Origin of the sequence: Pelagicoccus sp. SDUM812005 (assembly GCF_031127875.1) — a bacterium.
Taxonomy (GTDB): domain Bacteria; phylum Verrucomicrobiota; class Verrucomicrobiia; order Opitutales; family Opitutaceae; genus Pelagicoccus.
In genome coordinates this window covers 1-230,686 of sequence record NZ_JARXIA010000003.1, presented here as the reverse complement: position 1 = coordinate 230,686, position 230,686 = coordinate 1, and the positions used below count along the sequence as shown (strand labels likewise).

The 230,686-nt window shown below is 58.5% G+C and carries 194 protein-coding genes, 3 tRNA genes and 1 pseudogene (1 of these 198 cut by a window edge); 104 read left to right on the top strand and 94 right to left on the bottom strand.

Annotation, left to right across the window (positions count from 1 at the left end):
* From QEH57_RS06170 to QEH57_RS06155, 4 genes are all read left to right on the top strand, one after another.
* A protein-coding gene (locus QEH57_RS06170; protein WP_309005817.1) for a hypothetical protein crosses the window boundary here: on the top strand, positions 1 to 385 show its end. Its footprint begins 839 nt before the window's first position; only the last 385 of its 1,224 coding nucleotides appear in the window; its start codon lies off the left edge, out of view; it ends in the stop codon at positions 383 to 385.
* Complete coding sequence (locus tag QEH57_RS06165; RefSeq protein ID WP_309005816.1) at positions 382 to 3,174, top strand: Ig-like domain-containing protein; 2,793 nt, start codon at positions 382 to 384, stop codon at positions 3,172 to 3,174. Before QEH57_RS06170 ends, QEH57_RS06165 begins: the two co-directional genes overlap by 4 nt.
* 37 nt (positions 3,175 to 3,211) lie before the next feature.
* Entirely contained in the window at positions 3,212 to 5,341 is a 2,130-nt protein-coding gene (locus tag QEH57_RS06160; protein ID WP_309005815.1) for a kelch repeat-containing protein, read from the top strand.
* Positions 5,342 to 5,497: 156 nt separating this feature from the next.
* On the top strand, positions 5,498 to 5,782 hold the full coding sequence (locus QEH57_RS06155) for a hypothetical protein (RefSeq protein ID WP_309005814.1): 285 nt from the start codon (positions 5,498 to 5,500) through the stop codon (positions 5,780 to 5,782).
* Positions 5,783 to 5,812: 30 nt separating this feature from the next.
* Here the strand turns inward: QEH57_RS06155 and QEH57_RS06150 are convergent, their stop codons facing one another.
* Positions 5,813 to 7,327 (bottom strand): hypothetical protein, encoded by a 1,515-nt coding sequence (locus QEH57_RS06150; RefSeq protein WP_309005813.1) that lies wholly within the window; start codon positions 7,325 to 7,327, stop codon positions 5,813 to 5,815.
* 456 nt (positions 7,328 to 7,783) lie between these two features.
* On the opposite strand from QEH57_RS06150, the gene QEH57_RS06145 reads away from it, so the two are divergent.
* Both QEH57_RS06145 and QEH57_RS06140 read left to right on the top strand, forming a co-directional pair.
* The gene (locus QEH57_RS06145) at positions 7,784 to 8,824 is read left to right on the top strand and encodes a vanadium-dependent haloperoxidase (RefSeq protein ID WP_309005812.1); all 1,041 of its coding nucleotides are present in this window, start codon (positions 7,784 to 7,786) and stop codon (positions 8,822 to 8,824) included.
* A gap of 88 nt (positions 8,825 to 8,912) precedes the next feature.
* Complete coding sequence (locus tag QEH57_RS06140) at positions 8,913 to 9,689, top strand: GDSL-type esterase/lipase family protein (RefSeq protein ID WP_309005811.1); 777 nt, start codon at positions 8,913 to 8,915, stop codon at positions 9,687 to 9,689.
* Here the strand turns inward: QEH57_RS06140 and QEH57_RS06135 are convergent.
* Positions 9,686 to 10,357 carry a fumarylacetoacetate hydrolase family protein gene (locus QEH57_RS06135; protein ID WP_309005810.1) on the bottom strand — a complete coding sequence of 224 codons (672 nt, stop codon included), beginning with the start codon at positions 10,355 to 10,357 and terminating at the stop codon, positions 9,686 to 9,688. The genes QEH57_RS06140 and QEH57_RS06135 overlap by 4 nt on opposite strands.
* A gap of 195 nt (positions 10,358 to 10,552) precedes the next feature.
* Here QEH57_RS06135 and QEH57_RS06130 point away from each other — a divergent pair, with 195 nt between their 5' ends.
* The 5 genes from QEH57_RS06130 to QEH57_RS06110 all read left to right on the top strand — a co-directional run bounded on the left by QEH57_RS06130 (position 10,553) and on the right by QEH57_RS06110 (position 15,867).
* On the top strand, positions 10,553 to 12,055 hold the full coding sequence (locus tag QEH57_RS06130) for a DUF3466 family protein (RefSeq protein WP_309005809.1): 1,503 nt from the start codon (positions 10,553 to 10,555) through the stop codon (positions 12,053 to 12,055).
* A gap of 197 nt (positions 12,056 to 12,252) precedes the next feature.
* Entirely contained in the window at positions 12,253 to 12,732 is a 480-nt protein-coding gene (locus tag QEH57_RS06125; protein WP_309005808.1) for a type II secretion system protein, read from the top strand.
* Positions 12,733 to 12,839: 107 nt separating this feature from the next.
* On the top strand, positions 12,840 to 13,814 hold the full coding sequence (locus QEH57_RS06120; RefSeq protein WP_309005807.1) for a GSCFA domain-containing protein: 975 nt from the start codon (positions 12,840 to 12,842) through the stop codon (positions 13,812 to 13,814).
* Positions 13,811 to 14,842: a hypothetical protein gene (locus QEH57_RS06115; RefSeq protein WP_309005806.1), complete on the top strand. Its 1,032-nt coding sequence runs from the start codon at positions 13,811 to 13,813 to the stop codon at positions 14,840 to 14,842. The genes QEH57_RS06120 and QEH57_RS06115 overlap by 4 nt, the downstream gene beginning before the upstream one ends.
* Before the next feature lie 281 nt (positions 14,843 to 15,123).
* Positions 15,124 to 15,867, top strand: a complete 744-nt coding sequence (locus tag QEH57_RS06110) for a TLD domain-containing protein (protein WP_309005805.1) — start codon at positions 15,124 to 15,126, stop codon at positions 15,865 to 15,867.
* Positions 15,868 to 16,235: 368 nt separating this feature from the next.
* On the opposite strand, the gene groL is transcribed toward QEH57_RS06110, so the two are convergent.
* The 3 genes from groL to dnaK all read right to left on the bottom strand — a co-directional run bounded on the left by groL (position 16,236) and on the right by dnaK (position 20,280).
* Positions 16,236 to 17,879, bottom strand: coding sequence for a chaperonin GroEL (gene groL / locus QEH57_RS06105; protein ID WP_343224754.1), 1,644 nt, complete (start codon positions 17,877 to 17,879; stop codon positions 16,236 to 16,238).
* 51 nt (positions 17,880 to 17,930) lie between these two features.
* Positions 17,931 to 18,221 carry a co-chaperone GroES gene (gene groES, locus QEH57_RS06100; protein ID WP_309005804.1) on the bottom strand — a complete coding sequence of 97 codons (291 nt, stop codon included), beginning with the start codon at positions 18,219 to 18,221 and terminating at the stop codon, positions 17,931 to 17,933.
* 112 nt (positions 18,222 to 18,333) lie between these two features.
* Positions 18,334 to 20,280 carry a molecular chaperone DnaK gene (dnaK, locus tag QEH57_RS06095; protein ID WP_309005803.1) on the bottom strand — a complete coding sequence of 649 codons (1,947 nt, stop codon included), beginning with the start codon at positions 20,278 to 20,280 and terminating at the stop codon, positions 18,334 to 18,336.
* Between the two features lie 256 nt (positions 20,281 to 20,536).
* On the opposite strand from dnaK, the gene QEH57_RS06090 reads away from it, so the two are divergent.
* A complete protein-coding gene (locus tag QEH57_RS06090) occupies positions 20,537 to 21,175 on the top strand; it encodes an LON peptidase substrate-binding domain-containing protein (RefSeq protein WP_309005802.1) in 639 nt (212 codons plus the stop codon).
* A 15-nt stretch (positions 21,176 to 21,190) separates the two neighbouring features.
* Here the strand turns inward: QEH57_RS06090 and polX are convergent, their stop codons facing one another.
* Genes polX through menC form a run of 3 tightly spaced genes read right to left on the bottom strand, consistent with a single transcriptional unit; the run spans position 21,191 to position 25,392 of the window.
* Positions 21,191 to 22,948, bottom strand: a complete 1,758-nt coding sequence (polX, locus tag QEH57_RS06085; protein WP_309005801.1) for a DNA polymerase/3'-5' exonuclease PolX — start codon at positions 22,946 to 22,948, stop codon at positions 21,191 to 21,193.
* A 9-nt stretch (positions 22,949 to 22,957) separates the two neighbouring features.
* Positions 22,958 to 24,361 carry an AMP-binding protein gene (locus QEH57_RS06080; protein WP_309005800.1) on the bottom strand — a complete coding sequence of 468 codons (1,404 nt, stop codon included), beginning with the start codon at positions 24,359 to 24,361 and terminating at the stop codon, positions 22,958 to 22,960.
* The gene (gene menC / locus QEH57_RS06075; protein ID WP_309005799.1) at positions 24,346 to 25,392 is read right to left on the bottom strand and encodes an o-succinylbenzoate synthase; all 1,047 of its coding nucleotides are present in this window, start codon (positions 25,390 to 25,392) and stop codon (positions 24,346 to 24,348) included. The genes QEH57_RS06080 and menC overlap by 16 nt, the downstream gene beginning before the upstream one ends.
* 52 nt (positions 25,393 to 25,444) lie before the next feature.
* Here menC and QEH57_RS06070 point away from each other — a divergent pair, with 52 nt between their 5' ends.
* Entirely contained in the window at positions 25,445 to 27,013 is a 1,569-nt protein-coding gene (locus QEH57_RS06070; protein ID WP_309005798.1) for an IMP dehydrogenase, read from the top strand.
* Positions 27,014 to 27,117: 104 nt separating this feature from the next.
* On the opposite strand, the gene QEH57_RS06065 is transcribed toward QEH57_RS06070, so the two are convergent.
* Positions 27,118 to 27,489, bottom strand: a complete 372-nt coding sequence (locus QEH57_RS06065; protein ID WP_309005797.1) for a hypothetical protein — start codon at positions 27,487 to 27,489, stop codon at positions 27,118 to 27,120.
* A 182-nt stretch (positions 27,490 to 27,671) separates the two neighbouring features.
* On the opposite strand from QEH57_RS06065, the gene pyrE reads away from it, so the two are divergent.
* Positions 27,672 to 28,241 carry an orotate phosphoribosyltransferase gene (gene pyrE / locus QEH57_RS06060; protein WP_309005796.1) on the top strand — a complete coding sequence of 190 codons (570 nt, stop codon included), beginning with the start codon at positions 27,672 to 27,674 and terminating at the stop codon, positions 28,239 to 28,241.
* A 70-nt stretch (positions 28,242 to 28,311) separates the two neighbouring features.
* Here the strand turns inward: pyrE and QEH57_RS06055 are convergent, their stop codons facing one another.
* Genes QEH57_RS06055 through QEH57_RS06040 form a run of 4 tightly spaced genes read right to left on the bottom strand, consistent with a single transcriptional unit; the run spans position 28,312 to position 32,866 of the window.
* Complete coding sequence (locus QEH57_RS06055) at positions 28,312 to 29,412, bottom strand: hypothetical protein (protein WP_309005795.1); 1,101 nt, start codon at positions 29,410 to 29,412, stop codon at positions 28,312 to 28,314.
* The gene (locus tag QEH57_RS06050; RefSeq protein ID WP_309005794.1) at positions 29,409 to 30,473 is read right to left on the bottom strand and encodes a hypothetical protein; all 1,065 of its coding nucleotides are present in this window, start codon (positions 30,471 to 30,473) and stop codon (positions 29,409 to 29,411) included. Before QEH57_RS06050 ends, QEH57_RS06055 begins: the two co-directional genes overlap by 4 nt.
* Before the next feature lie 25 nt (positions 30,474 to 30,498).
* Positions 30,499 to 31,980 (bottom strand): hypothetical protein, encoded by a 1,482-nt coding sequence (locus tag QEH57_RS06045; protein WP_309005793.1) that lies wholly within the window; start codon positions 31,978 to 31,980, stop codon positions 30,499 to 30,501.
* Positions 31,981 to 32,017: 37 nt separating this feature from the next.
* The gene (locus tag QEH57_RS06040; protein ID WP_309005792.1) at positions 32,018 to 32,866 is read right to left on the bottom strand and encodes a MotA/TolQ/ExbB proton channel family protein; all 849 of its coding nucleotides are present in this window, start codon (positions 32,864 to 32,866) and stop codon (positions 32,018 to 32,020) included.
* A gap of 229 nt (positions 32,867 to 33,095) precedes the next feature.
* On the opposite strand from QEH57_RS06040, the gene QEH57_RS06035 reads away from it, so the two are divergent.
* Together QEH57_RS06035 and QEH57_RS06030 are read left to right on the top strand one after the other, a co-directional pair.
* Complete coding sequence (locus tag QEH57_RS06035; protein ID WP_309005791.1) at positions 33,096 to 33,710, top strand: hypothetical protein; 615 nt, start codon at positions 33,096 to 33,098, stop codon at positions 33,708 to 33,710.
* A gap of 38 nt (positions 33,711 to 33,748) precedes the next feature.
* Positions 33,749 to 34,486, top strand: coding sequence for a hypothetical protein (locus QEH57_RS06030; protein WP_309005790.1), 738 nt, complete (start codon positions 33,749 to 33,751; stop codon positions 34,484 to 34,486).
* Here QEH57_RS06030 and QEH57_RS06025 read toward each other — a convergent pair.
* Genes QEH57_RS06025 through QEH57_RS06015 form a run of 3 tightly spaced genes read right to left on the bottom strand, consistent with a single transcriptional unit; the run spans position 34,455 to position 38,139 of the window.
* Positions 34,455 to 36,884, bottom strand: coding sequence for a VTT domain-containing protein (locus QEH57_RS06025; RefSeq protein WP_309005789.1), 2,430 nt, complete (start codon positions 36,882 to 36,884; stop codon positions 34,455 to 34,457). The genes QEH57_RS06030 and QEH57_RS06025 overlap by 32 nt on opposite strands.
* Positions 36,881 to 37,633, bottom strand: a complete 753-nt coding sequence (locus tag QEH57_RS06020; RefSeq protein WP_309005788.1) for an NRDE family protein — start codon at positions 37,631 to 37,633, stop codon at positions 36,881 to 36,883. Before QEH57_RS06020 ends, QEH57_RS06025 begins: the two co-directional genes overlap by 4 nt.
* Positions 37,633 to 38,139, bottom strand: coding sequence for a hypothetical protein (locus QEH57_RS06015; RefSeq protein ID WP_309005787.1), 507 nt, complete (start codon positions 38,137 to 38,139; stop codon positions 37,633 to 37,635). The genes QEH57_RS06020 and QEH57_RS06015 overlap by 1 nt, the downstream gene beginning before the upstream one ends.
* Positions 38,140 to 38,376: 237 nt before the next feature.
* On the opposite strand from QEH57_RS06015, the gene QEH57_RS06010 reads away from it, so the two are divergent.
* Both QEH57_RS06010 and QEH57_RS06005 read left to right on the top strand, forming a co-directional pair.
* On the top strand, positions 38,377 to 40,446 hold the full coding sequence (locus QEH57_RS06010) for a PAS domain-containing sensor histidine kinase (protein ID WP_309005786.1): 2,070 nt from the start codon (positions 38,377 to 38,379) through the stop codon (positions 40,444 to 40,446).
* 13 nt (positions 40,447 to 40,459) lie between these two features.
* A complete protein-coding gene (locus QEH57_RS06005) occupies positions 40,460 to 41,911 on the top strand; it encodes a response regulator (RefSeq protein WP_309005785.1) in 1,452 nt (483 codons plus the stop codon).
* Between the two features lie 253 nt (positions 41,912 to 42,164).
* Here QEH57_RS06005 and QEH57_RS06000 read toward each other — a convergent pair whose 3' ends face one another.
* The 15 genes from QEH57_RS06000 to pelA all read right to left on the bottom strand — a co-directional run bounded on the left by QEH57_RS06000 (position 42,165) and on the right by pelA (position 69,628).
* Complete coding sequence (locus tag QEH57_RS06000; protein WP_309005784.1) at positions 42,165 to 43,403, bottom strand: PD-(D/E)XK nuclease family protein; 1,239 nt, start codon at positions 43,401 to 43,403, stop codon at positions 42,165 to 42,167.
* Between the two features lie 52 nt (positions 43,404 to 43,455).
* Positions 43,456 to 45,054: an RNA-directed DNA polymerase gene (locus QEH57_RS05995; RefSeq protein WP_309005783.1), complete on the bottom strand. Its 1,599-nt coding sequence runs from the start codon at positions 45,052 to 45,054 to the stop codon at positions 43,456 to 43,458.
* Positions 45,055 to 45,060: 6 nt separating this feature from the next.
* Positions 45,061 to 48,303 carry a DEAD/DEAH box helicase family protein gene (locus tag QEH57_RS05990; protein ID WP_343224756.1) on the bottom strand — a complete coding sequence of 1,081 codons (3,243 nt, stop codon included), beginning with the start codon at positions 48,301 to 48,303 and terminating at the stop codon, positions 45,061 to 45,063.
* Positions 48,304 to 48,305: 2 nt separating this feature from the next.
* A complete protein-coding gene (locus QEH57_RS05985; RefSeq protein WP_309005781.1) occupies positions 48,306 to 50,519 on the bottom strand; it encodes an AAA family ATPase in 2,214 nt (737 codons plus the stop codon).
* Positions 50,520 to 50,537: 18 nt separating this feature from the next.
* The gene (locus QEH57_RS05980; protein ID WP_309005780.1) at positions 50,538 to 51,887 is read right to left on the bottom strand and encodes a restriction endonuclease subunit S; all 1,350 of its coding nucleotides are present in this window, start codon (positions 51,885 to 51,887) and stop codon (positions 50,538 to 50,540) included.
* Positions 51,888 to 51,889: 2 nt separating this feature from the next.
* Positions 51,890 to 54,202: a class I SAM-dependent DNA methyltransferase gene (locus QEH57_RS05975; RefSeq protein ID WP_309005779.1), complete on the bottom strand. Its 2,313-nt coding sequence runs from the start codon at positions 54,200 to 54,202 to the stop codon at positions 51,890 to 51,892.
* A gap of 807 nt (positions 54,203 to 55,009) precedes the next feature.
* Positions 55,010 to 55,085, bottom strand: a tRNA-Ala gene (locus tag QEH57_RS05970).
* A gap of 116 nt (positions 55,086 to 55,201) precedes the next feature.
* Positions 55,202 to 58,183: a glycosyl hydrolase family 28-related protein gene (locus QEH57_RS05965; protein ID WP_309005778.1), complete on the bottom strand. Its 2,982-nt coding sequence runs from the start codon at positions 58,181 to 58,183 to the stop codon at positions 55,202 to 55,204.
* 79 nt (positions 58,184 to 58,262) lie between these two features.
* Positions 58,263 to 59,468, bottom strand: a complete 1,206-nt coding sequence (locus tag QEH57_RS05960; RefSeq protein WP_309005777.1) for a hypothetical protein — start codon at positions 59,466 to 59,468, stop codon at positions 58,263 to 58,265.
* A gap of 24 nt (positions 59,469 to 59,492) precedes the next feature.
* Positions 59,493 to 59,741 (bottom strand): glutaredoxin family protein, encoded by a 249-nt coding sequence (locus QEH57_RS05955; protein ID WP_309005776.1) that lies wholly within the window; start codon positions 59,739 to 59,741, stop codon positions 59,493 to 59,495.
* Positions 59,742 to 59,831: 90 nt separating this feature from the next.
* Positions 59,832 to 60,905, bottom strand: a complete 1,074-nt coding sequence (locus QEH57_RS05950) for an alkene reductase (RefSeq protein WP_309005775.1) — start codon at positions 60,903 to 60,905, stop codon at positions 59,832 to 59,834.
* A gap of 75 nt (positions 60,906 to 60,980) precedes the next feature.
* Positions 60,981 to 61,331 carry a YkgJ family cysteine cluster protein gene (locus QEH57_RS05945; protein WP_309005774.1) on the bottom strand — a complete coding sequence of 117 codons (351 nt, stop codon included), beginning with the start codon at positions 61,329 to 61,331 and terminating at the stop codon, positions 60,981 to 60,983.
* Positions 61,332 to 61,386: 55 nt separating this feature from the next.
* Entirely contained in the window at positions 61,387 to 65,169 is a 3,783-nt protein-coding gene (locus tag QEH57_RS05940; RefSeq protein ID WP_309005773.1) for a two-component regulator propeller domain-containing protein, read from the bottom strand.
* A 162-nt stretch (positions 65,170 to 65,331) separates the two neighbouring features.
* Positions 65,332 to 66,900 (bottom strand): carboxylesterase/lipase family protein, encoded by a 1,569-nt coding sequence (locus tag QEH57_RS05935; RefSeq protein WP_309005772.1) that lies wholly within the window; start codon positions 66,898 to 66,900, stop codon positions 65,332 to 65,334.
* Positions 66,901 to 67,045: 145 nt separating this feature from the next.
* Positions 67,046 to 69,628, bottom strand: a complete 2,583-nt coding sequence (pelA, locus tag QEH57_RS05930; protein WP_309005771.1) for a pectate lyase — start codon at positions 69,626 to 69,628, stop codon at positions 67,046 to 67,048.
* Positions 69,629 to 69,861: 233 nt separating this feature from the next.
* Here pelA and QEH57_RS05925 point away from each other — a divergent pair, with 233 nt between their 5' ends.
* On the top strand, positions 69,862 to 70,428 hold the full coding sequence (locus tag QEH57_RS05925) for a peroxiredoxin (protein ID WP_309005770.1): 567 nt from the start codon (positions 69,862 to 69,864) through the stop codon (positions 70,426 to 70,428).
* 54 nt (positions 70,429 to 70,482) lie between these two features.
* Here QEH57_RS05925 and QEH57_RS05920 read toward each other — a convergent pair whose 3' ends face one another.
* Complete coding sequence (locus tag QEH57_RS05920; RefSeq protein ID WP_309005769.1) at positions 70,483 to 71,388, bottom strand: hypothetical protein; 906 nt, start codon at positions 71,386 to 71,388, stop codon at positions 70,483 to 70,485.
* 104 nt (positions 71,389 to 71,492) lie between these two features.
* Here QEH57_RS05920 and QEH57_RS05915 point away from each other — a divergent pair, with 104 nt between their 5' ends.
* The gene (locus QEH57_RS05915; protein ID WP_309005768.1) at positions 71,493 to 72,113 is read left to right on the top strand and encodes a hypothetical protein; all 621 of its coding nucleotides are present in this window, start codon (positions 71,493 to 71,495) and stop codon (positions 72,111 to 72,113) included.
* A gap of 87 nt (positions 72,114 to 72,200) precedes the next feature.
* Here the strand turns inward: QEH57_RS05915 and QEH57_RS05910 are convergent, their stop codons facing one another.
* The 3 genes from QEH57_RS05910 to QEH57_RS05900 are packed head-to-tail and all read right to left on the bottom strand — an operon-like array spanning position 72,201 to position 74,187.
* Entirely contained in the window at positions 72,201 to 73,031 is an 831-nt protein-coding gene (locus tag QEH57_RS05910) for a TonB family protein (protein WP_309005767.1), read from the bottom strand.
* Between the two features lie 12 nt (positions 73,032 to 73,043).
* On the bottom strand, positions 73,044 to 73,460 hold the full coding sequence (locus QEH57_RS05905; RefSeq protein WP_309005766.1) for a biopolymer transporter ExbD: 417 nt from the start codon (positions 73,458 to 73,460) through the stop codon (positions 73,044 to 73,046).
* Positions 73,461 to 73,503: 43 nt separating this feature from the next.
* Positions 73,504 to 74,187 (bottom strand): MotA/TolQ/ExbB proton channel family protein, encoded by a 684-nt coding sequence (locus QEH57_RS05900; protein WP_309005765.1) that lies wholly within the window; start codon positions 74,185 to 74,187, stop codon positions 73,504 to 73,506.
* Between the two features lie 217 nt (positions 74,188 to 74,404).
* Between QEH57_RS05900 and QEH57_RS05895 the strand changes: the two genes are divergently transcribed.
* The 3 genes from QEH57_RS05895 to QEH57_RS05885 all read left to right on the top strand — a co-directional run bounded on the left by QEH57_RS05895 (position 74,405) and on the right by QEH57_RS05885 (position 77,185).
* Positions 74,405 to 75,520: a carbohydrate kinase family protein gene (locus QEH57_RS05895; RefSeq protein WP_309005764.1), complete on the top strand. Its 1,116-nt coding sequence runs from the start codon at positions 74,405 to 74,407 to the stop codon at positions 75,518 to 75,520.
* 12 nt (positions 75,521 to 75,532) lie between these two features.
* Positions 75,533 to 76,177, top strand: a complete 645-nt coding sequence (gene tmk / locus QEH57_RS05890; protein WP_309005763.1) for a dTMP kinase — start codon at positions 75,533 to 75,535, stop codon at positions 76,175 to 76,177.
* A 63-nt stretch (positions 76,178 to 76,240) separates the two neighbouring features.
* Positions 76,241 to 77,185 (top strand): hypothetical protein, encoded by a 945-nt coding sequence (locus tag QEH57_RS05885; RefSeq protein WP_309005762.1) that lies wholly within the window; start codon positions 76,241 to 76,243, stop codon positions 77,183 to 77,185.
* A 67-nt stretch (positions 77,186 to 77,252) separates the two neighbouring features.
* Here QEH57_RS05885 and QEH57_RS05880 read toward each other — a convergent pair whose 3' ends face one another.
* Positions 77,253 to 78,083: an ion transporter gene (locus QEH57_RS05880; protein WP_309005761.1), complete on the bottom strand. Its 831-nt coding sequence runs from the start codon at positions 78,081 to 78,083 to the stop codon at positions 77,253 to 77,255.
* Between the two features lie 272 nt (positions 78,084 to 78,355).
* On the opposite strand from QEH57_RS05880, the gene QEH57_RS05875 reads away from it, so the two are divergent.
* From QEH57_RS05875 to QEH57_RS05860, 4 genes are all read left to right on the top strand, one after another.
* Positions 78,356 to 79,648 (top strand): NAD(P)/FAD-dependent oxidoreductase, encoded by a 1,293-nt coding sequence (locus QEH57_RS05875; protein ID WP_309005760.1) that lies wholly within the window; start codon positions 78,356 to 78,358, stop codon positions 79,646 to 79,648.
* 82 nt (positions 79,649 to 79,730) lie between these two features.
* Positions 79,731 to 80,909, top strand: a complete 1,179-nt coding sequence (locus QEH57_RS05870) for a protein-L-isoaspartate O-methyltransferase (RefSeq protein WP_309005759.1) — start codon at positions 79,731 to 79,733, stop codon at positions 80,907 to 80,909.
* A gap of 77 nt (positions 80,910 to 80,986) precedes the next feature.
* Positions 80,987 to 81,919 (top strand): archaemetzincin, encoded by a 933-nt coding sequence (locus tag QEH57_RS05865; protein ID WP_309005758.1) that lies wholly within the window; start codon positions 80,987 to 80,989, stop codon positions 81,917 to 81,919.
* Between the two features lie 76 nt (positions 81,920 to 81,995).
* Positions 81,996 to 82,967 carry a hypothetical protein gene (locus QEH57_RS05860; RefSeq protein WP_309005757.1) on the top strand — a complete coding sequence of 324 codons (972 nt, stop codon included), beginning with the start codon at positions 81,996 to 81,998 and terminating at the stop codon, positions 82,965 to 82,967.
* A 133-nt stretch (positions 82,968 to 83,100) separates the two neighbouring features.
* Here QEH57_RS05860 and QEH57_RS05855 read toward each other — a convergent pair whose 3' ends face one another.
* Complete coding sequence (locus QEH57_RS05855) at positions 83,101 to 83,673, bottom strand: hypothetical protein (RefSeq protein WP_309005756.1); 573 nt, start codon at positions 83,671 to 83,673, stop codon at positions 83,101 to 83,103.
* 293 nt (positions 83,674 to 83,966) lie between these two features.
* On the opposite strand from QEH57_RS05855, the gene QEH57_RS05850 reads away from it, so the two are divergent.
* From QEH57_RS05850 to QEH57_RS05840, 3 genes are read left to right on the top strand one after another with little or no spacing between them, the layout of a single operon-like run.
* On the top strand, positions 83,967 to 86,528 hold the full coding sequence (locus tag QEH57_RS05850) for a DUF3516 domain-containing protein (RefSeq protein WP_309005755.1): 2,562 nt from the start codon (positions 83,967 to 83,969) through the stop codon (positions 86,526 to 86,528).
* Positions 86,529 to 86,577: 49 nt separating this feature from the next.
* Positions 86,578 to 87,063, top strand: a complete 486-nt coding sequence (locus tag QEH57_RS05845) for a hypothetical protein (RefSeq protein WP_309005754.1) — start codon at positions 86,578 to 86,580, stop codon at positions 87,061 to 87,063.
* Between the two features lie 22 nt (positions 87,064 to 87,085).
* Positions 87,086 to 87,850: a class I SAM-dependent methyltransferase gene (locus QEH57_RS05840; RefSeq protein WP_309005753.1), complete on the top strand. Its 765-nt coding sequence runs from the start codon at positions 87,086 to 87,088 to the stop codon at positions 87,848 to 87,850.
* Between the two features lie 8 nt (positions 87,851 to 87,858).
* Here the strand turns inward: QEH57_RS05840 and QEH57_RS05835 are convergent, their stop codons facing one another.
* Entirely contained in the window at positions 87,859 to 89,442 is a 1,584-nt protein-coding gene (locus QEH57_RS05835) for a class I adenylate-forming enzyme family protein (RefSeq protein WP_309005752.1), read from the bottom strand.
* Between the two features lie 78 nt (positions 89,443 to 89,520).
* Between QEH57_RS05835 and QEH57_RS05830 the strand changes: the two genes are divergently transcribed.
* The 4 genes from QEH57_RS05830 (at position 89,521) to QEH57_RS05815 (ending at position 93,156) form a co-directional block, all read left to right on the top strand.
* Positions 89,521 to 90,534 carry a lipase family protein gene (locus tag QEH57_RS05830; protein ID WP_309005751.1) on the top strand — a complete coding sequence of 338 codons (1,014 nt, stop codon included), beginning with the start codon at positions 89,521 to 89,523 and terminating at the stop codon, positions 90,532 to 90,534.
* Between the two features lie 74 nt (positions 90,535 to 90,608).
* A complete protein-coding gene (locus tag QEH57_RS05825; protein ID WP_309005750.1) occupies positions 90,609 to 90,839 on the top strand; it encodes a hypothetical protein in 231 nt (76 codons plus the stop codon).
* Positions 90,830 to 91,948, top strand: a complete 1,119-nt coding sequence (locus QEH57_RS05820; RefSeq protein WP_309005749.1) for a hypothetical protein — start codon at positions 90,830 to 90,832, stop codon at positions 91,946 to 91,948. Before QEH57_RS05825 ends, QEH57_RS05820 begins: the two co-directional genes overlap by 10 nt.
* A 2-nt stretch (positions 91,949 to 91,950) precedes the next feature.
* Complete coding sequence (locus QEH57_RS05815; RefSeq protein WP_309005748.1) at positions 91,951 to 93,156, top strand: redoxin domain-containing protein; 1,206 nt, start codon at positions 91,951 to 91,953, stop codon at positions 93,154 to 93,156.
* A gap of 253 nt (positions 93,157 to 93,409) precedes the next feature.
* Here QEH57_RS05815 and QEH57_RS05810 read toward each other — a convergent pair whose 3' ends face one another.
* The gene (locus QEH57_RS05810) at positions 93,410 to 94,249 is read right to left on the bottom strand and encodes a hypothetical protein (protein WP_309005747.1); all 840 of its coding nucleotides are present in this window, start codon (positions 94,247 to 94,249) and stop codon (positions 93,410 to 93,412) included.
* Between the two features lie 238 nt (positions 94,250 to 94,487).
* The gene (locus tag QEH57_RS05805; RefSeq protein WP_309005746.1) at positions 94,488 to 96,065 is read right to left on the bottom strand and encodes a bifunctional GNAT family N-acetyltransferase/carbon-nitrogen hydrolase family protein; all 1,578 of its coding nucleotides are present in this window, start codon (positions 96,063 to 96,065) and stop codon (positions 94,488 to 94,490) included.
* 146 nt (positions 96,066 to 96,211) lie between these two features.
* On the opposite strand from QEH57_RS05805, the gene QEH57_RS05800 reads away from it, so the two are divergent.
* The 15 genes and pseudogenes from QEH57_RS05800 to QEH57_RS05730 all read left to right on the top strand — a co-directional run bounded on the left by QEH57_RS05800 (position 96,212) and on the right by QEH57_RS05730 (position 110,175).
* Positions 96,212 to 96,625 carry a hypothetical protein gene (locus QEH57_RS05800; protein WP_309005745.1) on the top strand — a complete coding sequence of 138 codons (414 nt, stop codon included), beginning with the start codon at positions 96,212 to 96,214 and terminating at the stop codon, positions 96,623 to 96,625.
* A 71-nt stretch (positions 96,626 to 96,696) separates the two neighbouring features.
* Positions 96,697 to 96,957 (top strand): annotated as a pseudogene (locus QEH57_RS24935) (DMT family protein); the annotation flags it as partial.
* Between the two features lie 167 nt (positions 96,958 to 97,124).
* Entirely contained in the window at positions 97,125 to 97,976 is an 852-nt protein-coding gene (locus QEH57_RS05790; RefSeq protein ID WP_309005744.1) for a hypothetical protein, read from the top strand.
* A 12-nt stretch (positions 97,977 to 97,988) separates the two neighbouring features.
* Positions 97,989 to 98,831: a hypothetical protein gene (locus QEH57_RS05785; RefSeq protein ID WP_309005743.1), complete on the top strand. Its 843-nt coding sequence runs from the start codon at positions 97,989 to 97,991 to the stop codon at positions 98,829 to 98,831.
* Complete coding sequence (mgtE, locus tag QEH57_RS05780; protein WP_309005742.1) at positions 98,828 to 100,159, top strand: magnesium transporter; 1,332 nt, start codon at positions 98,828 to 98,830, stop codon at positions 100,157 to 100,159. The genes QEH57_RS05785 and mgtE overlap by 4 nt, the downstream gene beginning before the upstream one ends.
* Positions 100,160 to 100,183: 24 nt before the next feature.
* Entirely contained in the window at positions 100,184 to 101,446 is a 1,263-nt protein-coding gene (locus QEH57_RS05775) for a Glu/Leu/Phe/Val dehydrogenase (protein WP_309005741.1), read from the top strand.
* 50 nt (positions 101,447 to 101,496) lie between these two features.
* A complete protein-coding gene (locus tag QEH57_RS05770; RefSeq protein WP_309005740.1) occupies positions 101,497 to 102,222 on the top strand; it encodes a hypothetical protein in 726 nt (241 codons plus the stop codon).
* Positions 102,223 to 102,444: 222 nt separating this feature from the next.
* Positions 102,445 to 102,897, top strand: coding sequence for a RimK/LysX family protein (locus QEH57_RS05765; protein WP_309005739.1), 453 nt, complete (start codon positions 102,445 to 102,447; stop codon positions 102,895 to 102,897).
* A gap of 12 nt (positions 102,898 to 102,909) precedes the next feature.
* Positions 102,910 to 104,127 carry a 30S ribosomal protein S6--L-glutamate ligase gene (rimK, locus tag QEH57_RS05760; protein ID WP_309005738.1) on the top strand — a complete coding sequence of 406 codons (1,218 nt, stop codon included), beginning with the start codon at positions 102,910 to 102,912 and terminating at the stop codon, positions 104,125 to 104,127.
* Entirely contained in the window at positions 104,128 to 105,201 is a 1,074-nt protein-coding gene (locus tag QEH57_RS05755; protein ID WP_309005737.1) for a succinylglutamate desuccinylase/aspartoacylase family protein, read from the top strand.
* Positions 105,202 to 105,219: 18 nt separating this feature from the next.
* Positions 105,220 to 105,972: a polyphosphate kinase 2 gene (gene ppk2 / locus QEH57_RS05750; RefSeq protein ID WP_309005736.1), complete on the top strand. Its 753-nt coding sequence runs from the start codon at positions 105,220 to 105,222 to the stop codon at positions 105,970 to 105,972.
* A 45-nt stretch (positions 105,973 to 106,017) separates the two neighbouring features.
* The gene (locus QEH57_RS05745) at positions 106,018 to 106,725 is read left to right on the top strand and encodes a C39 family peptidase (RefSeq protein WP_309005735.1); all 708 of its coding nucleotides are present in this window, start codon (positions 106,018 to 106,020) and stop codon (positions 106,723 to 106,725) included.
* Positions 106,726 to 106,727: 2 nt separating this feature from the next.
* Positions 106,728 to 108,200 (top strand): RimK family protein, encoded by a 1,473-nt coding sequence (locus QEH57_RS05740; protein WP_309005734.1) that lies wholly within the window; start codon positions 106,728 to 106,730, stop codon positions 108,198 to 108,200.
* A gap of 26 nt (positions 108,201 to 108,226) precedes the next feature.
* Positions 108,227 to 109,465, top strand: a complete 1,239-nt coding sequence (locus tag QEH57_RS05735; protein ID WP_309005733.1) for a glutamate-cysteine ligase family protein — start codon at positions 108,227 to 108,229, stop codon at positions 109,463 to 109,465.
* An 11-nt stretch (positions 109,466 to 109,476) separates the two neighbouring features.
* Positions 109,477 to 110,175 carry an N-formylglutamate amidohydrolase gene (locus QEH57_RS05730; RefSeq protein ID WP_309005732.1) on the top strand — a complete coding sequence of 233 codons (699 nt, stop codon included), beginning with the start codon at positions 109,477 to 109,479 and terminating at the stop codon, positions 110,173 to 110,175.
* A 26-nt stretch (positions 110,176 to 110,201) separates the two neighbouring features.
* Here the strand turns inward: QEH57_RS05730 and QEH57_RS05725 are convergent, their stop codons facing one another.
* Together QEH57_RS05725 and fdhD are read right to left on the bottom strand one after the other, a co-directional pair.
* Positions 110,202 to 112,490, bottom strand: coding sequence for an FdhF/YdeP family oxidoreductase (locus QEH57_RS05725; RefSeq protein WP_309005731.1), 2,289 nt, complete (start codon positions 112,488 to 112,490; stop codon positions 110,202 to 110,204).
* A gap of 15 nt (positions 112,491 to 112,505) precedes the next feature.
* The gene (gene fdhD / locus QEH57_RS05720; RefSeq protein WP_309005730.1) at positions 112,506 to 113,369 is read right to left on the bottom strand and encodes a formate dehydrogenase accessory sulfurtransferase FdhD; all 864 of its coding nucleotides are present in this window, start codon (positions 113,367 to 113,369) and stop codon (positions 112,506 to 112,508) included.
* Positions 113,370 to 113,470: 101 nt separating this feature from the next.
* Between fdhD and QEH57_RS05715 the strand changes: the two genes are divergently transcribed.
* Complete coding sequence (locus QEH57_RS05715) at positions 113,471 to 116,077, top strand: PQQ-dependent sugar dehydrogenase (protein ID WP_309005729.1); 2,607 nt, start codon at positions 113,471 to 113,473, stop codon at positions 116,075 to 116,077.
* A gap of 37 nt (positions 116,078 to 116,114) precedes the next feature.
* Here the strand turns inward: QEH57_RS05715 and QEH57_RS05710 are convergent, their stop codons facing one another.
* Positions 116,115 to 117,008 carry a dienelactone hydrolase family protein gene (locus QEH57_RS05710; RefSeq protein WP_309005728.1) on the bottom strand — a complete coding sequence of 298 codons (894 nt, stop codon included), beginning with the start codon at positions 117,006 to 117,008 and terminating at the stop codon, positions 116,115 to 116,117.
* A gap of 168 nt (positions 117,009 to 117,176) precedes the next feature.
* Between QEH57_RS05710 and QEH57_RS05705 the strand changes: the two genes are divergently transcribed.
* Together QEH57_RS05705 and QEH57_RS05700 are read left to right on the top strand one after the other, a co-directional pair.
* Positions 117,177 to 117,869 (top strand): DUF1080 domain-containing protein, encoded by a 693-nt coding sequence (locus QEH57_RS05705; RefSeq protein ID WP_309005727.1) that lies wholly within the window; start codon positions 117,177 to 117,179, stop codon positions 117,867 to 117,869.
* 584 nt (positions 117,870 to 118,453) lie between these two features.
* Entirely contained in the window at positions 118,454 to 118,693 is a 240-nt protein-coding gene (locus tag QEH57_RS05700; RefSeq protein ID WP_309005726.1) for a hypothetical protein, read from the top strand.
* An 86-nt stretch (positions 118,694 to 118,779) separates the two neighbouring features.
* On the opposite strand, the gene QEH57_RS05695 is transcribed toward QEH57_RS05700, so the two are convergent.
* Genes QEH57_RS05695 through QEH57_RS05685 form a run of 3 tightly spaced genes read right to left on the bottom strand, consistent with a single transcriptional unit; the run spans position 118,780 to position 121,642 of the window.
* On the bottom strand, positions 118,780 to 119,382 hold the full coding sequence (locus tag QEH57_RS05695) for a hypothetical protein (protein WP_309005725.1): 603 nt from the start codon (positions 119,380 to 119,382) through the stop codon (positions 118,780 to 118,782).
* Positions 119,383 to 119,414: 32 nt separating this feature from the next.
* Positions 119,415 to 120,506 (bottom strand): 3-dehydroquinate synthase, encoded by a 1,092-nt coding sequence (aroB, locus tag QEH57_RS05690; RefSeq protein WP_309005724.1) that lies wholly within the window; start codon positions 120,504 to 120,506, stop codon positions 119,415 to 119,417.
* A 26-nt stretch (positions 120,507 to 120,532) separates the two neighbouring features.
* Positions 120,533 to 121,642 carry a hypothetical protein gene (locus QEH57_RS05685; protein ID WP_309005723.1) on the bottom strand — a complete coding sequence of 370 codons (1,110 nt, stop codon included), beginning with the start codon at positions 121,640 to 121,642 and terminating at the stop codon, positions 120,533 to 120,535.
* Between the two features lie 192 nt (positions 121,643 to 121,834).
* Here QEH57_RS05685 and QEH57_RS05680 point away from each other — a divergent pair, with 192 nt between their 5' ends.
* From QEH57_RS05680 to QEH57_RS05645, 8 genes are all read left to right on the top strand, one after another.
* Entirely contained in the window at positions 121,835 to 123,367 is a 1,533-nt protein-coding gene (locus QEH57_RS05680; RefSeq protein WP_309005722.1) for a tetratricopeptide repeat protein, read from the top strand.
* 34 nt (positions 123,368 to 123,401) lie between these two features.
* A complete protein-coding gene (gene dnaG / locus QEH57_RS05675) occupies positions 123,402 to 125,288 on the top strand; it encodes a DNA primase (RefSeq protein ID WP_309005721.1) in 1,887 nt (628 codons plus the stop codon).
* Positions 125,289 to 125,309: 21 nt separating this feature from the next.
* The gene (gene rpoD, locus QEH57_RS05670) at positions 125,310 to 127,040 is read left to right on the top strand and encodes an RNA polymerase sigma factor RpoD (protein WP_309005720.1); all 1,731 of its coding nucleotides are present in this window, start codon (positions 125,310 to 125,312) and stop codon (positions 127,038 to 127,040) included.
* A gap of 72 nt (positions 127,041 to 127,112) precedes the next feature.
* Positions 127,113 to 127,370 (top strand): twin-arginine translocase TatA/TatE family subunit, encoded by a 258-nt coding sequence (locus QEH57_RS05665; protein WP_309005719.1) that lies wholly within the window; start codon positions 127,113 to 127,115, stop codon positions 127,368 to 127,370.
* Positions 127,371 to 127,606: 236 nt separating this feature from the next.
* The gene (locus tag QEH57_RS05660; RefSeq protein WP_309005718.1) at positions 127,607 to 128,638 is read left to right on the top strand and encodes a rod shape-determining protein; all 1,032 of its coding nucleotides are present in this window, start codon (positions 127,607 to 127,609) and stop codon (positions 128,636 to 128,638) included.
* A gap of 43 nt (positions 128,639 to 128,681) precedes the next feature.
* Entirely contained in the window at positions 128,682 to 129,518 is an 837-nt protein-coding gene (gene mreC, locus QEH57_RS05655; protein WP_309005717.1) for a rod shape-determining protein MreC, read from the top strand.
* Entirely contained in the window at positions 129,515 to 130,051 is a 537-nt protein-coding gene (locus QEH57_RS05650; RefSeq protein WP_309005716.1) for a hypothetical protein, read from the top strand. The genes mreC and QEH57_RS05650 overlap by 4 nt, the downstream gene beginning before the upstream one ends.
* A complete protein-coding gene (locus QEH57_RS05645; protein WP_309005715.1) occupies positions 130,048 to 132,000 on the top strand; it encodes a penicillin-binding transpeptidase domain-containing protein in 1,953 nt (650 codons plus the stop codon). The genes QEH57_RS05650 and QEH57_RS05645 overlap by 4 nt, the downstream gene beginning before the upstream one ends.
* On the opposite strand, the gene QEH57_RS05640 is transcribed toward QEH57_RS05645, so the two are convergent.
* The 4 genes from QEH57_RS05640 to QEH57_RS05625 all read right to left on the bottom strand — a co-directional run bounded on the left by QEH57_RS05640 (position 131,975) and on the right by QEH57_RS05625 (position 137,133).
* Positions 131,975 to 134,179, bottom strand: coding sequence for a DUF3488 and transglutaminase-like domain-containing protein (locus tag QEH57_RS05640; protein WP_309005714.1), 2,205 nt, complete (start codon positions 134,177 to 134,179; stop codon positions 131,975 to 131,977). The genes QEH57_RS05645 and QEH57_RS05640 overlap by 26 nt on opposite strands.
* A complete protein-coding gene (locus QEH57_RS05635) occupies positions 134,154 to 135,284 on the bottom strand; it encodes a DUF58 domain-containing protein (RefSeq protein WP_309005713.1) in 1,131 nt (376 codons plus the stop codon). Before QEH57_RS05635 ends, QEH57_RS05640 begins: the two co-directional genes overlap by 26 nt.
* An 8-nt stretch (positions 135,285 to 135,292) precedes the next feature.
* Entirely contained in the window at positions 135,293 to 136,267 is a 975-nt protein-coding gene (locus QEH57_RS05630) for a MoxR family ATPase (RefSeq protein WP_309005712.1), read from the bottom strand.
* Between the two features lie 167 nt (positions 136,268 to 136,434).
* Positions 136,435 to 137,133 (bottom strand): MTAP family purine nucleoside phosphorylase, encoded by a 699-nt coding sequence (locus tag QEH57_RS05625; protein WP_309005711.1) that lies wholly within the window; start codon positions 137,131 to 137,133, stop codon positions 136,435 to 136,437.
* A 173-nt stretch (positions 137,134 to 137,306) separates the two neighbouring features.
* On the opposite strand from QEH57_RS05625, the gene eno reads away from it, so the two are divergent.
* The 3 genes from eno (at position 137,307) to hemH (ending at position 140,714) form a co-directional block, all read left to right on the top strand.
* Positions 137,307 to 138,596, top strand: a complete 1,290-nt coding sequence (eno, locus tag QEH57_RS05620; RefSeq protein ID WP_309005710.1) for a phosphopyruvate hydratase — start codon at positions 137,307 to 137,309, stop codon at positions 138,594 to 138,596.
* Positions 138,597 to 138,772: 176 nt separating this feature from the next.
* Complete coding sequence (locus QEH57_RS05615) at positions 138,773 to 139,576, top strand: AraC family transcriptional regulator (protein ID WP_309005709.1); 804 nt, start codon at positions 138,773 to 138,775, stop codon at positions 139,574 to 139,576.
* Positions 139,577 to 139,691: 115 nt separating this feature from the next.
* The gene (gene hemH, locus QEH57_RS05610) at positions 139,692 to 140,714 is read left to right on the top strand and encodes a ferrochelatase (RefSeq protein WP_309005708.1); all 1,023 of its coding nucleotides are present in this window, start codon (positions 139,692 to 139,694) and stop codon (positions 140,712 to 140,714) included.
* A gap of 86 nt (positions 140,715 to 140,800) precedes the next feature.
* Here the strand turns inward: hemH and meaB are convergent, their stop codons facing one another.
* From meaB to QEH57_RS05595, 3 genes are read right to left on the bottom strand one after another with little or no spacing between them, the layout of a single operon-like run.
* Positions 140,801 to 141,898, bottom strand: a complete 1,098-nt coding sequence (gene meaB, locus QEH57_RS05605; RefSeq protein WP_309005707.1) for a methylmalonyl Co-A mutase-associated GTPase MeaB — start codon at positions 141,896 to 141,898, stop codon at positions 140,801 to 140,803.
* Positions 141,895 to 144,078 carry a methylmalonyl-CoA mutase gene (scpA, locus tag QEH57_RS05600; protein ID WP_309005706.1) on the bottom strand — a complete coding sequence of 728 codons (2,184 nt, stop codon included), beginning with the start codon at positions 144,076 to 144,078 and terminating at the stop codon, positions 141,895 to 141,897. Before scpA ends, meaB begins: the two co-directional genes overlap by 4 nt.
* A 16-nt stretch (positions 144,079 to 144,094) precedes the next feature.
* Entirely contained in the window at positions 144,095 to 146,218 is a 2,124-nt protein-coding gene (locus QEH57_RS05595; RefSeq protein WP_309005705.1) for a methylmalonyl-CoA mutase family protein, read from the bottom strand.
* Between the two features lie 172 nt (positions 146,219 to 146,390).
* Here QEH57_RS05595 and mce point away from each other — a divergent pair, with 172 nt between their 5' ends.
* The 6 genes from mce to QEH57_RS05565 all read left to right on the top strand — a co-directional run bounded on the left by mce (position 146,391) and on the right by QEH57_RS05565 (position 152,419).
* Positions 146,391 to 146,792 (top strand): methylmalonyl-CoA epimerase, encoded by a 402-nt coding sequence (mce, locus tag QEH57_RS05590; protein WP_309005704.1) that lies wholly within the window; start codon positions 146,391 to 146,393, stop codon positions 146,790 to 146,792.
* Positions 146,793 to 146,850: 58 nt separating this feature from the next.
* Positions 146,851 to 148,404, top strand: coding sequence for an acyl-CoA carboxylase subunit beta (locus QEH57_RS05585; protein WP_309005703.1), 1,554 nt, complete (start codon positions 146,851 to 146,853; stop codon positions 148,402 to 148,404).
* A 43-nt stretch (positions 148,405 to 148,447) separates the two neighbouring features.
* Complete coding sequence (locus tag QEH57_RS05580) at positions 148,448 to 148,840, top strand: OadG family protein (protein ID WP_309005702.1); 393 nt, start codon at positions 148,448 to 148,450, stop codon at positions 148,838 to 148,840.
* 50 nt (positions 148,841 to 148,890) lie between these two features.
* A complete protein-coding gene (locus tag QEH57_RS05575) occupies positions 148,891 to 149,289 on the top strand; it encodes an acetyl-CoA carboxylase biotin carboxyl carrier protein subunit (RefSeq protein WP_309005701.1) in 399 nt (132 codons plus the stop codon).
* 34 nt (positions 149,290 to 149,323) lie between these two features.
* On the top strand, positions 149,324 to 150,853 hold the full coding sequence (locus tag QEH57_RS05570; protein ID WP_309005700.1) for a sodium ion-translocating decarboxylase subunit beta: 1,530 nt from the start codon (positions 149,324 to 149,326) through the stop codon (positions 150,851 to 150,853).
* Between the two features lie 75 nt (positions 150,854 to 150,928).
* Positions 150,929 to 152,419 (top strand): acetyl-CoA hydrolase/transferase family protein, encoded by a 1,491-nt coding sequence (locus QEH57_RS05565; protein ID WP_309005699.1) that lies wholly within the window; start codon positions 150,929 to 150,931, stop codon positions 152,417 to 152,419.
* 208 nt (positions 152,420 to 152,627) lie between these two features.
* Here QEH57_RS05565 and clpX read toward each other — a convergent pair whose 3' ends face one another.
* Genes clpX through tig form a run of 3 tightly spaced genes read right to left on the bottom strand, consistent with a single transcriptional unit; the run spans position 152,628 to position 155,907 of the window.
* Entirely contained in the window at positions 152,628 to 153,932 is a 1,305-nt protein-coding gene (clpX, locus tag QEH57_RS05560) for an ATP-dependent Clp protease ATP-binding subunit ClpX (RefSeq protein ID WP_309005698.1), read from the bottom strand.
* A 15-nt stretch (positions 153,933 to 153,947) separates the two neighbouring features.
* On the bottom strand, positions 153,948 to 154,544 hold the full coding sequence (gene clpP, locus QEH57_RS05555; protein WP_309005697.1) for an ATP-dependent Clp endopeptidase proteolytic subunit ClpP: 597 nt from the start codon (positions 154,542 to 154,544) through the stop codon (positions 153,948 to 153,950).
* 58 nt (positions 154,545 to 154,602) lie between these two features.
* The gene (gene tig, locus QEH57_RS05550) at positions 154,603 to 155,907 is read right to left on the bottom strand and encodes a trigger factor (RefSeq protein ID WP_309005696.1); all 1,305 of its coding nucleotides are present in this window, start codon (positions 155,905 to 155,907) and stop codon (positions 154,603 to 154,605) included.
* 206 nt (positions 155,908 to 156,113) lie between these two features.
* Between tig and QEH57_RS05545 the strand changes: the two genes are divergently transcribed.
* The 6 genes from QEH57_RS05545 (at position 156,114) to QEH57_RS05520 (ending at position 162,100) form a co-directional block, all read left to right on the top strand.
* Entirely contained in the window at positions 156,114 to 156,785 is a 672-nt protein-coding gene (locus tag QEH57_RS05545) for a hypothetical protein (protein WP_309005695.1), read from the top strand.
* Positions 156,782 to 157,939 carry an alanine racemase gene (gene alr / locus QEH57_RS05540; protein ID WP_309005694.1) on the top strand — a complete coding sequence of 386 codons (1,158 nt, stop codon included), beginning with the start codon at positions 156,782 to 156,784 and terminating at the stop codon, positions 157,937 to 157,939. The genes QEH57_RS05545 and alr overlap by 4 nt, the downstream gene beginning before the upstream one ends.
* 279 nt (positions 157,940 to 158,218) lie before the next feature.
* Positions 158,219 to 158,716 carry a hypothetical protein gene (locus QEH57_RS05535; protein ID WP_309005693.1) on the top strand — a complete coding sequence of 166 codons (498 nt, stop codon included), beginning with the start codon at positions 158,219 to 158,221 and terminating at the stop codon, positions 158,714 to 158,716.
* 128 nt (positions 158,717 to 158,844) lie between these two features.
* The gene (locus tag QEH57_RS05530; RefSeq protein ID WP_309005692.1) at positions 158,845 to 159,345 is read left to right on the top strand and encodes a low molecular weight protein arginine phosphatase; all 501 of its coding nucleotides are present in this window, start codon (positions 158,845 to 158,847) and stop codon (positions 159,343 to 159,345) included.
* A 36-nt stretch (positions 159,346 to 159,381) separates the two neighbouring features.
* Entirely contained in the window at positions 159,382 to 160,344 is a 963-nt protein-coding gene (locus QEH57_RS05525) for a DUF368 domain-containing protein (protein ID WP_309005691.1), read from the top strand.
* Positions 160,345 to 160,351: 7 nt separating this feature from the next.
* The gene (locus QEH57_RS05520; RefSeq protein WP_309005690.1) at positions 160,352 to 162,100 is read left to right on the top strand and encodes a hypothetical protein; all 1,749 of its coding nucleotides are present in this window, start codon (positions 160,352 to 160,354) and stop codon (positions 162,098 to 162,100) included.
* Between the two features lie 23 nt (positions 162,101 to 162,123).
* Here the strand turns inward: QEH57_RS05520 and QEH57_RS05515 are convergent, their stop codons facing one another.
* The 10 genes from QEH57_RS05515 to QEH57_RS05470 form a co-directional block, all read right to left on the bottom strand.
* Positions 162,124 to 162,918 carry a TatD family hydrolase gene (locus QEH57_RS05515; protein ID WP_309005689.1) on the bottom strand — a complete coding sequence of 265 codons (795 nt, stop codon included), beginning with the start codon at positions 162,916 to 162,918 and terminating at the stop codon, positions 162,124 to 162,126.
* 125 nt (positions 162,919 to 163,043) lie between these two features.
* On the bottom strand, positions 163,044 to 163,463 hold the full coding sequence (locus QEH57_RS05510; RefSeq protein ID WP_309005688.1) for an SRPBCC family protein: 420 nt from the start codon (positions 163,461 to 163,463) through the stop codon (positions 163,044 to 163,046).
* A 158-nt stretch (positions 163,464 to 163,621) separates the two neighbouring features.
* Positions 163,622 to 164,020: a biopolymer transporter ExbD gene (locus tag QEH57_RS05505; RefSeq protein ID WP_309005687.1), complete on the bottom strand. Its 399-nt coding sequence runs from the start codon at positions 164,018 to 164,020 to the stop codon at positions 163,622 to 163,624.
* The gene (locus QEH57_RS05500; protein ID WP_309005686.1) at positions 164,017 to 164,574 is read right to left on the bottom strand and encodes a MotA/TolQ/ExbB proton channel family protein; all 558 of its coding nucleotides are present in this window, start codon (positions 164,572 to 164,574) and stop codon (positions 164,017 to 164,019) included. Before QEH57_RS05500 ends, QEH57_RS05505 begins: the two co-directional genes overlap by 4 nt.
* 190 nt (positions 164,575 to 164,764) lie before the next feature.
* A complete protein-coding gene (gene leuD, locus QEH57_RS05495; RefSeq protein ID WP_309005685.1) occupies positions 164,765 to 165,367 on the bottom strand; it encodes a 3-isopropylmalate dehydratase small subunit in 603 nt (200 codons plus the stop codon).
* A gap of 21 nt (positions 165,368 to 165,388) precedes the next feature.
* The gene (gene leuC, locus QEH57_RS05490; protein ID WP_309005684.1) at positions 165,389 to 166,813 is read right to left on the bottom strand and encodes a 3-isopropylmalate dehydratase large subunit; all 1,425 of its coding nucleotides are present in this window, start codon (positions 166,811 to 166,813) and stop codon (positions 165,389 to 165,391) included.
* Between the two features lie 86 nt (positions 166,814 to 166,899).
* On the bottom strand, positions 166,900 to 167,514 hold the full coding sequence (locus QEH57_RS05485; RefSeq protein WP_309005683.1) for an AraC family transcriptional regulator: 615 nt from the start codon (positions 167,512 to 167,514) through the stop codon (positions 166,900 to 166,902).
* Between the two features lie 327 nt (positions 167,515 to 167,841).
* On the bottom strand, positions 167,842 to 168,582 hold the full coding sequence (truA, locus tag QEH57_RS05480; RefSeq protein WP_309005682.1) for a tRNA pseudouridine(38-40) synthase TruA: 741 nt from the start codon (positions 168,580 to 168,582) through the stop codon (positions 167,842 to 167,844).
* A complete protein-coding gene (gene ruvX / locus QEH57_RS05475) occupies positions 168,579 to 169,040 on the bottom strand; it encodes a Holliday junction resolvase RuvX (protein ID WP_309005681.1) in 462 nt (153 codons plus the stop codon). The genes truA and ruvX overlap by 4 nt, the downstream gene beginning before the upstream one ends.
* A 22-nt stretch (positions 169,041 to 169,062) precedes the next feature.
* The gene (locus tag QEH57_RS05470; protein ID WP_309005680.1) at positions 169,063 to 170,127 is read right to left on the bottom strand and encodes a sugar phosphate nucleotidyltransferase; all 1,065 of its coding nucleotides are present in this window, start codon (positions 170,125 to 170,127) and stop codon (positions 169,063 to 169,065) included.
* 140 nt (positions 170,128 to 170,267) lie between these two features.
* Here QEH57_RS05470 and moeB point away from each other — a divergent pair, with 140 nt between their 5' ends.
* On the top strand, positions 170,268 to 171,455 hold the full coding sequence (gene moeB / locus QEH57_RS05465; RefSeq protein WP_309005679.1) for a molybdopterin-synthase adenylyltransferase MoeB: 1,188 nt from the start codon (positions 170,268 to 170,270) through the stop codon (positions 171,453 to 171,455).
* Positions 171,456 to 171,971: 516 nt separating this feature from the next.
* Here the strand turns inward: moeB and QEH57_RS05460 are convergent.
* Positions 171,972 to 172,388, bottom strand: a complete 417-nt coding sequence (locus tag QEH57_RS05460) for a hypothetical protein (RefSeq protein ID WP_309005678.1) — start codon at positions 172,386 to 172,388, stop codon at positions 171,972 to 171,974.
* Between the two features lie 229 nt (positions 172,389 to 172,617).
* Between QEH57_RS05460 and QEH57_RS05455 the strand changes: the two genes are divergently transcribed.
* On the top strand, positions 172,618 to 173,610 hold the full coding sequence (locus QEH57_RS05455) for a WYL domain-containing protein (RefSeq protein ID WP_309005677.1): 993 nt from the start codon (positions 172,618 to 172,620) through the stop codon (positions 173,608 to 173,610).
* A gap of 515 nt (positions 173,611 to 174,125) precedes the next feature.
* On the opposite strand, the gene QEH57_RS05450 is transcribed toward QEH57_RS05455, so the two are convergent.
* From QEH57_RS05450 to QEH57_RS05440, 3 genes are all read right to left on the bottom strand, one after another.
* Positions 174,126 to 174,578 carry a GNAT family N-acetyltransferase gene (locus QEH57_RS05450; RefSeq protein WP_309005676.1) on the bottom strand — a complete coding sequence of 151 codons (453 nt, stop codon included), beginning with the start codon at positions 174,576 to 174,578 and terminating at the stop codon, positions 174,126 to 174,128.
* A gap of 132 nt (positions 174,579 to 174,710) precedes the next feature.
* Positions 174,711 to 174,784, bottom strand: a tRNA-Cys gene (locus QEH57_RS05445).
* An 85-nt stretch (positions 174,785 to 174,869) separates the two neighbouring features.
* Positions 174,870 to 175,343, bottom strand: a complete 474-nt coding sequence (locus QEH57_RS05440; RefSeq protein ID WP_309005675.1) for a cell wall hydrolase — start codon at positions 175,341 to 175,343, stop codon at positions 174,870 to 174,872.
* Positions 175,344 to 175,545: 202 nt separating this feature from the next.
* On the opposite strand from QEH57_RS05440, the gene QEH57_RS05435 reads away from it, so the two are divergent.
* The 10 genes from QEH57_RS05435 to ilvB all read left to right on the top strand — a co-directional run bounded on the left by QEH57_RS05435 (position 175,546) and on the right by ilvB (position 187,393).
* Positions 175,546 to 176,334 (top strand): ParA family protein, encoded by a 789-nt coding sequence (locus QEH57_RS05435; RefSeq protein WP_309005674.1) that lies wholly within the window; start codon positions 175,546 to 175,548, stop codon positions 176,332 to 176,334.
* Positions 176,335 to 176,397: 63 nt separating this feature from the next.
* Positions 176,398 to 177,189 (top strand): ribonuclease III, encoded by a 792-nt coding sequence (gene rnc / locus QEH57_RS05430; RefSeq protein WP_309005673.1) that lies wholly within the window; start codon positions 176,398 to 176,400, stop codon positions 177,187 to 177,189.
* 54 nt (positions 177,190 to 177,243) lie between these two features.
* Positions 177,244 to 180,678, top strand: coding sequence for a transcription-repair coupling factor (gene mfd / locus QEH57_RS05425; RefSeq protein WP_309005672.1), 3,435 nt, complete (start codon positions 177,244 to 177,246; stop codon positions 180,676 to 180,678).
* Between the two features lie 22 nt (positions 180,679 to 180,700).
* Positions 180,701 to 181,681 carry a peptidylprolyl isomerase gene (locus tag QEH57_RS05420; RefSeq protein WP_309005671.1) on the top strand — a complete coding sequence of 327 codons (981 nt, stop codon included), beginning with the start codon at positions 180,701 to 180,703 and terminating at the stop codon, positions 181,679 to 181,681.
* A gap of 210 nt (positions 181,682 to 181,891) precedes the next feature.
* On the top strand, positions 181,892 to 182,611 hold the full coding sequence (gene radC, locus QEH57_RS05415) for a DNA repair protein RadC (protein ID WP_309005670.1): 720 nt from the start codon (positions 181,892 to 181,894) through the stop codon (positions 182,609 to 182,611).
* 119 nt (positions 182,612 to 182,730) lie between these two features.
* Positions 182,731 to 182,816, top strand: a tRNA-Tyr gene (locus QEH57_RS05410).
* A gap of 131 nt (positions 182,817 to 182,947) precedes the next feature.
* Positions 182,948 to 184,021, top strand: a complete 1,074-nt coding sequence (queA, locus tag QEH57_RS05405) for a tRNA preQ1(34) S-adenosylmethionine ribosyltransferase-isomerase QueA (RefSeq protein ID WP_309005669.1) — start codon at positions 182,948 to 182,950, stop codon at positions 184,019 to 184,021.
* A gap of 61 nt (positions 184,022 to 184,082) precedes the next feature.
* On the top strand, positions 184,083 to 184,460 hold the full coding sequence (locus QEH57_RS05400) for a tetratricopeptide repeat protein (RefSeq protein ID WP_309005668.1): 378 nt from the start codon (positions 184,083 to 184,085) through the stop codon (positions 184,458 to 184,460).
* Between the two features lie 103 nt (positions 184,461 to 184,563).
* Positions 184,564 to 185,568, top strand: a complete 1,005-nt coding sequence (locus tag QEH57_RS05395) for an acetyl-CoA carboxylase carboxyltransferase subunit alpha (protein WP_309005667.1) — start codon at positions 184,564 to 184,566, stop codon at positions 185,566 to 185,568.
* 43 nt (positions 185,569 to 185,611) lie between these two features.
* Complete coding sequence (ilvB, locus tag QEH57_RS05390) at positions 185,612 to 187,393, top strand: biosynthetic-type acetolactate synthase large subunit (RefSeq protein WP_309005666.1); 1,782 nt, start codon at positions 185,612 to 185,614, stop codon at positions 187,391 to 187,393.
* Positions 187,394 to 187,486: 93 nt separating this feature from the next.
* Here the strand turns inward: ilvB and QEH57_RS05385 are convergent, their stop codons facing one another.
* The 3 genes from QEH57_RS05385 to QEH57_RS05375 are packed head-to-tail and all read right to left on the bottom strand — an operon-like array spanning position 187,487 to position 189,046.
* Positions 187,487 to 187,759, bottom strand: coding sequence for a glutaredoxin domain-containing protein (locus tag QEH57_RS05385; RefSeq protein WP_309005665.1), 273 nt, complete (start codon positions 187,757 to 187,759; stop codon positions 187,487 to 187,489).
* 5 nt (positions 187,760 to 187,764) lie between these two features.
* Positions 187,765 to 188,586 (bottom strand): protein phosphatase 2C domain-containing protein, encoded by an 822-nt coding sequence (locus tag QEH57_RS05380; RefSeq protein WP_309005664.1) that lies wholly within the window; start codon positions 188,584 to 188,586, stop codon positions 187,765 to 187,767.
* A 13-nt stretch (positions 188,587 to 188,599) separates the two neighbouring features.
* Positions 188,600 to 189,046 carry a serine/threonine protein phosphatase gene (locus tag QEH57_RS05375; protein ID WP_309005663.1) on the bottom strand — a complete coding sequence of 149 codons (447 nt, stop codon included), beginning with the start codon at positions 189,044 to 189,046 and terminating at the stop codon, positions 188,600 to 188,602.
* A gap of 186 nt (positions 189,047 to 189,232) precedes the next feature.
* Here QEH57_RS05375 and QEH57_RS05370 point away from each other — a divergent pair, with 186 nt between their 5' ends.
* Complete coding sequence (locus QEH57_RS05370; protein ID WP_309005662.1) at positions 189,233 to 190,252, top strand: glutamine synthetase beta-grasp domain-containing protein; 1,020 nt, start codon at positions 189,233 to 189,235, stop codon at positions 190,250 to 190,252.
* Between the two features lie 167 nt (positions 190,253 to 190,419).
* On the top strand, positions 190,420 to 190,665 hold the full coding sequence (locus tag QEH57_RS05365) for a hypothetical protein (protein WP_309005661.1): 246 nt from the start codon (positions 190,420 to 190,422) through the stop codon (positions 190,663 to 190,665).
* Here QEH57_RS05365 and QEH57_RS05360 read toward each other — a convergent pair.
* Both QEH57_RS05360 and QEH57_RS05355 read right to left on the bottom strand, forming a co-directional pair.
* Positions 190,662 to 191,159 carry a hypothetical protein gene (locus tag QEH57_RS05360; RefSeq protein ID WP_309005660.1) on the bottom strand — a complete coding sequence of 166 codons (498 nt, stop codon included), beginning with the start codon at positions 191,157 to 191,159 and terminating at the stop codon, positions 190,662 to 190,664. The two genes, QEH57_RS05365 and QEH57_RS05360, sit on opposite strands and share 4 nt — an antisense overlap.
* 4 nt (positions 191,160 to 191,163) lie before the next feature.
* Positions 191,164 to 191,637, bottom strand: coding sequence for an acyl-CoA thioesterase (locus QEH57_RS05355; protein WP_309005659.1), 474 nt, complete (start codon positions 191,635 to 191,637; stop codon positions 191,164 to 191,166).
* Between the two features lie 173 nt (positions 191,638 to 191,810).
* On the opposite strand from QEH57_RS05355, the gene QEH57_RS05350 reads away from it, so the two are divergent.
* Positions 191,811 to 192,650 carry an HDOD domain-containing protein gene (locus QEH57_RS05350; protein WP_309005658.1) on the top strand — a complete coding sequence of 280 codons (840 nt, stop codon included), beginning with the start codon at positions 191,811 to 191,813 and terminating at the stop codon, positions 192,648 to 192,650.
* A 72-nt stretch (positions 192,651 to 192,722) separates the two neighbouring features.
* On the opposite strand, the gene QEH57_RS05345 is transcribed toward QEH57_RS05350, so the two are convergent.
* The 9 genes from QEH57_RS05345 to QEH57_RS05305 form a co-directional block, all read right to left on the bottom strand.
* The gene (locus tag QEH57_RS05345; RefSeq protein WP_309005657.1) at positions 192,723 to 193,403 is read right to left on the bottom strand and encodes a hypothetical protein; all 681 of its coding nucleotides are present in this window, start codon (positions 193,401 to 193,403) and stop codon (positions 192,723 to 192,725) included.
* Between the two features lie 59 nt (positions 193,404 to 193,462).
* A complete protein-coding gene (locus tag QEH57_RS05340) occupies positions 193,463 to 193,843 on the bottom strand; it encodes a hypothetical protein (RefSeq protein WP_309005656.1) in 381 nt (126 codons plus the stop codon).
* Between the two features lie 9 nt (positions 193,844 to 193,852).
* On the bottom strand, positions 193,853 to 194,422 hold the full coding sequence (locus QEH57_RS05335; protein ID WP_309005655.1) for a hypothetical protein: 570 nt from the start codon (positions 194,420 to 194,422) through the stop codon (positions 193,853 to 193,855).
* Positions 194,423 to 194,425: 3 nt separating this feature from the next.
* Positions 194,426 to 194,995 (bottom strand): nucleoside 2-deoxyribosyltransferase, encoded by a 570-nt coding sequence (locus QEH57_RS05330; protein WP_309005654.1) that lies wholly within the window; start codon positions 194,993 to 194,995, stop codon positions 194,426 to 194,428.
* 30 nt (positions 194,996 to 195,025) lie between these two features.
* Complete coding sequence (locus QEH57_RS05325) at positions 195,026 to 196,327, bottom strand: nucleoside transporter C-terminal domain-containing protein (protein ID WP_309005653.1); 1,302 nt, start codon at positions 196,325 to 196,327, stop codon at positions 195,026 to 195,028.
* Positions 196,328 to 196,479: 152 nt separating this feature from the next.
* Positions 196,480 to 197,436 carry a hypothetical protein gene (locus QEH57_RS05320; protein ID WP_309005652.1) on the bottom strand — a complete coding sequence of 319 codons (957 nt, stop codon included), beginning with the start codon at positions 197,434 to 197,436 and terminating at the stop codon, positions 196,480 to 196,482.
* Complete coding sequence (locus QEH57_RS05315) at positions 197,433 to 198,461, bottom strand: ABC transporter permease (protein WP_309005651.1); 1,029 nt, start codon at positions 198,459 to 198,461, stop codon at positions 197,433 to 197,435. Before QEH57_RS05315 ends, QEH57_RS05320 begins: the two co-directional genes overlap by 4 nt.
* The gene (locus QEH57_RS05310; protein ID WP_309005650.1) at positions 198,454 to 199,977 is read right to left on the bottom strand and encodes a sugar ABC transporter ATP-binding protein; all 1,524 of its coding nucleotides are present in this window, start codon (positions 199,975 to 199,977) and stop codon (positions 198,454 to 198,456) included. The genes QEH57_RS05315 and QEH57_RS05310 overlap by 8 nt, the downstream gene beginning before the upstream one ends.
* 286 nt (positions 199,978 to 200,263) lie before the next feature.
* Complete coding sequence (locus QEH57_RS05305) at positions 200,264 to 201,250, bottom strand: ABC transporter substrate-binding protein (protein ID WP_309005649.1); 987 nt, start codon at positions 201,248 to 201,250, stop codon at positions 200,264 to 200,266.
* Between the two features lie 229 nt (positions 201,251 to 201,479).
* On the opposite strand from QEH57_RS05305, the gene QEH57_RS05300 reads away from it, so the two are divergent.
* From QEH57_RS05300 to QEH57_RS05290, 3 genes are all read left to right on the top strand, one after another.
* Positions 201,480 to 203,465, top strand: coding sequence for an alpha-L-arabinofuranosidase C-terminal domain-containing protein (locus QEH57_RS05300; RefSeq protein WP_309005648.1), 1,986 nt, complete (start codon positions 201,480 to 201,482; stop codon positions 203,463 to 203,465).
* Between the two features lie 783 nt (positions 203,466 to 204,248).
* Positions 204,249 to 204,548, top strand: a complete 300-nt coding sequence (locus QEH57_RS05295) for an energy transducer TonB (protein WP_309005647.1) — start codon at positions 204,249 to 204,251, stop codon at positions 204,546 to 204,548.
* 67 nt (positions 204,549 to 204,615) lie between these two features.
* Entirely contained in the window at positions 204,616 to 205,170 is a 555-nt protein-coding gene (locus tag QEH57_RS05290) for a hypothetical protein (protein ID WP_309005646.1), read from the top strand.
* 120 nt (positions 205,171 to 205,290) lie between these two features.
* On the opposite strand, the gene QEH57_RS05285 is transcribed toward QEH57_RS05290, so the two are convergent.
* The gene (locus QEH57_RS05285; protein ID WP_309005645.1) at positions 205,291 to 205,854 is read right to left on the bottom strand and encodes a YkgJ family cysteine cluster protein; all 564 of its coding nucleotides are present in this window, start codon (positions 205,852 to 205,854) and stop codon (positions 205,291 to 205,293) included.
* A gap of 181 nt (positions 205,855 to 206,035) precedes the next feature.
* On the opposite strand from QEH57_RS05285, the gene QEH57_RS05280 reads away from it, so the two are divergent.
* The 3 genes from QEH57_RS05280 to QEH57_RS05270 all read left to right on the top strand — a co-directional run bounded on the left by QEH57_RS05280 (position 206,036) and on the right by QEH57_RS05270 (position 209,512).
* On the top strand, positions 206,036 to 207,712 hold the full coding sequence (locus QEH57_RS05280; protein ID WP_309005644.1) for a glycoside hydrolase family 43 protein: 1,677 nt from the start codon (positions 206,036 to 206,038) through the stop codon (positions 207,710 to 207,712).
* A gap of 156 nt (positions 207,713 to 207,868) precedes the next feature.
* Positions 207,869 to 208,759: an NAD(P)-dependent oxidoreductase gene (locus tag QEH57_RS05275; RefSeq protein ID WP_343224753.1), complete on the top strand. Its 891-nt coding sequence runs from the start codon at positions 207,869 to 207,871 to the stop codon at positions 208,757 to 208,759.
* A gap of 24 nt (positions 208,760 to 208,783) precedes the next feature.
* Entirely contained in the window at positions 208,784 to 209,512 is a 729-nt protein-coding gene (locus QEH57_RS05270) for an alpha/beta fold hydrolase (protein WP_309005643.1), read from the top strand.
* Positions 209,513 to 209,581: 69 nt separating this feature from the next.
* Here the strand turns inward: QEH57_RS05270 and QEH57_RS05265 are convergent, their stop codons facing one another.
* Both QEH57_RS05265 and QEH57_RS05260 read right to left on the bottom strand, forming a co-directional pair.
* A complete protein-coding gene (locus QEH57_RS05265; protein ID WP_309005642.1) occupies positions 209,582 to 210,487 on the bottom strand; it encodes a sugar phosphate isomerase/epimerase family protein in 906 nt (301 codons plus the stop codon).
* Positions 210,474 to 211,553 (bottom strand): Gfo/Idh/MocA family oxidoreductase, encoded by a 1,080-nt coding sequence (locus tag QEH57_RS05260; protein WP_309005641.1) that lies wholly within the window; start codon positions 211,551 to 211,553, stop codon positions 210,474 to 210,476. Before QEH57_RS05260 ends, QEH57_RS05265 begins: the two co-directional genes overlap by 14 nt.
* A 459-nt stretch (positions 211,554 to 212,012) precedes the next feature.
* Here QEH57_RS05260 and QEH57_RS05255 point away from each other — a divergent pair, with 459 nt between their 5' ends.
* From QEH57_RS05255 to QEH57_RS05245, 3 genes are read left to right on the top strand one after another with little or no spacing between them, the layout of a single operon-like run.
* On the top strand, positions 212,013 to 212,681 hold the full coding sequence (locus QEH57_RS05255; protein ID WP_309005639.1) for an FCD domain-containing protein: 669 nt from the start codon (positions 212,013 to 212,015) through the stop codon (positions 212,679 to 212,681).
* An 18-nt stretch (positions 212,682 to 212,699) separates the two neighbouring features.
* Positions 212,700 to 214,067: an FAD-linked oxidase C-terminal domain-containing protein gene (locus tag QEH57_RS05250; RefSeq protein WP_309005638.1), complete on the top strand. Its 1,368-nt coding sequence runs from the start codon at positions 212,700 to 212,702 to the stop codon at positions 214,065 to 214,067.
* 22 nt (positions 214,068 to 214,089) lie between these two features.
* Positions 214,090 to 215,391, top strand: a complete 1,302-nt coding sequence (locus QEH57_RS05245) for a (Fe-S)-binding protein (RefSeq protein WP_309005637.1) — start codon at positions 214,090 to 214,092, stop codon at positions 215,389 to 215,391.
* A gap of 40 nt (positions 215,392 to 215,431) precedes the next feature.
* On the opposite strand, the gene QEH57_RS05240 is transcribed toward QEH57_RS05245, so the two are convergent.
* The gene (locus QEH57_RS05240) at positions 215,432 to 216,970 is read right to left on the bottom strand and encodes a sulfatase-like hydrolase/transferase (protein WP_309005636.1); all 1,539 of its coding nucleotides are present in this window, start codon (positions 216,968 to 216,970) and stop codon (positions 215,432 to 215,434) included.
* 174 nt (positions 216,971 to 217,144) lie between these two features.
* Here QEH57_RS05240 and QEH57_RS05235 point away from each other — a divergent pair, with 174 nt between their 5' ends.
* Positions 217,145 to 218,221, top strand: a complete 1,077-nt coding sequence (locus tag QEH57_RS05235) for a LacI family DNA-binding transcriptional regulator (RefSeq protein WP_309005635.1) — start codon at positions 217,145 to 217,147, stop codon at positions 218,219 to 218,221.
* 126 nt (positions 218,222 to 218,347) lie between these two features.
* On the opposite strand, the gene QEH57_RS05230 is transcribed toward QEH57_RS05235, so the two are convergent.
* From QEH57_RS05230 to QEH57_RS05210, 5 genes are all read right to left on the bottom strand, one after another.
* A complete protein-coding gene (locus tag QEH57_RS05230; protein WP_309005634.1) occupies positions 218,348 to 220,891 on the bottom strand; it encodes a hypothetical protein in 2,544 nt (847 codons plus the stop codon).
* 36 nt (positions 220,892 to 220,927) lie between these two features.
* Positions 220,928 to 221,878: a hypothetical protein gene (locus QEH57_RS05225; RefSeq protein ID WP_309005633.1), complete on the bottom strand. Its 951-nt coding sequence runs from the start codon at positions 221,876 to 221,878 to the stop codon at positions 220,928 to 220,930.
* Positions 221,871 to 222,860, bottom strand: coding sequence for an Amuc_1100 family pilus-like protein (locus tag QEH57_RS05220; RefSeq protein WP_309005632.1), 990 nt, complete (start codon positions 222,858 to 222,860; stop codon positions 221,871 to 221,873). The genes QEH57_RS05225 and QEH57_RS05220 overlap by 8 nt, the downstream gene beginning before the upstream one ends.
* Positions 222,861 to 222,870: 10 nt before the next feature.
* Positions 222,871 to 224,547 carry a pilus assembly protein PilM gene (gene pilM, locus QEH57_RS05215; protein WP_309005631.1) on the bottom strand — a complete coding sequence of 559 codons (1,677 nt, stop codon included), beginning with the start codon at positions 224,545 to 224,547 and terminating at the stop codon, positions 222,871 to 222,873.
* Between the two features lie 128 nt (positions 224,548 to 224,675).
* A complete protein-coding gene (locus QEH57_RS05210) occupies positions 224,676 to 225,308 on the bottom strand; it encodes a hypothetical protein (protein ID WP_309005630.1) in 633 nt (210 codons plus the stop codon).
* A 47-nt stretch (positions 225,309 to 225,355) separates the two neighbouring features.
* Between QEH57_RS05210 and QEH57_RS05205 the strand changes: the two genes are divergently transcribed.
* The 4 genes from QEH57_RS05205 (at position 225,356) to QEH57_RS05190 (ending at position 229,492) form a co-directional block, all read left to right on the top strand.
* Positions 225,356 to 225,910: an NUDIX hydrolase gene (locus tag QEH57_RS05205; RefSeq protein ID WP_309005629.1), complete on the top strand. Its 555-nt coding sequence runs from the start codon at positions 225,356 to 225,358 to the stop codon at positions 225,908 to 225,910.
* 182 nt (positions 225,911 to 226,092) lie between these two features.
* Positions 226,093 to 227,151, top strand: coding sequence for a pyruvate dehydrogenase (acetyl-transferring) E1 component subunit alpha (pdhA, locus tag QEH57_RS05200; RefSeq protein ID WP_343224755.1), 1,059 nt, complete (start codon positions 226,093 to 226,095; stop codon positions 227,149 to 227,151).
* Positions 227,152 to 227,175: 24 nt separating this feature from the next.
* The gene (locus QEH57_RS05195) at positions 227,176 to 228,150 is read left to right on the top strand and encodes an alpha-ketoacid dehydrogenase subunit beta (RefSeq protein WP_309005627.1); all 975 of its coding nucleotides are present in this window, start codon (positions 227,176 to 227,178) and stop codon (positions 228,148 to 228,150) included.
* Between the two features lie 40 nt (positions 228,151 to 228,190).
* A complete protein-coding gene (locus QEH57_RS05190; protein WP_309005626.1) occupies positions 228,191 to 229,492 on the top strand; it encodes a dihydrolipoamide acetyltransferase family protein in 1,302 nt (433 codons plus the stop codon).
* A 95-nt stretch (positions 229,493 to 229,587) separates the two neighbouring features.
* Here the strand turns inward: QEH57_RS05190 and QEH57_RS05185 are convergent, their stop codons facing one another.
* A complete protein-coding gene (locus tag QEH57_RS05185) occupies positions 229,588 to 230,583 on the bottom strand; it encodes a response regulator (RefSeq protein ID WP_309005625.1) in 996 nt (331 codons plus the stop codon).
* Between the last annotated feature and the right edge of the window lie 103 nt (positions 230,584 to 230,686).

Here is a 230,686-nt window from a genome sequence, read left to right as displayed (position 1 = left end):
GGGAGCCCCGCTAAACTACTCCGCCATCTACGAGCATCCCGAGAAAGGCTTCCAGCTTACGAATTTCTACGTTCATGGACTCGCCGACACGGTTCTTAAACGCCGAGAATATTTCGAAGAGCCTTTCCTCCGGCCGCTGCTTGCCAACGCCGGCATTCTCGCTCGTACCCAAGAGCCAGTCGGCGTCGTTTCCACAAGCAGCGACAATGACATCCCCGACCCCATGGCAATGCAAGCCGGCTGGGACTTCGAACCGAAGGGAAAAACATCCATTCCGACGGGAGTAGAAGACCTCGCTGCCCAACAGTCCCTATGGCCGTGGCTCGCTGGAGCTGCCGTGCTAATAGTCGCCACCGCCCTTCTCCTTTTAGCCAGACGCAAATGAGAACTTTCCCAAAGCACTCGAGCCGCCAAACGGCGGTGCCTCGCCACCCGCTCTATTCGATGGGCTGGGTTGCCTCGATTCTCCTCGCCGCATTGTCGCTGGCTAGCCCGCTTCCTCTTCAAGCTCAAGTGGACCCGCTGGAAGAACGCCGCGAACGCGTCCAACTCGTCATTGCCCGAGAAGATGTTTCCGGCGGCGGCACCTTCCACTACGTTATTTTCCGTCAACCAACGCAAGACGAAGCAAGCAGCGAGGGCTGGATCCTCGAACGCAACGTCATCGCCCGCGGGCAAATGGGCTACGAAGGAATTTCTCGCGTCATCCTGGCTCCACAAACCGAGTATTTCATGTACGCGCTCTATGCCGACTCGCTCATGTTCGGAAGCACCACTTTCACCACGCCTCGAGCCGGCGAAACCTTCGAAATTCCCAAAATGGGATTTTTCGACCTGCAAGATCCCGATGGCGACAACGACGGCCTCAGTGACATCCGAGAATTTATCGTTGGCACCTTCGATGACGATCCGGACAGCGACGACGACCAAATCAACGACGCCGCAGAAATCCAGCAAGGTACCGACCCGCTCAACGGGGCCCTCGTGCAGACAGGAGTGATAGCAAGCGCTCCAGTGCCCGGAACTGCATTCGATATCATCGCGACCAATAATATCGCCGTCGTAGCGGCGCGGGAGTCCGGCGTATCCATCTTCAATATCGAAGCCAGCCGCAGTCCAACTCGTATTGGGCAGATCGATACACCCGGTAACGCATATCAAGTTTCGAGTTTCGGCACATACGTCGCTGTCGCAGACAGCTCTTCCGGACTCACCATTATCGACATCTCCGATCCCCCCGAATCCTTCATCTCTCACACTGTTAACTTAAACCAAGCCATCTATGCGGTCACCACCTACGGTACCATCGCTTTCGCGGGTGGAGCTAACGGATTGATCGCGGCAGTAGACCTCGTATCCGGCGTCGAAATTTCGAGGTACCAAGGCTTAAGCGGCCGGATCTGGAGCTTAGCGGTCAAGGGCGACTACCTCTATGCCTTGCGAACGGGCACCCTCTCTGTATTCAAAATCGAAGACGGAGGCCTCGAGTTCATCAGAAACGTAACATCGTCAGGCAGCGTCGGAGCTGGCCAGCGTCCCTTGCGGATCGCAGTGGGAGACAAACTCCTCTACACCACCTTCACGAGCGGCCTTAACGTTTTCAGTATATCGGACCCCAGCAATCCCACCTTGGCTATTCGGCACGCGACGGCTCAGCAAGGATGGAAGCAGATTGCGTTGAACGGCAACGGACAAGGACTCGCCGCCGTCTCCCAAAACAGTACGAACGACGGGGCTCACCACGTTTCCCTCTACCAACTAGGCGCCAACGGGCAGGAACTGAAGTTCGATACCACCTACGAGACCCTCGGTCTCGCCTCGAGCGTCACCATATACAACGGTCGCGGATACGTGGCAGATAGCGAACGTGGCCTACAGGTGGTCAACTACCTCGCCTTCGACCGCTTCGGCAACGCTCCAGAAATCGATATAGAAACGAACGCCGTTCCCAACCCAGAAGAAGGCAACAGGCTAGAGTTCGAGGAAGGCAAGCTGATCGACATCCACGCGGACGTCACCGACGACGTGCAGGTCCGCAACGTGCAATTCTACATCAACAATGAGATTTCAGGGACCGACGGAAACTTCCCCTTCAACTTCAGACTTCAAGCCCCCCTCTTGGGCGAAAGTCAAAACACCTTCACCATTTACGCGGTCGCGACCGACACGGGAGGAAACATGACCACCTCCGACACCTCCACGATCACCTTAGTGCCAGACCGCACTCCTCCACGGATTAAGGCCATCATCCCCAAGAACGCAGCGTACGTCGGCAAGATTTCGGCGATCACTGCCGTGAGTAGCGAAAACTTGAATACATCCACCATCAATTCAAATACCTTCAAGGTAAAGCGAGCTTCCACCGACGGCTTGCTCGGAACTGCGGATGACGTCGTTCTCTCAGGCCAGCTCAGCTTCGACGAGACAACCAATCGCATCCACTGGAAATACTTGGCTGAACTGCCGAACGATATCTACCAGGTCGAAATATCGCCCCCCTTGTCGGACGTGGCAGGAAACGAACTGGAGGAAACGTTCCTCAGCGTATTCCAGGTTTTGGGATTCGTGGACAGCGACGGAGACGGGCTTCCCGACTTCTGGGAACTCGAGCACGGAACAGATCCTTTCAACCCCGACTCCGACAACAACGGTATCCCAGACGGCGAGGAGGACAAGGATCGCGACAACCTCAGCGCCATCGGCGAATTCCTCTTGGATCGCGATCCCAACGACCGCGACACCAACGATGACGGGACCTGGGACGGCAACTACGATGAAGACGGCGATGGCCTCACCGATGGCGAAGAGCTCGCTGGAGGTTCCGACGTATTCAAAATCGATACCGATGGCGACGGCATAACCGACTTCGACGAAATCAACGAAGGCACCAATCCGCTCTCCCCCAACTCCCTGCCACCCTCCCTCATCTCCAGCGGACCTGTATCGTTCCTGAACGCGCTGCCTGCCCAAGTGAACCCGTTCGAGGAACTCTATACAGTGGCTTCGAGCCCCGTTAGCTACCTGAACGCGCTGCCAGTGCCGGCCGGAGACGAGGTCCTCTTCTCCATTACCTCCAGCCTCACCAGCTACTTAAACGCAATTCCGCTGCCCGCCGACTCTGAAACCCGCATAGCGATCTCGCAGGAGGTTTCCTACGAAGCAACCCCCGAGTAAGCAAAAATCAACGACATCCTTTCACAACAAAACACCCATGAAATCGAAAACAAGGCTCACCCAACCAATTCACGACCGAAAAAGTTCACCCTACGGATGGTTGAAGCTGGTCGTCGGGTTGTTAGCACTGACCTCTTCCGCGATCCTGCAAGGACAAGACGACCTGCCCTTCAGCAGCGGTTCGACTGGCGCTGACGGCCCCCTTATCGTACCTCCACATCCAATCACCCGACAAGGGCATGTCCTCGGCTATGACCCAGTAAACGAACAATACGTTATGTTCGGCGGTTACTGGGGCAACAGCTACTATCCTGAAACCTGGGTCACCAGCGATCCCACACTCGGTTGGACTGAAGTAGAAACCGACACCTTCGTATCCGGCCGCGCCAACGCAGCGATAGCGTGGGACTATCTAGGAGAACGGCTCGTCATGTTCGGCGGCTATCGAGCCGACGGCACCAAACTGGACGACATGTGGGCTTGGGACGGGACGGACTGGACTCAAATAGCAGTCGACACTCCTACACCACGCGATTGGCACAGCTTGGTCTCCGATCCGGTCACGAAAAAGATGTGGATAGTCGGCGGCTACTCAGCAACAAACCAGCAACTCAACGACGTCTGGGAATGGGACGGAACGGACTGGAGCGACCTCGGCAACACCGGAATAACCCCAAGCAGAAGCCACCAATACGCGAAAGCCATCTATAACGAAGCAGACTCGTCGATCCTGCTTTACTCGGAGAACTACCGCAAAACCTACAAATACGAATCCGGAGCTTGGTCCGAGATTGCCACCGGCAGTTCACCAGATGTGGGTTGGGGCTACACCTTCGTCTACGACCCAACGAGAGAATCAGGCATCATATTCGGAGGAACCTCAGACCGAGATCAAACCTGGGAGTTCAAGAACGGAGATTGGTCCATAATCAATACGTCAAATATTCCAACACGCCGTTACAATCACGCTGCAACATACGATTCCGTTAACCAGCAGATCGTAATAATTAACGGATACATGGACGCTTTCAGCAACTCCGTCGCCAACGAATACGGTTACGACGCGTGGTCCTTTTCTACCGGAGAATGGACCTACCTAACCGGACGGCTCTACTACTTCGACATGACCGAGAAAGCCGATGGTATCTGGAATTTCACCACAATCGACATCCCTTCAAACATAGAGATGCGATTCACCAAGAACGCCGCCAATACGCCCGTCGTTTGGCTGGCTACCGGCGCAGTGAACATAGGGGGTATCCTTCGTCTCGACGGCCAGAACGCAAAGAGCAATGACGGTTCCGACAACTACGCCTTGGGAGGTCCAGGAGGGGCGCCCGGTGGTCTGGGAGCCATTCGCAGGGACGTTTCAGGTAACTATGCGGGCACCCCAGGACAAGGAGCCGGAGGCGGCGCCCCGGGAGTCACCTCCGGTCAATACGGATCCGACGGGAATTTCAAAGATACCTACGGCAACACTTTGCTGCTCCCCTTGGTCGGCGGTTCCGGCGGTGGCGGTGGTGCCTCTACCGATACCGGAAACGGCGGACACGGCGCCGGCGGGGGCGGCGCAATATTGATCGCTTCCGATCTCGATATCACCATTAACGGACATATCAATACCGATGGAGGCGACCAGACATGGGGCGGCGGAAGTTACGGTGGACATGGTTCCGGAGGAGCCATCAAGCTCATGGCGGACCGGGTGCAAGGCTCGGGAGTCCTCTGGGCTCGGGGCGGTCGCGCTTATTCGGACGCGCGAGCTGGTCGAATCAGAATTGAAGCCTTCTTCCGCCCTCTCGCCGCAAAGGCCACTCCTCCAGCGACCGCTACGGCTCCCATCGCGGCGCCTGACTTCGGCGATATTCCCACCCTCACCGTAACAAGCGTCGATGGGGAAAACGTGGCACTGCCTCCCTCCGGAAACCTGCAAACTCCCGACGTGGTCTTTACCGCTGCGGGCACTGTATCCATTTTAGTGGACAGCGAAAACATCCCCGAGGGCACTCCCGTGACGCTTCGTATCACCACTAGCGGAGAAATCATCACGCTGCCAGCGGTGGACGATCCGGACGTCACCGTCGACGCCAACGGTCAAGCGACCTTCGAAGCAACCGTTCCAGCCGGACTCGGAACCATCCAAGCCTTCTCGGAATTCACCCCCTAGAGCCTATAGAGGTCCGAGTTCGAAGCCTTGTTTTTATTAATCGATTTCAAACGGGACTTGGAGCATGTTACGCATGCTTCAAGTCCCTTTTATTGTTCGAGCATATCCTAGCGCCTCATTTCGTAGTAGTCGCCGTCTTTAATAATCTCCAAACAGATGGATCCAGAAGTCAGAAAACTAGCCAAGACCCGCCCGTGGGAAGGAATCGTTGTCTCGCTGGGGCTAGCGATACTGCTCGGCCACAGCCTTGCCACCGGCAGCATTCGTTTCGGCAACAGCCGCTACCGCGAACCTGTCGTGATGAGATACGAGGAACAGCCCGTCGATTTTATAATAGTCATGGGGATCGTTGCCACCATTCTCGCAGGAGCTGTGGCATACACGATATTTCGCTTTCGCAAACGCGCGAAATTTCGACGAGAGGACGGCGACAGCGGATAGGTATCCGCCACAGTTCAGCAACATCCGACATTAAAGATCCGCGCCTTCCTGTTCTATTCCCTCATCGTCCGTTTCCTCAAGCGCCTCGCCTGACTCGTCTGGAATCTCTACATTCACGACTTGCCGTATTCCTTCCACCCACAAGGTCGCCAAAGTTTCAATTTCAGCTTTGCCGTAGCCAGCCCCGGGACGAATCCGCTCCCGGACGTACAACATGCGAACCCGCTCGATCTTGCGCGGCCCATCCACTCGCCGATTCCAACGACTAACGAAATACTCCAAGAAATCGTCCCGCAAACTGCGGTATTTCTTTTTGCTTAGCGCTGAAAGAAATTTCGTCCAGCGGCGGTCCGGCAAACGATCGGTAAACAACTGAGGGCGTCGTAGAGTGAACGGTTCGCTCGGATTGAGCAGGTCGATGGAGTCGCCGTTCGCTAACTGAGCCTCAAGCGCGTACCATTTCGATGTTCGCGGTGGGTTGGCGGCAAACATGCCCCAGCTTTGGCGGAGCTTCGCCGCGTACATGACCTGCTTCACCCAGTCCGGCGTATGCTGCTTCAAAGGAGAGTCCGGCAGGCCCCTCAAATTCCAAAACAGGACCAATGCCAGCGCCGTTCCAGTCAACACCGCCGCGCCCCTCCCCGGCCTAATTATTTTTCCGCCACACCCGCGCATCGATACGGCTTCGCGTCGCAAGACCTCCACCCCACGCTTCCACGGCCCATCTCTCCAAAGTCGCTCGGACAACCTCCAGAATTGCCCCGGCAGCAGAGCGAGGCACGCCGCCGTGGAGACAAAAGGGAAAAGGGCCAGGTCCAGCGTAAGATAAAAAGATAACTGCATCAGGCTGTATCCAAAAATCGCCGCCATTCGCGTCAGCCCGTTGGCAAAGGGGCAAAGCAAAAGCAGGCAGCCGAACCACTCCCAATGCCACGTGAGTTTGCTGATAAACGGCAGGAGCCCCTCGAACTGCGACAGCCAAACCGCCCCCGCTTTGATCAAGCTCATGTTCATTACAACATAGCCGACAGCCTCCCCACTTTTCCAAAGGCCTCCCGTTTTCAACATAACAGTGAAGGCGTAGAGAAACACGACCTGCAGCATCAAAGCCATCCCTGGAATTCCGACGTAGCGATTGGTAACTGGAAACGTCCCCACGCCGTCCTTGCTCAGCAAGGCATCCAAGGACCAACGCCCGTTTAGCGGGAGAAACATCGCCCAGAATACAAGAAGGGATAAAAGCGTATCGCCCCCGTTCAACACCAACGGATTTCGATGCTGTAGGGAAATCAGCAGAATCCAGCACAAAAGGCTCGCCCAACGCGTCCAGAGACCAGCCATCAACAGGAGCGCGGTCGCCGCATTGATTAACATCAAAGCCACGACTTGAGACGTTTCGCCCAACATCATATAGACAGAAAACGACCAAGGGCGGTTCGTCAGCGCCAGCAGATCCGTTCGAGAAAAAGCGCCCGCGTCGCTGAGGAAAAGCTCCGCATAAGGAATGCGGTTCACCAAATCGTAGAGAATGATTCCTCCGATCAAGATTCGGAAAACTGCGATTGATCTAAGGTCGAGCGCTATGGAGGAGGAAAACCGAATCATGCCAGGAGAAACAAAGGCTCTAGGACCTCAACCTGCTGCATTTTCCGATCGTTCGCAACAGCGAAAACGAATGCCACCTTATGACACAAAAACCCTCGCAAACAGCCCCACGTGAAACATAATTCCGTATCGCCTTAAATCATGAAAGCACTTGAGCATAGATTGGAAAAGCCAGCGAAAGCCCTCCTCCTTTTTGCGTTTTCCAACCTTTGGGCCTGGTCCCTCCAGGCCAGCTCCCCAGCGGATCGCATGTTAGATTGGACTCCTGTCATAGGAGAAGCGATACAAACCTCAACCGCTGCTCCTTGCCTAGCATCTCGCAATCTCGCGATCATATACACCTCAGCCTTTGAAGCTGCCAACGCCCCAGCGCCCCGGTACCGATCCTACCTCCGTTTGCCTGCCCCAAAGACAGCGAACATATTCCCTGAACTAGCCAGCCTTTCCGCCCTCAACCTCGCCTCCAAGACGCTCTTCCCCAGCCAGAAAGGGCACTTCTCCAAACTCTACAACGCCCAGCTTGCAGAGCTGCAAGCTCTCGTACCCGAAGAATCATGGAGCGTTTCCATCGAATTCGGGGAATCCGCGGCCAAGGAAATGCTCGCCCACCGTTCCGACGACGGATCGACCTCCTCCCAAACCTACTACCCGAGGGACGAAATCGGAAAATGGAAACGCACCCCGCCCAGCTATCGCCCTCCGGAACTTTCCTACTGGCAGCGCACTCGCCCCTTCGCCCTCGAAAGTTCCGACCAGTTTCGCCTGCCCCCACCCTATCCCCTCGACTCGCCCGAATACGCCGCCGCCCTACAAGAGGTTCGAGAATTCGGAGCCATCGATTCCAAAGTCCGAACTGAAGACCAAACCGAGATCGCAAAGTACTGGTCCTGCTTCTCCTACACTTCCACCCCTGCAGGCCATTGGTTCGAGATCGCCAGCCGAACCGCCAGCGAAAAGGAAATGGACCTGCTGGACTCCCTCCGCTTGCTCGCCCTCATCAACCTTTCCATGGCCGATGCCGGTATCGCTTGTTGGGATACGAAGTACCACTACGAATCCTGGCGGCCTATCCAAGCCATCCGCCAAGCCGACCAAGACGGAAACCCGGCCACTCAGCCCGATCCGGATTGGAACTCCCTGCTCGAGTCGCCTCCACATCCTGAATACACTTCCGGGCATGGAGCCTTCAGCGGAGCGGGCGGACGCATCATGGAACTGTTCTTCGAAAAGGACGGCCCCTATTCCTTCTCCACCACCAGCAGCAGCTTGCCGGGCGTAGTGCGGAGCTATTCGAGCATCGCGGAGTGCACCGACGAAATTTGCGACAGTCGCCTCTACGGCGGAATCCACTTTCAATACTCCAACCTGCGCGGGCGCGATCTCGGAGAACTCGTGGCAGATTACGTATACGAACGCCTGCTTCTCCCGCTCCCGTAAAAATACGGTTCCATGGCTTGATTCTCGACACCCTTTGCTCGTTGCCTAGCGTTCGCGGACGTCTGCCTGATTGAGAGACGACTCCGCCATGAGACCATCGCGACACCTAATTGCCTACGCCCTCCTCGCCCTAGCGCTCCTCGCTTCCCTAGCCGGTAACTACTTCCTCTTCCAAAAGGCCATCCTCTTCTACGCTCGCGAAGCCCAGGTCCGCATCGAACCGATCAGCGATCGCTACGCAGAAGAAAACGCCCACCTCCGCGCCCAAGAGAAAAGCAAGCCGCGCATCGTCATGTTCGGCGAATCGCGCTGCGGCATGTGGCGAGCTTATCCGGCGAGCAATTGGGGCGACATCGAAATCGTCAATCGCGGCATCGGCGGCGAAACCACGCCGCAAATCATTCGTCGCCTCGAAGACGACGTGCTCTCCCTCGACCCCGACGTCGTCATCCTCCAAATGGGCGACAACGACTTGAAAACCATGGCCGTACTTCCGGGAACACGGGAAAGGACCATCGAGCAAACCTACGACAACATAACCGCTATCGCAAAACGACTAAGCGAAAACGGTATCCAAGTTATTATTACAACAATTTTCCCACCTGCCCCCATCGAACTCCTGCGGGCCCCTCTTTGGTCGGACGAAGTCAACGAAGCGATCGACATCGTAAACCAACGCTTGCTCGCATTCTCCTATCCACGCGTCGAGATCGCGAACTGCGACCCGATCCTGCGCGACGGCAAGTATATCAAAGCCGAATACTCGATCGACACCTTGCACCTCAAGAAGGCCGGCTACCAAGCCCTCAATCAAGGGCTCGAACCCATCGTCACAAAAGCGATTCTCGCCAGCGCCGCCCGCTAGTCCGCCCCTTGGGCCTCCCAAGAACAACGGACCAACTCTTTGCCGGAGCAAAGAACCACCCCCTCGAAGCGACTTCCCGCCGACACCCGTCCTACGCCAGCCGGCGTGCCCGTCATCACGATATCGAAATCCTCGAGATCGGTAACGGCAAGGAGCTCATCCAGAATCTCCTGCGGCTTGTTGATCATCTGCTTCACGCCACCTTCCTGGGCCAAAACCCCATCGATCCAAAGCTGCAACGACAGGTCCTCCATCGCTCCCTCGAAAGGAACGAAGGCGCTGAAAAGCCCAGCTCCACGAAAAGCCTTGCTGCGCTCCCAAGGCAAACCCTCCGCCCTCAAGCGCCCCTGGAGTTCCCGCTTGGTCAAATCCAAGCCGAAGCCAACGTAACGAAATTGGCCTTCCTCCACCCCAAAGCAGATTTCGCCCTCGTAGTGCAAAGCTTCGCCATCCTCCGCCCTCAGAACCGAACCGATCGACGCATTCGGCTTGAAAAAGAGAACCATCTGCTCGGGAATCGCATTGCCGAGCTCCTCGATGTGCTCAACGTAGTTTCGTCCCACGCACAGCAACTTCGAAGGAAATCGCTCCACCCCTGAAAAATTGACCGCTTTCATCGCGAACCAACAAACCGCCAAGCCATCCCCCTTCCAATGCAATTCTGGCAAAGGATCCAGAAAAGCGTCGGGTTTTCTGACATCCGGAAATTACTCAGCGAAGATGAACGGCAATACTCAAACGCTCCTTACACCCTGACATACAGCAACTTACAAGCCACAAAACGCAGGCTCCAGATTGTGGCGCAAGGCCTGCAAAACCAAGGCACGGGACTGCTTATCCCACATTGCTAAGGAGAAAAACATATGCGCCATTCGACACGATCAACTGCCTCATCACTCGCCGCCCTCGCTATCGCGGGCTCGCTCAGCCTTATCACCCTCGCGACCGCCCAAGTCCGCTACGAACTGGTCGTCCCAGAGGTGCTCGGCAATCCCGTCAACCGGGTGAGTGCAAAAAGCAACGAGATCAATGAAAATGGCGAAACCCTCCTGAACCGCGTCAGCACCTTCGCAGTTTGGAAGGACGGGGCCATCACTCACATCGCCAGCGGACTCAGCGACTACCCTGGCACCTTTTCCAGCCTAAACGCCTCCTCCATCAATCGCTTCCAGCAAGTCGTCGGCAGCAAGACCTACCTTCAACGCAACGCAGAGAGCGCTTCCACGGAAGAGTTTCCCACCTACAACCCGGAAAACACCCACTTCGATACCTTCCCTTTCTATTGGGATCCCAGCAACGGTATCGTGGACCTCGACGAGTTGGGCAACCGCAGCGAATCGGGCGGCGGCACCACCCTGCTCTACGAAATCAACGAAAACGGACTCGCTCTCGGCACCACCCTCCGCTTCGAAGGCAACCTAGCTGCCGGCAATCAGGCGTTCACCTGGTCCTTCGAATCAGGCCGCAGCGATATCGAACCGCTTGACGCGATCGACGGCTACAGCGTCACCACTCCTCAAGGCCTCAACGCTCAAGGCACCGTCGTCGGCACCTACCGCAAATTCGCAGCTAGCACCGAAAGCTACCACGAGCGCGCCTTCTTCTTCGACCCCGCCACCGGTTCCCAAGACCTCGCGGAGGTCGACGCCGAATTCTTCAGCGGCGACCACTACACCGCCCGCGACATCAACGACGCAGGAGCCCTCGTCGGCGAGCGCGACCAGATCGCCTACTTCTACGACCTCGAGCGCAAGGAAGGTTACGCGATCGCCAGCGCCAACGGATCCGCCCGAGCCACCAAAGCCCATGCCTTGAACGACCTCGACGTAGTCGCCGGTACCGCCGACAACTCCGGCCAAAACGGTTTCTCGCCCTTCGTCTGGACTCGCAGCACCGGCGCGGTCGACTTGCTTCCGCACATCGAAAACCGCCTCCGAGGCCTCCTTCCCGAGGGGATCGACCCCGCCGCCTGCAAGATCACTCCCAAAGCGATCAACAACGGCGCCCTCATCTCCGCAAGCCTCGAGACTTCCACCACCTTCAGCCGCGAAATCATCCTCCAGCCCGTTCTCGATTTCCGCTGGGCTTCCAAGCGCCTCACCAGCGAAAACGGCGTCGAAGGCGTGCTCTACGTACACGACAAGACGCAGCTCGGCGAAACCATCCCAGCCGCAGCTCTCGGCTACAGCATTGCATTCGAATGCAGCTCCGACATGGCGAACTGGAACGCGATCTCTGCCGAAAACGACGGGATCCGCCACACCGAGACCGAAACGTCCATCGAACTCTTCCTTCCCTTCTCCGACTGCCTGTTCGTACGCCCCGTACTCAAGAGCCTCGCCTCGGACTTGGACGCGGCCCTCTAGCGAAAGGCCCAGGAAGGCCCGCCCTTACTCGTGGCGCCGAGCCCACCTAGCCCCCGAAGCAATCTCCACATATTCTCCTAGTGTCGATCCGCAAAAGCTTCGAGCCTGCGCCAGTCCTGCCGATTTAAGGGGCACAACACTGATGTGGGATTCTGAAAGATGCCTCCCCTCAGAAGGCAACTCCAAGAATCCAACGCATGTCCATCCGCAGCTTCTCCAAATCCTCCCGCAAAAAAGGGCTCACCATTATCGAGCTCATCGTCGTCGTGACCATTATCGGACTGATGGCTGCCATCGCGATACCCGCCTATACGCAGTCGCGCCAAAGCTCCATCGCCACCAGGACTGCCAACGACTTCCGCAAGTTCGCCGAACAGTTCAACCACTACGCCCTACAGAACGGAACTTGGCCCGAAGACGGGCTTCCAACCACCGTACCCAGCGGAATGGAACCCTACCTGTCCGATAGCGTCTGGCCCAAAGAGACTCCCGTCGGCGGCTACTGGGACTATGATTTCGCTGCATTCGGATTCACCGCAGGCGTTTCGATCGACGCCACGACTTTAGGAGACTCTGTTCTCCAAGCAATCGATGGCCTCATGGACGACGGAAACTTGTCGACCGGGATCATGATCAAGACCGACGGAAATCGACTCTCCTACATCTTGGAGCAATAGCCACAAAGGCAGCCGCTCGCGGTCCTCTTTGTTGACGAAGCGCCCGGCCCGCTTAAGACGGATGCTGCTCCGCTGAGAACCGATTTCCATCAGCGGCGCCTTTCGCCGTGAAATTCAGGACCCCAGTCAACCTTACGCCGTCGAGCAGAAGCTACTCTCACGCTGATACCTTCGTATCCCTCGGATCCTGCTTCGCGGCCGAAATTGGAGACCGGCTCGACCAGTCACTCTTCGATTGCCTCACCAATCCCCTCGGCAACCTCTTCAACCCGCTAGCTCTCGCGGAGACCTTGATTCGAGCCATCGAAGACCAGGCCTTCCAGCCCGAGGAATTCTTCGAACACCAGGAGCTCTGGCGACATTTCCTCGTGCACAGTTCCCTAGCCTCCACCCAAAAAGAGGAGAGCCTAAAGCGAGCCAATTCCAATCTCTCCACGCTTCGCAGCAAACTCCTAGCCTGCGACCTCCTCATCCTAACCCTAGGCTCTGCTTGGGTATATCAAAAGGATGGATACGCCGGATACATCGGCCACAACCACAAACTCCCCGCCTCAACCTTCACTAAAAGGCGCCTCGCTCCGGACGAAATATCGCTTACCCTTGGAAGAGCCCTCCGCCTCATCTCCAAGCTCAATCCCGAGCTCAAAATTTGCATCACCGTTAGTCCCGTTCGCCACACTAGAGACGGCCTGCACGAAAACAACCTCAGCAAAGCTAGCCTACTGCTCGCCGTTGACCAACTGCGCCGCGACTTCCCCGCCATCAGCTATTTTCCCGCTTACGAACTGTTGCTCGACGAGCTACGCGACTATCGTTTCTTCGCCGACGATCTAACCCATCCAAGCAAGCAAGCGACCGACTATATCTGGGAAAAGTTTCTAGAAAGCTATATCGGCGATGCCTGTCGCTTTCAGATCGAGGAAATCGAAACGATCACTGCGATGCTGAACCACCGTCCCCAACATCCGGATACCCAGCAGTACACTACCTTCAAAGCAAGCTTGCGAAAGAAGATCAGGCTACTCGCCACGAAGCTCCCCAGGGCCGCCGAACTCGAGAAACGCTGCGACTTGCTGCCATGAACGTGAAGGAGCTTCCTCCAGAAATCCGAGCGGAAATCGATCCGGAGCTCGCGAAACCTACTCGCGTCCATCCCATCGCGCGCTCGCAGTACGCGAACCTGTGGATCAAGAGAGAAGACGAACTCAGCTCCGGAATTAGCGGTGGCAAGCTCCGGAAATACGCGAGCTTGATCCCCTACCTGAAACGCCAGCAAATCGATACCGTGGGCATGATCGGAGGCCCGAACTCCAACAACCTCGTCGGCCTCGCTCAGTTGCTGCGGGAGAACGGAATATCCCCCCTCGCGTTTCTGCGCGAAGCAGCCGACCCGCAACTCCGTGGCAATGCCCTGCTGCTTGCCCTGCTGCTCGCCCCCCACGAAACCGAAACCATATCGCGTCGTTCCTGGGACAATGTGGAAGGCTTGGCCCGCCAACGCCTTCAGAATCTGGAAAAACAAGGCTCTCGCGCCCACCTCCTGCTCGAAGGCTGCTACGGCTTCCCCGCCTTGCTCGGGACCTTGACCTTGCCTGAGGATATCCTCCGCAACGAGCGAGACTGCCAACAAACCTTCCCACGCATCTACATCGATTGCGGCACCGGCTTGAGCGCTATCGGGCTAATCCTCGGCTTGGAACGTCTGCTCGGAAGCGATTCCCGCAATCGAGAAGTCGTCGTCACCCTTATCGCCGAAACGGAATCTGGATTCTTGGAAAAACTCGCGGAAATGCGGGCCTGCCTCGAAAAGGCGTACCCAATTACCCATGACAGCAGGGTGAATATTCGCTTCCTCCAACCAAATCTGTCTCCAAAATTTGGATCCATCAGCAAGGCGCTTTTCGACGAATGCCGTACCATCGCGCGAGAAACGGGCCTGATCATGGACCCGACCTACTCCGTGAAGCACTTTGCAGCAGCCGCAGCCGATCATAACAAAGACGGCCAAAGCGCTGCTCCCTCCCTCTTCGTATTCAATGGATCCGCCCTCGGTATCTGCGGATTCCAAGACAAGCTAGCGAACTCCGTAAATCTCCTAGAGTCCGACTGAGCAAAGAACTGGCTCCCCACTCAGGGAAAGAGCTAAGCAAGCAACCCAGTCGAATCCACCGCAGCGGCGTTCCCCTGACGGGAAAGCCTAGCTCTTAACCTGAGCGAAGGCAACACAGAGCGCTAGTACCTACTCTTAATTACAGGCCTAGCTAGGGGACGATGGTAAAACAGTATTCAAAATCCTTCATTCCACTAGTAATTAGGGACTTACAGCCGTACAATAACTTACGAAACATCAGAATGCACTTTGTCCCAAACAACACAAAGCGCGTGCTCGTTGTGTTGATAGCGACACTGGCAACGAGCACCGCTAATTTCGCAGCCAACGAACGCGAAGCAGAACACCTTGCCATCGTGAAGCAATGGCTGCCCTTCTACCGGGCCAACTTGCAATTGATTTTCGAATACGACGCAGAGGACGAAGACTCGGACGAAGTCACATCCGAACAGCTCCACAAGGCGATCGACAAGGCCGGACCAACTGTGACCATCGCCGAAGTGCAGACCGCTTTCGAAACGGAGCCTCGATACATTGGCGGATACAATCCCTACAAGTGGAAAACGTGGATGGGTCGCTACGAGTCGAACGCCGGCCGCTTCGTCTTCGACCTGAAAAAGGAAAAGCGATGGGAACGCACGACCAAGCGGGTCGGTAGCTTCAAGGCCTCGCCCTCCGAATACGGGCTTTCGTTCGGAAACGGCGACCTCGTCATCCACCCGGACCTAAAAACCGGAAGCGCCCAAGACCACACTTTCGCCCCTCCTTCCAACAGTTCCGTCCTCACCGGACAATCAGGCGAGTTTCTCGTCAAAAACCTGAAGGTCTATCGGGTCAGCAAGGAAGACGAAGCGCTCGCTTACGCGCCGCCGCATCCCCTCGCGCGCTCCTACAACCAAGGACCCAGTCCCAGCTACGGAGCAAGCCCCAATCCCGTCCCAGACCACTCGGGCTTCCTATTCGAAACAATCGCTGCCCTGCTCTCCCTTAGCCTCTTCGCAGCCTTGTTCCGCAGGAACTCATAAAGAGCGAGGGCGGCCCCCAAGCTGCCATTCGTCCCCCGCACCGTCATGCCACCCGATTCGGTGAACCACAAAAAAACGTTCATCACCCTTTTGCGGGGAGACGCTCTCGAGTGTAGGGCTGGCGCCATGGGAGGCGTAGCTCGGAGAGCGTAGACCGCTCGCGCTAGGCCGCCATGCAGGATACTAGAGCAAGGATCTGCGGCACGTCGCAAGCAGCCTTCGCTCCTTACGCTTCGTCTCCCACGGCGACGGTCCTCCTAATAACCGGCGATCCCACTGCTTTTGGTGACGAACCACAAAAAAAGCGGCCCCGATTTACGGGACCGCTTGAGAAGTAATAGGTTTATTGGCGTGTATCAGGGAATGGACTACATCATGCCGCCCATGCCACCCATTCCGCCCATGCCGCTCATATCGGGAGCGCCGCCAGCGGACTTATCTTCTGGGAGGTCAGTGATCATACACTCTGTAGTGAGCAGCAGACCGGAGATGGAAGCTGCGTTCTGAAGCGCGGAGCGAGTCACCTTAGTTGGGTCGACAACACCAGCCTTGAGCAGGTCTTCGTAAGTGTCGGTCGCAACGTTGTAACCCATGTTGCCTTCCTGGGAAAGCACTTCCTTGACGACAACAGAACCTTCGATGCCGGCATTCGCGCAGAGCTGACGGATCGGACCTGCAACTGCAGTCTTGATGATCTGAGCGCCGATCGCTTCGTCGCCTTCCAGCTTGAGCGAATCGATAGCCTTCGCAGCGCGGAGGAGAGCGACACCGCCACCTGGGACGATACCTTCTTCAACCGCAGCACGAGTTGCGTGGAGAGCATCCTCAACGCGAGCCTTCTTTTCCTTCATGTCTGGCTCGGTAGCAGCGCCGACGTTGATCACTGCAACACCACCAGCGAGCTTCGCGAGGCGCTCTTGGAGCTTTTCGCGATCGTAGTCGGAAGATGTTTCTTCGATCTGGCGACGGATGAGCTTTACGCGGCCTTGGATGTCGTTGGCAGAACCAGCGCCTTCGACGATGGTGGTGCTTTCCTTGTCGACAGTAACGCGCTTGGCAGTACCGAGGTCGGAGAGCTGAACGTTTTCGAGCTTGAGACCGAGGTCTTCGGTGATGCAACGACCACCTGTGAGAACCGCGATGTCTTCGAGCATCGCCTTGCGACGGTCGCCGAAACCAGGAGCCTTAACCGCGCAGACGTTGAGCGTGCCGCGGATCTTGTTGACCACGAGCGCTGCAAGAGCTTCGCCTTCGATGTCCTCAGCGATGAGGAGGAATGGCTTGCCAGTCTTCGCAACAGCCTGGAGGAGCGGAAGCAAGTCGTTGAGGTTGGAGATCTTCTTCTCGTGGATGAGGATGTACGCGTCCTCGAGAACCGCTTCCATTGTCTCACTGTCAGTCGTGAAGTAAGGAGAGAGGTAGCCCTTGTCGAACTGCATACCTTCAACGACGTCGAGAGTCGTTTCCATGGACTTGGCTTCTTCAACGGTGATCGTTCCGTCCTTGCCAACCTTGTCCATAGCGTCAGCGATGATGTCGCCGATGGTCGCATCCCAGTTTGCGGATACAGTCGCAACCTGCTTAACCTCTTCGCGGGACTCAACCGCCTTGGAGATCTTCGCGAGTTCCGCTACAGTCACTTCAACCGCCTTGTCGATACCACGCTTGAGGTAGATCGGGTTGCTGCCAGCCGTTACGTTCTTGAGACCTGCACGGTAGACAGACTCGGCGAGAACGGTCGCAGTCGTCGTTCCGTCACCAGCGGAATCGGAAGTCTTGGAAGCGACTTCGCGAACCATCTGGGCGCCCATGTTTTCGTATGGGTCTGGAAGCTCGATTTCCTTGGCAACGGTGACCCCGTCCTTAGTGACGTTTGGAGAACCAAACTTCTTGTCGATGACGACATTACGACCCTTAGGGCCGAGAGTTACCTTTACCGCCTTAGCGAGAGTTTCAACACCGCGGAGTACCGCTTGACGTGCCTTTTCATCAAATAGCAATTGCTTAGCCATTATAGTATATTTGTGTAATTGATTGTTGGTTACTTAGTGAACGAAACGAGCTTACGCCTCGATGATTCCGAGGATGTCGTCTTCGCGAACGAGAAGGTAAGTTTCGCCGTCTACCTTCACTTCAGTACCTCCGTACTTGCTAGTGAGGACGCGGTCGCCAACCTTCACGTTGAATGCAACAGCCTTGCCGTCTGCATCCTTGGAGCCCGTGCCAAGCGCGATAACTTCCGCCTCTTGCGGCTTTTCCTTGGCAGAGTCTGGGATGTAGATACCACCACGGACTTGCTCGTCTTCTTCGATGTGCTTGATAAGCACGCGATCACCTAGGGGTTTTACTTTCACTGATGTTGATGCGCTCATATTTTGAGTTAACAGTTTGTTAGATATATAGGTTAATTAATGGAATAGAAAGGGACGCTCCAAAACCGATTGGAACGTCCCAAAATTTTGAATACTAGTCCTTCTTGTCGTCGTCGACGACTTCGAAGTCAGCGTCCACTACGTCTGCCTGCTTGGGCCCCTTGCCCTTGGCTGCGTCGCCGCCACCTTGTGGAGGCGGTGGAGCGCCAGCGCCAGCCGCGTCACCTGCACCTGCTGCCGCAGCCGCTTCCTGGTAAAGCTCCGCGCCGACCTTGGTCAGCTTTTCGAGGGCAGCCTTGATCTCTTCCGGATTGTCGGACTCGAGAGCCTTCTTGCCTTCGGCAATCGCGCCTTCGATCGGAGCCTTCTTTTCAGCGGGAAGCTTGTCGCCAGCCTCGCCGAGCATCTTCTCCATCTGGTAGATGGAAGAATCAAGCTGGTTACGGTTTTCGACCGACTCCTTGCGCTTCTTGTCCTCTTCGGCATGCAGCTCGGCATCCTTGGTCATCTTTTCGACTTCGTCTTCGGAGAGACCGCCAGAGCCAGTGATCGTAATCTTCTGGTCCTTGCCGGTGCCCTTGTCCTTAGCGGAAACGTTCAGGATACCATTGGCGTCGATATCGAAGGTAACTTCGATCTGCGGCGTTCCACGAGGAGCGGGCGGGATGCCATCGAGGTGGAATGTTCCGAGTACCTTGTTGTCCGACGCCATCTGACGCTCACCCTGCAAGACCTTGATCTCAACGGATGGCTGGTTGTCGGAGTAAGTGGAGAAGGTTTGAGACTTCTTCGCTGGAATCGTCGTATTGCGCGGTATCATCGCAGTGGATACGCCACCTGCAGTTTCGATACCGAGCGTAAGTGGAGTTACGTCAAGGAGAAGTACGTCGCGTACGTCACCCTTAAGGACCGCGCCCTGGATCGCCGCGCCAATGGCAACAACCTCGTCCGGGTTAACGCCTTGGTTTGGCTTCTTGCCGGCCAGCTCTTCCGCGATTTGAACCACCTTCGGCATACGAGTCATACCGCCGACGAGCACGAGCTCGTCTACTTCCGAAGTGGACAGGTCCGCGTCGCGCAAGCAGTTCTGGAACGGAACCTTCAAGCGGCTGAAGAGATCGTCGGTGATCTGCTCGAGCTTCGAGCGGGTCATCGAGATGTTCAAGTGCTTCGGTCCCGACGCGTCTGCCGTAATGAACGGCAGGTTGATGTCGTAGGTCGTGGAAGAGGAAAGAGCGATCTTAGCCTTTTCCGCTTCTTCCTTAAGACGCTGCAACGCCATGGGGTCGCCCTTGAGATCGATCCCGTTTTCCTTCTTAAACTCGTCTACGAGCCAGTTGATGATGTGCTCGTCCCAGTTGTCGCCACCCAGCATGGTGTCGCCGTTGGTCGACTTAACTTCGAAAACGCCGTCACCGATCTCGAGGATCGAAACGTCGAAGGTACCGCCACCCAAGTCGAATACCGAGATCTTCTCTTCCGACTTCTTGTCGAGGCCGTAAGCCAAAGAAGCAGCGGTCGGCTCGTTGATGATACGCAGCACGTTAAGTCCGGCGATCTTGCCCGCGTCCTTGGTCGCCTGGCGTTGGCTGTCGTTGAAGTAAGCCGGCACGGTGATAACCGCTTCCGTGATGGACTCGCCGAGGTAGGCTTCCGCATCCGCCTTCAACTTCGCCAAAACGAAGGAAGAAATCTGCTGCGGAGCGAACTGCTCCGTCTTGTCGCCTACCTGACACTCGATGTAAGCGTCGCCATTGTCGGCGCCAACGACCTTGTACGGAAGGTTCGAAGCTTCTTCGCTTAGCTCGGAGAAGCTGCGGCCAATCATACGCTTGGCTGAAAAGATGGTGTTCTTCGGGTTCGTTACCGCCTGGCGCTTAGCTGCCTGGCCTACGAGCCGCTCACCGGTCTTGCTGAACGCCACGATCGACGGAGTCGTCCGCGCGCCTTCTGCATTCGGTATTACGACGGGCTCGTCGCCGTCCATTACTGCCATGCAGGAGTTTGTTGTTCCTAGATCTATGCCTAATACACGTCCCATGGCTAAGGCATGAGCAAACTATGTACCAACGCGGTTTGATTTTCCTCAAACCTCTGCTTATGTGTAACTTACAAATCACATAAAATCACCTGCCCCAGCACCCAAATCCTAAGCAAACAGGCAATGTCCCACTTTCTGTCCCACTTTTTTACATTCATGGGACATCCGCTTCCAAAGCTGTCCCAACTGTGACACGCCTCCAAAGAAAGCCACCGCAGCCTGGAAACTTATCCACCCCGCGCCACTCTCAAGACCTATGACCATCCCCGAAGAACTACCTGCCATGATTCTCCCCGGAACCGTGCTGCTTCCTAAGACAATCATGCCGCTTCGCATCTTCGAAGAGAAATACCGGGCCATGCTCGCCGACTCCCTCGGCGGGGACCGCATCTTCGCGGTCGCGAGCGGGTTGCCCGCTGGCGAACCTCTCGCTAAGCCCGCCTCCAAGGCGGCAGCCTCCCAAATCGCTACCGTGGGCCTCATCCGCATGAGCTCCCAAAACCCCGACGGCACCTCACAGCTAATGCTGGAAGGAACCGAACGCATTAGAGTCGAGGAAGTCACCCAAGAGCATCCCTACCCCATCCTGCGCGTCTCGAAGCTCAACACCACCAATCGCCCGCAAGAGGAGTTCGAGGCGGAAATCGTCGTCGACCTGCTGGATAAGGTCGACGAACTCAGCGATTTGCTCGGGCCGAGCAAGGACGACGCTGCCGACGCCTGCCACGCGATCGACGACCTCGAAATGCTCGCCCATTTCATCATGCAGACCTACTGCACCAGCGAGGTCATGATGCAGCGCACCCTCGAGGCCACGGACCTGGTCGAGCGGTGCAAAATCGTCTCCGATTACCTCCAGCTCCAGATCATGCTGATCAACGACACCGAATGGTAAGCCGCAACCTTCCGCTTACGCTTGCAGACGGCTCAAGTTCGGGCGCCGCTTCGCAAAGGCCTGCTTCACCTCCGCAAGGCTCAAGGCATTAAATACGTTCGCCTCGCCGAGCCAGCCCTTGCGGGCCACGTTCACCCCCGCTTCCACGAAATCGAAGTGCTCGGCCCGGTGCGCGTCCGGATTGATGCTGGTCATCAGGCCCTTCTCCGCAGCCCGACGCCAAAATCTCCAATCCATGTCCAAGCGACGCGGATTGGCGTTGATCTCCAGGATTACACCATTGGCGATCGCGGCGTCGACGACCTTGGCCACATCGAGCTTGTAACCTTCGCGCTTCAATAGAATACGCCCTGTCAGATGACCCAGCATTGTAGTGGCCGGGTGCTCGATCGCTTTGATCAAGCGGCGGGTCATCTCGTTTTCCGGCTGAGTCATCGAAATGTGGACCGACGAAACGACATAGTCCAATTCCATCAAAGTGCTCTCTTCTAGGTCCAAGCTGCCATCGCCCAAAATATCGCACTCGATCCCGCAAAAGACGTGCGTCGAAAACCGTCCCGACTCGTTCAAGGCCACGACCTGAGCGATCTGCTCCAGCACCCGAGCGTCGTCTAGGCCGTTCGCCTGGAAACTCGCCTTGGAGTGGTCCGCCGTGCCCCAATAATCCCAGCCTTTCGCCTGAGCGGCCTCCGTCATCTCCTCCAAAGAACAGCGTCCGTCCGACGCCGTCGTATGGTTGTGGAAGACGCCGCGGATGGATTCCGGCTTGAGCAGCTCCGGCAGCTTGCCCGATTCGGACGCTTCAATCTCCCCTGCCCCCTCACGCAGCTCCGGCACGATGTATTCAAGATCCAAGCACTTGAAAAGCTCCGCTTCGGAAGCGATTACCTTGCTATTGGAAAAGTCCTCGTCGTCGACAGGCTTCAGGCCCCACTCGCTCAAGCTCATCCCACGAGCCAAGGCGCGCTGGCGCATCGCAACATTGTGGTCCTTCGAACCCGTGAAGTGATGCAGAGCGAAGAAGAACTGCTCCGGCGGCACCACGCGCAAGTCAGCTTGCAAACCGCTCTCGAAACGTACGCTGGATTTCGTCTCCCCATGCGCCGTGACTTCCTTCACGCCCTCCTGGGCCACGAACCAGTCCATGATCGGCTTCGGCTCCTTGGAGCCCACGATGAAATCGAGATCCCCAACCGTCTCACGCTTCCGCCTCAGGCTTCCCGCATGGGACGCTTCCACCACTTCCGGCAAAGCTTGCAGCCCCTCCAAGATCGGCTTCGCAACCGCAAACGCGTCCCACCACAGATGACGCTTCCCGTAAGCTTCCCTGTTTTCGATGCCGGCCAGGATCTTCTCAGCGGTCTTCTTGCCGAAGCCCTTCAGGCCCGCCACCGCTCCGCTCTCGCAAGCAGCCTTGAGCTCTTCGATGCTGGAAATGCCCAATTCCTTGTGCATCGCCTTGATCTTCTTCGCACCCAAACCTGGGATCTCCAACATGGATACAAGCCCCGGCTCCACCGAATCCTTGAGCTTCTCGAAAAACTCCAAGGAACCCGTTTGGTAGAGCTCAGTGATTTTCTGAACCAGAGCGTCCCCAAACCCAGCAACTTCCTTGAGCTTATCCGCGGCAACCAGCTCTCCCAGATCCTCCTCCAAGGTCTCGAGCTTGCGGGCGCCGTTCTGGTAGGCGCGAATCTTAAACGGGTTTTCCCCTTTGATTTCGAGTAGCGTCGCTATCTCGTTCAGTACGTCCGCAATATCACTTTTGTTCATTAAAATACTCTACGTTCCAATCTTCGCTTCGAGTTCTCGAAGCATAGGCTTGCCTGCCTCGTTTCTCGGGATCTCGCCCAAGCGTATCCATTTCTTGGGCATCTTGTAATTAGATAGCTCCCTGGCAATCACTTCCCGCAATACGTCCTCGCCCACTCCCCGATCCTGGGGCACGTAGGCGACCGCTAAAAGCTCGCCCCATTCGCGATCCGCCAGCCCAAAGGCATGCACGTCGCTCACCAAGCCGCTCTCTTCGAAAACGATCTCCACCTCGCGGAGATTCACCTTCTCACCCCCTGTAATCACTACTCGATCCGCCCTCCCAAGCACGGTCAGATGCCCTGCCGCATCCATGCGGCCCAAATCGGTGGTCAATATCGATAGATTCGACAGCTTCGAACCATCACCGTAGTATCCACGAAACAATGACATTCCTAGGACCTGTATCAGGCCGACCTCGCCCGCTGGCATGCGCTCGCTCGCCATCTCCTCATTGACGATATCGATCCGCACGTGCGGCAAGGCGCGTCCGTGATGGGATTCGCCCGCCAGAAATTGCTCCGGCGCCAAGGTCGCTACCTGCGCCGCCGTCTCCGTCATCCCATAGGTCGGAGCCAACGGCAGACGCAAGCGCCGCGCCTTTTCCAGCAAACCCACCGGAGCTGGACCGCCGCCGACGAAGATAGCCCGGTATTCGCGCAGCCGCGCCACATTGCTCTCATCCCGCAACAATCGCTCCAGCTGCGTAGCGACCAAAGACAAGAAACGAACATCGCGCGACTCCTTCAGCAGCAGAGCGTGCTCGACGGCGAAACTCTCGATCCTGCCAAACACCACCATTCCCATCGTCAGCAAGGCTCTAACTAGCTGCATGAATCCGCTCACATGATAGAGAGGCAGGACGCAGTGCCCCGCCATCTTGCTGCACGAGAGATGCTGCTGAAAGCCATAGGCCGCCGCCGCAAGCGTGCTCCAGTCATGGATCGCGAAACGGATCCTTCCGGAAGTGCCCCCTGTAGGAATCATCACCCGCAAACGGTTGGCTCCCATCTCGACTTGCTCGGAAGCTTCAGCGCCATCGTTTCGCTGGAACAAAAATTCCCCAGGTTCCCGATCCGATACTTCGAAATGCGCATCGGAAACGCGGCGAGCCGTATCCAATTCCACCCTACCCCAAGTCGGATTAAAGAGAAACAAGTCAACCTCCTCCCGGGCAAAGGCCAGGAAAAGCGCCGCAAAGCTGAGCGGATGCGCCGCCGTGATCGCGACACGCTTGCGCCCAGGTCCGCTGCCTTTAACCAGGTCAGCATAGTTCCGAGCCGATTCGTATACCGCATCCCAGACGCCCTCGAATTGAGGGAACAGCCCGCCATGGGATTCGAAGTCAAAGAGTCTATCTAGGTCAGGTTCCACAGGCTTTCGAAGCTAGCGCTACTCGGTAAGCCGCCATTCTGCAAGAAAGGACCCAGATCCAATCCAATATTCCTGTCTGCGAACAAGCTCTCCACTCCAAAGCCCAATGCCCGAGCCGCCCCTCTCTGACGTACCGCGAAATCAACCGCGTTCGCCGCGCCCACCATCGTCTCCAAGGCGGAGGAGAAAACACAGTCTCCCGCGCCCGACTCCAACTCTCGCTCCAGGTCGACCAGGCTTCCGCAAAGCGACGGCTTGATCACGTACAAGCCCTCCCATTGCTCGTCCCGCCAACGCTTCAGGTCGTCCACCGACCCCACCGACTCGTCCAAGGCCAAAGGCGTCGGAAAGTCAGCCGCCAAACGACGCATTTCCTGCTCTTCCCCCTGCGGCAAGGGTTGCTCGATAAACTCCACCGGCAACTCCGCCGTGCGTTCCAACCAGGCCGCCGCGCTGCGATAGTCGAGCATCCCATTCGCGTCCAAGCGAATCGCCACCTTCCCCTCGCTCAGGTTCATCACCCGGTCCAAGGCCTTCAATTCCTCCAGCAAACTCCCCTTGCCGATCTTAAACTTCAGGCATTGGTAGTGCATCTTCAGCTTCTCCTCGATCGCCTCCTCCGCGTGCAAGCTCGAGACCAACCCGCAAATCGGCCACGGCTGGGAAATCTCCGTCCAACGTCCTTCCGTCGAAATCTGGCGCCGCGCCGACTCCAAGGCCCAAACGAAGCAGGGATAAGCGACCAGCTCCGGTAAAACCAACTCCAGCTCCACCTTCTCCCCCAAGGACTCGGCGACGCCCAAGGCGGACGCGAAGCTCTCCGTTCCGAAACTCACGATCGGGGCCACCTCCCCAAAGCCGACCCTGCCGTCGCCATCTTCCAAGCGGACCAAGATCCCCTCGCGAGTCGCGAAACGCTCGCGCGCGTTCGAGAATTCGCCGGCGAAGCGGCGGCGATAAGCCTTGTATTGGAAGCGATGCATGTGGCCGCGAATTAAGGAGCCTCCCTCGGGCAGAGCAAAATTTTTCAAGTATCTAAGCCAAAATTCTTGATTCCAAACACCCCTCTCCCTAATCCGGACTATGGCCAGCCTGAGTTCAAAAGACTTCAACGAGGACAACTACTATCTTGGCAGCGATGACTTCTTCACCGCCCAACGGGATAATGCGCTGACGTACGACGACGTGTCGTTGGCGACCAACTACACGGAAATCCTGCCGAGAAACGCTTCGCTCGCGACTTCCCTATCGGATCGCCTCAAGCTCAACTTGCCGATCATTTCCTCGGATATGGACACGGTGACCGAGTACCAGATGGCCATCCACATGGCCCTCTCCGGCGGCATGGGCATCATCCACTACAACATGCCCTACCGCGAGCAGGTCTCCCAGGTCACCCGGGTCAAGTACCACATCAACGGACTCCTGCCCAACCCGATCACCATCCCGCAGCACCTGGCGATCGGCGACGTGCTCGCCCTCATCGAGGAAAAGGGCTACAAGTTCCGCACCTTCCCTGTCGTCGACGAAAACGGACGACTGGCCGGCCTGCTCAGCAGCCGCGTGGTCAAGGAGCGCTACAGCAATCTCGCCGTCAAGGACGCCATGGACTCCATCGAGCAAGTTCATACCATGAACCAAAAGGACGTGCTCCACGACCCGATCAAGGTGGCGGACAAGTTCTTCAGCAAGCACATCGGCATCAACAAGCTGCTCGTGGTGGACGACGATCGTTTCCTCAAGGGCATCGTCTCCCTCTCGGACATCGAACGCATCAACGCCGAGTCCCAATCCATCCTTAAGCCGGCCCGCGACTCGGACTTCCGCCTCGTCGTCGGAGCCGCCATCTCCGCCATCCGCAAGCCCGACGGCTCCCTCGACCACGACGCCATCGCCGAGCACGTCGGCAACCTGGTCCGCGAAAAAGTCGACGCCGTAGCCGTCTCGACCGCCCACGGCCACTCCGCCGGCGTCGGAGAAACCGTCAAGTTCGTCCGCCAACAGTTTCCCGACCTCACCATCATCGCCGGAAACGTCACCTCCGCCAGCGGCGTCGAATACCTCGCCGACTGCGGCGCCAACGCCATCAAGATCGGCCAAGGCCCCGGCTCCATCTGCACCACCCGCATCGTGGCCGGTGTCGGCATCCCGCAGCTCACCGCCCTCTACGTCGCCTCCCAAGGCGCCAAGAAAAAGGGAGTTCGCATCATCGCCGACGGCGGCATCACCAAGTCTGGCGATATGGTGAAAGCCCTTACGCTCTCGGACGCCGTCATCCTCGGCGGCATGCTCGCGGGCTGCCGCGAAGCTCCCGGCGAGCTCATCGAGATCAACGGCAAGCTCTACAAAAGCTATCGCGGCATGGGCAGCCTCAGCGCCATGGAGAAAGGATCCGCCTCCCGCTACGGGCAGGACAAGAAGGACACCACCCGCAAGCTCACCGCCGAAGGCATCGAGGGCATGAAGGAAGTCCAAGGCACCGTCGCCGAAACCCTCGCCCCCATGGCAGGCGGCATCCAGGCCGGCATGGGCTACCTCGGAGCCGCCACCATTCCGGAGCTGAAAGCCAAGGCGCGCTTCGTGCGCATCTCGGGCGCCGGCATGATCGAGTCCGCGCCGCACGACGTGATCGAGGTTTCCAAGCGCAGCTGAAGCCCTCCTGACTTTCCTAAAACAAAAGCGGCGACCTCAAAGGTCGCCGCTTTTTTGCTAGTAAAATTGGTTCGATCGCTCCGGGCTCGCCGGAACAAAGCGCCTCAGGAACGCTCGCGAAACTTGGCGGAGGCCGGATCGGCCTTGTGAATCTTCGAGCGAAAAACCTCGCTCCAAACCGAATACATCACCCAAACCCCGAACACGCAGGGGGCCAGCGAGATGAGACCTCGCGTAAAGTCCGTAGGGCGAATCAGGTCCAGAACCGTAGGAATGGCCAAAAAGAAAGCGAATCGCTTGCACGACAACGACTTGCGAGCCAAACGCTCTGGCGAACCTTGAACGTCGACCAACTTCAAGTCCGGCTTCAGCCGCTTAGCCACGTGCTTGAAGTAACGGCCGTAAAAGAGAGCGTAGAAAATCCATACGGATCCCCACATCCAGCTGGAATCGGTTATGCCGTTCGTCTCGTTCATAGTTAGTAAAGTAGTTTGATTTGATAGGCTGCTCGACTGAGTCGAATGCCTCAGGAATAGATCGGCTAATTAGCTAAGAACCTGAGGGACCAGCTTTGTTCCTTCCTCCCCGATCCGCCCCGCGGGGACAAAAGAGGCTTTTTTGCTGGATTGCTTTCCGCCCCCTCGCCAATTTCCCCGCCATGCAATCCACGCAGGACGAAGTTCTAGACATTTTCAAACGTACCAAGGCGCTGCTCGAAGGTCATTTCATCCTTCGCTCCGGCCTACGTAGCCAATACTTCTTTCAGTGCGCCCAAGTTTGCCAGTATATCGGCGAAGTCACCCGCCTGATCGAGCTTCTCAAGCCTAAGCTCGAAAGCGTAGAGTTCGACACCGTGCTCGCCCCTGCGATGGGCGGCCTCGTCGTCGGCCAGGAAGTAGCCCGCCAGTTCGACAAGCGCTACATCTTCGTCGAAAAGGTGGACGACAAGCTCGAGCTGCGCCGCGGCTTCAAGATCGCCAAGGGCGAACGCATCCTCATCGTCGAAGACGTCGTCACCCGCGGCGGCCGCGTCAACGAGGCGGTCGAGATCGTCAAGCAGAACGGCGGCGTGGTAGCCGGCATCGGCGTGCTCGTCGACCGCAGCCAAGGCAAGGTCAGCTTCGAGGCTCCCCTCCACTCCCTCCTGGAAATGGGATTCCCCACCTACGACCCGGAAAACCTTCCCGACCACCTCAAGGACATCCCGGCCATCAAGCCAGGCAGCTGATCCCCGCTCGATCATTCACTTTCAAAAATAAAAAAGGCCCGACAGTCCGTCGGGCCTTTTTCATGAAAACCTAAATTCCGGGAAAGCGGATAATCACTCCTCGCGAAGGAGGAGGCGGCGGCGGGGCCGGATAGCGATCCGACTCGGTGCGGTCGATCTGGTCCAAATTGTCTCGGTTCAATCCGATAAACGCTCCGCCGTGCTCGTAGGTGAGATCATGCATCAGCTTGGCGAACTTAACGCCGGAGTTCTGCAGGATCATCGCTCCGGTATGGATCACGTTCGGAAAGCCAATCGCATTGATGCGGGCGATACGCTTCCCGTCCTTGTCCCTGTTCAGCTTGCGGATTTCCTGCAGCACCGGTTCCGGCTTGCCCGTAAACTCGTCTCCGAAAACGTAGACGCCAAAATGGAAATTTTCGACGTTCGGATCGTAGAGCGTCCGAATGGCGCGACGAATCCCCGGCACCGGGTTACTCTCGCTCTCGTAGGGATAGAGGAAGACCTGGCGCACCATCGCCTCACGCATTTCGGGCGAATCCTGCAACCACTTGCCTCCCATGCGCGATCCCATGATAAAGTGCCCGCTCGCATCCAAAAGCTGGATACCCTTAACTTCCGGATAGGACATCACCACCTCTTCAAACTTGCGCACCACGTGCGGATTGATCCGGTTCGTGCTGCTCTCGCGCATGCTGCCCGAGGTATCGATCACGAAGGCGATGTAGTTGCTTTCCACCGGCACCCCGATCGGAACCGGCTTGATAATCTTCTGCTCGATTTCGGGCTCCGTCTGCAGGGCCGCCAACTCTTCCTTGATCGATTCGAGATCGGTAATGAAGAGTTCCTTCGCCTTCTCCTTGTCGCTGATCTGCTGCTTCAGCTTCGCGATCAACGCTTCTAAAGTATTCCGTTCCTGGTCCTTCTTGCGGCGCTTCGTCCGCTCCAAGTCGAGATGCACGTCCAGCTCGTCCTTGCGGATCTGGTAGTCGGCTAACATCAGCTGCTTCTGCATGACCGTGTTCTCGAGAACCCGCTGCAGCTTCACGATCTCCGTGGCCTGCACGCCCATCGAAACGATGAAAAGCAGGATGATCGCTCCGAAACCGCAACAAATGCAGTCCAGGAACGAGAGGCTGAACACCTCGGTCTTTCGCGTTCTCCGGCTCATATGTCAGGCCACCCCTCCGACGGGCTGATCATCGAGCCGCCGCTCGCGTTCGCAAGACGCCAGAAATGCACCGCCGAACCGGGGTCCGGCATAAGCGGATACATAATCGTATTAACCGGCAAACTGATCTTCAAAGCGTTTTGGGCCATGCGCAGCATCGCCACGCGGTCGTCGTACATAACCTGGCTGCTACCGCTGTAGGAGTCAGCCAAAGTCGGCAATCCATCGCAAATCAGCACCAAGCGATCCGGTTCGATGGGCAATTCGTTCACGATCGCGAAAGCCTTCTCCAAGTTCGCCCCGCCTTCCGGCGTGATATCGTCGATCGCGTTGAGTACCTCCACGGTCAGATTCGAATCCATCGGGTCGAACCAATCGCGACCGAAACCGACCTCGAGTGGCACGAGATCCTTGTTGAAGAAGATGATCTTGTAGTTCGAGCCTTCCTTCATGTTGCCGATCAGCCAACGCAGGGCCAACTTAACCCGCTTCCACTTCGGAGCGTTGCGGCGTTCCTTCTCGCTCTTCTCCGCGTACTCGGTCGCTTCCAGGATCGTGTCCGCCGTCATACCGGCAGACGCCTCGACCAAAAACAAAACCTGGTCTCCCATGATGTCGAAGCCTGTCAGGTACTGGCGGCGATCGGGATTGGGAATCGGAATCGGCGCCTTCTCCTCCTGCTTCGGCATGTTCTTCTTGTCGTCGATCAGCTTGCCGAGCTCCTCTTCGATGGCAGCCAACTGGGCCAGCAACAGCTTCAACATTTCGTCGAGCTCCGTATGGCGCTTCTTCGTCTCGTCGAGCCGAGCGCCGCTGTCCTCCGCCCGCTTGGTCTCGAAGGCAAGGGTCAGCTTCTTGTCCTCGATCTCCTTGTCGTTCTTGGCGATCTCGTCCTCCATCTCGCCGATGATCTCCATGATAGCCGCCTGCAGGTCGTCCATCTCCTCCGCCTTGCGACTGGCCGTAAGCACGAACAGCAACAGCACCGCTCCGAAACCACAGCAAATGCAGTCTAGGAAGGAAAGGCTGAAGACCTCTGTCTCTTTTCTCTTACGGCTCATACGCTACAGGGAAACCGGTCGCCAATCATTGGATACAGTGGATCAGCAACAGTTGCTTCCGACGTCCCGGCAAGGCGACTTCGAAGGAATCACCCGCCCGTAGGCTCGACGCGGATACCGATTCGATGATGGTACTCTTCGACTCAGCCAAAATCCATCTGTCCTCCTCGAACTTGAGACGGCAGAGCTCGACGGGCGATGGAGTCAGGTCCCGCTCCACGACCAAGTGAAAATCTTCCGATTCCCCAAAACCGATGATGAAGTCGCCCGTGCCTAACTCGTAGGCAAGACCGTCGCAAACGATGTGGGTCGGGTTCAAGGACTTGCCCTGCTTCACGAGGCGAATCGCCCCGACCGGCACGCGCGGATGGGCCAAATCCCCTTCCCCCTCTTGCGGCACGTCCAGATTGATTCCCGTCTCTACGCGTACGTCTTCGATGCTTTCCGGCACTTCCCAGGTCTTTCCAAGGTTGGCCGCTCCAAAAGCCGCGCTTTCCGCCGGCAACTGCTTCACGACGCCCACTCCCTGAGCGATGATCGCTTCCTTGAGTCCCTGGATCGCCGCGGCCCGCTCCGACAGGATGACCTGCACCGGTCGATCGCCGTCGCCGTAGTCGTTCACCGCTCGAAGCAAGATCTGGGTCAGCACCTTTACATAAGGGGCCAGGTCCAAAGCCGCGAGGTCACGCGTGACCGTCATCTGACGCGACTTTTCCCGCGTCGAAACCTCCAAACTGGCTTCCCCCGTCTTGCCGAGGTGGAAAAGCATCTCCCTCGTTTGGGCGTGAAAAGCCTGCTCGATCTTCCGGTCCTCGGTGATGTCGAAGGACGTTTGCTTGAGAAAGCGACTGGCCAAGGCGTTGGCGAAGCGTTCCTGCATGGCGTGGAAGCCATTCTGCGGCTGGCGCGAAAAGTAAACCCGCTCCAAGCCAAAGCGCTTGTTGAAGACCGTCACATGGGTCGCGTGCAAAAGAAGATCCAAATGGAAAAGGCGTTCGCCCTCGGCCACTCCCCACAAACCTTCGCTGTAGAGCGACGCCGCAGCCATGTCCACCACGCCGACCACCGGAACCTTCAGGTCGTTGAGGATTCCCAAAAGGATGCCGATCCGCTGTTCCGAAATTTCGTTGTGCTCAAGGTAATGGCCCGGCACCGCGATCACCACCCGCTCCACGTTTTCCACCTCCCTACGAAGGCGAGTCACGAGCTCCGAAAAAAACTTGTAGGCGATTTGCGAATACGCGATGCGCGACTGGCGGCCTTCGAAATTCGTCGACTGCAAGGAAAGCTCGTCGATGAAGGAAGAATTGACGCGGCGTGGAAAAACCTGCCCGAGCTCCTGGGCCTCCGTGCCAAAAACCAGGGCATCCGAATTCGAGCCCGAAAATGCGTAGGCGGGCAATCGCTCCGTCTCGCTGTCTAGCTGTAGCGTGCGCGTCGAGCCGTCATCGTTGATCACGACGCCGTGCACCCCGACATCGCTCAGCTCAATTCCTAGAGTTGCCATACTTGCTGTAATTGGTTGCTGGGTTCCTGCCTCCCGATTAGCGGAAGCTGATCTGGGTTTCCTCGTGCTCCGGCGTCTTCATCAACGCCACGACCCGCTTGGTCGCGAAATCCTTCAAGTCGATCAGAAGCTTCTCCTGCTTCGACTGAAGCAGATGGAGGAAAAACATGAGGGCGATGCTTAACAGCAGGGCGATCAAAGTAGAGTTAAAGGCCAGGCCCAGCGCCGCCGTTACCCCGGAAATGTCGCCACGGATGGCTTCGTCAGCCAAGGCCAACGCTTCACCGATACCGCGAACCGTCCCGATGAACCCCACCGATGGGATCGCCCAGGCCAAGTAGCGCAGCAGGCCGAGATCGGAGTCCAGCTCGTCGTAGGCCATCTCCGAGCGCTCGTGCACCGCGAGCGAGGCGTCCTGGATCGAGCGGGTCGAGTCGAAGCGATGCAAAGCCGCCAAAATGATCTCCGGCAGAATCTTGTCCCGCAGACGAGGCGTGCGCCGCACGTCCTCCTTCAATTCCTTGTAGTGGGCCAGCGAGTCCTCGGGGATGATGCGCTCGCCCTTCGAGATCCCCAGGAAGGGATGGCTAACGATGGCGCGCTCGCGGGAAACCCGATACGCCTTGTAAGCCAGGATGATCATCGCCCAGGACATCAGCATCAAGCAGACCATTTGCTCCTTGTCCTTGAGGATGATTACGATCGAACGGTTCGCCACGCGGGGCTTGTCCGGGTTCTGGTTCGCCTCCACGAGGCTGGCGATCTGGATATCTTCCGCAACCGGCCAAATATAGTACCGATAGGCCGAAAAGACGACTAGGACCGAAAAGACGAGGCCCAGAGCTAAAACTACAAACTCGCGGGACAGAAAGCTGTTCCTCTTCATATAATTGCTAGGTGATCTTGCTGTTGTTGGGGTAAGATGCGGCTAAGTTAGCTCAACTCGACGGGAAATCCAGTCTCGCATAACAATCTGTATACGAAGTATGAATCAACATAGTTTCATTGAAATTCGCGCCCAATAGGACTAACTAATACCCTGATTCCACACCCATACCCCGAAAAAAAAATTTAGCGAATCCAATCAATACATCTCAATCGTAGTTAACTGTAATATGAACCGGAAGTACGCCCTTATCTCCACCCCCCTCGCCCTTCTCGCCTCCGCAGCCCTCATTTTCCAAACGGGATGCGCCGGACCTGCCGCGTCCAAGACCGTGAAAGGAGCAACCGTAGGAGGCGGAGTCGGCGCCGTCGGCGGCTTGATCGCCGGCGAAGACGCGGGCGGAATCGCAGCCGCAGGCGCCGCGGGCGCCGTAGTGGGCACCGTAATCGGCGCCGTAGCCCAAAGCCGCGAAAACAAGCGCCAGGACACTCTCGCCCAGCAACGCGCCTACAACCAAGCCATCGCCATGCAGAAGCGGGCCCAGGAGAAGGAAAAATCCCAGCTCCAGGAGGAACTCGAAATCGCCGAAGGTTTCCGCATCACCGCCGAGGAACTCGACGAGATGACCAGCCGCGCCGAATCCGCCGAGGAACGCCTCGCCATCCTTCAAAAGAAACGGGACGCTGCCATCGAACGCAAACGTGAGCTCGACGAGCTCGAGCAACGCGAACGCGAAGCGCTCGCCGAAGCCGCTCGTCTAGAAAAGGAGCTCGCGGAGCTCGAAGGCGGCACCACCACCGCCTACAAGAAGACCACCGAAGAGCCTGCTGAACCGCAGCTCTAAACGGTACGGTCTCCCAAAATCGCAAGAATCAACACGCCATGACCAAACAACTACGCAACATTGCGGTCGGATTGCTAATGGCCTTACTTTTGCAGGCCTGCAACACGACCTACGAAATGCAGGTCGACGCGATTAAGAACCCAAGACCTATCGATCCGGACGCCGACTCCTACGTGCTCATCCCACGCGATCCCGCCCAGGATACCTCGGACCTCCGCTATCAGGAAACCGTCAAATGGATCAAGACCGCCCTCTCTGCCAAGGGCATGTACGAGGCCCTCGACCCGCTCGAGGCGGACATGGTCATCGAAGTCGACTACGGCATGGAGCCGCCCCGACAAGAGATCCGCGTCGTAGAAGTTCCCGAGTACCGCACCGTGCGTGGCCCCGGGCACTACACGATCCAGACCGTCTACGACCCCGTCACCAAGACGACCAAGTCCTACCGCGTCTACGTTCCGGGCAGAACCTCCACCGAGCTGGTCGGCTACTCGCAACAGACCCAGACCATCATCATCAACGAGAAGTACATGGTCCTGACCGCCAAGCAGAACACCCTCGCCGAATCCGGCGACACTGCGGCGGAAGAGCTCTGGAGCGTCACCGTACGCAACGAAGACTCCAGCACCGACCTGCGGGAATACCTGCCCATCATGGCCTCCGCCGCGACCGACTACATCGGCGAAGACACTGAAAAGTCGACCACCGTTCGGCTCAAGAGCGACGACGAGGTTGTGGCCTTCGTCAAGCAAGGTCTCGCGAAGGAAGCCCTCTAAAGTGCCCCCACGCTAACTTCAGCACCTCTCTTTTCGAAACCGGCTCGTGTCCCGCGAGCCGGTTTTCTTTTGCCAAGGCAAAGATGGCTCGCCACTGCCGCATCAGGCTCGCCCACCCGAAAAGCGGACCATGGCAGGGGTCGTACATGTGGGTGGGCTCGGAGGTGATCCCATTCAGCTCGATCACCTTGATACCCTCTCCGCGCTTCAGGGCCGCTTCGCTGGGAACCCGCAAATCGTAGCGACCGAAATGGAACCCCTCGATCCCTCTCGAAAAACGATCCACCTCCGCAACGAGCTCCGGCGTGATCAGCGACGCGCCATCCAGGAAGACCGCCCCTCGACTGTGCGTCCCGATCGACGCCAGCATGAAACGCTTGCCCGCCTCAGGAACGGACTCCAGCTCCGCTGCGTATTCCTTCAGGAAAAAGGGAGCCATGCACACCGCCCGCTTGTCCTGAAGGATCAGCGTTTCCAGAGTGGAGATCCCGTCTCCTTCCACCCAGGTCATGCGCTTGTCCGTTATCGAAGTGAGCTCTCCAAACTGCCGGCTGGCGAAGCGCTGGTAGAACACTCCGTACTCCGAGCCCTCCACGTACTCCTGCACGATCGTATCTTCCTGCTGCTGCTCGAAAAACGACCGTGCCTGAGCCTCCGAGCGAACAAGGGTGACCCCCTGTCCCCGTTGCCCCACGTCCGGCTTCAAGACCACCGGATAATCCAAGCCGAGCCGCGCCCTGAACCCGTTCAAGCGTTCCAACTTCGCGGCAAGCGGCAGCTCCAAACGAATCGCCTCGAAACGGGCTATCGGTACCCCAGACTTCTCCAGGTGCGACAGGATCTGGATCTTCGACTCGTAGACCAAGCCGCTGGCGGGCATGCACGGATTCACCGAAAACGGCAGCGTTACCGAGCGATAGCGAATGGCGAGCCACAGAATCTGCGCCAGCACCGGCGCGTACACCGCCCAAATCGGCCAAAACTCCCAACAGCTCATCCGCTTCCACTTGCCATACAGAAGCCGACGTCCCTTCCAGCTCGCTAGCTTGGAAATGAGCCGTACCCCAAGCCCGAAACAAAGAATCAACGCCACGATCCCGAGCCAGCCTCCCGCTCCCAGCGACTCGAAGAAAGCCAAGAAACGCTCCCCGAGAAAGTAGGAAAGCAGCACTAAGATCGGAGTCCAAATCGCCGCAGCCAGCAACAAGGCCAGCGAAAAGCGTATCCAACTCACCTTTACCACGCCAGCAGCAAAATAGGTCGGCACCCGGCTCCCCGGAAAGAAGCGCGTCAGCACCACCAAGGCCACCCCTCGCTTCTCGAACCACTCGGAGCTCCGCCCCAGGGCTTTGGCGGAAACGAGATGGCGCAAGACCGGCAGCTCCATAGCCGTCGCCCCGAAAATTCGCCCGATAAAGTAGATTCCCAAATCCCCGATGAAAATGCCCAACAGGCAGCCAAGCACCGCAGGCGTCAAAGCGATCGCCCCGCTCGCCGCCAGCAGCCCACCGCCGATGCAAGCGAAGTCCTCGCTGGCGAGCGTCGAGACCGCCAGAAGAAAGCCGCCCCACCCCGCACCGAGCTGGGCTCCTGGAAACGCATCGAAAGTGGGCAATTCCTCCTTGCCGCCCCGCCTGACCGCCACCGCGCGCGACTCGTTCGCTAGGAAAGCACCCAGCGAAGCCCCCCCCTCGAACCGCTTCACCTCCACCTCCGCCCGCACTGCCTCGTAAGCATCCCGAGCCCCCGAGGCGGCGAAGCCCTCATCTTTTGGATACAAGACCGACAGATCGCCTTCGTAATCGTAATAAAGCTGGGACGCTGCCGCCTGGTCCGCGTCGTAGACCCGCTTCGCCGTTTCGTAGTTGTAAGGCAGCGCCTGCCCTAAACCGAAATGCGGAACCCCTTTGTCCAACAGCCAAAACCAAGCGAGCTGGAAGGTCTTCAATGCCCGATTCAAGCGCTCGTCGCCCAACAATTCGAAGCGAGTCGAAATCGCCGGCGAAACCAGCACCAAGGAATCCGCGCCACCTGGCAGCGCCGACGCTAAGTTCAAGGCATCGATCGAGCCGTATCCAATTCCCGATACCACTACTCGCCGGGCGCCTGCAGCGCTTACTCCTTCCGCCAACGCCTCCAGGGGAAACGCGCCCTCGGCAAACGGCGTCCAAACGACTGCCTCAGGCTTGCTCGCCAAGTCCATCTCCAAGGCCCTCAATTCCTCGCCACTGCCGCCGATCCGGCCAAACAGCACGTAGAGGTCCTTTCCGCGCGCCTCAGCTCCATAGGAAAGATCTCGCTCCCCATCGTCGTCCTGCCTCCCTTGCCAGAGGTGGGAAGCCAGCAACGCCGCCGCGTAAAGGGCGAACAACAAGGTCCGTGTTCCCAAACGACTCACGCCTCTCCCCTCGCTAAGCCTCCGCGCGGCAAGGACACTTGCGTTTCCGGCCCGAGCGACCTCGATTCCCCCACGACCGGCCAGTAGCGAAAGCTGACGCCTCCCCGGTCCACTTCGATTTGGGAAAGATTATGCGTGCGCGAATCCTGCCTCAGCATCAACGCGTTGAAGGCCGGGTCCGGATGCAGCGGCACGGTAAGCAGCTCCCGCATTTCTGCTGGCGTCAAATACTCCCGGCCTGCCCTCAGCTCGTCGTATCTCGATTCTCGATACGCTTGCACCTCAGCCGTGCGATACGAGGAAGTTGTCACAAAGCCCTTCCCAAAGCTCAAAGGCGAAAGCGATTCACCGTCCCAAGCGAAGCCTTCCACGCCATCGGTATCGGCCAAGCCAATCAAAAACGGGTTGTAGCGACCGGCAAAGGAATCGGCCCGCAGCGCCTCAACCCCTTGGGCCCGCGTTTTGCAGCTCGCGTAACGCAGCGGCAGCTCTCCACGGCTGCGCGCATGTCCCAAGGCCCCAGCCCCTCGGGCCTGAGCTCCGTAATTGTTCAGGAGAAAGACGCACAGCCCGAATTCGTTAACCGCGAGCCAAGTTCCTCCCGCATCCGGATCGATGGCGGCGATCCGCTTCGTTTCGCCGTCATTCAATACCGCAGGCGGACGGGCCTGGCTGCGCGTCTTGCGCTCGTCCCGGTTGAAAAAGAGCGACAGGCGCCCTTGCCCCACGCTCCAGGTGGCGGTACACATCAGCGCTGGACCGAATTGAGGAACTTCAGGGTGGACGGCGCCACTCCAAACCCTTCCTCGGGAAAAATCCCCTGCATGCGACTCGCGATCGCGATCAGGGCAAAGTGATGCACCGTATGGCTCACCAAAAACTGCAGCTCGCGCCCGAAGCTGGATACCGAGTGCAGGTCCTCTCCTTCCGTCGAAGCGCAAACTTTCACCCGTACCGTCGACTCCACGTCGACCTCCGCCGCCTCCAGGCGCCCAGAGACCTCGGCCAAGGATTCGAGCGCCACCGCGAGCTCCCGCTCCTCCAAAGTGTCGCGCTCCCGATTGTCGTAATCGATCAGCCCGACCGCTATTCCCTCCAAAAACGAGCGATAGTGGTCGAGCACATGTCGAAAATGAGCCCCGATTCCCGAACCGTAGCTCGCCGGATCCGTGGCGTTGAAAGTACGTTCATCGTGGCGAGAAAGCAGCTGTATTCCTTGTTGCAGCAGTTCGCAGTTGGCACGGAGCAGGTTCATTTAGAAGGGATTGGTAAGAGAGTCGTTCTAGTGTCCGCTTATTCCGAGTAAACCCAGATTTTCGAAAATTTGGCAAGAGCGCTTAGTACCCTTTGCAACAAGGCCCGATTCCCTCCGCTAAAAGGCTTTGACCTATGCAGACGACAGGATTTGCTGAAACCTCGATTCCCCCAGCCCACGCCGCTTCGCCGCCGGCAAGAATCCAGTCCTAAAACTCCATCTCCTAAACAAGCTACCGTGCACGGAAAAACTTCACCCGAGCCACGCCCCGAACTCCCACGTACCCACCGCGTCGAGCTCATCGCGTTTCCAGACAAAACGGGCGATGAACTCCGACGCGAGATCAACGGAAAACACGGCTGCGACTGCCTGCGCTTCCGAGAAGTATCCCTCGCTCCCGACATCCTGCTCGGCGACTCCCTCGTACGCTGCACCTGGCTGCCAACCCGCTTTCCCGTCCAGCCAACCCAGTTCGAAGGCGCCCACATCGCTTTCGGCCGCGACATCAGCTGCAACCGCCAGATCGAAATCATCTCCGCCGGCTACACCGCAGTGATCGACCTGGAGGATACGACGATCGAAGACGCCGCTAAGATCGTCGTCGCCTACTCCCAGCAATTTCACCACCGCCATCGCAAAGGCCCGGCAGGCCCCTCCGACACTCTCCCCTCCGCGCCCCCCGTCTTCCTCGCGTTGGACAAAAAGGACCAAGGTACCGAATACCTCGCCTCCGCCGTCGAAATGCTCGAAATCGGCGTCTACGTCCTCGACGAGCAAAACGGAGGACGCATCAGCGTGTGGAACTCCGAAATGGAGCGCCTCTTCCTGCGCAGCAAAAAGGAAGTGCTCGGCAAGCAAATCCATCAGCTCTTCGACGATCCGCTCGTGCAGGACGTCTTCCGCGACATGCCGAACCCCTACAACCGAAATCGGGCCATCTTCCCCAAAAAAGGCATCACTCGCAGCAACTTCATAGCGGACATATCCAAAACCCAACTACGGGACAAGGACGGGAAGCCCGCCGCCATCGTCGGAATCATCCAGGACGTCACCAATCGCATCCATTCCGAGAACCGGCTCATCGCCGCCTTCAACGAACTCGAAACTTCGAAAGAGAAGCTTGAACAAAGCAACCTCGAGATCCGCAAGGGAATAGAAAAGGCCAAGAAGCTCGCCGTCGTCGCCCAATCCTCCAACAAGGCCAAGTCCTACTTCCTCTCCAACATCTCCCACGAGCTGCGTACCCCCCTCAACTCCATCGTCAGCCTCACGCACGCCCTCCTGGAAGGCACCTTCGGCGAATTGAACGCCAAGCAGCACGAGCACCTCGAGATCGTCTCCGATTCCAGCAAGCACCTCCAGTCGCTTATCAACGACATCCTCGACCTCTCCAAGATCGAGCTCGGCAAGATGAACCTCAAGTTCGCCCCCGCCAGCGTCGAAGACGTAGCGCGATCCTCGATACGCATGATCGAGCAGGAAGCCTCCCTCAAAAACGTATCCTGTATCCTAGAAATCCTTACCAATCGAGATTCCCTCGAAGTCGACGCCAAGCGACTGCGGCAGATCCTGCTCAACCTGCTCGTCAACGCCGTCAAGTTCACCAAACCGAACACCAACGTCACCCTGCGCATCCTCGAAGACAAGGACCTGCAAGCGCTCGCCTTCCAGATCATCGACAACGGCATCGGCATCGACGAAGAAAACTTCGCCAAGATTTTCTCCCCCTTCACCCAGCTCGACGACTCCCTCTCCCGCCAGTACGAAGGCACCGGCCTCGGACTCGCCATCGCCTCCAAGTTCGTCGAGCTGCACGGAGGCGGCCTCAAAGTCCAGTCCACGCCGGACGTCGGCTCCACCTTCACCGTCACCCTTCCCCTCCACCAACCCCGAGACGACGGCGACACCACCCTGCGCCCCACCCTCGCCGAAATCGCAACCCACGCGAAATCCGGACGCGACCTCCTCCTCATCGTCGACGACAACGAGCTCTCCGCCCTCCGCATCGAGGACCAAGTCAAGCGCTTCACCTCCTACAAGCCCGTCCTCACCCTCCCCAACGAAATCTCCGCCTACCACGACCAAGTCGCCCCCAAAGCCATCTTCGTCGACCTCAACATCATCTCCTCCCACGGCACCGACTGGATCCAAAACGCCCGCAAGCTGCCCGCTTGGAAAAAGGCCAAGTGGATCGCCCTCGGGTCTCTCGACCTGCCCGACAACCACAAGGCTGCCCGCCGCCTCGGCTTCGACACCTGCAGCTGCAAACCCATCTCCCAGTCCCTCCTCTCCAAGATCCTACGCTAACCCCATACCCGCGATGCCCAAAAGCTCCCTGTCCACGATTCTCGTGGTCGACGACAACCTCGGGGCGAGACGCTCCATCGAGGCGCTGCTCACCCAAGAGAACTACCGATTCCTCCTCGCCGACAGCGGAGCCGCCGCCCTGCAACTGCTAGAATCGCACACCCCCGACGTCATTCTGCTCGACGTCATGATGCCCGGCATGAACGGCTTCGAGGTCTGCCAAAAGATCCGCAGCACCCCCTCCGTCTCGGAAATCCCCATCATCATGATCACCGCCCTCGACGACGAGGAATCCATGATCCAAGGCATCGACGCCGGAGCCGACGACTTCCTCTCCAAGCCTATCAGCAAGATAGAGCTCCGCTCCCGCATCCGCAGCATCCTGCGCCTCAACCGCTTCCGCAAGCTCTGCGACGAACGCCAAAAGTTCGAGCTCGTCGTCGCCCAGTCCCACCGCGGCTACGTCGTCATCGACGAAAACAAACGTATCATCTCCTCCAATACCGCCGCCAAAAACATGCTGCAAATCGGAGACGACGGCGAACAGGAGCATCCCCACTTTTTCGATACAGCCCGAAAAAACTTCACAATCCAGCCCAACAACATCGAGCAAACCCTCGACGACGAAAACGCCCCCCAGCTCGACCCATTCATCCTCGTCCGGTCCGTGCAAAACGACCAGGCCGCCCGCTGGATCCGCGTCACCTTCCAAGATATCGGACTCACCCACAGCCACCAACACTTCCTCCGGCTCGAAGACATATCCGACCGCATCGTTTCCTTCCAGGAGAAGCACACCTTCTCCCGCATGATCACCCACAAGCTGCTCACCCCCCTCAACGCCATCAAGGCGGCCCACCAGCTTCTGGATACCAACGACACCAGCCCCGAACGCCTCGCCCAAATCCACAAGATCCAAAAGAAAGGCATCGACCGCCTCGAATACGACATCCACTCCATCCTCAGCTTCCTCGAGTCAGAACGAAACCCGCGCAACTTCCTCACCATCGCCGACGCCCATATCCACATCCAACGCCTCGCCGAGACCTCCCCCTTCCACTTCAAGGTTCACCTCGAAGACGAATTCGCCTCCAACGACGCCATCCAAATTTCCGGCCACGGCTTCGACGCCTGCCTCCGCGAAATCGTCGAAAACGCCATCAAGTTCCACCGCGGCGCCACCGTTTCCATCAACTGCTATATCCGCAAAGCCCCCCATTCGCCCGAAGTCCAGATCCTCTTCCAAAACAACTCCTACCCGCTCACCAAGGACGAGCTCGCCAACGCCTGGAAGCCCTACTGGCAAGCCGACCGCTACGTCACCGGCGAAATATCCGGCATGGGCCTGGGCCTCTCCCTCATCGCCGCCAACATCTGGACCGCCGGCGGCACCTGCAAAATCGAGAACCACCCGCCCACCGACGGCGTCCAACTCACCCTCACCCTCCCCATCCGCCCCCAATAGCCCGCCAAAGCTCACACGAGAGACGCGAAGCCTAGCTGAGTCAAAAGGCACAAAAAAAGCCACTTCCCAGAAGCGGCTAACAAATCCAAGGCGTGCCATCCGAAGCCTCCGGCGAAGGATGGTGGAGCCGATCGGACTTAGCCACTATTGTTGCTAAACAATAACTTACGCACTATTCTAAATTTCATTTCGACAAAGTTTAGGCGCATTCAGAAATCGTGTGATTCGCTAAGAACTGATCGAAAACGAACTATCACTGATCACGCAGAAGAAGATCCCGCCCTCTCTTAAAATGGTCACGGATTTCACTGACAACAGCCTTCGTTTGTTCGCTCCTAATTGCTTCTGAGGCCCATTGAAACATACGCTTCGCCACTGCCTCAGTGTCGACTAGGTCCTCCTCACTCAGCTTGAAATTTTTCGGGTGCACATGAATCTTCACCCAATACATAGGAAGTTCCTTGGCTCTCCTCCCAGCGCTGAAGGGTTTCTCCGTCCCCCGCTCCCAAAGCGGCGCCACCCACTCACGAGGTGCTTTGCCAGCAACGAACATCAGGTAAGGCTTTTTTCCCGTCAGATTTATTTCTCCGACAACCAGTCGGTTACAATTGGGCCACGCACTTCCAATCGAGTTTTCTGGGATATCCAATACTTTGGGAATGAACCTTATGTAGCTCTTGGAGGAGGCCTCCATCAAGATCCCCAACTCATCGGAATTCTGCTCTAGTAGATTATAAAATAAGTCCGAAGCAAGTTTCAGGTTATCAGGGCGATGCTCGAAGATGATGTCCAAGGCGCGTCTGTGCTGTTGATAGATCTTTTGCGCGATGCGGGCTATTTCAGATTCATTCATAAACTTTTCTTCTAGCAGCTTGAGGTAGTTGCGAATCAGTGTTGCAGGCTCATTACCAATCGACCTTTCGCGAGCCCGAATAGCTCCATCCAATGCCTTGTGAACCTGATCGTAGGAGGCGGGAATGAATCGGTCATCTTCAGCCTCCTCTGGATTTTTGGTCAGGAACAAGAACAAGAGCTTAGAATCAGTGCCAAACTGGCTCTCAACGACCTTTCGATATCGAGCTAACTGGTTTGAGTGCTGAGTGGAGTTCACTTTGTTCTCAACGCAGACAACCCATTTTTCTCGATTCACTAGCTCAATTTCGATCAACAAATCGATATTTTTCCACTCTCGGCGGACGCTAGTGTTAAGCAATGTCCACGCGTCGATGTCAATCGGAGATAGCTCAGGCACGGGCGATTCATGCAGGACTCTCATTAACCACTTTTTGAGAAACGAATCATCCAAGCCATGAGATTCAGCAGGATCCAAAAGCCACGCAAGGACGTTCGAATGACGAATCTCTCCGTATTCAAATTTCAATACTTGAAAGATATTAAAACCACCAATCGCCTCTTCTAGCTTCGTTAAGTTAGGACAATTTACGACTAGTTCGTTCAATGCGAAATAGTCCAATTTTGAATCTTCGTTCATAATTCAGAGAGCTTCTATCGAACAACAAATCGAAGGCTTCAGTCAGCGAAAACTAACTCGCATCCTTGTTCCTTCTGAGAGTGGGAGTGCGATAAAACTTATAATCGATAGCCTTGAGCTTTGAGAGAAACCTTTGCCCATGGTCAGACAGAACCTTCTCATCCCAAAGGTGATAGACAAAAAGCCACTGACGATCTTGGACTACACTACTTTGCTTTTTCAGTGCGTTTGCCATTTTTTCCAACTTCTGGAGGAGAGATGGAATCTGATGCGTCTTGGCATATTCATAAAGCAATGTATTCGTCACGCAATCTTCAAGAGTTCTTATTTCGGAGAGCTCATTGATCCCCATATTAACCTTCACATTGTATTTAATCGCCAAATACAGACTAATCGAAGCACACTGCGGGTAGACTTTGGCGAGGCTAACCCTAGCTAATTTCGTCGAGAAATCTGCTATCAACACCCTAAATTCTTTGGAATAGAAGCGGGCAAAAACTAATTCATCCACAAACGAAGCCAAATATGGAAAACTCAGAGCTAAGTTGCAGGATTTGATTGTAAAAAGGCGTTTAGCTCGAGTGCTCAGATTTACCGGCATGCACCGAAATGCATAGTTCAACGGAGCTGAGCTACCCACACGATTCGCTTCATCGACCGCTAGATCCAAAAAATTTCGAACAGAATCAAATCCGATCTCCTTTTTACTCGGAAACTGAAATGCCTTGAGCTTATTAAGCCAACCTTCATTAGACGGTAGTGGTAATGGAAGAGTTGAAGTTTTCCGCTCGTTTAGATTGAGCTCGAAGTCTCTTAATCGGAAAGCCAATAAACGAAGAAATCCCTCTGCGTCCTCTAATGAATCTGCGAAGAATTCATAATCATCGATGTGTCGGGTGAACCTCGAGTATCCCCCTTTCACGAGTTCATCGTCCACCTTCGTCAAAACGATCTCCGATATGATATTCGATGAATGTGGCCCTATGGCTATGCCATTGGTCTGCTTGTCTCGTGTGTTTCGAGTACAAGCATCAATCAAATTCCCAGCGAGTTTTAGGCTACGGCAACTTTTACCCATTTTCTTTCCGTGAAGTGCCCAAGGAATGGAGTGAGTGTAAATACTCGGAAAACACGATGAGACGTCGGCCTTCACTTTGAACAAGGCGCCACTTTCGTTTCTGAGGTCAGTCTCTTCGTTTTCATCTTGATCCCAACCCTTGTAGTTCATCTTGAATATACGTCCTTGACCAACGCGACGGACATAGATTCGGCTCTTTTTTGGCCACGGCTTTTCAAAGTGCTCACAAAGTAGATCCCAATGTTTCTTAATAGCCAAAGCTTGAACAACATGGCTTTCGGGGTGCGGAATCCCCATGTGCCTTGGGATGTTGATATCCCGAATAGCCTGAAACGGTATGAAATCGTGGACACGATTATCGAGTCGCGATTTAAGTTCATTTGCGTTGGTAGTATCCAACACTTCTAATTCATCAGATTCTAGAGAGCCCAATAGGCCTTCAGACGAAAAGCAATCAGGCAACTTTTCACAAAACAAACCATAGTCCACCAATCCAAGCAGCAACTCATCTTCCGAAAGTCGCTTGCTTAGTTTAGGATCGAAGAGCTGTTTTATTTTTGCTGGATCACTCATGGCTAGTTACCCCGCCCTCCTCAGGAGGTCGAAGATGATCCTTGCGAATTTGGCGGCGCGGGTGGAGTCGCCTAGGAGTTGCATCTTCTGGTTTTGGTGGACGTCGGAGCTTTCGATGATCGCGTCGAAGAGGGCTTTGTCGAAGTCGCCTAGCATCGCTTGCTCAGGACTATTGTTGGCGATCTGATGCATGATCTGCTCATTCTCCGCGAGTTTGTCGGAGATCGTGTAAGCGTAGTTCACCATGTCCTTGTCGCTTAGTTCGTCCGTCATGAAGACCTCGTTCAGGCGGTCAATAATCTGCGAGAGAAACTCCGCTTTCTTATCGGTAGGACGTGCCGACCCGAGTCCTTCACCCGGACTAAGTCCGCCCTTTCCTTCCTCGAGGATGAGGTCTTGTTGTCGGATTTTGGATACGCGGTAGTGAGTGAGGACAACGTTATCGAGATCGATATCTTCGTCTTCGTCGATAGTCTCTCGCAAGTTCGGCCTGAGCTCTCGAGCGAAGTGGCTGAGCTTCTCGAGGTCCTTGTCGTCGTAGTCCACGATCTGGCTCATGAACTCGTAAAAACGCACAAAAGTCCCGAGGTCCTTTTTGAAGATGTCGAGGGCGTCCTTCTTCCGCTTGGCCTCCTTGAACTCGTTTTCAGCGTTTGCGATCAGGACAGCATCCTTAGACTTCTTTGACCTCTCCAAGAGTTCTCTGGTTCGCTTATAGGCTGCAGAGGCCTCCTTGTACTGGTTCTTCCAACGTTCGATGCTGGGCTTGATGATGTTGGAGATAGCCGCCCCACTACGATTCTTGGCGAGGTAGGCTTTGCAGAATTGCTCGACCTCGTTCCACAGAAAGACTCCAGCTGCACGGAGCTTTTCGAAAAGGTCGTAGATGAGGTCAGGGTCGGATACGTCAGTAAGCTCCGCCGTTTTGTAATACGGGAGGAAAGCCGCCAACACCTCTTCCGGTTCGTTGAAGAAGTCTAAGACGAAGGTTCCTGTATCCGCTTTTCCAGGATAGGTGCGATTAAGGCGCGACAGGGTTTGCACGCATTCCACTCCGGCCAGCTTCTTGTCCACGTACATGGCGCAGAGCTTGGGCTGATCGAATCCGGTCTGGAACTTGTTGGCCACGATCATTACGTTGTAGTCCTTCGAGTCGAAAGCCTTTCGCATGTCGCGCCCCTTTAGGTTCGGGTTCATGTTCTTTTCGGTGAACTTTTCACCGAGCAGCGAAGCCGCATTGGGATCCTTGCTGTTGAACTCCACCTCTCCCGAGAAGGCGACCATACCATAGATCTTGTGATAGCCTTGGGCTGCGATGTACTTGTCAAAAGCAAGCTTGTAGCGGACCGCTTCCTTGCGGGAGCTGGTCACTACCATGGCCTTAGCTTGGCCGTTTAGCAGCCCGAGGACGTTATCCTTGAAGTGCTCGACGATGACCTGAACCTTTTGAGAGATGTTGTAGTCGTGTAGGCGTACCCATTGGTTGAGCTTTACCTTGGCCCGCTTGCTCTCGACCTCCTGATCGGCCTCCTGAACCTTGAGGGCTAGGTTGTAGGCGACCTTGTAGTTCGTGTAATTCTTCAGAACGTCCAAGATGAATCCCTCTTCGATCGCCTGCCTCATGCTGTAGACGTGGAAGGCCTCAGGCTTGTTATCCTTCGATGGGGCCTCATTTGGTCGAGGAAGCCGTCCAAAGAGCTCGAGGGTCTTGGTCTTAGGGGTGGCCGTAAAAGCGAAGTAGCTGAGGTTAGGCGAGGAACGGCGGGCCGCCAACGCGGCGTCGATGATGTCGTCCGAGTCTAGCTCCTCCTCCTTGGCCTCCGGATCGAGCATCAGCACTTCCTTGAGCTGACGCGCCGTGGATCCGCTTTGCGAAGAGTGGGCTTCGTCCGCGATGATCGCATAGCGACGCTCCCTCAAGCTGACGTTGTTCTCAATCGCTTTCAGTACGAAAGGAAAGGTCTGGATGGTGACGATGATGATGGGCTGAGAATTCTCCAGCGCCTTGGCCAGCTTTTCGGACTTCGAGCCTTCGCCTTCGTCGCGATTGATGCGGCCGACCACTCCATCGGTATGTTCGAATTGATAGATGGTATCCTGCAGCTGATCGTCGAGAACAGTGCGGTCCGTAACCACGATGACCGAATGAAACTGCTTGTCGCCACTATCCAAATACAGGGAAGAAAGCTGATGGGCGGTCCATGCAATCGAGTTAGACTTTCCCGAGCCCGCGCTGTGCTGCACGAGGTATTTGTGTCCCGAGCCTTCTGAGCGAGCCGCGCCGATGAGCTTTCGAACGACATCCCATTGGTGATAGCGGGGGAAGATCATAGTCTCCTTTTTGTACTTCCGACCTTCCCACGTTTCCTTCTCCTCGATTTGCAGGTGAATGTAGCGAGCGAGGATGTTGAGGATGTTGTCAGGCAGGAGCACCTCGTTCCAAAGGTAGTCGGTCGCGTAGCGGTCTCTGTCCTCGTGTTCGTCATTGCCCGCCCCGCCGTCTTTCGTGCCTTTGTTGAAAGGCAGGAAGAAGGTCTTATCCCCGTCCAGCTTGGTGGTCATGCAGACCTCGTACTGGCTCACCGCGAAGTGTACGAGAGCCCCACGCTTAAAGGTCAAAAGCGGTTCCGATTTTTTAGTCTCTGGATCGACCGGTAGGCGCGTCTTCCTGTACTGCTTGATGGCATTGTTGACCGCTTGCTTGAACTCCGACTTGAGTTCGAGCGTGGCAATCGGGATGCCATTGACGAAGAGAACCAGATCGATGCGCCACGCCTTGGCCTTCTTGCCCGTCGTTTTGAGCTCTACCTCCGTAGCCCAAGGACTGTAGACAAGCTCTGGCACGACTCGCAGACGGTTCTTTTGGTAGCGTTCTAGCGTATCCGGATTCAGATCATGCTCGGGCTTGAACTGGCAAAGGCTAAAACGTGTCCCTCGGTCGCGTAGTTCATGTCTCAATACGCCTAGCGTGCCAAAGGTCCGCATCTCGCTGTTGGGCGCGTAGGGGTCCGCCTTGTTGAGCTGAGCCGCTACACGCTCGAGAAAGCGTTGCTCAGTGTTGGTTGGATACAGACTGCAATACTTCTGCCATTGGACGTCCTGTGTGTCCTGAACGAACCCTAGCAGGTCCTCTGGATACAGAGCTAACTCGCGATCGTAGCGATCTGGTGAGCCGACCATCCAACCGTTGGCTTCCAGTTCTTCGAGGATGTTGGTTTGAAAGGTCAGTTCGGCGGAGAGTGAGGACATCATTACGACAGAGTTGATACCATTGATGAGTAGTGCTCGGGATCTTTCTCTTCTAAGCCGAGAAGTACATCGTTAACTCGAGCTTTGGTGATCGCAATGAAAGCTGGTTCTTGGAGAGCTCGTCCAATTCGTTGAAGATGAGACGCGTCGTCTAAAAGCCTATGGATTTCTCTACAGGATTCGGCTGAATCGAGGATCAGATCTAGTTTTTTATGCCAAGCTGCTATGTGCGGTTTCCGGAATCCGAGGTAGGCTTCCAAAAAGCGCCTTAACAAATTCGGTGCAGCGTAGGCCTCAAATTCTGTGGGGGATGGATTGTTGGCAAACGAGTGAAGCTGGTGGAAGATGAACTGATATTCGGAACTGAATTTTCTCAGCAAATTTGGAAGCTTCACCAAGTTTGAGAACGATCCTTCACAATCTTCTGAACGGACCACATAAAATCCCTCTGAATTGTCTTTTAGTTCCCTATCTTTGAGCCATCTCGCTTTTAAAAGGCTAAAAAATTCAGAGCTATGAGTTGAAACAAATATTTGGTGTGCTGCTTCGAGACGCTCCTGAATGAGAGCAGAAACTGCGTAAATGTGATTTGAGTCTAAGCTCGATATTGGGTCATCGACGTAGACGATGGAGCCTGCTAGATTCTCGCCTTCGCCCTCCAAACTCGTAACAAAATGAGCCAGAGCTATCGCTGTTTTCTCTCCATCACTAAGCTTACTGGCAGGAACTCTTCCGCGTAGCAGTTGAAATCTATTCTGCGCTATCGGCTCAACACGGATCTCGTTATCTTTTAAGAGAAACGAGACAAGTTGCGTGAATTCTTCCACGCCCCTCTCGGTCCTGTTTACCTGAGCTTCAATTCGATTTTCGATTCGCTCAAGCCTATCTTTGGCTCTGTTCGCATGTCCAACCCTTCTTTCTAAGTTAGCGATTCGTTCCTCAGACTCAGCGACTCGAGCATCTACAAAATGCGACGCTGCAAAATGCTGTTCTATTGAAGTACGAGCCTCACGCCGCACTGCACCCATATCTTGGATACGCTGATTGTGGCGACCTATACAATCATTCAGGGGGTCAAGATGCACAGTCCATTCTACAAAGCGACCTTCATCTCCATCCCAAGTTCTCGGGGTTTCTAATGCGGTCGTTTTATTTTCGAGTGCAGCAACCAAGCCTTGCCGAATCTCTGCAGCATCTTGAAGCCACGCATTAAGACCCGAAAGCTTCTGGCTCGCGTCATTTCTTAAATCTTGGAGAAAATCACGCTCGTGAATGCTTGGAGTGGCGAAGTCTATCGATTTTAGACGCGTAATTCCTTGGTTGATGGCGAGCAACAACTCTTGCGATGCAGTCGAGAAATGGCGTCGCAATTCCTCAAGTCGTTCAACCTGAATTTCTTCACCGCAGAATTGACATGTGTTTGTTTCGTCGTGAATGCCCAAACCTTCACGTACCCAGGCTTCGAGCTCTCTGTTTTCTCGTAAACTCTCTATCGCATCAAATGAGGCGGTCCGTCGTAGCAGTTCTCTTGCTTGCTGGATTTCTACTCTAAGATCAGGAAGGGACAACGAGACTGGCTCGATACGGTTGAATTGTTCTCCTGACCGGTTTGTTTCAACTAGTGCTTGTATGCGTTCCTCGGGTAGCAAATAAGCTGATGGGGCGTCTCTTACCGTTCGAACACGCTCTTGAAGATGTGCCCTGTTGAAATCGCGAACTCCTAAAAGCTGTGATATTGATCGAGCTCTCTCTGTTCCAGCATCGTTCAGCTGACGATTGATGGTATCAATGCCGTCACGCCTCTCTCTTATTCGACTGTTTAGAGCTTCTTGAGCCACAAGTATACGCTCTAAATGAGCAGTTTGTTCGAGGAATTCTCGACCAACTATGAATACTGCTGGGGCCGTGTGCTCTGTCTGGAAATTTGACTCAATGTATTCACGATTGAATACTCGTACAGGAGTTGGAGGTGTCCGATTTGCATCGGTGAGGTACGTTCCATCATCGAGCATCAATCTGAATTGACCATCTGGGTGCGGTAGTGGCTGGTCGTGAAACTGAAGAGATTGGAATAGGCGTGAAAGAGTGGTCTTCCCAGAATAATTCCACCCATAAATCAAGTTCCGTTTGGCGAAAACTGGCAGTTCGGATTGATCACTACCTTCAAAATCTCGGTAAATCCCGAAGTTTCGTAGACTGTCTATACGCCTAAGCATAATTAGTGTAAACTTGAGCTACGAAGTGGCTTCGGTTTCAAGCAGGGCTGGTGCTTGCCAATCGCGCACATCGAGCTTTCCGGTGACTGCAGCGGAGATAAGGGCAGTACGGCGTTCTTGGAGGAGCTCGATTTGCAGCGATGCTTTGTCGATAAGCTCGTCGTAGGATGACTCCATTTTGCGCATACTCTCCACTATTAAGTTTTGCTCCTCAACAGGGGGAAACGGCATGTCGATTTGACCAAGTTCATCGAAGTACAACCTGAGTCTCATTTCCATGATACCTCGGGACCAGCGCTTGAACTCCCCTTGGGCTAGCTTTGTTCTGAATAAATAGTGATAGAACCACGGATTGAGAGGCTTTCTTTTTCGAAGAATGTCGTACGCTGGACTGGTGACTCCTTCGAAGTCAGAGTATCCAACTGCTCCCATCCACGCTAGGAGTTTGTTCACGACGATATCGCCCTTTTTGACCAACCAATATCCATCGGTGCTGGATGCTTTGTTCCCTTTCTGTTCAAGGTCCTTTCGTGGACGCACTCCTATTTCAGTATAGACGCTCAGCAGCTCCATGCCGTTATCTACAGGCGAAGGATGGCATTCTAAGCTGAAAAGGCGTTTAGTTTTATGAACATCCCAATGCTCTGGCACATCGCCGAGCCATTCTACGCCGGAGGGTTTTAGGGGGGCGTTGGGGTTGAGGCCTTTGGTGACGGCGTGGCTGATGGCGGCTTGGCGTTTTTCTCTGAGCAGCTCGATCAACTCTTGTTGCTTTTCAATCAGCCGATCGATCTTCGCCGTCTTATGATCCAGAAAATCCGCTATTTTTTGCTGTTCTCCAATGGACGGTAGCGCGAGATGAAGATTCTCAATCACACCCATTCCAATATTGGGTTGAGTTCCCTGACTCCACGATAGCTCAACACTTGTTCGAAAGAAATCTGCCCTCATCGAGTAATAAACAAACCTAGGGAGCATTTTCCGTTGGTCTGCTCTTATGAGTGCGAGAGGCGACCAGATATTAAACTCTTCGTCTGTCTCGACCATTGCTATCGCTCCAGTCGTGTTACCCGATTTCACCATGAAAACATCGCCTAATCTCGGTAGACATTTCTTGCTGTAGATTATGTGTAAATCGCGGCTTATGTAACCACGTTTCCTATTGAAATCCAATTTGAATTCCTTGACCGCTTCAGCGGAGAGAAATGGAACACCCTCTTCTAGTATTTCGGGTGTTTCGTGCGGACCGTCCGTTATTCTTGTTGATACGACGAACTTAAGCGGAGTCCTATCCCAATCTTTTGGAATGTCGTCTAGCCATTCACTACTCGCATCACGGTATTCTGGATACGCTCTAAACTCACGCAATCTCACGAATGTACCTCCTGCAGTAACTTCATGATTTCCGCGCTGACGGCGTCTAGGTCCTTGTCGATTTCGGCGAGGTCGCGTGGGGGCTGGTAGACGTAGAAGTGGCGATTGAAGGGGATCTCGTATCCTACGATGCCGATCTCTCCGTCCTTGGCATCGGTCTTGGAGGCATCGATCCAAGCGTCGGGCACGTGAGGGGCGACTTCCTTTTGGAAGTAAGCCTCGTTGACCGCCTTGACGGGTTGGCTGGGATCAAGCGGGACGTTTTCGTTGTCCCGCAGGTCGCTGTCGGGCTGGTACTCGATTAGCTTTCCAGATACCTCGAAGAGGCCATAGAGGGGCTTTGCCGCTTTGCCTTTGTGGACCTTTTTGATGACTTTGGCGGCTTCGGGGTTTTTCCAACAGACTGCGGCCATGAGCTGCTTTTTCTCTTTGGCGTCGAGCTTGACACCGGAGGCTTTGATCGCGTCGTCAAAATCGTTGCGGTCGTCGTGTTGCTCGCTGCCAACTGATTTTTGAATACGCTGGGCCTTTAGCATGAGATCGCGCTGAGAGAGCCAGAGCTTGCGGCTGAGCAGGTCTTTGATCTGTTTCTCTTTTAGCTCCTTGAAGTGAATTTTGAAATACTTGCGGATGGCTTCCTCGTGCGCCTTTAACAGGCCGTAGCGCTCGCAGCTTGGCTCATCGGTCCAGTCACTGCCGAACTCACCAAAAATCCACTGCATGGGCACCTCGAAGGGTTTGGGAGCGAAGCGGAGGGTGGCGATGCGTTCGTCGCTGAACTGATAGGACTCGCGTAATGGGCGCTCTATGGTGAGGCGACGATAGCCGAACTCGTGGGTTTTGAAGAGCTTGGCGGCAAAGGTTTTCGGTGTATCCGCCTTGGCATTACTTGACTGGCGACCGCGATTGCTCTTTTGCTCGGCAGGTTTGTCTAGGTCGCGAGCGTCAATGGTCTCGAAGGCTCCGAAGGCGCGGGTAACGGTGGCAAGGTCCTCCTCGTCCATGAAGTTGCGCTTGGAGCCGAGGGACTTGCGCATCTTGCTGAAGAGGTTGACCCCATTGATGAGCTGGACTTGGCCTTGGCGCTCTTTGGTCTTCTTGTTGGTGAGGACCCAGATGTAGGTAGCTATGCCGGTGTTGTAGAACATGTCGGTCGGCACGGCGACGATGGCCTCCAAGAGATCGGCCTCGAGGATGTAGCGGCGGATCTCCGACTCGCCCGAACCCGCGCCGCCGGTGAAGAGCGGTGAGCCGTTTAGGATGATGCCGATGCGAGCGCCGCCGTCCTTAGGATCACGCAGCTTGCTGATGAGGTGCATCAGGAAGAGCAGCGAGCCATCGGATACACGCGGCAGGCCTGGACCGAAGCGACCGTCGTAGCCCTTCAGGGTGTGCTCGTCCTTGATGTCCGACTCGATCTTCTTCCAGTCGACGCCGAAAGGCGGGTTGGAGAGCATGTAGTCGAACTTGTCGGCGTAGAGCTGGTCCTGCGAGAGGGTATTGCCCAGCTTGATGTTGGAGACGTCCTGCCCCTTGATCAGCATGTCCGCCTTGCAGATGGCGTAGGACTCGGGATTGAGCTCTTGGCCGAAGGCGCGCATGACGGCTTGAGGATTGAGCTCGTGCACGTATTCCATGCCGGAGGAGAGAAAGCCTCCTGTGCCCGCTGTGGGGTCGTAAATGGTGCGGATGATTCCAGGCTTAGTGAGGGCGTCATCGTCCTCCATGAAGACGAGAGCGGTAGTAAGACGAACCATGTCTCGTGGCGTGAAGTGATCCCCTGCGGTCTCGTTGGAGCTTTCCGCGAAGCGGCGTATGAGCTCTTCGAATACGAGGCCCATCTCGTGGTTTGAGATGGCCTTGGGGCTGAGGTCGGTGGTGCGGACCTTTTGGACGATCTTGTAGAGAAGATTCGCGTCGTTGAGCTGGGCTACGAATTCGCCGAACTTGAAGTGCTCGAAGATCTCGCGGGCATCTTTGGAGAAGCTGGCTAGGTAGGAGTCGAGGTTTTCCTTGATGCTGGTTTCTCCCAGCTTGGAGAGGTCCATGCGAGAGGTGTTGAAGAAGGACAGCCCACCCGTGGCGCGGAGGATGAGCTTTTCCTGAGCCTCTTCAGGGAGGCCCATCTTTTGGACCTTTTCGGCCTCGGCGAGGACAGCGTCCTTGGTTTCTTCTAGAACGCACTCGAGGCGTCTCAAGAGAGTAAACGGGAGGATGATGCGCCCGTATTGGCTTTGCTTGAAGTCGCCGCGCAGGAGGTCGGCGAGCGTCCAGATGTAGGAAGCGAGGTTGTTTGACTGGGAGGACATGCAGGAGAAAGGGATGACGTGGCCCAATGCTGCTCAAGTGCTTGAGGAGCAGGATCTAGAGGGCTCACAGGTATCTAAAGAGGATCCACAGAGCTTGTAGGAAGCTCTCAGGAACCAAGCAAGTTTTTTGCAGAGAAATACCTACACTCGACACCGCCCCCTCTAAGGAATCTTTTTGAGCACTCAAAATGCCTCACGGGTGTCCGTCATTGGGCATCGCTCTCGACCGGCCGGCAAATCCATACCGTTTCCACAACTGAGGAGCGGTGTGGGGCATAGCAGGGAGCCTCTACGTCACCCAATTCTTGGCACGACCCCTGTTCTCACAGAGATGGCCTCTTGCATCCAAGTCCGAACCCTTTCCCTCTCGCTTAGCGGCACTATCAGCTCATCCGTGACAGGGATACATGGGATCCCAGCCAATCTACACTTTTCGATAACTTCTAGCAGCACTGTGGTGACCCTTCCTTGAAGCTCATCACTAAAGTCCCGACGACCTTTTTGTCTCCTTGCTGCCAAAAGGCGGGAGATGATCGGGAAATCCGACGAGAAATTTGTCCAAGACCTCAAAGCGAGCCGATCACGAGAACCGTTCAGGGAACGAAGAAAGGCAGATTTCGCCTCGTCCCTTGAATATAGACAAAGTAAAGACGCTTTGAACCGAATTGAGTCCAGTTGAGAACATTCGAGCAAATCCCTATATCTTCGATATCGTACCTTATCCCCAGTCAGAAGGCACAAAAAAAGCCACTTCCCAGAAGCGGCTAAAAAATCCAAGGCGTGCCATCCGAAGCCTCCGGCGAAGGATGGTGGAGCCGATCGGGATCGAACCGACGACCTCCTGCATGCCATGCAGGCGCTCTTCCAACTGAGCTACGGCCCCAAAACAGAGTCGCTAAAACGGCAACGAATCACCCCCTTGGCAAGCGAATTTTTGAAGAATTTTCGGGAATCTTTCCCCACCGCTTTTCAAAGCCCGGCCTGCCGCTTCCCTGCCCCTCACTTCAAGGCGATTCGATAAAGGGACGATCGGGCGGCGATGTAGAGGGTGTCGCCCGCTTTGCCCCCGATCGCGAGCGACGCCGGACGCTCGGGCACCTCTATGACGTCCAGCAACTCCCCGCTCGCTGCGTAGACGTAAACATGCCCTGCGGCCACGTAAACTCGTCCCTTCGCATCCACCGCCAAATCCAATTCTCCGTTTTCGGCGAACAACTCCGGATCCCGCAAGCGCCCGTCGGACTCCACCTCGTACCGCCAAACCTTTTGGCCAAACTCGTCCGCCAGATAAAAGGGCTGTCCCGGCGTCGCCTTTCGCAGCGTAAAACATCGGCGCAAGGTATCGAGCCCCGTCAAGTAGAGCGAACCGTCCGGCGACAGGAAATGCGATTCCGAAGCGGCCGTCGACGCTTCGAACAGGTCGTGCGCATCGCGCCAGCGATGCCCCGGGTGCACCGCAACCGCGCCTGGACGGGCCTCAGCCGGAACCGCCTCCACCAAGCGCAAACTTTCCTCCGGATCATCAAGGTCGAAAGTGAACACCTTTTTAGACGCGGTCAGAACCATGGCATTGTCAGAGGAATCGAATACAATGCCCACCGGAGCGATGGCTGCGTCCAGCACAAGCGACAGCGTATCCGCATCCACATTCCACTGATAGATCCGATGCCAACGTCCATCGATGAAATAGACGTTGCCTCGCCGATCCGTCGCCACCGCATCCGCGAACTGGAATCCACCCGCAATCCTCTCGACTCGGGTCCCTGGTGACCGTTTTTCCGATATCCCCCACTCGCCTACCCCCACTTGCAAACGCGCCACCTCCCGCGCTCGCACCTCTTGCTGCCTCGTTTCGTCGAACACCGTCACGTCATAGGAAAACTTGGTCGGCGAGTACACATGCAGCCCGCAGAAAACCACGTCCTCGCTCGAGCGAATCCTCACGCCATAAGGAAAAGGCGATATCATTCGGTCCACCCGATACAGATAGGTATTGGCAAAAAGCAGGTTGCGGCAGTCCTCGATTTCCAGCGGCAAGGCGTTAGGCCCCTCCCCGCTCTCTTCCTCGAACTGGAGAGCGTAGAACTTCCAATTCTCGACGCCTCGCAACTGCACTTCCGCCCGAACGTGATGCTCGGAGGAAAGCTGATACACGCGTCCCTCCGTTGCTGTATTGGTAATGCGCATACCAGCTTGAGCGTAGGGACTCGGAGTCCAAATATTCTTGAAGGTTCCTCCCCCTCCGTTGGTCACCCAAAGGCTCGCATACTGCGAATCCCAGCGCCGCCGGTAATCCCCGTCCGCCGTACGGTTCTCGTTGTAGACCGGCACGGAGCTGCCGTCCGGACGATAGGTCCCATGCCCACCGAGGAAACGAACGTCGCTTACCAGAGAGTCCGCCCCCGCCATCCACTTGAGAGCAATGGCGCTGGGATTGGCACCGCCTGTATCCAAGCCAATACCACATAGAATCGTGCGGACTCCCTGCGGGGCGAGCAACAAAGGCTTGGGCGGCCCTGCAATTGCAGGAACCGGGGGAGTAAAGCGGCGGCGCACCGCCTCGTCCTGCGGATCTAGGCCCCAACGCCGTATTCGCTCCTCGTCGATGCGCGGCACCTCCGCCCCGCCCATGAAGGCAGGCGTGTAGTCCTTGATAAGGATCTGGGTGGTAATAGGGCTGGCGCCGATCAAAACCGTATCCGCTCGCAGCTCGATCGTACCCGAAACCCGATACCGGCCGGTCGGCAAAAACACGGTTCGGTTCGCAGCGATAGCCGCCCGCAAAGCCTCCGTGTCGTCAACTTCCCCATCGCCGACCGCCCCAAAATCCTTGAGGTTCGCCCACTCACTCTGAGCCGGCAATGGCGGCACATCGCTCGCGACCCGCGGAGGAAGCGACTCCAGCGATTCCAGCTGGTGACGAGTCTCCACCACCCCTTCCTGACCGGGTGCGTCAATCTGCAAGCCGTGCGTGAAAGACGCCACGCGGTACAACTCGCTGGGACCCGCTACCGTCTTCCCGCTCCTGCGGAACTTTGCCAACACCGGAACGCGCTCGGCTACCACGTTTTCTAGATTGAACTGCGGCCTCGCGTTGTGTTCGTCGCTAATCACCAAAGCCGGCCCTGTGATGTTCTCGAAACTCGAATCCGCCAGATAGAGCTCCTCCGCCCGATCCGGATTCACCACGATCGCGCTCGGCGTATCCTTGAAGCTGATACGCAACAAAGTGAGCCCCGCCTCCTCCGTGCTAATCGACGCGATTCGCTGCCCCTCGAAATGGCTGTCCATCATCACAAAGGGCCAACTGGGCGACGGCTTCGTGGTAATGATCCCAAAGTCTCCCCCGAAAAAGCGGCAATCCTCGATCTCGTTCCCAACCTTCTCGACCCCGGCTCGCCCGCTCCCAACGAGGAAGTCGATATGGGCCAGGAAGCAGTGCTGGGCAAAGTGCGAGCGCACCCCGATCGCCATCGGATTCCCCTCGCCGATTTCGATGTTCACGTTGCTCAGGGCAGAATAGAACGTACCCGGATTGGCTGGCCTGATCGCTTGGCCTGGGCGCGGGCGGTTGCTCACGAAAATGAAGACGTACTTCGCTTCCTCCGCCTGGTAGCCTGGAGCGTTCTCCGCCAAGAAAAAAGTAGGACGAGTCTCTCCGTAGCCGATCAGCCGGATCCCTTTCCAAATGTAGAGCGTATCGCTGACCCGGTAGCGCCCCGACGGGATGTAGAGCACTCCGTATTCGGATTTCTCCTGCACCGCGTCGATCGCCTCCTGGATCGACGCCGTGTCGTCCGCAACGCCGTCCCCTACCGCCCCGAACGTCGCATCATCCAAATAGACCGCCTGTTCGTCCCTAAGCCGCTCCGTAAAGAACGACTTACCGCCGCTTGGCTCGCCGAGAGCGAGGCAAACGCCGAAGACCGCCAACAGCGAAATTAACAGGGCACGAAACGATCGAGGGCAAGGGGCATTCATACCTCCAACAACAGTCACTTAGGCGCACTTTTATGCAACACTAAATTACAGGACAAGCTTTTCTCGAATCAGCCCCCACCTAAGCCGCAGCTTGCTTGCGAGCGCCAAGCGCCACAGCCAACGCTCCCGCGATCAATACGCCATAACCGGCCACCAGAAGCTCTCGATAAGGCAGAGCGCTGCGAACCTCGCTCCAAAGCCCGGCCCCGAAGAGCAGGGCCTCCGTCAGGAGAAAACCCGCGAAATACAGTACCCCGCCCCACCGGCTCCATTGCCGGCTCGCCGCTTCCGGAAAGAGGGAAAGAAAGAGAAAGGGTGTCATAATGCCGAGCATCACGAAATGGATGTATCCAATGATCGTGTAGATTTGCGTGACGAAGACCCAGTTCGCTATTTCCGGAAATGCGGACACAAGCTGTATCGACATCTTGGCGACGAGCAATGCCACCACAAACTTGATTCCCATTGAAAGCTGTCTCGTTCCGAACAACCCCAAGGCCCGAGTCCAGCGCAGCAGGATCATGAGCTGCAAGGCGGCGCTGGCTGCCCCAAGGGAATAATAAAGCGGATGCGGTCCCATCCACAGTACGGACAGAAAATAGCTCACGCTCACCCCGGTCAAAAACAATGGCAGCTCGAACCGCGGCAAACGCTTGAGCCGCTCCGGATTCGCTTTCCGAAAAAGCAAAGCCAACATCGCGCTCACGAAGAAACCGTTGTAAAGAAAGTGAAGGTAGAAGTAGAGCGAGTTGGCATATCCGGGATGAGCCTCCAGCCCCTTCGCCTTAAAGTAGCCCACCAAATAAGGGCCAATGCTGCTCAATGCCAAAAACACCGCCGCCGAACGGGCCATAAGCCGCGTGTTTATATCTTCGTCGCCAACATCTCGATACAGCCACCAAGAAAACAGGTAGGTACCGAACACGAACAAGGTGGACGCCACTATGGAGACAGCTCCATATCCCTGGAACGGAAAGCTCAGCAGCATGCCGAGCAAGCAAAGCTGCAAAAAACAAAATAGGCGGCGCAGGGAACGGATCCGTTCCGCCTTCACGAACTGCTCCGCCAAAAGCACGTAGAGCCCCATCACGCCCCAACCTAGGAGCGCAATGTGCGAATGCGTATGCAGCCCGAAGCGGTAGTTCAGGCCGGCGACCGGAGCGAGGGCATGCCAGCGCAGCAACGCTCCCCAAGCCATGGCGACCAGCAGCCAGCCGAGGCAAATCCACTTGAAGCGGGCCGGAAGCGCCGCCCCAATCCCCGGCCCTGCACGCTGGACGCCCATGCTCGAAACACCTCGCGGCGCCCTTTAGGCGAGGCCGTGCTTGGCAAGAAACGGGACCAGTTCGTCCACCCCGAAATCCGCCAGCACCAAGTCGCCCCATTTCAAAGTCGGAGCCTTGCTCTGGCCTGACAGTTCCACCATCTCCGCCATGGCAGCCGGATCGGACCGGACTTCCTTCGCAGTGTAGGCGATGCCCTTCTTCTTCAGGTAATTCTCCGCGTCAATGCACCAGGGGCATCCCGCCTTCACGTAGACAATCGGTTTTTCATTCATTTTGACTCTCTCCAGAAAAAATCGAGTTCGCCGCAACAGCGCCCCGCAGTCAAACCCAGAGCGCTCTCGCGGCAAGCTTGGCCTGGTGCGCTAGGCCTCGACCTCTTGCAAACTCGGGTAGTCCACGTATCCCTTCGGGTCTTCCAGAGTCGCGCTGTAGAAGGTGTCCGGATTCGGCTCGTTGAGCGGAGCTCCCTGCTTCAAGCGCTCGACCAAGTCCGGATTCGCGATGAACAGTTGCCCGTAGGAAACCGCATCCGCGACGCCGTCGGCGACGAGCTTTGCCCCAGATTCGGCAGTCAGTCCCTGGTTCGCGATATAGACGCCGCCGAACTTTCGCTTCAATTCCAGACTGACGCAGCCGTCCGATACCGCTTCGCGGGTAAAGATAAAGGCGATGCCGCGCTTGCCCAACTCTTCGGCGACGTATCCAAAGGTTTGTGACGGATTGGAGTCACCCATGTCATGCGCATCGCAGGCCGGAGCGAGGTGCATGCCAACCCGATCCGCTCCCCAGACCGAGATCGCGGCATCCGCAACCTCCAGCATCAAACGGGCTCGGTTCTCCACCGACCCTCCATAGCTGTCGTCGCGCTTGTTGGTCGAATTTTGCAGGAACTGGTCCAGCAAGTACCCGTTCGCCCCGTGAATCTCCACCCCGTCGAAGCCGGCACGCTTCGCATTTTCCGCCCCCTTCCGGTAGGCTTCCACGATCCCGGGAATCTCCTCGATCCCCAAGGCACGCGGCGTCTCGAACGCCTTCTCAGGCCGCAGATGGCTCACATGCCCCGCGGGCTTTATCGCGGAAGGAGCAACCGGCAGCTTGCCCTCCAAGTGCACCGGATCCGAAATGCGACCCACGTGCCACAGCTGCAGGATGATTTGTCCGCCCGCCGCATGCACCGCCTCCGTCACCAGCTTCCAACCTTCGACCTGCTCCTCGGACCAGATTCCCGGCGTGTTGTAGTAACCCACTCCCATCGGATCGACCGAAGTCGCCTCCGAAATGATAAGACCAGCGCTGGCGCGCTGGGCGTAGTACTCGGCCATCAAGGCGTTGGGCACGCGTCCCTCGCTGGCGCGGCAGCGGGTTAGCGGGGCCATGATAATTCGATTGGGTAGCTCCCAAGCTCCCACTTTGATCGGGTCGTGAAGATTGCTCATATCTTTCCCACTCTACGACAAGAGCGCGGGAGCAACTGCAAGGACCCTGAACATTTTAAGAGCAAAAAAGCGGAGCTAGGAACGCCGCCGCGCTCCGATCCCCACTCGCTCCCGAGCACGGATGCATTGCTCGCTGCCGCTCTCGAATCGCCGGCAAACCTCAGGACGGCTCGCGTAAATGCCGCAAAGCTGATTCTCCCCCAGAAAAGCGCAGCCTTCCGTATGGGCGAGTGGATACATGCGATACGCGACCTCCCCCTTGCCTAGGAAGTCGTCCACCCGAACGCATCTCTCCTTCAGGAGCGGCTCGCGCTCCGCGTCGCTGGCGCTGGCGAAAATCGGGTAGCACCGACAACAGGCACCGCAATCGGTACAATCGAAACCTTCGCTTCCCTCGCCTTCTGGATTTCTCTCCTTCGCAGACATCGGTCCATCTCAATCAAGGCCTCCAGCGAGTCAAGCGGTCAAGGCCCCGATCTCCCTAGGAGCGCAGGGGATCGAGAAACTCCCCGATCTCCCTTAGGAGGTCCCCCTTCTCGACCGGCTTGGTCAGGCATCGCTGGAAGCCGGACTCCAGAAGTATGTTTACGTCTCCCTTGAAAGCGTGAGCCGTCAAGGCGATGGCGGGAATTCCGGGATTAAGCGCCCGAATCGCTTGCAGCGCTTCCACTCCGCCCATGTTCGGCATCGAAATGTCCAGCAGCAGCAAATCGACTCTGCCATCGCGTTCCGTGAACAGACGAACCGCTTGCTCGCCGTCCAAGGCATGAATCAAACGAGCCCCTGTATCTTCCAGGAAATGCTCCACGATCGTGTAGTTGTTCACGATATCTTCCGCAACCAATATCACCCGCCCGCTCAAATCGAGCTCCGGCGCCTCGGTCGCGCCGGCTCCTGGCTTGGCCCGAGCGGGACCTTGCGTCTCTGTGGTCACCGGTATCGTAAGCGTGAATACAGAGCCCTTTCCAACCTCCGACTCCAAGCTGAGCTCGAAGCCGAGCTCGTCCGAAAGCCGACGGCAAATGGCGAGCCCCAAGCCTGTCCCGCGAGCGAAGGACTTGCGATTGTCCACGATTTTGTGGAAGCGCTCGAAGATGGCTTCGTGCTCGGAGGGATCGATGCCGATGCCGCTATCCTTCACCCAGTACTTGAGACTGCCGGACTCGCGATCGTAGGCCAAGCCGAAGCTCACCGCCCCCTTCTCCGTAAACTTGCACGCGTTGGTAGCAAGGTTCAGCAGGATCTGCCTTAGGCGCACCTTGTCCGCTTGAAAGCGAACGCAAAGCGAATCGCTGAGCTGGTTGTCCGCCACGTAGGAAACGCCCTCCGGCGTGCGGCTCGAGACCAGCTGGGAAAAGTCCGAGCTCAGCTCGTGGAAGAAAAGCCACGCGTCGATCGACTCGTAGTTCAAAGTCAGCTTTTCCGACTCGAAGATGGAGAAGTCGATGATGTCGTTGAGGAGCTGGACCAGCATTTCCGTATTCTCCCGAATGCAATTGCTGTAGTCGTCGAACTCGCCCCTGCCCTTGGCCTCCATGGCGATCAGCTGCGAGAATCCCATGATCGCATTGAGCGGCGTCCTGATCTCGTGGGACATGTTGCCGATGAACGCGGACTTCAAACGGTCCGAAACCTCCGCCTTGTCGCGAGCGGCCTTGAGCTCCTTGGTTCGCTCGTCCACCAGCTCTTCCAATTGCGTGCGGTGCACCTTCAGCTCCTCGTTCTGCCGAGAAAGCGCTTCCTTGGCTTCCGCCAGCTCGCGAGTCCCGTCCGCCACGCTCTTCGCCAAAGCGACGCGGGAACGCTTCAAGGAGAGGACGCGCAACCGGTAGGCAACGAATAGGCCGAGCGCCACCAACGCGAGGGCCGACACCCGAAACCAGATCGTCATCCACCAAGGAGGCAATATGCTTATCGAGATGCTCTCCACATTGTCCCCCCAAATGCCATCCGCATTGGATGACTTCACGTGAAACGTATAAGCGCCAGGATCGATGTTGGTATAGATCGCAGACGATACCCCTTTCACATACTGCCAATCCTCGTCGAAACCTTCGAGCATGTAGGCGTACTCAATGCCCTCATTTCTTGGATACACCAAGGAAGAAAAGCGGAACGAAAACACAGAATCCTCGTAACCGAGTTCCAAATGGTCCAACAGGTAAGCTTCCGCTGGGAGAACTCCGTCAGGCTCTCCCGGATACACCTTCCGGTTGAGTATGCTGAGATCCGTGATCAGCACCTTCGGCAGCTCCAGATTAGGCTTGATCTCGGCAGGATTGAAACTCGTAAGCCCCGAGACTCCTCCCACCCACATCGTGCCGTCCTCGCCCACGAAACTCGAGCGCTTGACGAACTCGTTGGACTGCAGGCCATCCTTCCAATCGTAGTTGATGAAGCGCGGTTGATCCGGAACCTGAATACCGCCTACGAACTGGGATAAACCGAAATTGGTCGTCAGCCAAAGGTTCCCCTCCGCATCCTCGGAGATCGACTTGATGGAATTGTTCGGCAATCCATCCGGCACGCCATAGCGGCGGTAGCTCAACGTCTCGGGATCGAACGAAAGCAAGCCCACTTCCGTCCCCAACCAAATCTGCTCCCGGCTATCGATGAACACGACCTCGAGATCGCCTCTGTTCTGCGGCAGCGGATCACCAGTGTGGCTGAAATGCTCGAAGTATCCAAGTTTCGGATCGAATCGGTCCAGAGAACTGTAGGTCGATATCCAGAGCACGCCCTCCGCGTCCTGCTCGATATCGTTCACGTACTGGCTATTGATCGTCCTCTCGTCATCCACATCGTGCAGGTAGCGGGTGAAGGTTTCCGTCTCCGGATCGAATCGGTTCAAGCCACCCCCGATCGTTCCTATCCAAAATTTAGCTTCCCGGTCCTCCAAGATGCAAAACACGTTGTTGTTGCTCAGGCTTCGCGGGTCATCCGGATCGTTCTGATAGCGAAGGAAAGAATCCGTTTCGGGTAGGTACTTGTTCAAGCCCCCCGCCCAAGCGGCCACCCAAATATCGCCTCTGGAATCCTTCACGATCTGGTACACGGCATTCGCGCCGATCGTGCTCTCATCCTCCGGCGAATACTTGTACTCGTAGTGCTGCCTCGTTTCCGAGTCGTAGCGAACGAGCCCTCGCTCCGTGCCAACCCAACGATTCTTTCCATCAATCAGGATGGAGTTAACCTGCTCTCCGACGTCCAGTTCTGCATCGGCGTCGTGGATCCGTATCGTATTAAAGTTCTTACTTGCGTTCGAATAGTAGTTGAGCCCATCGCCATAGGTTCCAATCCAAATTCCACCTGTATTATCGACATGAATACAGTCCACTCCATCCGAACTTAAGCTTCGCTCGTCGTGGAGCCTATTGGAGTACCTTTCCTGCTCGAGAAGATCGCCGGTTTCGTGAGCCACCTTCCAAATCGTCAATCCTTGGCCGGAGCCGTGACCGATCCACATATGCCCTTCCTGATCCACGCTGATGCACTGGCCCCGGATCGGCATCAACTTGCGATAGTTCAAGCGATTCCCGTCACCGAGCTCGTAGAGAAAGATCGATTTCTCGGTTCCGATCCACAGGCGCCCCCAACTGTCCTCGAGCATAGACTGCACCCACGTGTTTCCCACGCCATCCTGGTCCGCTAACCGATAAAAGGAATCGCTCCTTCGGTCGTAGAGGCAAACCCCTTTGTGGGTGCCGATCCATAGGCGGCCCCGGCGATCTTCCAACACGTTCCAAACCAAATTGCTAGGAAGGCTGCTCGCGTCCTCAGGATCGTGACCGTAGCGGTCAAGCTCGCCAGTCTCCGGCACGTAGTGGAAAAGCTGGTTCGGCGTCCCAAACCAATAGCTGCCGTCCGAAACCTGACGCACCGTGGTGACCGTGGCCCGCCCGATCGGCTCGAAGAGTTCGAAGCTGTCGGTCTCCCGATCATAGACGAAGGCGCCGCCCAAGGTACAAACCCAAAGCCGCGAGGACGCATCCAAATAAAGATCGTTTATGGAGCCGTTCTCCAACCCGCGTGTATTGTCGGACTCAGGGCGATACACGCGAAACTCCCGTCCATCGTAGCGGTTCAAGCCATCCTTGGTGCCAAACCACATGAAACCATGCGTATCCTGAATCGCCTTACGGACCCAGCTCTGGGAAAGTCCGTCCTCGACCCCGAGCCGTACGAACTCCTTGCCCGCCTTAGCCTGGCCACTGACGGCCAGGGCAAGGACAAAAGTTAGCGGTAGCAGCAATCGTAGGCACATGGATCAAACAAGAAGAGTCGACCTTCAAGATCCTCGCCACCACCACCCTTGTCAACGAGCTCACAGCCCTTTAAAGCCCTGCCAGAGCTGCGTCCGCGTCGATTTCAACTTTTTTCACAAGCCCGATTTCGAGGCTCCCCTTAAAGCCCTACCGTAGTTCCTCTAGTCCGAAGGCAGCGATTCCAGAAACTCGTATCGTTCCCGGTGCGTATCCGACCGAAGTTCAGGGCTAGCGTCGATGTGGAGAACTGGCTTCGACTCCCTTTCGCTATAAGCCGGCCACTCCGGCAGGCCTTTTCCGTTCGGGTTTCCAGTCTTGGCGAAATTGCTCCAGTAGCTGGACATCATGGCAGCCACCTCGAAGTCCTCGCTCCGCCACGGCAGATCCTTCGAAGCCAGCACGTCAAACACGTACTCGATCTCCCAAGAGTGGGCCGCCCTTGGCTGCGCATCCGCCGGAGCATCCAGCGGCAAAGGCAACAGCTGGTCGAAACGGTATCTGAATACTGGTGACGATGCCGTCCGCGCCTGCTCCTCGATCAATCTCCATGTCCCGTATCCAATAAAGCGATCTCCCACGTAGTCCGCCGCCGCCCGTTCCACCGACTCGGGTCCATCCGCTGAATACACGTCCAGAAAAGCCTGCGCTCGTTCGCCAAACTCACTCTCCGCCCTTGCCCGATAGTTCTCTACGCTCGCCTCTCCCTGCAAGAATCCGCCCGCTCCGCCTTCATCCAAATTCCAGCCCGCGATCAGAGGCACGTCGCTCTGCTCGCCCTTCGCGAAAACTTCCGCCGGATCCTCGGGAAAGAACAGACCGTCCTGACAAACCGAAAAGTCCCGCAAACCATCTCTCCAGTAAACCTCCAGCAGGTCCTCCGCGGGCAAAGCTCTCAGCTCCGCCAAGGACGCCCCCTCGAAATGCTTCTCCGCGAACGCCAACGCCACCTGTTCCGCCTCCTCGCGGGCGGGCGGCTGGCGCCAAGGACTCAACACCGCGCCGCTCTGGGCGATGGCCTTGTGAAACAAGCCCCTTGCCTCCGGCGACGCCATCAAGGAACTCACCGCCCACGAACCGGCCGACTCGCCAAAGATCGTCACATTCCCCGGATCTCCCCCAAAAGCTTCAATGTTCGCCTGCACCCACTCCAAGGCCGCCACCATATCGAGCAAGCCATAGTTGCCCGAGGCTCCATCGGGCGATTCGGCGGTCAGCTCCGGGTGTGCCATAAAACCGAATACACCCATGCGGTACCCGACGCTCACGACCATCACCCCCTTCTTCGCAAGCGAGCTGCCGTCCTGCCTCGGCTCCGAAGTCCCCCCAGCGAAGAAGCCGCCGCCATGTATCCAAAACATCACCGGCAGCGCCTCCGCCTCGAATTCCGCCGGCCTCCAAACATTCAGGTACAAACAATCCTCGCTCGGCCCTTCGTCGAAGAAAAACATGTCGTCCCAGATCGGCTTCTGCATCGCTCTCGGTCCAAAAGCAGTCGCCTTGCGAGTCCCCTCCCACGGTTCCACCGCTTGCGGCGCCTTCCATCGCAGTTCGCCCACCGGAGGCGCCGCATAGGGGACGCCCTTGAAGGAAATCACCTCGCCGTCAGGACTAAGGCTGCCCTCCAACCGGCCTTCCGCAACCTCGACCTGTAACAACGATTCGGATACGGGCGTCGCCGATGCGGCAAAGCCAAGGAGCATGAGAGCTGCGACAAAAAGGGGAAGCTTCATAGGAAAACAGGGCTATCGGTTTCGAACGGGAAGAACGCCCTAACGAAACCCAAGCGCCTCTAAAACGCAAGGACGCCCCAGCCTGCCGGCCCAACCCTTCCACTATTACCTATGCGCCGCCTCGCCGAACCGCATCGCGAGCAAGCTACTCCATAGGAGCGAAGGGCAAAACCTGTTCCCCGCTCGCGAAAATCGCGTTTACCTGGAGTGCCGACGCTTCCCGCTCCGAGAGCCAAGTCGCCCACTGCACGCGATCCGCCCTTTCTCCCCCAGGGCCGAAGCTTCCGAACTCCGCATAACGGGCCGTCTTCTCGCGCTCCGGCCCCGTCCAGTTATGCCAGCCCTCCGGCCGTACCACCTCCGACATTTCCGTACGCACGAAACTGGTCTGGGCATGGGCCCGCCAAGGACGCCCCAAGTAAGTCTTCACCCCGGGCTCTCCAGTAATGCGGCAATCAAGGAAGACCAAGCCGTGCTCCTGCCCGGCCGGAGTCGACGCCGCCGTAATGTATCCATTTTTCAGACAATGGATATGGCACTTGTCGAAAACCGAAACCGCCCCGCCGAAGATGAAATCGACATGCCCCTCGATGTAGCAGTTCTCGAAGTAGTGGCGACCGCGATTCACGAAGATCGTGTCCTGCCACCCCTTGAAAACGCAGTCGCGAAACACCACGCGATCCCCGTCAACCCGCAAGGCGAGAGCCTGCCCCACCGGTCCGGCATCGTTGGCGATCGTCATGGAATACACCTCGAAGCCCTCCCCGTCGACCTGCAAGGTCGGCGTACGAAAGGTCCCCAGCTTCTTGCCGTCCGGTCCCATCATATTCGCATGTATCCCTTCCACCAATACAGTCGTTTCCGCCGCATCCCCAACCAGCCGGATGTTGCCGCGCTCCCGTTGCACGTAGGCGCGTTCCCGATACACGCCATGCTTCACCCGAATAATCCAGCGGGGCGTTCCCTCCGGCCCTTGCGGCGCCTTGTAGATGGCCTGCTCAACGGAGCTCCAATCGCCACTGCCGTCCCGGGCCACGACCGCATCCGCGAAGTACTTCGCCAGCGGCAGTTCCAAGCGACGCAGCTCCGCGATCGCCAACCGAGCCACTTCCCGAGCGCCCTCCCACGAATAATGCGTGTCGTCGCTCAAGCCCTCCGGCTTGATCGCCAATTCCCCCGGCTCGTACCACAAGTGCAAGCGCTTCGAGCCTTCCACCCCGCGCGATTCCTCCAGCCGCGTCGTCAGCGCCTCCATTTCCAAAAACGGAACTTCCAGCTCGGCAGCGACCTCGCGGACCACCTTCGGATAGTCGCCATGGGTCGGCACCAGCCGCTCCCCGGCCTCGTCCCACTTGCGACGAGCCACAGACGGGGCCAAGAGCGGCCGAGCCCCTTTCGCTCGCGCCTCGCTCACCATACGCATCAAGTTGTCCCGATAGGTCGTATGGGCCTCCGCGTAGACCGCCGGCTTGTGCTCCTTTTCGTCGTTGTGCCCGAACTGGATCAAAACCCAGTCCCCCGCCTTCAAGCGTCCCAGCACTTCGTCCCAACGGCCTTCGTCGATGAACGACTTCGTGCTCCGCCCGTTCATGGCATGGTTGTCGACTCGCAAGGGCAAAAGCGCGAACTCCCTCAGCAGCTGCCCCCAGCCTTTCTCGGGATTGGTAGGACGCGGCTTGTCCGCCATCGTCGAATCCCCCACCAAATAAAGCACCGGCCCCGCCGACTGCAGGGCCAAGCGGCGCCGCCATTCGGGATACTCCTTAGAAATCATATCCTTAGCCCAGCCGCCGTAATAACCGTAGCCGCCGCGACGTTCCTGTTCGATCTCGTAAAAGTCATAATGCGCCACGCCATCGCGCCCCACGAAGATCGGCCGATTCGTGCCCAACTCGTAGAAACGGGCCCAGAGGTCCTCCTTCGGAGCCTTCTTCAGCGCCCGATCCCTTTTGCCCTCCGCGTCCCGGACCCGCTCCGAACTCATTCCCGGAATGGCCACCTTACCCAGCCAATGCACCGCGCCTTCCACCGCCGCCACCACCCGCGGCGACGGATCTTCCAAGCTCATCAAGAAGCGCACGATCCCCACCGACTCCGCTCCCGAGAGCGAAGGCAGTTCGTAGGCCCGCGCCTTGGCCGGCAACAAGCTATCCACCTGGTGCTGCGCGCACCAGGCCGTAAGCTGCCCGTCCTGCCTCACTTGGGTGGCCAAGATGCACTCCACCCCGCGTCGCACCGCTTCACCCGCCCGCTCGCGCAAGCCGGCGTCGATCTGCCCCCAAGGCGACTTCCCTTGCTCCACCTCCTGCAACAAACGCAGCACCCGCACCATGGCGTCGTCGTTGTAGGTGATATGCGAGTAGTAGCCCTTGCGCAGCGGATAAAACTGCGGCCAGCCGCCATTGTCGTACTGAGCCTCCAGCAAGTACTCCAGCCCGCGCTCCAGCCCATCCTGCCACTGGGCCGAAGCCTGCGCCTCGTTCACCCGCGCCAAAAACCGGAGCGGCGTGGTGGTGGCGCCGTTGTCGATGGTCGCGTAGCGCCGCGACTCGCTGTCGTTCCAGTACGCTTCGCTTGGCGGCTTCGACAGGTCCAGGTTCTTCGGCCAGCCTCCGGATTCCGTCTGGTAGGCCAGGACCGCCTCCGCGACCGCTGCCCCCTCCGCCGAAGCGTACCACTCGCCCGGTTGCCGCAAGGCGTCGTCCCAATCCAGGACCTTCGCTTTCATCGCTACCGCGGCGCACAAGACCGCGAACATCGCTAAAACACTTCGCTTCATATCAAACAGTATCGGGGTAAAAAAGGGTGGCAGCCCGCTGCGGCCGCTCAACCCTACACGTGTTGCAAGCTATAGGATCCCCACCCGCCAGGTCACGAAGAAAAGCGAGGCCGGTCCGAACAAAGTTGCTCCGCGACGCAACTTCCCTACAAGCAAAGGACCAACCCATTCGTCTGCCCCACATGAAAAAGCTCCTCCAACGTATCGCCATCGCCGCTATGACCGTAACCGCTTCCCTCACCTCCGCTGCCCTCGACGTCGGCAGCGAACTCCCGAACTTCGCAGCCAACGACGACACCGGCGAGATCTGGACCGCCTCCAACTACATCGGAAAGAAGAACCTCGTCGTCTACTTCTACCCGGCGGCCATGACCGGCGGCTGCACCGCCCAGGCCTGTTCCTACCGCGACTTCTCCACCAACCTCGACGAAGCCGACGCCATCGTAGTCGGCGTCAGCGGCGACTCCGTCAAAGGCCTCTCCCTCTTTAAGGAAGCCCACAACCTAAACTTCCCCCTCCTTTCCGATCCCAACGGCTCCATCGCCCAGCTCTTCGGCGTCCCCACTCGGGCCGGCGGCTCCCTCGAGCGCGAAATCAACGGCGACATGCACACCTTCTTCCGCAACCTCACCACCTCCCGCTGGACCTTCGTCATCGGCAAGGACGGCAAGGTCATCTACAAGAACGAAGAGGTAAACGCCCGCGAAGACACCGCCACCGTGCTCGAAGTCCTTAAGCAGCACCGGTAGGCGAGCGCGGCCAGCCGGCGGAGAGCGGGTCGATCCGCCAAACGGGCCCTCTCGCTAGTCCGAGCCTTCTGCTCCCGGTTCCGCAGCGGCAGCCAGGAACGCGTCCCGATGCTTGTCCTTGAACTTCTTTATGTCCGAAAACGCGAGCGAGTCGACATGCGCAACCGTATACGATGGCGGAAAACAGTAGACCATACGCATGAGCTTGAAATCGCCCAACTCGTCCACTACCGCCCCTGCAAACGGGAGGCCGTTGTTAGGCATGCCAGCGAACCGAGCCTTCACCTTCCGAGGCAGGTATTGCGAAAAGTCCATCGTAACCGCCTTGCGAATCGCCCACGCAAGGCGCTCCGCAGGCGCTTCGCACAACGCGGCCACCTCATCCGAGTCTGCAAGGTCAGCGTCCGAAAACACGCCCGGTAGCTCCGAATAAAAACGGGTCCTCCACAGCGGCTTAGAGGAACCTTCGCGTTTCAGTTCGACGATGCACAGGATATAGATCTTCGTACCCGTTTTCTCGTTACGGTTTAGAATGACATAAGGGCAGAATTCCAAGGTTCGCTCCGATTGCCCCTCTACGAGAACCCCAACCGCGTTCGCCGAAAACTCGGCAAGGATCTTCTCCTCGACCAAATCTTCCACCTCGAATCCAGCGAATGGATTGAAGCTCTCGCTCCGCTCCCGACCGCCCGCCTTGTTCGCCTGGTTCGCCGCGATCACTCCAATCGGTCCAAAAAGGATCGAGGCATTCATCCCCTTCTGGTGCCCGGAAAAAACAGTGCGAGACTCTTCGTCCGTGTAACAACCGCTCGGAATCTCCGTTCCCTTCCGCAACAGTCCCGACACCATTTTGTAGCCCACCTGAGCAACCTCCTCCGGAAAAGGCACGGGCTCGTGCTTCGCAGCTTGGGCGAAGGCGCTCGTAAACAACGCGATAAAAAGGGCCAATAGAATTTTCATGCCCAATCACCAAGCCAAGCTTCCCAGCCGTGTCAATGTCCTCCAATCTCTCCGCTTTCACCTTCTCCCGCTCCGCCAACCTATAAACGTCACCACAAATCCCCATGCCGATCCGCGAGCTCGACCTCGACCTAACGAGCGCCCCGCTCCCCAAGCCGATACGCGCCTTCCTCGAAGCCGCCGACCGACGCTGTGACGACTTTTTCGATACAGGAGCGAACAAGACCTTGCCCCGCTTCCTGCCGGCCGACTACCCGCTCGTCTGCCGCGCCATGCAAACGCTCCAGCAAAACGGAAGCCTGCTGGGAAACCGATTCTGCGAGTGGGGCAGCGGCCTCGGGACCGCCACCTGCCTCGCAGCCCTGCTCGGCTTCGAAGCCTACGGCATCGAGATCGAAGCCGAACTCGTCGCTCGCTCCCGCGCCCTCGCCCAGGAACACCAGCTCGAGGCCCGCTTCCTGGAAACCAGCTTCCTTCCCGACGGCTTCGACTTCCTGCAAACCCAAGGCGGACGCGAACTGCTCAAACCCGCCAACAGCCACCACGCCAGCTTCCAATACGAGGAGGCCGACTGGGAACTGGCCGATATCGACCTCTTCTACGCCTACCCCTGGCCCGAAGAGCAGGAGTCAACTCTCGAACTCTTCGAGACCCTCGCTACCGATGGAGCGTATTTGATCTGCTACTACGGCGACGGAGAACTCTGCATCTACCAAAAAACGTAGCGCCCCCGAACGCTCAATCCCCTTGGGCAACCCCACGCCCCAGGCCTTGCCCGAAACCGAAGAACGGCAAGGTTTCGCCCCAGCAAGCTACCACTTCTGCACGAATTCGATGCGCAGATCCCTCAGCTCCTTGCCATGCGGAGGCCGCGCGTAGGGCGAGCTTCGCTTGTAGGCAGCCACCACCATATTGTTGAAGCCGCTGTCCTTGCTCGGGCTGATGATCCGTACATTCGTCACCGTGCCGTTCGCCAAAATATCGCAGCTCACCAACACCGATAGCTGGGACCCTTGCGAAGGATAATTGTCCACCGCCCGCTGCAAACGGGCCTTGAAGCCCGCGATGTAGCTGCCGATCGCGTCCTGCTCCGCCTGGCTGTAGCTGGCAATCTCCGCCGGCGGCAAGTTGCCGATCTCGATCCCCTTGAACTGCGGCACCTTGATGTCGGGACGGCTGTTCCGCGTCGGAGCCGGAGTGGTACGGACGTTCTTGATCTCGTTCGCATCCGGATTCTGCTTCAAGAAATCCTCGATGCTCATCGGCTTCGGCTTAGGCTTAGACTTAGGCGGCGCCGTCTCCACCACCGGTTGCTCCCGCTTCACCACCGGCTCGGGCGGCAACTCCACCTCTACGGTGCGCACCGGACGCTCGGGCACCTGGATATCGTCCAAGGTCGGCATGCTGTCCTCCACCCGCTCGTACTTGATCGAATCCAAGGTCGGCAGCGACTCCGAAGTCTGCTGAGCCGCCCCGCCGGAAGGCGGCGGCACCAGCTCGAACTGGAACGGCTTCTTCTCCTGCTCCGAAAAGAACAGCACCCAAATCGCAGCCCCCACCAGCAAAACCAAATGCACGCTCGCCGAGAAGACCAGCGGCCCTCTCTGCTCGTAGAACATGTTTGCTAGGCGAACGTCTTGCATCGGCGCAAATACCTACCCTTCGTCCTTCGTCACGAAGTGAATCTTCCCGAGTTTGTACTCCTTTAGAAGATCCATCAAATTCATAATACGCTGGTACGGCGTCTCCGCATCGCCGCGTATGCTGATCACCGGAGCCTTCCGCTCCGTCGCGAATCGAGCCAACTCCCGCTCCAGTTCCGGTTCGCCCATAATATTTCCGTCCACCCGGTATCCATCTTTCAATACCGTAATGTCCACCGACTTCGGAACCGTCTTCTCGCTGCTTTGCCCCGAAACCGGCAAGTCGACCTCCATCACCTGCTCCTTCTCGATCAAGGGCGTACTGATCATGAAGATGATCAACAGGGCGAAACCCAAGTCGATCAGAGCCGTCACGTTCAGCTCGGAGTTCGGCTCCAGGGAGCGTTTTCTATGGAAGGAGCGTGCCATCAGGTATCCGTTTCAGGTTTCACCATTCGATCCTCAGGTCCCCTTAGCGGCTCTCCAGTTCGATCACGTCCGCCAAGGCGCTCGCGAAGTTCTCTAGCTCCGTAACCAAAATCTTGGTACGCGACAGGAGGAAGTTGTAGCCGAAGACCGAAGGGATCGCCACGCAAAGACCCGCCACCGTGGTCAGCAAGGCGCCCGATACGCCCGGGGCGAGATTCTGCAAGGTCGCGTTCGCCTGCAAGCCCATGGAACCGAAGGCGTCCATCACCCCCCAAACCGTACCGAGCAGGCCGAAAAACGGCGCCCCGGAAACGATGGTCGCGAGGAACACCATGCTCGACTCGTAGCTCAAGGTCTTGTTCGCCAAGGCTCGCTGCAAGGCGTTCTCCACGTGCTCCACGCGGGCGGAACGCAGTTGCTCGTCGGACTCCCCATCCTTGGCCTGGATACGGTGGTAGGCATCCACTGCGTCGAGATAAAGCGCCGCGTAGGGAACCTGGCGCGGCGCCTTGAAGCTGGCCGGAGGATTCAGCACCGAGCTCTGCCGGTGCAAATTGTGCTCGAAGCCGAGGTTGAGCAGGCGAAACTTTTTCAGCTCCCAATACTTTCCGATCATCACCGCCCAAGCGCACACGCTGAAGAACGCGAGGGCTACGATGATGAATTTTCCGGCCAGGTTGCTCTGGCTAAAGTAGGTGAAAAGGCTCGCGGATTGGGCTAATAGCACGGCGTTAGAGATTTCGATTTAGGCAAAAATGGGACCAGCCGGATACATTCCGACACCCCTTTGAACGCGAGCGACGCAATACGTTCAACAAATTTTCGACTCCTCCAAAAAATACCTGCCGCGCCCCCTGCCATTACAACCGGCGGCAAGCGACAAATTCTATTGCGCTGGCCATCGCCCGACGCTTTCTTCAGGCCTTTCTCTCCCCCTCTATTATATGGACTACCGTCAAAGAGCTCTTCAGGAACTATCGGAAAATCGCAACAACCAGGCGGGCAAGCGCGTCGTGGTCGGTCTGGATGGATTTGTGGATACAATCCTTCACCTGGTCGACAAGCGCAGCGGCGCCGGCGAAAGCTTCACCCGACTCGAGACCATTTCCGACTTCGGTTCCCGCATCTCCGCCGCCTCCGGCAAGAGCGCCAACATCGAGATGTTCCCCCGCATGGAAAAGCTCGGCGGCAACGGTCCCATCATGGCAAACGCCCTCGTGTCGGCCGGCTTCCCCCTCCGCTACATCGGCTCCCTCGGCAAGCCAAACATCCACCCCGTCTTCCAAGAGTTCTCCGAAAAGACCAACTCCGTGTCCATCTCCGAACCGGGCCTCACCAACGCCATCGAGTTCACCGACGGCAAGATCATGATGGGCATCACCAAGTACCTCGAAGACATCACCTACGATGCCATCGTGGACGCCATGGGCGAAGGCGCCCTGCTCGACGAGCTCTCCCGCGCCTCCCTCGTCTCCCTCGTCAACTGGACCATGATCCCCAACATGACCCAGATCTTCGAGGACCTGCTCGCCAAAGCCCTGCCCAACCTCCCGCCCCTCGACGGCGGACGCTCCTTCTTCTTCGACCTGGCCGACCCCGAAAAGCGCTCCACCTCCGACCTCCTGGCCGCCCTCAAGGTCATCTCCAAGTTCCAGAACCACGGCAACGCCGTGCTTGGCCTCAACCTCGCCGAAGGCCAGCAAGTCAGCGAAGCCTTCAACATCGACGAAAGCGGCGACGACTCCGACTCCCTCAAGCGCATGGCCGCCAAGATCCGCCGCGAGCTCGGCCTCAAGATGGTCGTCGTGCACCCGAAGGAACGCGCCGCTTGCGCCACCAAGGACGGCGAATGGTGCGTGGAAGGCCCCTACGTTAAGAACCCGAAAATCACCACCGGCGCCGGCGACCACTTCAACGCTGGCTTCATGACCGGCCAGCAGCTCGGCCTCTCCCCCGAAGCCTGCCTCACCGTCGGCGTCTGCTTCTCCGGCTACTACGTGCGCACCGCCGTCAGCCCGAACCTAGACAATATCGAGTCCTTCCTCCGCGACTGGAAATAGTCCCAACCGATTATGAGCAAAACGAATTCCTACCCCGGTAAATTCTTCACCTTCGAAGGCCCTGAAGGCAGCGGCAAGTCCACCCAGATCGAGCTCCTCGCCGAAGAGCTGCTCGGCATGGGCCACGAAGTCGTCGTCACCAGAGAACCGGGCGGTACCGAAATCGGGGAAGAAATTCGCCACCTGCTCATCCATAGCTCCGCCGGCAGAGCCATGACTCCCGAAACCGAGCTGCTCCTCTTCGGAGCCGCTCGGGCCCAACTCGTGCGCGAGCTCATCCTGCCCTCCTTGCAAAAGGGCTGCGTCGTCATCTGCGACCGCTTCCTCGACTCCACCACCGTCTACCAAGGCGCCGCCCGCAGCATCGCCAGCGACCCGGTCTCCTACATCAACCAGTTCGCCGTCGGCCCCGTCACCCCCGACCTCACCTTCATCCTCGACGTGCCGCACGAAGAATCCATGCGCCGCGTCAAGCGCCGGGCCACCGACATCCCCGACCGCATGGAAGAGGAAAACAGCGCCTTCTACAAAAAGGTTCGCGAAGGCTACCTGCTGCTTGCCGGCTCCATGCCGGAACGCTTCCACGTCATCGACGGCACCCGCCCCCTCGCCGACAACCAAGAGGAAATCCTGAAAACCGCCCTCGACAATCTCTAGACACCCGAAGGTGGCCCGCCTTTCCCGAAGACGGATCCCTCGCAACGCCACCCTTTCCCGACCGTGACCGAAGCCACCGCGCCTACAGATCCGCAAGCCCTCATCGACCGGGCCATCGCCGAGAACCGTCTCGCCCACGCCCTCCTCATCCACGGACAAAACCTTACCGTCGTCGAACGCTTCGCCACCGAGCTCTCCGCTCGCCTGCTCGGCGTGCAGGCCCGCGGCGACGAGCTGGAGGAAAAGCTCTTCCGCCACCCGGACGTCTTCACCCTGCGCCCTTCCAAGAAGTCGCGCATCATCTCCGTCGACGACACCCGCGAAGCCATCCGCAACATCCAGCACTCGCCCCAGGCCGGCGAACGCAAGGTGGCCATGATCTTCGAGGTCGACCGCTTCAACACCAGCGCCGCCAACGCCTTCCTCAAAACCCTCGAGGAACCGCCCCTCAATACCACCATCCTGCTGCTCACCACCCGCCCGCACTCCCTGCTGGCCACCATCCGCAGCCGCTGCCAACTCTTCCGCCTCCCCACCGCCGCCCATACCTTCGACGACCCCAAGGCCCAAGCCTGGCTCGAAGCCTACATGAAGTGGCTCGAAGACCTGCTCGCCGGCGGCCCCGGCGGCAAGCGCAGCATCCCCCACTTCATCATCGGCGCCTACTCGCTCGTCGAACGCTTCAGCGCCATCATCGCCGACCTCGGAAAGGAAGCCTGGAAGAGCCAGTCCAAGCACCTGCCCGAAGACATGAAGGACGACGAGCGCATCGCCCTCGAGTCCCGTATCAGCATTTCCATACGGCAAGACTTCCTCGCCGCCATGGAAAACGCCACCGAAACCCTTGCCCGCAAGAAGCTCTTCGACGACACCACCGTCCCGCAAAAGCTTATCGAGTCCGTCGAAGCCCTCGAAGACTCCACCAACCTGCTTCGCCTCAACATGAAAACCGAAGCCGTGCTCGAGTCCTACCTCCTGCGCACCCTCCGCATCTGGACCGCCAAGTAAGCTCCCGCAGCCCGGAGCTTCAGCCCGCGGCCACGGAGAATCCAGAGCCCCGCAAAAAGGCCAGCCCCTACAGCGGCTCGCCGCAGTTACGGCAATACTTGGCCGAGAACTTGTGCCCGGTCTCCCCGCAGTTGCGGCAAATGCGATCGTTCTTCTCGAGCGTCGTCGCCATGGTCAGCTCCGCCGTTACGATGCCCGTCGGCACCGCGATCACCCCGTAACCCGTGATCATGATGATCGAAGCGAACATCTGACCCATGGGAGTCTGCGGCGAAATATCTCCGTAGCCCACCGTCGTCAGCGTCACGATCGCCCAGTACACGCTCTTGGGAATGCTGGTAAACCCATGCTCCGGACCTTCGATCAAGTACATGATCGACCCCAAAATCAGCACCATCGTCAACACCGCCATCACGAACACGATGATCTTGCGCATGCTGGCCTTGATCGCCGCATAGAGCTGGTTCGCCTCCCCCACGAACTGCACCATCTTCAAGACTCGGAAGACGCGCAGCACCCTCAGGGCCCGGAAAAGCATCAGGTAATGGGCGCCCGGAAAGATCAGGTCGATGTAGGTCGGCAAGATCGACAGCAAGTCCACCACTCCAAAAAAGCTGAAGACATACCGTAAGGGCTTTTTCGATACATAGATCCGGATGAAGTACTCGAGCGTGAAAAGCCCCGTAAACGCCCATTCGATGCCGTAGAGCAAACTCCCGTACTCCAGCCGGATCGATTGCACGCTGGCCAGCATCACCGTAACCACGCTGGCAATGATCGCCAAAATCAGCGCCACATCGAAAAACTTCTCCTCGAAACGCGTGGAACGAAAGATGATCAAGCGACAGCGCTCGCGAAATTTGGACCAATGCTCTGGCGTTACCTCGGGTTCGGACATGGTCCCTATGCAAAGCCCTTTTCGCCGCCGCGACAAACCTTGTTTCGCGAACCGTCCGGCTACCCCCGGAACCCTCCTTATCCGCTCCATTAAACAAAGCGATGCATCGCCCAGCATCGCTCCGCCCCGCTTGCCCTTTTCCCAATACCGGATACCTTATGGATGCATCAAACGATGCCGCGACTCCTCGGAACGCCCGTCCGATGAGATTTTTACCAGAGGTTCCGAGCCAGCCGCGCACCTGTAACTCTTAGACTAGAAAGTAGGACCCCATGTTCGGCAAAAAAAGCGTAGAAACACTGGTCGTTGGAGCCGGCCCCTGCGGCATGATCGCAGCCCTGGCTTTAGCCGACGGAGGCGACGACGTTACCATCCTCGATTCCGCCCCCCGCAGCTGCACCAGCAGCCAGGCAACCATCCTCCACCCCGAAACCCTAGCCGTCCTGCAACGGCTGGGCATCGCCCACCGCATCATCGAAGCAGGCTATCCCATCCAGAAGGTATCCATCTACGACGAGCTCAGCCACCGCCAGTCCGTTCGGCTGGACCTGCACCCCTACGCCTTCCCCTTCGCCCTCAGCATTCCCCAGTTCGAGCTGGAAGCCATTCTCGAAGACGAACTAGGCGAAGCCGGCATCCACGTCCTGTGGAACCATCGCGTCTCGGAATACGAAGCCGACGGCAGCGCCCTACATATCACCGCCGACCGCTACTCGGACCGCGGCACCGGATACGCCATTTCCCACATGGAACGCGTCATTGTAAAGTCGATACACTTCCAAGCCAAAACCCTCGTCGCCGCCGATGGATACAATTCCATCCTACGCCGCGTCGCCGGACTGGAAACCCACAAGCTGGGCGAAAGCCAATACTTCGTAAGCTTCGAGTTCGAGACGGACCGCGATCCCGACCATACCTGCTTCCTGAGCATTAAGAAGGGACTGTCTACCGGGCAGCAACCGATCGCGGAAGGAATCGCTCGACTCCAGTTCCAGTACAGCGGCCTCACCCTGCCGTCCCGCAACCGCGAAAAGGAACGGGAATTCCTGCAGGACCCCAACGAGCTGCCCGACTACCTCGACGAAGAACACTTCAACCAACTCGTCAAGGAACGCGTCCCCTGGAACATAGGATACGTCAACAAGCTGCGAGACCGAGCCGCCGTTCCTTACGAAAAACGCTACCTCAAAACGCCCCGCAGCGGAAACGTATTTTTCCTCGGCGACTCCGCCCGCTCCTTCTCCCCGCTAGGCAGCCTCGGCCTCAACCTCGGTATCCAAGAAGCGGAACAGCTCGCCCAAACCTTGCTGCGAACCGAAGAGGACGAACCGCGCGTCCGCCACCAACAGCTCGACGAGCTCGGCCGGCAAATGATCGCCAACTGGAAACGCCTGACCCAGCTCCATGGATCCAGCATCCCGAGCGACAGCGCCGATCCTTGGGTCGCCAAAAACCGAGCCCGGCTCCTGCGAGCCTTGCCGGCTTCCGGCGAAACCCTCGAGGAACTCGCTCGCCAGCTGCATATCGCCATCGAGCTGCCCCATAGCCACGGCGCCTTGGTCTAGCCTTTATTGCTAGCTCCCATTGCCACCTCGCCCGGCGCTCTTTTTTGTCGCCTCGCAACCACCGCTTCCTAGCGTCCCTCCCGTGAAGGATCTAAGCGAAAAAGACGCCCCACTAGTAGCAGAGCACCAAGCAAACCTGCTTTTCGCAAGCGAACGCTTTTTCGAACGCGGACGCATCCCCAAAGCCATCCGCCGCGCCTTCCTCAAAACGCCGCGGCACCGCTTCGCCCCGCGCTTCTACTCCTCCCAAAGCCGCCAATGGGTCGACCTCGCCGAGGCCCCCATCCGCGACCACATCCCCGAGCTGTACTCCGACCACCCGCTCTGCATCTACCGCGACGAAAACGGACGCTCCCTCTCCACCGTGTCCCAACCCTCGCTCGTACTCTACATGCTCGATCTCCTGGAACTCGAGGAAGGGCACAGCGTGATCGAGCTCGGCGGCGGAAGCGGCTGGAACGCCGCCCTCATGGCCCGATTGGTGGGCCCCAGCGGCAAGGTCAAAAGCATCGAAATCATCGAATCCCTCGTCCATAACGCCCAGCAAAGCCTTGCCCAACTCGGCCTTTCGCAAGTCGATTTCAGCGCCGGCGACGCCAGTCTGGGAACCGATCGCTCCGAGCAGTTCGACCGCGGCGTCTTCACCGCCAGCGCCTGGGAGCTGCCCGCTTGCTTCTTCGAGCAAATCAAGGACCAAGGCCTCCTCCTCTTCGTCCTCAAGGCCCAACCCAACTACGACCTGCTCTGCCTGCTCAAAAAGTCCGGCAAGGGCGTCTTCGAAAGCCAACTACACTTCCACTGCAGCTTCGTCCCCGTCACCGGTTCCAGCAAGCTTCCCGAGCACCAAGCCCTGCAGATCTCGGATGTCGGGCTTCCGCACGCCGCGGAATTGAGCTGGGACGACATAAAAATACCGGGTACCGCAATCCCCGCCTTCATCGAGTTCGCCAAGCTCGTCTTCGACTGCCAGCAAACCTACCTGCTGCCAAGCCAGGAACTCGACTTCGACGAAGAGTTCTGGGGTATCCACAATCCGGATCAAAACAGCCTCATCCTCTTCAACGAAGACCGCCTGCAAGCCTACGGCGACGAAGCCTGCCTCGTTCTCCTACGCCGAGCGGCCAAGCGCTGGCAAAAGGCAGGTTCGCCCGAAACCGAAGACCTGAAGCTCTCCTTCCACGCCTCCTCCAGCGAGCTCTCCCCCAGCAACGACCAATGGCTCGTGCAACGCGGAAGCGCGACCCTGCTCTGGAGCCTCTAGCCCCGAGCCTCCGCTCCAATACAGGAAAAGTCGCAACCTCGTTTGACCGACAAGACTACATGTGTAGTCTTTAAAGCATGAAAGCCCTACCCCTGCTCTTTCTCGCGGCAGCCACCCCACTCCTGGCCGCTCCCACCATCGTACCGCCCAGCAACCACAAGCTCGCGCAAGCCCTGGGCGAAACGGAGGGCATCCCGCCGGAAATCCGTACCCTGTTCCTCGATACCTCCGACATCCTGCCCATCCCGCAACCGCAAGCCATCGACTGGCTTGCCTCCCAGCGCGAATCCGGACAAACCTTCGCTCAGTTCCAAGCGGGCCGGTACAACGTCCCCGACAGCGAACACCCCTACCTCTACCTCCAGCCCCTCGCAGCCGATAGCTTTGCCGCAGACGACCTCGAATTGCTACGCTACTACTGTAGCGCCTTTTTCAATACGAAGGTAAAGGTGCTCCAAGCGAAACCCTTCGATCCCCAAAAGATCCGCAGCCGAACCAACTCTTTCACCGGCGAGCTGCAACTCCATGGAGCCGACATCCTCAAGGACCTCGACCTCAATAAACCGGACGACGCTTACGCAGTGATCGCCTTCACCACCGTGGACCTCTACCCCGACGATTCCTGGAACTTCGTCTTCGGACTCGCCAACCTGCGCGAAAGCGTGGGCGTATTCAGTTTCGCGCGCTACGGCGACCGCGAAAAGGACGGAAACCGCTATCTCGAACGAGCCCTCAAGGTCATGACCCACGAGATCGGACACATGTACGGCATGAAGCACTGCACCTACTACCACTGCCTCATGAACGGTTCCAACAACCTCGGCGAAACCGATCGGGCGCCCCTGCACCTCTGCCCCGTTTGCTTGCGTAAGCTGCACGAAGCCACCCAGCCCGACCACCTCATGCGCTATACCAAACTCAAGAAAACCTACCAGAAGCTCGACCTCCCGGAAGCCACCCAGTTCGCCCAAGGTCGCGTCGAGCGGATCCTAAGACAAATTCTCGAATAGGCAGACGTAATAGGGCCTCACCTCGAGGCTATAAAAACACTCCAATCCAGCTCACCAACCCGAAGCCAATACCCCTATGCAAAAGACCGCCATCCTCGCCCTTGCCTTTGCTCTCTCGAACCCTCTGCTCGCCTGCGTCAATCCCGGCGACGAACACTACGCAGAGGTTCTCGCCCACCGCCACCTGCACGACTTTCTCGACCTGATCGACAACACTCGGATGGACGAAAGCGAAGTCGAAGCGAAGATCGAAGCGTTTGCAGCCAAGCAGAACGAAAAGCTCGGCGATTGGCTGACAGATTCAAGTGATCTCCTCCCCAGCCTCGAGGGTCCCAGTATCCAAGACATCGATACCAACAACTTCGACGTCAACACCGACACCGACTACCACCAACTGTCCCTAGACCTGAAGGACAATCCCAACTACTGGCAAGAGCGACTCCGCAAGGTCCGCGAGCCCGCCCAATCCCGTTCGCCCGCCTTCGAAATCCTTAACGAATACGCCGCAGCCCTCATTTTCACCGGAGACTACGAAGAAGCGATCCAGTCGCTCAAAAAGCAGGAAAAACTCTACCCCGGAAAATACGAAACCGCCACCAACATCGGCACCGCCTACGAACTGAGCGGCAAGCTCAAGCAAGCGAAAAAGTGGATCGCCACCGGACGCCAGCGAAACCCGAGCTCCCACCAAGGCTCGGAGTGGCTGCACTCCGCCATCCTCGATGCGAAAATCGCCCTCGAAAAGAATCCTGACTGGTTGCAAAACCATTATGTCTCCACAGCAGAGTTCGATTGGAGCAACGCCCAGATACGCATGAAAACGCGCGACGCGATCATGATCCAACTGAGCGAACGATTGGTTTTCGTAAAGGCCCCTGATCCCATCGTATCGAGCCTCTTCTTCGAACTCGGAACCATCTACGAATACGAGAACTCAATCCAGCACGCTGAACGATTCTACCAGAAGTCATTGGAATTTGGAGACATCAGGCGACAAGCGATTGAAGAACAGCGGGCCCAGAGAAACGCCTCGATCCACGACCACTGAGTCTGCGAAAAGCGTCCGTGCGACCCGGTCCCCGAGAAACAAAAAAGAGACCACCGCTTCTCGCAGTGGTCTCCCCTTAACTCAGATACAAAGCGCAAAGGTATCGATCAGACCTCGCCCGATCGGGCTGGGACTAAAACGCCCAGCGACCTGAAATCTGAAACGCTGTCTCTTCGACTTCCGTGTTGTAGCTGACGCCAACGCCTGCGTTGAGCTTTTCCGTCAGCCAGTAGTTGTATTCGAAAGTCCCAGTTACGCCTAGATCGCCATAGTCTTGCGTATCCAAAAACGAGAGCGTCAGGTCGATGTTGCTCTTCTCGTCCAACTCGTACTGGGAGCCGATTCCCACGCCGTAGACAAGCTCCCGCTCGTTCCACCAAGGAGTCAGGTCGATCGACGCGTATCCAACGATCGGCGCGAAATACACCTTCCAGTTCTCCTCGGTTCCCACGTCGCCGTAGAACTTCAGGTCGAGCATGCCGGCAACCACGTCGCCGTCGTCGCTTTCGCCGACTTCGAAGTAGAGGTCGAGCCCATCCTTCAACTTCGTGTTGAAACCAACGGAAACCGCCAGCTCGTTGAAGTCCTCGTCCGTTCCCAAGGACAAGCTTGCGTAGCGCTGGCCAAGCAAGCCTTCGCCGTATGTTGACACCGCGGAAGCCGCCAACGCGACGCTTCCGATCAATAGGGTTTTAATCGTTTTCATGGTTTGTAGTTTGATGCGATCCCAGCGTAGCAACTGGAACGGCGAGATCCCTGTTTTCACCCAACAAAGAGTCAATACCTAATTATCATACGCATACCCCTTGAGGTATTCTCTCCGAGTCTGCGGTCGGATAGACTCCCTCGAGACGTCGCGCCGGCGGAGGCGTCCCTATGAATATTTCCTCTTCACTTTCGCCTCGCCATCCGCAAGCTCCGCCCTTCCACATCCAAGCAAAAGAGCCTCGGCGCCCACCACGATCCGCGCCGCACGCCTAGCCCAAACCATCCCATCCTTTGACCTTTCCGCTCGAGCCAGCAACCGACACCCAAGATCCAGACGAACTCCTGGAGCGATTCCTCGACTACACCGCCGTCAAAGGCATCGAGCTCTATCCCGCCCAGGAGGAGGCCATCCTGGAGATTTTCGCAGGCAAGCACGTCATCCTCAATACCCCGACCGGCTCCGGCAAGTCCCTCGTCGCCGCCGCCATGCACTTCTACTCGGCCTCGCTCGGGCGACGCTCCGCCTACACCTGCCCCATCAAGGCCCTCGTCAACGAGAAGTTCCTCGCCCTCTGTCGCGACTTCGGTCCGGAAAACGTCGGCATGATGACCGGCGACGCCTCCGTAAACCGCAACGCTCCCATCCTCTGCTGCACCGCGGAGATCCTTTCCAACATCGCCCTGCGCGACGGCGAAAAGGCCAAGGTCCACGACGTCATCATGGACGAGTTCCACTACTACTCGGACCACGAACGCGGAGTCGCCTGGCAAGTTCCCTTGCTCACCCTGCCCCAGGCGAAGTTTCTTCTAATCTCCGCCACCCTCGGCGAAACCGCCTTCTTCTCCCGCGGCCTCGAAGACCTCACCGGAGTCGAGTGCGTCACTGTATCCAGCAAACAACGACCGGTCCCCCTCGAGTTCACTTACCTCGAAATCCCCATGGTGGAAGCCCTCGACAAGCTGAAGGAGCAAAACAAGCTCCCCTGCTACATCGTGCACTTCACCCAGCGGGCCGCCTCCGACACCGCCCAAAATCTCCTCAGCTACAACGCCTGCTCCAAGGAGGAAAAAGCCTTCATCAAGGAAGAGCTCAAGGGCGTCGCCTTCACCAGCCCCTTCGGAAAGGAGATCAAGAAGTTCCTCCTCAACGGCATCGGACTCCACCATGCCGGACTCCTGCCCAAGTACCGCGTGCTCGTCGAAAAGTTCGCCCAAAAGGGACTGCTCAAATTCATCTGCGGCACCGACACCCTCGGCGTCGGCGTCAACGTGCCCATCCGCACCGTCCTCTTCACCCAGCTCTGCAAGTACGGCGGACGCAAGACCTCCATCCTCTCCGCCCGCGACTTCCACCAAATCTCCGGCCGGGCCGGACGCAAGGGGTATGACGATCATGGATACGTCGTCGCCCTCGCTCCCGAACACGTCATCGAAAACAAGCGGGCCGAAGCCCGAGCCGGCACCGACGCCAAGAAAAAGAAGAAGCTGGTCAAAAAGAAGCCGCCCGCCAAGGGCTACGTCCAGTGGGACGAGGAAACCTACCTCAAGCTGCAAAACGCCCCCGCCGAGCCGCTGGAGTCGCGCTTCCAAGTCTCCCACGGCATGCTGCTCAACGTGCTCAGCCGCGAAGGCGACGGATGCCGGGCCATGCGAAAGCTCATCGACGACTCCCACAACCTGCCCGGAACCAAGCCCGCCCTCCGAAAAAAAGCCTTCCAGCTCTTCCGCGCCCTCGTCGAACGCGAGATCATTGAAATCGCCCCGCCGGGCTCCACCGGCCAAAAGCTCACCGTAAACGTCGAGCTGCAGGACGACTTCTCGCTCAACCAAACCCTCTCCCTTTACTGCATCGACACCCTCGCCCTGCTGGACGAGAAGGATCCCGACTACGCCCTCAAGCTCCTCAGCCTCGCCGAGTCCATCCTCGAAAACCCCGACATCATCCTGCGCAAGCAGCTCGACAAGCTTAAGACCGACAAGATGGCCGAGATGAAAGCCGACGGCATCGAATACGACGAACGTATCGAAAAACTGGAGGCAATGGAGTACCCCAAGCCGGAAGCCGACTTCATCTACGAAACCTTCAACGAATTCGCCCGCAAGCACCCCTGGGTCGGCTCCGAAAACATCAAGCCCAAGTCCATCGCCCGCGAGATGTTCGAGCGCTACAGCAGCTTCTCCGACTACATCAACCTCTACGGCTTGCAACGCGCCGAAGGCCTCGTGCTGCGCCACATCACCAATGTCTACCGCGTCCTCGAAAACACCATCCCCGAAGGTTTCCGCGACGACCAGGTCGACGAGATGATCATCTACTTCGAACACCTGCTCCGCCACGTCGACTCCAGCCTCATCGACGAGTGGGAGCTCATGCGCAACCCCGACTACATCGCCAGCGCCGGCGACGCCGATTCCCTCCCCGACAGCGATCGAGCCGCCGACATCACTCGCGACAAGTCCGCCTTCACCCGCCTCGTACGCAACGAACTCTTCAACTTCATCAGTCTACTCGCCTCCGGCCAGTACAAGGACCTCGAAGAAGCCTACGACCTCGCTCCCCTGTTCAGCGAAACCCACGACGAAACTCCCAAGTGGCTCGACGTCGAACTGGAGAATCGCATGGAAGCCTTCTACGAAACCAGATCTTGGATACGCCTCGATCCCGCCGCTCGCAACAAGGAGCACACCCATATCACCGAGTCCGACGACCGCCGCACCTGGACCGTAGAACAAATGCTCATCGACTCCGAAGACCAAAACGACTGGGCCCTCACCATCGAGGTCGACCTCCTCGCCTCCAAGGAACTCGAAAAAGTCGTCTTCCAGCTCGTCAGCCTAAAGCCCATTTCCTAAACTCGAAGCCCTCCGCCTTTAGCCAAACACCGCTCCACCGCCTTCCATCATGCTTCCCGCCCTCAGCTACACCACCCTCGACGAGTTCGACGACGACTACGTCGCCGCCCTTATCGAAGAAGCCGCCGAACTCGCCAAAGAGCACACTTGGTGGAATCAGCCCTTCGCCCTCCAGGCCGACTCGAAGAACGCAAACCTCCTCAGCGGCAGCACCAAGCTCATGCACCGCTACCTCACCGGCAGCGACGGCAAACCCGTCAAGATCGACTACCGCGACGACGTGCTCATGGGCGCCGTCGATACCCTCGCCCTTCTCGAGATGCTCACCCTGCTGAGCAAGGAACACGAATTCGCCTGGCAAGTTTTCCTCCCCGCCGAACCCCGCCCCAAGCCCGCCGGCCGCATCATCGACGGCGAAATCGAACCTCGCCTCTTCGAGCTCATCATGCCAGAAGTCGACGCCAACGAAATCTCCGAACAAGAGCTCGAAGACGCCGCCCTCCACCAAAAGATCCGCGCCAAATACGGACTCTAAGCAACACACAAGCCACGCCAGCATGCCCGACTCTTCCCCTGCCCCCGAACAACCGCGGATGAACCGCGAGCTATGGGAAGACGTCTCCGCAGACTACGCCAACAAAGTCCTCAGCGTATTCGAAAATGACCGACTCGGCCTCGTCACCCAGCGCATCGAAGCCTACGGCAAGGCCCATCCCAACGCCACCGCCGCCGACCTCGGATGCGGCGTCGGACACTTCACCCCCACCCTCGCCAAGTCCTTCGCCAGCGTCGAAGCCTGCGACCTTTCCTCGGGCGGCGTCGAAGCCACCCGCCTAAGCTGCTCCGACTTCCAAAACGTAAACTACAACCGACTCGATCTCAGCTCCGATCCCATGCCCTTCGAGCCGGTCGACTTCGCCCTCTGCGTCAACGTCCTCATCATGCCCTCGCTCGACGAGCGCCTGCGAGCCTGGCGCTGCGTCACCAACCAAGTCGCCAGCGGCGGCACCCTCCTGCTGGTCGTGCCGTCCCTCGAATCCATCCAGATGGACCTCATCCAACGCATCGACGGACTCATCGACCAGGGACACAGCTGCGAGGACGCCCTCGAAGAAGGCCAATCCTCCCGAGCCACCGCCGCCGACCTGCAGCAAGGCGTCCACCGTCTTGACTCCCTCCCCACCAAGCACTACTTCGCCGACGAACTCAAATACCTGCTCTCCGAGCATGAATTCGACATCGAAGAAATGCTGAAAATCCAGTATTCAAATTCCAATCACGCCGACTCTTGGGATTGGCTCGTAAGCGCCGTGCGACGCTGAGAGACTGCCTAAAAAAGCGCTTTAATTCGGGCCAGGATCCCGTAGCGACGGGCCAAAGCGTCACGCGAGAGCTTAGGAATTCGCTCCACGAAGAAAAAGTCCAAGATCAGCTTCGTGTCCTCCGCCTCTGCTCCGAGCTGCAACAGCTCCGCCTTGAACTTCGACTCGGCCAGCTCATCCTTCGGCAACGCTCCCGGCTTCACCGCCACCACGATTGCAGGACGTGCCCCCGCCTTCGACTTCAGGGCGATGAGGCGGGTCTCCACCACATTTTCATGACGCAGGAAAACCGCTTCGCACCGTGCCGGCAGAAAGACGCCAAAAGGAACTTTCACTACATCGTCCGAGCGACCGCAGAGGAGCAGCTCTCCTTCCTCACTCCGCTCCGCCATGTATCCAGTTTCCAACCACTCCGCTGCGACGGAACCGCAAAGCGGGCCACTTAGGCGAAGGGCCCCGACATTGCCACCCGGGCAAGCATCCGTCGTCTCGACCTCCGCTGCTAAGCCTGGCAGCAAACAGCCAACTCCCAACCGTTCCCGATCGCAGCTATCTCCGTCGCCCAACCAGCGACGCACCGCGACCACCGGAGCGAAATAGAGTCCGAAAAGAGACCAAATTTCTGCCGCCGGCAAAACCCGGTGCAAGCGCTCGATCCAAGCCGCGTCCAAGCGCCCGTCCGTATCCACAAAAACAATGCCTACCTGCGGCAGAGTCTTCGCTCCCGCTTCGCAGGCCGCGAGGAAGCGATCCCATTCCGCCACAGTTCCCCGCATTCGGTTCACACCCAAATCCTCCACCACCGCTGGCAAATCGCCAAAGTCCGTTTTCCGATCCAAGCCGAACCCCGCTTCCGCAAAAACCTCGCACACGCCCAAGCTCGGCCAAAGCACGCTGCTCAAGGCATCTCGCACGACCTCCGTATCCGCGCTTCCCATACCCAGATAGGAACGATAGCTCGCGATCATCGCCGCCAACTGCGTCGGACCGAACCGAACTGCCCGCGCCCTGCCCGCCGTATCTCGACGAAAGGCAACCAGGTCGGAACGCAAGCTAGGACAACGCTCGCTCGGGAGCTGGCTCGACTTCACTCCGGGCGCCAGCCGCATCAAGGGACTCTCGATCTCCAGCACCTCGCACCTGTCCGCTAAAGCGCGGCGCGTTCGCTTCGCCACGGCGCTCGAAACGATCACCCACGTGGGGGCAAACTGTTCCTGTACCTCCTCCGCGGACAGCGCCAGCGACTCCTCCGCCAGCCCCACCTCTACGCCCATTCGCAGCAGAGCATGGCTGGCCGCCACCATCGCCAAGCCGCAGGGCAACCAAAGCAGCACCCGATCCTCCGGGCCCACGCCCAAGCCTCGCAGCCGCTTCGCCCACGCATCCCGCTCGCACCTCAAGTCCGAATAGCTCAGGGCCAAGTAGCGCCAGGCCTCGCCACGCTTGGTGCGGGGATCCTTCAGGTACAGAGCCGGGCGATCCGGGGCGCGCCCAACCATCGCCTCGAAGGCTTTCAACAAATCGTCGCGGGCGCCGTCGACCGGCCAGCCTGGCCCCCGACTCGATGGCCAGGAGCAACTCTTAGCTTCCAAGTTCTCCGTTTTTACCTGACAATTCTTCACTCGCATCGGTCTCTAATTCGCACGTTTCCCTGCAATAGATGCGCCAGCTTGAAATTTATTCCCCCTCCTCCTCCCGTGCCCGCCTGCTTCGCCTCCTTTCGTTCCCGTCGCATTCCCCGGATCCTTGCGCTCTGCGCGCTTCTCGCCGCTCTCGTCCTCAAAGCCAAGGCCCAGGACCTCTCCCACGCCGCCCTCTTCGCCCCTAACACCAGCTTCCCCTACTTCGCCTCCTGCGGCCAGGTCGACACTCCCGAGCCCGATGCGTTCTCCCTCTCCATCGCCGCCCAACTGGCCCAATGCAGCCTGCTCATCTACGTCAAAGAGGACGCTTTCATCCAAGAACGCCTAGCCGAAGCCGGCTTCTCCGATAGCCAAACCTTCGACCAACTGGGAACCTACGCCTTCCTCGCGGAAAACGAGGGCAACCTCATAATCGCCTTCCGCGGCACCGAGACCGGCGACCAGACCGACTACCTGACCGACGCCAAGTTCAACCAAACCAGCTTCACCGAACACGGGACCGCCCATTCCGGATTCGTGGAAGCGCTCGCCCAGGTAAGCTCCGACCTTCGCCAGTCGATCGACGAACGGCTCCAGGAAAATCCAGGCAAACGGGTTTGGATTACCGGACACAGCATGGGCGGCGCCCTGGCCACCTTGTTCGCCATCGAGCATCCGGATCTCGTCAACGCCGTCTACACCTTCGGGGCCCCACGCACCGTCGGCCGCCAGTTGGCCGGGCACTGCCAAGCCAGCCTCCCGCTCTTTCGGATCGTCAACAACAACGACCTCGTGCCCCGACTCCCCTCTCCCCCTTTCTACGAACACATCGGATCCACCTATTTCCTGACCGCCGAACGAAGTCTCATCATCGACCCTGCGGGGCTCGAAACCTGGACGGAACGGGCCAAAGGACATAGCGAATTCCTCAAGCGCCTCGTCTCCGAACACTGGATGCGCAAGGACTTCTCCGCAATTCCCTCCGCCTATTTCGTAGATCACTCGCCCCGCCTCTACGCCGAACTCCTCATTGAACTGGCCGAGCAGGAAACCGCCGAGTAGGCCCTTCGGCCCACTTCCCCGGGGAACTTCAACTTTTTCGGGAATAAACGCCGCCTCGCGGCGCTCCTAGCCGTATGCGATCCCTTTGGCCACGCTTACGCTACCTCGGCCCGCTCGCCGCCTGCGCCCTCCTCGCCGGCTGCCAATCGGTCCCCGCCTACCAGCAGCAACACCTCTCCAAGCCGGGAATGACCTTTTCCGATTCCTTGGTCGAAACTGCCACCCCGAGCCTTACCGCCCAAATCGAGCCCGGCTCCCAAACCTCCGGCGGCGCCCAGGCCTCCGGCTGCTCCGCATGCCGCTAATGCACGCTCCCCAACCAACCGCCGCCGCAGGCGCCTTTCTCGCTGGCATCTGCTGCTTCCTCGCTCCTGCCGCCCCCGCCTTGGACTCGCTGGAATCCTCGCTCGAGGTACTGGACAGCGACCTGTTCACCCTTTCGCTCCTCACCCTTCGCGCCGAGCAAAGCGCCGGAAGTTGGTATCTGGATACCACTATCTCCCGTAGCGACTACGAGCTCGATTTCCAACCCGTGTCCTTCGACCTCCTCGGCCAAGCGGTCCGCATCGAGGAAAGCGCCCACTCCCTTAACCTCAACGCCAGCAAGCAGCTCGAAGACAACCTCACCCTCAAGATCGGGCTCGGCTACCGCGACGGTTTCTCCAACTACCGAGCCCTTTGGCTGGACACCTACTTCGACCAACACTTCTCGCCTCTCGAAGGCATTCCTGGATACGAGCTCTACCACGATGCTCAAGTATCCGCGAGCAGCCTTAGCGCCGGGCTTAAATGGGAATACCTTCCCGCCAACGGAATCGCAACCGTAACCGTTTCTCGAATACAGGACAACGTTTCTCCCGGCTACGAAATCGATTTCGACGGTATTCGACGCGGAGAACTCGTGCTCGCCAGCACCTCCCTCAGCCTCGTCACCGAAAACGTCCTCAACAAACGCATGCGGGCCCGCATGGCTCTCACCGCCACCGAGACCAGCGCCCGCGAAGTCCGCTACTCCGCAGAGCTCGCCTTCAATACCGCCCTCGGGGATCGCTTCGTCTGGCGAAACAAGCTGGGAGTCGCCACCGAAAAGCCGCAGTTCGACGCCTACTTCTTCGATACTTCGCTCGAATACCAAATCAGCGATCCTCTTGCCCTCTACCTGCAAGCCCGACGCTACGCCGATACCGGCGAGATAGAAAACGCTCTGCTCTTCACCACCGCCGCCCCGGAGCTGGACAACGATTCACTCGCCCTGGGACTGCGCTACACCGGCCAAAACTGGTCCGCCAAGCTAGCCTTCACCCACTCCCACTCAGACTTCCAGGAAAACAACGTCAACGTCGACTTCTTCCGCAACCTCTACCGCGACACCGATTGGCTCAACCTGCAGCTCGCCCTCGCAAAACGATTCTAGGCATGAAGCGTCCACGCCCCAGCCCCAGTCACCTCGCCCTGTTCGCTCTCATCGCCTGCAGTTTAGCCCCCGCTGTATCCGCTCAACGGTACAGCCTCGGCGATATCGTGGAAGACTTCAGCCTCGTCGACCGAGCGACCAACCAACCGGTCAGCTTAAGCGACTTCGAAGGAAAAATCGTCTTTCTCGAGTGGTTCGCCTACTGGTGCCCCTTCTGCCAAGCCGCCGCCGAACAGATCGAAACGGGAATCGTGGGATACTACAAATCTCGCGGCGGCAACCAAAACGGAGTCCCCGTAATGCACGTGGGCATCAACCTCGAGGACGCCTCTCCAAGCCTGACCCAGCAATTCATCAACCGCTATGGCATGCAGCTCGTGCTGAACGACTTCGACGCCAACCTCGCTCGACGCTTCCAACCGAGCGGCCAACCGATCTTCGCCATCATCAACGGCGTCGCAAATTCTCCTAGCCACCAACAATGGGAGCTCGCGTACTCGCGCCTTGGATACGGTGACACCACCCACCCAATCTCCGAATTCCGAGCCGCCATCGAAACCATCCAAGCCGCCCCCCAGCTCGAGGCCCCTAACATCCTCAGCGGCCCCCAAGCCGCTCGCCTCGGAACCGGCTCGCCGCTGATGCTTGCCGTGCAAGCAACTGGCCAGGAACTCTCCTACCAGTGGAAAAAGGACGGGGATCTCCTCGCAGGGCAAACCAGCCCACTGCTGCAGATTCCCCAAGTAAGCCTCGCCGACTCCGGCAGCTACCTCGTCGAAGTGAGCAACCGCGCCGGACTTGCCAGCTCCGATCCCGTCGCCGTACAGGTCGTGCTCTCCCTGGAAGACTTCCTAGCCAACGCTGGACTCGCCGGCGAGGATTTGCTTCCCCAAGCGGATCCAGACTTCGACGGTTTCGCCAACGCGCTCGAATACCTCGCCCTGACCAACCCGAACGATCGCCACGAGCAACCCGACGCAAGCTTCGAATTCCTAAACGACGGCGACGTATCCGCCTTGCGTATACAATTTGCGAGCAGCGCCGAGACGATCGGCTACCAACTCACCGCTCGCTTCTGGTCCGAGCCGCCAGAGGCGGGAGCCGTTACTCGCGCGCTCGCCCTCGGGATCGACGAAACGATAACCCAAACCATCCCCGCCGAGGCAAAAACCTACCTAGCCCGCCTGCAAGCCACTCCCAGCCCCTAAAGCATTTTTCGTTTGATCATTCGCATAAGGTAGGGCGGGACCGCCGGGCACGCCGCGTTTCCCTCATCACACAAAACGAAAAACGCTCTAGCCGCACCTCGCCCGTGGACGGATTTTCCTTTATAACGTGTCAATCCTTACCCTTTGCGGTCGCAGCGCGGAGGGAACGCGCGCGACGAATCGACAGCCAACGATAGCGGGAGCTCGAAGTCCCCTCGCCATTGGGACGCCATCCTCGTTACGGATCTAAACTTTAGAAGCCGCGCGGACCGCGTCCATTGCCGCGCATCCGCTGCTGCTTGGGCACGGGCGGGATTTCCAAGTAAAGGCTGTACCACTCGTCCCCTAAACCTGCGTTGGAGAAGCTCTTCACGCGATCGTTGGAGAGGTGTTCCCAGTTCCGGGTAAAGGTTTCGACTCCGGTGGCTTCCTTGGCCTTCAGCAAGACCCGACGGGCTTCGTCCGGCTCGCCAGCCTTGACGTAGATCCACGACATCAATCCATACAACAAGGTGCCGCGAGAACCGCGAAACCACTTGATCCGGCGCTTGAAGACCTTTTTCGCGCCCTCCAAGTCATCGTTCTTATAGCAGCGGGCCATCCTCATGGCCACCGCCATGGGGTCCATCATCATCGGGCCCCTTAGGAAACCGCAGGTAGCAAGGATCTCGTCAACCTGCTCGAACTCCTTGAGCTGGTAGTGGAACTGCAGGCGCATGGTCGCAATCTGGCGGCCCGTGAGCAAGGACCACTTGCGAAACGGTTCCAGCCCCTTGGTGAGCTCAAGCCCCTCCCTGAACATGGCCCTTTGATCCGCTTCGAGCTGGCGTTGGATCTGCTTTACGTTCCCGCCGGGCTTGTTCTGGAACTGCTGCACCTTCATTTTCATGCGCCTCTGAGCGGCTAGCATGCGCTCCTGAAGCTCGTCCTGGACCTTGGACATCTTTTTGCGAACCAGGAAACCCACCAGGAAAAACGCGCCAACGAAACCGACGGTGCTTAAGAAGACCGTCATCCCCGTACTAACCTGCGAAGCGATCAAGGCGCCAGCGATTGTGGTAGCGACCAGTGCTGAAATGAGAAGTGAAAGCATACTTTGAGACCTTTTTGTCTAATGAAATTAATCCGTACTGTGATTTTCCCAAAGAGGAGACAGAGACAAAGAGGTCAACCCGTAATGCTTAAAGTCGGTCCAAACTTTAAGAGAGCCCCCCGCAAAAGCTCCTAAGACTTTTGCGAGATTATCAGATTCCGTCGGCGGTTCGGGCCCCACCCTTGAAGACTTGCCGACGCGGATTTCCTCCGCATTCGGCGACGAGCTGGAAAGATTCCTAGGAGAAGCGAACCCGCTTGATCGACTTGTGCGGCTTCAATCGATACAGGTCGCTTCGCCGCGCCCCCAGCGGCCTCACCGTGCCCACATCCCGCTGCATCGCCAACGTATTCAAATCCAAATCACAGATCACCACCGTCTCCGCGTTCGGGTCCGCCTCGCCGGCAATCGCATTTACCGGAAAGGCAAAGTCGCTCGGAGTAAACACCGCGGCCTGCCCGTAATTGATCAAGTAGTTCTCGTAGGTCGGCAAGTTCCCGACGTTGCCCGCCATCACCACGTAAACGTAGTTCTCGGTCGCCCGCGCCTGAGCGCAAAACCGCACTCGATTGTAGGCCTTCTTCTCGTCCGTGCTGTAGGGAACGAAAATCACCTCCGCTCCGGCTAGGGCCAACAAGCGGGACGCCTCCGGAAACTCCACGTCGTAGGAAAGCTGGATCGCCACCCGAGCCATCGACGTATCGAATATCTTGAGACGGTCCCCCGGCGTCATGCCCCATTCATTGAAATCCGTAGGCGTGATGTGCAGCTTCTCCTGGAAGTCGACCTGCCCGTCCGGACCGAAAAGGAAGCCGACGTTCTTGAGCGAACCGTCTTCGCCTTCCACCGGGATGGAGCCGCCTACGATGTACAAGCCATTCTTCTTGGCCAGCCCCGTCATCATCTCCAGGTAGCGATCCTTCATCTTGGCCAGCTCCCGGATGGCAACCTTCGGCTCCCAGTCCTGCGGCATCAGGCAAAAGAGCTGGGCCGTAAAAAGCTCCGGCATCACCAGAAAGTGGCTGTGGTAGCTGCTGGCAGTGGATACGAAGAATTTCACCGTCGACTCGAACTCCTCCCAGCTATGGATGCGACGCATCTCCCACTGGGCCGCGCACACGCGAATGCTTCGCACCGGACGCTTCAGCGGCGCCGCCGCGATCATGCGCCGAGCCGGGTCGAAGCTGGGATTCGGCATCTCCAGGTAGGTGGAGTAGTTCATGCTGGACTCGTCCGCCATGAAATCGAACAACACCCGCTTCACCCGGTAGCCCGCTCGCAGGTGGGCCAGCAGGGCATAGTCCTTGAGCTCTCCCTTTTCGACCTTCGCCACGAACTCCTCGGGAGTCATGCGGCCCGCGAATTCCCCGTATTGCGGAATCCGCCCGTAGGCGACCATGCGCCGCAGGTTGTACTTGGTCAGCAGTTCCTTTCGCTTCACGTACAACATGCTGGCAATGCGCCGCCCGCGGTAGTCGGGATGCACCGCGATGTCCGCCCCATACAGCGTATCTCCGCTGGGCTCGTGCGTGCTGAAGGTGTAGCTCCCCGTGATTTCCGAGTAGGTATAGACGTGCTTTTCTCCCAGATCGTCCAACTGCACGATCAAGGACGTCGCGTAGCCGACTACCTTGCCGTCCGCCTCCGCCAAGAACTGGCCTTCCGGAAACGCCGTCAGCTGCAGCTCGTGCAAGCGCTCGTCAAACACCTCTTCCGGGGCATAGTCAGGATAGGCCGCTTCGTGGCAGGCGATAATCCCAGGGATATCCTCAACCGTCCAGTTGCGTACGACGATCGAGTCAGTCTTGGAGTTCATAGTCCGTATGTATCAAATTTATCGGTACAAATAAGTTACGAAAATTCATAAATCGAGCGCAATATCTCGTTTGCAATATCTAAGCTTTGCAGCTACAAGTACCGCCGTTAACCGCCTTCCAGCCCAAGCAGCCAACTCAACTTTCCATGAAACCTACACGCAATCTTCCGATCCGCCACCTCTTCGCCCTCTTTGCCCTCTCGCTCTCCCTCAACCTCTTCGCCCAAAGCGCCGAGAAGACGGAGTTCGGCCCCTACGTCGCCCTCACCCGCGACAGCAACATCGTGAAGGACGTCAAGGTCGAGGAAAACGGCCGCATCTACCTCCTGCTCAATCCCGACTTCAAGGAAAAGGCCATCACCCTCAAGAACTCCTCCGGCAACAAGTCCGGCTACCGCAAGTGGCACAACGGCGAGTTCGAGCTCATTTCCCCCGCCAACCAAGGCAAAGCACCCAACGAATACACGGACTGGGTCACCACCAGCGGCAACTACGTGGAATACTACATGGACGGAAAACTCATCCTCCACCTCGCCAAAAAGTCCGTGGCAAACGGCTAAGATCGCCGCCCAACTCTCCGAGACAAAAGCGATTCCGCCCGCGCCAGGCCCACCCGCTCGCGGCCTCCCGCAAAGTCCCCGCCAACCGCATCGGGCACGGCGTCATGAACCTTGGCCAGCTCACGATCCTGCAGGAGTGCATCCTCCTGGCCGTATTCGTTCCCTTCGCCATCTTCTCTATGAAGGAGAACCTGAGCCTCGACTTCCTCTGGGCCGGCCTCTGCCTGCACGGCGCCGCCTTCTTCATCTTCCGGCCGGAAATGCTCAAGTGGCTTGCCTGCCCCGCCCAAGCCCCTCTTTCGGCTAAAACCGTCCCCTGCGCCTTGCCCTAGCCTCCAACCGGAGCTATCCGTATTCATCGGAGTCGACGAAACAAGCCACCGCCGGGAAAAGCCAGCCACCCACGCTTTCCTAACAATCCGGACCGTTCCGCCTTTCGAAACAAACAGCCACGGCGAGCAGCGATCTCCCTATCGCGGCCGCCCAACACCCATCCCCCATGCCTGAAAGCACCAACAACGCCTTCGACTGGCGCGCCGCCCTCGAGCAAACCTACCAAGAATTCTCGCAGCAACTGCTCAACCACACCCCTGAGCTGCTCGGAGCCATCGCCCTCCTCCTTTCGGGCTGGATCCTCGCCTTCGTCCTCAGGCTGCTTACCCGCAAACTCGTCAGCGGCCTCAACACCGTCTTCCGCAAGGTCGCCAAGGACGACGGCGAGCAACGCCAGCGCATCCGCGAATCCTACTCGCTCATCATCAGCGCCGTCGTGTTCTGGTCGGTGATCGTCTTCTTCGTCGCCGCCAGCGCCAACCTGCTCGGCTGGAGCATGTTCTCCATTTGGCTCGATAACATCGTCAGCTTCCTGCCAAGCCTCGTCACCGGCCTGCTCATCATCCTGGCCGGCTACCTCATCAGCAACGCCGCCCGCTCCGCCATCACCAGCGCCGCGGCCCGTTCCGCCATCCCCCGCTCCTCCGCCCTCCCGCGCATCGTACAGGGCATCATCATCGTCGCCACCGTCATCATCGGAGCCGAGCAAATCGGCCTCAACGTCCACTTCCTTACCAACATCGTTGTAGTTACCAGCGGGATACTGCTCGCCGGAGCCGCCTTCGCCTTCGCCCTCGGAGGCAAGACCCTCGTCGCCAATACCCTGGGAGCCCGCCACCTCAACCAACACTGCCAAATCGGAGACCTGGTCCTCATCGGCGAACAGAAAGGCGAAATCCTGGAAGTCACCCGCACCTCCATCGTCCTGGACTGTCCGGACGGAAAGGTCGTCATCCCCGCGAAGTTCTTCGACGAGCAAGTCACCCGAGTCCTCTCCGATCCCTCCCAAGGCAAGTAAGCGCCCAGCACCATGAGCAAACGAAAGACCACATTGGCCCTGGCCTACCTCAAGGACCACCCCAGGTCCGCCGCTCGCAGCCTCGAGCAAAACCCGCCGGCCGAAATCGCCGCATTCCTCGCCGACACCCCCGTGGCCTACGCAGTCCCCATGCTCACCCACATGCTGCCCCAAGTCGCGGCCCGTGCCTGCAAGATCATGCCCGCCGACACCTGCGCCGACCTGCTCAATCCCCTCGAATCCGTCACCATCGCCGCCATCTTTCGCTACCTGCCGGCCAGCCAACGCCAAGAGCTGCAAAGCCAACTCCCCGCCCGCAAGCGCCGCTCCACCGCCACCCTGCTCGCCTACAAGCAAAACACCGTCGGCAGCTGGATGATCCCCGACGCCCCCGTGCTTCCCAGCGACGGAAACGGAGCCCAAGCCCGCACCATCATCGAAACCATGGAAGGCCAGCAAAAGGCCGACTACCTGTTCGCCGTCGACCGAGACCGCAACCTCATCGGACGTATCCACTACACCGATACTCTCGCTCTCAAGCCCGATCAAAACATCCTCAGCTCCCTCAAGACCAATTGCCGCACCCTCAACGGCAGAACCTCGCTCAGCCAAGCCGCCGAACACCCGGACTGGGACCTGTACGACGTGCTCCCCGTCGTCGGCCCCAACAACCGCTACAACGGCGTGCTGCGACACGTCGACCTGCGGCGCGGACTGCGACACCTCGCCAAGATGGCCCACTCCCAAGGAGCTCGAACCGACATCAACAACAACCTCTCCGACTACGCCCACAGCCTCTACGCCGTCTTCCAAGGCATGGCCCACATGCTCGACTCCGATACCCGCAGCTCATGAACACCCAAGAAACCACCCCTCCCGCTGCGGACCCCGTCTTCATCCTGAACCGGGACTACCTCCTTAACTACACCATCGACGCCGCCCGCCGCATCGAAGCCATGCGCACCGGCGACGCCCTCGACGCCCTCGAGGACCAACCGCCCCACGTCATCGCCCGCGTCTTCGAACGCCTCGCCCCCGGCGCCGCCGACAACATCCTCAAAAACCTCCCCGAAGCCCTCAGTTCCCGCGTGCTCAACAGCGTCGATATCCGCACCGGCACCGCCCTGCTCAGCCGCTGTTCGACCGAGCAACAAGAAAGCCTGCTGGCAAACCTCGACAAAGGGGCCGCCAAGGAATACCGCTCCCTCCTCCAGTATCCCGAGAACTCGGCCGGCGCCATCATGCAGCCCCGCGTCGTCGCCCTCAACCAAAGCGTCACCGTCGAAGCGGCCATCAGCCAAATCAAGCGCCGCAAGGTTTCCAGCCTCCACCACCTGCTCGTGCTCGACGACGAGATGCGCCTCACCGGCACCGTCGATATCCAACGCATCGCCCTCGCCGACGGACACGAAACGCTCGCCTCCCTTTCCCACCCGGTCAAAACCGTCGTCGAGCCGCTCGACCCGCGCGAAGACGTTGTCGCCAAACTGGAAAAGCACCGCGTCGATGTCATCCCCGTCGTCGATATCGACCAGCGCCTGCTCGGCGTCATCGAAGGCCAAAACCTCATCGACGCCCTCCGCGAAAACCTCGCCTCCGACATGCAGACCATGGTGGGTGCCAGCAAGGACGAACGCGCCCTCTCCAGCTCAATATTCTCCGTCAAGAAACGCCACCCCTGGCTCCAGATCAACTTGCTCACCGCCTTCCTCGCCGCCGCCGTAGTCGGAGCCTTCGAAGGCATCATCACCAAATACACCGCCCTCGCCATCCTGCTGCCCATCGCCGCCGGACAATCGGGCAACGCCGGAGCCCAAGCCCTCGCCGTCACCATGCGCGGCTTGACCCTCCGAGAAATCTCCATGCGCCACTGGCTCCGCGTCATGCTCAAGGAGTGCGGAGCCGGCATGCTCAACGGCATCGGCATCGCCATCACCTGCTCCACCGCCATCTACCTCTGGAGCCGCAGCAGCGGCCTCGCCCTCGTCATGGCCCTAGCCATGATCGTTTCCATGACCATCGCCGGCGTATCCGGAGCTCTGGTACCGATCCTTCTTAAACGCTTCGGCTTAGATCCCGCCCAATCCTCTTCCATCGTCCTCACCACCGTAACCGACATCGCCGGTTTCATGTCCTTTCTCGGCATCGCCACCCTGCTCTCAAGCATGCTCGAAGCCGGCTAAACCCAAACATCCAACGACTTCCAAATGAATTCCAACATCTACAAGTCGACCGTGTTCGACATGGCCTGCCTGCAGTTCGACCGCGCCGCGGATATCCTCCAAATGGACCACCGCCTGCGCGAGCGCGTCAAGACCCCCAAACGCTGCATGATCGTATCCTGTCCCATAGAACTGGATACAGGAGAAATCGTCGTCTACGAAGGCTTCCGCGTGCAGCATCACCTTTCCATGGGCCCGACCAAAGGCGGACTGCGCTTCCACCCAAAAGTCGACCTGGGCGAAGTAGCCGCCCTCGCCATGTGGATGAGTTGGAAGTGCGCCCTGGTCGACCTCCCTTACGGCGGAGCCAAAGGCGGCATCGCCGTCGATCCCCACACCCTTTCCGCCAACGAACTAGAGCACCTCTCGCGTCGCTACATGCAGGAGATGATTCCCTTCGTCGGCACCAACGTGGACGTCATGGCGCCGGACATGGGCACCAACGAACAAATTATGGCCTGGATGATGGATACCTATTCCAGCTACGTCGGCAGCAGCGCTCCCGCGATCGTAACCGGAAAACCGATCGGAGCAGGCGGTTCCGAAGGGCGACGCGAAGCCACCGGCCGCGGTGCCGCGTATTTGGCCCGTACCTACATGCAAGACCTCGGCATCGCCCCGCAAAGCGCCACCGTAATTATCCAAGGCTTCGGAAACGTCGGCTCGGAAGCGGCCAAGGCCTTCGTCGAATACGGAACCAAAGTCATCGGCATCAGCGACGTCAGCGGAGCCTTTTTCAATCCCAAGGGCCTCGACATCGAAGACGCCCTCGAACACGTGGCCAAGAACAGGAGCCTTGCCGGCTGGAACGGCGGCGACTCCCTTAGCAACGAAGAGCTGCTCGAGCAACCTTGCGATCTCCTCATGCCCGCCGCACTGGAGCGGGTCATCCACGCCGAGAACGCGAGCAAGATCCAATGCCGCATCCTCTGCGAAGCCGCCAACGGACCGACCACCAACGAAGCCGACGCCATCCTGCTCGAGCGCGGCGACGTGCTCGTCATCCCCGACGTGCTCTGCAACAGCGGCGGCGTCATCGTCTCCTACTTCGAATGGGTGCAGGACTTGCAAAGCACCTTCTGGACCCGCGACGAAGTCCTCTCCAAACTCTACGTCATCCTCGAACGAGCGAAAACGAAAGTGGAAAAACAAAAGCAACGCTACGGCTGCTCCCGCCGCGAAGCCGCTCTCAGCCTCGGCATCAGCAAGGTCGCCGAAGCCAAACGCCTGCGAGGCCTCTTCCCTTAGAAAATGTTCACCACGGAAACCGCTCTCCGTATCCACTTTTCAAGACTTCCATGAAACACAAATTCCAGCTTACCATCGACAGCATCGAAACCGTCGAAGAAATCCCGAGCACCTGGCCGCCCGAGCAATGCCTCGCCTTGCTCAAGCACCTCGAATTTTCCGACTCCGACAAAGTCGAGTCCGAACAGCTGCGCGACTACGCCGTCATGGCCCTGCAAGACCTCGAGATAGAAGACGCTGCCAAAGCCTTGCTCGACTTCACCTTCGGCGCCCAGCTCCCCAAGGGCAAAAAGCAGAACATCGCCGAAGACATCCAGCGCGAGCCACTCTGGGAAGAGTATCCAGATCTCGCATACCACGAGCCGATCTTCAACATCCAGCGACTCTTCAACCTCGCCTTCGAGCAAACGCCCAAGCCCGAGGTCAACCGCCTCCAGGCAACCCTCGGCGGAACGGACCCCGCGTCCGACGCCTACCTCGAGCAGATCCTGGCAAGCCCCAAGCCGGAGGCCTTCATCGTGCGCTGCCTCGCCGCCGCCTTGCCGGAAGACGCGATCCTCAACCGCCTCTTCGAAGACCCCATCCACAGCGCCGCCTTCCCCGAAGCCGAATACATCGTCTGGCACGTGCAAAAAGCACCGGCCGCCAAAAGCGAAAAGGGCCGGGCCGCCTTTTCCCTCACACTCTACTGCCCCCAGCGCTGGTCCAACCAGCTCGAGGACGCCGGCCAAACCCTCTGCCAACCCTACCTCGATCCCGAGGAAACCGACCACTGAAGCCGCGCCTAGCGCGCCCCAGTTCGAAGCGCGCCAGCCCGGAGCCAAATCCGCCACGAACCTCACTCCAATACATGCCAAAAAATCTTCCTGAAAAGCCGATTTTAGCGCTTGCACTTTGCGAAAAAGAGTCGATGTCTCAGCCCGTAAATCGCGGCGTTGCCACAGAAGAGCAATCGAACGCCTCGCGAGCGTCTTTTTTACTTACGTCGCCCATAGAAAATGTCACATAGCCACCCAACCCTCATCGGTTGGAAAGAGTCTATCGACCTCCCTGAGTGGGGGATTTCAGACATCACTGCCAAAACAGATACCGGCGCCCGTCGCTCCGCTATCGATGTAGAGAACATCGTCGAACTTCCGGGAAACCGCGTCCAGTTCGACGTCGCTGCCGACCGTCGTACCGGACAGCTGAAGAAGACGATCGTCGCCAAGATAGAGCACCAAACCCACGTGCGCTCCAGCAACGGCCAACAGCACGAACGTTACTTCGTTGCCACCAAGGTCCGCGTCGGCGACACTGTCAAAAAAATCGAACTCAGCCTCAGCAACCGCAAGCACATGCAGTGCCGTATGCTGCTCGGGCGCCTCGCCCTCGAAGGCGACTTCATCGTGGACTGCTCCAAGTCCTTTCTCACCCGCCCCAACCGAAAGCCGAAACTCGGCAAACGCTAAAATATTTCCGCCATGGACCCACTAAAAATCGCCATCCTCTCCCGAGGACCCCGCCTCTACAGTACCCGCAGACTACGCGAAGCCGCCGAAAAGCGCGGCCACAAGGTCAAGGTACTCGATACCATGAAGTTCGCTCTCTACATCGAGTCGGGGCAGCCGGACCTCACCTTCGGCGGCAAGCCGCTGAGCTCCTACGACGCCATCATCCCGCGTATCGGAACTTCCATTACCTTTTTCGGTTCCTCCGTCGTACGCCAATTCGAGCAGATGGGTACCTACTGTTTGAATACAGCGGACGCCATCCTCGCTTCCCGCGACAAGCTGGCCTCCATGCAGGAACTCTCCAGCCACAACGTCGGCATCGCGGAAACCGCCTTCGTGCGCAACCCGACCGACGTGCTCAAAGCCATCCAAGCCATGGGCGGCGCCCCGGTCGTCATCAAGCTGCTGCAGGGGACCCAAGGCATCGGCGTCATCCTCGCCGAAACCAACAAGGTCGCCGAGGCCATCATCGAAACCCTCGGCGCCGTTAAGCAAAACGTGCTGGTGCAGAAGTTCGTCGCCGAATCCAAAGGCCGCGACATCCGCGCCTTTGTGGTGGGCGACCGCGTCGTCGCCGCCATGCGCCGCACCGCCGCCGGCCAGGAGTTCCGCTCCAACGTGCACCGCGGCGGCAACACCCAGTCCGTCACCCTCGATCCCGAATACGAGCGCACCGCCGTCAAGGCCGCCCAGATCCTCAACCTCAGCGTAGCCGGCGTCGACATGCTCGAAGGCAAGGACGGCCCCGTCATCATGGAAGTCAATTCCTCGCCCGGACTCGAAGGCATCGAAGGCGCCACCGGCATCGATATCGCAGGCGAGATCATCCAGTTCATGGAAGAGCAAATCCGCTTCGGAAACATCGACGTGCGCGAACGCCTGGCCCTCACCAAAGGCTACGCCGTCACCGAGTTCGCCGTCGAGGCCAACTCCGAGATCGCCGGCAAGACCATTACGGAATCCGGCCTGCGCGAACGCGACATCGTGGTCATGCGCCTGGTCCGCGGACAGGACCACATCGCCAACCCCAAGGGCACCCGCGTCATCGAAGCGGGCGACCACCTCCTTTGCTACGGATTGCGGGCCGCCCTCCAAGGCCTCCTCCCCGCCTTCGCCAAGAGCAAGCGCCGCAAGAAGAAAAGCTCGCTCACCAAAAAGGCGACCAAACCAGCCGACCCGAACTCCTAAATGGCACCTGTTAGAAAAAGCGCCCTCAAGATTGGCGGCGTCACCATCCGCGCCGGCGAAACCAAGGACATCGGCCTCGACCTATCCGAAACCTATACGGGCGACACCATCCGCATGCCCGTGCGCGTCATCCGCTCCAAGAAGCCCGGCCCGCGCGTCTTCATCACCGCGGCCATCCACGGCGACGAGATCAACGGCACCGGCATCATCCACGACTTCCTCTTCGGCGAAGCCTGCGAGATCAAGTGCGGCACCCTCATCCTCGTACCGGTGGTCAACGTGCTCGGCTTCGAAAACAACCAGCGCTACCTGCCCGACCGCCGCGACCTCAACCGCTACTTTCCGGGATCTCAAAACGGTAGCATGGCAGGCCGCATCGCCCACAAGCTGATGAACGAGATCGCCAAGAAGTGCGACTACGGCATCGACCTCCACTCCGCCGCCTTCCAACGCACCAACTACCCGAACGTGCGGGCCGACCTCAGCAGCCCCGCCATCCGCAAGCTGGCATCCGCCTTCGGCTGCGCCCTCGTCATCGACGGCAAGGGCCCCCTCGGGTCCTTCCGCCGCGAATGCGCCCGCGCCGGCGTGCCCACCATCATCCTGGAAGCGGGCGAGCCCTGGAAGATCGAACCCAGCGTATTGCAAATCGGAGTACAAGGCATCCGCAACGTCCTCATCCACCTGGGCATGCAGGACGGAGACTCCATGCCTCCTCCCTTCCAAGCCACCATCCGCAAGACCCAGTGGGTACGCGCCACCGTCGGCGGCATCCTGAAGTTCCACATTAGCCCTGGCGAATTCGTGCGCGAAGGGCACGCCATCGCCACCAACTACAGCATCCTCGGGGAAGAACAAAACATCATCACCAGCCCCACCCACGGCATCGCCATCGGCATGGCCACCATGCCCGCGGTCAAGCCGGGCGAACCCGTCTGCCATATCGCCAAATTGTCCGAAAGCCAAATCAAGCGGTACGAGCGAAACCTCAACAAGGACAAGACTGACCCCTACAAACAGGCCCAGTCCGACCTCGCGACCAACGTCGACGTGGTCGAGGTCTCCGAATCCTAGAGCCCGCGCCTCCGCGCCATGAGCAACGAACTGACCGAAGAGTACCTCCTGGAGTTTCGCAACCTCCAGCGCGAGCTCGTGCTGCTGCAGCAATCGATCCAAACCGAAGGCCGCCGCCTGCTCGTAATCTTCGAGGGACGCGACACCGCCGGCAAAGGCGGCGCCATTCGCCGCTTCGCCGAACACCTCAACCCCCGCTTCCTCAACGTCATCGCCTTGCCCAAGCCCACCCAGGAAGAAAGCGGCCAATGGTTCTTCCAGCGCTACCTGCGCCACATGCCCAATCCGGGCGAAATCGTATTCTTCGACCGCAGCTGGTACAACCGCGCCGTAGTGGAGCCAGTCATGGGCTTTTGCACGCCCCAGCAGCACGAGATGTTCATGCAACAAGTTCCCGTAGTGGAAAACATGCTCATCGACGACGGTATCCAAATTATAAAACTTTGGTTCTCCATCAACCGGGAAGCCCAAGGCCAGCGCATCGAACGCCGCGCCTCCGACATCCTCTACCAGTGGAAGCTCAGCACCATCGACGCCCTCGCCCAGGAGAAATGGGACGACTTCACCCAATACAAGGAGCGCATGTTCGAGCTCACCCATAGCGACAAGTCCCCCTGGATCATCGTCGACGGCAACGACAAGGGCGTCGCCCGCATGGAAGCCATCCGCTACGTTCTCTCCCAGTGCGACTACCAACGCAAAGGAGAGCTCGGAGTCCCCCTTGAACCGAATTCTATGATTGTCTCCCGCTACAAAAACAGAGACAAGTAACCGCAATCGCACCCAAGAGGTTTCCACACTTAGGACACCTAGAAAATGAAAACGAACCCATCGCGCCGCGAACTGAAAATGCAGGCGCAACCCACCGAGACCAGCTGCGGTCCCACCTGCCTGCAGGCAGTGTATCAACATTTCGAGGACGACTACGCCCTCGAGCAAATCATTTCCGACATCCCGGAAAATCCCGACGGCGGCACCTATTCCGTCATGCTCGCCAACCATGCTCTGAAGCGCGGGTACCAAGCCACCATCTACAGTTACAACCTCCGCGTATTCGACCCGACCTGGGCCAACCTCAAGTCCGACGAAATCAGCAAAAAGCTGGCCGTCCGCCGCGAACACAGCAGCAGCAAACGGGCCCGAGCCAATCTCTCCGCCTACATCGAATACCTCGAGCGAGGCGGCACCATCCGCTTCGACGAACTTGACTCCGCTCTGCTCGCCATGCTCCTCGCCCACGGCAACCCCGTCATCGCCGGGCTCAACTCCACCCACCTCTACCGCACCTCCCGACTCAAGAAGAACGGCAAGGACGACGACGTAACCGGCGACGTAGAAGGACACTTCGTAACGCTTTTTGAATACGACCACGCCAACAAGCAGATCCTCGTAGCCGATCCCTACCACAAAAACCCGCTCTCCGATTCCCTGATCTACGCCATAGATCCGCAACGTCTCATAAATTCCGTCATGCTCGGCATCGTCACCTACGACGCCAACCTGCTCCTAATCGAAAAAAAGTGAAGATGAACTCCCAAGAATCAGCCTTTCGCATCGTCGTCGACTCGCTTTCTAAAATCCCCGAGCGCTTCCAAGAACTGCCGCTCATTACCTCGAGCGAGTACCTGTCTTCCGAATACGCCGAGAAAAAGCGCATCAAGGTCATAAACCTCTGCTCCCACAAGAAGGCGCTCTCCACCAGCTACTACGTCTCGCTGCTCGCCGACGCCCGCAGCCACCGCTGCCTACCGGAAGCCAAGACCCTACACCAAATCGAGAGCAAGGTCCTCATCCGCGACGCGATCCGCGAACACGACGAACTCATCCAGAGCTCCTTCAAGCGCCTCGCCGCCCACGAGTTCACCCTCAGCGTCTACTTCGGAAAGAACCTCGCCAAGGCCTACGACAAGCTGGCCAAGCGACTCTACTCCCTCTTCCCTTGCCCGCTCGCCCGCTACGAGTTCCACAAGCGGGACGGAAAGTGGAAGCTCAACGAAATCACCCAGCTCGGCCTGCACCAAGTTCCCGACGAACACCACGAGTTCATCGAGACCGAGCTCAACTCGCTTTTCCACAAGCGCTGGCGGCGCGACCAGTCCAACAAGACTCCACGCTACGAAATCGCCATCCTCGCCAACGAGCAGGAAGCCAACGCGCCCTCCGACAAAGCCGCCCTCGACGCCTTTTGCAAAGCCGCGAACCAGCTCGACATGCGAGCCGAAATCCTCACACCGCGCGACCTGCCGCGCCTCATGGAATTCGACGCGCTCTTCATCCGCGAAACCACTCGCCTCGACAACCATACCATGCGCTTCGCCCTCAAGGCGGAACGTTCCGGCATGGTCGTGATCGACGATCCCGAGTCCATCCGCCGTTGCTGCAACAAGGTATTCCTCGCCGAGCTCCTTCGTACCCATAATATCCCTACGCCAAACTCGACGCTCGTCACCCGACGCAACGTCAACGAACTCGCCGAGAACTTCCACTACCCGATCGTCGTCAAGATCCCCGACGGCTCCTTCTCCATCGGCGTACACAAAGTCCGTTCCTCCCAAGAATTCCACACCCTCTGCAAGAAGCTGCTGCAAACCTCCAGCATCCTCATCGCCCAAGAGTTCGTTCCTACCGAATTCGACTGGCGCATCGGCATCATCGACGGAACTCCCCTGTATGCCTGCCGCTACTACATGAGCAAAGGCCACTGGCAAATCTACAACCACGCCGTCAAGGGCGACGACTTCTGCGGCGACAGCAACGGCGTCCCCATCTCCAACGTCCCGCCATGCGTGCTCGATACTGCGCTCAAAGCTGCCGGCCTCATCGGCAACGGCTTCTATGGCGTGGACCTCAAGCAACACGGCGACACTGCCTTGGTGATTGAGGTAAACGACAACCCTAGCATCGACGCCGGCATCGAAGACGAGCTTATCGGCGACGAGCTTTACCTCGCCGTCATGAACACCTTCCTAAAGCGTCTCGAATCCAAGCACGCCCGCTAACGCCACGACTTCCAACACCTTTCTCAATGTCCAAGAAAACACTCTCAATCTTCGAAGCCTTCGGCATCGAACTTGAATACATGATCGTCGATCGCGATACGCTTCGCCCCTGCCCGATCGCCGAATCCATCCTGCTCGACGAAAATGGAAATACCACCCAGGAAATCTCCCTCGGGTCCATCGACGTATCCAACGAGCTCGCCACCCATGTGCTCGAATTCAAGACCGCTGGGCCGACTTCGGACCTGGAGCAGCTCGAGTCCGACTTCCACGACGCCATCGCCGAAATGAATTCGCGGCTCGCCGCCCACAACGCCATGCTGGCCCCCGGCGGCATCCATCCCTTCATGGACCCCAGCGTCGAAGGAAAGACTTGGAGCGAAGGCGATCGCACGATCTACGAAGCCTACGACCGCATTTTCGGCTGCAGCAGCCACGGCTGGTTCAACCTGCAAAGCTGCCACATCAACCTCCCCTTCGCCAACGAAGAGGAATTCGCCCGCCTCCACGCCGCCATCATCCTCATCCTGCCCTATCTGCCGGCCCTCGCGGCGAGCAGTCCCATTATCGAAGGCGAATATCGTGGATTTCTGGATACACGCATCGACGTCTATAAAAACAACCAGGCAAAGGTACCGGAAATAGCGGGCAACATCATTCCCGAGCCCATCTTCACCTACCAGGACTACCAAACGGAAATCCTGCAAAAGACCTACCAAGCCATCAAGCCCTACGATCCGGACGGCATCCTCCAATACGAATGGCTAAACTCTCGTGGAGCCATCGCTCGCTTCGACCGCAACGCCATCGAGATCCGACTTTTGGATACACAAGAGAATCCGACGCAAGACATCGGAATCTGCAGCCTAATCATCGCCCTGCTGGAAAGCCTCTGCGCCTTGGATATCGAGACGCTCAAAGAGTTCGCAACCCGCTACACGCCTAAGGAACGCAAGGAACAGCTCATGGCCATTGCCCGCGACGGATTCGAAGCGGACCTGCTCCTGCGCGACCTCGCGGAACTCTTCGACCTGAAGGCGAATGAAACCTCCGTAGGCGAGCTGTGGGCAAAGATCGTGGACGTCCTCAAGAACCACCCGCGCGTCTCCAAGCGCCGCGAAGCCCTCGGCTATATCCTGCAAGAAGGCAACCTCGCCGAACGAATCTTGGCTCGCGTCGGGAAAAAGCCGAACCAGGAACAGCTCCGCGAAACCATGGCCCAGCTGAGCTCCTGCCTCGCCAACTCGGAACCGTTCACCAACTGAGAGAAAAGCGGATGAGCGCCTCCTACAAATTCATCGTCACCGCTGAGCATGCTTCCGCTGAGATTCCCAACAGCCTGAAGCTCGCCTTGCAAACCTACGCCGCGAGCTGCGAAACCCACCAGGTCTACGATCCGGGAACCAAAGCCATCGCCGAAGAACTCGCCCACAAACTAAGCTGCCCGCTTATCCTTGGCCAATTCTCTCGCCTCGCGGTCGACCTGAATCGCTCCATTGGAAACCCCAGCCAATTTAGCCCAATCGTTTACGACCTCTGCGAGTCCGAAAAAGCCCGGCTGCTAACCGAGATCTTCATCCCCTTCCGAGCGGAGGCCCGCCGCAGCATCGAAGCTGCCCAGCACGAAGACTGCACTGTCGTTCACCTCTCCATCCACTCCTTCACCAAAACCTTCCAAGGAAAACGGCGTGACGTCGACCTAGGCATCCTCTTCGACGACCAACGCCCCGCCGAAGAAGCCTTCAGCAAGAAGCTCCTGAAACTCCTAAAAATCGTGCTTCCCGATCTCGAGATCCGCCCCAACGAACCCTACCATGGACGCGAAGACGGCCACACCACCGCACTCCGCAAACGGTATCCCGAAAGCAAATACATCGGAATCGAACTTGAATTCAGCCAAGCCCTCGACCTCGATCTCGACGGCGAATCCTACGCAACCATCCTCGCCAAAGCCCTGAAAGCGGTCACCCGCTAACTCGCTACTTCTCGCGAAGGCCTTCCCTAACGCTTGCGAATTTCCACCTGAACGGACTTCGACGCCGGCGTTTCGCTTCCCACCGCGATATGGTCGATCGGCACCAACGCGTTGGCCTCGGGGAAGTACATCGCCACGCATCCAACAGGAATGTCGTAGGGAATCAGTCGATACAAACGCGTCACGCGTTCCTCTCCCTTGAAAAAGGAGTGCACATCCACTTCGTCCTCCGTCGACAACCCCAGTCGCTCCATGTCCGCCGGGTTCACCATCACGATCCGGCGCTCTCCCCTTATTCCGCGATAGCGATCGTCCAGGCCATAAACTGTCGTATTGAATTGGTCGTGACTGCGAATCGTCATCAACAGCAATCGCCCCGGCTCCGCTCGTTCGATGTCGAGAGGGCTCGTCGCGAAATTCGCCTTTCCCGTATCCGTTTCGAAGCGACGCTCCTTCACCGCATTGGGCAAGTAATAACCGCCCGGTTGCCGGGCTCGCTGGTTGTAGTCCTCGAAACCGGGGATCACGCGCTCGATTGCGGAACGGATCTTGGAATAGTCCGTCTCGAACCCCGTCCAATCGATCTGCCCTTTTCGATTCCTCAACGCCCGACGCGCAATGCCGCAAACGATCGCCACTTCGCTCTTCAGGTTGGGAGAAGCGGGCGGCAATTGGCCCGACGAAGAATGCACGATTCCCATCGAGTTCTCCACGCTCACCCACTGGGCTCCGTTGGCTTGCTCATCTCGCTCGGATCGTCCCAGGCACGGCAAAATGAGAGCCTGCTTGCCGGTTACCAGATGCGATCGGTTCAACTTCGTGGACACATGCGCCGTCAGCCGACAATTCCGCAAAGCGGCTGCCGTGTATCCAGTATCCGGAGTCGCTGAAAGGAAGTTCCCTCCGAGAGCTAGGAACACGCTGCCTGGATGCTCCTTCATTCGTCGAATCGAATGCACCGCATTCAATCCTGTCTCCCGCGGACAATCGATGCCGAACTCCTTTTCGAGCGCCGCATAAAACCACTCCGGCATGTGCTCGAAGATACCCATCGTGCGATCCCCCTGCACATTGCTGTGCCCACGCACCGGACACATGCCTGCCCCCTTTATTCCGATCGCTCCTCGCAAAAGATGCAGGTTCGTCAACTCTCGGATCGTCGCCACCGCATTGCGATGCTGCGTCAGGCCCATCGCCCAACAAGAAATGATGCGCTGCTTGGTGGCAAAGGCTTCCGCAAGATCGTTCACCGTCGCCATTTCCAGGCCGCAGGCATCCAGCAAGCTCGGCCACGGGGTTCGCTTCAAAGCTTCCCGGTACTCGCCAATGCCTGCCGTGTAGTCATTGATAAAGTCGCAATCGAGAACGCTTCGCCCCGCCTGCTCCATTTCCAGCAAGCGTTTGCCGATGGCTTGGAACAAGGCTTGGTCCCCGTTCGTGCGAATCTTGACGAAGGTATCTGCCAGCGGCGTCTTGCCTCCTAGGACCTGGGAAACTCGCTGCGGATGGCTAAAGGCAACCAGTCCCGCTTCCCGTAGAGGATTAATGGATACAATTCGAGCCCCCTTTTCCTTCGCTTGCTGCAAGGTAGAAAGCATGCGCGGATGGTTGGTGCCGGGATTCTGCCCAATCACCAGGATCAACTCCGCTTCCCGCAAGTCTTCCAGGGTCACCGTTCCCTTCCCTACACCGATCGACTGCTTCAGCGCCAAGCCGCTGGACTCGTGGCACATGTTCGAACAATCGGGAAGGTTGTTGGTACCGAAGGCTCGCACGAAAAGCTGATACAGAAACGCAGCTTCGTTGCTAGCCCGACCGGAGGTGTAGAAAATGGCTTGGTTGGGATCGGCCAATTCTCCGAGTTCCCCCGCGATCAAGTCGAAGGCCCCTTCCCAGGAAATGGGCTCATAGTGCGTCCCGCCTTCGCGCAATACCATCGGCTCCGTAAGGCGCCCCTGCTGGTCGTGCCAAAGGTCGCTCCGCTCCGCCAGCTCAGCTACCGAATGCTTCGCGAAGAAACGCGCGTCGATACGCTCAGCCGTCGCCTCGCTGGCCACCGCCTTGGCCCCGTTCTCGCAAAACTCGAAGGAGCTCCGGTGCCCATCGGGATCCGGCCAGGCGCAACTCGGGCAATCGAAGCCGCCCTTTTGGTTCAGCTTGGTCAAGGCATCCTTGGCTCGAGCAACTCCCGCCTTCCCAATCGCATGGCGCATCGCATGGTAAACGGCGCCCGCCCCGCCTGCCTTGTCAGCGGGTTTGGATACGCAAAGCCGTTCGAACTTTTCTGGAGTATTCTCGTTTGGGATATCAGACATGGCGCAATGGGTTAGCTAATCCGAAAACTGGATACGGTGGGGCGAACTGTAGACATTGAATCGCTCGCCCCTTAAAAAACCGACCAAGGTAACGTTGAACAAGTTCGCGAGCTCGACCGCAAAGCTGGACGGCGCTCCGATACTAACCAGAAACGGACATCCCACCGCCATCGCTTTCTGCATCAAGTCGTACCCCAGCCGGCCGCTGAAAAGAATGGCCTGCTCGTTCCAGGCCACGCCGTCTCCGCGTAGCCATGCCCCGACCAGCTTGTCCATGGCATTGTGTCGCCCAATGTCTTCAGCCAAGGCGATCAACTCGCCATCCGCCCCGAAACGGGCCGCCGCATGCAGGCCCCCCGTATGCTGGAAGTCCGTCTGCCTCTCCAGGAGGCGACGGGGAAAATCGACCAAGGTCGCTTCTTGGAAACGAGGGCCTTCCCGATCGTGGAAGCGATCCTCGCGAGCGATACGCAGCGACTCGAGAGCGCTCTTCCCGCAAGCGCCGCAGGCGGAGCTGATGGGAAAGGCCCGCTGGTGCCGATCCGTATCCAAAACGATCTTATCGGACACCTTCACCATGGCCCGCCAAGCCGGCATGGTCGCCCCCTTCTCCTGAGTAAAGCGCATCGACAGCACTTCGGAATGGCTGCCGATAATCCCCTCGTTGCGAAGCATGCCCAAGACAAGCGCCTCGTCGTCGCCAGGCGTGCGGAAGGCAACCCCCAAGGGCAGCGTTGTATTGCCATTTTGCACGGCGATCTCTAGAGGCTCCTCTACAGTCAGGCGATCTTCCTCCGAGAGAGTTCGGCCGTCGCCGATACGAAGGATGCGGGAACGAACCGTTCTCGATCGTTGTTCTATTATCTCTTTGTCAGGCACCGGAATCCACTAAGCAGACAAAAGCCATTTGCCGCGCAACCTAATTCGCTCCGCCCCGCGCCGCTTCCCCCTTTACCGTAAATCTCGAATCAAACCGCCCCATGCGCCTCGCCACCGCCTCCATCGCCCTCCTGCTTGGCCTGCTCGCGCCCGGCCACGCCCAACGCCTTGCCAACCAAACCCTTTCCTTCCCCTCCCAATTCGCCACGGGAAGCTACGAGCTAGAAGAGATTCTCAGCCTGAGCTCCATCCTCGCGATCGCCAGCCCAGCGGACGGTTCGGGCAGGCTATTTCTCGCCGAACGCGACGGACGCATCTCCGTCGTTACCGACCTGGACGCCGGCACCGTCGCGGCGACGCCCTTCCTCGACATCCGTTCCCGCGTAACCACCCAATCCGAAAACGGCCTCCTCGGCCTCGCCTTCCATCCCCAGTACGAAACCAATGGCTACTTCTTCGTCTTCTATACGACCAATGCCAGCGGCCAAGCTACCAATCGCCTGTCGCGCTTCTCCCGCTCCACGAACGACCCGCTCGTAGCGGACCCGGATTCCGAGCTCGTCCTCTTCGACCAACGCGACCAAGCGAACAACCACAACGGCGGAGCCATCCAATTCGGCCTCGACGGCTACCTTTACGTAGCGATGGGCGACGAAGGTGGCGGCGGCGACAGCTACCAAAATGGCCAACGCATCGACAAAGACCTCTTCGCCGGACTCCTGCGACTGGACGTGGACAAGAAGCCGCAAAACATCGAACCCACTTCGCACCCCGCCATCCCGCGCGACGGCGAAGGCCTGGCGCCCTTCAGCATCCCCGCCGACAACCCACTGGTCAGCCATTGGCAAAACGCCGGAGCCGATCCCGACTCGGACCTGCGCTTGGAGTTCTACGCGATCGGCCTACGCAACCCCTGGCATCTCGACATCGACCCGCTCACCGGCCAGATCTGGCTTTCCGACGTGGGACAAAACGCCTACGAGGAAATCAACCTTATCGAAAAAGGCGGCAACTACGGCTGGCCCAACCGAGAAGGAGCCCACAACTACAGCCAGAACCGCAGCGTCCCACCCGAGTTCGGCCCCTTGCTCGATCCAGTTTTTGAATACGGACGCGACCTCGGCGTCTCCGTGTCCGGAGGCATCGTCTATCGCGGCGCCGCCTTTCCCGAACTCTACGGGGCCTACCTTTTCTCCGACTTCTACCACAACCACGCCTGGGCAACCCGCTGGGACGAATCCTCCGCAAGCTACCAAACCGAACGCATCGGTTCCTTCGCCAGCGTTTCCGCCTACGGACGCAACCCGCGAAACGGCGAGCTGATCGCCGGAAACATCTGGGGCGGACTGGGGAAGCTGAAACGTTCCGCAAACACCGGAGCACCGAACTTCCCCGCCAGCCTGAGCGACACGGGCGCCTTCTCGAATCTCGCCACCCTCGACCCTGAAGCGGGGATCTATCCCTACCAACCAGCCCTTCCCTTCTGGTCCGACCACGCCGTCAAGACCCGTTGGGTTTCCATTCCCGGCGACGAGCAAATCGCCTTCGCCACAGACCAACCTTGGACCTTTCCGGAAGGCTCCATCTGGATAAAGCACTTCGAGCTCGAGACGGAGCGCGGCAATCCCGCTTCCCGCCAGCGCATCGAAACTCGTTTCCTCGTAAAAACGGATACTGGCGTCTATGGACTCAGCTACCAATGGAACGAGGCGCAAACGGACGCGACCCTCGTTCCCTCCGAAGGAGCCAGTATCGAGTTTTCGGTTACAGTCGACGGCCAGGCAAGCGAGCAAACCTGGAACATTCCGTCCCGCCAGCAATGCCTCGCTTGCCACACGCCCGCAGCCGGTTACGCCCTGAGCTTCAACACGCGTCAACTCAACACCCTCGGCGCGCACGAGGGACAAGCCGAAAACACTCTCGCCTATTTCTCGCGCCTCGGAATTTTGGATACAGCGATCGAAGACCCATCCAGTCTGCCTCGGCACCAACTGCCAAACGACGAGACCGCCTCGCTCGAAGCTCGGGCCCGCAGCTACCTCGCCGTCAACTGCGTCTCCTGCCATCAACCCAACGGCGGAGCACCTTCCTCCTGGGACGCCCGTCCCTACATTTCCCTGGAAGCGACCGGCCTCGTGGAAGGCGAAGCCGCCAATACCGGAGGCAATCCCAACAAGCGCCTCGTGGCTTCCGGATCGCCGGAAAACTCCCTCCTGCTCGACCGCATGGCCGCCCGCGACGGCTTCAAGCGCATGCCTCCCTTCGGCAATGAGCTCACCGACGAAAGCGGAACCGGCCTGCTCACCCGCTGGATCGCCCAGATCGGAGCCGACACGCGCTACCAGGAATGGCAGGCCCAGCACTTTTCCAGCACCACCGCGCCCGAAGCGGCCGCAGACGCCGATCCCGATGCCGACGGGAACAGCAACCGCCTCGAATTCCTCACCGACACCTTGCCGCTCGATCCCTCGAGCAAATGGTCACCGCAATTCACGCGCGACCGAGACACCCTCAGCGTGCGTTTCTCTATGGTCCCCGACCGGAGTTTCGTGATTCAGCGCAGCGACGACCTCAGCACCTGGACCGAATGGCAGGCCTCAGGCAATCCACCTCGAAGCGATCCCGAGCAAAACACGGACGCGCGCATCCAGGGCTCCTTAGATTCGCAAGCCCCGCGATCCTTCTTTCGCGTTACCGTTGAAGACTAGAAACGGGTCCCATTAAAAGCGATGGCCCCCTCAACCGTCAGCGTTTCAAGTGCTTCGCGAAAAAGGCCAGGGTCCGCTCCCATGCCAAGGCAGCGGCCGCCTCGTCGAAACGCGGCGTCGTATCGTTGTGAAACCCATGGTTCGCTCCCTCGTAAATATAGGCCTCGTACTCCACGTCGTTGGCCTTGAGCGCCTCTTCGTAAGCTGGCCAACCCGCATTCACGCGCTCGTCGAGACCTCCGTAGTGCAACTGAATCGCCGCCTTGATCTTCGCCGTTTCCTCCGCCGTGGGCTGGCCTCCGTAGTAAGGGACGGCCGCCTTGATGAGATCCGGCAAGTGGACCGCCAAGCGGTTCGACATCCAACCGCCGAAACAGAATCCCACCACCCCGATGTTCCCATTGCAGGCCTCGTGAGCGGCGAGGTGGCGAGCACCTGCGATAAAATCCTTTACGATCAGTCCACGGTCGAGCTTCCGCTGCATCGCTCGCCCCTCGTCATCGGTGCCGGGATAGCCGCCGAGTGGCCACAGCGCGTCCGGACCGAAGGCCACGTAACCCGCTTTCCCCAAGCGCCGCACCACGTCCTCCACGTAAGGATTCAAGCCTCGGTTTTCATGCACCACCAAAACTCCCGGCAGCTTGCCGCCCGCTTCCTTCGGACGAACGAGGTAGCCGCGCATCTCGCCGTTCCCCTCGGGCGATTCGTAGGTCTCGTATCCAGTCAGCAAAGACGCATCCTCGGGATCGACCTGGCGGGCAAAGGCGTAGTTGGGACTTAGGCTATCCAAGATCCCGGCCACCGTGAGTCCGCCGATCGCGTACTTGCTCGCCTCCTTCACGAAAAAGCGTCGATCGACGAGTCCGTGTACGTATTGATCGAAAAGATTGAGGAGACCTTGGTCGAAATCGGAGGCTTTTTTACGTTTCATAGGGCACTTGCTTTTTGAGGTTACGAGGTGAACAACCGAAAGACGAGAAGCGCTTCACTTTCATTGCGCAACGAATCGCCAAGAATCGGGTCCATAAGTGATTCGTTCGCCTCGCCCTTGCCAGATGCGGACAATGCACTAAGGTTTTCCACACCCCCTTTAACCGCTATGAAGACTCGCTTACTTCCACTCGTCGTATCCACCCTTCTGTTCGCCAGCTACGCAACCGCCCAAGGCGACTGGACCTACCTCTTCAAGGACGTCGACCATAACGAATTCTACTTCGACTTCATCGAAGAAGCGGATCCGGAGGAGGTCTTCGAGATCAAAGCAGACGGGACCTTGCTGATCAAGGGAGCCGGCCAACCGGAAGGCTACCTGCAAACCTTGGACGAGTACGAGGACTACGAGATAAAGTTCGAGTTCCGCTGGCCCGACGAGCCCGGAAAAAGCGGTATCCAGATTCACAGTACAAGCGACACCGCCCATAGTATTTGGCCGGAAAGCATCGAGATCCAATTGGAGCCAGAGCATACCGGAGACTTCTGGCTGCTGAACAACAGCATCGACGTAGAAGAAGAGCAAATGCCCGACAAGGCGGCCGAGCGAAATCGCCGCATCCGCCTCACCCCCAAGCCCGAACCGCGCGAATACGGGAAGCCAAAGAAGAAGCTCGAAAACGAGCCGGACGAATGGAACGCCCTGCACATCGTAGCCAAAGGAGACACCATCCAGGTCTACCTCAACGACAAGCTGGTCAACGAAGGCAAAAACGCATCCGCCACCTCCGGCTTCATCACCTTCCAAGCCGAAGAGGCCAACATCGAAATCCGCAACTTCCGCCTGCGCGAGCTCGACTGAGGCACACTCGCTTCCTCCCCCTACAAAACAGAAAACGGGCGGTTGTACCGCCCGTTTGACGCTATCATCCCCTGGTTGCGTTATTTTGCAGAGCCAGGCACCGCGCCTCTTTATTTCTATGCCTTAGATTTAAGCGGCGAAAACGATGACCGTCAATGCACACCGAATCCAGCCATCGAGGTATTAGAAAAGCTGTTTCGCCATGCATCTTTCTAATGCCCGGGAGCTTCTCGTCCGCTCGGCGAGGCGAGCTCCAGACACAAGAAGACCGGGGCGGTCCCACATCCGCCCCGGCCAAGCAACGACTCAGTTTTGGAACTAAAATCAGAGAAAAATTACTTTCGTCCTGCTTTCGTGTCCTGTGCGCTCGTTTTCTTGAGCGTGCCCATAGACTAGCAAATCCGGGCAAATTCCACAATCCGTGAAGGATACCGTTTTCGCCGTGTCTTTCCGCAATTTCGCTAAGCTCAAACCGCAAAACCGCCTGTGCAGGTCCCAGATCGGCGCTTTCAGGCACTTTTCCGCGGATTCCGGCAGAAAATGGGTGGACACTCCGAGTTCTCCGACTACCTATTTCCTCCGTTATGTCCAAAGTGCTAAAAATAACGCCTAAAACAATCGCCTTCGACGTCGTGCTCGTCGTTATCGTCTGGGCCCTCTTCGCCCTCTGGTTCAAGCCACACGTTCCCAGCGAAGATGCGACTATCATCAACCTAGTCGCTGGCTTCACAGCCCTTCCGGCTGCCGGCACTTTCTACTTCTGCTTGCAGATGTTCAAGGTCACCCTCGCCCACCAGCGCAAGCTCAAGGCAGAGAAGAACTAGCTTCTCGCTCCCGATTAGACTTTCTAGAACCGGCTCCTCTTCAGGGGCCGGTTTTTTCGTGCCCCCGCGCCAGCCGCGAGCGTCGGCTACCCCAACAAGCCCATCTGCGAATCCTTGATCAAGTCGAAGTTCTTCAGGATCCGCAGGGTTTGCAGCAAGTCCGACTTCTCGTAGATCTGCTTCGTATCCACTCGGTCGATCAGGTCCAAAGCCATCGACTTGAAGGAGAGGATCCCGTCCACCCCCTTCTCCTGCAGCAGCTCGACGCACTGCGAGCGATGCGGCTCCTGAGTCGGAAAGACCGGCGCCAGCAGTACCTTCCGCGGCGGCGTCGTGGTCCCGAAGGTCACCGCCGGATCGTATTCGAACCACTTGTCCACCTTCTTGAAGACGTATGCCTCCAAGTGCTTCAAGATGTCCGCCCCGCCCGTCATGCTGGCAAGCGCCGCCTTGTCGCCAAACCAACCCCGCACGCAGATGATGGCGCTTTCCAGGTACCGCAGCTCGCTGGAGAAAAGCAGGAAGCTCGGATCCCGCCCGCCCTCGCGGAAAACCATGTTCCGCACGTAGAGGTCGAGCCCTTCCTCGTTCGCCTTCTTGGTTTGAGGCCGCGACTTGCGCAGCGGCCGCACCAAAAAGCCGTTCTGCTCGAAGTATTCACTGACAATGGCTTCTTCGACGCGTTGCATGGCTTTCGGGATTCGCTTGGCTCAATCGAAAATCAAGAGGCGCCGCACTCGCGCCAGATCTCCTCGATCAGAGCCATGTCGGCAGACTCGATTGTCTCAGCTTGCCCAATACGCTTCATGATTACAAAGCGAATCACGCCGGCCTTCACCTTCTTGTCCAGTCGCATCGCCCCCAGCAACCGTTCCGCCGGCAAGGGCTTGCTCAAGGCAATGGGAAGCCGGTGCTCTGAAACCACTTTTCGAATACGAGTCACATCGGCTTCCGAAAGGAAGCCCAAGCGCTCGCTCAAAAGCGCCGCCGCCACGAGCCCGATTCCGATAGCCTCGCCGTGCAAGTATTCGCCGTAGCCGGCCACATTTTCGATGGCATGCCCAAAGGTGTGGCCCAGATTCAAGAGAGCGCGACCGCCACTGGCAGCCGTTTCCTTCTCGTCCGCATTCACTACGGACGCCTTAATCTTGCAGTTCCACTCCACCACCGACTCCAGCCGCTCGTCCTCCGGTCCCGCGATGGGGCTGGCTTCCAACAGGTCGAAAAGCGACGCATCCTGCAGCATCCCGTGCTTGATCACCTCCGCCATGCCCGACGCGAATTCGCGGGGAGGCATGGTCTTCAGCATCTCGATATCCGAATACACGGCGATGGGCTGATGGAAGGCGCCCACCAGGTTCTTGCCAGCCGAGATATTGATTCCAGTCTTCCCGCCGACCGAGCTGTCAACCATGGCGAGCAAGGTTGTGGGAACTTGGATAAAACGCACTCCGCGCAGGTAGGACGCCGCCGCGTATCCAGCGAGGTCGCCGACCACCCCGCCGCCCACGGCTAGCACCACGCCGCCACGGTCCAGCTTGTTGGCCGCAAGAAAGTCCAGCACTTCCCCGAAGTGGGCGATGCCCTTGCTCGTCTCGCCAGCCGGTACCGTCAATACCGCAACCGACTCGCCCAAGGCATCGAACCAAGCAGCCTGCGCCTTGCGAACGTTGCTATCGGTGACCGCTGCGATTCGCGCTCCCTTGGAAGCGAGCTGCTCGACCTGAGCGAGCAATTGAGCGCCCAAGTTACGACCGACATGGATCGGATAGGTGGAAAGGGAAGTTTCTACGATGACCTGTTTGGCAGACACGGCGTATTCAAAAATCTGATAAGTGGCTAGTTAGCCCGAATCAGGTCCATCAACGCAATGTCTCTATCGCCCAATCCGAGCTGCTCGGAAAACTCGAGGATCTTCATCTGTTCCGGCAAGGGAGCAAACCCATTTTTCGAGCGGTGCCGATTGATGCGCTCCGCCATGAGCGAGTCCAGCATCACCGGATTGTCGCTGAGCAGGACGTACGGTTCGGAAACGGTATAGAGCGAATTGAAAACCGGCCCGCCGATGTACTGATAGCGCTCGAGGCTCACGATGTTGAGCTGCCAAGTCTCGCGTAGCTCCGGAATGGCCCCCATCTCCGCGACCGCGACCGGCGCGTTAGCCGGGCTGTTGAGAAAGCGAGTCGTATTGCTGGCGTTCCACAAAGTCGCATTCATCAAGGCTCCGTTTACCCCCAAAACCGGATGGTCGGAATAGCACGGCAGGTTGATCCAAAAGTCGACCTCGTGCAGCAGCGGAACCGGCAGGTAGCTCTTGCGGGCCAGCTCGTCCTCGTCCTTGGCGGGAAACGGGTTCTCCTGGGCCACGTTGATCCAGTACTTGGCCGACTTCGCAGGCAAGGGACTGTCGTAAAACCACTTCTCGTGGTAGTACTGCCCCGAATCCAACGAACGCACGAAGACTTGATGGAAATCGTAAGCTCGCTTGCTCAAAGGCGGCAGGAAGCCGGAATCGCGCAGATTGATGGCGCTCATGCCGATTATGAAGATCTCGTTGCGGGCGAAGCCGCGCTTCTCGAGGGCGCGTACCACCGCCTCCACCAGCGGCTCCGGCGTGCTCAAGCCCGGCCCCGAATCGCTGTAGACCTTGAGGCCCACCCGCCCCTTGGCCCCCTTCGCCAACTTCTTTTGGTTCGCCTGCTCGAACAGGCCGATCATGTCCTCGACCGCTTCCGAATAATGCTCCAGGTCGAAAGCGTTCATCTTGTATTCGAATACGCGGTTCGAAGGCGGCGGCGGCGCTTCCGCAAACAGATCGAGCTGCTCTTGGTCCTGAGCGGGCAGCGACGCGACCGCGCCAAGCAACAAAGCGGCAGAGACGAGCAAGGTCCTTCTCCGAAGGAAACGTCGGAGCTTGGTCGAAAAGAAGATGGGGAAGGTTTTAGTCACGTGAGGCAAAACTCTTTGAGGGAAACGGAGGGAGACTGCGATTGATTCCAAGGGGGATCAATTCGGAACTCGCACAACCCTGACAGCGTAAGCAAATAAAAGTTGTCAAAAATCGGCCCGCCTCACTACAACCTTCGTTGATTGTATCGGAAAACCCGTAGACGCCCGCAATCCAGACCGCCTTTCTTCTAAATGTCCACCTTTCCCAAGTCGCTCAGACGCGCCCTGACACTCCTTATCATCGCCGGTATCGCCGCCATCATCAGCGGTTGCGCCAGCCGCGAGGAGCGGATCCAGTCCGTCCAGATCGAGGCCAACGAAGCGCTCTTCGCGGACCGCTCCGACCTCGCCATCGAGATCCTGAGCGAAGGCCTCGACTCCTTTCCCGACTCCAACGAGCTCCGCATCGCCCTAGCCCGGGCCTTGCAAAACGCCGGTAAGCTGGAGGAAGCAGCCGCCCATTTCGAGGAGGCCGTCCGCTTCGATCCCGAGGCCGACCAGCTCTGGGTAAAGATCGGCGAAATCCGGGCCAGCCTCGGCCAGAGCCAGGCCGCCGTGACCGCCTTCGAATCCTACCTCAAAAACCACGCCGGCGACTTCCTCGCCTGGAAAGCCGTCGCCTTGGAAAACGAAAAGCTCGGCAAGCTCACCGACGCCATCAAAGCCGCCGGCAAGTGGAACGAAATCACTCCCTCCTCCCAGCCGGCCCTCAAGCTGGGCGAGCTCTACCTCGCCAGCCGCAACACCGCCCAAGCCCGCTCTTGGTTCAGCCAAGCCGCCGCCTACGGCGACGACGGCGCCTCCAAGGACGCACTCGCCGAACTCATCAAGCTCGAGACCTCGCTCAAGCAATTCCAGCAAGCCACCATCTGGCTCACCCAGTACGGCCAGCGCTACGGCTCCGACCTCAGCGATCCCCGTATCCAAGAATCGAAGACAGTTCTAGACAGCTGGGACCGCGCCCGCCGCGAAATCGCCGCCGCAGCCGCCGAGCTGGAAAAGGAACGCGAGGAGCTGGAGGCTCAACGGATCGCCGAAGAAGAAGCCGCCGCGAAACGCCAGGCGGAACAGCTGGCAAATACCGTAGCTGCCCAGCAACCGACCGAACCGAACCAAAACGAAGCCGCTCCGAAACCAGCCCCCGGCGACGCTCCCGCGCAAAAGCTGCCCTTCGCCCTATTCGACGACGAGGGCGACCCGCCCGCCAACACCGCTTCCACCCCGCCCGACGGTCCCGCCGGTCCCGCCGAAAAAGGCAACAGCCTCGCCCTCAGCCCCTACGAACAAGCGATCTCCGCCTTCGAAGCCGGCAACTACAACGAGGCCATCTCCCTCTACTGGGAACTGCTCGGCAACAACGACAACGATCCGCAAGTTTGGTACCGCCTCTCCCAAGCCTACTACGCCCTCGGCAACTGGTACGACGCGGAGAATACCATCCTGCAGGCCAAGAGCCGGGCTCCCCGCTCCGAGGTCATCGCCAACCAGTACCTCCAGACCTTAATCAAAACGCAGAACACCACCCGCGTTCTCGAGGAAATCAAAGCCCTTCGACTCCTTTTCCCCCAAAGCCCGGCCATCGCGCTCACCCTCGCCCAGACCCTGCGCAACGCGAACGCCCCGCGCTCCATTATCGCTGCCGCCTACCGAGATTTCATGTCTATCGCCCCTCGTGGAGCGCCCGGATACGAAGAGGCGAAACAGTACTTGCAAAACGGCAACTGATCCGGATTCTCCGCGCAGCCTCGTCGGGCCCCACATGCCAGCAATCAAACCCAGCAGCATTCGCGATCTCAAAGACCGCATCAATATATACGATGTCGTCTCGCGCGAAGTCGCGTTGAAGAAAGCCGGGGCGGACTACAAAGGGCTCAGCCCCTTCAACAACGAGAAGACCCCCTCCTTCTACGTCTCTCCCGACAAGGGCTTCTACAAGTGCTTCAGCTCCGGCAATTCCGGCGACGCCATCGCCTTCGTGATGGAAACCGAGCGCCTCACCTTCACCGAAGCCGTCGAGACGCTCGCCAAACGCTTCAACTTCGAGCTCGAGTACGAACAGGGAAACAGCCGGGCCCGCGAGGAACGCAGCCTCCGCCAAGAGCTCTTCGACCTGCACGAGCTCGCCACCGACTTCTTCCGAGAACAGTTCCTCGCCAGCGACAAAGCGGGCGAGTGGATCCGCAAGTACTGGGTCGAAGGACGCCAGTTCTCCCTCGAGACCGCTGAGGAATTCAAGATCGGCTTCGCCCCGATCAACAGCGTCAAGCTCGGCGAACTCGCCGTAAAAAAAGGCTTTTCCAAAGAAGCCATGGAAGCCTGCGGCCTCTTCTACGCCAAGCGCGGCATCGACCCGCACCGCATGGGCTACCGCTTCCGCGGCCGCTTGATGATCCCCATCCGCGACCACCAAGGCCGCGTCACCGCCTTCACCGCTCGCCAACTGGAGATCACCCCCAAGGACGACCCCAGCCACGAGGCGAAATACATCAATTCCCCGGAAACCCCCATCTTCCACAAAGGCAACCTGCTCTTCAACCTCGACCGAGCCCGCATGGAGGCCAAGCCGGAAAGCCCCTTCGTCATGGTCGAAGGCCAGCTCGACGCCATCCGCTGCTGGTCGGTGGGCATCAAGACCTCCGTCGCCCCCCAAGGCACCGGCATCACCGAATCCCAGCTCCGCCTCCTCAAGCGCTACGAACCGCGCCTGATTGTCCTGCTCGACGGCGACTCCGCCGGCCAAAAGGCCGCCTTGCGCATGCTGCCGCTCGCCCTCGCCCAAGGTGTGGAAGCGGCCTTCATCCCCCTCACCGACAAGGAAGACCCAGACGACATCTTTCGGGAAGGCGGCCGCGAAGCCCTCGACGCACTGCTCCAACGCGAGCTCCAGCCCATCCCCTTCGCCTGCAAGGCCCACATGCCCCAGGACGAACGCCTCACACCCCAAGGCAAGGCCAAGGCCATTCGCGAAGTCTTCTCTATTATAGAGAAGGCCGATTCCGAAGCGGCAAAGATCGAATTCGTCAAGCAAGCCGCCGCCGCCTTCGAGCTCGACGAGGACGCCACCCTCTCCGACTTCCAGCGCTTCACCGGCCAGCAAGTGGAGCACGCCCGCCCCGCCCCGCCACCGCCGCCCGCTCCCCCGCCTCAGCAATCCCCGCAAATCGCGGCCCCCAACGAACCAACCCGCCGCAAGGCGGTCTATTCCGTGGAGCACGACCTGCTCGCGCTTTGCATGATCGAGCCGGAGCTCGGCAGCCAAGTGGCCCACGTAGTTGACCCCGAGTGGATTGACAATACGTTGCCCGAAGGGAAGTTGCTCGACTTCGTGCTTAACGAGTTCCTCAACGACATGTGGGAAGGACCCGATTCCCTTAATGAACACCTCGAAAGCGCCGATCAGAAAAGGCTAGCTTCCTCCATCTACTTCGAGGCCAAACCGCAAGAAAACCCAGAACGATTCGCAAACGAAGCCCTCAAGCAACTGGCCATCAAGTTCGTAGATCGAAAGAGCAAGGAAATAAGACTTGAAATCGGAAGAAAAGAGGCAACCAATGACCATCCCGCCGCTAGTGCCCTCCTCGGAGAACTATTTGCATTAAACCAACTGAAGCATAAACCGCCTCAGATTGGTTCTTTATTTTCATAAGACAGCACCAGACCCAGCAACATGCCACGCAAGAAGAAAAGCGAAGAAGAGAAGAAGCCTAGCCTTAGCAAGCATCAGGTCAACGAGCGTATCCGCTACCTGATCCGTCAGTCCAAGGAACAGGGCTACCTCACGCACGGCGATATCAACGAAGCTCTCCCGGAAGGCGTCGATAGTCAGGACGATATCGACAACGTAATCTCCATTCTGCAAAACCTCGAAATCGATATCCTCGATCCCGAGGAAGTAGACAACTTCAAAGCCAAGCAGGAAGAAGCGGAAGAGGAGCAGACCAAGGCCAGCCAGCACGACATCCTGGACGACCCCGTTCGCATGTACCTCAAGCAAATGGGCCAAGTCCCCTTGCTGACCCGCGAACAGGAAGTCGAAATCTCCAAGCGCATCGAAAACGCCGAACAAAAAGCCCAGGAAGAACTCTTCTCCGTGGGCATGATGGCGGAATTCACCATCGACCTCGCCGAGAAGCTGCTCAACCGCGAGGAACGCTTCGACCGCATCGTCATCGACAAGAAGATCGAGAACCGCGAAACCTTCTTCAACGACCTCCCCATCTACGTCGAAAAGAGCCAGAAGACCTACAGCCGCATGATGGCGAGCTGGGAAGAGCTCCAGGAGGAAACCGATCCGGAAAACAAGAAGAAGATCCGCTCCCGCTTCCGCAAGCAGGAGAACACCCTGCGGGCCTTCTTCCCTAAGTTCTTCTTCAAGCTGAAAGTCTTCGAAGAGTACATCGACGAAACCATCAGCAAGGACCTCAGCCGCATCAACGCGATCTACCGCAAGCTCGACCGCGCCAAGAAGCCGAAGTCGACTGCGGACACTCTGATCAAGACCGAGCCCCTGCTCGAGGAACTGGAAGCCTACCACAACACTTACCGCCTCGAGCCGGACAAGCTGCTCGACCTCATCGCCAACGTTCGCAAGCACCTCAAGGCCGCCCACAAGGCCAAGACCGAGATGGTCGAAGCCAACCTTCGCCTCGTGATCTCGATCGCCAAGAAGTACACCAACCGCGGCCTCTCCTTCCTCGACCTCATCCAGGAAGGCAACATGGGCCTCATGAAGGCGGTCGAGAAGTTCGAGTACCGCCGCGGCTACAAGTTCTCCACCTACGCGACTTGGTGGATCCGCCAAGCGATCACCCGCTCCATCGCCGACCAAGCCCGCACCATCCGCATCCCGGTCCACATGATCGAGACCTTGAACAAGGTCATGCAGGTGCAGAAGCAGCTTCTGCAAGAGTACGGCCACGAGCCGACCCCCGAGGAAGTCGCGGAAGAAATGGCCCTACCCGTCGAGCGCGTGCAGACCATCATGAAGATGGCCCAGCAACCGATCAGCTTGCAAAGCCCGGTCGGCGACGGCGACGACACCAACTTCGGCGATTTCATCGAAGACAAGTCGGCCGAAAATCCTTACGACCAAACCGCCTTCAGTCTTCTCCGCGAGAAGATCATCGACGTTCTCGATTCGCTCACCGAGCGGGAGCGCCGCGTGCTCTCCCTTCGCTTCGGACTGGTCGACGGTTACAGCCGCACCCTTGAGGAGGTCGGCAAGCAATTCAAGGTGACCCGCGAACGCATTCGCCAAATCGAGGCCAAGGCGCTGCGCAAGATGCGCCACCCAACCCGTATCCGCCAGCTGCACGGCTTCTTCGAAAACGAACAGTTCGACGGCCCCAACACCTTCCTCTCCGGAGCCGAAGAAGGCGGCAAGGAAGAAAAGAAGTAGCCAGCTTCGCCACCCGCTCTCCCGCCAAATTGGCTTTACACGGGGGAGCCCTAACGATTCAACCACATCTAGATGCAAGCAAGTAACGCAGTACTCGGATTCATGAACATGGGTTGGCCGGAGATCACCATCGTAATCGTGATCTTCATCCTACTCTTCGGCGCCAAGAAGCTCCCCGAGCTCGCCCGCGGAGTCGGCAAGTCCATCAAGGAATTCAAAAAGGCCACCAGCAACATCGAGGAAGAGGTCCGCAACGCGATCGAAGAGGAGCCCAAGTCAAGCGCTCCCAAGCCCAGCGTGGAAAAGGAAAAGTCCACCACCGAAAAGTAGCGCGGCATCCGTCTCCGAATCTTAAATACACTTTGCAGCCAGTCCCTCCTCGGAGGCGACTGGCTTTTTCATGCCCCGACGCAGGGAACTTCGCCCCGCGGCACCTATCCAAGCTAGCTGGAAAGCCTTTCCCGCAGCCTCCAAATAAAACCTTCCCCGATCAAAAATGCATTTGCCTCGCTTCGCGTTTAAACACTTGCTTCGAAAGGTCCTTTTATTGAGCATCTTAGCTATTCATGTGGCGTAATCTTCTCGGTCTCTTCTCCAACGACATCGGCATCGACTTAGGAACAGCGAACACCCTGGTCTACTCCAAAGACAAGGGCATCGTTCTCCGAGAGCCGAGCGTGGTCGCGATCCACAGCGCCACCCGCCGCGTGCTCGCCGTCGGTAACGAAGCGAAGAAGATGCTGGGCCGTACTCCGGGTAACATCACCGCCATTCGCCCCATGAAGGACGGCGTCATCGCGGACTTCGATATCACCGAAGCCATGCTGCGCTACTTCATCAAGAAGGTGCAGACTGCGAAGATCATTCCACCGCGTGTCGTCATCGCCATCCCGTCCGGAATCACCGAAGTGGAAAAGCGGGCCGTCAAGGAATCCGCCACCCATGCCGGAGCCCGCGAAGTCATGCTGCTCGAGGAGCCTATGGCTGCCGCGATCGGCGTCGGCCTTCCCGTCGAGGAACCAGCTGCCAACATGATCGTGGACATCGGCGGCGGTACTACGGAAGTCGCCATCATCTCCTTGGCTGGCGTCGTCTACGCCAAGAGCATCCGCGTCGGCGGCGACGAGCTCGACGCCGCTATCATCAATTACATGAAGCGAGCCTACAATCTCCTCATCGGCGAACGTACCGGTGAAGAAATCAAGCTGCGCATCGGCTCCGCAAACACTCTCGACGAAGAAATGACCATCGAGGTCAAGGGACGCGATTCCGTCGCCGGCCTTCCCAAGACCATCATGATCTCCTCCCAGGAAATTCGGGAAGCCTTGGCCGACACCGTCAGCGCCATCGTCGAAGCGGTACGCAGCGCCCTGGAACGCTGCCCTCCGGAACTTTCGGCGGACCTCGTGGACCGCGGCTTCGTGCTCGCTGGCGGCGGCGCCCTCCTTCGCGGCATCGACCGATTGCTCTGCGAGCGCACCGGACTGCCAGTCACCATCGCCGACGATCCGCTCTCCGCCGTTGCCAACGGTACCGGCGCCGTTCTCGCCGAACTCAACGACTTGCTTCCCTACGTCACCAGCAATGCTAAGGACTAGCGCTGCTGCCTCCTGGAACGCCCCCAAAGCGAAGGATTGAGCCTTGTACAGAAAGCGACTCGGTCAATTCAAGCCTCTCATCGTCCTTGGAGTCGCGACCATGGCTTGGCTCACGCTCCCCGTGGTCTTCAAGGCCTTCGCCAAGACGAGCTTCTACGAGTTCCAAGCGCCCATCTCGCTCACTAGCTCCTACGTGCGCGACCTGCAGGACTTCTGGGCCGCTCGCACCAAGTCCAAGAACGAGCTCTACGAAGCAGGGCAAGGCCTAGCTCGGCTCAACGCCGCCTACGAACTCACCGCCCTTGAGAACAATACTCTCAAGAACGAGATCGCCCGCCTCGAAAACCTCCTGCAACTCCCTTCCCGTCCGGACTACCAATACGAGATCGCTCGCGTGGTGGAACGCGACTTCAACGCATGGTGGCAGCGTATCGTCATTCGCAAAGGCCGAGACTACGGCATCCCCGTGGGAGCCCCCGTCGTCTTCGTAGGCGGAGTGGTCGGCCGGGTCAGCGAGGTACACGCCTACACCTCCGTCGTCGATATTATCAGCAACAACCACCTTCGCCTGGCCGTGGTCATCGAAGGGGACAACCGTCCCATGAGCTACCGCGGAGGCGGAGCCGAGTCCTTCGCCAAACCGGTCGGCATCGCCGAGTTCATTCCCGTCGACATCCAAATCGCGGATAGGGACAATCTCCCCGTGCTGGTCACCTCGGGAATGGGCGGGGTCTATCCGGCCGGCATTCGGGTCGGCGAAATCCGACGCCTCAACAACGGGGCCGGCGGAATGTTCTTCGAAGGCGAGGTGCAGCTCGACGAACGCCTCGCTTCCCTCACCGAAGTGGCGGTCATGATCCAAATCCCACCGGAACAATGATCAGCTTTTCCAACAACCGCTGGGTCCTGGTTTCGATCGGACACTACGTCACCCTCTTCTTTCTAACCCAGCTCAACCACTACCTCTCACCCTACGGCATTCAGCTTTTTGTCCTCGGCATGCTCATTTCCTTCAGCGCCCTGGAGCTGAATTACAAGCAAGGGCTGCTCTCCCTCATTCCCGTAAGCCTAGTCATCGACAGCAAACTGCCCCTGCCCTTCGGCTTCACCCTCATCGCCAGCCTCACCCTCTTCACCGTCGCCCACCTGCTCCGTTCCCGCGTGCGCAGGGAAATCACCGCATCCGCCCTCGTCACCTCCGTGCTGCTCAACCTAGCCTCCTACGGCGCCTACACCTTCGGGGCCATGCGCTACCTCAGCCTCGAAGCCATCCATTTCGGACCACTTGCCCTGAACCTTTTAGCCAGCACGCTTGTCGTCCTAGTAATCAACCGAACGTTCTTCGACACCCAGGTCGGAGTGCTTTCGATATTCGGTATCAACTTAGCAGAGGAACAGCGAGAAGCTCGATGAAGGCAGAGGAAAAGATGAAGTACCAGGGGCGCCTGCTCCTCTTCTACGGCATGCTTGCCCTCATGATCGCCACCCTGCTGGGCGCCGTCGGCTATCGCCAGCTCATCGAAACCGACGAGTTCTCCGAGCGGGTAAAGGTGCAAAACCACCGCCGCATCGTCACGCCCGCCCCCCGCGGCAACATCTACGATCGCGAAGGACGCCTCCTCGTCGGCAACAAGCCAAAATTCTCCGCCGTCGTCTACCTCTCCGACGCCGGCGTACGCAAAGCCTTCCGCAACGAATACCGAATCCTCGTGCGCGACTACCGGGAGCGGAACGAGGACTACAAGACCGGACGCCTGCAAAAGCAGGCTCGCGCCAACGTCATCCAAACCTACCTCGACGACGTAAACCGCATGCTGGGTCGCGAGGACAAGGTCGACGTGGAAAAAGTGTCCACCCACCTCAACTACAACCCGCTGCTCCCCTTTCCGATTATCGACGACCTCACGCGCGAGGAATTCGCCGTCCTGCTCGAGTCGCTCCCCGTGCAGTCTCCTGTCCAAGTCTATGTATCCAACCAACGAAACTATCCCTACGAATCGACCGCGTCCCATACACTTGGATACGTTTCCTCAACCATTTTAACGCCTGACGAAGGGCTCCCCGGCGAAGACCTCACCACCTTCGCCGAAAAAGGCACCTTCGGCCGCTCCGGCGTGGAAAAGCAATTCGACGACATTCTGCAAGGCGAGATGGGAATGGAAATCTGGGTGGTTGATCCCTACGGCTTCCAAGTCGAAAGCCAGGAGCGCCGCTACCCGACCAAAGGCAACGACATCCAGCTCTCCCTCGATATCGACATCCAAACCGCTGCCGAGGAAGCCTTCAAATACTTCGACAAGAAGGAGAACGTCGAAAAGGAAAACATCGGCGCCGCCGTCATGCTGGACGCCAATACGCTCGAAGTCCTGGCCATGGTCAGCAAGCCCGACTACGACCTGAACGACACCACCCCCTTCATCAGCAACGAAACCTACGCTAAGATGAAGGAGAACAGCGGCCTGCAAAACCGAGCCATCCAAGGCGTCTACCCTCCCGGCTCCCCCTTCAAGCTGCTTACCTCCGCCGCCGCCCTAAAGGCCAATACCCTCACCGCGGAAACGGAACACTACTGCCCCGGCTACTACCGCTTCTCCAGCGGAGCAGTTCAACGTTGCTGGAAACAAAGCGGTCACCAAGAGGAGATCCTTTGGGAAGCCATTCGCGACAGCTGCAACGTCTACTTCTACCTCGCCGGCCTCGACACCGGAGTCGACATCATCAGCAACGAGGCCACCTACTGGGGCCTGAACAATCGCACCGGCATCGACCTTCCTCATGAAACCGGCTCCATGCTCGTTCCCACCAAAGACTGGAAACGCAAGCGTATCGGCCAAGGTTGGTATGCGGGCGACGACACCAACCTGGCCATCGGGCAAGGTTTCACGCGACTCACTCCCCTGCAGATGGCCGTTTTCGCCGCCAGCGTCGGACGCAATGAAATCGTCACCAAACCCAGCATCCTTCGCCTCAGCCCCCAGCAAGCCGCCCAGCGCCCGCCCCCTAAACCAACCGGGCTCACCCCGGAACAACACCAGATCCTCGTCAAGGGCATGGTCGGTTCCGCAACCATGGGCAGCAGCTATCGAATCAAAGTGGACGGCCTCTCCATCGCCGCAAAAACAGGCACCGCCGAAGTACGCAAAGACGGCGGCAAAATAGAACTCGCTTGGATCGTCGCCTTCGCCCCGGTCGAAGACCCGCAGGTTTCGCTCGCCGTCATCATCGAAGGCCAAGTCCTGAACCAAAACTTCTTCGGCGGCGTACACGCAGCCCCGATCGCCCGCGCCATGCTGAAAGCCTACGTCGAGAAGCACCCCGACGCTCTCACGCCTCCGCCTACCGCAAGCGTCGCGCTTCCCTGAATACAAGCCGCGCGTTCGGCCAGCTCTCCTTCGAACCGAAGCGCAAGCGTTGCAAATCGGAAACCACTTTCTCGAATCGCTCCCGGTCCCTAAACTCTCGAGCGGCGAGCTTTCCGAGCAGCTTGCTGGCCTTGCGACGAATGGGATCCCCTCGCCTGAAAGGCGCCAGTATAAGTTCCCTCACGTTCAAGGTCATATTGCGCTGTATCATAAACGCGGCTACAAGAATCGCCCCAAGGAATATCATATATAGGATTCGCCAAAATCCCCAAGGCGAAGTCACCCAAAAATAGAGATAGTCGCCGGCATTCTTGGCCCAGCGCTCCGCGACAGAAACGTAAGCGAGGAAAAAGTCCTTCAATTGGATCGCCGCTTCCTTCTGGGCCGCTTCGTCGAAGTTGACGATTCGCCGATACCAAAGCAGCCGCAGGCTGTCGAGAAACGCGGACGAATCCGCCTCCCCGTAGCGCTGGCTCACCAGCTCCGTCATGGGGTTCACGACCGGCGCTTCCGAACCAGGCGTCGGATCCACCCGTATCCAATTTCCTACGCCATCGTAAATCTCCGCCCACGCATGGGCGTCTGCGTTCCGCACCATGAAGTACTTTTCGTAGGGATTCCAAGTTCCTCCCTTGAAGCCCACCACCACCCGGGCCGGATAGCCGGCGGAACGGGCTGTCAGCACGAAAGAGGACGCAAAAAATTCGCAGTGCCCCGGCAGCTCCGAGCTGAACCAGCGAGCAACGGGATCCTTCAAGCCTTCGACCTGCGGCAAGCCCACCGACATCGAATACGAATGATCCTTCCAAAGGTAATTCACCGCTTTTTGAGCGAACTCCAGCGGCGGCAAGCGTTCTCCATTCGATATCTCGGAAGCAGCTAGCCTAAAGATGTTGGCCGCAGCCTTCTCTTCCGGAAGAGCCAAAAGCGTTTCCGGATAGCGAACCTTTCCGCCTCGAGGTTCCTCCGTGAAGGAATCCGTCAGGAATTTCGGATACGAATTCGCAGGCACGTCCGGGACCATTCCCGAAAAATCAATTGCTTCCAATTGGTAGGATACCATTTTGGAATTCGTTTCCTTCAAAGCTATCGAATGCATGTGCGGATCGATCGATAGATCCGTCAAGCTCGCCACCGTCATGTGCTTGAAAGTACCGAGAATCGGCAGGTAGCGACTCACCTCCGGCTCCAGGAAAAAGGTCCAACGATCGCGTTCCAGGGTCGTGGGCGACTGCGAAAAGCGACGATCCGGCCAATAGCGAATGGAGTGGTAAGGCGATGCAAGCGGACTGCGCTGCAGGGCATTCAAGCTTTCCGACAACTTAAACGAACCGCTGCTATACTGGTCCAAAGCCAGCATTCTCCAGTAGGGAGTCAAAGGCACCGACGCGTCTTCCGGTACGTCCACTCGCAGGGCAACGCTGTCGTCGTTCTTGATATCCGTCACCTCGCCGAGCTGGATGCTATCGCTAAATCCAGACAAGGTTTGCTTGGACTTCATCTTGAAGAGACTCACCTTGTCTTCGATATCGATACGGGGGATCGCAATGAAGACGATCGCTGCCACGAAAATCATCGACGCGAACATCGAAGTCCCGAGAAAGATCAAGCGCGTGGAAAAGACCGAACCCAAGGCGCTGAGCAGGTTCATCCGCTGAGTTTTCCGCATGCCTTCCAGCATTTCGTAATCCCCCTCCGCCTTCGTTTCGATCGAAGAATTGATCACCAGATAGGAAATCGCTAGCCCCGCAAAGATGAGTAATTGAAAACCAAATACAAGGGTAGCCGTCAGGATGCCTGTCATGATAATCAAGAACAGGCACAACAAGGCCAGCTGCATTTCCTCGCGGCGCCGATTGTGGTTAAGGCAGCGAAAGAGGATCAGCCAAGTATTCAGGTCCAGCAAGGCCGGGATCGTGTCCTTTGCCAACACGTCGATCAATACCAAGGGCACGATGGCGATCGCATAGCCCTTCCATACGATTTGCGGAACGCGTGCGATCCAGATCGGCTTTATCAAGGCCACCACCACGACCGCGCTCGCGATCAAGGCAGGGATCTTGTTATGCCCGCTAATATTGAATAGGGTCGTGATACACACGAGCCCCATCAGGGCGCCGAGCATCCACTTGAGCGCTAGGAGATCCTCTAGACTATGCCTGTCCGATTTGGATTTCATTCACAAACGCTCCTACGCTTCCGCCTTTGACCGGCTGAAAGCAGATTCTATTGACCCCGCCCGCATCTTGATAGCCAGCCTTCGCATCGCATGGCTCCAGTTCCGCCAAGGCATCGAAAAAGGCCTCCAGATCGCCCACCCGCTGGATCCGAATACTCGGACCTCCAATGATAAAACAGGAATCCAGCTTGCCCTCCAAAAACAAGTCCTCCGCCAAGCTCGAGGCAAAGGAACACATTTTTTCGAAAGCCTCCTCGCTCTTCCAGAGAAAGGAAGCCGGATCGACTACGATATCTAGCAAGGACTGCGTTTCCGTCGCGTTTTGCTTTACGATCAGGCGTCCTTGCTTTGCGGATACCTTCCAGTGAATGGACCGCTGGGCATCGCCTTTCTCGTAGTGGCGCAGTCCGATCAGTTCGCCGGAAACGCCTTGCTTCTTGCTGCTTCGTCCTTGCAGCAGTCCAGAAATTTCGGGACTGCGATAGCGCGTATAGGCGATTCGCTTCGGCCACACGCGGATCTCCTTCTCGCACTCTCCAGGGAGAAACTTGGAAAGGAATCCGAAGGGAAAACTGGATACCGCATTTTCGACAACGACATGGGTCTTCATTCGCCGCGCTGGCTTGAAACGCCAGACCAAGGCGGTCTCCTCTCCCGGATCGAGCCGTTGCTTCATGTACAAGCGACGCTTTTCGTCCGTAGCGTCCGTTTGCATTCCGAAGGAAACGCAGAACAAGGGAAAGCGCTGTCGCGCGTTTTCCAATACAACGGTAGCCTGCCCTTCTTCCCCTACTCGGAATGTTGAACTCGTTTCCAAGCGCCAGCGGGCGCAAAGCAGATTCCCCCAGCAAACCACGCCGCTCATGATCAAAGCCGCGATAAGCAGGGCCAGCGCCGCGAAAAGGATGTTATTGACCGTGTTATAGGCAGCCAAGCCGATGGTCAGGCCAATGAATATCAGCAGCATGCCCGAGCCAGTCGGAATCACCTTGTGGCCCTTCGGCGGAATAACTTGCTCGACGAGCTTGCGCAGCAAGGAACCTCGACGGTTCGATACCGCCGGCCCCTTCCAGTCGAAACGCTCTTCTGCTACGGGAGCTGCCATCGGCTCGCTTACTTAGGCTGCGGAATCGCGTTGAGCAAACGCCCTAGGATTCCCTCTACCATGCGACGCTCCTCCAGCGCATCCGAGGATGGCCGGCGAAGGTTCAGACGGTGCCCCATCACGGACTGGGCCACCTGCAAAACGTCATCCGGAATCACGAAATCGCGGCCAAGATACAACGCCCGGGCTTGGGAGGCGATCTTCAGGGCGATACCGCCGCGCACGCTGATGCCTGCCTTAAATTCGCTCTCCGTACGGGTCGCCGTAATGAGCTTCAACATGTACTCCAAAATCGAGTGCTCGATGAAAACCTTCTTCACGGTGGCCTGCATCACTTCGATCGCCGCCGGTTCCACTGCATCCTCCACCACCATCTCGTCGTAGCTGGGATTTCCGTCGGCCAAGATCTCCAACTCGCTAGCCGGGTCCGGATACCCCATCTGCAAACGCATGAGGAAGCGGTCCATCTGGCTCTCCGGCAGCGGAAAAGTGCCCTCGTAGTCCACCGGGTTCTGAGTGGCGATCACCATGAAGGGCGAGCCCACGCCATAAGTCTGCCCGTCCACCGTCACCTTGCCGTGGTCCATCACCTCCAGCAAACTCGACTGAGTCTTAGGAGTCGCCCGGTTAATTTCGTCAGCGAGCACGATATTGGAAAAAATAGGGCCCGGCTTGAAGTGAAACTCCCGATCGCGCTCGTCGTAGATCGATACGCCGGTAACGTCGGTGGGAAGCATGTCGCTGGTGAACTGGATCCGCTTGAACTCCGTGTCCATGGCCTTGGCCAAGCAGTAGGCCAAAGTCGTTTTCCCCACCCCTGGCAGGTCCTCGATCAGGACGTGACCGCCGGCTGCCAAGCAAATAAGCGCCTGATCGATAACGTCTTCCTTGCCCTTGATGCGGGCACGCATGGCTTCGCGCAGGCGGCTGAGTGTGGCGCGAGACTCGCTCAAGGCATTGGCGGGAAGAAATTCGCTCATCATAAGATCTTAGGGAGTAACAATTTAGCTAAAGTGGTCCGGATCCCCTCTTTATCGGCATTTGAAGGCCGAAATTTACCGCAGACTGAGGGGAAATCCACGGGAGGTCCTCTATGGGCTGGGCATAACTACCGGCGCGAAAACCGGCTGTCGCGGAGAACGCTCCCACTCTACGAGCAATCCTCTAAATAGTCCACCAACTCAGTCAGGAATTGGTTGATCGTCGCTTGGTTCTCCGCCACCAGATTCCGAAAGGCCTCCATCGAAAGTTCGCTGGACTTCACGCCATGGGCAAAGTTGTCGACCATGCAAAACGCAGTCAGCACCAGTCCTCGCTCCAGAATCAAGTCCGCCTCGTTCGCGAAGGTCATTCCCACCACGTCGCCTCCCAGCGTCCGGATGGCCCGCACCTCCGCCCGCGTTTCGAAACGGGGTCCGGGCGTCTGCATGTAGACCTTGCCCGTCAGGATAGCTAGGCTCGAGCGGCCACGGATCGCCTCCAAGTGCGGGTTTCCGATCACCGGAGCGAAGGCGCTCATGCGGTCGTCGATAAAGGTCCTCGGCGCGAAGCTCATATAGTCCTCGCAGGATACCAAACTTCCCGGCGGGATGTCTTCGCTGACCGATCCCACCGAACTCAAGGTCACCACGCTTTGCACCCCGAGCTGGCAGAGCGCCTCCACGTTGGCTCGGTAGTTGATGGCATGCGGCGGCAAGGCGTGCTCGAAGCCGTGCCGGTTCATCGCGACCAGCTGGCCACGAGTCTTCACGTGCACCTCCCCGTGCTCCGTCTCCACCTTGCAATCCTCCCAGTCCGCAAAGGTATCCGCCCGCTCGATGCTCGTTCCACTAATGATCGCAATCTTCATTCCTAATCGAAATACCTAGCCCGATTCCGCCTTACAAACCCCGAAAACGCAAAATATTCGGCGCACGCGATTGTTGCGTTTCCCACGCTTGCATTTCCCCGAAGCCCGGTCATAAGTTCCAGCCCTTCGTCGGGACCTACCCTTCGGAAAATCGTTAAATATCACAAAAGAAAATGACGACTGATATCATAGACATCAACGCTCGCGAGATCCTCGACTCACGCGGCAACCCAACAGTCGAAGTCGACGTAATACTCGCTTCTGGAATCATCGGCCGCGCCGCCGTACCATCGGGAGCCAGCACCGGCGAACACGAAGCACTCGAACTCCGCGACGGCGACAAAGGCCGCTACCTCGGCAAGGGCGTTAGCAAGGCAGTTGACAACATCCACGAGCTCATCCTTCCAGAAATCGAAGGCATGGACGCTTGCGACCAAGTCGCTATCGACAAGGCAATGCTCGAGCTCGACGGCACCAAGACCAAGAGCAAGCTCGGCGCCAACGCCATCCTCGGCGTTTCCCTCGCAGTCGCCAAGGCCGCTGCCCAAGCTTCCGGCCTCGAACTTTACCAGTACATCGGCGGACCCAACGCGAAGACCCTGCCCGTGCCCATGATGAACATCATCAACGGCGGCTCCCACTCCGACGCTCCGATCGCCTTCCAGGAATTCATGATCCGTCCCGTCGGCGCTCCTTCCTTCAAGGAAGGCCTCCGCATGGGCGCCGAAGTGTTCCACGCCCTCAAGGCTATCTTCAAGAAGCGCGGACTCTCCACAGCTGTGGGCGACGAAGGCGGCTTCGCCCCCACTCTCGACGGCACCGAAGACGCCCTCGACTCCATCATCCAGGCCATCAAGGACGCCGGCTACAAGCCAGGCCGCAAGGCTGACGGCGGCGACGTATCCATCGCCCTCGACTGCGCCGCTTCCGAGTTCTTCAAGGATGGCGTCTACGACTACACCAAGTTCGAAGGCGAAGGCGCTGCCAAGCGCAACTCCGACGAGCAAGCAGCTTTCCTCAAGGAACTCTGCGACAAGTACCCGATCGACTCCATCGAAGACGGCATGGACGAAAACGACTGGGACGGTTGGGTCGCGGTTACCAAGGTGCTCGGCGACACTTGCCAGCTCGTGGGCGACGACCTTTTCGTAACCAACGTCGACTACCTCTCCAAGGGCATCAAGCTCGGCGCCGGTAACTCCATCCTCATCAAGGTCAACCAAATCGGAACCCTCACCGAAACCCTCGACGCGATCGAGATGGCCCACCGCGCCGGCTACACCTCCGTCACTTCCCACCGCTCCGGCGAAACGGAAGACGCGACCATCGCCGACCTCGCCGTTGCTACAAACTCCGGCCAGATCAAGACCGGTTCGCTCAGCCGCTCCGACCGTATCGCCAAGTACAACCAGCTCCTCCGCATCGAAGAGCAGCTCGGCGAAAACGCTCGCTACGGCATCTAAGCCGTAGTCGCCGTTTCACTACACGAAACCTTTCACAAGGCCCGACGCTCCCGCGTCGGGCCTTTTTCGTATCCACTCGTAACAAACGAGCGAGCGGCCTTGCCCCTACTCCCGAAAAGCCCGCCCAAGACGCATTCCCATTAGACAAAGTCCGCTCCTTGGCTACACTGGCAACCATGCCAAGCAACCACCTCCAGTGGATACTCAACCATGGCAAGATAAGGCTCACCGCAGCGCCCATCCTGTACCATTGTCCAGCCACTTGGAACTGGCATGTCGACTCCCTGCCCGAGCACGCCCTGCTGCTCGTTTTCGACGGACGCGGAAAGCTCACCCTCGACGGCCAAGCCGCCGAACTCCGCAAAGGCATCTGCTACTTCCTCAAGCCCGGCATCGAGGTCCAAGCCCAACAGACCCCGTCCTACCCCCTATTCATCTTCCTCGTTCGTTTTGACATTCTGGATACAGAAGAAAACTGCCCCCAAACCTCCGAAGGCGACGCCCCCTACCAAAGCGTATTCATCCGCAACGTACGCAACCTGGAAGCCCTCGCCGAACTGGTCGCCACCCGCAAAAGCGACGATCCGCTCCTCGCCGATGCCATCACTATGATCATTCGGCTGCTGGTGGAGTCCGCCACCCGCCACTCCGGCGCCTTCGACTCCCAAGCCTACGAAGCCCTCCACGCCATCGAAAACGACCTCGCCCGCAAATGGACCGTGCAAGACCTCGCCGCCGAGGCCGGCATGCCAACAAAGCGCTTCGCCCAATCGTTCCGCCAGATGATGAACGAAGCTCCCATCCACTACGTCATCCGGCGCCGCATGGAAGAGGCCAAACGCCAAATCCAACAATCGAGCCTGCCCATCGAGGAAATCGCCATCAACCTCGGCTACAGCGACCTCAAGCGCTTCCACCAACTCTTCCAGCGACGCCTCGGCTACTCCCCGGCATCCCTGCGGGAGAACAGGGACTTTTGAACAAGTCCATCCGCTATCGAAATTTTCAATAGCCAGTATTTGCGGCAAATTCCCCCAAATCGCCGCAGTTTTCTTGATGCCTCGCGCATCACCGGATTTATAAACCAGATACACTATGAGCGAAAACGCAGTACTTCTCGTAAACCTAGGATCCCCAGACTCGACGTCCAACGAAGACGTCCGCCGCTACCTGAAGGAGTTCCTCTCCGACGATCGCGTAATCGACTCGCCTAAGCTCATCCAGCAGTTCGTCCTGAACTGCTTCATCCTGCCCAAGCGTCCCGCCCAATCTGCCGCCGCCTACAAGAAGGTTTGGACCGAAGAAGGCTCGCCCCTTATCGTCACCAGCAAGCACCTCCAGTCCCTCCTGCAGGAAAAGATCGAACCCACCGTCGAACTGGCGATGCGCTACGGATCACCCTCCATCCCCGACGCGATCGACCGCATGAAAAACAACGGGGTGAAGAACGTGTTCCTAGTCCCCCTCTATCCGCACTACGCCATGTCCAGCTACGAGACAGTCGTGGTCAAGGTCATGGAAGAGGTCGCCTCCAAGGCGCCCGAGATGAAGGTCACCACCCTGCAACCCTTCTACGGCGACCCTTCCTACATCGAAGCCCTATACAAAAGCGCCAAACCGTATCTGGAAGACGAATACGACCACCTGCTCTTCTCCTACCACGGCATCCCGAATCGCCACCTCAACAAGGCCGATTCCTCCAAGGCCCACTGCAACGTGGTCAAGGACTGCTGTACCACCTGCAGTCCCGCCCACGCCACCTGCTACCGCCATCAAGTAACCAAGACCACCGAACTCTTCGTCAAGCGAGCCGGCATCCCCGACGGCAAGTGGTCTATCTCCTTCCAGTCGCGACTCGGCCGCGAACCCTGGCTCATGCCTTACACCGACCATGTCCTGGAAGAATTGCCCAAGAAAGGCATCAAGCGCCTCGTCGTCATGACGCCGGCCTTCGTATCCGACTGCCTCGAGACGCTCGAAGAAATCGCCATGGAAGGCAAAGAGGAATACCTCGAAGCCGGCGGCGAAAAGTTCACGGCCGTCCCCTGCATGAACGAACACCCAGCCTGGGTACAGTTCCTCGCCGACAAATCCCTAGCGTGGCTGGACGGGAAGTGAGAGTAACGTAGGGCTGCCGCTTGCGGCACGCCGCGAGTCCCAAATCGAAACTCCAGCAACGCGGCATGGCGCGAGCGCCAGCCCTACTACAACACCCTCTCCACCGCTTCGATAACCGGTATCCGTCCCTCGGATACTGCTTTCTCCAGCTTCGCAAAGCCGTCATCGAGCGCTTGCTTGCGATAAAACGCTTCCAGCACGCGTTGCTCCAGCAGCGTCCTGAACCACTTGGCGTTCTGCTTGGCTCGAATCTCGTCGAACCGGTTTTCATCTTTCAGCTTCTGGCAGAAAGCTTGTACTATTTCCCAGACTTCCCACACACCTGTCCCCTTCAACCCGGAGCAACAAAGCGCCTTCGGCTCCCAGCCCTTGGTAAATGGATGCAAGTGGTGCAACACCCGGGCATATTCGCCGCGGGCGACTTTCGCGCGCTGCACGTTGTCGCCGTCCGACTTGTTTACGACGATCGCGTCCGCCATTTCAATTACGCCCTTCTTGATTCCTTGCAACTCGTCGCCGGCGCCCGCCAGTTGAAGCAACAGGAAGAAATCCACCATGGAACGTACCGCGACTTCGCTTTGGCCAACGCCAACCGTCTCCACGAATATCACTTTGTATCCAGCCGCTTCACACAGGATGATCGATTCCCGCGTCTTAGCCGCCACGCCGCCCAGCGTCTTGCCAGCCGGCGAGGGACGAATAAAGGCGCGTTCGTCCCGGCAAAGGCTCTCCATGCGCGTCTTGTCGCCTAAGATGCTGCCGCCCGTAACCGTACTGCTCGGGTCCACTGCCAGAACGGCGACCCGTTCGTCCGCTTCGCAAAGCATCTTGCCGAGACACTCCAAGAATTGGCTCTTGCCGGCCCCCGGGATCCCAGTGATCCCGATTCGGATCGAGTTGCCAGAGTGAGGCAAGCAACGCCGCAACAACTCCCGGGCGATCTCCTGATGCCGCGGAGCCTCGCTCTCGATACAAGTGATGCCGCGAGCCAAGGCCGTACGATTGCCGCCGACGATCCCCGCGTAGAGCTCCTCTACCTTCAAGAGAGGCCGACGCGGCTTGCGCGCCACCTTAATTGCGGGCGAAGCTTCGACCTTTCCGGCCATCACCTCGCCCGCAAACTTTGACTTGTCGGCGTCGCTTGGATGCCACTCTGGCGATCGGGCTCTACCCATCTCGCTCATGCTTCGACTTCGAGCGTATCGATGAGCGTTTCGAGAATCTTCTTAGCAGACTCTGGAATGATAGTTCCCGGCCCGAAGATCGCGCTCGCTCCGTTTTCATAGAGGTAGTCGTAGTCCTGAGCGGGAATAACACCGCCGCAAACGACTAGGATATCTTCGCGGCCATGCGACTTGAGAGCCTCGACCAACATCGGCAAGAGCGTCTTGTGCCCGGCGGCGAGCGAGCTCATGGCGAGCACGTGCACGTCGTTCTCCACCGCTTGACGAGCCGCTTCCTCCGGCGTTTGGAAGAGCGGACCGATGTCTACGTCGAATCCAAGATCTGCATACGCGGTCGAAACCACCTTGGCTCCGCGGTCGTGCCCGTCTTGGCCGAGCTTGGCGACCATGATGCGCGGACGGCGACCTTCGAGCTTTTCGAACTTTTCGACGAGCTGATTCACTTCGTCCATAGAGCTTCCCTTTCCGAATTCCTTTGAATAAACGCCTGAGATGGAGCGGATCTGGGCCTTGTAGCGACCGAAGCTGGCTTCCATGGCATCGGAGATCTCACCGAGCGAAGCCCGCGCTTGCGCCGCTTCGACAGCGAGTCCGAGCAAATTGCCTTTGCCGCCTGCCGCGCAGGCCGCAAGGGCGTCGAGCGCCGCCTTGCACTTGTCCGCATCGCGGTTGGCCCGCAGCTCTGCGAGGCGCTTGATCTGAGAGTCGCGCACCGCGGAGTTGTCGATGTCGAGGATCTCCAGCGGATCCTCCTTCTCGAGGCGGAACTTGTTGAGACCCACGATGGTTTCCGCGCCGCTGTCGATACGAGCTTGGCGACGCGCCGCCGCCTCTTCGATGCGAAGCTTGGGAATGCCTTCTTCGATCGCCTTGGTCATGCCGCCGAGAGATTCGATCTCTTCGATATGAGCCCAAGCCTTTTCCATCAATTCCTTGGTCAAGGACTCGACGTAGTAGCTGCCGCCCCAAGGATCGATCACGTTGCAAATACCCGTTTCTTCCTGGAGGAAGAGCTGGGTGTTACGCGCGATGCGAGCAGAGAAATCGGTCGGCAAGGCGATCGCTTCGTCCAAAGCGTTCGTATGCAAACTTTGGGTATGCCCGCAAGCCGCCGCCAAGGCTTCGATCGCGGTTCGAGCGACGTTGTTGAACGGATCTTGCTCGGTGAGCGACCAGCCGGAAGTTTGCGAGTGAGTACGCAGGGCTAAGGACTTCGGGTTCTTCGGATTGAACTGCTTGACCAGCTTCGCCCAAAGCAAGCGAGCGGCCCGCATCTTAGCGACTTCCATGAAGAAGTTTTTACCGATCGCCCAGAAGAACGAGAGGCGGGGAGCGAAGCTATCGATGTCGAGTCCCGCGTCTACCCCCTTGCGTAGGTATTCGAGACCGTCGGCCAAGGTGTAGCCCATTTCCAAGTCCGCCGTAGCGCCCGCTTCCTGCATGTGGTATCCAGAAATCGAGATCGAGTTGAAGCGAGGCATCTTCTGCGAAGTGAACTCGAAGATATCGCCAATGATCTTCATGCTGGGAGCTGGCGGGTAGATATAAGTGTTACGCACCATGAACTCCTTCAGGATATCGTTCTGGATCGTGCCGCTGAGCTGGTCGAGCGTGCAGCCTTGCTCCAGAGCCGCCGCGATGTAGAAGGCGAGCACCGGAATCACCGCCCCGTTCATCGTCATGGATACCGAGACTTGATCGAGCGGAATCTTGTCGAAAAGGATCTTCATGTCCTCCACCGAGTCGATCGCTACACCGGCCTTGCCCACGTCGCCCGAAACGCGCGGGTGGTCGCTGTCGTAGCCGCGGTGAGTCGCCAAGTCGAATGCAACCGAGAGCCCCTGCTGACCTGCCGCAATATTGCGGCGGTAGAAGGCATTGGACTCCTCAGCCGTGGAGAAGCCTGCGTACTGACGCACTGTCCAAGGACGGAAGACGTACATGGTGGCATAGGGGCCGCGCAGGAAGGGAGCCAAGCCCGCCGTAAAGCCAAGATGGTTCATCCCCTCGCAGTCTACCTTCGTGTAGAGCGGCTTCACTGGGATGCGCTCCATGGTCTCGTGGGACGTTTCTTCCGGAGTCTTGCCGCTTTCGGCCTTGAAGGACGCTTCCCACTCCGAGGGTTGAGCAGCCGTTTCGTTCGCCTCGTAGGCAAGTGTCGAGAAATCTACTGTTTTCATCGTATCAAATTTTCAATTACAGTACGCCGAGCCACTCGAGGTACGCCTTGTTTACTTCATAGTTGTTGGACTTCACGAATATGTAGTCGTCGAGCCCCGCCTCCTTGAATGCGGCAAGGTTGTCTCCGGGGAATCCAGCCAGCAGCAGCTTCATGTCGGGCGCCGCGTCCTTGAGGGCCGCCGCCAGAGCTGGAACCTTTTCCACGTAGTCCGGATCGGTACCGCAAATCACCGCGATACGAGCGCCCGACTTCTTGAAGTCCTTCACCCCTGTATCGATATCTTCGATACCCGCGCTATACTGGCATTCGAATCCACCTGCCGCAAAGAAGGAGCGAGTAAAGTCCGCGCGAATCTTGTGCTTCTTGAGCGGCCCTAGGTTGGCGAGGAAGATCTGCGGAGCGGTACCCGTCTTCTCCTGGTACTTGGAAGCTGCAGCCCGCAGCGCTTCGTAGCATTGGGCCAAGCGCCAGCTCGGAAGCGGCGCCGACAGCGTCTCCTCCACCGCGTCGGAACGGAAAAGTTTAGTGATGCAACCCACGGTCGCTCCCTTCTCCACCGCCTCGATCAAGAAGCCGATCTTAGCTTCGGCGGCGGCCTCTTCATAGTCCTTCCGAACCGCAGCGCAATCGTTCGCGTCCCGCCGCGCCTTGGCAGCGGCGCGAGCCTTCGCCTTGAATGCAGGAGCCGTGACAACTCCAGCCTGCAAGGGTTTTTCCTCGAGATTCGGATACTGGTTGGTTCCAATCAGACTGGCCCGCCGCTGCCCCAGCATGGCCTCGCGATTGGCCCGAGTCGCAGCCAGCGTCTCCTGCCATTTACCGGACTTGAGCGAGGCAACGATACCGCCTGACCCTTCGAGCTGCTGAAACGCGGACCATGCCATTTTCGCAAGCTCGTCCGTTAAGGAATCGATATACCAGGAACCGCCGGCTGGGTCGATGACATGGGTCAGCTCGCACTCCTCTTGCAAGATGACCTGCAAGTTTCGAGCGATACGACGCGAAAAATCGTCGGGAAGCCGCATCGTCTCGTCGAAGCAGCCGACGCAAATGCTGGACGCTCCCCCCACCACTGCCGAAAACGCTTCGGTCGTGGTGCGAAGCATATTCACGTAAGGATCGAGTTGGGTTTTGTTGGCCATGCCGGTGCGAGCATGGATCTTCATCTTCTGGGCCTCCGGACCTCCGCCGAGCTCCTTGACCACCTTCGCCCAAAGCATACGGGCCACCTTGAACTTGGCGATCTCCATGAAGATGTTCCCCCCAATCGAAAGCGTGAAACGAACCTGGCTCGCCGCCTCGTCGATCGAAACACCCCGATCGTCCATAGCCCGCAAATAGGCGACTCCCGTGGATAAAACGCTCGCCAGCTCTTCCGTGGCGCTCGCCCCCGCTCCATGATAGGGAATCCCGCTGATTCCCGCTGCCGCAAATCCGGGAGCGTTCTGCGCGTTGTACTTTACCAACTGCGCCAATTCGTCGAGCAAAGCTTCGAGCGATACCGGAAGTTTCCCCCTGGCGGCCAGCACTCCGTACGGGTCCATGTTCAGTCCGCCTTTGGCGTCGCGGAAATCCAAGCCCTCCCCTTTCAACCAGGCAGCGAAGAGAGCCTGCGTCGCTAGACCCGCGCAGCCTGTCTGGAAATAAACAGGCAAGTAGTCCGCCTTTACCTTGCCGAACGCGACCTTGAGGTCGTCCAGCGTCGCCAGCGAAAGGCCGCACTCGCCCACTTGGGCATCGTCCGCCTGGTCGGGATCCAGTCCCAGCTGGGTGGCGACGTCCAACAAGGCGTTCACCGCGCTCTGCCCCGCGTCCAAGTCCTTCAGCAAGGCTTCGTTAAATACCTGAGGGTCGCCGTAAGGCTGCTCTTGGGCGATTTCCCAGGCCTTTCCTAAATAGCCGCTAGCGTCCGATCCTCGGGCGAAATTTCCCTCGCCCGGCGCGGAACGCGACGTCGCCAGTTCCTCGACGTCCTCCTTGCGGTAAATCGGCTGCAATACGATGCCCTCCGGGGTTTTGGTGAGCATTCGCTTCTCGAAGGGAGCGCCCTTCAACAGCGCTTCCGCCGCCTGACGCCACTCTTCGTAAGTCGCTTGCTTAAAATCCTTTAGAAGATCCTGGTTCATTTCTGTGCTCATGTCTTGAAACCGGTTCGGCGAGAGCCCGCTCAACGTGAATCGAGCCTTCCCCCTCATTAGCCAAGGGGCTCGCCTGAAAATCTACAAATTAGTTATTGTGATACGTAAGAATGTTTGACTTTAGAATTTCTAATCGTCAAGTCTCGTTTAAACACAAACCTATCTTTATTTAATGATTAAGCAAATCGACCATATCGGAATCGCGGTGAAGGACCTGGAGAAGGCTTCTCGCTACTACGAGGAATCGCTCGGCCTCGAGCTGCACGGCACGGAGATCGTCGAATCCCAAAAGGTAAAGACCGCCTTCTTCGCCGCCGGCGACGTGCACATCGAGCTGCTTGAGGCAACCGATCCGGAAAGCCCCATCGCCAAATTCATCGAGAAGAAGGGCGAAGGCATCCACCATATCGCGTTCCGCACCGACAACATCGAATCGCAGCTCGGACAAGCCAAGGAAAGCGGCTGCGCCTTGATCCACGAGGTGCCCATCGACGGCGCCGGCGACAAGCTCGTCGCCTTCCTCCACCCCAAGTCGACCTACGGGGTGCTCACCGAATTCTGCATGAGCAAATAACAGTAGAGGCAGCAGGTCAGACACGCGCCATCGCGCTTATTAAACCTAATTTCGAATCATGAGCATTAATCCAAAACTGTTGAAGGACCTTTCCGAAAGACGCAAAACCGCCGAACTGGCGGGCGGAAAAGACAAACTGGAAAAGCGCAAAGCCAAAGGGCAACTCTCGGCGCGCGAACGCCTCAAGGCCCTGTTCGATAACGGAGAATTCCAGGAGTTCGGCCAACACGCCGCCCACTCCTGCCACCGCTTCGGATTGAAGGACAAGAAGCTCCCCGGCGACGGCGTCGTCTGCGGCGCCGGTTTCGTGGACGGCCGTCCCGTGGCGGCTTTCAGTCAGGACTTCACGGTCGGAGGCGGCGCCCTCGGACGTATCCACTCCAAGAAGATCTGCGATCTCATGGACTACGCCCACGATACCGGCATTCCCGTCGTTTCCGTCAACGACTCCGGCGGAGCTCGCATCCAGGAAGGCGTGGATTCACTTTCTGGATACGGACAGGTATTCTACAAGAACGTGTTCCTATCCGGAGTCGTACCGCAAGTCGCGATCATTGCCGGCCCCTGCGCCGGCGGCGCCGCCTACTCGCCCGCCCTCGCCGACTTCATTATCATGACGCAAAAGAACGCCAACATGTTCATTTGCGGCCCCGGCGTCATCAAGGCAGCCACCGGCGAGAACGCCTCCCTCGAGCAGTTCGCAACCGCATCCGCCCACGCCTCCGTAGCCGGCAACATCCACATCGTAGCCGACGACGACAAGCACGCCATCGAGCTCGCCGCCGAGCTGCTCTCCTACATGCCCAGCAACAACATCTCCGACCCGCCACACCAGCTGGACGCAGACTGGGAAATTCCGCACGACCCTCGCATGAACGAAGTCGTGCCCGACACAAACAGGATGCCGCTCGATACTCACGAGGTCATCTCCTACTTGGTAGACGACAGCCACTTCTTCGAAATCATGCGCGACTTCGCCCCGAATATCATTACCGGATTCGCTCGCATCGGCGGCATCGTGGTAGGCATCATCGGCAACAACCCCAAGGTCAAAGCCGGCACCCTCGATATCGACTCCTCCGACAAGGGAGCCCGCTTCATCCGCACCTGCAATATCTATAACATTCCTATCGTGAACCTCGTCGACGTCCCCGGCTTCATGCCCGGACTCGCCCAGGAACGCGGCGGCATCATCCGACACGGAGCCAAGATGCTCTTCGCCTACGCCTCCGCCACCGTACCGAAGATCACCCTGATCATGCGCAAAGCCTACGGCGGCGCCTACCTCGCCATGTGCTCTGCCGACATGGGAGCCGACGTCGTCTACGCATGGCCCACCGCTGAGATCGCTGTCATGGGAGCCGAAGGCGCCGTAGGCGTACTCTTCAAGAAGGAGCTCGCCGAAGCGGAAGATCCCGCCAAGCGCACCGCGGAACTGGTCGAGGAATACCACGACGAGTTCGCATCGCCCTACCAGGCCGCCGCCAACGCCATGATCACCGACGTCATCGAACCCGCGGAAACGCGCTCCAAGATCGCCCAGGCTCTCCGCCTCACGCTTTCCAAGCGCGACACTCGGCCTCCCAAGAAGCACGGCAACATTCCACTCTGATCGTGTCGCTGGCGAAAAACCGGAAAATGCACACCTTCATACTATGATGATTCCTACACTAGCAGCAATCGCGGCGAAGCCGACCGTACTGGAAAACGTATCCTTCATCGTGACCGGATTCCTCTTCGTACTGGTCGTGCTGGCGACCCTATCGATCGTCACCTCCTTGATCGGGGTACTTTGCACGCGATTTATCAGGGAACCCGAGCCTCCCAAGAAAGCCGTCGTACCCGGTCCTGCCACGCCGTCCACTCCAACACGGCGAGAGATCGATGCCGACGACGACATACCGGATCACGTGATCGCCCTCATCGCGGCCGCGACCCACGTCATCCTAAAAGGACGGCCCCAAAAGATAGTCAGCATCCGAGGCAATAGCCAAGGCTGGGCCCAAGAGGGCCGACGCGAAATATTCTCCTCTCACCGCGTCCGCTAAGCCATTCCGTATCCAATTATATAATACTTACCAATTAGACATTTTCTATCATGAAACACTTACGCATCACTATCGAAGGCAAAACCTACGACGTCGACGTCGAGATCCTTGGCGAAGAAAACGAGCCGGTCAAACGCTCCTCAACCCCCGGCCGCTCTCGCCCTGCAGCAGCCTCGGCTCCGGTGGCGGCCGCCCCAGCCGCCCCAGCTCCAGCAGCAGCTTCCGCTCCCGCCGCCGCAGGAGACGTGCCGAGCCCCCTCTCCGGCAAGGTCGTATCCGTCGACGTTAAAGTTGGCGACACCGTTTCCGAAGGCGACCAAGTCGTAACGCTCGAAGCCATGAAGATGAACACCATCGTCAGCGCTCCCACGAGCGGCACCGTAACCGCCATCCACGTGACCGACGGGCAATCCGTCGACGAAGGTGGAGCCCTCCTCACCCTTTCATAGCCGAGCCTCCTAACGAACACTCCACCCAAAAGCTATGAAGCAAATCGAAGAGCTATTCTACCAAACGGGATTCTTCGCTCTCGAGTGGCGCATGATCGTCATGTGGCTCGTAGCGGCAGCGCTCCTCTACCTCGCGGTATTCAAAAAGTTCGAGCCTCTCTTGCTCGTGCCGATCGCTTTCGGAGCCCTGCTCGCAAACTTGCCGACGCAAAACATGGTCAACCCTCCCGCCGGGCCGATCCTAAGCCCGGTCGACGGTACCGTAATCGTGTCCACCGTCGAACTCGGCCAAACCATCACCATGCCGCCCGTCGCCCACGAAATGCCGAAGCTGCTTGGCTCCATAAAAGACAAGGAGGACGCTCGAGCCCTCCTTCTCGACCAGTTCGCCAAGGCCGAGGAGGACGGACAAACCCTCCTCTTCGTCATCCGGCCCAAGCGCGAACAAGCGTTCGCGGTGAAACCGGACTATACCGAAATCGAAGTCACCCTTAACTCGACACCGGTCGCGATTCGCTCAACCGACCAACTCGTTTGGGCAAACGCATCCGGCAGCATCGCGGAGCTTCAATGGCGGCAAGGCGAAGAGGTCGTCGCGGGAGCGCAGCTGGCCCAGGTGCACAGCCCCCACACCGGCGGCTTCTTCCACTACATCTCGCTCGGCATCATCCTGGAACTCTTCCCGCCCCTGATTTTCCTTGGCGTGGGAGCGCTCACCGACTTCGGACCGCTTATCGCCAACCCGCGCACGCTTCTGCTCGGCGCGGCTGCTCAGTTCGGCGTTTTCGCGACCTACGCAGGAGCCATGGGAATGGGAATCTTCAATTCCAGCCAAGCCGCAGCCATCGGGATCATCGGAGGAGCGGATGGACCGACCTCCATCTTCCTGGCGAACAGCCTCGCTCCGGAACTCCTAGCGCCCATCGCCGTGGCAGCTTACAGCTACATGGCCCTCGTGCCGGTTATCCAACCGCCGATCATGAAAGCGCTCACCAGCAAGGACGAACGGAAGATTCGCATGAAAAGCCTCCGCAAGGTGTCACGCCTCGAAAAACTGATATTCGCGCTGGTTGTAGTGGTATTCTGCATACTGCTCGTTCCAGCGGCCTCGCCCTTGATCGGTCTGCTCCTGCTCGGAAACTTCCTCCGCGAATGCGGAGTCACGGAACGCCTCTCCAAGGCCGCCCAAAACGAGCTGATCAACGTGATCACCATCTTCCTCGGAACCAGCGTGGGCATCACCATGACCGGCGACCGTTTCCTCAAAACGGAAACCCTTGCCATCCTCGCTCTCGGAATCGTGGCCTTCGGTATCGCGACCGCCTCCGGCGTCCTCATGGCGAAGTTCATGAACCTGTTTTCCAAGAATAAGATCAATCCGCTCATCGGTTCCGCCGGCGTTTCCGCAGTCCCCATGGCTGCCCGCGTCAGCCAAGTCGAAGGCCAAAAGGCGGACTCCGGCAACTTCCTGCTCATGCACGCCATGGGCCCCAACGTTGCAGGCGTAATCGGAACCGCCTTGGTAGCCGGCTATTTCATGACCGTCATGGGCGGCGGACACTAGTCCGCAGGCCACCGATCCCATCCCCCGAAAGTCCGCGCGGATCGTCCGCGCGGCCCCAATTTAGCACAGAAAGAAATGAAGAAGCTCAAAGAACTCACCCCCGAGGAAGCAGCTAGTTATATCACGAACGGCATGACCGTCGGCTTCAGCGGATTCACGCCCGCCGGAGCCGCCAAAGTCGTGCCCAAAGCGATCGCCAAGTTCGCCAAGGACGAACACAACTCCGGTCGCACCTTCAAGATCGGCGTCATCACCGGCGCCTCCACCGGGGACTCGCTCGACGGGGAACTGGCTCGGGCCGACGCGGTCGCCTGGCGCACGCCTTACCAATCCGACAAGTTCCTGCGCAAGAACATCAATATCGGTAAGACCAAGTTCTTCGATATGCACCTATCCCAGCTCCCGCAGAACCTGCGCTACGGATTCCTGGGCAAGGTCGATGTCGCGGTCATCGAAGCCAGCGAAGTCCAAGCCGACGGGAAGATCATCCTCACCACCTCCGTCGGGGCCTCCCCCACCCTCGCACGCGTTGCCGAAAAGGTAATCATCGAGCTCAATACTTCCCACCAGGAATCGCTCTACGGCCTGCACGACATCTACGAACCCCTCGATCCCCCTCACCGGCGGCCCATCAACCTCTGTCGCTGCGATGGCCGCATCGGCACCGAATACGTGCAGCTCGACCCGAACAAGATCGTAGGCGTCGTCGCGTCAAAGCAGCCCGACGAAATCGGCGGCTTCCGCGAATCCGACGAAACCACCAAGCAGATTGGCGAAAACGTCGCCACCTTCCTCGCCAGCGAAATGCGTTCCGGCCGCATTCCCTCAGAGTTCCTCCCGATACAATCCGGAGTCGGGAATATTGCCAACGCAGTGCTCGGCGCCCTCGGCGACAACGACGAGATCCCCTCCTTCGAGATGTATTCCGAAGTCATCCAGGACTCCGTCATCTCGCTTATGAAGGAGGACAAGATCAAGTTCGCCAGCGCCACCTCGCTGACCTTGAGCCCGGAAGTCCTCAAGCAAACCTATGACAACTACGAGTACTTCAAGCGGCGCCTGCTGCTGCGTCCTCAAGAGATTTCCAACAACCCGGAAGTCATCCGGCGACTTGGTATCATCTCCATCAATACAGCGATCGAAGTCGACCTTTTCGGCAACGTGAACAGCACCCACGTCATGGGGAAGGAAATGATGAACGGCATCGGCGGCTCCGGTGACTTCACCCGCAACGCCTACATCTCGATCTTTACCTGCCCATCGATCGCCAAAGGCGGTGCCATCAGCACCATCGTTCCCTTCGTGAGCCACCTCGACCACAGCGAGCATAGCGTACAGGTGCTCATCACCGAACGCGGCATCGCAGACCTCCGCGCCAAGGACCCGCAGGAGCGGGCCACCGCGATCATCAACAATTGCGTGCACCCCGAATACCGCCCGCAACTGCTGGACTACTTCCAGAGCTTCAAGGGAGGACACACTCCCCAGACCCTCAAGACGGCCTTCCAGATGCACGAACGCTTCCTCGAGTTCAAGGACATGCGAGGACCGCAGGTCACCGCTTGATCACGCTTCCCCGGACCCTACAACGGTCCACCGCCATTGGGCAGCATCTCTACCCGGATGCTGCCCTTTATTTTGCCCCGTAGCGCGGAGCCTCAGCCCGCGACCGCAGCGCCATATCCAGCGTGCTCGCTACAGCTCCACCCTACGCGCAACAAAAAAGCCGCCCTTAGACTGGGCGGCTTCGTAAAGTTTAGTATCCGGCGTTCAACTACGCTGCATCCTTCTTGGACTCGGACTTCTTGAAGACAGGCTTCTTCTTTCCGAGAACGACGTCGCGGTTGATGACCACTTCGTCGATATCGTCGCGATCCGGAATCTCGTACATGATCTCCAGCGTCAAGTTCTCCATGATGGAACGCAAGGCGCGGGCGCCCGTGCGCAGCTCGATCGCCTTTTCCGCAACCGCCTTGATCGCGCCAGGGGTCAGGTTGAGCTTCACGCCATCGATCGCGAAGAGCTTGGAGTACTGCTTGATGATGGAGTTCTTGGTATTGAGTAGGATGTTTTCCAAGTCCTCCACGCTGAGCTGCTCGAGCACGGAGACTACGGGAAGACGCCCGATGAACTCGGGGATCATGCCGAACTTAACCAAGTCTTCCGGCTCGATCTTCTTCATGACCTCTTCGCCGGAAAGCTCTTCCTTCTTGCTGGCCCCGAACCCGAGGGTCGATCCGCCAGAACGCTTCGAGATCACCTCGTCGAGGCCGACGAATGCGCCGCCGCAAATGAAGAGGATCTTGGAAGTATCGACTTGGATATACTCCTGGTTCGGGTGCTTGCGCCCACCTTGCGGCGGTACGTTGCAGGTCGTGCCTTCCAGAATTTTGAGCAAGGCTTGCTGTACCCCTTCTCCGGATACGTCGCGAGTTATGGAAACGTTCTCGGTCTTGCGGCCGATCTTGTCGATCTCGTCCACGTAGATGATACCGCACTCGGCACGCTTGACGTCGTAATTAGCGGACTGGAGCAAGCGAAGCACGATGTTCTCCACGTCGTCGCCCACGTAGCCGGCTTCCGTCAGCGTAGTCGCGTCGGCGATAGCGAAAGGCACGTCCAAAATGCGTGCGAGGTTGCGAGCCAGGAAGGTCTTGCCCGACCCCGTAGGGCCCACCAGCAAGATGTTGCTCTTGTCGACTTCCACGTCCGCGTACTCCGAGGGTGGAGCAGCGATCACCGCTTCCTCGTCTCCATCCGCGCGCCCCACCTTCCCGACCTCGAAACCGAGTCGCTTGTAGTGGTTGTAAACCGCAACGGAAAGCACCTTCTTGGCGTGGTCCTGCCCGATGACATGCTGGTCGAGCACGGCCTTGATCTCGGTCGGCTTGATCAGCTTGAAGGCTGGCTTCTCTTCGTCGGACTTCTCTTCCCCACCGAGCTCGCGCTCGATGATGGTTTTGCATACCGACACGCAAGCGTCGCAGATGTAGACGCCGGGACCGGCGATCATTTTGCGAACTTCCGACTGCGATTTGCCGCAGAAGGAGCAGAGTGTCATGCGAGAGGATTTAGCCATCTAGAAAGGTTACCTTTAAGCCTTGGGATTGTTTCCGGTGTAAACGTGGTCGATTACGCCGTAGTCGAGCGCTTCCTGGGAAGTCATCCAGTAGTCGCGATCCGAGTCCTTCTGGATGCGCTCTACCGGCTGGCCCGTTTTTTCCGCCAGTACCTTGTTCAACGTTTCGCGCCAGCGGATGATTTCCTTGGCCTGGATAGAGATGTCGGAAGCTTGTCCGCCCGCGCCGCCAGATGGCTGGTGGATCATGACGCGGCTGTTCGGCAAGGCGTAACGCTTACCCTTCGTGCCGCCAGCGAGCAGGATGGTGCCCATGCTCGCCGCCATACCGATACACCACGTAGAGATCTCACAGGAGAGGAAGTTCATCGTATCGTAGATCGCCATCCCTGCGGTGACGCTGCCACCGGGGGAGTTGATGTATACGTTGATGTCCTTCTTGGGATCCTCCATCTGGAGGAAAAGCAGCTGGGCGATGATGGCGTTCGCTATCTCGTCGTTGATGGGCGTACCGATAAAAACGATACGGTCCTTCAAGAGACGGGAGTAGATATCCATGCTACGCTCGCCGCGTCCGGTGTTTTCAATAACGTTGGGTAAGTAGTAAGACACGTTGGGTAATGTAATTATATGCGGATTGCCACCTAACTATCTAGGCGTCGGCTCGTCACTAAGCCTCGGAGACCTTAGCCTGATCGACCAAGAATTCAAGAGTCTTATCGTATAAGAGGGACGACTGAATGCGACGAACTTGCTCTTGGTCCTTGCGGAGATCCTTCACGATCGCGTCTGGCTTTTGACCGGACTGGTAAGCGCGTTGCATGATGAAACGGCTCATGTCCTCATCCGTCACTTCGATCTCCTCCTTCTGGGCGATCTGGGTGAGGATCAGCTGAAGCTTAACGGCTTCGGCAGCAGCGGCGCGAGACTCGGCGTGAATCTGCTCCTTGTTTTCCTCGAGCTTTTCTTGGGACACGCCTTGGCGAACGTTGTTCTGCACAACCTGACGCATCGCCATCTCCGTTTCGTAGTCCACGAGGCTCTCTGGCAGAGGAATCTCTACCTTGCCTGCGATCGCTTCCGTAACTTGACGGCGGATGTCGGCGCGGCGGTCCTGGGACTTCTTTCCCTTAACCATCTCGGTTACGCGCTTCTTGAATTCGTCGACGCTGTCTACGCCTTGCGCCTTGCAAAACTCTTCGTCGAGAGCTGGCAACTTGCGCTCGCGCACTTCCTGAACCTCAACCGCGTAAACGGCCTTCTTGCCCTGGAGCGCTTCCACGCTGAAATCCGCGGGGAACTCGACTTCGATCTCCTTCTTGTCGCCCGTCTTGAGACCTTCGAGCCCGTCGCCCAATCCTGGGATCAGGCCATGCTCGGAACCGATCTCTTCCCATGTTTGCGGCATCTTCGCGTAAACCGGCTTCTCAGGAGCGATCTCGCTAATAGGCTGCCCATCGATGGTGCCTTCGTGGGAAAACTTGACGTAGTCGCCCTTGGCCGCTTCGCGCTCGACGGGAGCGAACTCTGCCCGCTCGGAACGGATACGATCGATCGTTTCCTCTACGTCGGCGTCGGAAACCTCCTCGGAGATGCCCGTAACAGGAAGTTCCTTGTAGTCCGTGATTTCGAACTCGGGACGGACGTCGACCGTGAACTTGAGCTCCGCGTCCTGGTCGGCGGCAATATCCGCATCCGCGAGATCAACGACGTTGATGAGATTGAGCTTCGCTTCCTTGGTACCGTCCTGGTAGGCCTTGGAGATCACGCGCTGGCGCAGCTCGTCCTTGATCTGCTTGCCAAAACGCTGGCGGATCATGTTGACCGGAGCCTTGCCTGGGCGGAAGCCAGGGATTTTCGCCTGCTTGGAGAACTGCTTGAGCAGCTCGGCCTCTTCGGCAGCGATTTCGCTAGCTTCGAAAGAAACCGCGAGGGTTTTACGGGTATCGTTGACGTCTTGTATGTCGATTTTCACAGCGTATTGCGGGTGTCCAGGTTTCAGTTAGCCGGAGAAAATCGCGCAAACTAGAAGACATTTTTCCAGTCGGTCAATGGAATTAGGCCACTCTGCGAGCAAAAGCCGTACCCAGGTCCGCAAGCGACTCTCTCCCGCTCCGCGAAGCTTTAGCCAATTCGCGCTTGTGCGGCGCCGCTTTCGCTGCTGACTCTGCTTGCTCGAAAATGTCAGACCAATCACCGGATTACCCTCTACTCGTACTCGATACCTCGTCCCGCACGACCTGGGTCGGCCTCAAGCTCAGCGCCCGCGAACTCATCTCCCGTTCCGAGGAGCAGGATCCCAGCAAAACCCTCTTCAAGCTCGCCGACGCCGTCCTCGCCGAGGCTGGCAAATCCCTCTCCGAACTCGCTTCCATCGCCTTCTGCGCCGGCCCCGGCTCCATGCTGGGAGCCCGCACCGCCTCCATGGCAATCCGAGCCTGGAAAGGGATCGGCATCCCCGCCGCCCAATCCGTCTTCTATTATAATAGCCTGCAAATCGGAGCCCTTATCGCCGCCGAGCAGCTGGACTCGCGCGGCCTCGTCGTTACCGATGCCCGACGCGCCGCCTGGAACGCCCTGCCCTTCCCCTTGGACCCTGCCAGCGAACTGAGCTTGATCGCCAACGAGGAACTCGAGAGCCGAGAAGGAACCATCGCGAGTTTCGCGGAATTTCCCAGCTGGACAAAAACGGCCGCCCGCCTCACGGAGCTGAGCTACGACCCGAGCCCCATCTTCCAACAGGAAGCCTTCCTCCCCTTGCTGAGCCCGACCCGCGAAGCGAGTCCGCTAACGGTTCGCAGCAACGAATACAAGAAGTGGGACGCCAAAATCCACTCCGCCCGGGAAGCATGAACGGACTCGACCAATTCCCGCGGCGCTGCTGGGCCGAGATCGACCTCGCCGCCCTCGAGCGCAACCTCATCGCCATCAAGGCCGCCCTGCCGCCGCACATCCGCTACATCGCAGTCGTGAAAGCGGACGCCTACGGCCACGGCATGCACCAAACCGTCGCCCGCCTCATGCAAGCCGGCATCGACATGTACGGCGTGGCGAACGTCGCCGAAGCCGCTACCATTCGCGAAATCGGCGGCACCGGCTGGTCCATCCTCGTCCTCGGAGCAACCCTGCGCGAAGAAGCCCAGTTCCTCTTCGAATACGACCTCATCCCTACGCTCTCGAGCGTCGAAGAAGTGGAGTTTCTCGACGCCATGGCAGCGGAACGCGGCGCCACCCTCAAGGTTCACCTCAAGATCGACACCGGAATGGGACGGCTCGGCATCTGGCACGAAAACGCCGCCAGCTTGTTCGACGCCCTCAAGGCCGCCCAACACCTCAAGCTCGACGGCATCTACACCCATTTCGCCCACGCCGAAACCGACGTCGAATTCACCGAACGCCAGCGCCGACGCTTCATGACCGCCATCGCTGCCGTGGATTGGCTCCGCCCCGAAGAGCTGCTCATCCACGCCGACAACAGCGCCGGCCTCAACAGCTTCTCCCGGGAGAGCGCCTACAACGCCGTTCGCATCGGCCTGCTGCAATTCGGAATCACGCCCTACGCCCAATCCCTCTTCGCCAAGGTCCCAACCACTCCGATCTTCAGCTTCAAAACGCGAATCTCCATCGTCAAAGACCTGCCGGCCGGTACCGAGATCAGCTACGGAAGGACTTGCCGCCTGAAGCGTCCGAGCAAGATCGCCATTCTCTGCGCCGGCTACGGCGACGGCATTCCCCGCGCTCTCAGCAACAAGGGATTCTGCCTCATCCAAGGCCAGCGCTGCCCCTACCTCGGACGCGTCACCATGGACCAGACCATTATCGACGTAACGGACCTTGACACCCTCCCCCAAGCCGGAGACGAAGTCTGCCTGATCGGCACCCAAGCGGACGGCGAAATAAAAATCGAACAGTTCGCCCGCTGGGCCGGCACCATTTCCTGGGAGATCCTTTGCTCCATCACCAAGCGGGTCCCACGCATCTACAAAACCTCGATCGCCACCGGATAAAATTTCGCAGCGAAAATTTGGAACCAAGTCCGCCCAGCAATTACTGCAGGGGAGCTAAACTTCGCTGGATCCACTTTCGTAAACAATTGCGCTACAGCGCATTCGGCTATCGTAAATTTAAGGTGGAACCATTTACGCACTTTCTGAATCCGCTACCGAAACATCTCCGTAAAGCCTGCTGTACTACCAGCGTAAGAAAAACGTTGATCTCTCAACTATTTACGTATTTCTACCAGAACATCTCTTTTTTTTAGAGCCGAAATCACAAAGACTACAACCATGCTACGCTCTTCCCTCTCGAAGATAATCCTGATCGCCATCGTCGCGGCAACCCCGTTGCTCAGCCACGCTGCCCCCTCGAAGCAGGCCAACGAAAGCGCCCTCGTACTCACGAGCTCCAGCAAACAGCTGAACAAAGCGATCCAGCAAATCATCGCGACTCGCCCTCCCGTCGACGATTTCGGCGTGGTCCTGGCGAACATCCACGACTTTCCAAAAGAACTCGTACGCGAAGCGAAATCCGAACTCCAGATCTCGGACCGCCTGCAAATCATCAGCATCGAAAAGGGTTCCCTCGCCGAGCAGCTCGGACTCAAGCCAGGCGACCAGCTGCTGCAAATCAACAGCTTCTACGTTTCCCGCGGCCAATCCGCCCTCAAGCAATTCGCGGAACGCGTCGAGCCTGCCGTGGAGTGGGACGGAGAAATCACCACCACCATCATCCGCGACGGCTTCGGACAAAACCACTCGACCGCCGCCCTGCAAAACAACGGCTAGAGACGAGACGACGACTTTGCAACGAAGTGCCCTCCATCGCGAGGGCACTTTTTGCGTCCGAAGCAAATCCGTAGCCTGATAAAATCGGCTGTTTACAGAGCCCCTTCTTGAGCTAGCTTCGAACCAGCATGCCCGACACTCCCAACGAAATCGTATTTGTCTGTACCGCGAACACTTGCCGCAGCCCGATGGCCGCCGCCCTCTTTCGCCACGCCTTGGACGCGCAGGACAATCCCTTGAGCTCGCTCAAGGTTTCCTCGGCAGGCGTATCCGCTTTCCCAGGACAGGCAGCCAGCGAAAACTCGGTAGACGCCCTCAAGAAAGTAGGCATCGACCTGAAGAACCACAAGAGCCAAGGCCTCAGCCAGGAACTGGTCGACAACACCCTCGCCTTCTTCTGCATGACCGACTCCCACCTCGCCATGCTCAACTACCAGATCGACCCTCCGCCCCCCAACGCCTTCCTCATGCGCCAGTTCATCGGCGACGGCATCGACGACCAAATTCCCGACCCCTTCGGCGGCAACCTACGCCAATACGAAGCCTGCCGGGACAGCATGGTGGAAGCGATCCCCTCCCTGATCGAAGTCGTCAGAAAGCTGCACGAAGCTGCCAGCTCCGCCAAGTAACGAGCCACCTTCCCGCCACCGCGAACCAACTCAGCAATGGGCTCCTACATCATCCTCTTCCTCAAAGGCATCGCCATGGGCGCGGCCAACGTGATCCCGGGCGTCAGCGGCGGCACCATCGCCTTCGTGACCGGCATCTACGAAGAATTCATCGACAGCCTCAAGGCCTTCGACCTCAAGGCCCTGCAGCTCGCCCGCCAATTCCAGCTCGGCGAATTGGCCAAGCACCTGAACCTCGCCTTCCTCATTCCCCTCGGCCTCGGAGTCTTCGTTAGCCTGCTCTCGTTGGGCAAAGCCCTCGACTGGCTCTTCACGCACCACCCCGTGCTGGTCTGGAGCTTCTTCTTCGGACTTATACTGGCCTCCGTCTACTACGTATCCAAAAACATACGACAACGCTCGTTTTCCGTCTACGCGAGCTTCGCAGCGGGAACCTTGGCAGCGCTCGCCCTCGCCTTCCTCAAGCCAGCCGAGGAAAACGCCGCCTTCTACTACATCGCCATATGCGGCGTGGTCGCGATCTGCAGCATGATCCTGCCTGGCCTTTCCGGATCCTTCGTGCTTATCCTCATGGGCAACTACCAGCTCGTCATGCTGCAAGCGGTTCCCAACATGGCGGAGTCCCTTCTCACCGTCGACTCCGAGGCGATCCTCAGCAACCTCCAGATCGTCGCCCCCTTCGCCATCGGCGCCGTCGTCGGATTCATTATTCTCTCCCGAGCAATCTCCTACCTCCTGCATAACTTCCACGACTCCACGCTCAGCATCCTGACCGGATTCATCCTCGGCTCGCTCGTGATTATCTGGCCCTGGAAAAACGAACTCCACCTCACTGACGAGTTTGGAGTGTTCGTCCTGAAGGACGGCGAAAAGATCGTGCAAGGCTACCAGTGGTTCGTTCCCTCCTTCAGCGACACCCACACCTTGATCGCGATCGCCCTCATCCTCTCCGGGATCGTAGCAGTCGCCCTGCTGGAAATGTCCGCCAAGAAAAACTAGGACTCGCATGGGAAAGAAGACCGCCATCGGAACCCTGCTTCTCATCGGGTTCCTCGCCGCGAGCTACTTTCTCTACTCCTACTTCGTCGGCTTCGAACGCCCCTCGCTGGCCCGCAAGCTGCCCGCCGACACCTACGCCTCCCTCTCGGTTCGCCACCTTCGCAAGCTCGGACTCGCCTTCGCCACCGACCAGCAACTCCAAGCATCGGTACAAGTCGTACAAGCGATCGGAAAAATCCTGGAACGCTCGTTCGCGTCCTTCGAGTTCCCCGGCGACAAGCCGGAGGTCGACGAGGCGCTCCTGCTGGCCCTCTCCCAACACTTCAAAACCCAGCTCGCCCTCGCCGCGCTCCCGCCCCCCAGCGAGACATCCGCTTCCATCGAATACGCCCTGCTCTCCGACTTCTACGGACAGGAAGCCGACTTTCTAGAAACCCTCGACGCCATCACCCTCCAGGCCGCCACCTCCTCCGGAATCGAGATCGGGTGGCAAAACGAATCCTGGAACGGCATTCCCTACCAAATCCTCTCGCCCTCCCTCGCCGCCCTCGATCCAGACCTGCCTCCAAGCACGCTCTGCTGGGCCATCTTGGACGGAACCTTCTACCTCTGCACCCACCCGCAAACGCTCCAAAAACTGCTCGCCCACGCCGTCGCCCCGCACGCCAGCCTCGCCGACGCCCTCACGAAACACGAAATCGACAAGCACCTCGGAGCCGCCGACATCACCTTGCTCGTCAACAGCGCCCCCACCCTTCAACGAATCGCCTCGGACCTACGCGCGGACCTGATCCGCTCCGGCGGCATCGCCGCCAGCTTCTCCCCTCACGCCTTCATCGATGCCCTCGAACTCGACCACATCGATTCCCTCGCCGTGGCTATGCGTTTCACCGGCGATCGGGCCGCGTATTCAGGAATCACATACAGCTCCGAGATTCCGCTTCTCAACACGCTCGTCCCCAGCGACAAAACCCATTTTCCACCGCTTGAGAATACCCCCATCTACTCCTATGAATCCTTGGAAATCGACACCGGGAAAGCGCTTCTCGAGATAAAGAACGCCTTTCTAAAGGCCGCCCCGCTCGCCGCCTTTCCCTACATCGGCCTTCGATCGAAGATCAAGTACGACAGCGGCTTCGACCTCGAAGCGTCGCTGCCCAAAGCCTTCGCCCCTTCCGTCACCTACCTGCAGACCGTGGACTTCGGAACCGGCAAAAACGAATTCGGCCAAACACAGGAGCAGGTTGTATTCGATTTCGCATACAAGTTCGAACTCACCGCCGACCGCAGCCTTCCGACCATCCTCGACAGCCAACTCCCAAGGCTGATGCAAGCGACTTCCCTCAACGCCTACCAAGAGGATGGAATTTTCTACCTCGATCGCAATTGGGACACGACACTCACCAGCAACCGCTACGCCTTGTCCTACCACGGCAACTCCATCCTCTTGGGAGGCGGCACCCTCAAGAGCTTCCACGCCTTGCTCGGACAAAAGGAAGCTGCCCAGGAAACCAGCGAGAGCGATTCCCCCTCCCCCACAAGAGTCGGCAACGGCGCCCTTTCGGCCCGCAAGCTGCCCGCCAGCCTCTTCCAACTCACCGCCGTTCTCTACCAGCAAGTAAACAACACGCAAAACATCCCCACCGCTTTCATGGACTTTGACTGGAGCAGCCTCGCCATCCTCGAACAGGAACGGGAGTCAACGAGCTACCACACCCCTAGCCAGCTTTACCGCGTTTCCCGACAAATCGACTAGTCCCCTTCAAAACCGAACAAACGCTAGTCGCCGCAAAAAAACGTCCGATAGTTCGCTTCGACCTGTTCGACCAGCTCCTCCAAGGGCATTTCAAACAGTCGGGCCACGAACTCGTAGACATGCACGATGTTCGCCGGATGGTTCGCAGTTTCGTCACGGCCGCAACGATACATGCGCTCCCGCTCCGGCCCGCGCATATCCGGAGCATCGGTCTCGATAAGCAAGCGATCCAAGGGTATTTCCCGCAAGGCCGCCCGCTGCTTTTCCTTTTTCTCCAGCTCGAAACACCCGGAAATCGAAAAGTAAGCGCCCAGCTTCGCGAAGGGTTTCACCATTTCAGCAGGCCCACCGTAGGAATGCAAAAGGAAGCCCCGCTCCGGAGCCGACACCTCGCTCAAAAGCTCTTGCATGCGTCCCCAAGCCCGTAGGCAATGTATGGATACAGGCAAATCTCGCTCCCGAGCCTGGGCGAATTGCCAAAGGAACGCCGGCTCTTGCTTCGCCAAATCGTGGCCTTCGATCCAACGATCCAATCCAATCTCACCCACGCCGGCTTCCGGGTAGTAGTCCCAAAGTTGCGAGAGGATCAGTTTCCAGTGAGTGGCGACCTCGTTCACCTTCCACGGATGCAATCCAAAGGAAGGTTTCACCAAGGCCGAATCGCGGGCCATCTCCGCTACTGCGTCCCAATCCTCCGGCCCCGTCCCGTTGACCACGACCTCCTCCACGCCAAGCCGATCGTACAAGGCAAAGATCTCGCCTTGGAAGCCAGCGAGACGCTCATCCTGCAGGTGGCAATGCGCGTCGTAATATCTCATTGGAACGAGTAAATCTATTTTCCGCCAAAGCGCGAGCAATCCCGCAAAGCGGAACGCTCCAGACGCCTAGGCCTTGCGCCGCAGAAAAAAGCGTCCCTCCGAGAAAACCGCCTGGGGCTTCCTGCCTAAAGCTCGGCCAAAAACGCCTCGAGCCCGTTGAGCCCTTCCTCGAAAAAAGCTTCCATCTGCTCGTCTTCGTCCTCCGGCTCGTCGGTCATCAAGCGGCCTTGCCACGAGATGCGGCTTCCCGCTTCGCAGGCTTCCACGCTGATCTTCGAGCGGTAACGGAAGTCAGACCAAAGCCCCTGCACCACCTGGAAGTGAAACTCGTCGCGCTCCTCATCCTCCCAATACTTCTCGATGAGTTCGGATTCGCCCCCCGCGATTTCGGCGCGGCGAAACTGCAAGCCCTGCTCCTCGAAGATCGAAACCTTCTCGATCCAAGGGTGCCAATTCACGATCAAGGCCGGCGCCGAGATAAAGCGCAGCACCAATTCCTTTTCATAAGGAAGCTCACGTTCTACCGATGCACCGAGTATTTTCATTTCTTGTGGGAAGATTTTGGCCAGATACGCCAGAGGAACCCAGCTTTCGCCGAGGTCCACTACCCTTATCGGCCAAATCGCCCGCCCCTTTCACCGGAACCCTAAAAAAGTCGAAAAATCCAGTCGGCCAGCCAGCGGCGGCGCTTGCTCCGCCTTTTCTAGCGCGACTGCAGCCGGATCTTGCTCAAGCCGTTCAGGCGACAAGCGTCCATCACGTCCGTCACCGTTTCGAGCGGGGTCAAATTATGGGCGCGGATCAAGACCGGGATATCGTTGCTCAAGTCCGAAAGCTGAGAGATCACCGCCTTCAGCTCCGCCACCTCCACCGGCTTGGTCTCCAGATAGATCACCCCGTCCTCGTCGATGCTGATCTGGATCTTGTCGGGAAACTCGTTCTTACCGGCCGACTCGATGCTCGGCAGGGTCAGGTTCAAGGTCGTCATCTCCTTGAACTGCATGCTCACCAAAAAGAAAAAGATCAGGATCGTGAGCACGTCCATCAAAGGCACGACGTTGATCGTCGGCTTGGAACGCTTTCGTGTCAGCAGACCGCTCATGAGTCCTTCAGGCCCAGCTGCTCAAGCAGCGACTCGATCTGCACCGCAAAGGTCTCCACCCGGCGCTGGAAGTAGCTGTTCGCGATCAAGCAAGGGATCGCAACTGTCAAGCCCAGCACCGTCGTGGTCATCGCCATGGCGATCCCCTTCGTAAACAAAGCCGGTTCCGGCAAGCCCGTATCCAAGGACACGTTGCCGAACACCGTGACCAAGCCCGTCACCGTGCCCAACAAGCCGAGCAGCGGCGCCGCCCCGACCACGATGTCCAAAAAGACCAGACCCCGCTCCATGCGGTTCACCTCCAGGCGAGCGTAGGCCCTCACGGCCCCCATGTCGGCTTCGTGCTTGTGCCAATAGCGAAGGATGCGACCAAAGGCGGAACTGTGCTCGCCGGCCCCGCGGCGCCCTTCCGTCGCTTCGTTGAGAAGCTCGTCGGGCAGGATCGCGCTGCGGCGCAGCGAAAAGAGGCGTTCGCAGATCACGAAAACGCCCACCAGGGAACAAGCTAAGAGAGGAAATATAAAAATCCCGGCGTCTTTGAGGATATCAGGCATAAGCGTCGAAACGAATAAGGGATGCAGCAGACTTCCGCTGCGCAAACAAAAGACTCCAATGCGCAGCGCATGTTCAACAGAAAAACGCGGCCGGCAAGCCGCCCCTTCCGCCCACGAATGCGAAACGAAAAAAGGCCCGAGGGCGTCTGCCCTCGGACCTGTACGGAAAATCAGGAAATGCGATCCCAGCCTACTTGGCCATGTAAGGGAGCTTGGCAGCGACAGCGGCTATCTCCGCCTCCGCTTCCTTCAGCTCGCCGATCATGTCCCACTTGCCAGCGACCAGCGCCTTCTTGGCTGTCTCGCGGATAACCGCCGTCACGCTTTGGTCGCCAAAAACGATCTTCTCGTTCTCCACGTCGAGCGTGATTTCCAAGCTCGGGTCCGCGTCGACCGCAGCCGAGATCTTGGCGATATCTTCCTTGGTCGCGATGAAGCAAGGGATGCCGAGCGTCGTGCAATTGCCGAAGAAGATTTCCGCGTAGCTCTCGGCGATGATGCCACGGAAACCGTAGCGGTAGATCGCTTGGGGAGCATGCTCGCGGGAGCTTCCGCAACCGAAGTTGGCGCCGGAGAGCAAGATGCTCGCTCCCTGAAAACGCTCTTCGTTGAGCGGGTGCTTCTTGTCGCTGCCATCCTCGTTCTTGCGGACGTCATAGAAGAGGTACTCTCCCATGCTGTCGAAAGTCACGCACTTCATAAAGCGCGCAGGAATGATGCGGTCAGTATCGATTTCGTCGCCCGCTACGGTTACGCCGCGACCGGTTACTTGTGTGATTTTTTCTAAAGCCATTTCTGTGTAGTTCCTTTGCGGTTACGCGTTTGCGGTTTCACGGATATCGAACACCTCGCGGGAGTCGCTGATCTCGCCGCGGATCGCAGCGGCAGCCACCATCACTGGGCTCATCAAAACGGTACGGCCCGTGGGGCTACCTTGGCGGCCCTTGAAGTTACGGTTCGACGAGCTCGCGCTGAGCTGGTCGCCGATCAGCTTGTCAGGATTCATGGCCAAGCACATCGAGCAACCTGCCTCGCGCCATTCGAAACCTGCCTCGCGGTAGATCGCGTCGATCCCCTTTTCCTTGCAGATCGCGTCGACGATCTGGGAACCGGGAACCGCGATCGCCTTGACGCCCGGAGCGACCTTGTGGCCCTTCAAGTACTTCGCGACTTCCTCGAAGTCGGACAAACGTCCATTTGTACAAGACCCGACGAAACAAACGTCCACCTTGGTCCCCTTGATCGGGGCGCCGCCTTCGAGCTTCATGTACTCGAGCGCTTCTGCAGTGATGGCCTTCTCGGACTCCTTCACGCTGTCGACCGTCGGGATGCTCTCCTCGATGGTGATCGCCTGCGCTGGATTGATGCCCCAAGTAACCGTGGGAGCGATGTCCGCTGCGTCGATAACGACAACGTCGTCGTATTCGCAATCCGGATCCGACGCGAACGACTTCCAGTTTTCGACCGCTGCTTCCCACTCCTCGCCCTTTGGCGAGTAAGGACGTCCCTTCAGGTACTCGAAGGTCTTCTCGTCGGGATTGATATAACCCACGCGAGCGCCGCCTTCGATGGACATGTTACAAACCGTCATGCGCTCTTCCATGGAGAAGTTTTCGAAGACTTCGCCCGCGTACTCGTAAGCGAATCCCGTTCCGCCGTTCACGCCGAGCTTGCGGATGATGTGCAGGATCACGTCCTTCGCGTAAACTCCTGGACGAAGCGAGCCGTTCACTTCGACCTTACGCACCTTCAGCTGCGTGAGGGCCATGGTCTGCGTCGCGAGCAAGTCGCGGATCTGCGTGGTGCCGATACCGAAAGCGATCGCGCCAAAAGCGCCGTGCGTCGAGGTGTGCGAATCGCCGCAAGCGATCGTCGTGCCGGGCTGGGTGATGCCCTGCTCCGGGCCGACCACGTGCACGATGCCCTGCTTGCCGGTGTTCATGTCGAAGAAAGTCACGCCTGTCTCCGCGCAGTTCTTGCGGAGCTCGTTGATCATGGCGTCCGCGAGCGGATCCGCGAAGGGCTCCACGCGGGAGTCGGTCGGTACGATGTGGTCGACCGTCGCGAAGGTGCGATGCGGGTAGGCAACCTTCAAATCAAGGTCGCGCAGCATGCCGAAAGCCTGCGGGCTAGTGACCTCGTGCAAGAGGTGGGTGCCGATCAAGAGCTGCGTCTGACCGTTGGACAAGGTCCGCACCGTGTGCGCGTCCCAAACTTTTTCGAATAATGATTTTCCCATAATATGTGAGGGTTAACTGTGAAATTAGAGGCCGAACAAAATCGAAACGCTTCGCCCTTTCGGCAACTACAATCCGCGATTCGCAGCTACGGGGCCAGGATTTCGGAATTCGCCGCCTTGCGGTAGGAATCCGGAGTCGTTCCCAGCCGTTTCTTGAACTGCCGATGCAGGGAAGCCAGGCTGCCAAATCCGCTCTGGGCCGCCACCTCGTCCAAGGAAAGGTCGCGGCGATTTCCCAAAAGCGCCGCCGCCCGCCGCACCCGCAAACTGGACAGGTAATCCACAAAAGTCGTGCCCATCGCCTTGCGAAAAAAACGGGAGAACGCCGCCTCCTCCAAACCCACCAATCGCGCGGCTTCCCCACGGCTCACTTCCCCCGAGAAGCGCTCCTGCATAAAGCGCTTCAACTCCTCCACTCGAGCGAGGTCGCGAGGACTAAAGCCTCCCCTTTCCACTTGTTTATCAACAACTTCAAAATACCTAAAGCCTGCAACCAACTCCAGGGCCACATAGAAGCGGGCCAGCCTCAAGGCGCCTTGGGCGCGATCCACCGAACGCAGCCGGGAGCGCAGACGCTCGCGGTCCGAAACCTCGAAAACCAAGGGCTTCTCGAATGCCTTTCGCAGCGTCGCCAAGGCCGCCATTTCCGGCAGTTTCAGAAGCTGAGGAGGCAGGGTTTCGCGCTTGAATCGCAATACCATCCCCGAGCAAGGCGTCCCTTCCCTCCCCCTCTGTCCGCTACGCCAAGCATGTAGGACCCGTGGAGGACATAGCACCAAACTCCCTGCCGCAAAATCGCCGGAAGCCGCCCCCATTTGCCAGTTTCCGCTGCCGCGCCAAATGAAACAGAGCTCGTAGCTTTCATGCTCGTGCAAGGAGTCCCTAAGTTCCTTTCCATCAAATTCTTGAAAAGAAACAGACAGGTCCGACCGAGCTTCGTTTGGCCAAAATTCCAGCATGCGAAACTTTAATGTCGCAAATTATGTCCTAACTCAATCGATAAACCTAATTCAGCAACAATCTGCAACCTAGCTATAAAATACCTTCGCGAGGTAGAGCCCCTTGGCCGGCGCCGCCTGCACGAGCGGCGTGCGCGTTTTCGACTCCAGCAGGCCATCGACTTCCTCAAGCGACAGTCGCCCAAGGCCCACGTTAACCACCGTACCCGCTAAGCTCCTGACCATCTTATACATAAAGCCGTCAGCCCGAAAGGAGAGGTCCACGAACTCCCACTCCTGGCTCACTTTCGCCTCCGTGATATGTCGCACGGTGCTTTCGTACTCGAGGCCGTTGCCGCGATTGGCCGCGAAGGCCGCAAAGTCGTGCTTCCCTACCAGCTTTCGCATCGCCTCGTGCAAGAGGTTCAAGTCCAGCAATGCGGGCACGGGCCAACAGTAGGGCCACTGGAAAGGATCCGCTTCGCCGAGTTTCAGGCGGTAAACGTAACGCTTGGACACCGCGGAAAAGCGGGAATGGAAATCGTCGCCCACCGGCACCGCCGACTCCACGCGAATTGACTTCGGCAAAAGGGCATGCAGGGCCTTTACCAGGCTTTCCCCTCCATGCCTCCACTCCCGATCGAAATGGAATACTTGCTCGTAAGCGTGCACGCCGGCATCCGTGCGACCGCTTCCCTGGATCAAAGCAGGCTCCTTGAAGAGCTTTTCCAGCACCTCCTCGATAACCTGCTGCACGGAAAGCTGGCCCTGCTGCTTCTGCCATCCGGCGTAGTTGCTTCCGTCATACGAACACGTGCACTTCCACCTCACCGGTAGCCGCCCTCGTCCTCGTATTCCGCGTAGGGATCGTACTCCGGCAGCTCGACGTTCTGGTTCAAGTAGTCCTGCAGGATCAAGCTCGCCGCCACGGAATCGATCTTTCCCGAGCGTCGCAGCTCGTCGTCGCGCCCCTTGGGAAAGGCCTTGGACGCCTCCACCGATGTCAGGCGCTCGTCGAGCCGATGCACCGGCAAGTCGATCTGCTTGAGCAGCTTCTCGACGAAGGCATCCACTTCCTTCGCCTTAAAACCGACCGAGCCATCCATATTGTATGGGTAGCCGAATACGAAATCCGTCGCCCGTCGCTCCTTGGCGAGATCGACCAAAGCTTGAATTCTCTCCGCCTCGGTCGCCTTCACGATCGCGGGCAAGGGAGTCGCCACGCCGATCTCGTCGCCGTAGGCAACCCCTACCCTACGTTCGCCGTAGTCCACGCCTATACAACGCATCTGGATGGCCTTCCGAAAAACGCTAGAGCAAGCGCTTGAGAGCTTCTTCCTCTCCCAGCTTGCGAACCATTTCCTTGATCTTCTCGGCCTTGTCCTTGGCGCAGATCAAAGTGGCATCGCCAGTCGTGACCACAATCAAGTCCTCCACGCCGACCAAAGCAACCAGGTGCTTGTCGCCGGAAACCACGATATTGTTGGAGCACTCGAGGAAACGGGCCTCGCCCTTGTTCACGTTGCCCGCGCGATCCGCCGGGAAGTGACGCTCGATCGCCGGCCAGGCTCCCACGTCGTCCCAGTCGAAAGTCGCAGCCAAGGTCAAAACGTTCTTAGCCTTCTCCATGATCGCGAAGTCCACCGAAATCTTTTCCAGCTTCGGATACAGTTCGCTCAATAGGGCTACCAAATCCTTGCCGGCCTTCATGCCAGCTTCGATCTCGTCGAGGCCTTCCTTAAGGACAGGTGTAAACTCGGACAAGGCCGCGGAAATAGCATCCACGCTCCAAACGAACATGCCCGCATTCCAGAAATACTCTCCGCTCTGCAGGTAAAGCTTCGCCGTTTCCAGGTCCGGCTTCTCCTTGAATTGACGCACGGTGAAAATATCCCGGTTGTCGATCACGTCCTTAACCGGACCGCACTGGATATAGCCGTAGCCCGTCGCAGGCTCCGACGGCTGCACGCCCAGCGTGACGAGGCTCGGGGACGACTCCGCAACCTTGAACGCCGTGCCGAGCGCCGACTGGTAGGACTCCGCGTCATTGATCAATGCGTCCGCCGGCAGCATCGCCATCGACGCCGCAGGATTGCGCTGCTTGACCAAGAGCATCGCCAGCCCCACCGCAGCCGCCGTATCGCGGCCAACCGGTTCCGCCACGATATTGGCTTCCGGAAGCATCGGGCACACCTCGCGCACGCCCTCCAGCTGTTCACTATTGGTAATGACAATAATATTTTCCGCAGGAAGAAGTCCAACCAGCCGGTCAACCGTTTGAGTCAGCATCGGCTTCTCGCCAACGATGGGAAGCAAATGCTTCGGACGGGCCAAACGGCTCGCGGGCCAAAAGCGTTCACCTTTTCCTCCTGCCATTATTACAGCGTATCGATCTGCCATGACATCTCTGAAAGCCGAAGACCGCCGCGCCGTCAACGTTCAACACCGCCGCCGCAGCGATCGATTCCGCGCCAATTTCGTTTGATTCCCACTAAGCCTTCCACAAAAACCGAGCCATGTCCTCGACCGACACCACTTCCCTCAGCCCTGTAGAACTCGCCCGCTACAGCCGACATATTCTATTAGAAGAGATTGGCGTGGCGGGCCAAGAAAAGCTCAAGCGCGCCAAAGCGCTGGTCATCGGAGCAGGCGGACTAGGCAGTCCCGTGGCCCTCTACCTCGCGGCCGCGGGAGTCGGAACCATCGGTCTCGCCGACTTCGACAAGGTCGAGCTGCACAACCTCCAACGCCAAATCATCCACGGCCAATCCGATATCGATCGACCTAAGATCGAGTCCGCCAAGGACACCCTTTCGGAAATAAACCCGCACGTAAAACTCCAGTTCCACGAAGAGGGCCTACAAGCGCACAACGCAGTCGAGCTCTTCTCCCAATACGATATCATCGTCGACGGTACCGACAATTTCGCTACTCGCTACCTCAATAACGACGCCGCCTATCTAGCCGGAAAACCGCTCGTCTACGGCAGCATCTTCAAGTTCGAAGGCCAAGCCTCCCTCTTCCACCCCCGAAACGGCGGTCCCTGCTATCGCTGCCTCTTTCCCGAAGCGCCTCCGCCCGGCTCCGTGCCCAATTGCGGCGAAGCCGGCGTCATGGGAGCCCTCTGCGGAATCGTAGGCAGTATCCAATCCATGGAGACCATCAAGTATATTACAGGAATCGGCGAATCCCTATCAGGAAAACTGTTGTTTATCGATACCATGAACATGAGCTTCAAAACCCTGAAGCTAAAGAAAGACCCTTGCTGCCCGCTTTGCGGCGAGAATGCTAAATACACCTCTATCATTGCAGAAAACTACCAAGAAACCTGCGAAACGAAAAACCCAACTCCGAACAACGCTCCCACCGAAAACAATATGAACGAATCTCCTATCGAAATCGACGTCCTCGCCACAAAGGCTCAACTGGCCGAAGGCAACAGCATCCTAGTCGACGTGCGCGAAGCATTCGAACGCGATATCTGCGCTATAGACGGCAGCATCCATATCCCCATGGGCGAAATTCCGGCTCGCCTAAACGAACTGCCAAAGGACAAGGAAATACTCGTCCATTGCCACCACGGCGGCCGTAGCTTGCAAGTAGTACACTTCCTTCGCCAAAACGGATACCAACGCTCCACCAACGTAGGCGGCGGCATCGATTCTTGGTCAACGCAAATAGACTCCAGCCTACAACGCTACTAAAAGCCTATTAGCGACAAAAATCAGGCTTCCGCTTTGTTACACAACTGGCCGATAAAGACTGGAGCTTGTCGTCACGCCCCAGCGCAATAGGGCTCGCGGCACGCCGCGAGCACGCTTTGCCCCTCGGGCTAAGACACCCAACGCGGCAGCCCTACCGATGATTTCGTCTTTTTACGCAAACAGCAATGTCTAGCGCTACAGGCGTCGCCCTCAAAAAAAAACGTTCATCATCAATTTGCGGGGAGACGTTCTCCATCGTAGGGCTGGCGCTCGCGCCACGCCGCAATGCAGGATATTAGAGCAGGGATTTGCGGCGCTCGCGCCACGCCGCAATGCAGGATATTAGAGCAGGGATTTGCGGCGCGTCGCAAGCAGCCTTCGCTCTTTGAGCTTCGTCTCCCACGGCGAGGGTCCTACAGCTAAACGGCTATCCCAACGCTCTTGGTGATGAACCCCAAAAAAAGCCTGCTCCTAAAAAGGAGCAGGCTTTGAAATTGATAGAATCAGGAAGTCGAATTACTTGCCGCGAGCCTTAGTAAGACCAGCCGCCTTCTTGATGTTTTGAAGGGAAGGAACGGAAATACCAAACTCCTTGGCAATTGCCGATCCCTTACCACCCGCCTTTACAGCTTCGATCACCTTAGCTTTAAGCTCTTCAGTGATCTTCGCACGCTTAGCGCGCTTCGTTGCCTTGGCAGCTGGGCGACCAGCCTTCTTGGCAGCAACCTTCTTAGCAGCCTTTGGCTTGCGCCCAGACTTTGCTCCACCAGACTCCAGGCTCGAAAGAGCGGCGATCAGATCGGCGCGAGTCGCGAAACCAAGATCAGAGTGAAGATTCGTTAGCTTCTTTGCAGCTTCAGCTTCAGCCTTCTTTTGAAGTGCTTCGAGCTTTGCTTTAGTGGCAGCGATTTGCTTTTGCGTATTTGTGATCATCGTCTCGTAACAAAAGTCACATTGTACATAAATCAACTCAAATTATCTATAAAACGCCAAAATAAGCGATTATATTCATTCGCACACAATAATCCCTAGTATTTATACGGTGCATTTTGAACCGAAAAACCGCTTTAGAAACACATTTTACTGTAATACTCGAGGTAGGCTAATACAGCTCTGCGACGCCTAAACCGTATTGCCGATCCATACAACAAACGCCCTAAAAATGGCCGAAGACTCCAAAATCCATTCCCTTAAACGACCCGCTATCGAACGCATGCTCCGCATCCACCAGGAACTGAAACGCGGCTTGTATCCAAATTGCTCAACCCTCGCTCGAGCCTTGGAAGTTAGCACTAAAACCATAGCGCGCGACATGGATTTTATACGCGATCGCATGCTAATGCCCGTAGAGTACCACCCCTCCAAACACGGTTACTACTACACCCGAGAAGTGGAAAGCCTCCCCACTATCGACATATCCGAAGGCGAACTGCTCGCCCTATCCATCGCCCAAAAGGCCATGGACCACTACAAGGGCACCCCTTTCGAAAAACCGCTTTCCAACGCCCTAAACAAACTGGCGGCCAGCCTGCCCGATACCATAACCGCAAACCTGACCGCCTTGAGCGAAACCATATCGTTTCGGCACGGCCGCACCTCGCAAGTCGAAGACAGCCTGCTCAATACCTTTACCCGTTCGGCGCTCGACAAGGTCGAAGTCTCGTTCGACTACAGAAAACTTGGGGCGAAATCGAAAGAGCGTCGCACTTTGCAAACCTACCATATCACAAACTTCCTCGGGAAATGGTACGCCATCGGACTGGATACCGGCCGCGATGCGATTCGAACCTTCCTCCTTAGCCGCGCCAGCTCCGCTAAACTAAACCAAACCCGCTTCACCATCCCTGAGAGCTTTTCCGCTGAAGAGTTCCTGGGAAGCAGTTTTGGTATTTACTCCCCCGAAGGAAAACATCGGGTAAAGATTAAATTCCTTAACCCCATTTCCGAATACATTTCGGAAAACGTATGGCATCCTTCGCAAACAGTAGAATACCACGGCGACGGATCCATCACCGTAAGCTTTAACTTGGGTAGCCTTGTAGAAGTCTCCTCCTGGATCCTGAGCTGGGGCGAAAACGCAATCGCCCTATCCCCCAAGGCCCTGCAAAACCAAATCAAGGACACCGCCTTAAAAATAGCAGAACACTACTCCTAAGATAAAAAAAGGTTCATCACCACCTCGCAGGGAATCGTCCTTAGCTGGCGCACGACTCCCCAGATACAGGGCCGGAGCACGTCACCCAGCCGCAGCGCAAATCGGCAATGCGGTTCGCTGCAAGCGTATCGCTAATCCGAAAGCGCGATTGCGACGCGCTACAAAAGCGTCCTCTCGGCAAACAGGGCCAAAACCAATAAAACAGCCTTTAAGCGTCGCTTTCGAGAACACAGCGATACTCAGCGACACGCTAGCGGATAAAAGAAAAAGAAAGCGTATCCCACTATAGGATACGACTGTCCTGCGTTTCATCGGCGGAAAGCACAAACACCTCTGGCAATATCGCTACCCGCCTTCCCGCCCCGCCGTCCCGCCCCGCCTCCCACGTGTATTGAAACTCTGAATCCAACAGGTTTAGACGCCGCTAACGACGCGACGCCTACTTCATTCCAAATTAAAACAAGGAATCGCAGCGATACCCAGCCCGGGCTAGGCGACGGCATCAATCGCCGCCCTCAATCGAGCAACTGGCGAAGCGGAACCATCGGCGACAGCTTGAATCCATGCTTCTGGTAGAACTTCTCCGCAGCCAAGTCGTCGAAATCCGTCAGCAGGGTGATACGCTTGCATTCGCGCTCGCGAGCCAGGTCCATTGCCGCCCCAACCAACTTGGAACCGCACCCCTTGCCGCGCTCTTCCGGAGCCACCACCATATCCTCCAAAAGCGCCGCTCGGCCGCCGATCGCCGTGCTAACCGTATAGAGCAGGCTAACCATGCCCACCACTCCCTTGTCGGGACGCTCCGCCACCAACACTTCGCCCACGTCCGGGTCCGTGATGATCATCTCCAGTCCGATTTTCTGGCGCACGAAATCCGCAGAGAATTCCTTCTCTTGCTCAAAAAGAAGCCCCAGCAAATAGGCGAGGGAAGGTATGTCAGCTCGTTCAGCTTTCCGTATCGTTATCATACAGGCGACATCTAGCCAGAATCGCGCCTCGAAAGTCCAGAAAACGCCGACACAATGTTTGTTACGCTATTTTGCCATTTGCCGAAAACGAAAAAAGCCCCGTCTCGCGACAGGGCTTTTCAGGAAAATAATTGGAGGCGTGGGCCGGAATCGAACCGGCGATAGAGCTTTTGCAGAGCTCGGCCTTACCACTTGGCTACCACGCCCTCCGTTGTGAAGGCCGTCACGATTGCGTTTTGGTTTCGAGTTTCAAGTAGAAACTTTCGATAAATGCGATTCTGCCGACTCTTCCTAGGGCGATTTGAAGAAGAGATGGTCCCCGATCACCGTCGTGGCCCGCATTCCATGGCTCCAACTAGGCAATTCGTCCTTACGCGAATAATGGTCCGCCCCGAAAGTGTTGTCCGCCAGCTCTCCCGCATAAAGCTCGTCCACGATCCGCAGGGCGACCGGCCAATTCACGTCCTTCGAGGCCCGCGAGACCAAAGCCGCGAAGCTTTGCCGCTGCTTTCCCTTCCCCGTCGACGCATTGAAGGCGCTAAACGCGTACGGCTTCTTCACCACCGCTAGGTATTTCGAGGGATCCCCCTGCCCGCGATTCCCGATCACCGCCGCCACCGCCTGCATGCCCGCTTCCCCTTGATTGGCCGCTTCTAATATTAGACAAGCCGCGACCACCTGCCGCTCCCACGGGTCCGGAGTCGACTCAGCCCGCAAGAGCTGCAAGGCAGAAAGGAGAAAAATGGCGATCGGAAGCAGCTTCATGAAGTTCGCTGTTTGAAACGAAGCGACGCAGCTTGTTCCTGCTCCTCGCGCAAAGCGAGCCCGCCGCGCCCCTAATGAGCGAATCGCCTCCAAAAATAGGCGCCAAAACCACAAACAACCCGGTTCCCCGACCTCCTCGCGAACATCTCGCCTATACCATTGCCAATCGGAATTTTTGCCTCATACACAGGCAACAAATCCTATGGCCTCTACTACCGTATTCACCATCGCCAACCAAAAAGGCGGCGTCGGCAAAACCACTACCGCAGTCAATCTTGCCGCAGCCCTCGCTGAACAAAAGATTCCCACCCTCCTAATCGACCTCGACCCGCAGGCCAACGCCACCAGCGGCCTCGGCATCGAGAAGCAGGAGGGACGCAGCGTCTATCCAGTCCTCCTCGGCGAAGGACAGATCGAAGACATGGTCGTCGAAACCGGGCGCAAAAACCTCTCCCTGCTCACCTCCGAGATGGACCTCGCCGCAGCCGAGATCGAAGTCGCCCAGCGCGAGGACTACCTCCTCCAGCTCAAGCAGGCCCTCGCCCCGCTCTTCGATTCCGGCTCCTACCGCGCCGTCGTCATCGACTGCCCCCCAGCCCTTGGCATGCTCTCCATGAACAGCCTCGCCGCAGCCGACTACCTCCTCGTCGCCCTCCAGTGCGAATACCTCGCCCTCGAAGGCCTCGGCCAAATCCTCTCCGTGGTCGATCGCCTCAAGGACGCCGGCGTCAACGACCACCTGCAAGTCGGCGGCATCATCATGACCATGTACGACATGCGTACCAACCTCTCCCGCGAAGTCGTCGAAGAAGTCAAAACCAACTTGCCGGAGCAAATTTTCGACACCGTCATCCCGCGTACCGTGCGCCTCAGCGAAGCCCCCTCCTTCGGCCAAACCATCTTCGAATACGACAAGTCAAACCCAGGGGCCACCGCCTACCGCAACCTCGCCAAGGAAATCATCAAGCGCTTCGATCTAAAGAAAAAGTAGGATCGCCCGCAGCGCGGAGCGAAGCCACTTCACTCTTCGCTCCTTACCAATAACTCATCCCCTATGGTCGCATCCAAGCTGAAACGCCTTATCAAGTCCGTATCCAAAGACTCTGACAAAAGAGCGGCTCGCCAAAGCAAGCACGCCGCCGAGCTCTCCAGCGCCAAGGTCCGCAAGCTCGAGAGCAAGCTTGGCTACACCTTCAAGACAAAGGGCCTGCTCTACCAGTCCCTCACCCACCCGTCCTTCCTCCTCAACACCAAGGACCAACTCAAGAACAACCAACGCCTCGAGTTCCTCGGCGACTCGGTCATCCAACTCGTCCTCACCGAGAAACTCTACGAAAAGTACCCCAAGCACCGCGAAGGCAAGCTCACCTCCATCCGCTCCGGCTACGCCCGAGGCGACTTCATGGCTGGCATCGCCCGCGAGCTCGAGCTGGGCTCCTATCTCATTCTCAAGCCCAAGGACCGCCAAGCCGGCGTCGCAGACGGCGACTCCGCCCTCGGCGACGCCTTCGAAGCCCTCGTCGGCGCCATCTACCTCGACTCCGACTTCGACACCACCCGCAAAATAGTCCTCAGCCTCTACAACTACCTGGATACCGCCGCCACCGCCAAAGGCGTCATCTCCAACCCCAAAGGAAAGCTCCAGGAGCTCATCCAACCCGTCCACGGCAACAACGCCCTACGCTACGAAACCACCGGCCAGAAGGGAGTCGCCCACGAACGCATTTTCGAAATCGCCGTCTACTGCAACGACGAGCAACTCGGAACCGGCACCGGCCGCACCAAAAAGGAAGCCGCCGAAAAAGCCGCCCTCGAAGCCATCGCCAAACTGCAAAAGCAGGCCTAAGCCCCGCGCCCTGCGACGCACAATTCATCCCTCCCCAGCATCGTCTCCTACCCCGTGCACGATTCCACCAGCAAGCTGAGCTCCATCCTGCTTCCGGCAGAGCTGGAGGCCTGGGAGCAAAACATTGGCGTTAGCGAGGAGGCCATCGCCCCCATCCTCGAAGATTGGATACACGCTAAGAAGTCCAAGCTCACCATCGTCGTCGCCAAAAACGCCCGCCTCGCCGAACAGCTCAACGCCGACCTCGCCTACTTCAATAGGCAAGTACGCAAGCCCAAGAACCAAGCCCGCTTCCTCTACTACCCCGAAGAGTCCGAGCTCAGCATCGACGAAGACAGCCCCGTCGAACGCTTCGAAACCGGCAGCGAACGCATCGCCACCCTCGCCGCAATCCGCCAAAACGACGGACAGCTCGTCCTCACCACCACCCCCAAAGCCCTCGCCCAAGCCGTACCCGCCGCCCGCGAGCTCGCCTCCTCCCAACTCATCCTCAAGACAGGCGAAACCCATAACTTCGAAAAGCTCGTCGAAACCCTGCAAGCCCTCGACTACGACAGCGAAGGCCTCTGCGAGGCGCCTGGCCAATTCGCTCGCCGCGGCGGCCTCATCGACGTGTATCCAATTTCCGCCGACAAACCCTACCGCATCGATTTCTTCGGCGACGAGATCGACGCCATCAAGGAGCTCGACCCCGTCACCCAACGCTCCGGAGCCGCCGTCGACTCCGTCGCCATCGACGCCTCCCCCACCCTCGAACTCGCCAAAGCGAAAAGCGGATTCGCCGACCACCTGCCCCAGCAGACCGCCTGGGCCATAATCGAACCGGAGCAATTGCTCGAAACCTTCGACTCCGCCCTCGAGCAAGCCCACGACCACAGCGTCGGAAAAGCCTGGATACAGCTGCGAGACATCCGAGCCCAACACAAAGACAAATGGGCCACCTTCTCCGACCTAGACCTCGAGCCCGGCGACGATCCCACTGCCGACTCCACCCTGTTCGAAGCGGAATCCCTGTCCTTCTACCGCCCCATCCCGGACAACGCAAAGCTCGCCGACGAACGACTCGCCGACGAGCAATCCGCCCGTATCCAATTCCTGGATCAAGTCCGCAAGTGGAGCGACGCCGGCGAAGAAATAATCGTCGTCCTCCCCAACGAAAGCGACAAGAACCGCATCCAGGAGATCATCGACGAGTCGACGGAGCTGAAGCAGATCAAGTTCAGCTTCTGGCAAGGCGACCTCAACCAAGGCTTCCGCATCCACCACCGCCCCAAGCTGGGCAAGCTCTCCTGGCCGCAACTCAAGAAAAGCAAAGGCTGCGTCCTCGTTACCGAAACCGAACTCTTCGGACGCCGCCGCGGACGCAAGCCACCCACCCGCTCCAAGGCCCTCGTCACCCAATCCCAAGTCGACCAGCTGCTCGACTTCGCCGAACTGGTGGACGGCGAATTCGTCGTCCACCTCCAGCACGGCATCGCCCTCTACCGCGGCATCACCACCGTGGACATGCAAGGCCAGCAACGCGAAGTCCTTTCCCTCGAGTTCGACGAAGGCGTTGTCCTGCATATTCCACTACAGGAGTCGCACCTCATCAGCCGCTACGTCGGCATCTCCAAAGCTCGCCCCAAGCTCGGCCGCATCGGCACCAACCGCTGGGGCAAAACCCGCGAAGCCGCCGAACGCGCCACCCTCGACCTGGCCGCCAAGCTCCTGGAGCTGCAGGCCAAACGCGACAGCGGCGGCGGACACGCCTTCGCCGCCGACTCCGAATGGCAAAAGGAATTCGAAGGCTCCTTCCCCTTCAAGGAAACGCCTGACCAACTCAAAGCCATCGTCGAGTCGAAAGCCGACATGGAAAAACCCATCCCCATGGACCGGCTCATCTGCGGCGACGTCGGCTTCGGCAAGACCGAAGTCGCCATTCGCACCGCCTTCAAGGCCGTCATGGACGGCAAGCAAGTGGTCATCCTCGTCCCCACCACCGTCCTCGCCCAACAACACTTCCTCAACTTCCGCGACCGCATGGCGGGCTACCCCATCGTGGTCGAACTCGTCAGCCGCTTCCGCAAGCCGGCCGAAATCAAGAAGATCCTCCAATCCACCGCCGCCGGCAAAGTCGACATCCTAGTCGGCACCCACCGCGTCCTGCAAAAAGACGTTTCCTTCAAGGACCTCGGCCTCGTCATCATCGACGAAGAGCAACGCTTCGGCCTCAAGCACAAGGAAGTCTTCAAGGAATGGCGCTCCACCGTGGACATCCTCACCATGTCCGCCACCCCCATTCCCCGCACACTCTACATGGCCCTCACCGGAGCCCGCGAACTCAGCGTCATCGAAACCGCCCCCGTCGAGCGCAAGCCCATCCAGACCATCGTCAAAAGCTACGACGACGCCCTCGTAGCCGAAGTCGTGCGCCGCGAAATCGCCCGCGGCGGCCAAGTCTTCTACCTGCACAACCAAGTCCAGTCCATCGAGAGCACCGCCGCCAAGCTCCGGGCCCTCCTGCCGGAAGTATCCATCGCAGTCGGCCACGGCCAAATGGACGAAAAGAAGCTCGAGAAGGTCATGCTCGAGTTCGTCAACCAGAATTACCAGATGCTGGTCTGCACCACCATCATCGAGTCCGGCCTCGATATCCCCAACTGCAACACCATCATTATAGAAGGCGCCGACCGCTTCGGCCTCTCACAACTCTACCAGCTGCGCGGGCGCGTCGGACGCTTCAAGCGCCAAGCCTACGCCTACCTTCTCCTCCACAAGCACAAGCGCCTCATGGACGTCGCCCGCAAGCGGCTCGCTGCCATCCGCCAGCACAACCAGCTCGGGGCTGGCTTCCGCCTCGCCATGCGGGACCTCGAGCTGCGCGGCGCCGGCAACCTGCTCGGCAGCGAGCAGTCCGGACACATCGTAGGCGTCGGCTTCGAGCTCTACTGCCAATTGCTCAAGCAAAGCGTAGCCCGCCTCAAAGGCGACGCCTCCGCCACCCAGATCCGAGCCAGCGTCAAGCTCGACTTCGTCTACCAAGGCGAGGGGAACATGCAGGCCGCCAACCGACACGAGGACGGCTACACCGTGCTCAAGAGCCTCGACCTGAAGGAAGGCATGTGCGAGCCCATCCAAGCCCGCATCCCGCCGAGCTTCATCAGCGAAACCCGCCTCCGCATCGACCTCTACCGCCAGCTCGCCCTCGCCGGCAGCCCCAAGCAAGTCCGCGAAATCCGCGAAGCCATCACCGATCGCTTCGGCAAGTTCCCCGTCGAAGTCGAAGCCCTGCTACGGCTGACCGAGGTCCGCTGCCTCGCGGAACAAAAGCGCATCCACTCGGTCGAGACTCAGGGAAATCGCTTGAAGTGCCGCATCTACCGCGGACGCGAGTCGGACTACATCAAGCTCGGCAGCCGATTCCCCCGACTAAATGCCACCAATGCCTTGAAGCGGCTAAACGAAATCCTTGTCTTCCTGAACAATTTGCCTAGAGACCACCGATAGGCCCACGCCGATCCCAAGTCATATGATCAAAAAAGCGACTCTCCTTTTATCCCTCATCATCCCTATCGCCTTCTCCTCAGCCCAGAAGCTGCCGAAAGGCGCACGCCTCGCCAACAGCATCGCCGCCATCGCCGAGGACAAGATCATCACCGTCGAGGAAGTTCGCCGCGAGCTCGAGCCCTACCTGCCTTCCATCCAGAAGGATTCCGGCGGCGACCCCATGAAATTTCGCCAAGCCATCGAGAGGATGGAGGCAGAGATCATCCAAAACCTCACCGACAACGTCCTCATCGTGAAGCAATTCTACGAGGACAAGGGCCAGATCCCCGCCAGCTTCGTCGACAACGAGATCGAGGAAACCATCATCACCAAGTTCGAAGGCAAGCGCTCGCTCTACCTCGACTACCTCAAGTCGATCGGCAAGACTCCCGAAGAACACCGCACCATGATTAAGGAGGAGATCATCGTAAACTACATGCGCAGCAAGATGCGCAAGTCCGCCTCCATCGTCAGCCCCGTGCGTATCGAGAAGTTCTACGAGGAATACAAGCAGGAGTTTTTCCAGGAGGAAGCCCTCCACCTGCGCCTCATCCGCCTCACCAAGCTCGCCGACGAAAGCGACGAAGTCCTCAAGCAAACCGCCGACGAAATCTACGAGAAGCTCGAAATGGGCTTCGCCTTCGACGAGCTCGCCATGAAGTACAGCAACGACTCCAAGGCCAAGAAAGGCGGCGACTGGGGCTGGGTCACCCGCGGCTCCCTCATCGAGCAGCTCAGCGAGCCTGCCTTCGCCCTCAAGGAAGGCGAATTCAGCGAGCCCATCTTCATCAAAAACAACCTCTTCATCCTCTACAACGAGGAGCACCGCCCGGAAGGCTACCTCCCACTCCCCGAAGTGCGCAGCGATATCGAAGACATCCTCATTTCCCAGATGGCCAGCGAAGCCGAGGCTAAGTTCCTCGAACGCCTCCGCCGCGACGGCTACGTGCGACGCTTCAACTAAAAGCGACCGCGCCCTTTCCACTTTCCCGCAAACGCGAGCCCCGCACGGCTCGCGTTTTTTCGTGGCCGCGACCCCGGACGCAGATCGCAGGAGCGCGCTTGTCACGCCCGCCCCCAAGCGCTCTACTCCCCTCCGCGAAGCCTGTTACCCTTCGCCCTTCCGGAGCCTGAAAGCAGATCCCCGGATCCCCAAACGAAAACCCAACTCCTCATGCCCACCTCGACCTACCTTACCCCAAGGCTCGCCGACCTCTCCGTAAGCGAGCGCCCCCAAGAACGCCTCGAAGCCCAAGGCCCGCAAAGCCTCAGCGACTGCGAGCTGCTCGCCATGATCCTCCGCAGCGGCAGCAAAGGACGAAACGTGCTCAGCGTCGCCTCCGAAATCCTGCAGGAGTCCGGCTCCCTCAACGGCCTGCTCAAATGGAGCGACGCCGAATTCCGCGCCATCAAAGGCATCGGCAAAGTCAAAGCCCTGCAGCTGATAACCATCGTCGAGATTTGCCGCCGCGTCCGCGAGCGCTCCCCCGTCAGCGCCCCCATCCTCGACAGCCCCGACCTTGTATTCGATTTCATGAGACAAGACACCCAAGCCCTCGAAGTCGAAAAGTTCTGGACCCTCTGCCTCAACCGCAAGAACCGCCTCATCAAAAAAGTCGAGATCACCTCCGGCACCGCCAGCAACAGCCTCGTCCACCCCCGCGAAGTCTTCCGCGAAGCCATCCGCCAAGGAGCCTCCGCCGTCATCTGCGCCCACAACCACCCCAGCGGCGACCCCGCCCCCAGCGCCGCCGACATCAAAGTCACGCGACAGCTCCGCGAATCCGCCAAGATCCTCGGCATCGACCTGCTGGACCACCTTGTAGTTGGAAACGCAGCACACGATCCCCGCTCCAAAGGCTACTACAGCTTCCAGGAATCGGGCCTGCTCTAGGAGAGCTCAAAGCCCTCCGAGGCCCCCGCATGAGCCAAAAACAAGAAAGGTGAAATTTTCTCAAATTTACACTTGATCTTTAATTCAAAACGGGGACTCTAGGCGGCCTTTCACCGGTCGGTGGGATACTCAAGCGGCCAACGAGGGCAGACTGTAAATCTGCTGGGGAAACCCTACACAGGTTCGAATCCTGTTCCCACCACCATTTCAATTTCCTCGAAAGAACGACCACAACCTTGGTCGTTTTTTTGTGCCCGGACCACAACACCAAGACCGAGCGCTTTCACTATCAACGTTAGTGAGAAAAGCGCGCGCCACCCGCCTCCCACGCCGAACATGGACAGCTCCCTCTTCGATTACCACCTGCCCGCAGAACGCATCGCCCAAGAGCCCGCCGCCGTCCGCGACGCCTCCCGCCTCCTGGTCGTCCACCGCAAGGAACGCCGCCTCGAGCACCGCCGCTTTACCGACCTCCCCGAGTACCTCGGGGCCGGCGACGCCCTTTTCCGCAACAACGCTCGCGTCCTGCCCGCCCGCCTCTTCGCCCAACGCCCCACCGGAGGCGCCGCCGAATGCCTCTTGCTCCGCCCCGCCACCAACGACGGACTGGAATGGTGGACCCTCCTACGCCCCGGCAAGAAGCTACCCGTGGGCACCACCTTCTCCCGCGAAGGGTATTTTTCCGCTTCCGTGGAAGAGAAGAACGAGAAGGCCGAGTATCGCGTCCGCTTCGAGCTCGCCAAGCACAGCTCCGTAGCCGCCCTCGCCGACGAGCTCGGAAAGATGCCCCTGCCACCCTACATCGCCCGCGAAAAGTCCGACCAACGCGACGAGGCCGACAAGGAACGCTACCAAACCATCTACGCCTCCGCCGAAAAATCCGTGGCCGCCGCCGCCCCCACCGCCGGCCTCCACTTCACCCCGAGCGTGGTCGACGCCCTCGAAGCCAAGGGAGCCCGCTTCCACGACCTCGCCCTCCATGTCGGCATGGGCACCTTCAAGCCCCTCCAGACCGAGAAGATCGAAGACCACCAAATCCACCGCGAGATCTACGAAATCTCGGAAGCCACCCAAGCCGCCCTCCGCGACGCCACCGTCCGCCGCAGAGTCTGCGTCGGCACCACCAGCGTCCGCAGCGTCGAGGACTACCTCGCCAAGAGCGACGCCATCGTACCGGGCAACTTCGTCAGCGAAGCCGCCATCTTCATCTACCCGCCCCGAGCCTTCCGCGGCGTCGACGCCCTCATCACCAACTTCCACCAGCCCAATTCCACCCTGCTCTGTCTCGTCTCCGCCTTCCTCGACCCCGACGGCACCAGCGGAATCGCCTGGCTCAAAGAGATTTACGCGGAGGCGATCGAGCAAAAGTATCGCTTCCTCAGCTACGGCGACGCCATGCTCATCCTTTGACAAGCGCAGCCGCTTCGTGTACTCTCCCTACGATTTTCATCTCACCGAAAACACACTCCCTATGGGCCAATTTCAAAAAGCACCGATCACCAACATCGTTGAAGACGCCACTTTCGACTTCACGATGGGAGACGCCGAAGCCGGCATCGCCAAACTGCAGGCCGCCCTCGCCGAATCGCCGGACGCTTTCGAGGCCTGGCACGCCCTCTGCGAGATTTTCTACTCGGAGAAACGCTACGACGAAGCCCTCCAAGCCGCCGAAAAAGCCCACGCCCTGCGACCCGACGATCTCTTCGTAAACACTAGCCTTTCAAGGATTTGGCTCGAAAAAGGATCGAAAGAAAAGGCCGAGCATTTCGGAGCGCAAGCCCGCATGGCCGGCTGGAAGGAGCAAATCCAAAACCCGGACTCCGAACAAGGGCAGGCAGACCTCGCTTGAGCACGGTCCACTGCACCACTTTCCACTCCCAAACCACCGTCGTTAAAGCCTCGACATTGTCGAGATAACACCCAAATTCCACCCCTTTTTACGGGATAGGCCTATGGACAACAACTACGCACTAGACTTCGAACAGCCGCTTCGCGGCCTCATCGAGCAGATGGAGCACTTGCACCAGCTGTCCGCTGAAAACAATATCGACCTGTCTAAGGAGATCCGCGGTATCGAAAAGAAAATCGCGGAAACCAAGAAGTCCATCTACAGCAACCTGACTCCTTGGCAGCGCGTTCAACTCGCTCGCCACCCGCAGCGCCCCTACGCTTACGACTACATCGAGCGCATCTTCACCGGCTTCCAAGAGCTGCACGGCGACCGCGCCTTCCGCGACGACCGCGCCATCATCGGCGGGACCGCCTTCCTCAACGGCGAATCCGTCATGGTCATCGCCCAGCACAAGGGCCGCACCACCCGCGAAAAGCTCAAGCACAACTTCGGCAGCCCTTATCCGGAAGGCTACCGCAAGGCCCTGCGCCTCATGAAGATGGCCGACAAGTTCGATATGCCCATCATCACCTTCGTCGACACCCAAGGAGCCTACCCGGGCGTCGCCTCGGAAGAGCGCCACGTCTCCGAAGCCATCGCGGTCAACCTGCGCGAAATGAGCCTCATGGGCTCCCCTATCATTTCCACCGTCATCGGCGAAGGCGGATCCGGAGGAGCGCTCGGCATCGCCGTCGCCAACAAGATCCTCATCCTCGAGAACGCCTACTACTCCGTCATCTCCCCCGAAGGCTGCGCCGCCATCCTCTGGAAGGACCGCGCCAAGGCTCCGCAAGCCGCCAAAGCCCTCAAGTTCGGAGCGACCGAAATCGAAAAGCTCGGCATCGTGGACGGCGTCGTCAAGGAACCGATCGGCGGAGCCCACAACGACCCCGACGCCGCGGCCGCCACCCTCAAGGAAGCCATCGAAGCCCAGCTCGCGGAGCTCAAGAAGATGACTCCCGAAGAACGCATCGAGCAACGCTACCAACGCTTTCGCAAAATCGGCGTGACCGACGAAGACGTTTCCGACGGCAAGATCGTGCCCATCAAGGAAGCCGCGTCCTGAGCCGCATCCCCCCTCTTACAAAACAGCCGGATTTTTTAATACCATGAGCGCAAACCAAGATCTCAAATCGTCCCCTGACAAGACTGCCGCTACGCAACAAATGAATGGTGCCGACGTCGTCGTCGAAGCACTGATCCGCGAAGGCGTCGACGTCATCTTCGCCTACCCTGGCGGAGCTTCGCTCGAGATGCACCAATCCCTCGCCAAGCGCAAGGACGACATCCGCACCATCCTGCCTCGCCACGAGCAAGGCGGCTCCTTCGCTGCGGAAGGTTACGCCCGCGTCACCGGCAAAGCTGGCGTTTGCATGGCGACCTCCGGTCCCGGCGCCACCAATCTCATGACCGCTATCGCCGACGCGTTCATGGACAGCACCCCGCTCGTCTGCATCACCGGCCAGGTCTACTCCAAGTTCATCGGCAAGGCTGCCTTCCAGGAAACCGACTTCTTCGGCATGACCCTCCCCGTCGTCAAGCACAGCTACCTCGTGCTCGACGTCAACGACCTGCCCAAGATCATGAAGGAAGCCTTCAAGATCGCCACCACCGGACGCCCCGGCCCCGTCGTGGTCGACATCCCCAAGGACGTGCAGCAAGCCAAGATCGATCCCGTTTGGCTCAGCGACGAAGAAGTCCCCTACCGCGAGTCCAAGCTTCCCGAAAAGGCCAGCGACCGCGAACTGGAAAACGTCCTCAACCTTATCGAAGACGCCAAGCGTCCCGTCATCTACTTCGGTGGCGGCGTCGTAGCAGCCGAAGCCCACAAGGAGCTCACCGAGTTCGCGGAGCGCACCGGCATCCCCGTCGCCTCTACCCTCATGGGTGCCGGTTCCTTCCCCGAAACCCATCCGCTCTCCCTCAAGTGGTTCGGTATGCACGGTTCCGCCTACGGAAACTGGGCCGTCCACCAGAGCGACCTGCTGCTCACTTTCGGAGCTCGCTTCGACGACCGCATCACCGGCGACGTATCCAAGTTCGCCCCACAGGCGGAAATCGTCCACATCGACGTCGACCCCTCCGAGCACAACAAGAACAAGATAGTTCACCACCCCATCGTCTCCGACATCAAGCATGCCCTCGGCCGCATGAACGAGCTGATGGACTCCAAGGGATTCAAGAAGCCTAACCTCGAAGCCTGGCAAAACCAGTGCGCCGAGTGGAAGCGCGACTACCCGTTCTCCTACACCAAGAGCGAACACATCGTTCCGCAGCACGCGGTGGAAGTGCTTTGCGAGCTCACCAAGGGCGAAGCCATCATCACCACCGGCGTCGGCCAGCACCAGATGTTCGCCGCCCAGTTCTACAACTTCAACCACCCGCGCAGCCTGATCTCCTCCCTCGGACTCGGCTCCATGGGCTACGGCTACCCCTCGGCCCTCGGCGCCAAGGTCGCCTGCCCAGACCGCCACGTTATCGATATCGATGGAGACGGATCCTTCGCCATGAACGTGCAGGAGCTCGCCACCGCCAAGATCGAAAAGATCGCCGCCAAGGCCATGATCCTCAACAACCAGCACCTCGGCATGGTCGTGCAGTGGGAAGACCGCTTCTACAACAGCGTACGCGGCAACACCATCCTCGGTGACGAGAACAACATCGGCACTCCCGAAAACCTCGCCGGACTCTACCCGGACTACGTCAAGATCGCCGAAGGCTTTGGCCTCCCCGGCCGCCGCGTCCACAAGAAGAGCGAGCTCAAGGACGCCATCCAAGAGATGCTCGACAGCGAAGAAGCCTTCGTGCTCGACGTCATCACGCCCTACGACGAGCACGTGCTCCCCATGATCCCGGCCGGCGGTACCGTCGACCAGATGATCGTCCGCTAAGGCGCGAAACGTATCCAAATTTCAAAGCCGCTTTCCCTCACGGAGAGCGGCTTTTTCGTGGCGTAGCGCCGGGCTCCAGCGCGACCACTCAATTCACCGAAACACAGTATCCAACCGCCCACTACGCTCGTCGGCGAAGAGCCTATCCTCGTCTCCGTAGTGCTGCCCATCCACGAAAATCTGCGGAACTGTGGTCTGCCCAGCGGAGCGACGCTTCATCTCCTTGAAGTTGCTGGTAGGCAGCTTCACGCCCGCCACCATCGCGATCTCCCGCCATGCGAAGGGGATCTTATGCTTCTTCAAGAAGGCCTTCGCCTTGTGGCAATACGGGCAGAGATTGCTGCCGAAAACTTCTACTTTTTTCATCCGCTCTACTGAACTTCCACGACCACCGCCGTAATATTGTCACGACCCGACTCTTCCAAGGCGTCCTGCACCAGACGGTTAGCTGGATTCAGCTCCGCGAAACGGGGCGGAGGATTCCGCACCAGCTCCTCCACGCGACGGTCCCAAATGCCGTCCGTCACTCCGTCCGAACAAAAAACGAAGCGGTCCCCCGGCTCGATCCCCACCGAGCCCACCTGGGGGTCGATCTTGAGGCATTTTCCGCCCAGGACTTGCTGCAGCAAATTGCGTTCGCCATGGGTACGGGCCTCTCGCTCGTTGATCTTGCCGGAGCGAAACAGCCATCCCACGTGCGTATGGTCCTCGGTCAACTGACGGCTGCCGCCATCCCTCGGGAAATAGTAGATGCGACTGTCTCCGATATGGCAAAAGTGCATCCAGCCCGGAGACATCCAGCCGAGGCTCAAGGTTGCCCCCATTCCGCGACACTCCTCGTAGTAGGCAGACATCTGCGTCATCTCTTTGTGGATACGCTGAAAAAGCTCCGTCAAGATATCCGAGAATCCGCGCTGCAGGCCGTAGGCGCCCAGCTTGAAGGACTTCGGCAGCAGCTCCGCGATCTTTTGCACCGCTACCCGACTCGCGAACTCGCCGGCATTGGCGCCGCCCATGCCGTCGCTCACCGCGAAGACGAAGTCGCCGCGATCGAGGTCCGCCGTGCCGCTCTTGCCCAAGTACTGCAGGCCTTCCGCGTCGAAAGTGACCGCCAGGAACGCGTCCTCGTTGTTCTTCCGAAACCTACCCGGATGGGTCAGCCCCGTCCATGACAGCGAAACCTTCTCGCTCATATTATCCCCTGAATCAGTCTTGGACCTTGCGCTCATAATCCCCGCCTCGCGCCTCTTCGGCGTCCTTGATGGTCAGGCCCTCGCCCGACTCCAAAATCACTGCGAACTCGAAATCGATCACGCAAAAACGCCCCAGGTGCGGGCTGTAGGTGATGTTTCGCATAAAGGCGTCATCGTGCCGTACCCCGTAGGCTTCCAAGGCGTCGAATACCGCCTTCTCCTTTTCAGGGCTGATCTTGTGCACGATGTGGCCACAGTTCGTCGTCACGATGTACAATTCGTCCGGATACTCCTCCAGAATCTTGGGCACGAAGTCGCAGCCCTTCTCCTCCAGGTACTTGAGCACGCGCACCTCGTTTTCGTAGCGCTCCTTGGAGAGTTGGCCTTTGTACTTCTTGTGGACGCGACCGTCGAAGCCGATGCGTACCTCCGCCCTTTGCGTATCTTTGATCTCTTGCATGATCGAAATTGAGCTTCCCCTACAAAAGTGTGAAGGAGATCGATTATTTGGAAGGTAAAAGTAAAATTAGTTGAAAGTAGGCGCGCCTTTTGCTGATTTCGGAACCCGTCCCATGGCGGCGCCACTCCTACGGAATTGCCAATCCTAACTCGGGACTTCCAAACCCTATACGATAATCAAAAATCTATGGCTAAATATAAGTTCGAATACATCTGGCTCGACGGCTACTCGCCCGTGCCAAATCTTCGTGGAAAAACCCGCCTCGGCAACGAAGCGCCTAAGAGCATTGAGGATCTCCCTCTCTGGGGCTTCGACGGCAGCTCGACCAAGCAGGCGGAAGGCAGCAGCTCTGACTGCGTGCTCAAGCCAGTAAAGTTTTACCCAGACGCCGCTCGTGGAGACAACGCCTACATCGTTCTCTGTGAAGTAATGATGCCAGATGGCGAAACGCCACACCCAAGCAACCACCGCGCGACCATCATCGACGACGAAGACACTTGGTTCGGCCTCGAGCAGGAGTACTTCCTCTACGAAGACGGACGTCCTCTCGGCTGGCCAGCAGACGGCTACCCATCCCCACAGGGTGAGTACTACTGCGGCGTAGGCAACCAGAACGTCGGCAGCATCGCTCGCGAAATCGTCGAAGAGCACCTCGACCTTTGCTTGGCTGCAGGCATCAACCACGAAGGCATCAACGGCGAAGTCGCCAAGGGCCAGTGGGAATTCCAGGTTTTCTCCAAGGGATCCAAGAACTGCGCCGACGACATCTGGGTAGCTCGCTACCTCCTCATGCGCCTCTGCGAAAAGTACGAAATCGACGTCGAGTGGCATTGTAAGCCATTCCAGGGCGACTGGAACGGTTCCGGCATGCACTGCAACTTCTCCACCAAGTACATGCGTGAAGTTGGCGGCAAGGAGTACTTCCTCAAGCTCATGGACGCGTTCGAAAAGAACAAGGACGAGCACATCGCCGCCTACGGTCCAGACAACCACCTTCGCCTCACCGGCCTCCACGAAACTCAGTCCATCGACAAGTTCTCCTGGGGCGTTGCCGACCGCGGCGCTTCCATCCGCGTACCGCACAGCTTCGTCAAGAACGACAAGTACCAGGGCTATCTCGAAGACCGTCGTCCAAATTCCCAGGGCGACCCATACCAGATCTGCTCGCGCGTCCTCAAGACGATCTCCGAGGTCCCAACAGCATAAAGCCACCTCGGCTCAGGACACACTCTTGCACTTTCCAGCGGCTCCCCTTCACGGGAGCCGCTTTTTTTGCGCTCACCACCCTTAGCTTCCCCTCCCCGAACGCTCGCCCCACATCCCCTGAATTTTGGCATTGAGCCGCCCCCGCGAGTCGCGCTCAATTCGCCCCTATGCCACGACCAATCGGATGGAACAAACGAGACCCAGAGCTGGGCAAGCTCAAGATCGAAGCCCGTATCTACGGCAACAAGCTCACCTTCCACCGTCAGGCCGGCCGCTTCGAGCAATGGGAAGAGTTCACCCCTGACGAGGAAGATTGGGACACCATCAACGAACTTGCCGCCAACAAAGCCCAGCGCGGCAAGGTCCAGGCCCAACACCTCAAGATCATCCAAGCCCGCGGGCGCAAATTCTAAGCCGCCTCGCGCCGCCCCGCCTTGAAATACATCAAGGCCATTCCCAAGCAGCCCAGCAAAACCAGCAGACCCGCCACCCCGTAAGCTCCCGCGAGCAGCTGCGGGAAGTCGCGCGTTAGCTGCTCCGCCATCTCGACCGGCAGCTGCTGCATCAAGCCCCGCAAAGGCTCCCGCGCAAACATCGCTTCCAGCTCGTCCCGGTCCAGGACCGCCGCTTGCCAGCCGAGGTAGAGCGCGACGCTGCCCGCCAAGGCCAACTGGTTCCAGGCCAAACGACGACCGCTAACCGAATCGCCCTTCGAAAGCAACCGACCACGCCAACGCAGCTCCCAAACCCCGTGCGCCAGCAGCAGAGCCCCGATCAAAGCCCCCGGCCAAGACCAGGAAAAGCAAACCGCCAGCAGACTCAAACCGCCGAAGAAAACCAAGCTCCACCCGCTCAGCCCGGAGAGCAAAGCCACCGCTCCCGACACCTTGCCGTCCTCCCTCGCCATCGCGCTAAGCTCGCCCTTGGTTGCGGGCCGCCTTCATCAGCTCCGCCGGAGCCTCCTCGATCTTCGCCAGCAAGTCCGCCTGCAGGTCCAGGGCCGCCATGCTCCGCGAAGGCACGTCGAAGCCGGCATACACGGACGTCATCTCCGCCCGCGCCACCGCCGTGTAGCTTCCGTCCGCCTCCCGCTTGCGCACCCGAAAGAAGTAGACGACCGACTTCTGCTTGATCTCCTTCACGAAAAGATGCACCTCGAAGCGGTCCCCGAAACGCAAGGGCGAATGGTACTCGCAACTCGCCCGCACCCGCGGCCAGCCCCAAAACTGGTCGCGCTCCTGCACCACCGGCTCCATCCCCAGCGACTTCAGAAAGGCGTGCTCCGCGATCTCCATCCAGCGAAAGAAATTCGAAAAATGGGCGATCCCCGCCATATCCGTCTCATTGAAAGCAAGTTCCCGCTCCAGCACATAGTCGAAAGCCATAGCTCGGAAGCATCCCCGCTCCCTTGCAAAACTCAAGGCCATCCTCCCCTCCTCGCCCACAAAAGCGCCGACTCGTAAATCCCCCCATAAAGTGCCCTTTCTGCGAGCAATCCACCCCCTCTTGGCCTACAGATACAGCCCTCTTCGCCGATTAATCAGCACTAGTGCCACCGATGAACACAATTTCTCCCGCCGAGCTCAAGGAAGCCGCCAAGCTGCTGCCTTCCTCGCCACGCATTTTCGGCAAACTCAGCAAGCTCCTGCGCGATCCCTCCACCGATCTCAGCGACATCACCGACCTCGTAAACGCCGACTCCGCCCTCACCGCCAGCGTCCTGCGCCTGAGCAACAGCGCCATGTACTCGCTCGGCACCTCCGTCGACACCCTCGACGAAGCCATCAACCGCGTCGGCTTCCGCGAACTCTTCAAGCTCGTCGGCTTCGCCGCCTCCAAGCAACTATTCGCCGAGCACAACCGCGTCTACAACATCTCCGGCTCCCAGCTCTGGGAAAACTCCCTCGCCTGCGGCATCAGCATGGAAGTGCTCGCCCGCAAGATCGGCTACGACGACCAAGAGGCCTACACCATCGGCCTGCTCCGCAACATGGGCAAGATGGTCCTCGACTACTGCGTCAAGAACGATCCCCAGTACCCAAGCTACAACACCCAATCCAACCTCCCCCTCATCGACTGGGAGCAAAACAACTTCGGCATCACCAACCCCACCGTCGCCGGCTTCATCCTCGTCTCCTGGAACTTTCCCGAAGAAACCTCCCTCACCATCCAGCACCAGTACCAGCCCGAAGAAGCCCCGCGCTCCCTCCCGCTGATCCACCTTCTCAACCTCTCCAACGGCATCGCCGAAAAAATCGGCAAAGGCCTGCACGGCGAGTCCAACTACTGGACCGACTGGAAAGCCCACCTCCCGCGCACCGGCCTCTCCTTCGACGAATTCAAGGAAAGCGTCACCGAGATCCGAACCTCGCTCGCCCGCGTCGTAGCCAATTTCTAGGCCGCTCCACAAGCGCAGCGACACCGGAGCCCCACCGCTCCCTCCGAGACAACGCGCGATTCCTAAAACCCGCTACTTGTCCTCTTCCGATTCCTCGTTCGCCTGCTGGATGAACGAGCTCGGATCCACGATCTCCTCATCGTCGTCGGAGCCCTCCGCGTTCATCTTGGCAATCAAGTCGCTGGGGTCCACCTCATCGTCGCCCCCATCCTGGTTGGCCTGGGCAATCACGTCTTCCGGATTGAAATCCATCGAAGCGCCGCCCCCATCGCCCGCCAAGATGCCCGCCGTATCGAGATCGTCGTAGTCCTCATCGTCGTCATCCGAGGCCGGCCCCGCGCCCAGCTGGCCGCCAGCGTCCGCGCCACCGCCGCCTTCCGGCAAGGCAGCGCCGCCCTCGGCGATCTTGGCCAGCATGTCGTTCTTGGCGAAAGTCAGGATCCGATCCGCCAAAGCCGGCAGCTTCCAAACCTCCGGCGATACCAAAGTCTCCTCATGGGCCTTGGCCTTGCCCGCCACATTCACGAAAACCTGGATGCACTCGCCCTGCTCGGACTTCATCACGCTCTTGATGCGAATGATCATCCAAGGCGAGGCGCCCGCTTCCGCCGTATAAACGTACAAGTCCGTCTGCCGTCCACCCAAGTCGATGAAACGCGTAAACTTCATCGGATAGCCACCGCCCCAGTCTTTCAAAAAGCTTTGGAGCTCTTGCTCGATCGCGCTCGCTATCTCAATGGTATGAACCTTCATAAGTCGACTGTCCGAAAACTCAAAATGACGGGGACCTACATTGCAACCCCGATCGCCGCCTAGCGGCTCCCCTTCGGCTCCATCTTGTCCACGAAGCGTTGCACGATCTCCGCCGTCAGGTCCATCAGGTTCAACTCGCCCTCCATCTCCCGCACTTTCCGCGGGCGACCGTGCAAGGCGAAGGCTACGTTGCCCACCCCGAACAGCACCGGCAATATCGACTGGATCATGCTACGCGTCTCGATCTGCACCCAAATTCCGAATACAGCGAACGACACGCCCACCACGCAATAGAAAGCCTGCAAGACCGGCGAAAAGGTCTTCACCTCGATATCCTTCAGATCGTCCGCCGTGATCGGCGTACCCTTCATTTCAATACGCCGCTCGCACAATGCGATGCCTTCCTTGATAATCCGCTTCTCTATAAAGTTACGCCCCATACGCCTCAATCAATAGGCGACACCGCACAAGTCAACCCGTCCCGCGGGCCAATTCCTCCCCACGCTCTTTACCATCACATAGGCATCCCACCAAGGACTCTCCTCCCCTGCGCCCGATACGGAATCGCGAAATTCGTTGTATACGCGGCAGGCGCCCAGCCGCTCGTAGAACTCCGGCACTCCCGTCTGAAAGAGACACCAATCCAGTTCCCTTCCCAAACGCCCAAAGGCATCCAAGACTACCGCCTTCCCCAGCCCTCGCCCCCGCAGCGACGGAGAACTGCACACTCCCGCCAAGGCGAGCACCGAACAGCTCGCTCCGGTGGCCTCGAAGCGAATCTTCCTCACGAAGCTGCGAGCCACCGCCAAAAGTTGCCCCTCCTCCTCCAGCACATGGAAGAGCTCGCTTCCCGGCTCCATCCGCTGGTCCAGCAGCTCGTCTGCCAGCAGGGCCTCCGCCCGCTCCTCCAGCGGAGCGCCCTCCGCATTGGCTCTCGGCCAAACCTCAGCCCACAAAGCGCAAATCCGCCCCGCCCGCTCCAACCCGAGCTCCCTTCGAACGATTTGCAGCGCCTCCATCTGCTACATCCCCAACAGGCGTTCCAAATCCTCGCGGCGATTCGCACCCTCCACCGCTACCGGCGGGAGCGACACCACCTCGTCCAACTTCCCTAGCAACAATTCCGCCAGCCGCTGAGTGGCCTTTCGCGACGCCTCCACGCCCCCGAAGCTCGCGTGCCCAGATTCCACATACAGCTGCATCGCATCCACCACTAGCGACACCGTTCTAGGATAAAAGCTGCACATCAAATTCCACGGTTCCTCGTTTCGATCCCCGCCTCGCCGAAAATCGGTGCGCAGCGCCACCGCCGGAATGTCCGCGAACTTTGCCGCCATGAACTCCGCCACCGTGCCGGAATCCAACTCCGTCCCATCGAATTGGAATACCGCTGCGTCGCAGTCGAGCACTCCTCGAAAGTCGCTATCGCGGATCGCCTTCGCCTCCAAGGACTCCGGTTCGTAGTCCTGCGGCAAATACACCTTATACCGTCCCTCGGAGCTCGACTCTAGACACTCCGCCAACTGGGCATTGCCCGCCAATTGCCTCAGGTCGAACAAACCGCCCGCCAAATAAACTTTCTTCGTATCCATAATTCAAATTCCCCGCTAGCCTTGCCCTTTTTAGATACCGCTTTGTATCGTGGACGCAACGATCGCCGTCATATAGCAAGCCACCATCCCTCCGAACAAGGAGCGAAACCCATAGCGTAACAGGTTCGGACGCTGGCTTCGCTCCAGCGCCGCAATGCCGCCCACCTGAATTCCGATCGAAGCGATATTCGCGAAGCCGCACAAGGCGTAGGTCAGGATCAAGATCGTCCTTCCATCCGTCAGCACCCCGGCATCCTTCAGCTGCGCCATGTGCAAGTAGGCGAAGAACTCGTTAAACACCAGCCGCTCTCCCAAGAGTTGCCCCACGATCAAAAGATCCGCGTTCTGCACTCCCAGCAACCACGCGAAGGGAGCGCTCACCACCCCGATGACGAAGCTGAAGTTAAAGGCCGCGAAACGTCCGTCCGTAGCGGAAGCCACCCAAGCGTTCAAACCGGTCCACTCCCCGACCCACGCCCCTACCACATAGTTGAGCAAAGCCACCAAGCCCGTAAAGGCCACCAGCATCGCCCCCACGTTCAGGGCTAGCTTCAAGCCATCCGAGGTCCCCTTGGTGGCCGCATCCAGCAAGCCATCGTACTCCTTCTCCTTCGGAAAGGCGACCTGCTCGTCCACCCGCTCGCGCTGTGGAGCGATCATCTTCGCCGCCACCAAAGCCGCCGGAGCGCTCAGTACCGAAGCCGTCAACAAATGCTTCCCGAAAGCGATGCGCGCCAGCTCGTCGTCCCCGCCCAACTGGCGCATGTAAATCGCCAGCACGCCCCCTGCAATCGTGGCCATGCCACCGGTCATCAAGGCATTGATCTCAGAACGGGTCATGCCTTTCAGGTAAGGCTTCACCACCAAAGGCGCCTCCGTCTGCCCGATAAACACGTTCGCCGCCGCCGCCAAACACTCCGCTCCCGAAAGCTTCAAGGCCTTGCTCATCAGCCAGGCGAAGCCAAACACCAAGGCCTGCAACACCCGCAGGTGGTACAAAATCGCCGAAAAGGCCGAGAAAAAGACGATCGCCGTCAACACCGTCCAAGCGATGCCAAACACCGGCACATCCCGCGGCATCGAACCGAACACCATAGCCGCCCCCTCATCGCTAAAGCCTACTAGCCGATTGAAAAATCCGGACACTCCTTCCATCGCGGCATGGAAAAGCGGCACCTTCAAAATCAAGACTCCCAAGCACACCTGCAGCCCGATCCCGATCCCCACCAGCTTCCAATCGATCCGCTTCCGGTCCTCGCTCAGCCACCAACACAAAGCCAGCAAGCCAACAATTCCGATCAATGCCCGAAGAAGCGTCAAAAGCGTATCCATCGGGGCCCCTTTCTGCGACCATCAGCCCGCCCCCGCAACCTAAAAGCCCCAGCCCCGCGCAACGTAACATTGGCCCGCCCCACGGCCTAAGCTCTCCGCCTCGACGAAGCGGAGCTTCCCAAGCGTCTACGATTGCCCGGCAATCTCCGCGGCTACTCCTTCCCGCGGGCCAAAGCCCGCTGGGTCAGGATGAAGCCGAGCAACAAGGCTGCGATCGCGATACGCAGGAAGGCCGGCTTGAAGCGCCCATCGAAATTCAGGATGGTCTGGATCACCGCAAAGGTCAGCACCCCGAGCAATGTCCCCGTCGCTCCGCCGATGCCGCCGGTCAACAAGGTGCCGCCGATCACCACCGCCGCGATCGCGTCCAGCTCCATGCCCACTCCCGTCAAAGGGTTGCCGCTGCCCATGTAGAGCGTGGTCAGGATGCCGGCAAAGGCGGAACAGAATCCATTAAACGCATACACGCCGATCTTCACCCGATCCACCGGCAAGCCCATCAGCCGCGCCGAATCCTCGTTGCCACCCACCGCATAAACATAGCGACCGAAGCGCGTCCATTTCAGCAAGTATAAGCAGAACACGAAAAACAATATAAACGCCAAGGCCCCCGCCCCGAGATAAGCTCCCGGACCCACCTGTATCTGGATTCCCACTACCGCATCGTAAAACTCGTTTTGGATGCCGATCGAGCTGCTGCTGATTACGAAGCCCATCCCCTTGGCGAAGAAGAGCCCGCCCAAGGTCACCAGGAAAGACGGCAAATCGTAAACCACGATCAAGGCGCCCATCGCCGCCCCGAACAAGACGCCGACCACCAATGCGATCCCCCAAGCCACCGGCACCGACACTCCCGCATCCTGCACCAGGTAAGCCACCAAGATCGTCGTAAATCCGATCACCGAGCCCACCGAAAGGTCTATCCCCTTGGACAGAATCACCACCGTCATCCCCAAAGCCGTAACGCCAAGGAAAGAACTGTCCGTGAACAGATTCGCGATCACGCGAAGTGAGAAAAACCCCTCGTAGCTAAACGAGGCCACTGCGAAGAGCGACGCCAAGACGCCGATCGTCGCATAAAGCGGATTGGACCGTAGCGAAATCTTCATGACGCCTTTCCTCCGATCTTGATAATATTGGAAATCTGTTTGCGGAACCGGTCCGACTGCAGCAGGCACACCCCTACGATCACGATCGCCTTAGGCACCGGAGCGACCGCCGCCGGCACGCCGGCATTATAGAGCGTCAAGGTCAAAGCCTGCAAAAGAATGGCTCCCAAGATCGAGCCGAAGAGCAAAAACCGTCCGCCCGTCAAAGCCGTGCCGCCGATCACCACCGCAAAAATCGCGTCCAACTCTTTCAGCTCGCCCACGCGCATCGGGTCCGCCGCGCTCACCGAAGCCGCATCGAGCACGCCAGCCATACCGGCCAATGCCCCGCACACCGCGTACACGATCAACTTCAAGCGACCCGCCTCGATCCCGCTGAAACGGCTCGCGTGCTCGTTGTCGCCCACCGCTTCGATCAACAGCCCCAAGGCCGTCTTTCGTATCAGCAAGGCCATGACAGTAAAAACAGCAGCCACCAACCACAACGAAAACGGAACGCCCAAGATGTAACCTTTTCCTAAATACAAGAAAGCCGGATCCTGGATCTTCACCACGTCGCTATCCGTGATTAACAAAGCCACGCCTCGTCCCGCAACCATTAGGATCAAGGTCGCAATGATCGGTTGTATCCGACCAGCCACCACCATCGCTCCATTGAAGAACCCCAAAGCGCCCGCCATCAGCAGCGTCAGAGGCAAGGCCAAGTAAAGGCCATAGCCCAACTGCGTTACCAGCGTCGCGCACAGCGCTCCGCCGATCGCCATCACGGCGCCCACCGACAAGTCTACCCCGCCCGTAGCGATTACCAAAGTCATCCCCAAGGCCAGCAACATCACGCGAGCGCCCTGGCTGAAGATGTCCACCAGGTTTCCATACAGATGCCCATCCCGCACGCTTACCGAGAAAAATTCCGGTCCGGTCACCAAATTAAACGCCACCACCAAAGCCAAGCCTGCCAAGGGCCAAACCAGCGGATTGTCGCGTAACGACTTTTTCGATACAGTAGCTTCCATCGCCTTACTCATGGTCTGCAATCTTCCTAACAATCGCGCTCTCCGTGATCGCCGAACCTCGCAGCTCCCCGATCACCTTCCTGTCGCGCAACACCAAAACCCGATGGCAGCAGCGCACTTCCTCATCCATTTCCGATGAAATCATAATCATGCTAAGCCCATCCTCGCTGAGCGACTCGATCAGCTTCTCTATTTCCGCCCGAGCGCCGATGTCGATACCACGGGTCGGCTCGTCCAATATCAAAACCTTCGGCTCCGCCGCCAGCCAGCGAGCCAGCAACACCTTTTGCTGATTCCCTCCGGAGAGCTCCTTGATCTTCGCCTCCGGCCCGGAAGTCTTGATCCGCATCGCCTTGATATACTTCTCCGCGATCGCATCCTGCTCCTCGCGCGACACCGGATTTAAAGCCCCACGTCGCGACTGCAAGGCGATCATCATGTTCTCGCGAACCGTCAGATGGGGAAAGATCCCCTCCGCCTTGCGATCCTCGGAAGCCAACATAATCCCCTCGCGTATCGACTCGCTGGGTACGCCTTGCTTGACTTGCTTCCCCTTCAGTTCGAGCGATCCCGCAGTAGCCTTGTCCACGCCGAAGATCAAGCGAGCGCACTCCGTACGCCCGGACCCCAATAAACCGGCCAACCCTACGACCTCGCCCTCCCTCAACTCGAGCTCAAGCGAATCGATCTTTCCCGGAGCCCCCAGACTGCGGACCTGCAACTGCGTCGCCCGCCCCGCCCGATCTTCCGCGATCGCGTCCAAGGCCGCCCCACGGCTCTGCATCTCCTCGAAAGCCTTGCCAAGCATGTCCTGCAGCAAGTCTTGCTTGCTCAGGCCCTTCGCATCCCGCGTTACGATATAACGCCCGTTGCGCAAAACCGTCATGCGATCGCTCATACGGAAAACCTGATCCAGGAAGTGCGTGATAAAGATGATACCGATTCCCTTGTCCCGCAGCAGATTCATCACGCGAAACAAGTTCTCGACCTCCGCCTCGTCCAAACTCGCCGTCGGCTCGTCCAAAATCAAAACCTTGGAATCCACCTCCAAGGCCCGGGCCAAGGCCACCAGCTGCTGCATCGCCACCGGCAAGCTCGAAAGCCGCGCCTCCAAGTCGATATCCATCTCCAGCTTGCCCAACGCCGCCTTGGCGCGCCGCCGGGCATCCTTCCAATCGATCCTGCCCAGCGCCCCCGTCTTCACCCGTCCCAACACGATGTTTTCGAGCACCGACAGGTTTGGCAGCAAGTTGACCTCCTGGTAAACGGTCCCGATCCCGCTCAGCTCCGCCTCCCGCGGGCTGCGAGGAGCGATCTCCCGACCGTTCAATTCCACCGTTCCCGACTCCGGACGATGCACCCCGGTGATGCACTTGATCGTGGTCGACTTGCCAGCGCCGTTCTCCCCCAGCAGAGAGTGGATCTCTCCCGCCCTCAACTCGAAGCTCACGTCAGACAACGCCTGCACGCTGCCAAATCGCTTGCAGAGCCCGCTGACCTTTAAAAGAGGAGTCGCATCCTTACTCATAATACACCGTCGCTATAAAGTTCGTTAACCGCAGATAAGCCAAACCACCGACCAAACAGCGCCCTTCGCTGAAAAGCACTGCCTCCGCCTAAACGGCTGGAGGATTCAACAACATTGAGTGGTAACTTGACATAGCCGCTCTCTCGCAAGCTCAAGCCCACGCTCAACCTTGTCACGCATTTAAGCCCATTCTCCCCCATACGAGGGAGCAGACGCTCAGCGCGTTGCCGCCAAGAGTTCACCCAGCCAGCAAGACGCGCCCTCATCAGTTTCCGTATCCTAAATTCTAATACTTGCGAGAGTCGATCGCTGCCGCCGCGTTGCTCTGGTCGAAGACGCTGTCCTTCATCACCACGCGACGCTCGTACTCCTCGCCATTCAAGATCTTCTCCGCCATGTCGAAAGCCAGCGGGCCAAACAGCGGCGTACACTCCACGATGCAGTTGATCTTGCCAGCGACCACCGCCTCGAAGGCTTCCTTGATCGCATCGATCGAAATGATCACGATGTCCTTGCCGGGCTTCAGCCCCGCCGCCTCGATCGCCTGGATCGCGCCCAAGGCCATGTCGTCGTTATGCGCATACACCACGTCGATCTTCTTGTGCAGCTTCAGCAGCGACTCCATCAAATCCTTACCGTCCGAACGCCGGAAGTTCGCGCTCTGCGACTCGATAATCGTGAAGCGAGAATGCTCGTCCACCACTTCCTTGAACCCCGTCTGGCGATCGATAGCCGGGGCCGATCCAGGCGTCCCCTCCAGCTCCACGATATTCACCTTCTCGCCCTTCACGTTCTCTACCATCCACTGGGCCGCCAAACGGCCTTCCTCCACGAAATCCGACCCGATGAAAGCCGCGTACAGGGACTCGTCCGCCGTCTCGATCTCGCGGTCCATCAACAACACCGGAATTCCCGCCCGCTTGGCCTCCTTCAAAACCGGATCCCAGCCCGTCTCCACGATGGGCGATAGGATAATCAAATCCACCCCCTGCGCCACGAAGCTCCGGATGGCGCGGATCTGGTTTTCCTGCTTCCCCTCGCCCGACGAAAACTTCAGGTCCACCCCGCGCTTCTTCGCCTCGCTCTGCATCGAGTCCGTATTGGCCGTACGCCACACACTCTCAGCCCCCACCTGGGCAAAGCCGATCTTCACCTTCTTCTCGGCGGAATCCCCACCGCCTCCGCATCCGGAGAGAAAAACGCTGGCCAACAAAAGCGGCGCCGCGGCGAATCGAGTAAACAGGGAGAAAAGGCGGGACGGACGAAAGTTCATTTCTAGCATCTCAGGGTTGCAAAGGTTCAGGGTAGTTCGCCCGAATGATCCAGGCGACGGACAAACGCAGCCTGCTCTACCCCCGCCCCACCGCCAAACCGCGAATTACTTAACAGTAAAGCCGCGCCCCCGTTGGCGGTCCCCGGGCAGGCGCGCCAAACTATCACCTGACACCCGCCAGCGAGCGAGCGACGACATACTACCCAATACCCAACCCCCGACCCAAATCATGAACCGACTGACCCAGACCCTCGCGGTCCTCGGCATAGCCGCCCTCAGCCCTATGGCCCACTCAACCCCAGCCCCCAGTTCCCGCGCCCTCGAGATCGACCTCCAGAAAACGGGCGCCCCCATCAATCCCTTCATCTACGGCCAGTTCATCGAGCACCTCGGCCGCTGCGTCTACGGCGGCATCTGGGCCGAGATGCTCGAAGACCGCAAATTCTACTTCCCCATCACCCCCGACTACGATCCCTACAAGAGCCTCCAGGACACCGCCTTCCCCGTCGTCGGAGCCTCCCCCTGGCAAATCCTCGGCAGCCCCGAACGCGTCCAGATGACCACCGCCGAATCCTTCGTCGGCCAGTACACCCCCGCCCTCGCCGCCGGCGCCGCCATCCGCCAGCACGACCTCGCCATCGTAGCCGGCAAGTCCTACGACGGCTACATCTGGCTCCGCAACGCCGGCGCCGAACGCAGCACCGTCGAAGTCCGCTTCGCCGACAACCCCCAAGGCGCCAAAGCCCAAACCGCCACCTTCACCGTCCCCGAAGGAGCGTATCAAAAGTTCCCCTACACCTTCGAAGCCGCCAGCGACTCCGAAAAGGCCAGCCTCACCGTAGCCGTCAGCTCCGGCCACGCCCTCGTCGGCACCCTCTCCCTCATGCCCGCCGACAACGTACGCGGCATGCGGGCCGACACCCTCAAGCTTCTCAAGGAGCTCGACGCCCCCATCTACCGCTGGCCCGGCGGAAACTTCGTCTCCGGCTACAACTGGCGCGACGGCATCGGCGACCGCGACCGCCGTCCTCCCCGCAAAAACCCGGCTTGGACCGGCGTCGAGCACAACGACTTCGGCACCGACGAGTTCATCGACTTCTGCCGCGAGATCGGCACCGAGCCCACCATCGCCGCCAACACCGGCTTCGGCGACGCCTACTCCGCCGCCCAATGGGTCGAGTACTGCAACGCCACCGGCGACACCATCGGCGGCCAATGGCGCGTCGACAACGGCAACTACGAGCCCTACCACGTCAAGTACTGGTGCGTCGGCAACGAAATGTGGGGCCCCTGGCAGCTCGGCTTCATGCAGCTCGACCACTACGTGCTCAAGCACAACGAAGTCGCCGACGCCATGCGGGCCGTCGACGACCAGCTCGTCCTCATCGGAGTCGGTGCCGTCGACCAAATCAACAAGGACCACGACCCCGAACAAGCCAAAGCCAACAAGCTCTGGTCCGTCGGCATGATGGAAAAGTCCGCCGACCACATGGAAATGATCTCCGAACACTTCTATTCCGGCCAAACCCCATGGACCACCCAAGGCGAGCTCCCCACCGTCGAACACGTCACCCTCATGCGCGATCAAATCCGCCGCATCACCGACGAACACCGCCGCCTCCAGCCCCAGATCGAAGAGCTCCGCGGCAAAACCATGCCCATCGCCATGGACGAATGGAACTACTGGCACCGCGACTACCAGTACGGCGAGCTCGGCTGCGTCTACGATCTCAAGGACGCCCTCGGCACCGTCGTCGCCCTCCACGAATTCTACCGCCAAAGCGACCTCATCCAGATCGCCAACTACGCCCAGACCGTCAACGTCATCGGATGTATCAAGACTTCCAAGACAGAAGCCGAATTAGCCACCACCGGCATCGCCCTCAAGCTCTACCGAGCCCAATGGCAGCCCATTCCCCTGCAGCTCCCCATCGACGCCCACGGCAGCCTCGACGTCGCCGCCTCCCAATCCACCGACGGCAAAGTCCTCACCATCAGCGTCGTCAATCCCACCGACCAAGCCGCCACCCTCGACCTCTCCGGCTTGGACCTACCCCCGCAAGCCACAGTCTGGACCATCACCGGTCCGGACCACCGAGCCCGCAACGCTCCCGGCCAAACCCGCCAAGTCGATGCCACAGAGAGCCAAGCCAATCCCCGCCAAGGCATAACAGCCCCCGCCCTCAGCTCCGTCCTCTACCGCATCGAACTTTAACTCCAAAAAAACGAAACGCCTCCCACCCCGGAGGCGTTTCTTGCATCCCACTCCAAGCGCCCCCTCCCCCGATCCTACATTGCAGCCCCTCCGTAGGGCTGACGCTTGCTGACACGCCGCAATGCAAGCCCCCTCGTAGCGCGGTGCTTCAGCCCGCGACCGCAATGCAAGATCCTCCCGCAACAAATCCATCGCCCCCCCTAAATATCTCCTCGCTCCCCTCTTCGAGTGTCGCCCCTCTCGCAACACGGTAGTGGTTATAAAACAAAGCCGAACCCCAAACCCAACATCCCTCAATCCCCCACACCTCCTCCCAACCAACCACGTAAAACTGGCACCAAACGTCCCGTCCCGAGCGGCCAGTCTAGCTCCTCAAACCTAAGCGCTAAACAGCCAATCCCGATCGTACTTTCACGTAAATAAGCCTTATATCTAAGCAAGTCGAAAAATAGTTTTCCCTGAATGGAACCCCCGCCGGACAGCAGGAAAAACCAAAAATGCATTATTCCCTCAAAGCACACATAGTGCCGGCTAGAACTTGTTATACCGACAACTTAAGCGTTAAAAATCGCTACCGAGTGTAGCGACATAGACACAAGCGCCCAATAACACCCTCTCTGTTAGTCATACCAAAAACGCGCACAATCACGCATAATACTACTGCTAGTGAGAAAATGAAAAAAAATCTTGAGGTTAGCTGCTATAGCTCATGCCACACTTTTATTGTCAGGAGAGCTGCATGCGTCCAAGGAAAAGGAACAGGATCAAACCTATCACCAAAAAGTGGAGACGCACAGACGAGCGATCGAATCTCGCAAAACGCTTGAACCCCTTGTCATCGTCTCCATTGCTCCGCCGTACCCAGAGAACTTAAGAAAGAAAAAGATTACTGGCGAAGCAGTTATCGAAACCGTTGTCACTTACGAAGGCGTTCCTACGAAATTGAAGCTTGTTACAGCCACACATGAAGAGTTTGGCAAGTCAGCACTCCTCGCAGTTGGAAAGATGAGGTTCCTTCCTGCACTAAATGAAGGCGAACCCGTAAACTCACTGATTAGAGTTCCAGTCACATTCGACCCATGAAAAGAAAACACTAACAAGTCGCAAACAACGAGCGCACGCGCTCGCCGCCTGTAATCTGCGTTGGATAATGAAAACTGATTCGGAAAAGACGTTTGAAGAGTATTGTGAAGCTCGAGGTTACTCACTCGAGCAAATACTCGAATCAAAAAGACAAGGTGAAAAGAGGCCTGATTACTACGTCCATATAAAAGGAGTTAAAATAGGCTGTGAAATAAAGGAAATCCAAAAACTTGGCTCTCCGTTACACGGAGTCCAGCTAGGAAAGACGATCGAAAGTGCAAAAAAACAGCTACGATTCTTTTCGGATGAGAACATCCCAACTATTCTGGTGGCTATGGATTTTTCTAATCACTACCTATTGGAGAGAGAACATATAGAAGCCGCAATGTTCGGAGGCACGCAGTATTGGGTTGGGGTTACGAAGAAGCTTCCAACGATTCGCTCGATAAGAAGAGATAGAAAATTCAGTGAAGAGAACAAAACCTACATCTCAGCGCTCGCGGTACTCGAAAGCAAGCGCACTACTGGCATAAAGATGACAATTTATCAGAACCCTTACGCCGAGAATCCAATAGATTTCTCGATTTTTTCGGATACCGATGTATATAAAGCAATACTATAAATATTTCCAATGTGGCCCGAAAAGCGTCAATCTTTACCCTTTGTCATCCAACAGCCTCCCAGAGGAAGGATATATACGTTTCCATAGACAGTCCGCTCAGCACTGCAGCCGAACCCCGTCCTAAACCTCTTCCTCGGTGTAGAACTTCCGATGGGCTAGCAAGTCGAGCTGGTGCATGGCCAGGCCAAGGGCCGCGAAGGTCTCGCCCGCCGCTGCGTCGACTTCCCCTGACTCCACCCAACGCTGCACGCGGCGAAAGCGAGCCCCCAGCGAGAGCCCTTCGTCCCGCTCGCCCATCTTCCTCAATAGCTTGCGAGCACGCTCCGCCCGCTTCCGAGCTTGCTTCACCAAGCGATGAGCCGACTCGTATCCGATATCGCCAGATTCGGCGGCCTTGAACACTCCGCATTCGAAGGAACGGCACTGGGCAGGCCGGTTCGCGTAAACGCTGCAGGTACAGTCCGCACCCAAGGCGCGGCAGGGCTGGCGAAAGAATGCCACCGGGACCTTCGCCCGAGAGAACCTTACCGGCAAGCCGAGGGCCTTGACCGCGGCAGCATCTTCGTCCGCCCCCAAGCGGACGTTATCGAAAAGAGTGCCGTCGCAGCACATCCCACAAGCCAAACACAATTCTTCGCCAGCATTCACGCTCCCAACTTCCGCCCAAGCAGATCCGCTAAGCAAGCTTCGAGTCGATTCTCGCTCCTCCCCTTCGCCCCTCCTGGCACGCAGCCCCCAGCCCATCACGCAAGTCCCTGTCCACCTCGGTCCACTTTCCTCGCCTATCTCCTCCGACGACGGTCTTTAGTGAGACGAACCTGCGCGGTTTACTTCGCCCCGCGTCGCGATTCCCTTTTCATGCACCATGACCCCACTCCAGAGCATCGCGTCTTCCCTGCTGCTAGCCACGGCCTGCAGCCTCGCCGCAGCCCCCCAGCCCGTCGCCTTCGACTGGTTCTCCTACCAAGGAAACGACGAGATCTTCGACACGCCGCCGCCCAGCGGACAATTCCAGAACCCGATCCTCGCCGGCTTCTACCCTGACCCCAGCTCTTGCCGCGTCGGCGACGACTACTACCTGGTGACTTCCAGCTTCGCCTTCTTCCCCGGCCTGCCAATCTTCCACAGCAGCGACCTTGTCAACTGGCAGCAAATCGGCCACGCCCTGGATCGTCCCAGCCAGCTCACCGGCACCGACGGCCTCACCGCCTCCCAAGCCATCTTCGCCCCCACCCTGCGCCACCACGACGGCGTCTTCTACCTGATCACGACCTCGGTCTACGGGATCAACAACTTCTACGTGACCTCCACCGATCCCGCCGGCCCCTGGTCCGACCCCATCGAGCTCCCCTGGATCGACGGCATCGACCCCTCCCTCTTCTTCGACGACGACGGACGCGTCTGGCTCACCCACAACGGACCTCCCCCCGGCAACCAGTCCCTCTACGAAGGCCACCGCGCCGTTTGGCTCTGGGAAATCGACCTCGCTACCAACCAACCCGTCGGTGAAGGCAAAATCATCATCAACGGCGGCGTCGACCTGAGCCAGAAGCCGGTTTGGATCGAAGCTCCCCACATCTTCAAAAAGGACGGCTGGTACTACCTCACCTGCGCCGAGGGCGGCACCAGCATCCAGCACTCCCAAGTCATCTTCCGCACCCGCAGCCTCGACCAGGAGTGGATCCCCTGGGAGCGCAACCCCATCCTCACCCAACGCGACCTCCCCGCCGAACGTCCGCACCCCATCATCGCCGCCGGCCACGCCGACTTCCTCGAGCTGCCCAACGGCGACTGGTGGGCCACCTTCCTGGCGATCCGTCCCTACGAAGGCGGTTTCTACAACACCGGCCGCGAAGTCTACATGCTGCCCATCGAGTGGACCGAAGAAGGATGGCCCATCATCCTCGAGCGCGGAAAGGAAATCCCCTGGCAGCTCGATCGCCCCGATCTCCCTCTCACCCAAACGGCAACCCCGCCCACCACCGGCAACTTCGCTTGGCGGGACGACTTCGACGATCCAGAACTTGGATACGAGTGGATGTACCTCCGTACGCCTCAGGAGAGGTGGCTAAACATCGAAGGCGGCAAGCTGAAGATCACGCCCCGCAGCGTCACCCTCGCCGAACTTAAAAATCTGTCCTGGATCTCCCGCCGCCAGCAACACTCCAGCTACCAGGCTGCCACCCAGTTCGCAGCGCCCGAAGCAGGAACCTCCGCCGGCGTCGCCGCCTTCATCCGCGAAGACTACCACTACTACTGCGGTATCCGAAAAACGGAACACGGCTACGAAGCCTTCCTCGAAAAAGCGGAGGACGGCCCCGCCCGCGTAGTCGCCTCGCAAACGCTGAGCGGCCTTGAGGCTGGCCAAAGCGTCACCCTCCGGATCGTCGGCGAAAAAGCCGACATCTCCTTCTTTTTGGAAACGCCGGACGGCAGGATCCTCACCCTTGCCCGAAACGAAGACGCCACCCTGCTCACCACCACGCGAGCCTGGAACTTCATCGGAGCCATGATGGGCCCCTACGCCCGCCTGGAAAGATAGCTAAAATCCGGCGTTCCCGAGATCGCCGCAGGCAAAGCCGGACCATACACGTCCCCCTATCCGAAGCCGGTCCCCAGGAGCCAAATCCTTGACCGAACCGGCCTGCTGCAGGCAAGCTGCCTTCCACCTAGCAAACCAACCCACTGGATTTTTAGCATGAAAGACAAGAAGATCGGATTCGTCGGACTCGGCCGCATGGGCGGCAACATGGCTCGCTGCCTCAAGGACAAAGGCTACCAAGTCGCCGCCCTCTACGACATCAACCAGGACCTCGCCCAGGAACTCGCCAGCGAGATCGGCTCCCATGCCTGCTCCAGCCTAGCCGAGGTCACCGAGCGGGCCGATGTCATCCTCACGGTCGTGACCAACGACGCCGCCATGCGCTCCATCTTCTACGGCGAGGACAACCTCTTCGCCGGAGCCGACGGCAAGCTCTTCATCAACTGCGCCACCCTCACTCCCGAAATCCATATCGAGCTCGAAAACGCCGCTGCCAAAGTCGGCGCCAAAACGCTCGAGGGCTGCATGGCGTCCTCCATTCCCCAAGCCCGCAACGGCGAGCTCTACCTGATGATCGGCGGACAGAAATCCGAGTTCGAAGCGGCCAAGCCTCTGCTCGACGACCTCAGCAAAGCCCTCACCTACGTCGGCCCCTCCGGCAAGGCCTCCGAAGTCAAGGCCCTCGTCAACATGGTCATGAACATCAACACCGCGGCCCTCGCCGAAGGGCTCGGACTGGGCGCCGCCCTCGGGATCGACCTCGAGATGCTCTGCAAAGTCTTCAGCCAAACCGGAGCCAACTCCCGCGTGCTCGAGACCGACTCCGAAGACATGCTAAACCGCGACCACGACTGCTTCTTCTCCGCCGCCCACGCCGCCAAGGACTCCGGAATCGCCCTCGAGCTCGCCAAGTCGAAAGGCGTATCCATGCCGCTCGCCCAGGCGACCCTGGAACAATACAACAAGCTCTGCGAGCTTGGCTTGGGCGAACTGGACAAATCCGGAATCGCGGAACTCACCTTCCCCGGCCGCCGCGGCAGCGAGTAGCCCCAGCCAACGCCACGTATCCACATGTTCGACACCATTCGAAACGCCCACCAAGAACGGATCGACTACAGCTACCAGCAAGCCGACCCGCAAAAGCCGAGCGAGTGGCTCTACTTGATCGCCCATGGAGTCACCGGCAACAAGGATCGGCCCATCGTCGTCGACGCCGCCAAGGCCCTCAACGCCGCCGGCTTCGACACCCTCGCATTCTCCTTCTCCGGAAACGGCGACTCGGAAGGCCGCTTCCAAGACTCAACCATTAGCAAGGAAGTCGAGGACCTCGGCTCCGTCCTAGACGCGATACCCGAGCGCAAGATCGCCTACGTCGGACACTCCATGGGCGCCGCCGTCGGAGTCCTGCGAGCCGCCAAGGATCCGCGAATCCAGCGCCTCGTTTCCCTAGCCGGCATGGTCGACACCAAAACCTTCGCCCTCACCGAATTCGGCGAGGAAACGCCCGACCAAGGCCTCATGTGGGAAGAGGAAAGTTGCCCGCTCAGCCAAGCCTTCATGACCGATCTCTGCGAGACCATTGGCAGCGTCCTGGACGCCGCCAAGTCAGTATCCGTTCCTTGGCTACTGCTCCATTGCGAGGCCGACGACGTCGTTCCTATAAAGGACAGCGAATCCATTGACGCCCTCGGCAAAGCAAACGTAACCTTCCAGAAGATCGAAGGCGGCGACCACTCCTTCAACGATCTCGTCAAAGCCCCCGCCCTTGCCGTGCTCGCCCACTGGGCCAAGAATACTTAGGACCGGCGGTCGCAAACACCAAGCTGCACCGACCTCGCGTGCGCGGCGAGGTCGCCTGCGGCGCTCCGGCTAAAAGCCTTCAGGATTGGCAACGTACTTGCCGCGACAGGACTTCAGATAGTTCAAGGAATGCACCTGCCCCGTCATCTCCAGATCTCCCACGTAAACAGGGTCGTGCCATCCTTCGATGTCGATCGTCCCCTTGTATCCACCGCGACGCAGCTCGCTGATAATATCCGTCCAGTTGCTGTCCCCAAATCCTGGATGCCGATGCTCGGAGAACGGCTTCGGCCCATCCACTCCAAACTCGCGGATCACCTCCGGATAGTTGCTCGCATCCTTGCCATGCACGTGGAAAACCTTGCTCACGTACTTGCGAAGCTGCGGCAGCGGCTCGATGAGCTGACCCATCTGGTGGCAGGGCTCCCATTCCAGGCCGATATTGTCGACCGGCAAAGCGTCGAACATCAGCTCCCAAGCCGCCGGATTGAAAGCGATATTCCAGTCGCCGCGTAGCCAGTTTCCACCCATCGGGCAATTTTCGAAAGCAATGCGCACTCCCTTGTCCGCGGCTCGCCGGGACAATTCCCCGAAAACCTCCACGTAGCGATCGATGGACTCCGGCACCGGCACATCCCTCACCCGCCCCGCGAAACCACAGACCAAGTCCGTGCCGAAAAGATGGGCGTTGTCGATGCACTGACGCCAACCTTCGCGCGTCTTCTCGTCGTCCTCTCCGTCGCCCAATGGGTTTCCGTACATGCCTAGGGTCGAGACGATCGCGTCGCTGCCCTCCAGAGCCTTGCAACAGTCCTCAGCCAGGCGCGGCAAGTCAACCTCTCCGAGCGACTGCCAAAAGTTGACCTGGAAGGACTCGAATCCATGCGGCAAGATAGCCTTGACGTAGTCAGCAGTTTGCTGGCCCTTGCCAGCCAAGGTGCCGATGCGAATATCGTATTCGTTATTTAGTGACATTTTCTTTTCGGGTATCGTTTTTCGGGAGGACCACGGTCTTATCGTTCCTGTCGGACTCGAAGCAGGCGTCGAGCACGCTCTGGATTTCGGCCCCGCGAGCGAAGTCCGGCTGATCCTGAACTCCTGTTTCCACTGCAGCGACAAAGCGTTCGAAATTCGTCGGAGTCACGCCGCAATCCAGCGTTTCCCAATCCATCGCCTTGCGGCCAAGAATACGGCTAATCTTCAAGCTCGAGTAGCTTTCGTCCAGATCAATCTCGATGGAAGCCTTGTCCCCGTAGACATTGAGGCGAAGCGAATTGATGTGCGGCTGTGCCCAACGCGTGGTGTGGATCGTCCCTAAAGCGCCATTGGCGAACTCTGCCGTAATGATTGCGGAGTCGTTAGCATCCAACTCGTAGCCACCCATCGTATTCCCATCCCCCTTGTCGAAGGTCTTCAGCTTGCAATGAACGCTCTCAAAGCCTCCCACCGGCAAACCGGCGAAATCCAGAATATGCACGCCAATATCGCCCAGCACCCCCATGCTGCCTGCCTTAGTCGAAAGACGCCAAAGCCATTGAGGACTGGTTTCCCAGAAATTCCATTCGTCCTGGGCCAGCCAGCTTTGCAAGTAATAGGCATGCACATGGCGAATCGTCCCCAACTCGCCACGACGAGCCAGCTTTGCCGCCATCTGGATCGCCGAACTGTTCCGGTAGGAAAAGTTCACCATGTTAATCACCCCTGCCGCTACCGCCGCTTTGCTCATCTCCCACGCATCCTCCGCGTTCAAAGCCAGCGGCTTCTCGCAGAGCACATGCTTGCCCGCGGCGATCGCCTTCAGGGCCAGCGGGTGATGATAGGCATCGGGCGTTACGATCGATACCGCGTCGCATTCCACCTCCGCCAAGAGACGATCCACATCCGTATACACAGCCGGAATGGCGAACTTCTTCGCGAAATCCAAAACGCGCTTTTCGTCGATATCGCAAGCCGCCACCACGGCGCAATTTTCGATTTTACCGAACGACTCCACTTGGTGATGGGCCATCCCCCCAGTTCCGATAACTGCAAGCTTAACCATAGACGAAGGACGCTCTCAGACTTATCGCGACGGCTCAAACGCATTCCGCGCAAGAAATACCAGCTAACCGGCCAAGCTCTCACTCCAGTCGAAGCCCACCCACCTCAACTGCCCCCCCACATAAAAGCGCTCCCCCTCTCGGCCTTCGACCAACCAACCAACCAACCAACCAACCAACCAACCAACCAACCAACCAACATTAGAGCCATCCCCTTCTCCCTTCAACAGAACACCATTGACAGCCTCTTCCCAGTGGTCTGACCTCTCAGCCATTGGTCAGACCACTCAATACAGTGGTCTGACCACTATACACAAACCCAAAGCTGCTAGCCAAAGCCCGACTGGACTGGCAAAGGCGGGGTCCTCCCTTACCGCGGATCGTCTCTTGCGTCGCCCTCCAGACGGTGCTCGCCCTCTCTTTTGCCAAGCACCCCCTAGCCTAATCCTTCCTCCCTTCCTATGATCGCCAATACCAAGCAAAACCGGATCAAAGACGTAACCCAGCTCTTGCTGAAAAAGTACGCCGGGCCCGAACGAAACTGGCTGCCGCCGGAGCGCTCTCTCGCCCAGGAGCTGGAGATCAGCCGCCCCCTCCTTCGCGAAGCCATCAAGCAATTGCAAATCCAAGGCTACCTGGAGCCGATCCATGGCGTCGGAGTCAAAGTCGTGCACCTCCCCAACGCCCCCATCAAGGCGCTGCTGGAAAAAGAGCTGCCGCCCTCCAAGGACCGCATACGCCAATTCTCCGACTTGAGACTGCTCGTCGAACCGCAAATCGCGGCCTGGGCCGCCGAACGAGCTCCCACGCAACCGAGGTTGCTCAAAAAGCTGCAAGCCATCCACCAGAACATGGTGGAAGCCCCCAATTACGAGGAACAGGTCGAGCATGACATCGCCTTCCACCGGTACATTGCCGAACTGGCCGACAACCAAGTCCTGACCCTGATGCTCTCAGCGGTGGCTGACTTGGAAACCGAAAATCGAACCCAAACGCTCGCAGCCGTCGGGGTAAACAAGTCGATCAAGCAACATGCCGCAATCCTGAGCGCGATCGAGCAATCCGATCCCGCCGCCGCCAAACGCGCCATGCGGACCCATATCGAATCCGCCTGCGAACAAACGAAATAATTCCCCGAACTCCCCAACATGATCCGCCAGCTTCGCGAAATCCTCCGTCCCGACCAAATCCTTACCGAGATCGAGGACCTTATCCCCTATGGCTTCGACGGCACCGCCATGCTCAAGGAAAGAGCCCAAGCTGTCGTCTTTCCGGAAACCACCGAAGAGGTCGCTGCCGTGGTCAAAGTAGCCGGTCAGACCAAAACTCCAGTCGTCACGCGAGGTTCGGGCACGGGCCTTTCGGGTGGTTCAATCCCGGTGAAAAACGGCATCGTCATCTGCCTCGTCAAGATGGACCGTATCCTGGAGATAGATACGAAAAACCTTACCCTTACAGCCGAAGCGGGAGTCGTCACCCAAGCCATCGACGATGCAGCCGCACGCGAAGGGCTCATCTATCCGCCGGACCCGGGTTCGATGAAAATCTCTACCATTGGCGGAAACGTAGCCAATAACTCGGGCGGACTCCGCGGCCTCAAGTACGGCGTCACCCGCAACTACGTGATGGGTATGGAAGTGGTGCTAGCCAACGGCGAAATCGCTTGGCTCGGAAACAAGTGCGTCAAGGACGTAGCTGGCTACTCCCTCAAGGACCTCTTCATCGGCTCCGAGGGCACCTTGGGGATCGTAACCAAAATCCTGCTACGCTTGCTTCCGCGTCCGGAGGCTAGAAAGACAATCCTCGCCACCTTCAACGACATCGAACAAGCCGCCCAAACCGTTTCCGATATCATCGCGGCCAAGATCATTCCTTGCACGCTGGAGTTCCTCGACCAAACCACCATCCGCTGCGTGGAGGACTTCGCCAAGATCGGACTCCCCACCGAAGCGAAAGCCCTGCTCCTGATGGAGAGCGACGGTCCTTCCTCCGTTGTCGAGGCCGAGGCGGCGAGCATGCAGGCGATCGCCACGAACAACCAAGCCCTTAGCCTACGAGTGGCCGCCAACTCCGACGAAGCCGTACAGCTCGCCACCGCGCGCCGATCCGCCTTTTCCGCTCTAGCACGCATCCGTCCGACTACCATTCTCGAAGACGTCACCGTACCTCGCAGCAAGCTGGCCGCCGCCGTGCGCTTCATCGAGTCCATAGCCCAAAAGCATAATCTGCAGATCGCTAACTTCGGGCACATGGGAGACGGAAATCTGCACCCGACCTTCCTCACCAACGAGCGAGATCCCGAAGAAATCCACCGCGTGGAGCTGGCGTTGCACGAGATTTTTGAATACACGATCGAAGCAGGAGGCACCATCACCGGCGAACACGGAGTCGGACTCGCCAAGAAGGCCCACCTGCCCGATCAGTTCGCAGACGCCTCGTATTCACTTCTTCAACACGTGAAACGCAGCTTGGATCCTGAAAACCTGCTCAACCCCGGCAAGCTCTTCGACCTCTAGTCGCCCTCCCCAATCGCCAACCATGCAATCCGCCCGCAATTTCCTCAAGGAGCTCGACTACTCCGTCCTGCAACAGTGCATGCACTGCGGCATGTGCCTCCCCACCTGCCCGACCTACACTACGACCCACAAGGAACGCCACAGCCCTCGCGGCCGCATCTCCCTGATGCGGGCCATCGCCGACGACGAACTGAAGTTCACCCCAGCCTTCGGCGATGAAATGTACTACTGCCTCGGCTGCCTGGCCTGCACCACGGCCTGCCCCGCGGGAGTCGACTACGCCCATTTGTTCGAAAGCGCCCGAGCCCAAGTCGAGCAGGAAGGAATCCTAGACACGCCCGAGCGCAGCTTCTGGCGATGGCTTAGCCTGAAGCTGCTTTTCCGTCACCCCCGCCTGCTGCGCGCCGTGGGCCGCTTGCTCTATTGCTACCAACAGCTAGGCCTCGACCGCCTTCTGCGGCGAAGCGGCCTTCTCAAACGGCTCGCTCCCCGCCTCGCTGCCTTGGAAACGCAGACCCCTAGAATTCGTGCCCAGTTTTCCGATACGCTCATAGCTGCAAGCGAATCCCCTGCCCAGTACAAGTACACGGTTGGCTTCCTCACCGGCTGCGTCCAGGATCTGGCCTTTTCCAATGTCAATCGCGATACCGTCGACGTACTGAAAGCCAATCGCTGCAAGGTCCTAACCCCTCGCATGCAACATTGCTGCGGATCCCTGCACGGACACAACGGAGCGCCAGACCTCGCGAAGGAGCTCGCCCGCAAGAACATCGACCAATTCGAAGACCTAGCCGCCCTCGACGCCATCATTTCCAATGCCGGTGGTTGCGGCTCCCACCTCAAGCACTACCATCGCCTCCTGTCCGACGATCCTGAATACGCCGAAAAAGCGAAGCTTTGGGACGCCAAGCTCAAGGATATTCACGAGTTCCTCGCCGAGATCGAATTAGTACCGCCACCTCAGGGCGGCGACGTGCGAAGCGTGACCTACCATGATTCCTGCCACCTTTGCCACGGACAAAAGATCAGCGAACAACCCCGCGCCCTGCTCAAGCTAATCCCTGGCCTTCAATACGAAGAGCTGCCAGAAGCGAAGCAGTGCTGCGGCAGCGCCGGTATCTACAACATTACCCAGCCCGAAGAATCGCAGCGCCAACTCGACCGCAAGCTCGACCAGCTCGCCAAAACGAAATCCAAGACCGTCGCCACGGCGAACCCCGGCTGCCACCTGCAAATCCAAAACGGCATCGACTCCCGCCAACTGGGGAAACAAGTCGCCCATCCCATTTCCCTGCTGGCAGAAGCCTATCGAAAGGGTTCCTAAGGCAAGTAGCTCCTAGTCCGATGAGCCCCGACGCCGCGACCTACCGCAGGTTGGGCTCGAGGCTTTCGATGGAGAAGTTTGCGAGCTCCTGCAGCAGGTTCGCCGTCTCGGGACGCGGCCTATCGTAGATTCCAAGCTTGGCGCTTTCCTCGGAAAGCTGCGGCGGATCCTGCCTCAACAGTCCGTAGTCCGGATCCTTGGGCATTTCCCATTTGGGAAAGCGTCGCCACTCCTCGCCGTCTATAGGATCACAGTAGCCGTCTTGCTCGAACCGCTGCATCAAGGCTCCCTTCAAGCGCTTGAGCTCCTCCGCGAACACCGGATCCCCGGCAAGATTGACTTCCTCTTGGCCGCCCCGGAACAACCACTCTTTCTCGTCCGCAACGCTGTAGACGTACTTCCAAGCCCGGTCTGCCGCCATGTAGAGCGCCAAACCGTTCTGGGAAAACTGGCTGTAGACGATACGGTCCCGTCCTTCCGGATCGCAAGCCGCCAAAAGGCTTCGCCCTTCCAAGTTAGTCTTACCCAGGATCGGATCGGCCGTGTCGATGAAAGTTGGATACAGATCCAGCAAGCTGGTCGCATGGTCGCAGGTTTTCCCTGCAGGAATCACTCCGGGCAAACTGGCAACCATCGGGATGCGAGCGGAGGCGTCAAGCATGCAACGTTTCCCATAGGCACCGTAATCACCCAGCATTTCTCCGTGATCGGAGGAAAAGACGATCAAGGTATTTTTGATTTCGTCCCCTAAGGCATCGAGGATTCGCCCGATGTGGTAATCGACATGGGAAATGGTCGCGTAGTAAGCAGCTCGAATCATACGACTCAGGTGCCTATCGTATCCGCCATCTCGATACTTGTAGCGATTCTGAATATGATTCCAGAAGCACTGCTGATCCGCATATCCATCCGGCAAATACGGTTCCTCCATCTCGTGCATGCTATAGATACGAGACCATGGGATAGGAGTTTCGAACGGCGGGTGCGGCTTGATGAAGCTACTCCACAAAAAGAACGGTCGGCTTCGGTCGCGGCGCTCTAGGAAGTCGATCGAACGATCCGCCACCCAAGCCGTATTGTGATGCTTGTCGGGCAATTGGGACGGCTGCGGCAGGTAATAGTACTCGCTCCTCAGTCCATGAGGGTCGATCACATGCTCAAAGCCATTCTCCTCCAGGTAATCCCGATAGTCGTCGCGAACACCTGGATACGCCAGTTCTTCCGAGATGTCTCGCGTCTGGAACCCCCAGTCGCCCTTCCCCTCCACAAAATGCATTTTCCCGACTCCATGAGTTTGGTACTCGAGCATATTCAGCTCGTCCATGAAGCTGGTCCGGTGGCATTCGATATCGACGTTGTCCACGCAGCCGGTTTGGTGCGGAGGCACCCCGCAAGTCAAAGCATGGCGGGCCGACACGCATACCGGACTGGGCGTGTAGCAACGCGTAAAAGCGGTCCCGCTTCGGACAAGCCTGTCGAGATTGGGAGTCTTGATCTCCTCGTTTCCCAGGGCGGAAATGCAGTCCGCTCGGAATTGGTCGGTGAAGAGAAAGAGAATGTTCTTGGGCAGGCTGGACATAACAATTGCCCACCATCAAAGCCCTCGAACCGCGCCTTTCCTAGAGCCCTACCGCAATAATTGTAGGATTGCGGAAAAAGGGAGCCAGCCTCACCTTCATACAGTTAGCATTCGCAGAGGTTGAGTACTTCCCCTGTCCGTAGTTTAACAGCAGATCCCCCTTTCCCTGAAAAGATGAGCAAGCAAACCGGCAAAGACAGCGAAGACGTCGCCCGCCGCGTCACCGTACGCGACATAGCCGCCGAAATTGGCGTCCACTTCACCACCGTAGCGGAGGCCTTGCGCGACTCCCCTCGCGTGAAGGAGGCCACCAAGAAGAAGGTCCGGGCCGCAGCCGAACGCATGGGCTACCGCGCCGATCCCATGCTCTCCGCCCTTTCCGCCTACCGCACCCAAAACCACAAGCCCAGCTTCCAAGGAACCTTGGTCTGGATCAACGGCTTCGGCGAACGCGACTTCTTCTCGAAAAGCCACGGATTCTACGCGGACTGCTACGCGGGAGCTCGACGCCGCTGCCAAGAGCTCGGCTACCGGCTGGAACCCTTTTGGATGTCCGAGCCTGGCATGAGCGCCGCCCGAGCCTCCCAGATTCTCGACAGCCGCCGCGCCTCCGGGGTCATCGTAGGCCCCATGCCGCACGGCGTAGACGAGCTCGACCTGTTTTGGGACAAGTTCTGCTCCGTCCGCATCGGCTACTCGCTGCGCAACTCCGAGCTGACCACCGTCATCGCCGACCAATTCGGGAACGCCCGCCTGCTCTTCGAAAAGCTGAAATCTCACGGCTTCCAACGGATCGGTTTCGCCTGTCCCGAAATCCAAGACAATCGGACCAACAACCACTGGCTCGGCGGCTACCTCGCCGCCCAGCAAACGCAAGCGGAGCATGAGCGCCTCGAGCCCTTTATCGAGGCGGCAACCAGCGATACCAGCTCCGACTTCCTGGCTTGGTTCGAAGAGCAACGCCCCGACGCCCTCATTTGCGGCGGCGGACTCCGCTATTGCGACGCCCTCGAGCGAGCCGGTTACCAAATTCCCGAACAGGTATCCGTCGTATCCCTACATGCCGACAGCTATGACCGTGATCTAGCCGGCGTCATGCAAAACGGCGAAGACGTGGGTACCGCCTCCGTCGACCACCTCGTAGCCGTCATCCATCGCTTCAAGGTCGGGCTCGAGACCCACCCCAAGGTCGTCACGATCAGCGGCCGATGGAAGGACGGCTCCACCTTTCGCGCCCTTGCTCCTGCCTAGCCTTAAGTCTGAGGCGGACTCGCCTCTCCCTCCCGTGGAGCGCGGATTGAACCACTCGCAAAAAAAGACGCATCCAAAAACTGGATGCGTCTTTCCTTTGAAATAGCGCTGGATCGCGAGCTTCTGCTATTGGCTGCGCGATTCGCTGCCGCCGGGAGTCACGATCGTCGGATTCTGGAACAAGGACCCTGGCTGCACGCCTCGAAGCGTCTGGCGCTTAGGGGAGCCGCCCGGGCTCACCATATTCGCCGTCACGAAGATGAGCAGATTTCGCTTGGCCGAGCTTTCGCCCTCCGAGCGGAAGAGCCTTCCCATGAAAGGAATGTCGCCGAGGAAAGGAATCTTGTCGTTCACCGTGACCACATCTTCGCGCGTCATGCCGCCCATGACGACAGTCGCTCCATCCCAGATCGTCACCTTGGTCTCCACTTCGCGGACCGCGAAAATCGGCTGATAGAATCCCGAAGGAGTCTTAACGGTCGTGCCTCCGGAAATCGCGATGCTCGGGCCACCGTACTCTACGAAGCCCTCGAACTCGGTAACGCGTGGATTCAGGTCCAGCGTGATGCTGTAGTCGTCCTCTTCCACGATCGGCGTCACGAAAAGCTCCACGCCGACGTTGCGCGTTTCAAAGTCCTCGGGAGTACCTGGCGTAATCGTTACGCCCGCGCTTGCCGAATCGCCGCGCGTGCTGCCCACGTCGCTCTCCGTATCGGAATAGCGGGTCGGGTAACGGAACTCTTGGCTCACGTTGATCTTCGCCTGGTTACCGGACAGGACCGTAACCTTCGGGGCGCTCAAGAGATCCGAACCGGACTTCTGGGAAAGGGCCCGGATCGCGACGTTTAGATTCACCCCATCGATGCTGCCCATGACGCTGGTGAACGGAACCGTACCGGCCCCCAGCAACTTGGTGCCCGGCAAGCTGGGCGGAGCAATGTCGTCAACACGTGAATACGAATCGGAGTCGATGGTAATCTGGTTCGCAGTGGTTCCCGGAGCGGCGGCGTTGGCTAGCGTCCGCATGGAGCCTTGGTAGACTTCGTCCGTCCACTGGCTTTGCGGCTGGCCGCGCGGATTTTCGTTCACCAACCAATCGAAGCCGAGCTCTTCCAAGGCGCCTTCCTGGATCTCGAGGAACTTAGCTTCGATCTCCACCTGCTTCACGTCCGTGTAGCGATTCAGCAAATTGCGGATACGCTCCAAGTTGCGACGCGTTTGCGTCACGATCATGGCGGAACCATCGTAGGCCAAGGTACTTCCTTCCACTCCAGCGAAATCGACCCCCGCCTGCTGCAAAAAGCCGCGGATAGTCTGGGCGTCGTTGGCCACGCCCTTTTCGCGCACCCGATCGCCGGAGTCGGTGAAGAACGGGTCGTCGAACACGCCGCTGCCACCGGCCCCAGAGCTCCCGCCTGTCATGCGGATCACCGTGGAACGGGAGATCGGGAAAAATTCCGTATCCAAATTCGTACGCTCGCCGCCGGGCCGTACGACCACCGCGTCGGCCTCAACCTCGTACTGGAAGCCCACCGAATCCACGATGAAATCGAGGATGCGCTTCAGGGAAAGGTTTCGCAGGGTGATGTTGACGGTCGGGTTCGCGCGCTGCGGATCGATCAGAACGAGGTTCACGCCCTTGATGCCGAGCCCCGTGCTGTCGAATTGCTCCGAGATCGCGCTCAATGTGTTCACCACCTTGCTCAGCTCCACCTCGGTGAAGTTCACGTTGGGGATGATGATCCGGTTCAACTTTTCGGTAAGCGGTAGCGTCACCGTATCCACCACTTCGATACCGGGACGCTCTTCGTAGATACTAGGACGCTGCCAGGCGTTGGACACTTCCTGCAGCAATTGCTCGCGCGTCTTGAGCTTGTTGAGGTGGCCCATCTCCTGCCGCTCGCGGGCGATGCGAATCAAGAAATTCTTAGCCTGGGCGTTGTTGGGGTCGAGCGCTTCGATTTGCTTGAAAGTCGCTTCCGCGCCTTCGATATCTCCTGCGAAAAACTGGCTGCGGCCTCGCAGGTTCAGGACTTCGATCTGCTGCTGCAACTTGACGAAGTCGGGACTCGCCTCGTGCACGGAAATGGAACTGGGAGAACCGTTCGCGGTAGTGCCCGAATATTGGGACTTCTGCCGCAGGAACTCGCGCTCGTCCCGCTTCAGCTCCTCGATCAAGACTTGGGTCATGGGATTCGGCTCGATGCCGGAGATCGCCCGCGAAATCGTACGCAAGGCCGCATCGTACTCGCCTCGGTTTGCCTGGCGACGCGCCACCTCCCGCATCTCGCGAGAGCTTTGCATCGACTTCTCGATGCGCTCGGTTTCCAAACTGGCCAAGTACTCGGCCTCCCGCTGCAAGGCTGCGTTGCGATCCTCGCTCACCGCCGCTCCTGCCGTAGAACTGGCGCCCTGGTTCTCTATCAGCCGTTCGACGCTTCCCAAGATACGCTTCACCGATGCGTCGTTAGGCGCGATCTTCACGAGCTCGTCGAGCTTGGCCTTGGCCAAGGAAAGGTTTCCCGAATCGCGGGCCTGCAAAGCCTCGGTCATCAGCCGGATTTTCGTCTCCGTGTCGTCTTGCCCGTAAGAGCCGGCAGCGACGGCGAGCGCGAGACCGATGCTGCAGATACGAACGATGGATCTGAGTGTTGGCGTCTTCTTAGTCATGTGGTTGGTGGATTTGAGCTAGCCGAGGAGCAGGACTCAGCCCTGGGGCTTCTTGCCTGGAAGCCGGGGCCGGATTGCAAAGGGGCTTGGAGGAGCGGCCTCTTGGCGACTGCCGCGAGGCTGGATATCGGAAATGGGAGCTGGGGTTAGGGTGCGGGATAAACGGCGGTCGCCGTCCTTGGAAATTTTTGTAATCATTGCCTCTTGGGGCTGCGCAGACAAGTCTTCGATGAGATAATCTCCAGACTCGAGCTCGAGGCGACTGCCCACCTCCACGTAGCGGATGATTCCTGCCGGCAATAGACGAACCTTCGCCTCCAGGTCGGAGAACATCTTCGTCTCCATGTTGGTAAGGCTCATTTGTTGCCCGGACGCGTAGTCCGCTATGCGTGCCACCCCGACGCTTTGCACGATCGGCGTGCCCGTCTCGCTCGCGATCTCGACCTGCTGCTCCTGGAAGGAGGTAAGCCGGACGCCGAGCTCCGCATCCTCCTGCCCTTCCCTCAGCAACAGGATCGCCCCGGTCGCCGTGTTTTCGAAGTAGGCGACGTAGCTGCCCTTTTCGCCGGCATAGCCCACCAGTTGCAGCTTATAGGGACGCAAACGCACCTCCAGCAACTCCAGGTCGAAGGACGCCCATTCGTTGTCCCGCGTATCGACAGGCTGAATACTGGGCGGCGTCACAGCGAATTCGCGCGAGCCTGGATCGTAGTAGATCACGGGCGGCGTAAACACGTCGAACACCCATTCGTCGCCGCGGCTTTGGCTTTCGGCGGGCTTCCAGATGACGTTCTCGACCTGAGGCGCCTTGGCCTCGTAGAGCGGCGCGTTGACCTTCAGTTCCGACAACATAGGCCGGCTCTGCCCCGCTATGGTGTCGAGCTTTCGCACCTCGAAAATCGCCGTCACGCCCACCCAGGTAAAGAGCAGCATCGCCAGCAAGAGCACCAGCTTGTCCAAAAGTTCGGATAGCTTAAACTTATGCATCGCCGCCTCCCTTCTCCACGCTGGCAAGACGTGGCTTCTCGATCTCGACGGCCAGCTGCAGAAACTCGATCGTCACTGCGAACAGGGAAGTGTTGTCCGAAATGATGGGAACCGCCGAAGGCCGCGAACGCGCTTTCCGTTCCCGCTCCGCAAACGGGTTTTCGGCGATCGACTCCAAGCCCTGCTTTTCCCCGCCTTCGCTGGAAAGGTCGGCCTCCACCCCACGCACCACGAAGGGCAAGGGCGAATTCGAAATGCGGTTCAGGAAGCTTCGCAAGGCGATCGACTGCCCCCTGAACGCGACCCTGAACACATAGCTGTCGAGCGTTCCCGGAACCGCGATGCTTTGCCCGGGCTCCACCGTGAAGTAATCGCCCTCGGTGAAAAGGCGATTCGCCGGAGCGCGGGAGCTGACGAGAGCCTTCCCCTTCTGCGGCTTGATGCCGCGCTGAATCGTCTCGAAGGATTTGATCCCTGAATCGAAAAGCGTCTCCAGCAAGGAAGCCATGATCACGATCTCCTGGTGCACCCGCTCCATGCGCTCGGCCGACGGGACGCTGTTGGAAAACTCCTTCACGCCAAACTCCGATTCTTCCGGCAAGGCGATGGAATTGCTCAAAGCGGCGTAGCGGGCGTTTTCCTTGTAGCGATGCAGCTCGAAAGACCAGTCAGCCCTCGATTGCGGAGTCGTTCCGAAGAACGAATCGTCATCGAACGTATTCAACTTCAAAATACCAAGCGCCTTTTCGTACACCTCGTAGAGCTCGTCGTAGTTGGCGTCGATGGCCTCCAGGTTCGAACGCGTAGGCGACGGCTTGGCCGAAACGTATCGATCGTATTGGGACGCCTTCGTTTCGTAGGCTGTCTTCAATTCCTTCAGCTCCGAGCTCAATTGGGCGAGATACCACAATCCCGCGCCGCAGGTCCCGAGCAGGACGAACAACATCGAGTAGAAGACGGGATTCTTGCGAAAGAAGGTCATGACAATAGGCCTAGAGCGGCACCTCCTCCTTTACGACCAGCGTGAACTTAAACCCCAGGAAGCCGGGGACGGAATAGTCGAACTGCTCGTTCTCCAGGTTCGCGACGAAGTTCGCTTCATTGAGGCTCTCCAGCAGCGTCTTGACCCGCTCGTAGGACGCCGGACTAACGCTGGACACGGGATTGTAGACATCGATCAAGCGGCCGCTCAAATGAACCCTCGTCTTGCCATCGTCCTGCTTCACGCGAGCCACCCCTCTGCCCGAGCTGGCCTTAGGGACGGGGCGTTCGAGCCTCAACTCGTCGAGCCACACGTCCTCCACATCCGCGAGACGCCGCTGCAAATCGTTGAGGACGTCCAACCAGGTGGAACGCGCCGCCGTCACGCTGGCCGTCTTTTCGATGACGTCGCGTATCCGCTTAATCTGCTCCGTCCGGTTAAAGATCTCCTTGTTGATCTGACTCAACGGCCGCACCTGTACGTCCAAGTTCTGCAGCTCCTGCTCGTAGGCGCGAATTTCCAAGGACGTATTCAAAATCGGCAAGCCCACCGCGCCGCAGGCGACCAGCCCCGCTAGAAGATAGAACGGTTGCTGGCGGCGAAACTTGCGATGCCACACTAAGCTGCGCGGAGTCAGGTCCAGGGTCGCGCCATCCGGCATGAAGCGGCCAACCCCGATCCCGATCGCATCCGCGAGGAAGGGAGCCGCCGACTTGATTTCCTCAAGTAGCGAATCCTTGGATACATTTACGTTTCGCACTGGATCCAAAGCCTGGACTGGGAGCTTCAACTTATCCGACAGGGCCGAATCCAATTGCGGCAGCAGCGACCCGCCCCCGGTCAGGTAGACCGCTTTCGCTTCGAAATCGAAGCCTTGCCGCTTCAGCACCGCAGAGGTGCGAAGCACCTCCGTGCCCAAACGGGCTTCGAAGTTCCGCTTGGCGTTCTCGTAGGCCGCGTACTCCTCGCTGGCGAGCGCTTCCTGCTTGGTAGCGGAAAGCTTGATACGTTCCGCTTCGCTAACCGCGACTCCCAAGGATTCGGAGATCTCCGCGCTGATCGACTGCCCGCCAAACGGAATATTGCGGGAGTGGTATCGAGTACCGTCGACAAAAACCAGATCCGTCGACTTGGCGCCGATCGAAACGACCAGCGCCGCATCCTTAACGTCGGCGTAGTTGTATCGAAATACATTTACCAAGGAGGTCGTAGACGGCTCGATCCCGCGCAGGTCGATCTCGGAATCCTTGCTGTAACGAGCGATCGTCTCCACAATCTCGGTACGGGAGGCGCCTATGACCGCGTCGAAGTCCAAACCGTCCTCCTCGATCACCGCAAACTCCCAAGTCACCTCCTCGATCGGATACGGGATGTTCTGCTTCGCCTCGAACGCCACGATCTTGGGACGCTTGCCCCGAGAAACCTGCGGAATCTTCAGGTACTTGCAAAGCGCCACGTGCCCCGGAATCGAAAAGCCAGCCGGCATCTGGCTGCGAAAGCGAAGGGCCACCGCATCGAGGTGGGCAGAGGTCGCCTTCAGCCAAAGCAAAGGATCGTTCGAGGAAAAGTCTACCGAATCGATCTGGTAGTCCAACAACTCGCAGCGACCGCTCGGATTCATCTTCAGATGCACCGAGCAGAGATAGTTAGCCCCCAGGCTGATCGCTAAGAAGTGTGGATTGGACATGGGTAAGGTTCAGGCGAACGGTTGGTTCATTCTTTTTTAACAAGTAGCCATTACAAGCTAAAACCTTTCGGAGCTAGGGACTTACGTAGCCCCTAACGATCCGGCAGATAATCCTTACGGCAATCGACCTACGGGCGTTTCAATCGCGGACTAGGAGTATCCCTAGGATACATCCAAGCGAAGGGTGTTTCAAACTGCAGACGCATTTCCCGAGATTCCTCGCTGCGGGAGGCCGCCTCCGAGCGGAAGCTTTGCAAGGCCTCCGGCCGCTCCAAGTTTGGCGAAACCAAGGAATCCTCCAAGCCGGCGGGCGAAAGGATCTCGATCTCGTAACCGAAGGGCTCTCCCCGGACGCGGTCCCGCTTCACGATTTCCGGCGGCAGGTAGAATCGGACCACGTGCTGCCCCACTTCCAAGGTGGGATACTCGACCCGAGCCGCGTAAAATTCGAAAGACCGTCCGCCGCCGCGGTTGACCTCCGTCGCGAGAGCCAGCGAAACCGCCACCTCGTCGGCGAAGCGCGGATTTGCTCCGTTTCCGCGGTCGCCCTCTTCCACCGAAACCGCGACCGCGATCTCGTACCAAGGGTCGCGTGCCCCTTCCTGCTCAACCAAGTCGAAATCGACCCGAAGGATCTCCAGTTCCGCCGCCTGCGAACGCGCTGCGACCGCAAGAAGCACAAAGCCAAGCAACAAACGTGTGGGAGCAAGCATGACTCCACCCATCGCCGCAAAGCGCCCTTGGAGCAAGCGAATCTCCATGGTTGCGGCCCCTTTCACGCCAATTCCGCTTGCCCCCGCGCCCCGGCTTGAGCCTACTCCAGCCGCCAGACTTCACGATGCAGTACAAGATCAGCGCTCTCATATTTCTAAAAGACAAGGCCGGCCGCTTCCTCATGCTCAAGCGGGCCAAGGCCCCCAACGACGGACTCTGGAGCCCCATCGGCGGAAAACTGGAGATGCCGCTCGGCGAGTCCCCCTTCGAATGCGCCATCCGAGAGTCCTTCGAAGAGACCGGCATCCAGCTGGAAAACAAAGACCTGCACCTTTTCTGCATGGCCGCCGAAAAAGCCTACGAAGGCAAAGGGCACTGGCTCATGTTCCTCTTCGAGTGCAGCAAGCCCCTCGAAGCCCTCCCGCCCGCCATCGACGAAGGCGAGTTCGCCTTCTACACCCGCGAGGAGATCGACAGCCTGCCAATTCCCGAAACCGACCGCCAGGGACTTTGGGACATCTACGACAAATACCACGACCGCTTCGTGGCCCTAAAGGTCGATTGCCAGCCCGGAAAGCCGCTGGAATTCGAGATCGAAGGCCTCGTTCCCGCCCCCAGTTCCGCTCATGCAAACCCGCAAAAGCATTAATCGAAGCGACTTCCGAAAAAATTAACCGTCCCCTATCCGCCGCTTTGTTGTTGTCTCAAAGCGGCCAACACCTTGAATCCCCGGTTTCCAAAGAATTTCATTCTCAAAATCCGAGAACAAGAGACAGAAAAGTGACCGCAAAAACCACGCCAAAGAAACGCGTTAAGCCAGCAACTTCGAACCTGGCTAAAGAAGCGAAACTACCAATCAACAAAGGCCTCTCCAAGGAGGAGCAAATCGGGTTCTACCGCGACATGGTACGTATCCGCCGCTTCGAGGAGCGCTCCCTGCGCGTCTACCAGCAAGGTAAGATCGGCGGCTTCCTCCACCTCTACATCGGACAAGAATCAATCGCCGTGGCCTGCGCCTCCCTCATGGGAGACCACGACCACATGATCACCGCCTACCGTAACCACGGTCACGCCCTCGCGGTCGGCATGAACATGAACGAATGCATGGCCGAGCTCCTCGGCAAGGCCACCGGATGCTCCAAGGGCAAGGGCGGCTCCATGCACTTCTTCGCTCCCGACAAGAACTACTGGGGCGGCCACGGCATCGTCGGCGGCCAGATCCCGCTCGGCGTCGGCCTCGCTTACGGCGTCAAGTACAAGGGCCAGACCGGTTCCGCTATGGCCTTCATGGGCGACGGAGCCATTAACCAGGGCGCCGTGCACGAAGCCTACAACCTCGCAGCCCTCTGGGACCTGCCAGCCATCTTCATCATCGAAAACAACGGCTACTCCATGGGCACCTCCCAGGAGCGTTCCTCCTCCCACCCCGCGGAAGGCCTCGCCGCTCGCGCCGAAGGCTACGGCATGGCTTGGGAAAACATCAACGGCGAGTCCCTCTTCGCCATCCGCGACGGCGTAGGACGCGCCATCAAGCGGGCCCACGAGGAATCCAAGCCCACCGTCCTCGAGATCCACACCTACCGCTACCAAGGCCACTCCGTCGCCGACGCCAACGCCAAGAAGTATCGCACCAAGGAAGAGATCGACGACTACCGCAAGAACCACGACCCCCTCAACGTCTACCGCCTCTACCTCCTCGACCAGAAGATCATGAGCGAAGACGAGATGAAGGAAATCGACTCCGAAGCGAAGCAGGAAGCCGAAGTCGCCGCCCAGTTCGCCGACGAAAGCGAATTCCCGACCGCCGAGTCCATCACCGAGGACGTCTACTGGGAAGCGGACAACCCAGATCAGCGCACCTCCGAAGGCCGCCTCTTCTTCAACGACTAATTTTCACAAAAAACGGACACTAACATGCCAGAGATCTCCTACAGACAGGCAATCAAGGACGCGCTCGCCGAAGAAATCGAGCGCGACGAAAACGTCGTCATCATCGGCGAAGAAGTTGCCCAGTACAACGGCGCTTACAAAGTCACCGAAGGCCTCCTCGAGCGCTACGGACCCAAGCGCATCGTCGACGCCCCCATCTCCGAGGCCGGATTCATCGGCATGGGCATCGGCGCCTCCATGCTCGGCGTCCGCCCCGTCATGGAACTCATGTTCTGGAGCTTCGCCTACGTCGCTTGGGACCAGATGATCAACAACGCCGGCTGCGTACGCTACATGTCCGGCGGACTCATCAACGTGCCCATCGTCATCCGCGGTCCCGCCAACGGCGGCACCAACGTCGGCGCCACCCACTCCCACACGCCGGAAAACCTCATCGCCAACATGCCCGGCCTCAAGGTGGTTTGCCCAGCGACTCCCTACGACGCCAAGGGCCTCATGAAGGCTGCCATCCGCGACAACGACCCCGTCTACGTCATGGAGTCCACCCTTCTCTACGGAACCACCGGCGAAGTGCCCGAGGAAGAGTACGTCATCCCGCTCGGCAAGGCCGACATCAAGCGCGAAGGCACGGACGTCACCATCGTCTGCCACGGCCCTTCCGTTCCCGTCGCCCTCACCGCGGCCCAGATTCTCAAGGACGAGCACGATATCGAGGCCGAAGTCGTCGACCTGCGCTCCATCCGCCCGCTCGACGAGGACACCATCATCGAGTCTGTCAAGAAGACCAACCGCGCCGTGCTCGTGGAAGAAAATCGCCCCTTCTGCGGCGTAGACGCCCAAATCGCCTACACCATCCAGAACAAGGCCTTCGACTACCTCGACGCCCCCGTCCAGCGCGTTTCCACCATCGACGCTCCGGCCATCTACAGCCCAGCGGTCGAGCCGGAACAGCTTCCCAAGGCATCCACCGTCGTCGAGAAGGTTCTCGGAATCATGTAATCCTCTTCGCCTCCAATCCTACACCAACAAATTTAGACATATGGCAACATTCATAGACATGCCTAAGCTCTCCGACACCATGACTGTCGGAACCGTCGCTAACTGGCTCAAAAACGAAGGCGACGCCATCGAGGCCGGCGACGTGATCGCCGAAATCGAAACCGACAAGGCCACCATGGAACTGGAAGCCTTCGAAGACGGCATCCTGCTCAAGCAAATCGCCAAGGCCGGAGAGCAAGTCGCCATCGGCGCCCCGATCGCCGCCATCGGCGAAGAAGGCGAAGAAGTCGAAGTTCCCGACGCCCCCGCTGCGAAGTCCTCCGACTCCGGCGACTCCGAAGACGAAAAGGAAGAGCCCAAGGAAGAAAAGAGCGAAAAGGAGGAAGCCTCCTCCGAAAGCGCGTCCTCCTCCACTTCCTCCGAAAGCGACTCCCGCATCAAAGCCTCCCCGCTCGCTAAGAAGCTGGCCAAGGCGGAAGGCGTCGACCTCGCCTCCATCAAGGGAACCGGCCCCAACGGCCGCATCGTCAAACAAGACGTGCTCGACGCCAAGAAGTCCGGCGGATCCAGCAAGACCGCAGCCTCCGAGTCCAAGCCAGCCGCATCGGTCACCCTTCCCGGCCTCGCCATCGCGGAAGACGCAGACCTGCCCGTTTCCTCCATGCGCGGCGTCATCGCCAAGCGCTTGGTCGAGTCCAAGAACACCGCACCGCACTTCTACCTGCAGATCGAAGTCAACGCGGCCAACCTGCTCGCCACCCGCGCCAAGATCAACGCCGACCTCGCCAACGTACCGGCCGAGCACGGCGGCGGCATTAAGCTGACCGTAAACGACTTCATCCTCAAGGCATCCGCCGAAGCCCTACGCCGCGTTCCAACCATGAACCGCTCCTGGCAAGGCAGCTCCATCCGCCAAAACGGATCGGTCAACCTCGCCTTCGGGGTCGCCATCGAAGACGGCCTGCTCACTCCCGTCATCCGCAACGCAGAAAGCAAGACGCTCAAGCAGATCGCCATCGAAGCCAAGGAACTCATCGGCAAGGCCCGCAACAAGAAGCTCAGCCCTGCAGAAATGTCAGACAGCACCTTCACGGTGACCAACCTCGGCATGTTCGGCATCTCCAGCTTCTACGGCATCATCAACACGCCCAACGCCGGCATCCTCTCCGTAGGAGCGACCGAGAAGAAGCCGATCGTCAACGACGCCGGCGAAATCGTGATCGGCCAAATGATGACCATCGGCGTCAGCTGCGACCACCGCGCCGTCGACGGAGCCGTCGGAGCCCAGTACCTGCAAGCCCTCAAGACCTTGCTCGAGACGCCCGCTCTCTCGCTCATCTAAGAGGCCCGCGCAGAATAAAAATTCAAACCTCAAGCCTCACGCCTCGCAGCGTGGGGCTTTTTCGTGCCGCCGCGCTCACCGAATCAGCGGCCGCGCTAAACGCCAACCCTCTGGTGCAAGCTATCGATAGCGAGCTTGAGATCCGAAATCCCGAAGGGCTTCGACAGGAAGCTGCTGCATTCGTCGCCCTCAGCGGCCATCCCGCCCAGCTCGTCGTTGGAGTCGCCGCTCATGCGGATTATGGGCAGATCCTCAACCGAAGCGCGTATCGAGGCAACGACTCCGTACCCATCCACCTCCGGCATCTGCAAGTCCACTAGGGCGAGCTGAAATTCCGACTTGCGACGGGCAAACGCATCAATTGCCTCCGCCCCATCCTCCGCCACTACGACGTCATAGCCGAGCGACTCGAGCATCGTCCGTATCGCCAATCTCAATACGCCCTCGTCTTCCGCGAGCAAAACCAGAGGCCTTTCGTTCTGTTCGCTCGGAGCAGGGTGCTTCGACGCATCGCAATCCAAGACGATGGTCAGGATCGAGTGCATTCCTTCCACTTCCGAGCTCACGCCTACGTGAGGCGTCTTCGACAAGGCCAACAAATCCGCCTTCCCGACCGGTTCCCCCGTATAGCTGTAGCGCAAGACCGGACAACCGCCCTCGGCCGATCGAGAGCTGCCTCTTTCGATCGTCAAATGGATGCGGCTCTTAAAGTCCTGGGTTACCCGCTCCGCTACGCAAACCAAGGCCTCCGTCAGGGCAAAGCTCAAGCCTCGCTTCGAAAGGCTATACAAGCGGATGTCCTCAAGGGCCTCCACATCCAATTCCACGCGCGGCGGCAGCAAGCTCTTCAAGGACGAATAAAGTTCCCTCACCTCCGAGCCGAGCTCGATCGCCTCGATGCCATGGCTCCCCTTGCTCGCGTCCAATTGCAGCACTTCGTTCAAGCAAGCGAAGCTGGAGGATAAACGCTCCAACTCTTGAATACGCTCAACAATTGCCGAATCCCCCCTGAAATTGGCCCGAATCTGGGACGCGTTTCTTTCCAGCTCCGCAGCGATCCGCTCCATGCGAATGCTCAGCTTTTCGCTCAAGGAATTCTCTAGCCTGAATAATTCACGAAAAAAGACGCTGCATTGGCAAATGCTTCCTGTTAAGGAAGTTGTGTGATCAAACCAAAAACAGCGTCTTTGAACA

Coding starts and splice junctions, on each gene's coding strand:
- rpoD (WP_309005720.1), top strand. CDS start 125,310: ATGCCACGCAAGAAGAAAAGCGAAGAAGAGAAGAAGCCTAGCCTTAGC.
- QEH57_RS05375 (WP_309005663.1), bottom strand. CDS start 189,046: ATGCAAGAGATCAAAGATACGCAAAGGGCGGAGGTACGCATCGGCTTC.
- leuD (WP_309005685.1), bottom strand. CDS start 165,367: ATGGCTTTAGAAAAAATCACACAAGTAACCGGTCGCGGCGTAACCGTA.
- QEH57_RS05905 (WP_309005766.1), bottom strand. CDS start 73,460: ATGGCACGCTCCTTCCATAGAAAACGCTCCCTGGAGCCGAACTCCGAG.
- QEH57_RS06035 (WP_309005791.1), top strand. CDS start 33,096: ATGAACCGGAAGTACGCCCTTATCTCCACCCCCCTCGCCCTTCTCGCC.
- radC (WP_309005670.1), top strand. CDS start 181,892: ATGCCCACCTCGACCTACCTTACCCCAAGGCTCGCCGACCTCTCCGTA.
- QEH57_RS05435 (WP_309005674.1), top strand. CDS start 175,546: ATGGCCTCTACTACCGTATTCACCATCGCCAACCAAAAAGGCGGCGTC.
- QEH57_RS06020 (WP_309005788.1), bottom strand. CDS start 37,633: ATGTGTACCGCCACCTGGAGCGTGGGGCAAGGGCGCCTGTCGCTCTTT.
- mgtE (WP_309005742.1), top strand. CDS start 98,828: ATGAACACCCAAGAAACCACCCCTCCCGCTGCGGACCCCGTCTTCATC.
- QEH57_RS05945 (WP_309005774.1), bottom strand. CDS start 61,331: ATGTCTGCGAAGGAGAGAAATCCAGAAGGCGAGGGAAGCGAAGGTTTC.
- QEH57_RS05840 (WP_309005753.1), top strand. CDS start 87,086: ATGCCCGACTCTTCCCCTGCCCCCGAACAACCGCGGATGAACCGCGAG.
- QEH57_RS05615 (WP_309005709.1), top strand. CDS start 138,773: ATGCCAAGCAACCACCTCCAGTGGATACTCAACCATGGCAAGATAAGG.
- QEH57_RS05965 (WP_309005778.1), bottom strand. CDS start 58,183: ATGAATGCCCCTTGCCCTCGATCGTTTCGTGCCCTGTTAATTTCGCTG.
- QEH57_RS05815 (WP_309005748.1), top strand. CDS start 91,951: ATGAAGCGTCCACGCCCCAGCCCCAGTCACCTCGCCCTGTTCGCTCTC.
- QEH57_RS05730 (WP_309005732.1), top strand. CDS start 109,477: ATGAGCGCCTCCTACAAATTCATCGTCACCGCTGAGCATGCTTCCGCT.
- QEH57_RS05650 (WP_309005716.1), top strand. CDS start 129,515: ATGATCAGCTTTTCCAACAACCGCTGGGTCCTGGTTTCGATCGGACAC.
- QEH57_RS05975 (WP_309005779.1), bottom strand. CDS start 54,202: ATGTCCTCCCAGTCAAACAACCTCGCTTCCTACATCTGGACGCTCGCC.
- QEH57_RS05665 (WP_309005719.1), top strand. CDS start 127,113: ATGCAAGCAAGTAACGCAGTACTCGGATTCATGAACATGGGTTGGCCG.
- scpA (WP_309005706.1), bottom strand. CDS start 144,078: ATGAAAACAGTAGATTTCTCGACACTTGCCTACGAGGCGAACGAAACG.
- QEH57_RS05360 (WP_309005660.1), bottom strand. CDS start 191,159: ATGGCGAGGGAGGACGGCAAGGTGTCGGGAGCGGTGGCTTTGCTCTCC.
- QEH57_RS05920 (WP_309005769.1), bottom strand. CDS start 71,388: ATGAAAATTCTATTGGCCCTTTTTATCGCGTTGTTTACGAGCGCCTTC.
- dnaG (WP_309005721.1), top strand. CDS start 123,402: ATGCCAGCAATCAAACCCAGCAGCATTCGCGATCTCAAAGACCGCATC.
- QEH57_RS05805 (WP_309005746.1), bottom strand. CDS start 96,065: ATGAACTCCAAGACTGACTCGATCGTCGTACGCAACTGGACGGTTGAG.
- QEH57_RS05735 (WP_309005733.1), top strand. CDS start 108,227: ATGTCCAAGAAAACACTCTCAATCTTCGAAGCCTTCGGCATCGAACTT.
- QEH57_RS05825 (WP_309005750.1), top strand. CDS start 90,609: ATGCGATCCCTTTGGCCACGCTTACGCTACCTCGGCCCGCTCGCCGCC.
- eno (WP_309005710.1), top strand. CDS start 137,307: ATGACGACTGATATCATAGACATCAACGCTCGCGAGATCCTCGACTCA.
- QEH57_RS06160 (WP_309005815.1), top strand. CDS start 3,212: ATGAAATCGAAAACAAGGCTCACCCAACCAATTCACGACCGAAAAAGT.
- tmk (WP_309005763.1), top strand. CDS start 75,533: ATGAGCAAAACGAATTCCTACCCCGGTAAATTCTTCACCTTCGAAGGC.
- QEH57_RS05755 (WP_309005737.1), top strand. CDS start 104,128: ATGGCACCTGTTAGAAAAAGCGCCCTCAAGATTGGCGGCGTCACCATC.
- QEH57_RS05245 (WP_309005637.1), top strand. CDS start 214,090: ATGCAATCCGCCCGCAATTTCCTCAAGGAGCTCGACTACTCCGTCCTG.
- QEH57_RS06030 (WP_309005790.1), top strand. CDS start 33,749: ATGACCAAACAACTACGCAACATTGCGGTCGGATTGCTAATGGCCTTA.
- QEH57_RS05305 (WP_309005649.1), bottom strand. CDS start 201,250: ATGAACTTTCGTCCGTCCCGCCTTTTCTCCCTGTTTACTCGATTCGCC.
- QEH57_RS05520 (WP_309005690.1), top strand. CDS start 160,352: ATGGGAAAGAAGACCGCCATCGGAACCCTGCTTCTCATCGGGTTCCTC.
- QEH57_RS05565 (WP_309005699.1), top strand. CDS start 150,929: ATGAAGAAGCTCAAAGAACTCACCCCCGAGGAAGCAGCTAGTTATATC.
- QEH57_RS05525 (WP_309005691.1), top strand. CDS start 159,382: ATGGGCTCCTACATCATCCTCTTCCTCAAAGGCATCGCCATGGGCGCG.
- moeB (WP_309005679.1), top strand. CDS start 170,268: ATGTCCTCGACCGACACCACTTCCCTCAGCCCTGTAGAACTCGCCCGC.
- QEH57_RS05450 (WP_309005676.1), bottom strand. CDS start 174,578: ATGATAACGATACGGAAAGCTGAACGAGCTGACATACCTTCCCTCGCC.
- QEH57_RS05300 (WP_309005648.1), top strand. CDS start 201,480: ATGAACCGACTGACCCAGACCCTCGCGGTCCTCGGCATAGCCGCCCTC.
- QEH57_RS05820 (WP_309005749.1), top strand. CDS start 90,830: ATGCCGCTAATGCACGCTCCCCAACCAACCGCCGCCGCAGGCGCCTTT.
- QEH57_RS05640 (WP_309005714.1), bottom strand. CDS start 134,179: ATGAAATCCAAATCGGACAGGCATAGTCTAGAGGATCTCCTAGCGCTC.
- QEH57_RS05225 (WP_309005633.1), bottom strand. CDS start 221,878: ATGCATAAGTTTAAGCTATCCGAACTTTTGGACAAGCTGGTGCTCTTG.
- QEH57_RS06130 (WP_309005809.1), top strand. CDS start 10,553: ATGCGCCATTCGACACGATCAACTGCCTCATCACTCGCCGCCCTCGCT.
- QEH57_RS05190 (WP_309005626.1), top strand. CDS start 228,191: ATGGCAACATTCATAGACATGCCTAAGCTCTCCGACACCATGACTGTC.
- QEH57_RS05210 (WP_309005630.1), bottom strand. CDS start 225,308: ATGGAGATTCGCTTGCTCCAAGGGCGCTTTGCGGCGATGGGTGGAGTC.
- QEH57_RS05385 (WP_309005665.1), bottom strand. CDS start 187,759: ATGAAAAAAGTAGAAGTTTTCGGCAGCAATCTCTGCCCGTATTGCCAC.
- QEH57_RS05260 (WP_309005641.1), bottom strand. CDS start 211,553: ATGGTTAAGCTTGCAGTTATCGGAACTGGGGGGATGGCCCATCACCAA.
- QEH57_RS05265 (WP_309005642.1), bottom strand. CDS start 210,487: ATGTCACTAAATAACGAATACGATATTCGCATCGGCACCTTGGCTGGC.
- QEH57_RS06065 (WP_309005797.1), bottom strand. CDS start 27,489: ATGAACGAGACGAACGGCATAACCGATTCCAGCTGGATGTGGGGATCC.
- pilM (WP_309005631.1), bottom strand. CDS start 224,547: ATGTCCAATCCACACTTCTTAGCGATCAGCCTGGGGGCTAACTATCTC.
- QEH57_RS05765 (WP_309005739.1), top strand. CDS start 102,445: ATGTCACATAGCCACCCAACCCTCATCGGTTGGAAAGAGTCTATCGAC.
- QEH57_RS05290 (WP_309005646.1), top strand. CDS start 204,616: ATGAAAACTGATTCGGAAAAGACGTTTGAAGAGTATTGTGAAGCTCGA.
- QEH57_RS05420 (WP_309005671.1), top strand. CDS start 180,701: ATGATCAAAAAAGCGACTCTCCTTTTATCCCTCATCATCCCTATCGCC.
- QEH57_RS05895 (WP_309005764.1), top strand. CDS start 74,405: ATGGACTACCGTCAAAGAGCTCTTCAGGAACTATCGGAAAATCGCAAC.
- pelA (WP_309005771.1), bottom strand. CDS start 69,628: ATGAAAGCGAAGGTCCTGGATTGGGACGACGCCTTGCGGCAACCGGGC.
- QEH57_RS06140 (WP_309005811.1), top strand. CDS start 8,913: ATGAGACCATCGCGACACCTAATTGCCTACGCCCTCCTCGCCCTAGCG.
- QEH57_RS05995 (WP_309005783.1), bottom strand. CDS start 45,054: ATGAGTGATCCAGCAAAAATAAAACAGCTCTTCGATCCTAAACTAAGC.
- QEH57_RS05485 (WP_309005683.1), bottom strand. CDS start 167,514: ATGGTATTGCGATTCAAGCGCGAAACCCTGCCTCCTCAGCTTCTGAAA.
- mce (WP_309005704.1), top strand. CDS start 146,391: ATGATTAAGCAAATCGACCATATCGGAATCGCGGTGAAGGACCTGGAG.
- QEH57_RS05395 (WP_309005667.1), top strand. CDS start 184,564: ATGGACAACAACTACGCACTAGACTTCGAACAGCCGCTTCGCGGCCTC.
- QEH57_RS05960 (WP_309005777.1), bottom strand. CDS start 59,468: ATGGGCGTCCAGCGTGCAGGGCCGGGGATTGGGGCGGCGCTTCCGGCC.
- QEH57_RS05935 (WP_309005772.1), bottom strand. CDS start 66,900: ATGAAGCTTCCCCTTTTTGTCGCAGCTCTCATGCTCCTTGGCTTTGCC.
- QEH57_RS05470 (WP_309005680.1), bottom strand. CDS start 170,127: ATGGCAGGAGGAAAAGGTGAACGCTTTTGGCCCGCGAGCCGTTTGGCC.
- QEH57_RS05910 (WP_309005767.1), bottom strand. CDS start 73,031: ATGCAAGACGTTCGCCTAGCAAACATGTTCTACGAGCAGAGAGGGCCG.
- QEH57_RS05955 (WP_309005776.1), bottom strand. CDS start 59,741: ATGAATGAAAAACCGATTGTCTACGTGAAGGCGGGATGCCCCTGGTGC.
- QEH57_RS05855 (WP_309005756.1), bottom strand. CDS start 83,673: ATGAAAACGATTAAAACCCTATTGATCGGAAGCGTCGCGTTGGCGGCT.
- ppk2 (WP_309005736.1), top strand. CDS start 105,220: ATGAGCAACGAACTGACCGAAGAGTACCTCCTGGAGTTTCGCAACCTC.
- QEH57_RS05240 (WP_309005636.1), bottom strand. CDS start 216,970: ATGTCCAGCCTGCCCAAGAACATTCTCTTTCTCTTCACCGACCAATTC.
- meaB (WP_309005707.1), bottom strand. CDS start 141,898: ATGAGCGAGATGGGTAGAGCCCGATCGCCAGAGTGGCATCCAAGCGAC.
- hemH (WP_309005708.1), top strand. CDS start 139,692: ATGAGCGAAAACGCAGTACTTCTCGTAAACCTAGGATCCCCAGACTCG.
- QEH57_RS05700 (WP_309005726.1), top strand. CDS start 118,454: ATGTCCAAAGTGCTAAAAATAACGCCTAAAACAATCGCCTTCGACGTC.
- QEH57_RS05925 (WP_309005770.1), top strand. CDS start 69,862: ATGAAAAAGCTCCTCCAACGTATCGCCATCGCCGCTATGACCGTAACC.
- QEH57_RS05800 (WP_309005745.1), top strand. CDS start 96,212: ATGAAACCTACACGCAATCTTCCGATCCGCCACCTCTTCGCCCTCTTT.
- QEH57_RS05280 (WP_309005644.1), top strand. CDS start 206,036: ATGACCCCACTCCAGAGCATCGCGTCTTCCCTGCTGCTAGCCACGGCC.
- QEH57_RS05695 (WP_309005725.1), bottom strand. CDS start 119,382: ATGCAACGCGTCGAAGAAGCCATTGTCAGTGAATACTTCGAGCAGAAC.
- QEH57_RS05535 (WP_309005693.1), top strand. CDS start 158,219: ATGCTACGCTCTTCCCTCTCGAAGATAATCCTGATCGCCATCGTCGCG.
- QEH57_RS06015 (WP_309005787.1), bottom strand. CDS start 38,139: ATGAACCTGCTCCGTGCCAACTGCGAACTGCTGCAACAAGGAATACAG.
- rimK (WP_309005738.1), top strand. CDS start 102,910: ATGGACCCACTAAAAATCGCCATCCTCTCCCGAGGACCCCGCCTCTAC.
- QEH57_RS05915 (WP_309005768.1), top strand. CDS start 71,493: ATGCCGATCCGCGAGCTCGACCTCGACCTAACGAGCGCCCCGCTCCCC.
- polX (WP_309005801.1), bottom strand. CDS start 22,948: ATGAACAAAAGTGATATTGCGGACGTACTGAACGAGATAGCGACGCTA.
- groL (WP_343224754.1), bottom strand. CDS start 17,879: ATGGCTAAGCAATTGCTATTTGATGAAAAGGCACGTCAAGCGGTACTC.
- QEH57_RS06055 (WP_309005795.1), bottom strand. CDS start 29,412: ATGAGCCGGAGAACGCGAAAGACCGAGGTGTTCAGCCTCTCGTTCCTG.
- QEH57_RS05220 (WP_309005632.1), bottom strand. CDS start 222,860: ATGACCTTCTTTCGCAAGAATCCCGTCTTCTACTCGATGTTGTTCGTC.
- QEH57_RS06115 (WP_309005806.1), top strand. CDS start 13,811: ATGAACGTGAAGGAGCTTCCTCCAGAAATCCGAGCGGAAATCGATCCG.
- QEH57_RS05595 (WP_309005705.1), bottom strand. CDS start 146,218: ATGAGCACAGAAATGAACCAGGATCTTCTAAAGGATTTTAAGCAAGCG.
- leuC (WP_309005684.1), bottom strand. CDS start 166,813: ATGGGAAAATCATTATTCGAAAAAGTTTGGGACGCGCACACGGTGCGG.
- QEH57_RS05985 (WP_309005781.1), bottom strand. CDS start 50,519: ATGCTTAGGCGTATAGACAGTCTACGAAACTTCGGGATTTACCGAGAT.
- QEH57_RS05775 (WP_309005741.1), top strand. CDS start 100,184: ATGAATTCCAACATCTACAAGTCGACCGTGTTCGACATGGCCTGCCTG.
- QEH57_RS05505 (WP_309005687.1), bottom strand. CDS start 164,020: ATGAGCGGTCTGCTGACACGAAAGCGTTCCAAGCCGACGATCAACGTC.
- QEH57_RS06050 (WP_309005794.1), bottom strand. CDS start 30,473: ATGAGCCGTAAGAGAAAAGAGACAGAGGTCTTCAGCCTTTCCTTCCTA.
- QEH57_RS05845 (WP_309005754.1), top strand. CDS start 86,578: ATGCTTCCCGCCCTCAGCTACACCACCCTCGACGAGTTCGACGACGAC.
- QEH57_RS06000 (WP_309005784.1), bottom strand. CDS start 43,403: ATGAACGAAGATTCAAAATTGGACTATTTCGCATTGAACGAACTAGTC.
- QEH57_RS05680 (WP_309005722.1), top strand. CDS start 121,835: ATGTCCACCTTTCCCAAGTCGCTCAGACGCGCCCTGACACTCCTTATC.
- QEH57_RS05725 (WP_309005731.1), bottom strand. CDS start 112,490: ATGTCTGATATCCCAAACGAGAATACTCCAGAAAAGTTCGAACGGCTT.
- QEH57_RS05715 (WP_309005729.1), top strand. CDS start 113,471: ATGCGCCTCGCCACCGCCTCCATCGCCCTCCTGCTTGGCCTGCTCGCG.
- QEH57_RS05270 (WP_309005643.1), top strand. CDS start 208,784: ATGTTCGACACCATTCGAAACGCCCACCAAGAACGGATCGACTACAGC.
- QEH57_RS05350 (WP_309005658.1), top strand. CDS start 191,811: ATGAACACAATTTCTCCCGCCGAGCTCAAGGAAGCCGCCAAGCTGCTG.
- QEH57_RS05275 (WP_343224753.1), top strand. CDS start 207,869: ATGAAAGACAAGAAGATCGGATTCGTCGGACTCGGCCGCATGGGCGGC.
- alr (WP_309005694.1), top strand. CDS start 156,782: ATGAACGGACTCGACCAATTCCCGCGGCGCTGCTGGGCCGAGATCGAC.
- pyrE (WP_309005796.1), top strand. CDS start 27,672: ATGCAATCCACGCAGGACGAAGTTCTAGACATTTTCAAACGTACCAAG.
- QEH57_RS05660 (WP_309005718.1), top strand. CDS start 127,607: ATGTGGCGTAATCTTCTCGGTCTCTTCTCCAACGACATCGGCATCGAC.
- QEH57_RS06125 (WP_309005808.1), top strand. CDS start 12,253: ATGTCCATCCGCAGCTTCTCCAAATCCTCCCGCAAAAAAGGGCTCACC.
- QEH57_RS05255 (WP_309005639.1), top strand. CDS start 212,013: ATGATCGCCAATACCAAGCAAAACCGGATCAAAGACGTAACCCAGCTC.
- QEH57_RS06155 (WP_309005814.1), top strand. CDS start 5,498: ATGGATCCAGAAGTCAGAAAACTAGCCAAGACCCGCCCGTGGGAAGGA.
- QEH57_RS05320 (WP_309005652.1), bottom strand. CDS start 197,436: ATGAAGATTTCGCTACGGTCCAATCCGCTTTATGCGACGATCGGCGTC.
- QEH57_RS06045 (WP_309005793.1), bottom strand. CDS start 31,980: ATGGCAACTCTAGGAATTGAGCTGAGCGATGTCGGGGTGCACGGCGTC.
- QEH57_RS05345 (WP_309005657.1), bottom strand. CDS start 193,403: ATGAAGGTTCATACCATTGAGATAGCGAGCGCGATCGAGCAAGAGCTC.
- QEH57_RS05580 (WP_309005702.1), top strand. CDS start 148,448: ATGATGATTCCTACACTAGCAGCAATCGCGGCGAAGCCGACCGTACTG.
- QEH57_RS05370 (WP_309005662.1), top strand. CDS start 189,233: ATGGCTAAATATAAGTTCGAATACATCTGGCTCGACGGCTACTCGCCC.
- QEH57_RS05230 (WP_309005634.1), bottom strand. CDS start 220,891: ATGACTAAGAAGACGCCAACACTCAGATCCATCGTTCGTATCTGCAGC.
- QEH57_RS05625 (WP_309005711.1), bottom strand. CDS start 137,133: ATGAAGATTGCGATCATTAGTGGAACGAGCATCGAGCGGGCGGATACC.
- QEH57_RS05785 (WP_309005743.1), top strand. CDS start 97,989: ATGAGCAAACGAAAGACCACATTGGCCCTGGCCTACCTCAAGGACCAC.
- QEH57_RS06165 (WP_309005816.1), top strand. CDS start 382: ATGAGAACTTTCCCAAAGCACTCGAGCCGCCAAACGGCGGTGCCTCGC.
- QEH57_RS05575 (WP_309005701.1), top strand. CDS start 148,891: ATGAAACACTTACGCATCACTATCGAAGGCAAAACCTACGACGTCGAC.
- QEH57_RS05875 (WP_309005760.1), top strand. CDS start 78,356: ATGTTCGGCAAAAAAAGCGTAGAAACACTGGTCGTTGGAGCCGGCCCC.
- QEH57_RS05380 (WP_309005664.1), bottom strand. CDS start 188,586: ATGAGCGAGAAGGTTTCGCTGTCATGGACGGGGCTGACCCATCCGGGT.
- QEH57_RS05635 (WP_309005713.1), bottom strand. CDS start 135,284: ATGGCAGCTCCCGTAGCAGAAGAGCGTTTCGACTGGAAGGGGCCGGCG.
- QEH57_RS05645 (WP_309005715.1), top strand. CDS start 130,048: ATGAAGGCAGAGGAAAAGATGAAGTACCAGGGGCGCCTGCTCCTCTTC.
- QEH57_RS05940 (WP_309005773.1), bottom strand. CDS start 65,169: ATGTGCCTACGATTGCTGCTACCGCTAACTTTTGTCCTTGCCCTGGCC.
- QEH57_RS06070 (WP_309005798.1), top strand. CDS start 25,445: ATGGCCAGCCTGAGTTCAAAAGACTTCAACGAGGACAACTACTATCTT.
- QEH57_RS05400 (WP_309005668.1), top strand. CDS start 184,083: ATGGGCCAATTTCAAAAAGCACCGATCACCAACATCGTTGAAGACGCC.
- QEH57_RS05710 (WP_309005728.1), bottom strand. CDS start 117,008: ATGAAACGTAAAAAAGCCTCCGATTTCGACCAAGGTCTCCTCAATCTT.
- QEH57_RS05195 (WP_309005627.1), top strand. CDS start 227,176: ATGCCAGAGATCTCCTACAGACAGGCAATCAAGGACGCGCTCGCCGAA.
- QEH57_RS05335 (WP_309005655.1), bottom strand. CDS start 194,422: ATGGAGGCGCTGCAAATCGTTCGAAGGGAGCTCGGGTTGGAGCGGGCG.
- QEH57_RS05365 (WP_309005661.1), top strand. CDS start 190,420: ATGCCACGACCAATCGGATGGAACAAACGAGACCCAGAGCTGGGCAAG.
- QEH57_RS05515 (WP_309005689.1), bottom strand. CDS start 162,918: ATGAGATATTACGACGCGCATTGCCACCTGCAGGATGAGCGTCTCGCT.
- QEH57_RS05510 (WP_309005688.1), bottom strand. CDS start 163,463: ATGAAAATACTCGGTGCATCGGTAGAACGTGAGCTTCCTTATGAAAAG.
- QEH57_RS05545 (WP_309005695.1), top strand. CDS start 156,114: ATGTCAGACCAATCACCGGATTACCCTCTACTCGTACTCGATACCTCG.
- dnaK (WP_309005803.1), bottom strand. CDS start 20,280: ATGGGACGTGTATTAGGCATAGATCTAGGAACAACAAACTCCTGCATG.
- QEH57_RS06040 (WP_309005792.1), bottom strand. CDS start 32,866: ATGAAGAGGAACAGCTTTCTGTCCCGCGAGTTTGTAGTTTTAGCTCTG.
- QEH57_RS05770 (WP_309005740.1), top strand. CDS start 101,497: ATGAAACACAAATTCCAGCTTACCATCGACAGCATCGAAACCGTCGAA.
- clpX (WP_309005698.1), bottom strand. CDS start 153,932: ATGGCTAAATCCTCTCGCATGACACTCTGCTCCTTCTGCGGCAAATCG.
- QEH57_RS05860 (WP_309005757.1), top strand. CDS start 81,996: ATGCAAAAGACCGCCATCCTCGCCCTTGCCTTTGCTCTCTCGAACCCT.
- QEH57_RS05440 (WP_309005675.1), bottom strand. CDS start 175,343: ATGAAGCTGCTTCCGATCGCCATTTTTCTCCTTTCTGCCTTGCAGCTC.
- QEH57_RS05865 (WP_309005758.1), top strand. CDS start 80,987: ATGAAAGCCCTACCCCTGCTCTTTCTCGCGGCAGCCACCCCACTCCTG.
- QEH57_RS05310 (WP_309005650.1), bottom strand. CDS start 199,977: ATGAGTAAGGATGCGACTCCTCTTTTAAAGGTCAGCGGGCTCTGCAAG.
- QEH57_RS06005 (WP_309005785.1), top strand. CDS start 40,460: ATGCCCAAAAGCTCCCTGTCCACGATTCTCGTGGTCGACGACAACCTC.
- ilvB (WP_309005666.1), top strand. CDS start 185,612: ATGAGCGCAAACCAAGATCTCAAATCGTCCCCTGACAAGACTGCCGCT.
- QEH57_RS05880 (WP_309005761.1), bottom strand. CDS start 78,083: ATGTCCGAACCCGAGGTAACGCCAGAGCATTGGTCCAAATTTCGCGAG.
- QEH57_RS05990 (WP_343224756.1), bottom strand. CDS start 48,303: ATGTCCTCACTCTCCGCCGAACTGACCTTTCAAACCAACATCCTCGAA.
- rnc (WP_309005673.1), top strand. CDS start 176,398: ATGGTCGCATCCAAGCTGAAACGCCTTATCAAGTCCGTATCCAAAGAC.
- QEH57_RS05585 (WP_309005703.1), top strand. CDS start 146,851: ATGAGCATTAATCCAAAACTGTTGAAGGACCTTTCCGAAAGACGCAAA.
- QEH57_RS05315 (WP_309005651.1), bottom strand. CDS start 198,461: ATGAGTAAGGCGATGGAAGCTACTGTATCGAAAAAGTCGTTACGCGAC.
- QEH57_RS05330 (WP_309005654.1), bottom strand. CDS start 194,995: ATGGATACGAAGAAAGTTTATTTGGCGGGCGGTTTGTTCGACCTGAGG.
- QEH57_RS05455 (WP_309005677.1), top strand. CDS start 172,618: ATGGCCGAAGACTCCAAAATCCATTCCCTTAAACGACCCGCTATCGAA.
- ruvX (WP_309005681.1), bottom strand. CDS start 169,040: ATGCGTTGTATAGGCGTGGACTACGGCGAACGTAGGGTAGGGGTTGCC.
- QEH57_RS05705 (WP_309005727.1), top strand. CDS start 117,177: ATGAAGACTCGCTTACTTCCACTCGTCGTATCCACCCTTCTGTTCGCC.
- QEH57_RS05570 (WP_309005700.1), top strand. CDS start 149,324: ATGAAGCAAATCGAAGAGCTATTCTACCAAACGGGATTCTTCGCTCTC.
- QEH57_RS05340 (WP_309005656.1), bottom strand. CDS start 193,843: ATGGGGCGTAACTTTATAGAGAAGCGGATTATCAAGGAAGGCATCGCA.
- QEH57_RS05745 (WP_309005735.1), top strand. CDS start 106,018: ATGAAAACGAACCCATCGCGCCGCGAACTGAAAATGCAGGCGCAACCC.
- QEH57_RS05235 (WP_309005635.1), top strand. CDS start 217,145: ATGAGCAAGCAAACCGGCAAAGACAGCGAAGACGTCGCCCGCCGCGTC.
- QEH57_RS05460 (WP_309005678.1), bottom strand. CDS start 172,388: ATGATCACAAATACGCAAAAGCAAATCGCTGCCACTAAAGCAAAGCTC.
- QEH57_RS05250 (WP_309005638.1), top strand. CDS start 212,700: ATGATCCGCCAGCTTCGCGAAATCCTCCGTCCCGACCAAATCCTTACC.
- QEH57_RS05790 (WP_309005744.1), top strand. CDS start 97,125: ATGCCTGAAAGCACCAACAACGCCTTCGACTGGCGCGCCGCCCTCGAG.
- QEH57_RS05630 (WP_309005712.1), bottom strand. CDS start 136,267: ATGATGAGCGAATTTCTTCCCGCCAATGCCTTGAGCGAGTCTCGCGCC.
- QEH57_RS05810 (WP_309005747.1), bottom strand. CDS start 94,249: ATGCTTTCACTTCTCATTTCAGCACTGGTCGCTACCACAATCGCTGGC.
- queA (WP_309005669.1), top strand. CDS start 182,948: ATGGACAGCTCCCTCTTCGATTACCACCTGCCCGCAGAACGCATCGCC.
- QEH57_RS05355 (WP_309005659.1), bottom strand. CDS start 191,637: ATGGCTTTCGACTATGTGCTGGAGCGGGAACTTGCTTTCAATGAGACG.
- QEH57_RS06090 (WP_309005802.1), top strand. CDS start 20,537: ATGACCATCCCCGAAGAACTACCTGCCATGATTCTCCCCGGAACCGTG.
- QEH57_RS05500 (WP_309005686.1), bottom strand. CDS start 164,574: ATGCCTGATATCCTCAAAGACGCCGGGATTTTTATATTTCCTCTCTTA.
- QEH57_RS05740 (WP_309005734.1), top strand. CDS start 106,728: ATGAACTCCCAAGAATCAGCCTTTCGCATCGTCGTCGACTCGCTTTCT.
- QEH57_RS05950 (WP_309005775.1), bottom strand. CDS start 60,905: ATGAGCAATCTTCACGACCCGATCAAAGTGGGAGCTTGGGAGCTACCC.
- QEH57_RS05530 (WP_309005692.1), top strand. CDS start 158,845: ATGCCCGACACTCCCAACGAAATCGTATTTGTCTGTACCGCGAACACT.
- QEH57_RS05325 (WP_309005653.1), bottom strand. CDS start 196,327: ATGGATACGCTTTTGACGCTTCTTCGGGCATTGATCGGAATTGTTGGC.